The organism is Sphaerisporangium flaviroseum, from assembly GCF_039537005.1.
In the GTDB taxonomy this organism is placed as follows: Bacteria; Actinomycetota; Actinomycetes; order Streptosporangiales; family Streptosporangiaceae; genus Sphaerisporangium; species Sphaerisporangium flaviroseum.
Genome location: NZ_BAAAZR010000020.1, coordinates 115,344 through 346,029, shown reverse-complemented (window position 1 = coordinate 346,029; position 230,686 = coordinate 115,344). Strand labels below are relative to the sequence as shown.

185 protein-coding genes, 1 tRNA gene, 7 pseudogenes and 2 riboswitches (2 of these 195 only partly in view) are annotated in these 230,686 nt (G+C 68.5%); of the genes and pseudogenes, 101 read left to right on the top strand and 92 right to left on the bottom strand.

What is annotated here, in order from left to right; translation table 11 throughout:
• From ABD810_RS26990 to ABD810_RS26970, 5 genes are all read right to left on the bottom strand, one after another.
• Window positions 1-1,315, bottom strand: the 5' portion of a protein-coding gene (locus tag ABD810_RS26990) for a DUF2510 domain-containing protein (RefSeq protein WP_344946251.1). It extends 26 nt beyond the left edge of the window; 1,315 of the gene's 1,341 nt are visible here — the first part of the coding sequence; its start codon is at window positions 1,313-1,315; its stop codon lies off the left edge, out of view.
• 136 nt (window positions 1,316-1,451) lie between these two features.
• Window positions 1,452-2,954, bottom strand: a complete 1,503-nt coding sequence (locus ABD810_RS26985) for a protein kinase family protein (RefSeq protein WP_344946247.1) — start codon at window positions 2,952-2,954, stop codon at window positions 1,452-1,454.
• Window positions 2,955-4,565 carry a serine/threonine-protein kinase gene (locus ABD810_RS26980; protein ID WP_344946244.1) on the bottom strand — a complete coding sequence of 537 codons (1,611 nt, stop codon included), beginning with the start codon at window positions 4,563-4,565 and terminating at the stop codon, window positions 2,955-2,957. It lies immediately after the preceding gene.
• Window positions 4,566-4,713: 148 nt separating this feature from the next.
• Window positions 4,714-6,423, bottom strand: a complete 1,710-nt coding sequence (locus ABD810_RS26975; RefSeq protein ID WP_344946241.1) for a serine/threonine-protein kinase — start codon at window positions 6,421-6,423, stop codon at window positions 4,714-4,716.
• 123 nt (window positions 6,424-6,546) lie between these two features.
• Window positions 6,547-7,188 (bottom strand): pyridoxamine 5'-phosphate oxidase family protein, encoded by a 642-nt coding sequence (locus ABD810_RS26970; RefSeq protein ID WP_344946238.1) that lies wholly within the window; start codon window positions 7,186-7,188, stop codon window positions 6,547-6,549.
• Between the two features lie 67 nt (window positions 7,189-7,255).
• On the opposite strand from ABD810_RS26970, the gene pdxR reads away from it, so the two are divergent.
• Window positions 7,256-8,638, top strand: coding sequence for a MocR-like pyridoxine biosynthesis transcription factor PdxR (pdxR, locus tag ABD810_RS26965; RefSeq protein ID WP_344946235.1), 1,383 nt, complete (start codon window positions 7,256-7,258; stop codon window positions 8,636-8,638).
• Window positions 8,639-8,692: 54 nt separating this feature from the next.
• Here pdxR and ABD810_RS26960 read toward each other — a convergent pair whose 3' ends face one another.
• The 3 genes from ABD810_RS26960 to ABD810_RS26950 form a co-directional block, all read right to left on the bottom strand.
• Window positions 8,693-9,847, bottom strand: a complete 1,155-nt coding sequence (locus ABD810_RS26960) for a DegT/DnrJ/EryC1/StrS family aminotransferase (RefSeq protein ID WP_344946232.1) — start codon at window positions 9,845-9,847, stop codon at window positions 8,693-8,695.
• Window positions 9,848-9,923: 76 nt separating this feature from the next.
• Window positions 9,924-11,006 carry a GNAT family N-acetyltransferase gene (locus ABD810_RS26955; RefSeq protein ID WP_344946229.1) on the bottom strand — a complete coding sequence of 361 codons (1,083 nt, stop codon included), beginning with the start codon at window positions 11,004-11,006 and terminating at the stop codon, window positions 9,924-9,926.
• A gap of 88 nt (window positions 11,007-11,094) precedes the next feature.
• A complete protein-coding gene (locus ABD810_RS26950; protein ID WP_344946226.1) occupies window positions 11,095-11,727 on the bottom strand; it encodes a hypothetical protein in 633 nt (210 codons plus the stop codon).
• 238 nt (window positions 11,728-11,965) lie between these two features.
• Here ABD810_RS26950 and ABD810_RS26945 point away from each other — a divergent pair, with 238 nt between their 5' ends.
• Entirely contained in the window at window positions 11,966-13,351 is a 1,386-nt protein-coding gene (locus ABD810_RS26945; RefSeq protein ID WP_344946224.1) for a GH39 family glycosyl hydrolase, read from the top strand.
• 65 nt (window positions 13,352-13,416) lie between these two features.
• Here the strand turns inward: ABD810_RS26945 and ABD810_RS26940 are convergent, their stop codons facing one another.
• The 10 genes from ABD810_RS26940 to ABD810_RS26895 form a co-directional block, all read right to left on the bottom strand.
• Window positions 13,417-16,482 carry a hypothetical protein gene (locus tag ABD810_RS26940; RefSeq protein ID WP_344946222.1) on the bottom strand — a complete coding sequence of 1,022 codons (3,066 nt, stop codon included), beginning with the start codon at window positions 16,480-16,482 and terminating at the stop codon, window positions 13,417-13,419.
• 20 nt (window positions 16,483-16,502) lie between these two features.
• Window positions 16,503-17,894, bottom strand: coding sequence for a lipopolysaccharide biosynthesis protein (locus ABD810_RS26935; protein WP_344946220.1), 1,392 nt, complete (start codon window positions 17,892-17,894; stop codon window positions 16,503-16,505).
• Between the two features lie 49 nt (window positions 17,895-17,943).
• Window positions 17,944-18,744, bottom strand: coding sequence for a polysaccharide deacetylase family protein (locus tag ABD810_RS26930; protein WP_344946218.1), 801 nt, complete (start codon window positions 18,742-18,744; stop codon window positions 17,944-17,946).
• Window positions 18,745-18,748: 4 nt separating this feature from the next.
• Complete coding sequence (locus ABD810_RS26925; protein ID WP_344946215.1) at window positions 18,749-19,735, bottom strand: glycosyltransferase family 2 protein; 987 nt, start codon at window positions 19,733-19,735, stop codon at window positions 18,749-18,751.
• A gap of 5 nt (window positions 19,736-19,740) precedes the next feature.
• Complete coding sequence (locus tag ABD810_RS26920; RefSeq protein WP_344946212.1) at window positions 19,741-20,574, bottom strand: glycosyltransferase family 2 protein; 834 nt, start codon at window positions 20,572-20,574, stop codon at window positions 19,741-19,743.
• A 128-nt stretch (window positions 20,575-20,702) separates the two neighbouring features.
• Window positions 20,703-21,821, bottom strand: a complete 1,119-nt coding sequence (locus tag ABD810_RS26915; RefSeq protein ID WP_344946210.1) for a GNAT family N-acetyltransferase — start codon at window positions 21,819-21,821, stop codon at window positions 20,703-20,705.
• Window positions 21,818-22,189, bottom strand: coding sequence for a hypothetical protein (locus ABD810_RS26910; RefSeq protein ID WP_344946208.1), 372 nt, complete (start codon window positions 22,187-22,189; stop codon window positions 21,818-21,820). Before ABD810_RS26910 ends, ABD810_RS26915 begins: the two co-directional genes overlap by 4 nt.
• A 259-nt stretch (window positions 22,190-22,448) precedes the next feature.
• A complete protein-coding gene (locus ABD810_RS26905; RefSeq protein WP_344946205.1) occupies window positions 22,449-24,428 on the bottom strand; it encodes an RNA polymerase sigma factor in 1,980 nt (659 codons plus the stop codon).
• Window positions 24,429-24,790: 362 nt separating this feature from the next.
• Window positions 24,791-26,593, bottom strand: coding sequence for a substrate-binding and VWA domain-containing protein (locus ABD810_RS26900; RefSeq protein WP_344946202.1), 1,803 nt, complete (start codon window positions 26,591-26,593; stop codon window positions 24,791-24,793).
• Between the two features lie 560 nt (window positions 26,594-27,153).
• Window positions 27,154-27,741, bottom strand: a complete 588-nt coding sequence (locus ABD810_RS26895) for a cation diffusion facilitator family transporter (RefSeq protein WP_344946200.1) — start codon at window positions 27,739-27,741, stop codon at window positions 27,154-27,156.
• 177 nt (window positions 27,742-27,918) lie between these two features.
• Here ABD810_RS26895 and ABD810_RS26890 point away from each other — a divergent pair, with 177 nt between their 5' ends.
• Window positions 27,919-28,692: a DUF4184 family protein gene (locus tag ABD810_RS26890; protein WP_344946197.1), complete on the top strand. Its 774-nt coding sequence runs from the start codon at window positions 27,919-27,921 to the stop codon at window positions 28,690-28,692.
• Window positions 28,685-29,575: a TrmH family RNA methyltransferase gene (locus ABD810_RS26885; RefSeq protein WP_344946194.1), complete on the top strand. Its 891-nt coding sequence runs from the start codon at window positions 28,685-28,687 to the stop codon at window positions 29,573-29,575. Before ABD810_RS26890 ends, ABD810_RS26885 begins: the two co-directional genes overlap by 8 nt.
• On the opposite strand, the gene atzF is transcribed toward ABD810_RS26885, so the two are convergent.
• The 5 genes from atzF to ABD810_RS26860 all read right to left on the bottom strand — a co-directional run bounded on the left by atzF (window position 29,545) and on the right by ABD810_RS26860 (window position 35,352).
• A complete protein-coding gene (atzF, locus tag ABD810_RS26880; protein WP_344946191.1) occupies window positions 29,545-31,323 on the bottom strand; it encodes an allophanate hydrolase in 1,779 nt (592 codons plus the stop codon). The two genes, ABD810_RS26885 and atzF, sit on opposite strands and share 31 nt — an antisense overlap.
• An 80-nt stretch (window positions 31,324-31,403) precedes the next feature.
• Complete coding sequence (locus tag ABD810_RS26875) at window positions 31,404-32,996, bottom strand: hypothetical protein (RefSeq protein ID WP_344946188.1); 1,593 nt, start codon at window positions 32,994-32,996, stop codon at window positions 31,404-31,406.
• Window positions 32,997-32,999: 3 nt separating this feature from the next.
• Window positions 33,000-33,680, bottom strand: a complete 681-nt coding sequence (locus ABD810_RS26870) for a cysteine hydrolase family protein (protein ID WP_344946186.1) — start codon at window positions 33,678-33,680, stop codon at window positions 33,000-33,002.
• A gap of 114 nt (window positions 33,681-33,794) precedes the next feature.
• The gene (locus ABD810_RS26865) at window positions 33,795-34,442 is read right to left on the bottom strand and encodes a GntR family transcriptional regulator (protein ID WP_344946183.1); all 648 of its coding nucleotides are present in this window, start codon (window positions 34,440-34,442) and stop codon (window positions 33,795-33,797) included.
• A 79-nt stretch (window positions 34,443-34,521) separates the two neighbouring features.
• The gene (locus tag ABD810_RS26860) at window positions 34,522-35,352 is read right to left on the bottom strand and encodes a D-alanyl-D-alanine carboxypeptidase family protein (protein ID WP_344946180.1); all 831 of its coding nucleotides are present in this window, start codon (window positions 35,350-35,352) and stop codon (window positions 34,522-34,524) included.
• Between the two features lie 200 nt (window positions 35,353-35,552).
• On the opposite strand from ABD810_RS26860, the gene ABD810_RS26855 reads away from it, so the two are divergent.
• Complete coding sequence (locus tag ABD810_RS26855) at window positions 35,553-36,098, top strand: hypothetical protein (RefSeq protein WP_344946178.1); 546 nt, start codon at window positions 35,553-35,555, stop codon at window positions 36,096-36,098.
• A 13-nt stretch (window positions 36,099-36,111) separates the two neighbouring features.
• Here ABD810_RS26855 and ABD810_RS26850 read toward each other — a convergent pair whose 3' ends face one another.
• The 3 genes from ABD810_RS26850 to ABD810_RS26840 all read right to left on the bottom strand — a co-directional run bounded on the left by ABD810_RS26850 (window position 36,112) and on the right by ABD810_RS26840 (window position 41,734).
• Entirely contained in the window at window positions 36,112-39,483 is a 3,372-nt protein-coding gene (locus tag ABD810_RS26850) for an ATP-binding protein (RefSeq protein ID WP_344946175.1), read from the bottom strand.
• Between the two features lie 207 nt (window positions 39,484-39,690).
• Entirely contained in the window at window positions 39,691-40,755 is a 1,065-nt protein-coding gene (locus ABD810_RS26845) for a lysylphosphatidylglycerol synthase transmembrane domain-containing protein (RefSeq protein WP_344946173.1), read from the bottom strand.
• A gap of 154 nt (window positions 40,756-40,909) precedes the next feature.
• Window positions 40,910-41,734 (bottom strand): PIG-L deacetylase family protein, encoded by an 825-nt coding sequence (locus ABD810_RS26840; protein ID WP_344946170.1) that lies wholly within the window; start codon window positions 41,732-41,734, stop codon window positions 40,910-40,912.
• Window positions 41,735-41,937: 203 nt separating this feature from the next.
• On the opposite strand from ABD810_RS26840, the gene ABD810_RS26835 reads away from it, so the two are divergent.
• The gene (locus ABD810_RS26835; protein WP_344946167.1) at window positions 41,938-43,044 is read left to right on the top strand and encodes a glycosyltransferase family 4 protein; all 1,107 of its coding nucleotides are present in this window, start codon (window positions 41,938-41,940) and stop codon (window positions 43,042-43,044) included.
• A 660-nt stretch (window positions 43,045-43,704) separates the two neighbouring features.
• Here the strand turns inward: ABD810_RS26835 and ABD810_RS26830 are convergent.
• The 3 genes from ABD810_RS26830 to ABD810_RS26820 form a co-directional block, all read right to left on the bottom strand.
• On the bottom strand, window positions 43,705-44,907 hold the full coding sequence (locus tag ABD810_RS26830; protein WP_344946165.1) for an acyl-CoA dehydrogenase family protein: 1,203 nt from the start codon (window positions 44,905-44,907) through the stop codon (window positions 43,705-43,707).
• 63 nt (window positions 44,908-44,970) lie between these two features.
• Window positions 44,971-46,158: an acyl-CoA dehydrogenase family protein gene (locus ABD810_RS26825; protein WP_344946162.1), complete on the bottom strand. Its 1,188-nt coding sequence runs from the start codon at window positions 46,156-46,158 to the stop codon at window positions 44,971-44,973.
• 79 nt (window positions 46,159-46,237) lie between these two features.
• Window positions 46,238-46,807 (bottom strand): Pycsar system effector family protein, encoded by a 570-nt coding sequence (locus tag ABD810_RS26820; protein WP_344946160.1) that lies wholly within the window; start codon window positions 46,805-46,807, stop codon window positions 46,238-46,240.
• Between the two features lie 198 nt (window positions 46,808-47,005).
• Here ABD810_RS26820 and ABD810_RS26815 point away from each other — a divergent pair, with 198 nt between their 5' ends.
• The gene (locus ABD810_RS26815; protein ID WP_344946157.1) at window positions 47,006-48,367 is read left to right on the top strand and encodes a hypothetical protein; all 1,362 of its coding nucleotides are present in this window, start codon (window positions 47,006-47,008) and stop codon (window positions 48,365-48,367) included.
• Between the two features lie 42 nt (window positions 48,368-48,409).
• On the opposite strand, the gene ABD810_RS26810 is transcribed toward ABD810_RS26815, so the two are convergent.
• The 5 genes from ABD810_RS26810 to ABD810_RS26790 all read right to left on the bottom strand — a co-directional run bounded on the left by ABD810_RS26810 (window position 48,410) and on the right by ABD810_RS26790 (window position 53,252).
• Window positions 48,410-50,530 carry a S9 family peptidase gene (locus tag ABD810_RS26810; RefSeq protein ID WP_344946154.1) on the bottom strand — a complete coding sequence of 707 codons (2,121 nt, stop codon included), beginning with the start codon at window positions 50,528-50,530 and terminating at the stop codon, window positions 48,410-48,412.
• A gap of 113 nt (window positions 50,531-50,643) precedes the next feature.
• Window positions 50,644-51,699, bottom strand: a complete 1,056-nt coding sequence (locus tag ABD810_RS26805) for a hypothetical protein (RefSeq protein ID WP_344946151.1) — start codon at window positions 51,697-51,699, stop codon at window positions 50,644-50,646.
• A gap of 1 nt (window position 51,700) precedes the next feature.
• Complete coding sequence (locus tag ABD810_RS26800; protein ID WP_344946148.1) at window positions 51,701-51,865, bottom strand: hypothetical protein; 165 nt, start codon at window positions 51,863-51,865, stop codon at window positions 51,701-51,703.
• A gap of 101 nt (window positions 51,866-51,966) precedes the next feature.
• Entirely contained in the window at window positions 51,967-52,902 is a 936-nt protein-coding gene (locus ABD810_RS26795) for a nucleoside hydrolase (protein WP_344946146.1), read from the bottom strand.
• A 50-nt stretch (window positions 52,903-52,952) separates the two neighbouring features.
• Window positions 52,953-53,252: a hypothetical protein gene (locus ABD810_RS26790; protein WP_344946143.1), complete on the bottom strand. Its 300-nt coding sequence runs from the start codon at window positions 53,250-53,252 to the stop codon at window positions 52,953-52,955.
• Window positions 53,253-53,494: 242 nt separating this feature from the next.
• Here ABD810_RS26790 and ABD810_RS26785 point away from each other — a divergent pair, with 242 nt between their 5' ends.
• The 7 genes and pseudogenes from ABD810_RS26785 to ABD810_RS41125 all read left to right on the top strand — a co-directional run.
• Entirely contained in the window at window positions 53,495-54,976 is a 1,482-nt protein-coding gene (locus ABD810_RS26785; protein ID WP_344946140.1) for a helix-turn-helix domain-containing protein, read from the top strand.
• Complete coding sequence (locus tag ABD810_RS26780) at window positions 54,973-55,869, top strand: phosphotransferase enzyme family protein (protein WP_344946136.1); 897 nt, start codon at window positions 54,973-54,975, stop codon at window positions 55,867-55,869. The genes ABD810_RS26785 and ABD810_RS26780 overlap by 4 nt, the downstream gene beginning before the upstream one ends.
• Window positions 55,870-55,883: 14 nt before the next feature.
• Window positions 55,884-57,041 carry a 3-carboxy-cis,cis-muconate cycloisomerase gene (pcaB, locus tag ABD810_RS26775; protein WP_344946133.1) on the top strand — a complete coding sequence of 386 codons (1,158 nt, stop codon included), beginning with the start codon at window positions 55,884-55,886 and terminating at the stop codon, window positions 57,039-57,041.
• A 60-nt stretch (window positions 57,042-57,101) separates the two neighbouring features.
• On the top strand, window positions 57,102-58,196 hold the full coding sequence (gene pcaDC / locus ABD810_RS26770; protein ID WP_344946130.1) for a bifunctional 3-oxoadipate enol-lactonase/4-carboxymuconolactone decarboxylase PcaDC: 1,095 nt from the start codon (window positions 57,102-57,104) through the stop codon (window positions 58,194-58,196).
• Between the two features lie 253 nt (window positions 58,197-58,449).
• Window positions 58,450-58,653, top strand: coding sequence for a cold-shock protein (locus tag ABD810_RS26765; RefSeq protein WP_248959313.1), 204 nt, complete (start codon window positions 58,450-58,452; stop codon window positions 58,651-58,653).
• A gap of 146 nt (window positions 58,654-58,799) precedes the next feature.
• Window positions 58,800-60,575, top strand: coding sequence for an alpha-amylase family protein (locus ABD810_RS26760; protein ID WP_344946123.1), 1,776 nt, complete (start codon window positions 58,800-58,802; stop codon window positions 60,573-60,575).
• A 174-nt stretch (window positions 60,576-60,749) separates the two neighbouring features.
• A pseudogene (locus ABD810_RS41125) lies at window positions 60,750-61,328 on the top strand (DUF998 domain-containing protein); the annotation flags it as partial.
• Window positions 61,329-61,412: 84 nt separating this feature from the next.
• Here the strand turns inward: ABD810_RS41125 and ABD810_RS26755 are convergent.
• Window positions 61,413-62,399, bottom strand: coding sequence for a malate dehydrogenase (locus tag ABD810_RS26755; RefSeq protein ID WP_344946120.1), 987 nt, complete (start codon window positions 62,397-62,399; stop codon window positions 61,413-61,415).
• A gap of 177 nt (window positions 62,400-62,576) precedes the next feature.
• Here ABD810_RS26755 and ABD810_RS26750 point away from each other — a divergent pair, with 177 nt between their 5' ends.
• Complete coding sequence (locus ABD810_RS26750; protein WP_344946117.1) at window positions 62,577-63,554, top strand: phosphotriesterase family protein; 978 nt, start codon at window positions 62,577-62,579, stop codon at window positions 63,552-63,554.
• Window positions 63,555-63,800: 246 nt separating this feature from the next.
• Window positions 63,801-64,205, top strand: coding sequence for an ATP-binding protein (locus ABD810_RS26745; protein WP_344946114.1), 405 nt, complete (start codon window positions 63,801-63,803; stop codon window positions 64,203-64,205).
• Window positions 64,206-64,578: 373 nt separating this feature from the next.
• Here ABD810_RS26745 and ABD810_RS26740 read toward each other — a convergent pair whose 3' ends face one another.
• Together ABD810_RS26740 and ABD810_RS26735 are read right to left on the bottom strand one after the other, a co-directional pair.
• Window positions 64,579-66,948, bottom strand: coding sequence for a Tex family protein (locus tag ABD810_RS26740; protein ID WP_344946111.1), 2,370 nt, complete (start codon window positions 66,946-66,948; stop codon window positions 64,579-64,581).
• Between the two features lie 95 nt (window positions 66,949-67,043).
• Window positions 67,044-67,334: a DUF2218 domain-containing protein gene (locus ABD810_RS26735; protein WP_344946108.1), complete on the bottom strand. Its 291-nt coding sequence runs from the start codon at window positions 67,332-67,334 to the stop codon at window positions 67,044-67,046.
• Between the two features lie 157 nt (window positions 67,335-67,491).
• On the opposite strand from ABD810_RS26735, the gene ABD810_RS26730 reads away from it, so the two are divergent.
• Window positions 67,492-67,695 carry an SHOCT domain-containing protein gene (locus ABD810_RS26730; protein WP_344946105.1) on the top strand — a complete coding sequence of 68 codons (204 nt, stop codon included), beginning with the start codon at window positions 67,492-67,494 and terminating at the stop codon, window positions 67,693-67,695.
• A gap of 62 nt (window positions 67,696-67,757) precedes the next feature.
• On the opposite strand, the gene ABD810_RS26725 is transcribed toward ABD810_RS26730, so the two are convergent.
• Window positions 67,758-73,331: a non-ribosomal peptide synthetase/MFS transporter gene (locus ABD810_RS26725; RefSeq protein WP_344946102.1), complete on the bottom strand. Its 5,574-nt coding sequence runs from the start codon at window positions 73,329-73,331 to the stop codon at window positions 67,758-67,760.
• Window positions 73,332-74,071: 740 nt separating this feature from the next.
• Between ABD810_RS26725 and ABD810_RS26720 the strand changes: the two genes are divergently transcribed.
• Genes ABD810_RS26720 through ABD810_RS26710 form a run of 3 tightly spaced genes read left to right on the top strand, consistent with a single transcriptional unit; the run spans window position 74,072 to window position 76,164 of the window.
• Entirely contained in the window at window positions 74,072-75,727 is a 1,656-nt protein-coding gene (locus tag ABD810_RS26720; RefSeq protein WP_344946099.1) for a class I adenylate-forming enzyme family protein, read from the top strand.
• Between the two features lie 15 nt (window positions 75,728-75,742).
• A complete protein-coding gene (locus tag ABD810_RS26715; RefSeq protein ID WP_344946096.1) occupies window positions 75,743-76,042 on the top strand; it encodes a phosphopantetheine-binding protein in 300 nt (99 codons plus the stop codon).
• Complete coding sequence (locus ABD810_RS26710) at window positions 76,039-76,164, top strand: hypothetical protein (protein ID WP_344946093.1); 126 nt, start codon at window positions 76,039-76,041, stop codon at window positions 76,162-76,164. Before ABD810_RS26715 ends, ABD810_RS26710 begins: the two co-directional genes overlap by 4 nt.
• An 86-nt stretch (window positions 76,165-76,250) precedes the next feature.
• Here ABD810_RS26710 and ABD810_RS26705 read toward each other — a convergent pair whose 3' ends face one another.
• Window positions 76,251-77,936 (bottom strand): glycosyl hydrolase family 18 protein, encoded by a 1,686-nt coding sequence (locus tag ABD810_RS26705; protein WP_344946091.1) that lies wholly within the window; start codon window positions 77,934-77,936, stop codon window positions 76,251-76,253.
• Window positions 77,937-78,408: 472 nt separating this feature from the next.
• Here ABD810_RS26705 and ABD810_RS26700 point away from each other — a divergent pair, with 472 nt between their 5' ends.
• Together ABD810_RS26700 and ABD810_RS26695 are read left to right on the top strand one after the other, a co-directional pair.
• Window positions 78,409-79,191, top strand: coding sequence for a maleylpyruvate isomerase family mycothiol-dependent enzyme (locus ABD810_RS26700; RefSeq protein ID WP_344946088.1), 783 nt, complete (start codon window positions 78,409-78,411; stop codon window positions 79,189-79,191).
• A gap of 173 nt (window positions 79,192-79,364) precedes the next feature.
• Complete coding sequence (locus tag ABD810_RS26695) at window positions 79,365-80,153, top strand: alpha/beta fold hydrolase (protein WP_344946085.1); 789 nt, start codon at window positions 79,365-79,367, stop codon at window positions 80,151-80,153.
• 45 nt (window positions 80,154-80,198) lie between these two features.
• On the opposite strand, the gene ABD810_RS26690 is transcribed toward ABD810_RS26695, so the two are convergent.
• The 13 genes from ABD810_RS26690 to ABD810_RS26630 all read right to left on the bottom strand — a co-directional run bounded on the left by ABD810_RS26690 (window position 80,199) and on the right by ABD810_RS26630 (window position 91,923).
• Window positions 80,199-80,396 carry a hypothetical protein gene (locus ABD810_RS26690; protein WP_344946083.1) on the bottom strand — a complete coding sequence of 66 codons (198 nt, stop codon included), beginning with the start codon at window positions 80,394-80,396 and terminating at the stop codon, window positions 80,199-80,201.
• Between the two features lie 84 nt (window positions 80,397-80,480).
• Window positions 80,481-81,377 (bottom strand): hypothetical protein, encoded by an 897-nt coding sequence (locus tag ABD810_RS26685; protein ID WP_344946080.1) that lies wholly within the window; start codon window positions 81,375-81,377, stop codon window positions 80,481-80,483.
• A gap of 17 nt (window positions 81,378-81,394) precedes the next feature.
• Entirely contained in the window at window positions 81,395-81,982 is a 588-nt protein-coding gene (locus ABD810_RS26680; protein ID WP_344946077.1) for a hypothetical protein, read from the bottom strand.
• Window positions 81,983-82,044: 62 nt separating this feature from the next.
• Window positions 82,045-83,367, bottom strand: coding sequence for a hypothetical protein (locus ABD810_RS26675; RefSeq protein WP_344946074.1), 1,323 nt, complete (start codon window positions 83,365-83,367; stop codon window positions 82,045-82,047).
• Complete coding sequence (locus ABD810_RS26670) at window positions 83,357-83,830, bottom strand: hypothetical protein (protein WP_344946071.1); 474 nt, start codon at window positions 83,828-83,830, stop codon at window positions 83,357-83,359. Before ABD810_RS26670 ends, ABD810_RS26675 begins: the two co-directional genes overlap by 11 nt.
• 229 nt (window positions 83,831-84,059) lie before the next feature.
• Window positions 84,060-84,704 carry a restriction endonuclease gene (locus ABD810_RS26665; protein WP_344946068.1) on the bottom strand — a complete coding sequence of 215 codons (645 nt, stop codon included), beginning with the start codon at window positions 84,702-84,704 and terminating at the stop codon, window positions 84,060-84,062.
• 924 nt (window positions 84,705-85,628) lie between these two features.
• A complete protein-coding gene (locus ABD810_RS26660) occupies window positions 85,629-86,378 on the bottom strand; it encodes a maleylpyruvate isomerase family mycothiol-dependent enzyme (protein WP_344946065.1) in 750 nt (249 codons plus the stop codon).
• Window positions 86,379-86,474: 96 nt separating this feature from the next.
• Window positions 86,475-86,825: an MmcQ/YjbR family DNA-binding protein gene (locus tag ABD810_RS26655; RefSeq protein WP_344946063.1), complete on the bottom strand. Its 351-nt coding sequence runs from the start codon at window positions 86,823-86,825 to the stop codon at window positions 86,475-86,477.
• Between the two features lie 268 nt (window positions 86,826-87,093).
• A complete protein-coding gene (locus tag ABD810_RS26650; RefSeq protein WP_344946061.1) occupies window positions 87,094-87,990 on the bottom strand; it encodes a hypothetical protein in 897 nt (298 codons plus the stop codon).
• Window positions 87,991-88,255: 265 nt separating this feature from the next.
• The gene (locus tag ABD810_RS26645; RefSeq protein ID WP_344946059.1) at window positions 88,256-89,632 is read right to left on the bottom strand and encodes a helix-turn-helix domain-containing protein; all 1,377 of its coding nucleotides are present in this window, start codon (window positions 89,630-89,632) and stop codon (window positions 88,256-88,258) included.
• A 303-nt stretch (window positions 89,633-89,935) separates the two neighbouring features.
• A complete protein-coding gene (locus ABD810_RS26640) occupies window positions 89,936-90,196 on the bottom strand; it encodes a WbqC family protein (RefSeq protein WP_344946057.1) in 261 nt (86 codons plus the stop codon).
• Window positions 90,138-90,806, bottom strand: coding sequence for a YdcF family protein (locus ABD810_RS26635; protein ID WP_344946054.1), 669 nt, complete (start codon window positions 90,804-90,806; stop codon window positions 90,138-90,140). Before ABD810_RS26635 ends, ABD810_RS26640 begins: the two co-directional genes overlap by 59 nt.
• Before the next feature lie 16 nt (window positions 90,807-90,822).
• Window positions 90,823-91,923, bottom strand: a complete 1,101-nt coding sequence (locus tag ABD810_RS26630) for a hypothetical protein (protein ID WP_344946051.1) — start codon at window positions 91,921-91,923, stop codon at window positions 90,823-90,825.
• A gap of 156 nt (window positions 91,924-92,079) precedes the next feature.
• Here ABD810_RS26630 and ABD810_RS26625 point away from each other — a divergent pair, with 156 nt between their 5' ends.
• The 4 genes from ABD810_RS26625 (at window position 92,080) to ABD810_RS26610 (ending at window position 95,050) form a co-directional block, all read left to right on the top strand.
• Window positions 92,080-92,463: a hypothetical protein gene (locus ABD810_RS26625; RefSeq protein WP_344946049.1), complete on the top strand. Its 384-nt coding sequence runs from the start codon at window positions 92,080-92,082 to the stop codon at window positions 92,461-92,463.
• Between the two features lie 54 nt (window positions 92,464-92,517).
• Window positions 92,518-93,639 (top strand): NAD-binding protein, encoded by a 1,122-nt coding sequence (locus ABD810_RS26620; RefSeq protein ID WP_344946046.1) that lies wholly within the window; start codon window positions 92,518-92,520, stop codon window positions 93,637-93,639.
• A gap of 5 nt (window positions 93,640-93,644) precedes the next feature.
• Window positions 93,645-94,187, top strand: a complete 543-nt coding sequence (locus tag ABD810_RS26615; RefSeq protein WP_344946044.1) for an NUDIX hydrolase — start codon at window positions 93,645-93,647, stop codon at window positions 94,185-94,187.
• A gap of 272 nt (window positions 94,188-94,459) precedes the next feature.
• Window positions 94,460-95,050 carry an ATP-binding protein gene (locus ABD810_RS26610; RefSeq protein WP_344946041.1) on the top strand — a complete coding sequence of 197 codons (591 nt, stop codon included), beginning with the start codon at window positions 94,460-94,462 and terminating at the stop codon, window positions 95,048-95,050.
• Window positions 95,051-95,138: 88 nt separating this feature from the next.
• Here ABD810_RS26610 and ABD810_RS26605 read toward each other — a convergent pair whose 3' ends face one another.
• The 3 genes from ABD810_RS26605 to paaK form a co-directional block, all read right to left on the bottom strand.
• On the bottom strand, window positions 95,139-96,848 hold the full coding sequence (locus ABD810_RS26605; protein WP_344946038.1) for a SpoIIE family protein phosphatase: 1,710 nt from the start codon (window positions 96,846-96,848) through the stop codon (window positions 95,139-95,141).
• 214 nt (window positions 96,849-97,062) lie between these two features.
• Window positions 97,063-97,677, bottom strand: a complete 615-nt coding sequence (locus tag ABD810_RS26600; protein WP_344946035.1) for a TetR-type transcription factor C-terminal domain-containing protein — start codon at window positions 97,675-97,677, stop codon at window positions 97,063-97,065.
• A gap of 13 nt (window positions 97,678-97,690) precedes the next feature.
• A complete protein-coding gene (paaK, locus tag ABD810_RS26595; RefSeq protein WP_344946032.1) occupies window positions 97,691-98,968 on the bottom strand; it encodes a phenylacetate--CoA ligase PaaK in 1,278 nt (425 codons plus the stop codon).
• 221 nt (window positions 98,969-99,189) lie between these two features.
• Here paaK and paaZ point away from each other — a divergent pair, with 221 nt between their 5' ends.
• The 6 genes from paaZ to paaE all read left to right on the top strand — a co-directional run bounded on the left by paaZ (window position 99,190) and on the right by paaE (window position 105,451).
• Window positions 99,190-101,223 carry a phenylacetic acid degradation bifunctional protein PaaZ gene (gene paaZ, locus ABD810_RS26590; protein WP_344946029.1) on the top strand — a complete coding sequence of 678 codons (2,034 nt, stop codon included), beginning with the start codon at window positions 99,190-99,192 and terminating at the stop codon, window positions 101,221-101,223.
• 96 nt (window positions 101,224-101,319) lie between these two features.
• Window positions 101,320-102,309, top strand: coding sequence for a 1,2-phenylacetyl-CoA epoxidase subunit PaaA (gene paaA / locus ABD810_RS26585; protein ID WP_344946026.1), 990 nt, complete (start codon window positions 101,320-101,322; stop codon window positions 102,307-102,309).
• On the top strand, window positions 102,306-102,587 hold the full coding sequence (paaB, locus tag ABD810_RS26580) for a 1,2-phenylacetyl-CoA epoxidase subunit PaaB (RefSeq protein ID WP_344946023.1): 282 nt from the start codon (window positions 102,306-102,308) through the stop codon (window positions 102,585-102,587). The genes paaA and paaB overlap by 4 nt, the downstream gene beginning before the upstream one ends.
• A 7-nt stretch (window positions 102,588-102,594) precedes the next feature.
• Window positions 102,595-103,881: a 1,2-phenylacetyl-CoA epoxidase subunit PaaC gene (gene paaC, locus ABD810_RS26575; protein WP_344946020.1), complete on the top strand. Its 1,287-nt coding sequence runs from the start codon at window positions 102,595-102,597 to the stop codon at window positions 103,879-103,881.
• Entirely contained in the window at window positions 103,875-104,369 is a 495-nt protein-coding gene (gene paaD / locus ABD810_RS26570) for a 1,2-phenylacetyl-CoA epoxidase subunit PaaD (RefSeq protein WP_344946017.1), read from the top strand. Before paaC ends, paaD begins: the two co-directional genes overlap by 7 nt.
• Window positions 104,366-105,451 (top strand): 1,2-phenylacetyl-CoA epoxidase subunit PaaE, encoded by a 1,086-nt coding sequence (paaE, locus tag ABD810_RS26565; protein ID WP_425566961.1) that lies wholly within the window; start codon window positions 104,366-104,368, stop codon window positions 105,449-105,451. The genes paaD and paaE overlap by 4 nt, the downstream gene beginning before the upstream one ends.
• Window positions 105,452-105,470: 19 nt before the next feature.
• On the opposite strand, the gene ABD810_RS26560 is transcribed toward paaE, so the two are convergent.
• Window positions 105,471-106,052 carry a histidine phosphatase family protein gene (locus tag ABD810_RS26560; RefSeq protein WP_344946011.1) on the bottom strand — a complete coding sequence of 194 codons (582 nt, stop codon included), beginning with the start codon at window positions 106,050-106,052 and terminating at the stop codon, window positions 105,471-105,473.
• A gap of 79 nt (window positions 106,053-106,131) precedes the next feature.
• Window positions 106,132-106,244: riboswitch (cobalamin riboswitch) on the top strand.
• 31 nt (window positions 106,245-106,275) lie between these two features.
• Here ABD810_RS26560 and ABD810_RS26555 point away from each other — a divergent pair.
• The 9 genes from ABD810_RS26555 (at window position 106,276) to ABD810_RS26515 (ending at window position 116,186) form a co-directional block, all read left to right on the top strand.
• Window positions 106,276-106,488, top strand: coding sequence for a CbtB domain-containing protein (locus ABD810_RS26555; protein WP_344946008.1), 213 nt, complete (start codon window positions 106,276-106,278; stop codon window positions 106,486-106,488).
• An 18-nt stretch (window positions 106,489-106,506) separates the two neighbouring features.
• Window positions 106,507-107,268, top strand: coding sequence for a CbtA family protein (locus ABD810_RS26550; protein ID WP_344946005.1), 762 nt, complete (start codon window positions 106,507-106,509; stop codon window positions 107,266-107,268).
• A 108-nt stretch (window positions 107,269-107,376) separates the two neighbouring features.
• Complete coding sequence (locus ABD810_RS26545) at window positions 107,377-109,542, top strand: putative cobaltochelatase (protein WP_344946002.1); 2,166 nt, start codon at window positions 107,377-107,379, stop codon at window positions 109,540-109,542.
• A gap of 45 nt (window positions 109,543-109,587) precedes the next feature.
• Window positions 109,588-110,190: a cob(I)yrinic acid a,c-diamide adenosyltransferase gene (gene cobO, locus ABD810_RS26540; protein WP_344945999.1), complete on the top strand. Its 603-nt coding sequence runs from the start codon at window positions 109,588-109,590 to the stop codon at window positions 110,188-110,190.
• Window positions 110,191-110,221: 31 nt separating this feature from the next.
• The gene (locus tag ABD810_RS26535) at window positions 110,222-111,757 is read left to right on the top strand and encodes a cobyrinic acid a,c-diamide synthase CobB (protein ID WP_344945996.1); all 1,536 of its coding nucleotides are present in this window, start codon (window positions 110,222-110,224) and stop codon (window positions 111,755-111,757) included.
• The gene (cbiE, locus tag ABD810_RS26530) at window positions 111,754-112,980 is read left to right on the top strand and encodes a precorrin-6y C5,15-methyltransferase (decarboxylating) subunit CbiE (protein WP_344945993.1); all 1,227 of its coding nucleotides are present in this window, start codon (window positions 111,754-111,756) and stop codon (window positions 112,978-112,980) included. The genes ABD810_RS26535 and cbiE overlap by 4 nt, the downstream gene beginning before the upstream one ends.
• Entirely contained in the window at window positions 112,977-113,720 is a 744-nt protein-coding gene (gene cobM, locus ABD810_RS26525) for a precorrin-4 C(11)-methyltransferase (RefSeq protein WP_344945990.1), read from the top strand. Before cbiE ends, cobM begins: the two co-directional genes overlap by 4 nt.
• 43 nt (window positions 113,721-113,763) lie before the next feature.
• Window positions 113,764-114,390: a precorrin-8X methylmutase gene (locus tag ABD810_RS26520; RefSeq protein WP_344945987.1), complete on the top strand. Its 627-nt coding sequence runs from the start codon at window positions 113,764-113,766 to the stop codon at window positions 114,388-114,390.
• Window positions 114,387-116,186, top strand: a complete 1,800-nt coding sequence (locus tag ABD810_RS26515) for a precorrin-2 C(20)-methyltransferase (protein WP_344945985.1) — start codon at window positions 114,387-114,389, stop codon at window positions 116,184-116,186. The genes ABD810_RS26520 and ABD810_RS26515 overlap by 4 nt, the downstream gene beginning before the upstream one ends.
• Window positions 116,187-116,205: 19 nt before the next feature.
• On the opposite strand, the gene ABD810_RS26510 is transcribed toward ABD810_RS26515, so the two are convergent.
• Window positions 116,206-116,970 carry a cobalt-precorrin-6A reductase gene (locus ABD810_RS26510; RefSeq protein ID WP_344945982.1) on the bottom strand — a complete coding sequence of 255 codons (765 nt, stop codon included), beginning with the start codon at window positions 116,968-116,970 and terminating at the stop codon, window positions 116,206-116,208.
• Window positions 116,971-117,005: 35 nt separating this feature from the next.
• Here ABD810_RS26510 and ABD810_RS26505 point away from each other — a divergent pair, with 35 nt between their 5' ends.
• Window positions 117,006-118,163 carry a cobalt-precorrin-5B (C(1))-methyltransferase gene (locus tag ABD810_RS26505; RefSeq protein ID WP_344945979.1) on the top strand — a complete coding sequence of 386 codons (1,158 nt, stop codon included), beginning with the start codon at window positions 117,006-117,008 and terminating at the stop codon, window positions 118,161-118,163.
• Between the two features lie 23 nt (window positions 118,164-118,186).
• Here ABD810_RS26505 and ABD810_RS26500 read toward each other — a convergent pair whose 3' ends face one another.
• Both ABD810_RS26500 and ABD810_RS26495 read right to left on the bottom strand, forming a co-directional pair.
• A complete protein-coding gene (locus tag ABD810_RS26500) occupies window positions 118,187-119,575 on the bottom strand; it encodes a precorrin-3B synthase (RefSeq protein WP_344946409.1) in 1,389 nt (462 codons plus the stop codon).
• Window positions 119,576-119,767: 192 nt separating this feature from the next.
• Window positions 119,768-120,172: pseudogene (locus ABD810_RS26495) on the bottom strand (hypothetical protein); the annotation flags it as partial.
• 26 nt (window positions 120,173-120,198) lie between these two features.
• A riboswitch (cobalamin riboswitch) is annotated at window positions 120,199-120,392 on the top strand.
• 28 nt (window positions 120,393-120,420) lie between these two features.
• Here ABD810_RS26495 and cobN point away from each other — a divergent pair.
• The 3 genes from cobN to ABD810_RS26480 all read left to right on the top strand — a co-directional run bounded on the left by cobN (window position 120,421) and on the right by ABD810_RS26480 (window position 125,668).
• Complete coding sequence (gene cobN / locus ABD810_RS26490; RefSeq protein WP_344945976.1) at window positions 120,421-124,281, top strand: cobaltochelatase subunit CobN; 3,861 nt, start codon at window positions 120,421-120,423, stop codon at window positions 124,279-124,281.
• A gap of 256 nt (window positions 124,282-124,537) precedes the next feature.
• Window positions 124,538-125,149, top strand: coding sequence for a nucleotidyltransferase domain-containing protein (locus ABD810_RS26485; protein ID WP_344945973.1), 612 nt, complete (start codon window positions 124,538-124,540; stop codon window positions 125,147-125,149).
• 153 nt (window positions 125,150-125,302) lie between these two features.
• A complete protein-coding gene (locus ABD810_RS26480; RefSeq protein ID WP_344945971.1) occupies window positions 125,303-125,668 on the top strand; it encodes an ArsR/SmtB family transcription factor in 366 nt (121 codons plus the stop codon).
• 13 nt (window positions 125,669-125,681) lie between these two features.
• Here ABD810_RS26480 and ABD810_RS26475 read toward each other — a convergent pair whose 3' ends face one another.
• From ABD810_RS26475 to ABD810_RS26460, 4 genes are all read right to left on the bottom strand, one after another.
• The gene (locus ABD810_RS26475) at window positions 125,682-126,593 is read right to left on the bottom strand and encodes a transglutaminase-like domain-containing protein (RefSeq protein ID WP_344945969.1); all 912 of its coding nucleotides are present in this window, start codon (window positions 126,591-126,593) and stop codon (window positions 125,682-125,684) included.
• Window positions 126,594-126,764: 171 nt separating this feature from the next.
• Entirely contained in the window at window positions 126,765-127,766 is a 1,002-nt protein-coding gene (locus tag ABD810_RS26470) for a cation diffusion facilitator family transporter (protein WP_344945966.1), read from the bottom strand.
• Window positions 127,759-128,136: an ArsR/SmtB family transcription factor gene (locus ABD810_RS26465; protein WP_344945963.1), complete on the bottom strand. Its 378-nt coding sequence runs from the start codon at window positions 128,134-128,136 to the stop codon at window positions 127,759-127,761. Before ABD810_RS26465 ends, ABD810_RS26470 begins: the two co-directional genes overlap by 8 nt.
• A 188-nt stretch (window positions 128,137-128,324) precedes the next feature.
• Window positions 128,325-128,909 carry a carbonic anhydrase gene (locus ABD810_RS26460; protein WP_344945960.1) on the bottom strand — a complete coding sequence of 195 codons (585 nt, stop codon included), beginning with the start codon at window positions 128,907-128,909 and terminating at the stop codon, window positions 128,325-128,327.
• Between the two features lie 743 nt (window positions 128,910-129,652).
• Here ABD810_RS26460 and ABD810_RS26455 point away from each other — a divergent pair.
• The gene (locus ABD810_RS26455) at window positions 129,653-130,870 is read left to right on the top strand and encodes an esterase-like activity of phytase family protein (protein ID WP_344945957.1); all 1,218 of its coding nucleotides are present in this window, start codon (window positions 129,653-129,655) and stop codon (window positions 130,868-130,870) included.
• Between the two features lie 342 nt (window positions 130,871-131,212).
• On the opposite strand, the pseudogene ABD810_RS41120 reads toward ABD810_RS26455, so the two are convergent.
• Window positions 131,213-132,193, bottom strand: a pseudogene (locus tag ABD810_RS41120) (sialidase family protein); the annotation flags it as partial.
• A gap of 147 nt (window positions 132,194-132,340) precedes the next feature.
• Entirely contained in the window at window positions 132,341-133,408 is a 1,068-nt protein-coding gene (locus ABD810_RS26440; protein WP_344945949.1) for a lytic polysaccharide monooxygenase auxiliary activity family 9 protein, read from the bottom strand.
• 444 nt (window positions 133,409-133,852) lie between these two features.
• Here ABD810_RS26440 and ABD810_RS26435 point away from each other — a divergent pair, with 444 nt between their 5' ends.
• Complete coding sequence (locus ABD810_RS26435) at window positions 133,853-134,482, top strand: nucleoside/nucleotide kinase family protein (RefSeq protein WP_344945946.1); 630 nt, start codon at window positions 133,853-133,855, stop codon at window positions 134,480-134,482.
• 7 nt (window positions 134,483-134,489) lie between these two features.
• Here ABD810_RS26435 and ABD810_RS26430 read toward each other — a convergent pair whose 3' ends face one another.
• Window positions 134,490-134,903, bottom strand: coding sequence for a DUF2795 domain-containing protein (locus ABD810_RS26430; protein WP_344945943.1), 414 nt, complete (start codon window positions 134,901-134,903; stop codon window positions 134,490-134,492).
• 204 nt (window positions 134,904-135,107) lie between these two features.
• Between ABD810_RS26430 and asnB the strand changes: the two genes are divergently transcribed.
• Entirely contained in the window at window positions 135,108-136,970 is a 1,863-nt protein-coding gene (gene asnB, locus ABD810_RS26425) for an asparagine synthase (glutamine-hydrolyzing) (protein ID WP_344945940.1), read from the top strand.
• A 51-nt stretch (window positions 136,971-137,021) separates the two neighbouring features.
• Here the strand turns inward: asnB and ABD810_RS26420 are convergent, their stop codons facing one another.
• The gene (locus ABD810_RS26420; protein WP_344945937.1) at window positions 137,022-137,447 is read right to left on the bottom strand and encodes a hypothetical protein; all 426 of its coding nucleotides are present in this window, start codon (window positions 137,445-137,447) and stop codon (window positions 137,022-137,024) included.
• Window positions 137,448-137,626: 179 nt separating this feature from the next.
• Complete coding sequence (locus tag ABD810_RS26415; RefSeq protein ID WP_344945934.1) at window positions 137,627-138,286, bottom strand: Crp/Fnr family transcriptional regulator; 660 nt, start codon at window positions 138,284-138,286, stop codon at window positions 137,627-137,629.
• A 31-nt stretch (window positions 138,287-138,317) separates the two neighbouring features.
• Here ABD810_RS26415 and ABD810_RS26410 point away from each other — a divergent pair, with 31 nt between their 5' ends.
• Both ABD810_RS26410 and ABD810_RS26405 read left to right on the top strand, forming a co-directional pair.
• On the top strand, window positions 138,318-138,599 hold the full coding sequence (locus ABD810_RS26410; RefSeq protein ID WP_344945931.1) for a YciI family protein: 282 nt from the start codon (window positions 138,318-138,320) through the stop codon (window positions 138,597-138,599).
• 63 nt (window positions 138,600-138,662) lie between these two features.
• A complete protein-coding gene (locus tag ABD810_RS26405) occupies window positions 138,663-139,148 on the top strand; it encodes a hypothetical protein (protein WP_344945928.1) in 486 nt (161 codons plus the stop codon).
• A 45-nt stretch (window positions 139,149-139,193) separates the two neighbouring features.
• On the opposite strand, the gene ABD810_RS26400 is transcribed toward ABD810_RS26405, so the two are convergent.
• The gene (locus ABD810_RS26400; protein WP_344945925.1) at window positions 139,194-139,781 is read right to left on the bottom strand and encodes a DUF6461 domain-containing protein; all 588 of its coding nucleotides are present in this window, start codon (window positions 139,779-139,781) and stop codon (window positions 139,194-139,196) included.
• 188 nt (window positions 139,782-139,969) lie between these two features.
• On the opposite strand from ABD810_RS26400, the gene ABD810_RS26395 reads away from it, so the two are divergent.
• The 10 genes from ABD810_RS26395 to murQ all read left to right on the top strand — a co-directional run bounded on the left by ABD810_RS26395 (window position 139,970) and on the right by murQ (window position 151,612).
• A complete protein-coding gene (locus ABD810_RS26395; protein WP_344945922.1) occupies window positions 139,970-140,929 on the top strand; it encodes an SDR family oxidoreductase in 960 nt (319 codons plus the stop codon).
• Between the two features lie 119 nt (window positions 140,930-141,048).
• On the top strand, window positions 141,049-142,770 hold the full coding sequence (lysS, locus tag ABD810_RS26390; protein ID WP_344946405.1) for a lysine--tRNA ligase: 1,722 nt from the start codon (window positions 141,049-141,051) through the stop codon (window positions 142,768-142,770).
• Window positions 142,771-142,786: 16 nt separating this feature from the next.
• Window positions 142,787-143,593, top strand: coding sequence for an SAM-dependent methyltransferase (locus ABD810_RS26385; RefSeq protein WP_344945919.1), 807 nt, complete (start codon window positions 142,787-142,789; stop codon window positions 143,591-143,593).
• A 218-nt stretch (window positions 143,594-143,811) separates the two neighbouring features.
• Window positions 143,812-145,605 carry an ABC transporter substrate-binding protein gene (locus ABD810_RS26380; protein WP_344945916.1) on the top strand — a complete coding sequence of 598 codons (1,794 nt, stop codon included), beginning with the start codon at window positions 143,812-143,814 and terminating at the stop codon, window positions 145,603-145,605.
• The gene (locus ABD810_RS26375) at window positions 145,602-146,639 is read left to right on the top strand and encodes an ABC transporter permease (protein WP_344945913.1); all 1,038 of its coding nucleotides are present in this window, start codon (window positions 145,602-145,604) and stop codon (window positions 146,637-146,639) included. Before ABD810_RS26380 ends, ABD810_RS26375 begins: the two co-directional genes overlap by 4 nt.
• Window positions 146,636-147,556, top strand: coding sequence for an ABC transporter permease (locus ABD810_RS26370; protein WP_344945910.1), 921 nt, complete (start codon window positions 146,636-146,638; stop codon window positions 147,554-147,556). The genes ABD810_RS26375 and ABD810_RS26370 overlap by 4 nt, the downstream gene beginning before the upstream one ends.
• 3 nt (window positions 147,557-147,559) lie before the next feature.
• Window positions 147,560-148,627, top strand: coding sequence for an ABC transporter ATP-binding protein (locus ABD810_RS26365; protein ID WP_344945907.1), 1,068 nt, complete (start codon window positions 147,560-147,562; stop codon window positions 148,625-148,627).
• A complete protein-coding gene (locus ABD810_RS26360; RefSeq protein WP_344945904.1) occupies window positions 148,624-149,631 on the top strand; it encodes an ABC transporter ATP-binding protein in 1,008 nt (335 codons plus the stop codon). The genes ABD810_RS26365 and ABD810_RS26360 overlap by 4 nt, the downstream gene beginning before the upstream one ends.
• The gene (locus tag ABD810_RS26355) at window positions 149,628-150,632 is read left to right on the top strand and encodes a GNAT family N-acetyltransferase (RefSeq protein ID WP_344945901.1); all 1,005 of its coding nucleotides are present in this window, start codon (window positions 149,628-149,630) and stop codon (window positions 150,630-150,632) included. The genes ABD810_RS26360 and ABD810_RS26355 overlap by 4 nt, the downstream gene beginning before the upstream one ends.
• 65 nt (window positions 150,633-150,697) lie before the next feature.
• Window positions 150,698-151,612 carry an N-acetylmuramic acid 6-phosphate etherase gene (gene murQ, locus ABD810_RS26350; protein WP_344945898.1) on the top strand — a complete coding sequence of 305 codons (915 nt, stop codon included), beginning with the start codon at window positions 150,698-150,700 and terminating at the stop codon, window positions 151,610-151,612.
• An 8-nt stretch (window positions 151,613-151,620) separates the two neighbouring features.
• On the opposite strand, the gene ABD810_RS26345 is transcribed toward murQ, so the two are convergent.
• Window positions 151,621-152,838 (bottom strand): NAD(P)/FAD-dependent oxidoreductase, encoded by a 1,218-nt coding sequence (locus ABD810_RS26345; protein ID WP_344945895.1) that lies wholly within the window; start codon window positions 152,836-152,838, stop codon window positions 151,621-151,623.
• A gap of 164 nt (window positions 152,839-153,002) precedes the next feature.
• Here ABD810_RS26345 and ABD810_RS26340 point away from each other — a divergent pair, with 164 nt between their 5' ends.
• From ABD810_RS26340 to ABD810_RS26320, 5 genes are all read left to right on the top strand, one after another.
• Window positions 153,003-153,608: a GNAT family N-acetyltransferase gene (locus tag ABD810_RS26340; RefSeq protein WP_344945892.1), complete on the top strand. Its 606-nt coding sequence runs from the start codon at window positions 153,003-153,005 to the stop codon at window positions 153,606-153,608.
• A gap of 84 nt (window positions 153,609-153,692) precedes the next feature.
• Window positions 153,693-154,049 (top strand): DUF488 domain-containing protein, encoded by a 357-nt coding sequence (locus ABD810_RS26335; RefSeq protein ID WP_344945889.1) that lies wholly within the window; start codon window positions 153,693-153,695, stop codon window positions 154,047-154,049.
• Between the two features lie 234 nt (window positions 154,050-154,283).
• The gene (locus tag ABD810_RS26330) at window positions 154,284-155,060 is read left to right on the top strand and encodes an SGNH/GDSL hydrolase family protein (RefSeq protein ID WP_344945886.1); all 777 of its coding nucleotides are present in this window, start codon (window positions 154,284-154,286) and stop codon (window positions 155,058-155,060) included.
• A gap of 129 nt (window positions 155,061-155,189) precedes the next feature.
• Complete coding sequence (locus ABD810_RS26325) at window positions 155,190-155,552, top strand: hypothetical protein (protein WP_344945883.1); 363 nt, start codon at window positions 155,190-155,192, stop codon at window positions 155,550-155,552.
• Window positions 155,553-155,692: 140 nt separating this feature from the next.
• Window positions 155,693-156,259, top strand: coding sequence for a hemerythrin domain-containing protein (locus ABD810_RS26320; protein ID WP_344945880.1), 567 nt, complete (start codon window positions 155,693-155,695; stop codon window positions 156,257-156,259).
• 76 nt (window positions 156,260-156,335) lie between these two features.
• Here the strand turns inward: ABD810_RS26320 and ABD810_RS26315 are convergent, their stop codons facing one another.
• Complete coding sequence (locus ABD810_RS26315) at window positions 156,336-157,292, bottom strand: YbgA family protein (RefSeq protein ID WP_344945877.1); 957 nt, start codon at window positions 157,290-157,292, stop codon at window positions 156,336-156,338.
• Between the two features lie 269 nt (window positions 157,293-157,561).
• On the opposite strand from ABD810_RS26315, the gene ABD810_RS26310 reads away from it, so the two are divergent.
• The 4 genes from ABD810_RS26310 to plsX are packed head-to-tail and all read left to right on the top strand — an operon-like array spanning window position 157,562 to window position 161,991.
• Complete coding sequence (locus ABD810_RS26310; RefSeq protein ID WP_344945874.1) at window positions 157,562-158,611, top strand: polyprenyl synthetase family protein; 1,050 nt, start codon at window positions 157,562-157,564, stop codon at window positions 158,609-158,611.
• On the top strand, window positions 158,611-160,080 hold the full coding sequence (locus tag ABD810_RS26305; RefSeq protein ID WP_344945871.1) for a phytoene desaturase family protein: 1,470 nt from the start codon (window positions 158,611-158,613) through the stop codon (window positions 160,078-160,080). The genes ABD810_RS26310 and ABD810_RS26305 overlap by 1 nt, the downstream gene beginning before the upstream one ends.
• Entirely contained in the window at window positions 160,077-160,976 is a 900-nt protein-coding gene (locus tag ABD810_RS26300) for a phytoene/squalene synthase family protein (RefSeq protein ID WP_344945868.1), read from the top strand. Before ABD810_RS26305 ends, ABD810_RS26300 begins: the two co-directional genes overlap by 4 nt.
• A 1-nt stretch (window position 160,977) precedes the next feature.
• Window positions 160,978-161,991 carry a phosphate acyltransferase PlsX gene (plsX, locus tag ABD810_RS26295; RefSeq protein ID WP_344945865.1) on the top strand — a complete coding sequence of 338 codons (1,014 nt, stop codon included), beginning with the start codon at window positions 160,978-160,980 and terminating at the stop codon, window positions 161,989-161,991.
• A gap of 44 nt (window positions 161,992-162,035) precedes the next feature.
• Here plsX and ABD810_RS26290 read toward each other — a convergent pair whose 3' ends face one another.
• Window positions 162,036-162,749 (bottom strand): spheroidene monooxygenase, encoded by a 714-nt coding sequence (locus ABD810_RS26290; RefSeq protein WP_344945862.1) that lies wholly within the window; start codon window positions 162,747-162,749, stop codon window positions 162,036-162,038.
• 31 nt (window positions 162,750-162,780) lie between these two features.
• Here ABD810_RS26290 and ABD810_RS26285 point away from each other — a divergent pair, with 31 nt between their 5' ends.
• Window positions 162,781-163,377, top strand: coding sequence for a glycerol-3-phosphate acyltransferase (locus tag ABD810_RS26285; protein WP_344945858.1), 597 nt, complete (start codon window positions 162,781-162,783; stop codon window positions 163,375-163,377).
• On the opposite strand, the gene ABD810_RS26280 is transcribed toward ABD810_RS26285, so the two are convergent.
• Genes ABD810_RS26280 through ABD810_RS26270 form a run of 3 tightly spaced genes read right to left on the bottom strand, consistent with a single transcriptional unit; the run spans window position 163,328 to window position 166,928 of the window.
• Window positions 163,328-164,560, bottom strand: a complete 1,233-nt coding sequence (locus tag ABD810_RS26280; protein WP_344945855.1) for a glycosyltransferase family 2 protein — start codon at window positions 164,558-164,560, stop codon at window positions 163,328-163,330. The genes ABD810_RS26285 and ABD810_RS26280 overlap by 50 nt on opposite strands.
• Entirely contained in the window at window positions 164,557-166,017 is a 1,461-nt protein-coding gene (locus ABD810_RS26275; protein WP_344945852.1) for a phytoene desaturase family protein, read from the bottom strand. Before ABD810_RS26275 ends, ABD810_RS26280 begins: the two co-directional genes overlap by 4 nt.
• Window positions 166,005-166,928 (bottom strand): carotenoid biosynthesis protein, encoded by a 924-nt coding sequence (locus tag ABD810_RS26270; protein ID WP_344945849.1) that lies wholly within the window; start codon window positions 166,926-166,928, stop codon window positions 166,005-166,007. Before ABD810_RS26270 ends, ABD810_RS26275 begins: the two co-directional genes overlap by 13 nt.
• Window positions 166,929-167,063: 135 nt before the next feature.
• On the opposite strand from ABD810_RS26270, the gene ABD810_RS26265 reads away from it, so the two are divergent.
• Window positions 167,064-168,227, top strand: a complete 1,164-nt coding sequence (locus ABD810_RS26265; protein WP_344945846.1) for a lactate 2-monooxygenase — start codon at window positions 167,064-167,066, stop codon at window positions 168,225-168,227.
• Between the two features lie 59 nt (window positions 168,228-168,286).
• On the top strand, window positions 168,287-168,838 hold the full coding sequence (locus ABD810_RS26260; RefSeq protein ID WP_344945843.1) for a hypothetical protein: 552 nt from the start codon (window positions 168,287-168,289) through the stop codon (window positions 168,836-168,838).
• A gap of 172 nt (window positions 168,839-169,010) precedes the next feature.
• On the opposite strand, the gene ABD810_RS26255 is transcribed toward ABD810_RS26260, so the two are convergent.
• Complete coding sequence (locus ABD810_RS26255) at window positions 169,011-170,600, bottom strand: peroxidase family protein (RefSeq protein ID WP_344945840.1); 1,590 nt, start codon at window positions 170,598-170,600, stop codon at window positions 169,011-169,013.
• A gap of 468 nt (window positions 170,601-171,068) precedes the next feature.
• Here ABD810_RS26255 and ABD810_RS26250 point away from each other — a divergent pair, with 468 nt between their 5' ends.
• The gene (locus ABD810_RS26250) at window positions 171,069-171,893 is read left to right on the top strand and encodes a hypothetical protein (RefSeq protein WP_344945837.1); all 825 of its coding nucleotides are present in this window, start codon (window positions 171,069-171,071) and stop codon (window positions 171,891-171,893) included.
• A gap of 626 nt (window positions 171,894-172,519) precedes the next feature.
• Here the strand turns inward: ABD810_RS26250 and ABD810_RS26245 are convergent.
• Together ABD810_RS26245 and ABD810_RS26240 are read right to left on the bottom strand one after the other, a co-directional pair.
• Window positions 172,520-173,986 carry an alpha/beta fold hydrolase gene (locus tag ABD810_RS26245; RefSeq protein ID WP_344945834.1) on the bottom strand — a complete coding sequence of 489 codons (1,467 nt, stop codon included), beginning with the start codon at window positions 173,984-173,986 and terminating at the stop codon, window positions 172,520-172,522.
• Window positions 173,987-174,822: 836 nt separating this feature from the next.
• A pseudogene (locus tag ABD810_RS26240) lies at window positions 174,823-176,065 on the bottom strand (IS256 family transposase).
• A 933-nt stretch (window positions 176,066-176,998) separates the two neighbouring features.
• Here ABD810_RS26240 and ABD810_RS26235 point away from each other — a divergent pair.
• Window positions 176,999-179,278 carry an NACHT domain-containing protein gene (locus ABD810_RS26235; RefSeq protein ID WP_344945831.1) on the top strand — a complete coding sequence of 760 codons (2,280 nt, stop codon included), beginning with the start codon at window positions 176,999-177,001 and terminating at the stop codon, window positions 179,276-179,278.
• Window positions 179,279-179,927: 649 nt separating this feature from the next.
• Here the strand turns inward: ABD810_RS26235 and ABD810_RS26230 are convergent.
• On the bottom strand, window positions 179,928-185,327 hold the full coding sequence (locus ABD810_RS26230) for a sacsin N-terminal ATP-binding-like domain-containing protein (RefSeq protein ID WP_344945828.1): 5,400 nt from the start codon (window positions 185,325-185,327) through the stop codon (window positions 179,928-179,930).
• A 171-nt stretch (window positions 185,328-185,498) separates the two neighbouring features.
• Here ABD810_RS26230 and ABD810_RS26225 point away from each other — a divergent pair, with 171 nt between their 5' ends.
• On the top strand, window positions 185,499-185,792 hold the full coding sequence (locus tag ABD810_RS26225; protein WP_344945825.1) for a transposase: 294 nt from the start codon (window positions 185,499-185,501) through the stop codon (window positions 185,790-185,792).
• A gap of 175 nt (window positions 185,793-185,967) precedes the next feature.
• On the opposite strand, the pseudogene ABD810_RS26220 reads toward ABD810_RS26225, so the two are convergent.
• A pseudogene (locus ABD810_RS26220) lies at window positions 185,968-186,854 on the bottom strand (IS5 family transposase); the annotation flags it as partial.
• Window positions 186,855-187,365: 511 nt separating this feature from the next.
• Here ABD810_RS26220 and ABD810_RS26215 point away from each other — a divergent pair.
• Window positions 187,366-188,151 (top strand): GAF domain-containing protein, encoded by a 786-nt coding sequence (locus ABD810_RS26215; RefSeq protein ID WP_344945822.1) that lies wholly within the window; start codon window positions 187,366-187,368, stop codon window positions 188,149-188,151.
• 55 nt (window positions 188,152-188,206) lie between these two features.
• Window positions 188,207-188,560 (top strand): hypothetical protein, encoded by a 354-nt coding sequence (locus ABD810_RS26210; protein WP_344945819.1) that lies wholly within the window; start codon window positions 188,207-188,209, stop codon window positions 188,558-188,560.
• A gap of 152 nt (window positions 188,561-188,712) precedes the next feature.
• Here the strand turns inward: ABD810_RS26210 and ABD810_RS26205 are convergent.
• Both ABD810_RS26205 and ABD810_RS26200 read right to left on the bottom strand, forming a co-directional pair.
• Window positions 188,713-189,641, bottom strand: a pseudogene (locus tag ABD810_RS26205) (IS481 family transposase).
• Between the two features lie 243 nt (window positions 189,642-189,884).
• A complete protein-coding gene (locus ABD810_RS26200; RefSeq protein ID WP_344945816.1) occupies window positions 189,885-190,799 on the bottom strand; it encodes an IS3 family transposase in 915 nt (304 codons plus the stop codon).
• 262 nt (window positions 190,800-191,061) lie between these two features.
• On the opposite strand from ABD810_RS26200, the gene ABD810_RS26195 reads away from it, so the two are divergent.
• Entirely contained in the window at window positions 191,062-192,156 is a 1,095-nt protein-coding gene (locus ABD810_RS26195) for an IS110 family RNA-guided transposase (protein WP_344945813.1), read from the top strand.
• Here the strand turns inward: ABD810_RS26195 and ABD810_RS26190 are convergent.
• The gene (locus ABD810_RS26190; protein ID WP_344945810.1) at window positions 192,110-192,448 is read right to left on the bottom strand and encodes a transposase; all 339 of its coding nucleotides are present in this window, start codon (window positions 192,446-192,448) and stop codon (window positions 192,110-192,112) included. The genes ABD810_RS26195 and ABD810_RS26190 overlap by 47 nt on opposite strands.
• Before the next feature lie 72 nt (window positions 192,449-192,520).
• Between ABD810_RS26190 and ABD810_RS26185 the strand changes: the two genes are divergently transcribed.
• From ABD810_RS26185 to ABD810_RS26175, 3 genes are all read left to right on the top strand, one after another.
• Entirely contained in the window at window positions 192,521-193,795 is a 1,275-nt protein-coding gene (locus ABD810_RS26185; protein ID WP_344945808.1) for an ISL3 family transposase, read from the top strand.
• 963 nt (window positions 193,796-194,758) lie between these two features.
• Window positions 194,759-195,478: a GIY-YIG nuclease family protein gene (locus ABD810_RS26180; RefSeq protein WP_344945805.1), complete on the top strand. Its 720-nt coding sequence runs from the start codon at window positions 194,759-194,761 to the stop codon at window positions 195,476-195,478.
• Window positions 195,479-195,484: 6 nt separating this feature from the next.
• On the top strand, window positions 195,485-197,494 hold the full coding sequence (locus ABD810_RS26175; protein WP_344945802.1) for a DNA sulfur modification protein DndB: 2,010 nt from the start codon (window positions 195,485-195,487) through the stop codon (window positions 197,492-197,494).
• 343 nt (window positions 197,495-197,837) lie between these two features.
• Here the strand turns inward: ABD810_RS26175 and ABD810_RS26170 are convergent, their stop codons facing one another.
• From ABD810_RS26170 to ABD810_RS26155, 4 genes are all read right to left on the bottom strand, one after another.
• A complete protein-coding gene (locus tag ABD810_RS26170; RefSeq protein WP_344945799.1) occupies window positions 197,838-198,674 on the bottom strand; it encodes a phosphoadenosine phosphosulfate reductase domain-containing protein in 837 nt (278 codons plus the stop codon).
• Window positions 198,671-202,276: an ATP-binding protein gene (locus ABD810_RS26165; RefSeq protein ID WP_344945796.1), complete on the bottom strand. Its 3,606-nt coding sequence runs from the start codon at window positions 202,274-202,276 to the stop codon at window positions 198,671-198,673. Before ABD810_RS26165 ends, ABD810_RS26170 begins: the two co-directional genes overlap by 4 nt.
• A gap of 2 nt (window positions 202,277-202,278) precedes the next feature.
• Window positions 202,279-203,385, bottom strand: a complete 1,107-nt coding sequence (locus tag ABD810_RS26160) for a DUF4007 family protein (RefSeq protein WP_344945793.1) — start codon at window positions 203,383-203,385, stop codon at window positions 202,279-202,281.
• A 63-nt stretch (window positions 203,386-203,448) separates the two neighbouring features.
• On the bottom strand, window positions 203,449-204,624 hold the full coding sequence (locus ABD810_RS26155; protein WP_344945790.1) for a cysteine desulfurase family protein: 1,176 nt from the start codon (window positions 204,622-204,624) through the stop codon (window positions 203,449-203,451).
• A 678-nt stretch (window positions 204,625-205,302) separates the two neighbouring features.
• Here ABD810_RS26155 and ABD810_RS26150 point away from each other — a divergent pair.
• The 5 genes from ABD810_RS26150 (at window position 205,303) to ABD810_RS26135 (ending at window position 211,204) form a co-directional block, all read left to right on the top strand.
• The gene (locus tag ABD810_RS26150) at window positions 205,303-206,931 is read left to right on the top strand and encodes a DEAD/DEAH box helicase family protein (RefSeq protein ID WP_344945787.1); all 1,629 of its coding nucleotides are present in this window, start codon (window positions 205,303-205,305) and stop codon (window positions 206,929-206,931) included.
• Window positions 206,928-208,799, top strand: coding sequence for an ATP-binding protein (locus ABD810_RS26145; RefSeq protein ID WP_344945784.1), 1,872 nt, complete (start codon window positions 206,928-206,930; stop codon window positions 208,797-208,799). Before ABD810_RS26150 ends, ABD810_RS26145 begins: the two co-directional genes overlap by 4 nt.
• Window positions 208,796-209,701 carry a phospholipase D-like domain-containing protein gene (locus tag ABD810_RS26140; RefSeq protein ID WP_344945781.1) on the top strand — a complete coding sequence of 302 codons (906 nt, stop codon included), beginning with the start codon at window positions 208,796-208,798 and terminating at the stop codon, window positions 209,699-209,701. Before ABD810_RS26145 ends, ABD810_RS26140 begins: the two co-directional genes overlap by 4 nt.
• 330 nt (window positions 209,702-210,031) lie before the next feature.
• A complete protein-coding gene (locus ABD810_RS41115) occupies window positions 210,032-210,172 on the top strand; it encodes an integrase core domain-containing protein (RefSeq protein ID WP_425566957.1) in 141 nt (46 codons plus the stop codon).
• A gap of 336 nt (window positions 210,173-210,508) precedes the next feature.
• On the top strand, window positions 210,509-211,204 hold the full coding sequence (locus ABD810_RS26135; RefSeq protein WP_344945778.1) for a hypothetical protein: 696 nt from the start codon (window positions 210,509-210,511) through the stop codon (window positions 211,202-211,204).
• Between the two features lie 243 nt (window positions 211,205-211,447).
• Here the strand turns inward: ABD810_RS26135 and ABD810_RS26130 are convergent, their stop codons facing one another.
• Window positions 211,448-211,603, bottom strand: coding sequence for a hypothetical protein (locus tag ABD810_RS26130; RefSeq protein WP_344945776.1), 156 nt, complete (start codon window positions 211,601-211,603; stop codon window positions 211,448-211,450).
• An 836-nt stretch (window positions 211,604-212,439) separates the two neighbouring features.
• Here ABD810_RS26130 and ABD810_RS26125 point away from each other — a divergent pair.
• Entirely contained in the window at window positions 212,440-213,924 is a 1,485-nt protein-coding gene (locus tag ABD810_RS26125) for a DNA phosphorothioation-associated putative methyltransferase (protein ID WP_344946402.1), read from the top strand.
• Window positions 213,925-214,043: 119 nt separating this feature from the next.
• On the opposite strand, the gene ABD810_RS26120 is transcribed toward ABD810_RS26125, so the two are convergent.
• Window positions 214,044-215,243 carry an HNH endonuclease gene (locus ABD810_RS26120; protein ID WP_344945773.1) on the bottom strand — a complete coding sequence of 400 codons (1,200 nt, stop codon included), beginning with the start codon at window positions 215,241-215,243 and terminating at the stop codon, window positions 214,044-214,046.
• Between the two features lie 176 nt (window positions 215,244-215,419).
• Here ABD810_RS26120 and ABD810_RS41110 point away from each other — a divergent pair.
• The 8 genes and pseudogenes from ABD810_RS41110 to ABD810_RS26085 all read left to right on the top strand — a co-directional run.
• Window positions 215,420-215,707 (top strand): annotated as a pseudogene (locus tag ABD810_RS41110) (helix-turn-helix domain-containing protein); the annotation flags it as partial.
• 12 nt (window positions 215,708-215,719) lie between these two features.
• The gene (locus tag ABD810_RS26115) at window positions 215,720-216,349 is read left to right on the top strand and encodes a Scr1 family TA system antitoxin-like transcriptional regulator (protein WP_344945770.1); all 630 of its coding nucleotides are present in this window, start codon (window positions 215,720-215,722) and stop codon (window positions 216,347-216,349) included.
• A gap of 93 nt (window positions 216,350-216,442) precedes the next feature.
• Window positions 216,443-216,883, top strand: a complete 441-nt coding sequence (locus tag ABD810_RS26110; protein ID WP_344945767.1) for an ATP-binding protein — start codon at window positions 216,443-216,445, stop codon at window positions 216,881-216,883.
• A gap of 417 nt (window positions 216,884-217,300) precedes the next feature.
• The gene (locus tag ABD810_RS26105; protein WP_344945765.1) at window positions 217,301-218,146 is read left to right on the top strand and encodes a sigma factor-like helix-turn-helix DNA-binding protein; all 846 of its coding nucleotides are present in this window, start codon (window positions 217,301-217,303) and stop codon (window positions 218,144-218,146) included.
• Between the two features lies 1 nt (window position 218,147).
• The gene (locus ABD810_RS26100) at window positions 218,148-218,984 is read left to right on the top strand and encodes a protein phosphatase 2C domain-containing protein (RefSeq protein ID WP_344945762.1); all 837 of its coding nucleotides are present in this window, start codon (window positions 218,148-218,150) and stop codon (window positions 218,982-218,984) included.
• A gap of 303 nt (window positions 218,985-219,287) precedes the next feature.
• Window positions 219,288-219,830, top strand: coding sequence for a hypothetical protein (locus ABD810_RS26095; protein ID WP_344945759.1), 543 nt, complete (start codon window positions 219,288-219,290; stop codon window positions 219,828-219,830).
• The gene (locus tag ABD810_RS26090; protein WP_344945756.1) at window positions 219,827-220,138 is read left to right on the top strand and encodes a hypothetical protein; all 312 of its coding nucleotides are present in this window, start codon (window positions 219,827-219,829) and stop codon (window positions 220,136-220,138) included. Before ABD810_RS26095 ends, ABD810_RS26090 begins: the two co-directional genes overlap by 4 nt.
• Window positions 220,139-220,196: 58 nt before the next feature.
• The gene (locus tag ABD810_RS26085; protein WP_344945754.1) at window positions 220,197-221,243 is read left to right on the top strand and encodes a site-specific integrase; all 1,047 of its coding nucleotides are present in this window, start codon (window positions 220,197-220,199) and stop codon (window positions 221,241-221,243) included.
• Between the two features lie 319 nt (window positions 221,244-221,562).
• On the opposite strand, the gene ABD810_RS26080 is transcribed toward ABD810_RS26085, so the two are convergent.
• Window positions 221,563-222,126 (bottom strand): hypothetical protein, encoded by a 564-nt coding sequence (locus ABD810_RS26080; protein ID WP_344945751.1) that lies wholly within the window; start codon window positions 222,124-222,126, stop codon window positions 221,563-221,565.
• A 181-nt stretch (window positions 222,127-222,307) separates the two neighbouring features.
• On the opposite strand from ABD810_RS26080, the gene ABD810_RS26075 reads away from it, so the two are divergent.
• The 3 genes from ABD810_RS26075 (at window position 222,308) to ABD810_RS26065 (ending at window position 224,069) form a co-directional block, all read left to right on the top strand.
• Window positions 222,308-222,913 carry a hypothetical protein gene (locus ABD810_RS26075; RefSeq protein ID WP_344945748.1) on the top strand — a complete coding sequence of 202 codons (606 nt, stop codon included), beginning with the start codon at window positions 222,308-222,310 and terminating at the stop codon, window positions 222,911-222,913.
• Window positions 222,914-223,009: 96 nt separating this feature from the next.
• Complete coding sequence (locus ABD810_RS26070) at window positions 223,010-223,615, top strand: hypothetical protein (RefSeq protein ID WP_344945745.1); 606 nt, start codon at window positions 223,010-223,012, stop codon at window positions 223,613-223,615.
• Between the two features lie 190 nt (window positions 223,616-223,805).
• On the top strand, window positions 223,806-224,069 hold the full coding sequence (locus ABD810_RS26065) for an F-box protein (RefSeq protein ID WP_344945742.1): 264 nt from the start codon (window positions 223,806-223,808) through the stop codon (window positions 224,067-224,069).
• 229 nt (window positions 224,070-224,298) lie between these two features.
• Here the strand turns inward: ABD810_RS26065 and ABD810_RS26060 are convergent, their stop codons facing one another.
• Window positions 224,299-225,498, bottom strand: a complete 1,200-nt coding sequence (locus ABD810_RS26060; protein ID WP_344945739.1) for a HEAT repeat domain-containing protein — start codon at window positions 225,496-225,498, stop codon at window positions 224,299-224,301.
• A gap of 493 nt (window positions 225,499-225,991) precedes the next feature.
• A tRNA-Arg gene (locus ABD810_RS26055) sits at window positions 225,992-226,065 on the bottom strand.
• A gap of 468 nt (window positions 226,066-226,533) precedes the next feature.
• Between ABD810_RS26055 and ABD810_RS26050 the strand changes: the two genes are divergently transcribed.
• The 3 genes from ABD810_RS26050 to ABD810_RS26040 all read left to right on the top strand — a co-directional run.
• Window positions 226,534-227,373 carry an alpha/beta fold hydrolase gene (locus ABD810_RS26050; protein WP_344945735.1) on the top strand — a complete coding sequence of 280 codons (840 nt, stop codon included), beginning with the start codon at window positions 226,534-226,536 and terminating at the stop codon, window positions 227,371-227,373.
• Window positions 227,374-229,554: 2,181 nt separating this feature from the next.
• Window positions 229,555-230,307 carry a phosphotransferase gene (locus tag ABD810_RS26045; protein ID WP_344945732.1) on the top strand — a complete coding sequence of 251 codons (753 nt, stop codon included), beginning with the start codon at window positions 229,555-229,557 and terminating at the stop codon, window positions 230,305-230,307.
• Window positions 230,308-230,610: 303 nt separating this feature from the next.
• On the top strand, window positions 230,611-230,686 hold the start of the coding sequence (locus tag ABD810_RS26040) for a cobalamin biosynthesis protein (protein WP_344945730.1). The gene runs 914 nt beyond the window's last position; only the first 76 of its 990 coding nucleotides appear in the window; it begins with the start codon at window positions 230,611-230,613; its stop codon lies off the right edge, out of view.

Here is a 230,686-nt window from a genome sequence, read left to right as displayed (position 1 = left end):
CGCGATCGATCACCGACGTGTCCAAATTGTCGGGTATGGAGGCGTAAAGCAGAGAAGGTGCGCGTCCCTGACCCTGGTCGACCACGAGGAAGAGACCGTCTTCCTTCTTGAACTTCCAGCCCGCCTTCTTGGACTCGGCGGTGAAGTCCATCTGGTACCTGAGTATCCACGCCTTCTTGCCGCTCACCTCCATCGCCGCGTCTTTCACGATCTTCCGCTTGTGGGGAGGGCCGTAGAACAGCCTCTCGTAGTTGACCAGAGCGGTCCCGGCCACGTTGCGAAGATCCGACGGCCCGGAATAGTCGAAGCCCTCCGGAACGCGGGCGGTCAGGACCTGGCCGACCCAGTTGTGGTTCTGCCCGTCGTAGTTCGCGTGGGACACGGCTTCGAAGCCGCTGCTCCACAGCGGGAAGTTCGGGTCGGGCCGCCCGTTGCCGTTCAGCTCGGCCCATGTCGGCACCCTCCACGGGTCGTCCCCGGGGTAGGCGTAGGACAGGCCGGTGCGGGGGTCGGTGATCGTGTCGCCGACCGGCTTCGGGATCTCCGCGGGGAAGTCCGTGGTGCTGGGGTCGGGGCTGGGCGTGGTCTCAAGAGGCGGGGTGATCTGCGGGTCCGACGGCTCGATGGTGGAGCTGGAGCTCGGGAGCGGAGAGTCGGCGGCCGTCGGGGTCTTGTCGCCGTTGACGATGCTGAGGCCGATCACCAGGGCCACGACCAGGAGGATCGCCACGGCGCCGCCACCGAGCACCCAGGGCATCATGCCGCCCTTCTTGGGCGGAGGTCCCTGAGGGCCGAAGTCCGGCACGGGAAGCTGGGCCGTGCCGCCCTGGTTGCCCCACTGCTGTGCTCCCGGCCCGCCGTACGGGCCCTGCGGCCGGCCGAACTGCGCCGTCCCCTGCTGCGGGCCGGGCGGGGGGAACTGACCCTGTCCCGGGCCCGGCTGCGGGTACGGGCCACCCTGCGAAGGGCCGGGATGGAGCTGCGGTCCTGGGCCGGGCTGCGGGTGCGACCCCGTGCCGTGCTGGGATCCCGTGCCCTGCTGCGGGTGCGGGCCCGTTCCGGGCGGGGAATCCGTACCGGGCTGAGGACCCGTTCCCGGCTGGGGTCCCGTGCCCTGCTGCGGATGCGGCCCCGTGCCCTGCTGGGGCTGCGGTCCGGTGCCGGGCTGGGCCCACTGCCCGGTGGTCACGGGCGCACCCTGACCGGCGGTCCCCTCCAGCGGGTGGGTGGCATCGGTCCACTGCGTGCCATCCCACCAACGCAATTGGGGGGTTCCGTATGGATCGGGGTACCAGCCGGCGGGGGTCTGCGTCATGCCCGCCAGAATAGTGACATCCTCCCTTATTGCGCATTTAGAGCGAGAGGCCGACCGGCATCGCTTGGCGGCGGGCGCGCTTAGCGGGCTGGATGCGGGCCCCAGGGCGGCGAAAAGTGAAAAGGGCGTGCACGCGTCAGCACTTATAGGTGAACGACGCCTTGTCCTCCAAGCGAGCGCCGGGGGTGAGCGGCGAGAGGACGCGGAGCCGGGCCGTCAGCTTCTTGGTCCCGCGGCCGCCGATGTCCCACTTGAGGCTCACCTGGTGGGTGGACTCCCCGGCCTGCACCGGATCGGTGTGCCTGACCGATCGCTCGCCGCTGGGCAGCCATTCGTAGGTCACCTGCCCCGACTGCCCGTTGGTGGTGATCACCCCGATGACGTTGACCGTGATGTCGCAGCCCTTGGCCTTCGGCGTCTTGACGTCGACCGCCGTGACGGAGATCGGCTGGCCGCGCTGCAGCCACAGGAAGATCGCCGCCACGATGATGAGCGCGAAGATCACGGCAGACCCCAGGACGCCGCCGCGCCGCCGCCGACTGGGCGGTGGCCGTCTCAGCCGTTCCTTGGCCGGAACGGTGACCTGCTCACGCCCCGCCCGCCAGATCTGGGCGGCGGTCGTGTCGGCGGGAACCCCGGGACCGAAGCGCATCTCGCTGTTCCCGGCCGGACCGCCGGCCCCGGCGGTCGCGGCCGTGCCCGCGGGTGTCGTGCCGGCGTACCCGACCGCCGCGCTTCCGGCCACGCCCGCGCCGCCGGGGTTGGGCGACTCGCCGGTGCCCGGCTGGTAGAGGAGGGTGACCACCTCGCCGTCATCAGGGACTCCCGACGACCCGGACGCGCCCGTGGGATAGGGGTGGCCGTAGGAACCGGAGGCCTGCTGGGGCTCCTGGGTGGGGACGTCACCGGCCGACCACCACTGAAGGGTCTGTACGAGCCGCTCGCGGGTGGTGAAGCCCGCGGGCAGCAGGTCGCGCCCGTTGAGCAGGGCGTCACGCGCGGCGCTGAGGCCGTGGGTGGTCGCGGCCGCCGCCGCCCGGTCGAAAAGCTGCGCCGCGCGGGGATCCCCTGCCGCCCAGCCGGCCGCCAGGCCACGCGCCAGCGACGCCCACGCCGTGAGGTCGCGATCGTAGGAAGGCTGCTGGCCCCGCAGGGCCAGGGCCAGCCCGCGCTCGGCCAGCAGGGCGGTGCCGTCCTGGCCGATCACCACGGTTCCCGCGTGCACGGCTCCGTGGGACAGGCCCGCCGCATGGACGGCGAGCAGGGTCTGGGCCGTCTCCACCAGCACGGTCGCCGCGCTGCCCGCGTCCGGAGGCGGCGACCCCGGCCGTCCGTTCATCAGCTCCGCCAGGGACGGCGTGGCGGGACGGGCGGTGAGCAGCCAGACCTCCCCGCCCGCGGCCACGAGATCGGCGATCGGCATCAGTCCGGTGAGGCCGCTCTGCGTCAGGCGGCGGTCCGCGATGACGGCGGCGACGACACGCTCCCTGGCGCCGGGCGTGGACATGGAGGCCGGGTCGACCCTGAGCGCCGCGCCCGGGCTGCCGTCAGGGGCTACCGCGTCGATCCAGGTGCCCACCTCGCCCATCCGGGACCGGCCCGTGAGCCGATATCCCGCGATGCTGTCGCCATCTGGCATCTACCGCCGCCTCCGGTGCCGTCCCGCCATGCGCTGTCTCAGGACAAGTGTGGCGGGTACCGCGCCGGTCGTCATCAGCGCGAGGGCGAGAGCTCCGCTCGGATCACCTTCGGTGGGTGTCTCGGTCGAGGGCCTGTCCCCTCCATCGCCGCGCGGGGGCGTAGGCGTCGGCGTGGTCGGCTCGGGGGAGGGAGTGGTGGGCGGGGGTGTGGGCGTGGGGGTCGGCTTCGGCTTGGGCTTGCCGGAGGCCAGAGGGTCGCCGACCTTGGGCTTGGATGTGTCCGATTCGGAGGGCGAAGGCTTGGGCGAGCTGGACAGCGAGGCCTTGGGCGGCTTGGAGGGCTTCTTGCTCGGCTTGGCGGAGGGCGACTTCCGGGCGGGCTTCTGCGCGGCCGTCGGCGCCGCCGACGGCACGGCGGCCGACGTGGTCGGATCCGCCGATGGCGTCTCCGTCGGCTCCTCTGTCGGTTCCTCCGTGGGGGTCTCCGTGGGCTCCTCGGCGATGGCGGGCTCGGGAGAACTGGAGGTGTCCACGGGAGTGGGGGTGGCGACGGTCGTCTGCGCCTGCAGCTCGGCGTCCCCCAGCGACCCCACCAGGACGGCGCCGGCCGCGGCGAGGACCGCGAGGCCGACCGCGCCCACCGCGAGCTTGACGCTGAGCTTCGACATCCCGAGCCGGGAGCCGCCGAGCTCGGTGTCCGCGATGGAGGTGCCGGCCGCGGGCACCTGGTCCGCCAGCGGGAACAGCAGCGCGAGGAGCGCGGCCAGGCTGGCCAGCCTGCGGCGTCCGCGGTCCTCCCAGTCCGGCCCGTACGCTTCTACGGCGACCGCCTCCAGCTCCGCGAGGAAGGCGTCGGCGGTCGGCGGGCGGTCGGCGGGATGCTTGGCCATCCCGCGTTCGACGAGGCCGCGAAGTGGGGCGGGAACCTGGTCGGTCGGGGGAGGCATCGACTGGTGCTGGCGCGCGAGCACCGCGACGTTCCTCGACTGGAAGGGCCGGGTCCCGGTGAGGCACTCGAAGAAGACGATGGTCGCGGCGTACACGTCCGTGCTGGGACCGGCCGGGGCGCCCGCCCACTGCTCGGGCGCCATGTACGGCGGCGTGCCCGCTCCGCTCACCCCTTCGCCGGTGCGCACGGCGATGCCGAAGTCGACCAGCTTGCTCTCGCCGGTGCCCTCGATGACGACGTTCTCGGGTTTGAAGTCGCGGTGGACCACCCCGCTCGAGTGAGCGGTGGCCAGGCCGAGCAGCGAGCCCTTCAGCAGGACGAGCGCCGCCTCGGGGCCGGTCGGCCCTTCCGATCGCAGCATCGTGCGCAGCGAGACGCCGTCGACCAGCTCCATCACGATGGCGGCGCCACCGTCGTTCTCGACGTATTCGTAGAAGCGTGCGGCGTGCGGGCTGTCCATCAGCTCCAGCAGCCGCGCCTCGTGCCGGAAACGGATCACGAATCCGGGATCGGAGCGGAGCTCGTCCGACAGGTATTTGATCGCGACGAACGATTGGTCGGCGTCGTAACGTGCCATGACGACACGTCCCGAGCCGCCGGTTCCGAGGTCTCGGATTTCGGTATATCCGGGGACTCGCCATGCCCCCGTGTGGCCGTCCATACGATCTCCTTATGTGGCCGGGCCCCCACCCATGACGCGAGAACGAAGCCTAACGATGGCGTGGCTTATCCGTGATGTTTAAATCGATATTTGGCATATTGTCGATGCCGTTGTCAGTGTTTTCCCGGGCTCGTTCCGCCGTCCTCGGCTATCCGACGGGCAGCCCCGTGGCCTTCGGCGGGCACGGCAGCAGCCGGACGCGGGACGAGCTGACGCCGTTGGCCGAAGCCGGTCTGGTGGAGGCGGTCACGGCCACCGTGCCGCCGCAGGGCTGGGTGGCGAACCTGTGGCGGAAGAGACGGCTGTAGGCGCGGGCGCCCTTCAGCGTCGCCGTCCGGGTGGCGACCACCGCGCCGTTCGCCTTGAAACGGACGATCAGCCGCACCGGGCCGGTCCCGTCGGTGGTGACCTGGACCGTCCCGCCGGCGACGGTCGAGTTCTTGCCGAGTGGGGTGAGCGGGCTCACGAAGACCCCCCGTAGCCGGACGGAGATCACCCCGGTCGGACGGGGAGAGGTGGCGGACGCCGAAGGGGAGGCGGAAGGGGAGCGGGTGGGCGTACTGGACGCCGAAGGGGAGCGGGACGGGGATGGCGTGCGGGAGGGCCGCGGGGAGGCCGGCTTGGACGTGGAGGTGACCGGCGAGCGCGGCGGATTCGTTGAGGCGGGCGCGTCCGGGGGCGGCGGCGACGGTTCCGGGTCTCCGCCGGAGGAGACGGTGGGCGACACCTCCGCCGACACTCCGGGGGACATCTGCGCTGACGGCGAGGGCGCCGTCCTGTACTCGGACCGGCCGCCCGGCATGGCGGCGGCCGGTGGGCTCCCCGCCGGGGTGTGGTCGGCCGACGCCAGCGCGAACGCCACGATGCCGCCGGTGGCGGCGACCAGTCCCACGCCGACGGCGGTACGCCGGGCACTCCCGCGGAGCGGGCGCAGCGCGGTCGACGCCAGGCTCGCCGAGGCGTACGAGGGGTCCGGCCTGGGTCGCGACGGCGTGGCCGGCATCGCGACGAGAGCGGCGAGGCGCCGCCGCCCCCGCTCCTCCCAGTCCGCGCCGTACGCCGAGGCCGCCGCCTCCTCCAACTCGGCCGCGAAGGGCTCCGCCCCGGACGGGCGGATCTCGGGGTCCTTGGCGAGCCCGCGGGCGACCAGGTCCCGCAGCGGCCCGGGAACCTCTTCCAGGGGTGGCGGCAAGGTCTGGTGCTGGTGCATCAGCACGGCCCGCTCGGTGGCGCGGTACGGCCGGTGGCCGGTCAGGCACTCGAAGAACACGATGGTCGCGGCGTAGACGTCGCTCTGGGCGGAGGCGGGCCGCCCGGCCCACTGCTCGGGGGCCATGTAGGGCGGGGTCCCCGGCGCCGTCCCGGTGCCGCCCGTGCGCAGGGCGATGCCGAAGTCGGCTATCTTGCTGGTCCCGTCGGCCCCGACCAGCACGTTCTCCGGCTTGTAGTCGCGATGCACCACCCCGGCCGCGTGGGCGGCGGCGAGCCCGAGCAGCGATCCCCTGAGCACGGCCAGCGCCGCCTCCGGGCCCGTCGGTCCGTGCCGTTCCAGCAGTGTGCGCAGGGAGTGTCCGTCGACCAGCTCCATGACGATCGCCGCGTCGCCCCGATCCGACTGGACGTATTCGTAGAACTGGACGACATGGGGATCTTCCAGCTCGACGAGGAGCCGGGCCTCCTCCTGGAAGCGATCGAGGAAGCCCGGCCGCCCACGCAAGTCCTCTGACAGGTACTTGATGGCCACATGGGTGCCGGACTCCTCGTGGGTCGCGAGCACCACCCGGCCCCCACCACCGGTGCCGAGCGGCCGTACCTCCGTGTACCCGGGGACGGCCCAGCCTCGCGGTGCGCTACCCATACACGTGTGACGCGCATGCCCTCGTTCCGGTTGGCAAAATAATGCCTTATGGGGAGGAGCGGCGTTGATCGTCGGTTTTGACGGTAGATAAACCTTTATGGCGAGTCAGGTTTTTATGGCGAGTCAGGCGTTCCGGCCGCGCCCAGCGATGTGGGCGGGCACCGGAATGCCGGGGGCGAGCGCCGGGTCGGGGTCGGGAGCGCCCCAGCCCACGGTCAGCGGCAGCACGCCCGCCCACACAGGCAGCGCGTAGTCTTCCTCGTCGTCCTTGGGCGGCCCCTGCCGCACCTTGACCGATGCCTCCGCGAGGGAGAGGGCCAGCACGGCGGTGGCGGCCAGTTCCTTCTTGTCCGGCCGCCGCACGGCGTCCCACTGGCCGGGGGCCAGTTGCTCGGTGATCGCCCGCAGCGCGGCCACCCGCTCCTCCGCGTCCTCGACGGTCCGCAGGGTGCCGTAGACCATCGCCGAACGGTAGTTGACGGAGTGGTGCATGGCCGAGCGCGCGAGCACGATGCCATCGAGGTGCGTCACGGTCACGCAGACCTCGCCGGCCGCTCGTAGCGACGTCGCCCCGGTCGAGCCATGCAGGTAGAGCGTGTCGCCGATCCGCCCGTACGCCGTGGGGACCACCATCGGGTACCCGTCGAGCACGACCCCGAGGTGGCAGATCAGCCCGGCGTCCAGGACGGCGTGGAGGTCGGAGCGGCTGGTGCGGCTCCGCTCCTTTGAGCGGGTCAGGGTGGTGCGAGGCGTCGTGGAGAGCATGCCACTAACGTAGATAGCAAGTGGACTGGTGGTGTACGTCCACTGATATCCATTTTCAGGAGACCACTTGCGCGGCCATGTCGACCTCCCTCTCTCCCTCGACCGCGGAGCGCCCGTCCCGCTCGCCGTGCAGCTCGGAGATCAGTTACGGGACGGTATGCGGGCCGGCACGCTGAAGTCGGGGGAGCGCCTGCCGTCCAGCAGGGGGCTCGCGCACGTGCTGGGGGTCAGCCGTACGGTCGTGACCGAGGCCTTCCAGCAGCTCTACGCCGAGGGATGGCTGGAGGGACGGCACGGCTCCGGCACCTTCGTCGCCGACTTCTCCCGCTTCGCGAGCGCTCCCCGGCGGACGGGCCGGCGCGCCACGGAACCGGCGGCCGAGCCGGAGGCGCCCGGACAGAGGACGATCGACCTGCGCCCGGGGCGGCCGTGGGTGCTCGGCCACGACGACGCGGCCTGGCGGCGTGCCTGGCGCCTGGCGGCCGGCCGGCCTCCCTCCGACGTCAGCGATCCCTACGGGCATCCCCGCCTGCGGGAACTGCTGGCCGACCACCTCCGCAGGGCACGGGCCGTGCCGGTGGGACCGGAGAACGTGATGGTCACGCGAGGGACGGGCAACGGGCTCGACCTGATCGCCGCCACCCTCTTCGAGCCGGGAGACGGGGCGGGGGTGGAGGAGCCGGGATACCGCTCAGCCCGGGAGATCTTCGCGGCCCGTGGAGGCCGCATCGTGCCGTGCCGGGTGGACGAGCAGGGCGTCGTCCTGCAGGCCCTGCCCGATGACCTGCGGGTCCTCTACACCACCCCGGCGCACCAGTACCCGCTCGGAGGCAGGCTGCCGATACCCCGCAGGGAACGGCTGCTCGCCTGGGCGCGCCGCACCGGGGCCACGGTGGTGGAGGACGACTACGACGCGGAGTTCCGCTATGACGTGGCGCCGCTCCCCGCCCTGTACGGCCTGGACCCCGAGCGCGTCGTGCTGCTCGGCACGCTGTCGAAGTCGCTCTCGCCCGACCTGGGCATCGGCTGGCTGGTGGCCACTCCCGGCCTGCTCGCCGACATCGCCCGCACGCGCAAGAGGCTCGCCGACCGGACCTCGGGGCCGGTCCAGGAGGCGATCTCGGTGCTGCTCGAACGCGGTGACCTCGACCGCCACCTGCGGCGCATGCGGCTGGAGTACGCTCGCCGCCGCGCCGCCATCGTGGAGATCCTCGGTTCGCACGTGAGCGGCGACTCGGCCGGCCTGCACGTCTTCCTGCGGCTGCCGAAGCAGGACGTCCTTCCCCTGGTCGAGGCCGCGGCGGAGCGCGGGGTGCTTCTCCGCACGACCGAACGCCATCATCACGGCCCGGTACGCCACCACGGGCTGGTCCTGGGGTACGGCTCGGCCTCCCTGGCCGACGTCAGGAAGGCCTGCGCCGTCATCGCCGGCCTCGTCGGGATCGGGTGAGCGGCCGGGCGGCGCCTCAGACGCGGTGGATCGCCCGAGGCGGCCGGTGAGCGGTCAGGCGGCCCGGTGGAGGAGATGGTCGCCGGGCGGCGGGGGGGCCGGAAGCAACGACTCGACGACCGGCAGCGCCCGATGGGCGTACAGCGGATCGACGGGAAGCACGTGCCGGGCCCACCAGCGGGCGAGCTCGCGGTCCGGCGACGATTCCACGAACGGCGCGGCGTAGTCGTCGTACGGCGGATCGTAGAGATAGCCCGTGGGGACGCCGCGACGCTCCAGGGCGGCGATGGCTTCGTCCCGATCGGAGACCAGCAGGGGCACGCGGAACAGCGGCTGGTCGACGTGTTTCAGCACCCCACCCGCCACGGTCGGCAGCTCCGCCAGCCTGGCGACGCCCGCGAGCCTCGCGGAACGTTCCTTGGGAAGACGTGACAGACGCCGCCCTTGGTACCACCGCGCCACGCCACTCCGCGAGCGACGGTAGTCATGCAGGTCGGCGCGGACCCAGGCGTCCAGCGCCTGCAGGCCGGGCGCCCGCGAGAGCGCGGTGCGAAGCTCGTCCGGCCGGAGGGCGATGCGGTATCCGTCGCGGGGCTCCAGGAGACCCAGAGCGCGGGCGACGCGAAGCGCGGGACGGGCCATGTCGAGCTTCAGGGCGAGGTGGCGCGAGACGGAGGTGGCGATGCCGGCCAGGTCCTTGCGGAGGGCGCCGGGCTGGAGCAGCAGGTCGCGCTCGCGCTCCAGCTCACGCCGGTCGGCGACGCTGTCGACCACCAGGACGCCGCCGGATCCGGCTCCGGCGTGCTTGGACAGACTGAACACCCCCGCGACGCCGAACGTGCCCACGGGCCGGCCGTCGACCGAGGTCTCGGCGGCGTGGGCGGCGTCCTCGATCACCACCATGCCCGCCATGCGGAGCACGTCGTCCGGCAGGCCGTACAGGTTCGTGGTGAGCACCGCGTCGAAGGCGCCGAGCAGGACGCGTGCCATCTCGATGTTGCCGTCGAGGACGGAGATCGGAGCCATCACCGGGATGAGCCCGGCGGCCAGGACCAGGAAAACGATCTCGTCGGCCGAGATGGGCGACATGAGAAGCCGTTGTCCAGGCGTGCACCAGCGCCGGAGGGCGAGGTAGAGGCCAAGCCTGTTGGACGGCAGGCAGACGCTTTCACGGCCGGTACGGGCCGCGAGGAGTTTCTCGGGGCTCACTGTTCTACTTTCTGCCGCCTGTACATGCCACCGCTAGGCGGCTAAAGCAGAAAGGTAGCGCATGGGACGCGTGTGATTACGACGCTATGGAGGTACGAATCTTGCCATAGGTCTTGAGCGCCAGGTCGGCGGTCTCTCTGAGCATGGAATTGCCGAGGACCGTTCCACGGGCCTTCCGGATGGGCACGCGGACTAGCCAGTGAACTCCGGCCCCCGCGGTCGGCCGCGCGATGCGGCCCTCGGTGACCCACAGCTGCCCGGTTTTCAGCTTGTCCTTGTACTCCTTCTCGCCGCGTCCCATGTCGATCAGGCGGATGCCGGTCGCGGCGGCCGCTTCTGCCATCGCGAGGTGGTGGATCAGGCCGGGGGAGTACTTGGCGAAGGCCGGGTCGTAGGCGGGGAACCAGCCGGCGAGCGTGGTCTTGGTGCGCAGCCCGAAATGCCCCGCGACCGGCCGGCCGTCGACGTAGATCATGTCCAGGGAGCCGCCGAAGTGCTCTGTGTCGACCTGGAGCAGGTTCTCCACCAGGCGCGTGATCCACGGCCGCGAGAACCTGTCGGCACGGCCGGTGCGACGGTACTGGTCGGTCTTCCAGTCGGTGAGGATGCGCAGCACGGCCTCGTCGTGGACCCCGAAGTCGTGACGGAGCTCGCCGAAGTCGCGTTGCAGCTTGCGCGACTTGTAGGCCGTGGACTTGTAGGTCTTGCCGGACACCTGCTTCAACGACTCGACGTAGACCTCGTACCCGTCGGACAGGTCGATGACCGGCGAGGGGTGGCGGGTGTGCTTGACGGGGACGAACGGCTGGCCGGCCAGCAGGTGGTCGAACTCGAAGACCGCGAGCCCGCAGGCCTTCATCAGCTCCAGCGGGTCGAACTCGATGTCCTTGACGTGCACCATGCCCTGGGCGTCCGTCAGCCCCGCCGCGACCGGCATGCCGATGCCGAGCTGGTGACGCTCGAAGGGGAAGAACCCCACGATGTCGACCCCGTCGGACAGGATCGCCACGCGAACCTGCTCCCTCACGCGGCCGGTCTCTATCGTGAACTCGGGAGAGAGGAACGGGCTGTCCAACGCGGGATCACCGCTCTGGAGCGCCCGCCACCGGGCCGTCTCGGAGGGACCGAGCTCCCGAGGATGGACGACGGAGATGCGCATGAGCTCCTACTGGGGGCGATGTGCGGCGAGAGCTAGGCCCACGCCTTTCACCCAGCTTGGTGCCTGACGTGTAATAGTACGATAAAGATCAGATCACAGTGCTGTTATTGACAACCGATCGCTCGCCTGTACATCCCCTGTCCATCTCCTCACGGGGACGTGGCACGGCCAGAGAGCCCTCCTGGCCTCCCACGATGCGGTGCACGTCGATGGGGCCCGGGTCCCCCTCCACGGAGCCCGGCACCTGTGAGTTGCCGAAGTGCCCGCCTCTCGCCCACAGCCGGCGGCTGGTCTGGACCGCCACCGAGCCGGGATAGGCGAGCGGAGGGCCGGCCGGCCACCGCCGGGGCACGCCCCACGAGTCCAGCCATCCCAGGATGTCGTCGAGACCGTCCAGCTTGCTCTCGGTGAAGGGTTCCTCCACCGAGCCCAGCACGCGGATCTGGACGCATACGCGACCGTGCCGGTTGAGGTCCCCAGGCAGGCCGCTCGCGGCCCGTGTGGGGGAAAGGGACTGGATGATCTGCCCGGTGATGGGATTCCACACCAGATGGGCGGGACGCTTGATCTGTACGAGCCGCTGGGCCACGGATCTGGCCGACACCCGTTGAGGGTCGGTCGGCCAGATGAACCAGACCACCCGGGGAATGCCTCCGCGCATGTGGCCGGAGTCCTCGAGAGCGGGAATTCGACTGGCGACGGGCAGCCATGCCTGGGCCACTGTGCCCCCTCAAATCCTCGGTCGCCGGGTTTATACCCCTTTCAATACGCAGTTGACACCTTGTGATCTTTGATAATTCGTGGCAACCGCATGGGCGGACTTGGTGTGGAAGACGAGTTTGGGGCAGTCTGCTGGTGGGCGGCCGGCCCTGGGGGCGGGAGAACGGCCAGCTTACGACCCATGGCGGACCGTAGAACTCTTCAAGGGCTCTGCAAGCGTTAACGGATACGGTGACGGAGTGTTGGATAACAGTGGTCGGCACGTCAGACGTCGCTACATTCCCCGTGGGCCGGTCGCCCTGGGCGCCGGTCTGCTCGCCCTTGTCCTGGTGGTCGGGCTTCTGGCCATCGCCGCCCAGCGGGGCAGCCGGCGCGCCGACGGCGTCGCGGCCACGATCCTCGCCACCCCGGAGCCGCCTCCCACGCTGGAGGAGCCCCCCGTCGTCGACAGCTGGCCGCGCTGGGGCGTCACCCACACGCAGTACAGCGCCGACAACGAGGACCCGGCGGTCCTCACTCGCGTGAGCGACCTGTTCACCAGGGTTCCCCTTCTTCAGAACCAGCACATCATGGGCTGGGGCGCGGGCAACCCCGAGCCCGCGCCGGGCAAGTACGACTTCCGCGACCTCGACCGCCGGGTCAAGCTGATGGCCGCCACCAAGGCCCAGCCCGTGCTGACCCTCTGCTGCGCTCCCGACTGGATGAAGGGCGGCACCGAGGGCCGCACGAACTGGAGCAAGATCGAGCTGGCGCCCCAGCGCGACCACTTCGACGATTTCGCCAAGCTCGCCGCCACGGTCGCCAAGCGCTATCCCACGGTGACCCACTTCATGGTCTGGAACGAGTTCAAGGGCTTCTGGGACGACGCGCACAACGACTGGGACGTCGAGGCCTACACCGACCTCTACAACCGCGTCTACGAGGCGGTGAAGGCCGCCAACCCCAAGGCCCAGATCGGCGGACCGTACATCCCGGTCGACAGCCACATCTACTCGGCCAACTCCTCGAACGTGAAGGGCCCGTGGGGCGCGGTCGACCAGCGGAACCTCGCCAGCATCGAGTACTGGCTCAAGTACAAGAAGGGCGCGGACTTCATCGTCGTCGACGCCTCCTCCTCCACCAACGACCGCGGCCTGGTGCCCGACGAGTTCACGGCCGTCAAGAAGTTCTCCGCCGTCACCACCTGGTTGCGGCAGAAGAGCGGCGACCTGCCCGTCTGGTGGGCCGAGTGGTACGTCGCGCCCGACAACATCGACTGGGACGAGCAGCACCGTATGGCGGTGCAGACCGCGGCGATGATCGAGTTCGCGAGGAGCGGCGCCGCGACGGCGCTGTACTGGAACCCACAGCGCAAGGCAGGGGACGACTGCCCCGGCTGCCTCTGGTCGCCCGACGTGGGTGACGAGATGCCCATGGCGGGCCTGCTCAGCGGCTTCGCCCGGTGGTTCCCCGCGGGCGCGGAGCTCGTCACCGTCGCCGTCTCCGATCCGCGGGTGCAGGTGCTCGCCGTCGAGAACCAGATGATCATGGTGAACACGACCGGCGGCCCGCTCACCGTCAGCGTCGACGGCAGGACGTTCCAGCTCAACGCGTACGACGTCAAGTGGAGCGACCGCGGCCAGTGACCGCGTACGAGGTCAAGTGGGGTGACGGCGACCGCGACCGGTGAGGTCGCGGTCGTCCCGTCTGCTCACGCCGAGGTCAGGGTCAGGAACCGTTCGACGATGACCGCCATCGCGGCCAGGGTCATGATGATGCCGAGGACGGCCAGCTTCCTGCGTCCGCGCGGAGCGCGCTCCGTCCCGCGCAGCCTCGACAGTTCCGCCGCGAACAGGGTGAACACGGCCAGGGCGAGAGCGACCAGGCCGAGCGGTGTCCAGGGCGTCGAACGGTCCCCCACCATGCTGACCGGCACCGGCGGCGGGATCTCCGCTCCCCTGGGGTACGAGCGCAACGTGTAGATGGCGGCGTCCGCGTTGGAGTAGATCCGCTTGAGGTTCACCGAGGACTCCAGCGATCCGCGGAAGCGTTCGCCCCACCCCTCGGGGAACCCGTGGTTGAGCTCCAGGTACGCCGCCTGGCCACGGCTGGTGATCAGGAAGGTGTTGGGCGCCTTGTTGCGCAACGCGGTGAGCACGCCGCTGATGTCGGCGGGATCCTTGGTGACGAGCGCCTGGTCGTACTCCACGCGGTCGATGTCGCGCTCACGCCACGGGATCGTGGGCGTGACCTCCTCGCCGATGACGGGCACCAGGTAGAGCACCCGGGCGCTCGGCTTGTCGTGGGCGTAGACGTAGTGCATGGCCGCGGCCTCGCCGGTGGTGACCCGCTCGAACTTCTCGTTGCCGTAGCGCGCCACCAGGAACGCCACCGACAGCGCCAGCGCGGTCACCGCCGCGAGGACCGCCGAGATCCGCCGCGTGGTCACCGGGTTGAACCGCAGGCCACGGGGACGGTTCCTGATGGGCACGGTCTCGCCCTCGCGCGCGTCGGTCGTGTGCGCGGGAAGGTTGGGGAAGAAGGCGTACGCGCCGAGGATGCAGGCGGCGGGCAGGGCGAACATGTAGACCCGCAGGCCGATCTCGCCGCCGTAGCTCTGCAGGCCGAGCGCCAGCACGGGCACGCACAGCAGGACCGCGGCGGTACGGTCGCCCACGCCGCGGCGCAGCCGGCGTAGCAGGCCGACGGCGGCGAACATCAGGATGACGCCGCAGATACCGAGCCGGACCTTGAGCACGATGGCGTGCTGCGGGTCGGTGCCGACCAGCCGGTCACCGGTGTTCTCCTGCAGGTTGGCGAAGATCTTGCCGATGCCGCCGAACAGCTCGTCGATCCGGCCGCTCCAGAACGGCGTCGCCTGGTAGTTGATCCAGGCGATCACGATCAGCCCGAACACGATCGGCAGCCCGAGGGAAAGGGTGGTGCGCCTGAGAATGATCAGGCCCGTCAGCGCGCCGAGCATCATGAACGGCGTGATCTGGTGAGTTGCCGTGGTGGCGATGAACAGCCCCATGAGCAGCGTCAGCAGCACCACCCGGTCGGTCACGGTCGTCGGCCTCGCGGGCAGCTCGCCCGGCGACAGCCGGTCGAGCCGGGCCAGCAGGCGCCGGAGGCGGCCCTTCTCCGGCAGGGGCGCGGTCCTCGGCTCCGCACGGCCGAACCAGCGCATCATGATCGCGATGAAGACCAGGTAGAGCGCGTAGGTGAAGCCCTGGGGCGAGAAGTAGTCCTGCCCGATCCACTGGACCAGGATGAACAGCAGCGCGGCGAACCACCGCGCCCGGGTGGTCGCCACGAGCTGGCGAAGGATCAGCACGAACGGCAGCAGGTAGAGCAGGTTCGACACGAACGGCGTCCACGTCAGGACGACGGCGGGATCGTCGATCCCCGCGGCGCGCAGGACGAACCCGAACAGCGCGAAGAAGCCCGGCCAGGCGAAGCGGGCGTCCAGGCCCGGTAGCGCCTCACCGGCACGGCCGATGTACTCGGCGAAGCCCGCGTGCACCCATGCGGTGTGGAAGCGCGGCTCCGTCTCGATGAGCGCCGCCGCGCCGTGCAGGGTGAAGGTGACCGCCGCGAGCTGGAGCAGCAGCAGGCCCTTGCGGTCGGTGTTCTGCGTCAGCGTCACGAAGAAGGACACGATGATCAGGCCGATCGCGGCGAGGGCCGTTATCGGCAGCGCCGAGATCAGCCCGAGCCCGTCGATCCTGTTCAGGTCGACGCCCCGCATGGTCCCGAGTGGCACGCGCAGCGCCAGCACGTACATGGCCAGGCCCTCGAGCGTCAGCAGCGGAGGCAGCCACGAGGCCGCGCTCGCCGCCATACGGGTCCACCGCGACGGCGCGGCGTCCGGGACACCCGCCCTGGCCGGGGCGGGGACAGGGAGGGGCTGGGGAACGGCGGGCGTCGTGCCGAACGACTCGGACGCAGGCTCCAGCAGCGGCCCGCGCCCGGCTCCCGGCTTCGGCTCGGGTGCCGGCCGCGGCGCGGGCTCCGGTCCGGGTTTCGGTTCGGGTGCCGGCCGCGGCGCAGGCTCCGGTCTCGGTTTCGGCTCGGGTGCCGGCCGCGGCGCGGGCTCCGGTCCCGGCTTGGGCGCGGGTCGGGGTACCGGCTTGGGTACCGGCTGCGGTTCTGCTTCCGGCTCGGGGGCAGCCTTGGGCCTCGGTTCGGTGTCCAGCCTGGATTCGGGCTCGGGCTCGGGTTCGGGCTTGGGCTTGGACTTGGGCTTGGACTTGGGCTCGAGCTTGGACTTGGGCTCGAGCTTGGGCTGTGTGGACTTGCGTGGCTCGTCGAGCTTGAGGGGTTCGTCAGGACCAGGGGACGGCTGCACGGCCGGGGCGACGGCCGCAGAGGGCCGTAGCAGGGGTAGCTGGATCACCTGGGTGACGTCGTCCTCCGAGGGCTCCTCGGACGGGCTCGCCGCCTCCGCGCCGTGCGCGGCCGCCACGACCTCCTCACGAACGACGGTCTCGTCGTCCTCGTCCTCGTCCTCGTCCTCGTCGTGATCGTCGTCCTCGTCGTCCTCGACGTGATCGTCTCGGTCGTCTCGATCGACGTCCTCGGGGGGCGTCTCGCCGGGCGTGGCCGGGGAGCCCGCCGGGGCGGTGGAGCCCACGACCGTGAGCTCCTCGTCCTCGGAGCCTGATCGCGGAACGGAGGGGATCGGTAAGGACACCGGACGGGTCATCTCGGAGGTGGTGTCGGCGTCCACATCCATGTCGTCGTCGGCGACCTTCGCCGCCGTCTCCTCTTTCACCTCATTGCCCGTCCGTTGACTCACGTAGACCATGATGCGGCCTCAGGCGCCTCCCGCGCGCTTGCCGACTGCGGCGTTTCTCCACGATCAAGGATCTTCCGGAGCCCGTTGAAGATCAGCAACGCGACCAGGACCTCGCTGAACAGCAGCCCGTACCCGACCGAGGTGATGCCCGCGACCGGCAGCAGGATCACCGACGAGGAGAGCACCAGCACGGCCAGGCCGATCTGCACGAGGGCCAGCTTGCGTGCCTGGCTCCGGGCGCGCAGGCCGCTCAGATAGATCTCGATGAGCACGCGGGGGAGGACGGCCAGGGCCATGAGCCGGAGCAGCGGCGTGCCGTGCTCGGAGAACCCCGGCCCGAAGACCGAGAGGATCAGCGGAGCCGCGACGAACGTGACCGCCGAGACCGGAACGATGATCAGATAGGACCGGCGTAACGCCTGGCGGCAGTTGGCGGCCAGCTTCGACCCGTCGGTGGACCCTTCCACAGTGAGGGAGACGGCCATGTTGATGGCCAGCAACTCGATCATCGCGCCGAGGGTCTGGGCCATGGCGAAGTAGCCGAACATCTCCCCGCTGACCCGCGAGGCGACGAACACCGGAAGGAAGTAGACGATGGCCAGGATGGAGAACGCGCCGGGATAGTCGCCGGCCAGGAAACGGCCGATCTCCCGCAGCTTCGGCGGCCGGGCGCCCGCGGGCGCCCGGCGGGCGTGACGGGGTACGAGCACGCCGAAGATGAAGAAGTTGATCGGGATCAGCGCGATGGCCGTGGGCACGATCCAGGAGACGTAGATGCCGTCGTCGGGCAGCGCTCCGGCCACCGCGACCAGCAACCCCATCTTCACCAGGCCGAAGCACAGGCTGTTGACGGGCACCCAGACGGCCTTGCGCATCCCCGCGAGCGCGACGTCCTGGAGGGTGAAGACCGACCAGATCGCCACGGACGCGAGGAAGAACAGCCCGGGGCCGGTACCGGCCAGCGTGGCGTAGTTCTCGCCCCAGAAGGGCAGCGTCAGCAGGAACCCGACCGCGGCCACGACGGCCGTCAGCGTGGCGACGAGGTAGCCGCGCGCGATCAGCCCGCCGGTCCGCCGCCCCGCGATGGGGATGAACCTGGCCAGTGCGCCGGTCAGGCCGAGCGCGATGAGCCCGGCGAACAACCGCATCGCGGTGATGAGCGCCTGGCTGCGGCCGAAGTCCTCCGGGGAGTAGAGCCGGGCGGCGAGCAGCCAGTAGCCCATGCCGAGGACCGCGGTGATGCCGGTGTTGGCCATCAGAGCGTAGCCGTTGAGGAACAGCGGGTTGCGAAGGTCGCGCTGGAGCCGCCGCCATAGAACGGCGAACCTCCCGGCGCCCCTGCCGGAATCCGGTTGCTTCGGCCTGTCTCCGGCCACTGTCGTGCTCATGGTCGCGTCACCCCCCTGATCGACGCGCGGCGTTGCCCCCGCGGTTACGTCACTCACGCCCGACCGCGTGGCGCAGGCCGTACCGCGTGCGGCGCACCATCGCGTAACCCTTGGTCAGCGCGTGTTCCTTGAGATAGATCATCGGCACGCCGCGTCCCTCGACCGCCCGCCGGAAGCGGCTCATGGTCGTGGACCGGCCCACGGTGAGCCGGGGGAGCGCCAGCACGTCGTCGGAGTCGCCGGCGAGCGTGTTGGCCACGGCGCAGGCCGCCCAGTAGCCGGCCTTGCGCACCTCCCTGCGCACGCGGGCGCTGGAGTAGCCGTATGGGTAGGCCATCGTGGCCACCGGCCGCCCTACCTTGTCCTCCAAAAGAGCCTTGTTGCGGCGCAACTCCTGGCGCAGGGCCGCCTCGGGCAACTGGTCGAGCTGGGGGTGGCTGTGGCTGTGCCCGGCGATCTCGATGCCGCAGGACGCGGCCTCACGCGCCTGGCTCCAGGAGAGCATGCGGTCGAGCGGCCTGCCCGCGGCGTCACCGCCGGCGTCGCTCACCCACCCACTGGTCAGGAAGACCGTCGCCGGGAAGCCGTTCTGCTCCAGGATGGGCAGGGCCTCGCTGTGGAAGTCGGCGTACCCGTCGTCGAAGGTGACGACCACGGGCCGCTCGGGGGCCGGGGCGCCGCCCGTGCCATAGAGAGAGGCCACCAGGTCGCCCAGCGTGAGCGGGGTGAACCCGCAGTCCTTGAGGTAGGTCATCTGGGACTCGAACACCGAGGGGCGTACCGCCAGTGGCCGAGTCGCGCTGTTCGGGCGGTCGGTCACGGAGTGGTACATCAGGATCGGCACGCGCATGGTGTCACCGTTCGTGGTCGATGGTTCGTCCCGCCCGGTTCCCGCGCATGCGCAGCCGGGCGGAGCCCACGGCGTACCCCCACGTCGTCCAGGCCAGGCCGGCGACGATGGCTCCGGCCCTGGCCAGCCCGGTGAGGTCACCCCGCAGAGCGTCCCCCACGCCGCGAAGCGCGCCGACGGGCAGCGTCTTCATGGCGTGGGCGCGCTCGCTGGACAGCCCGTCACCGGCGCCGACGCTCTGCGCGACCAGCGCCTTGGACAGGCCTTCCGCGTAGCACCGGGAGCGGAAATAGCGGAACGTGGCCCGCGATGCGGGCACGCGATGGCCGATGATCGCCCGTGGCTCGAACATCATGATCGAGCCCGGCCTGCGCTGCGAGAGCCTGATGCAGAACTCGGTCTCCTCGCAGCCCAGCGGGCGGCTCTTACGGCCCTGGACGCTTCGGCCGATGCCGGAGTGGAACCCTCCGACCTCGCCGACGACCTCCCTGCGGAAGGCCGCGTTGCCCCCCATCACATTGCGGATCTGTTTTCTCTCGGCAGGCAGGCCGCGATAGGTGCACCCGATGGTCCAGTCGAACTCTTCGGGGAACCATCGCGGCCGGTGACCGGTGTCCCACAGTGGTCTGGTCAACCCGCCAACCCCCACGACGGTCGGGGTACCACCGGGAGCCACGGCCATGGCGTCCTCGAACGCCGCAAGCCACTCGGCGTCCGCTACCGCGTCGTCGTCCAGGAACGCCACGACGTCACCGGTGGCGGTGGCCACCCCGGTGTTCTTGCCGCCGGACAGTCCCCGGTCGTGGGAGTTCTCCACGACGATCGCGTCGGCGTACTCCCGCTTGAGCCTGAGGTGCAGCTCGGGGTTGTAGTCGACGACGAGGATCAGTTCGTACGGCTGACGCCTCTGGCTGCGCACCGATTGCACGGCGGCCCTGATGTCGTCCCACCGGTCTTCGGTGTAGACGCAGATGACGACGGAGATGTTCATTTCGGTTATGCCGCGCCCTGGTCGGCCGCCGGCTGCGCGGTCGGTGCGAGGGCGACCTCGACCGGAGGGCGCCGCCACTCGCGCATGATGGTCTTGAGCACGCGCCAGCCGTCCCGCACGACGCGCAGGTTGCTCTCGCCGTGGATGCGGCAGCGCTCGTGGCTCGGCACCTCGTGGACGCGCAAGCCCGCCCTGGCCGCGCGGATGTTGAGCACGGTCTCCACCTCGAACCCTTCGCAGTCGAGGTCGAGGACGTCGAGATGGCGTGCCCAGAAGGCGTTGTAGCCGTAGCACAGGTCGGTGTACTGCGTGCCGTAGATCAAGTTGACCAGGCCGCGCAGGACGCTGTTGCCGAGGCGGCGGCTGACCGTGAGGTCGTCGCTGCCACCGCCGCTGGCGTACCGGGAGCCCTTGACGAAGTCGGCTCCGGTGACCAGCGCGCCGACGAAGTGGATGATCTCTCTGCCGTCGGTCGAGCCGTCGGCGTCGATCATCACGATGATGTCGCCCGTGCATTCGGCGAAGCCGGTGCGCAAGGCGTCTCCCTTGCCCTTCCCCCGTTGCTGGATGACGCGGAGGTTCGGGCGCAGGCGGCGGGCGACCGCCACGGTGTCATCCGTGGAGTTGCCGTCGACGAGGACGATCTCGTGGATCCAGTGGGGCAGCGTGGCGAAAACGTGCGGAAGGTTCTCCGCCTCGTTCATGGCCGGTACGACCACGCTGACGGTCGGGGATATGGCGAGGTGCGGGGTGAGGGGTGTGAAACGGTCCACTGTCGGCAGTGGCCTCAGGCTGTGAAGCTGAGGTTTCCCGTTGTGCTTGGTGATCTCGGGACTCATTTTGAGGGATGTCCTTCCGGGCGGTCTGACATCGGCGGCGACTGCCAACAGGACCGGCGCGACTGGACGGAGAGGGGTTTCTCCGTCCCGGTCAGAGCAGTAGAGGGGGTGGGCTGTCTCGGGAGAAATCAGCGCACCCCCGAGGGTTCCTTTTCAACGGTTTCGGGCTGGAGGGTGGTGCGGACCCGTCCGAAGCCCTTCAGCAGCCGGTCGGCCAGCCGATAGAGCGATGGTCGGTCCACCACGATGTTGCGGGCCTTGTTCACAGGCGCCCGTCCCATCCAGTGGACGGCGGCCGTCGCCGACGGGCGGGAGACCCGTCCCTCGGAGACGTGGATGACGCCGTTCTTCAGCCAGCCCTTGTACTCCCGGCCCCCCTTGCCCATGTCGACCTGGCCCAGACCGTGAGACGCGGCCTGCTCCGCCATGCGCAAGTGGTGCATTATCCCGGGGGAGTACCGGGCGAACTCGGGGTCGTAGGCGGGGAACCACCCGACCAACGTGTTGTGGGTGCGCAGGCCGAAGTGCCCCGCGACCGGGGTGTCCCCGGCGTAGAGCATCGTCAGCACACCGCCGAACGACGGCGACTCGCAGGCGTGCATCTCGTCGATGAGCTTGACGATCCACGGCTGGGCGAACCGGTCGACCCGCCCGGTGCGGCGGTACTGGTCGGACTTCCAGGCCGTCAACGTACGCATCGACTCGGGGTCGGAGGCACACCACTCCAGGCGAATCTCACCGTGGTCGCGGGCGAGCTTGCGCTCCTTGTACCGAACCGTCTTGAAGTTCTTCGGGGAGTTGGCGCGGATGTGGTCGATGTAGGCGTCGAAGCCGCCGGTGAGGTCCATCAACGGCACCGGGCGCACCGCCGACTCGTGGGGCGTCCAGGTGGGCTGGCCCGCGACCATGTGGTCGAAGTCGAAGACCGACAGGCCGCACGCCCGCAGGAGGGCGCGGGCGGAAAGCTCGAGACCCGGGACCGAGATCAGGCCGTGGCAGGTGGTCAGCCAGCTTCCGAGGGGCTTGCCGATGCCGAAGGCGTGCCGCTCGAACGGGAGGAATCCGGCCACCTTGCCGTCGTCCTCGATGACCGCGACACGGACATACGAGCGGAGCCGGCTCAGCGCCAGCGCGAACTCGACTGAGAGAAACGGGTTGTCCAGTGATGGATCGGCATGCTGTAGTTCACGCCAGCGGGCAAGCTCCGGTGCTCCGAGCTCGCCAGGCCGAACGACCGTGACATTCACCTTGACCCGGCCCCCTGTTCGGTGTGCACACTGCCGTTCCCCCGGTACAGAGACCGAAGCACCCACATGAATCCACCGAGCACCGCGATGGTCGCCACTCCCGCGCGAGGGGACCAGGCGTCGAACAAAAGCATGGCCTCGGCTAAAAGAACGTTTATAACGAGACTCGCGGCGGCGCCCACCGTTAGTGCCGCGAGAGGGTCACGATCACGCAACAGTCCGACGACCGAGGCTCCCGGCACCACCAGAAGGAACAGCGGCGTCAGAATCAGGCGTGCCGGAGTATGGATATCGGCAAGCGCGATCACCGCTCCCGCGGCGCACGCGATCGCCAGCACCCATGTGAGCACTGTCCTGTTCGTACGCATCTCTCCTGGCTCCGCTGGTCAAGGCCGCCCATAGGCATGGTTGATCGCTGCTCTCATAGGACCAACCACGCTATGCGATCGTCAATGCCGACGCCCTAACCCGGTCAATGGTTTACCTGGCTGAGGGCAAGAATCGTTGTGTAGTCAATCACGTTACCTACGCCAACGACTGATGCCCCCGAGACGATTGGGACTCCAGGGACCGGGGGTCTTCAAAAGGTACCCCCGGATTGCCCAAGATGTGCAGTCGAGTGAGGAATCAGGTGGGACCGCCACTCGATTCCTCGCTCGGCGTCGCCGAAGCGGTCGGTTCCGACGTCGGTTGCCGGTCCGGTGGAGGGTCGGATGCCGGAGGCGGGTCCTGACCGTCCCATGTCACCGGGCAGGAAGCGGTCCCAGCAGCGGAACGCAAGGTCACGGTGCCCTCTCCGGCCTCTTCCGGCTCGGAGACCACCACCGAGATCCTCGTCTTGACGCCGGACTTGAGCACGCCCTGCCCCGGCGTCACGACCAGACCGCCCGTCGCGCTCGCCGTCCAGGCGATGGTCGCGTTCCGGGCCGAGATAAGGATCACACTTGCGTCCTCGTCGCCGAGCGCGCCCGGGCACGAGACGACGAGCTTGGCCGCGGGGGTGGGGGCGGGCCGCGTCGGAGTGCGGGTGGCGGCCGGCGTGCGGGGCTTGGCGGAGGTGGCGCCCGGAGCCCCCGGAGCGGCAGGGGACGGGGACCTTCTCGCCGTCGCGGCGGCGGTCGGCGAGGCGGGCGGTTCAGAGGAGGGGGGCGCGTCGGTGGGCTGCGGGCCGTAGCTGATCTGCAGCTCACCGGGCGTATGGCTGGGGAAGCGCAGGGTCTGTGTCGCCCCGTCGGGGGTGGACGCGTCCTGCCCGGTCGCCACCACCATGGCTCCGGTGGCCACCAGCACGCAGGCGATGGTGGCGAAGACGGGGGTCGTCTTGCGCGAGGCCTTGCGGGCGCCCTTGGCGCCGCGCCGCCCCGCCCCGCCACGTCCGGTCCTCGGCGCGTGCTCGCCGATCTCCGCGTACCCGAGAGCCTCTCCGTATCCGGATCCGGCCGCGTGAACGGCGGTCTCATCATGCCCGGCCGCAGAGGTCTCCCCGTATCCGGCCCTGCTCCCACGGCCGGGGGTGTCCCCGTGCCCGGCCCTGGTCCCACGGCCGGGGGTGTCCCTGTGCCCGGCTCTGCTCCCACGGCCGGGGGTGTCCCCGTGCCCGGCCCTGGTTCCGTGGTGGGGGGTTTCCGCGTGCTCGGCTCTGATCCCGTGCCGGGGGGTCTCCCCGTGCGGCGCCCCGGTCCCGTGCTGAGGGGTCGGCGCCAGGTCCACCGGGGTACGGCGGTCGTCCCTGGCGCCGCGGCGCTCGCTCCTGGCGCGGCGCTCCGGGCCCGCCGGCGGGAAGCCGTTCTTGTCGAACCCCTCGGCCATCGCCATGGCGGCGGTCCGTCTCGCGTCTTGCTCCGGCAGGGCGCAGGTCTCGGCGACCCTGCGGCGCAGCGACAAGGGAGGGAAGGCCACCGGGACGCTGTCGAGCAGGCGCTCGGACGACACCCGGCGGTGGCGCCCTTCCGTGCACTCCTTGCACCCGATGATGTGCCGGGTCAGGCGCCGCCGGAGCTGTTGCGGGAGCGGGCCCTCGATGGAGTCGAGCAGTGCGGACAGATCAGGACAGTGCGCACGGCCGGTCCTGGCGAGGATCACCGCCGCGGCGGCGTTCTCCAGGTGGTCGCGGGCGCGGGTGAGCCGGCTCCCGGTCTGCCGCGAGTTCAGGCCCAGCACGGCCCCGGTCTCGGAGGTGCTCAGCTCGTGCCGCAGGGCGAGAAGGAGGACCTCCCGTTCCTTGACCCCGAGCTCGGCGAGAGCCTCTCTGACGGTCGCCGCGAGCTCGGGATCCTCCTCGTGCACCCCCAGGTACTGCTCCAGCTCTGTGCCGTTGGCCGGTGTCCGGCCCCGGCGGGTGGCGCACTGGAACCGCGTCAGCGCGTACAGCCACGCGCGGAAGCGCGCCGGTTCGCGCAACGCGCCCACGCGGCCGTGGGCGGTGACGATGGCGTCGTGCACGGAGTCCGCGGCGGTGTCGGTGTCGTGGAGCAGTGAGTAGGCGTAGTCGTTCAGTCTGTCGGCATAGCTGTCGTAGAGGCTGTCCGCCGCGCGGCCGTCCGCTCGGCGCAGAGCCTCCACCAGTCGTTGATCGTCGGCACGGCCGACGCTCGGCCATCCGGGCACGAATTTTCCTCCCCGCAGGACGGGTACCTGGCTTCCGGTCGCGCATGTTCGCGAGAATTTCCCCTGCCCGCGCCAGGCCCCACACGCGTAGGACGCCCGTTCCCCTGACCGGGTTCACCCCAGATTGTTTGATAATTATCTGGTATGACCTGGGAAAATAGGGTCTGGTGTGACTTGTGAAACTGCTGTTTCGGGGAGGCAGGGGTGGGGTCAAGATCGGTGACGCGTAGGGGTGTCCTCGGTGACAGATCGCGATCTTCCGTCGCCCGTGGGCCCCGCACACCCGCCGGCGGCGGAAAGAAAAAGCGCCCGATCCCGGGCCCGTGAGGGGCCGGGATCGGGCGCCTGGACGCGGCGCGCGCTTACTGCGATTGCGTGCCATTGCAGTTCGGCGCGCAGAGGCGGCGGGAGATGCCCTCCAGGAAGACCTTGCGGATCTCCAGGGCGTTGTTCGGGAAGAACGCCTGACCCTGCGTGGCCTTGGCGATCGCCAGCATCTGCCGCCGTCCGGCGGCGTCGTTGGCCCCGAGGGCGATGATGATGACGCTGACCGGCTGCGTCTCGTCGAACTCGTCGCGAAGCTTCTTGAGGATCTCGGAGTTGGAGATGCCGCCGTCGGGGTCGTCGTTGCCGACGCCGTCGGTGAAGATCAGGATCGTATTGATCTTGTCGGCCTCGTACTCGGCCTTCATCTTGTCGTAGGCGGCGGCGAGCGTGTCGTTGAGACCGGTGTCCCCGGTGCGCTTCGCCTTGATCTGGGCGAGGTGCGCGCTGATGACGTCCCTGCGGGTCACGCCGTTGATCTTCGCGCCGATGGGCCCGATGGACACGTCCTGGCGGTAGTCGACGCCCTTGCCGTTCAGGTTGGTCGAGAAGATCCAGGTGCCGATCTTGTTCTTGTCCGGGAAGAGCTTCAGGCCCTCGATCGCCGTCTGAGCGATCAGCCGCATACGGTCCCCCGGAGCGCCGACGGCGGGCAGCGCCATGGTGCCCGAGATGTCGACCAGGGCCAGCAGACGCCCGCCGAGCTTGAGCCGGGACCACGCCTGCGACATCTTGGTGACCGAGGCCGCGTCCGGGATCTTGATGGTCCGCGGCGTCGCGGGGTTGAGCCCGTTCGCCTGGCTGATGGCGCTGCCGCCCTTGCCGTCCGGCGTCCGGAAGCCGAACTCGCGGATGGTCTTCTTGGCCTCCGCGCCGGTCAGCGCGGTGGCGAAGCTCTTGGCGGCGTCGCGAGTGGCCTGGTCCTTGGCGGTCACGATGACCGGATAGTCGAGGCTGATCGTGCCCTCGGCCGGGTAGAGCGCCACGACCTCGCCCGGCTTGCTCTTGGAGTTGAACGCCCAGATGCCCTGCTCGGAGGCGATGCCGATCGGGACGCGCGACGACTGCTTGGCCATGGTGGCGAACATGTTCGCCGGGCTGTTCACCGCGTTCTCCGAAAGCTGCCTGAGCACGCCCACAAGCTGCTCGTCGCCGGCGCCGGTCGCCTTGAGGATGCCCGCCCCGGCGAGCAGGGCGCTCAGCCCGGCCGCGTTGAGCGTGGGATCCAGCGGCAGGACGCGGATCTTGCGCCCGAGACCGTCAGGCGTGGCGGCGTTGGCGGCGGACATCAGGCCGCTCCAACTCGGCTCGCCGAAGGCGCTCTGCAGCTTCTCGATCACCGGTTTGGGCGCGGCCAGGACCACGGGGGAACGGGCGATCGACCCGACGGGCGCGGAGATGCCCGAGCCCTTGGGCGTGGAGCGCAGTTTGGCCACCCACAGGCTCGAGTCCGGCACCCACAGGTCGGCGTCGAACTTGCCCGCGGTGGCGCCCGACCCGGCGATGGAGTTCGTGACACCGGCCGAATCGCTCGCCTCGACGTTGATCGCTAAGCACTTGCCGTTCACAGGCTTGGCGTTCTTGGTGAAGCCGGTCGCGATCTTGTTGATGGCCGGCTGGATGTCGGGCGAGGTGATGACGCGCATCGTCAGCTTGTCGTCACCACAGGCCGCGTCGCGGCTCATGATCACGTATGCGGCGACGCCTAACAGTACGGCGAGTGCGACGGCACCGGCGAGGGGCACCAGCACCTTGCCCCGGCCCGCGCGACGGCGGCCCGACGGCTCCTGATAAGGGTTGTAGCCGCCCTCAAGCTCGTCTGTGCGGTGGCGTCCGCCCACGGTGTCCTCATAAGGTATTGATCTTTTCCGAACATGGCTCACTTTGCAGCGACCATATAGGGAGATCCCGGGTAATGCTTACGGAACCATATCGGCAAGCGTTATTCGGGTAAAACCCGATCTTTTCGTGCATCGATGCCGGGGCTTTGGATAACTTCTGCCCTAGCCGCATTGACGCGATACATCTTGAGCGGTGACCCGTCGCGATGTATCGTGACCCTACAGATCACGATATTTCCTGCTTCGGTGGGGCGGGAACGGCGTACGCGGCTCACAGGGGGTTGGCGGCTCGTGTCGATGGCCATAGAGGCCCGCCAAGCGATGGCGGACGGTCCCGCGCCTGGTCGGGCGTTCGCCGGGCGGCGGCCTGACCTGCTGCTCATCGAGCTGGCCGGCTCGGGCTGCCCCGAGGAGATCCGGCGGGCCCTCAGGGAATCGGACTGCGTGCGCGAGGTGGTCGTCGCCGGGCGGGTGTGCCGTGCGCTGGCCGACCCCGGCACCGCTCCCCGGGTGGCCGTCGCGCTGCGCGCTCAGGGGCTTGAGCTGGCCGTGGTCATGCTTCAGTGGCGGCAGGAATGGCCGCGCCACGCGTTACGGCCCTCGCGTACGGCGACGGCCGCCAGCACGAGCGCGACCGCGGGATCGAGCCACCACCAGCCCAGCGAGGTCGCCGTCAGCCCCGCGAGCACCCCTCCGGCCACCAGGGCGCAGAGCAGGTTCTGGGTGCCCTCTCCCGTCGTGGCAACCGAGCCCAGGCGGGCGCCGAGCCTGCGCTTGGCGAGCCCGAGCAGCGGCATGCTGACCAGGCTGATCGTGGTGACGACGATGCCCAGCACCGTGGGCGCCGACCGCTGACCCGCCTGCAGGTCGTAGGCGACGTGGAGCACCAGGTAGGGCGCGAGCACCCAGAAGCTGATCGCCACGGCCTTGCGCGCGCGGTGCTCGGCCGTCGGCGAGTGGAGCCGTCCCCCGGTGAAGCGCCAGATGACGATCACGCTGGCCAGCGCCTCCACCAGGGACGCCCAGCCCCACCCGATCAGCGCCACCGAATGGGCCGCGAAGCCCGCGGCCAGCCCGAGGAAGCTCTCGGCGCCCAGCCACACCAGGGTGGCGAGCGACAGCCTCCTGGCGAGGCGCGCATCACGCATCCAGGACGCCGGCGGAGCCGGGGGGCGCACCTGCGTAGCCTGATCTGGCACCATGGCCCCCGATCGTTCGAACCTGGCCCTGACAGCGGTGAGTAGCCTACCCGTTGCGGAGAGTGTCACGTCCCCGTCCGCGTAAAGCCGTGGACGGGCGTGCGGGCCCCCGAGCTAGGAGACCCCGTGCCGTTCACCCCCAGCCATGTCGCCGCGGTGATCCCGCTGATCACCTCGGCCAGGGCGCGGAAGGTGCTGGACCCGTGGGCGCTCGGCTTCGGGACGATGGTTCCCGACCTGCCGATGTTCCTGCCGTACCTCGACGCCTACACCCGGTGGCACTCGCCGGTGGGCGTGGTCACCGACGACGTGGTGGCGGTGTTCGTGCTGCTCGCGCTCTTCCAGTTCGTGTTCCGCGACCCGCTGACCGCCCTGCTGCCCGCGCGCCTCGCGGCCCGGGTCGCCGCCCTTCCCGGACCTGCCTGGCGCAGGTTCCCCGCCATCGCGCTCGGCGCCGCGACCGGCGCGGCCACCCACGTGGTGTGGGACTCCTTCACGCACGACTGGGGCGCCGCGTTCTGGGGGTGGGGCTGGCTGACCGCCCCCGTGCTCGGCTGGGTGACCGGTTACCGGCTGGTCCAGTACGTCTCGTCGGTGCTGGGGGCGGCGGTGACCGGGTGGTGGCTGGCCCGGGCGTCGCGGCCCTCGGGCGAGGCCTTCGTGCCGCACCGGCCGACGCTTCCGGCCGCGGCACGGTGGGGGGTGCTGGGCTGCGTGTTCGCCGGGGCCTGCTGCTCGGCCGGGGTCTGGACCTTCGTCGACCCGCCCAACCCCGTCTTCGGCTGGGCCGGTGTGCTCACCAAGACGGGTGTCGGCCTGGTGGTGGGGTTCTGCGCGGTGCTGACCGTCTACGTGCTGCTCTGGCAGCTCGCACGGGTCATACGCTTGTCTCGTGCTTGAGCTCATCCCGGTGGAGGACACCGCCGACCCCCGGCTGGCCGACTATGTGCGGCTGCGCGACGTCGAGTTGCGCAAGAGCATGGAGGCCGAGCGCGGTCTGTTCATGGCCGAGGGCGAGAAGGTCATCAAGCGGGCCGTCGCCGCCGGATACCCGATCAGGTCGGTGCTGACCACGCGCAGGTGGCTCCCCGGCCTGGAGGACGTGCTCGGCGGCGCCCGCGTCTACCTGGCCTCCGACGAGGTGATGGAGGGCATCGCCGGGTTCGCCGTGCATCGCGGCGCGCTCGCGTCCATGGCCCGTCTGGCGCTCCCGGACGTGAAGAGCCTGCTCGCGGGCGAGTTCCAGGATCTCCCGGGCGCCGGCACCCGGTTCGGCGGCCACCCCTCACCGCCCCACCGTGTCCTGGTGCTGGAAGACCTGGTGGACCACGGGAACGTGGGAGCGATCTTCCGGTGTGCGGCGGCGTTGGGGGTCGACGCGGTGATCCTGTCACCGCGCTGCGCCGACCCGCTGTACCGGCGGTCGGTGAAGGTGTCGATGGGCGCGGTCTTCGCCGTGCCGTACGCGCGGATGGACGGCTGGTACGAAGGCCTGGCCGAGATCCGCGGCGCGGGCTACCGGACGCTCGCGCTGACTCCTGACCAGGCGGCCACGCCCATGGACGAGGCCGACATGCGAGGCCGGGTGGCCCTGCTGCTGGGTTCCGAGGGGGACGGGTTGTCCTCGCGGTGGCTGCGGGAGGCCGATGAGCCGGTGTGCATCCCGATGAGCCCGGCCGCGATGGGGCTGGGCGTCGACTCGCTCAACGTGGTCGCCGCCGCCGCGATCGCCTGTCACGGCCTGGTGCGCTCTCACCCGCCACGGCCGGGTGAGAGAAGGTAGTTCGGCCAGCTTCCGTGATGGCTGATGTCGGCGGCCCCCTCGGTCGCGTACGACTCGCAGAGGAAGCCATGCACGGTGCGCCCGTCGGCGAGCCGCACCGTGCCGAGGCTGAGCGGTGGCGTGACCTGGGTGAGCAGGGTGCCGAGCGCCGAAGGGCCGAGGCCGTACAGCTCCACCTCGACGGACACCCCGCCGCCGTTCGAGCGGACCAGACCCGGGCGTGGCGGTTCGCCGCCGTCCAGCGCGTAGAGGCGGTAGATCGGGGCGGTCAGGGCCGTGCCGAGCCCGGTGGCCCCCAGCGAGGTGAGCTGTCCGTGCAGCGGCTGGCCGGAGCGGTGCGCGCCCACGACGGCGAGCACCGGCCCCGCCTCGGAGGCGCCCCCGGGCGGCGCCGCGTGCCCCCCGGTTCGCGCGTGCAGGGCGGCGCCCAGCCCGGCGAGCAGGCCGTCGGAGCCCGCGGGGCCGAGCAGGGTGACGCCGTGCGGACGGCCGGTCGCCGTCATGCCGCCGGGTACGGCCACCGCGGCCAGGTCGAGCAGGTTGGCGAAGGTGGTGTAGTGGCCGAGTACGGCGTTGCGGTCGATCGGGCTCTCCAGCAGCTCCGCGATGGTGAAGGTCGTCGGCACGGTCGGAACCGCCAGCGCGTCCATCGACGCCCAGGCCTGCCTGGTCTCGGCACGTAGCGCCCGCAGCCGGTACAGGCCCTGGAAGGCGTCCACCGCGCTCAGGCCGGTGCCGTTGGCGAGGATCTTGCGCGTGACCGGATGCACCAGGCCGGGGTTCCGGTCCGCGAAGCCGCCGATCGACGCCAGCCGCTCGGCGATCCACGGCCCGTCGTACAGCAGCCGTCCCGCCGCGAGGAACGGTTCGAGGTCGACCGGGACCATCTGGTGCCCGAGATCCGCGAGCCGCCCGGCCGCCTCCTCGAACGCCGCCGCGGCGGCGTCGTCACCGAAGAACTCGCGATGGCGCGGCACGCCGATCCGGAGGGACGCCACGGCCGGCGGCACCGGCGAGGGCACGGGGAGGGAGCGGGACCAGGGATCGGAGCGCTCCGGCCCCGCCATGACCGACAGTACGGCCAGCCCGTCGGCGACCGACCAGGCGAAGACGCTGGGGCAGTCGAGCGAGGCGCACGCGGGCACGAGCCCGAGCGTGCTGACCAGCCCCCGGCTCGGCTTGATCCCGACGGTGCCGGTGAGCGCGGCGGGCACCCGGCCGGAGCCCGCCGTGTCCGTCCCGATCGCGAAGGCGACCAGCCCCGCGGCCACCGCCACCGCCGACCCCGAACTGGAGCCGCCCGAGATGAGCCCGGGAACGAGCGGGGACTCACAGGCGCCGTAGGGGCTGCGGGTGCCGGAGAGCCCGGTCGCGAACTGGTCCAGATTGGTCTTGCCGACGAGCAGGGCGCCCGCCGCGAGCAGCCGGTCCACCAGCGGCGCGCTCCGGTCGGGGACGTACGCGTACCCCGGGCAGGCCGCCGTGGTGGGCAGCCCTGCCACGTCGATGTTGTCCTTGACCGCGAAGGGGACACCGTAGAGCGCTGGACGGGAGTGCGGGTCCGGCCAGCGGCCGGCGAGCCCCGCCGCGTCGCCGAGCAGGTCGGCGGCCGGCCGAAGGGTGATCCACACGTGGTCGTCACCCCGTGCCGCGATCCGGTCCAGCACCTCCTCGGCGACCCCCGGCGGGCTCGCCGATCCCGCGCGGTAGCGACGGGCGAGGGTGTCCAGGTCAAAAGGAGTGTCCATCTGCCTTCCCCACACGGGTCACAGGCCCGTGACTCACGCCGATGCCGGCTTGCCCGAAGGAATGGATCCGTGGTCCCGGCTCACGACGCGGCGGGGACCTCCGCGGTCACCGGCTTGGCGCCGGGCTCCCCGCCGTCCGCCGCCTCGGCTACGGCGGGCTTGATGAAGGTGAAGGCGAGGAGGACGAGCCCGGCGAACAGGTAGCCCAGCGACACCTGGGCGCTCGCGTTCCACTCGACCTTCACGCCGTGGATCAGGCCGATGAACGCCAGCGCCGCGCCGATGAAGGCGTAGGCGGCGGCCCACAAGAACGACCGGTCGATGATGAAGGCCGTGATCGAGCCCAGCACCAGCCCGGCCAGCACCGCCCCTCCGCCGAGCAGCGCCGTGCCCTCGTACACCGTCCCGTTCTGGGCGATGGTGTCGTACCCGACCTTCTGGGCGCTGGTGCCCGCCGCGGCCAGCACGTTGTCCATGTAGCCCTGGGCCCAGGCGGCGATGTTGGGGATGATGGCCATCACCACGGCGACCGCGTGGGCCTTCGGCACGGCCTGGAACGCCTGGGCGCCGATGAGCAGCCCGATGTAAAGCAGGATCGGCACGATGGCGGGCGCGGGCAGGAGCGCGCCGAGCAGCGCGAACATGCCGAGGAAGCAGAAGATGGCGATGACGACGCCGCTGGCCATCGAGTAGCTGCTCCGGCCGCCCGCGGACTTCCAGCCCGGATGGCCGATGTAGACGGCCGGCGGGAAGGGGGAGCCCAGCATCGAGCCGACCACCGCGCCCGCGCCGTCGGCCAGCAGCACCGACCGAAGGTTGTACGAGTCGCCCGCGGCGGCGGCGCTCTCCACGTTGCTCATGCCCTCGGTGAAGTTGTAGATCCCCAGGGGGATCGCGGTGGCCAGCAGCGGCGAGACCTCCCTGAGCCCGTCGAGGAGCAGGTCGAGGTTCAGCGTCGGCAGGCTCACCGCGATGTTCCCGGCGGCGGCGCCGACGTCCGCCGGGTCCATGTAGCCGCCGATCCAGGCGATCGCCGTGCCGGCGAGGAGCGCGGCCAGGCCGACCGGGATGTTGCCGGGCAGCTTCAGGTCGGTGAAGAAGCCGACGAGGATGATCACCAGCACCGGCAGCGCGATCCAGGCCGCCTCCCACATCTGCGCCGCGGGCCGCATCGAGATGAAGGCGATGGAGATGCCCGCCAGCGTGCCCAGCATGGCGGCCCGGGGCGTGAAGCGGCGGATGTACGGCCCGACGAAGGCGCCGATCAACACGATGACGCCGATGATGAAGCACCAGGCGAGCCCGGCGGCCCACGCTTGCAGGGGGTTCTTGGTGGCCAGGTAGGTGGGCAGCATGATCACGAACACGACGATGAACATGTGCGGCACGCTGGGCCCGTACGGCATCGCGCACACGTCGGAGCGGCCCTCGCGGCGGGCCAGGCGGCGGGCGAGGTAGGTGTAGTAGACGTTGCCGATCAGGAGCTGGATGCCCATCGCCGGGAGGATGACGCCGAAGACGTCGGAGCCGGGCAGGTGGACGACCCCGAGGCACAGGCCGCTGAGCACCAGCACGTTCACCATCACGTTGAAGCCGAGTCCGAAGAAGGCGTTGGTGTCCCCGCTCACCCACCAGGGCGGTTTGACGTTGGCCGGGCCGGTTGTCGTGGTCATCGGTCAGCTCCGTGCTTCTAGTGCCTTGAGGTAGCCGCCCGACGGGGCGACCCAGCCGAAGATGCCGCCCTGGGCGGCGATCATTTCGAGCCCGTACCGCTGGAACCCGGCGAAGTACGAGCCCACGCAGTCGGACAGCACCAGGCACTCGTATCCCCGGTCGTTCGCCTCGCGCACGGTGGTGTGCACGCACACCTCGGTCGTGACGCCGGTGACGACCAGGCTGCGGACGTCGCCGTCCCGCAGCGCCTGGTCCAGGCCTGTCGCGTAGAAGGCGCCCTTGCCTGGTTTGTCGATGACGAGTTCCCCCTCGGCGGGGGCCAGTTCGTCGATGATGTCGTGGCCGTACTCGCCACGGACGAGGATCCGTCCCTTGGGGCCGGGGTCCCCGATGCGAAGCGAGGGCGCGCCGCGGTTCAGCTTGGCGGGCGGGCAGTCGGAAAGGTCGGGCAGGTGACCCTCGCGGGTGTGGATGACGGTCAGCCCGGCCCTGCGGGTGGCGTCCAGCACGTCCCGGAGGGGCGGGATCACCTGCCGGAGCAGGCTCACGTCGTTGCCGAGGGTCTCCCCGAACCCCCCGGGCTCGACGAAGTCCCGTTGCATGTCGATGAGCAGCAGTGCGGTGTGGTCCGGGTCGAACGCGAAGGGGTACGGGTCGGCCTCGACGAGCAGCGGATCGGACACGTGTACTCCGTTCTCGAATCCTCCTTTTGTCGATTGTCGACAGGATTGTGTCGGGGACCGAACCGTCCGGTTACGCTTCTGTTAGCTCGGTGATCACCTCCTTCCGGAGAGCGATCACCCGATGTAGGTGCGCGCTCCGTGGCGCGAGAGGGCGCCGAGGGCGATGGCCGGATCGCCCGACGCGATCGCGTCGAAAAGGCGCCGGTGCCGCGCCACCCCTTCGGAGGGGGCGCGCTGCTCGGCCTCCCTGCGCAGGTTGGCCGCCATGTAGAGCTGCAGCTTGTAGATGACCGGCTCGTACGCCAGCAGCAACTGGCGGTGGCCCGCCAGCCCGACCAGCGCGACGTGGAACCGCCGGTGCGCCTCGTTCTCGCTGAGCGGGTCGCCGGCCTGCACCGCCGCGGCCATGCCCTCCAGCGCGTTGGCCAGCCCTGACAGGTCATGCGCGCCGGAAGGCGGGAGCGCGGTCTGGACCGCGTAGCGCTCAAGGACGTCACGCAGGCCGAAGAGCTCGTCCACGTCCTCTCGGGACAGCTCGGTGACACGGACGCCCCGGCGCGGCAGGTGCTCCACCAGGCCCTGCTGCCCGAGCGACCGCAGTGCCTCGCGCAGGGGCGCTCTGCTGGTGCCGAACCGCTGGGTGAGCTGTTCCTCGATCAGCCGCTCACCCGGTGCCAGAGCGCCGCTGAGGATCTCGTGGCGGATCCGCCGCATCGAGAGCTCCACCAGGCTGGGAGGTTCCAGCACCCCGTCCGGTTCCACCCGTCCACCCCCTGTCGCCGTTGGACAAACTCTGTCAGACGTTCGAGCGGTTCCCGTGCGCGAGGACGGCGGTCGGGCGCTAGGCGGCGATGGCGACCGCGGCGGCGTCGAGGAGCCTGCGGGCCGAGCGGTAGCGGGCGGCGTCGCCGGAGTCACCGAGAAGCACGCCGATCATGGTGTGCCCGCCGACGACGGAGGCGAACATCAGGCAGTAGCCTGCCGGCCGGGTGTACCCCGTCTTCAGGCCCATGGCCTCGGTGGGCAGCAGCCGGTTGGTGTTGTGCCAGACATGCGCGCGGTGCACGGCCGACCTGGCCACCGCGTGCCTCTCGGTGCGGACGATGGTGGCGATGACCGGATCCTTGAGGACGGTCTGGGCGAGGATGACCTGGTCCTTCGCGGTGGAGCGGTCGCCGCCGGTCTGGGGGAGGCCGTCAGGGTTGGTGTACACCGTGTCCCGCAGGCCGAGGCTCTGGGCGGCGCGGTTCATCTTCGCCACGAACCGCTTCACGCCCGGCCCGTATCGCCGGGCGAGGGCGTTCGAGGCGTCGGCTCCCGAGGGCAGCAGCACGGCGTGCAGCAGGTCCCGCACGGTGAGCCGCTCCCCGGCGCGCAGTCCCGCGTGGGTCGCGCCGTTCTTCGCGGCGTGCCGTACGTCGGTCGCGGAGACGGTGACCACGTCCTCCAGGGACGCGGAGCGGCGAACGACGTACGCCGTCATGATCTTGGTGAGGCTGGCCACGGGCACGCGCCGTGTCTCCCGCCTGGCGAACTGGACCGTTCCCGCTGTGGCGTCGATCAGGTAGACCTCCTTCGCCGTGACCTGCGGAGCGGTCCGTGCGGAAGCCGGGTCGACCAGGCCGAAGGTGGCCAGGAACGCCAGCAGGAGAGAAGCAGTCACCATACGCATCCGGTTATGATCCCATGTCCCTCCATGTCGGCATGGAGATTGACGCGATCGCTGCGCCGGATTCCCGGGAACATGGCAGGTCCGGCCGCCTGTGCCCCACGTCTTCCGCCTGATCGCTACACGCTGTCGACTGCAAGCGGACGGCAAGTAGGGAGCAACCATCCCCGCGTACATCTAAGGGTGTGCGAAAGGGGTGGGTCATGGGAACGCGCAGCAGCCTGAAGCCGGTAGGCGGCCTGGTACCGATCATGGCAAGTGGCACGGCCGCCGCGCTCAAGCTGCTGATCGCCACGCTGGCCGTCGCCGGCGCCTACTTCGGGGTGGCGACCCCCGGCCCCACCGGCCAGGAGGCCGGCACGAGCACCACCGGCACACCCGTCAGGACCGTGGTCCTGTCCGCCCAGTCAGTGCCGATCAAGGCCAGGCAGATCCCCGAGGCGGGCATGGTGACCGTGGGAGCCGCCGACATCGGGGCATCCTGCGAGCGCACCTACCACGCGGAGAGCGTGATCGACCCGGGGCCCTCCGGCGACCCGGTCCTGTACGAATGGCGCCTGCGCCGCTGGAGCCCCTCCTCGCACGCCTGGAAGACGTACCTGTTCTCCGGGACTGCCGGCTTCATGGGCGCGCAGCGCACCGTGGAATGGCACCCCCGCATCATGGACAACCCCGGCTGGTACCGCGTGGAGCTCACGGTGTCCGGCAAGGGGGTCACCGTCGGCGAGAAGTTCCAGCTCTCCTGCTGACCCGCCGCTCAGGTCAGCCGTTGTCGAGGGCCTGACGCGCCGCCGCGACCCACCGGGGGACGCCCACCCGCTCGGCCACTGCCAGCGCCTTCTCGTAATGCCTCCGCGCCTCGTCGGGCTGCCCGAGGTGCATGGCGAGGTCGCCCAGCGTCTGCGCCACCGGCCACAGCGCCACCACGCCTGTGCCCGCGCCCGCGATGCGGTCGGAGAACGGCCCGAGCGTGGAGTAGGCGTCCTGCATGCGGTCGCGGTCGCCGAGGAGCATCCCGGCCAGCGCCCGCCAGGTCATGGCCAGCTCGTAGAGGAAGTCGGGACGGACGGGGGTCCGGGTGGCGGCGATGGCCTTGGCGTCCTTGATGTGGCCCGCGGAGGCGAGGGCGACGGCGTAGGCGTCGAGGGTCCACTTGGCGCCGCGCCGGTGCGCCTCCTCCAGCGACTCCACCATGTCGGCGGCCTTGTCGTCGACCAGCCGCAGGCAGAACGTGGTGATCAGCGGCAGGTCCTGGCGCCCCTCCAGCATGCCCGCCCGCGCGGTCAGCCGGGCGGCGTTCCGGTACGCGCGCTCGGCCCGCACGTAGTCGCCGGTGATCATCATGCGCATGCCGGCGTACCAGGCCCCCACCGCCGACGGCGCCGGCAGGTCGTACTTCCTGGAGAGCCGCTCGGCCGCGTTGATCTGCGCGTCGGCCTCGGCGAAGTCGCCGCGTGCCGCCGCGCACTCCATCAGCACCAGATGGGCCAGCGCCTGCACGGCGATCTGCCCGGAGGCCGCTCCGACCTCCAGCAACTCGCGGCCGATGGCCTCACGCTCGTCGACCACCGTGATCACGTACGACTGGCGCAGCCGCCCGCTGAGCGCGACGGCCAGCAGGGCCGGGTCGCCGCTCTGCCGCGCCAGCTCCTCGGCCTCCAGGGACGCCTCGTACCCACGGCCGGTGGCCGAGCCCTCCAGCTCCAGGGCCAGGGTCGCCAGCAGGCTGGCGCGCAGCGACTGCTCGCCCGGCGGCAGCTCGATCAGCGCCCGCTCGGTGACGTCGACGATCTCCCACGCCGTGCGGGTGAAGTCACGGGCGATGCCCTTGTACGGCACGGCCACCGACGCGGCGATGCGCGCGGTCATCTCCAGATCGCCCAGCGGCAGCGCGGCGTCCATCGCCTCGCGACGGCGGGCACGGGCGGCGGTCATGTCCCCGCACAGCGCGAGCGCCTTGATCAGCCGGAGCTGCAGCAGCAGCCGCTCCTTGGGCGGCCCTCCCGTGGGATGGGCGCGGTCGAAGGCGGCGATGGCCCGTTCCCAGAGCATGGCCGCCTCGCGGTGGGCGAAGCGCCGTTCGGCCTGCTCGGCGGCCAGGCCCGCGTAGTGCACGGCCTTGGCCGCGGTCTCCACCGTGCCGGCGGAGTCGTAGTGATGGGCGAGCGCCGCGACGTCGGACGGCGAAAGGCTCTCGATGACCGACGCGACGGCGGCGTGCAGGCGCGACCTGCGCAACCGCGAGGCATCGGAGTACAGCGTGTCGCGGACCAGGTCGTGGTCGAAACGGAGCATTCCCGGGCCGGGCTCGGTGACCAGGCCGGCCAGCAGCGCGGCCTCGACGGCGTCGACGACGGCGTCCTCGTCACCGGAGACGTCGACCAGCACGTCGATGTCGACATCACGGCCGATCACCGCCGCCTGGAGCAGGATCTGCTGGGCCGTCACGGGAAGCCGGGTGATCCGGCGGCGCAGCACGTCGCGCACGCCCGACGGCACCTCGGAGATGACCTCGGCGGCGGTGGCCCTCTCGCCGGTGGCCTCGGAGTCGAGCAGCCGGATCGTCTCGCGGACGAAGAACGGGTTGCCGCCGGTGCGCTCGACGATCGTGCTGACGGCGTCCTCGTCGATCTCGCGGACGCAGGTCGCCCTTACGAGCTCCGCCACCGCCTCCTGGTCGAGCCCTTCCAGACCCACCCGGACCGGTCCGAGCCGGGCGAGCGCGGCCAGCACGTCGGACTGGTGGTCGTTGAGCTCACCGTCACGGCAGGTCACGACGAGGAGCACGCGGCTGGTCGCCAGCAGGCTGGGCAGGGCGCGCAGCAGCGCGAGGGTCTGGTCGTCGGCCCAGTGAAGGTCCTCGAGGGTGAGCAGCACGGGCGCCTCGCGGGCGATGCCGTTGATGTAGCCGCCGACGGCGCGGTGCAGCCGGAAGCCGCCCGACGCCTGGTCGTCCTCGTCGGTGGGGGCGGCGTCGTCGAGCAACGGCGCGAGCAGGGGGCCGTACTCGCCGGTGCCGCGGACGGAGACCAGCGTGCGCAGCACCTCGACCCACGCCCAGCCGGGCGGGGTGGCGCTGCTGTCGGGGCAGCCTCCCGAAGCGGCGATCCAGCCCTGCCGGGTGAGCTCCAGGCACAGCCGCCGCACCAGCGTGGTCTTGCCCGCGCCGGGGTCGCCGCCGACCACGGCGGCGGTGAAGCGTCCGGCCAGGGCGTGCGGCGCGGCGCCCGTCAGCCGGGCCAGCTCGGCGTCCCGGCCGACGAACGGCTCAGGCGAGAGCGGGGGCAGATCGGCGGTCTGGTTCTCGAAACGCGGCGGCCAGCTACCGCCGATCTCGGTGGGGCGAGGGCGCTGGGGGACGGTGAGCTCCAGCGCCGGGTCCTGCGAGAGGATGTCCGACTCCATCTTGCGCAGCGCGGGGCCGGGGTCGATGCCGAGCTCGTCGGCCAGGGTGGTGCGGGCCCGGCGCAGCGCCGCCAGGGCGTCGCCCTGCCTGCCGCAGCGGTAGAGGCCGAGGGCCAGCAGCCGCCAGCCCTCTTCCCTCAGCGGATGCTCACCGGTGAGGGCCTCCAGGTCGGGCACGGTCTCGGCGTGCAGCCCGAGGCGCAGGCCCGCGTCGGCGTGCCGCTCCCTGGCCACCAGGCGCAGCTCGGTGAGCCGGCTCACCTCGGCCTCGGCCCACTGCTGCTCGGCGAAGTCGGAGTAGGGGGTGCCCCGCCACAGTCCGAGGGAGGTCTCAAGGCCCGCGCGCGCCGGCTCCAGGTCGTCGTTCTCGAGGTACTTGCCCGCCGACCTGACCATGGCCTCGAAGCGCAGCGCGTCGACCTGGTCGGGCGTGGTGCGCAGGGCGTAGCCGGAGGCCACGGTGACGAGCAGCCGGTTCGGGCCGCCACGCGGCCGGCCCGGCTCGAGCACACGGCGGAGCCGCGAGATGTAGACCTGAAGGCCGGACTGGGCGCCCTTGGCGCCCTCATCGGTCCACAGGTCGAACAGCAGCGTGTCGACGGGCACGACCTGGCCGCGCGCGACCAGTAACCGCGCGAGCACGGCCCGTTGCCGTAACCCGCCGAGGTCGACCTCGCCGTCGTCGTCGTCGAACGCCTCGACCGGCCCAAGAACGCGGAACGTCACCATGTCAGCCGCCACGTTATGCGGGGCCGTCGAGCACGCACAAGGTGTTCGCCAAGGCCTGCCCTCCTTCTCACATGCCCGCCCGCGTCGGGGAAATCGACACGACCGCCGGTGCCAAGAGATTACAGGTACACGCGTCCGCGCGTTCGCGATGGAAGGCGGATGGCTGTGCCCGGACGCGCGAAGGGGAGGACGCGCTGCTCAGAGCGCTCAGGCCTGTGAGGCGGGCTCCGGGGACCGGTGGTCGTCGGCGGCGTCGCGGCGCCGCAGCAGCGACCACGCGCCGAGGGCGAGAGCGCCCCACGGGATCTCGATCGTGTAGGTCCAGAAGCCGAACAGGATGGCGGCGGCGGTCGCGGGGCCGGGAGGCTGGCCGAAGGCGATCAGCAGCGCGGCCGTGCCCCCTTCCATGATCCCTGCCCCGCTCGGTGTGATCACCGCGCTGGTGAGCACGCGGCTGACCGCGAACACGGCCACGGTCTCCGCGGGGCCGGGATAGGCGCCGGTGGCGGCCATGCAACACGCCATGATCAGGCACTGCAGGGCCAGGAAGGCGGCCATGCCGAGCGACAGCCCCGGCCACCGCCTGCGCACGACGTCGGCGGTGTCGGCACGCAGCCGGTGGATGGCGTCCGACGCGTAGTGCGCGGGCGGGCGGACCTTCCGGGGCAGCAGGCCCAGCAACCTGTCGAGGCCACGGCCGAGCAGGTCGGCGGCCCGCTGCCAGTACAGCGCGGCGGTGACCACGGCGACCAGGACCAGGATGGAGATCGCCCCGCCCCAGGCGGCGCTGGTGAGCCGGGAGTCGGGGATCCGCCCGGCGACCAGCAGGGCGATGATGCCGACCGCGGGCAGGATGAAGCGGAACAACGTGTTCCAGATGCCGGTGACCAGGGTGTAGACCACGACGGGACGGGTGGCGAACCCCCAGCCCTTGGTCATCCCGAAGGTCAGGGCCACACCGGCCGCGCCACCGAAGGGCAGCAGGTTGCTGACCGCGCTCCCCGCGCCGTTCAGCGTCAGCGCCTGGAGGTGGGTGAGCCCCGGCAGGGCGGAGGTCATCACGTAGGTGTAGGCCCACAGGCTGGCGAACCACAGCACGCCCATCAGCAGGATCATCTGCCAGCTCAGCGAGCGGAACACCGCGCCGATCTCGTTCCAGCTGACGTTCGCCCCGGTGAGGCCGTGCACGATCTGCGGCAGGAACACCACGAGCAGGACAGCCAGAGCCAGGGAGGCCACGGACAGGCCCGCCTGGATCCACTTGTTCCTCATCGGGGTGCCCCTCTCTGTCGTTCGTACGCCCCCGGGCCCGGTGGCAGCGGCCGGCACAGGGCGGACGGCCCGCGGGCGCCCGCCGTCCCCGGCCGGGTCCCAGTCTGCCGGGACGCCGCGGGCCGGATCTCATCCTCCAGAACGAGATCGCGCCCTACCCGGTCTCCTCCGGAAGGCCGTCGAAGGGATGCGTCATGCGGGTGCCGGCGGGCAGGTCACGGCGGACGTACCACTCGGTGCCGAAGATCAGGCGGTAGAGCGGGCCGGGGATCCTGAGCATGACCGCGAGCGTGCGGTCCCCCTCGCCGCCGGTCGCCTGGGACGCGTGGGCGGCCATGCTGGCGCGCTTGACCTTGGCGTACTTGCGAACGTTGACGCGGTGGGTGATGACCTCGCCTGGCGAGTAGGCCCGTTCGAAGGAGCGCACGTCGAACTCGGGAGGAAACCGGTAGAACCGCTGGACCAGGCGCAGGCCCTTGAGCAGGGGGTCGCGGTTGACGGTGGCCTCCAGCAGGGCCGGCGTGCCCGCGATGCCGGCGGCGCGCTGCCCTACCCGGTAGACCTGCACGTGGTCCGGATGGCCGTACCCGCCGGCCGGGTCGTAGATGGTCAGCAGGTCGGCGCTCTCCTCCTTGAGCACCGCCGCCAGCCGCTGGGCGGCCTCCTCGATGTCGGCGTCGATGAAGGCGTTGTCCGGGCGGTCGTCGCCGGCGCCGCTGCTCTCACCGAGCCCAGAGTCGCCGTAGCCGAGCAGCACCACCCGGGCCACGCCCAGCGCGGCGGCCGACTCGTACAACTCGGCGGTGCGCGCCTCGGCGAGCTCGTCGCCGTGGGGCAGGTCGGCCAGGCCGCGCTCTCCGGCGGTCGCCACGACGAGGACGACCCGATGGCCCTGGGCCGCCAGCATCGCCATGGTCCCGGCCGTCAGCAGAGCCTCGTCGTCGGGGTGGGCGTGGAAGAAGACCGCGGTACGTGCCACGCGGCCATGATTCCACGGAGCCGCTCCCCGAGTGCCCGGCGCCTCCCCGACAGGGGTTCCAGAACCCCTACTCAACGCTTCAAGAACGCCCCTTGTGAACGCTGCGACACTGTGCGTGGGCGGCGCGTGCGTGAGGCGGGGAGCGTGCGCCGGCGGTGATGCCCCCGTTTGAAGCGGGTCCCGGGCTCTGCCAGTCTGGCGGGGTGCGGATCCTTCACGTCAGTGACTGTTACCTGCCCCGGCTCGGGGGCATCGAGGTGCAGGTGGCCGATCTGGTGCGAGCGCAGGGCGACGCCGGTCACGAGGTCGAGGTGGCCACCGCGACCCCCGGCGGGCGCGTGGCCGGAGTCCACCGCATCGTCGCCCGGATGCCCTTCGACCTCCCGGTCCACCCCCGGGGCGGCGGTCACCTGCTCCGCCTGATGACCTCGCGGCGCCCCGACATCGTCCACGTCCACACGGGCGCGGTGTCGCCGTTCGCCTGGATGGGGGTGCGCGCGGCCGTCCGCGCGGGCCTTCCGGTGGTGGTGACCGTGCACAGCATGTGGGATCCGGTGACGCGTGCGCTCTATCGGGGGCTCGACGCGCTGTTCGGCTGGAGCCGGTGGGGCATAGTGGTCACGGCGGTCAGCCACGCCGCTTCCCGGCCGATCCGCGCGGTCGCGGGCAAGGGTGTCCCGGTCGACGTGGTGTCCAACGGTCTGGACGTCTCCGCCTGGCGTCCCGCCGGTGACCTGGTACGGCCGGGCGGTCCCGGCGAGGTGCACATCGTGGCGGTGGGGCGTCTCGCCCCGCGCAAGCAGCCCGTACGGTTACTCAAGCTCCTGATGGAGGCGCGGCGCCGGGTGCCCAAGGACATCGCGATGCGGGCCACCCTGGTCGGCGACGGGCCCGCGCGGGGTTCGATGGAGCGGTTCCTGCGCGCCCACGGCATGGAGGGCTGGGTGTCGCTGCCGGGCCGCTACTCCCGCGACCAGATCCGCGAGCTGCTGGCCTCGGCCGACGTGTTCGTGGCCCCCGCGCCCCGCGAGTCGTTCGGCATCGCCGCGCTGGAAGCCCGGGCCGCGGGGGTTCCCGTGGTGGCCAGGGCGCAGAGCGGTGTCGCCGACTTCGTACGGCCGGGGAAGGAGGGGTTGCTCGGGCGCACCTTCGACGAGCTTGTCCAGGCGGTCGCCCGGCTGGCCCGCGATCGTGAGCTGCGAGAGCTCATCGCCTCGCACAACCGCGAGACCGAGCTGACCCGCTGTGCCTGGCCGGCGGTGCTCGAAGGGTTCGAGCGGTGTTACGAGCTGGCGGCGGCCAGGGTCTGATCGGGGCGCGCCTCACCTACCTGCACGGATGCCCGGGGCGGTTCGGGGGAATCCTCGCACCTGCCGAGGGGCGCGCGTGGTGGCCCTGGGGGTTCTGGACCGGAGTGACGGGCCCGGGAGCGGCCGTCAGCCGGAAGGCCGGGAGCGGCCGTCTGGAAAGAAGATCCGGGAAGTGGCCGGCCTCGTGGAGGATCCGGCGGTAGCCGTCTCCAACGATGATCTCTGTGGCCGGTCCCCAACGAAGGAAAGGGCTAGAAGGGGAGCACTCGCCCTGAGGGACTGCGAAGATCAAGAGGGTTGGGACGGCGTACGGGTTTGGGCCGTGGCGTGATGAGAATCCGCTTCATGTTCCACTCCTTCGGTACGGGCTCACACTTCCCTACGTCACTAGTCGGCGGACAGGTCCTATTCCTCACTGGGTATTTCGACGGCCGGAGGCGCATGGACCCGGCCTCATCTCTTCTTTACCCTTTCTTGGACTGTCGCAGACGCTTTCGACCTCAGTTTCTCTGATCTTGGTTTGCCGTGGAACCCCTAGCCGCCCCCAGGTAAGGCGGGGGTCGCAGCCTGTGAGCACGGCGTCCGTGACGTGTGAGGGGGTGGACATATCCGAAGGCTAAAAACGCAATGTTTCCGATAAAGACAGGATTTGTTGCAAGCTCACACCTCCGTAGCGGCCGAAGAAATCCCGGTTGTTGCTGTCGTGGCCGGTGTTGCGTCGGCGCTTCCGGAGGCCAGCATGGCCCCGAGGCGTAGTGCCTGTTCGGTCGCGCCGCCCAGACCGAACTCGATCTGCTTGGCGTGCAGGAAGTAGCGGTGCACGAAGTACTCCTCGGCGATGCCCATGCCTCCGTGCACGTGCACGATCGCGTGGGCCACCCGGTGACCCCCGTCCGCGGCCCAGAACTTCGCGGTGGCGACCGCCTCCGCCGCCTGCCGCTTCTGTCCCTCCACCCTTCCCTGGGCCTCCGCCTCCGCCCTCGCCTCCTCCGACAGCAGCCAGGCCGCCTGCCACATCGTCAGCCGGATGGCCTCCACATCTATGTGGCAGTCGGCGAGCCGGTGACCCACGGCCTGGAAGGAGCCGATGGGGCGGTTGAACTGGTGGCGCTTGCTGGTGTACTCGGCCGCCGCTTCGAGCGCCCGGGAGGTGACGCCGAGTTGCAGCGCGCACAGGCCCAGCGTCGCCATGTCACGCGAGCGGCTCACCAGGTCGGCGGGATCGTCTCCGGGATCGCCCAGCACCGCGTCGTACGGCAGGGTGAGGTCGAGGTGGAGCAGCCCGGTGGTCTCCCTCGCCGTGGTCCGCTGCGGCGTGATCGTCATGCCCTTCGTCCCTGCCGGGACCAGGAAGAGGCGCTCACCGGCAGGCACCAGGATGAGATCGGCCACGGTCGCGGCCGGGACGCCCGTCCTGACGCCTCCGAGCCGCCAGCCGTCCCCGGTCCTCCGGGCGCTCACCTCGGGCGCGCCGACCGGCCCGGCGAGCGCGGCCGTCAGCACCCGCTCGCCTTGTACGGCGGGGCGTACCCAGGTTTCGCGCTGCTCGGGGGTGCCGAAGGTGGCGATGGGCCAGGCGCCCAGCACCGCCGTCGCGTGGAGCGGCACCGGGGCGAGGACGCGCCCGGCCTGCTCCAGCACCAGGCACTGCTCCAGCGTGCCGTACCCGCCCCCGCCCAGGCCGGCGGGCAGCGCGATGCCGAGCAGCCCCGCCTCGGCCAGCGTCGACCACAGTGCGCGGTCGAAGCGTTCGGCCCCGCGGCTCTCCACTTCGGTGAGGGACTCGTGGGTGACCCGGTCGGTGAGGATGCGCCGCGCGAGCCGCATGAGCTCGTGCTGGTCGTCCGTATAGGCGAAGTCCATGTCTCCCTCAGCGTGGAGCGGGTGGGTCTGTCTCGGCACAGGGCGCGATGGCCACGGCGTGTCTCAGCGTGGTGGGCGGGGCATGCCGAGACCGATCATCGCGATCATGTCCCGCTGGATCTCGTTGGTGCCGCCGCCGAAGGTGAGCATCAGGATCGTGCGGTACATGCGCTCGATCCGCCCATGCAGCACGGCGCCGGGAGTGTCGGTCAGGTGGGCGTCCTCGCCGAAGCACTCCATGAGCAGGCGGTACGCCTCGATCGCGAACTCGGTGCCGAAGATCTTGGTCACCGACGCGTCGGCCGGCCCCACCTTGACCCCGTGGTCGAGACCCCAGGCGATCTTCCAGTTGACCAGCTTGAGGAACTCCACCTTGGCGTGGACCCGGCCGAGGTTGGCCCGCACCCACTCCTGGTCGATGACGCGGCGCCCGTCGGCGAGGTGCGTGGCCGCCGCCCAGTCACGCGTGCCCGCCAGCACGGCCTGGATCCCGGCCGCCGAGCACAGCGCCACCCGCTCGTGGTTGAGCTGGCCGGTGATCAGCTTCCAGCCGTCGCCGGGCTTGCCCACCAGCGCGGTGAGCGGGACGCGTACGTTGTCGTAGAAGGTCTGGCTGGTGACCTGACCGGCCATCGTGGGCACCGGCGACCAGCTGAAGCCGGGGGTGTCGGTCGGCACGAGGAACACCGACAGGCCCTTGTGCCGCGGGGCCTCGGGATCGGTGCGCACGGCGAGCCACACGTAGTCGGCGGGGGCGATCACGCTCGTCCACATCTTCTGCCCGTTGATCACCCACTCGTCGCCGTCGCGCTCCGCGCTCGTGCGCAGCGCCGCGAGGTCGGTGCCGGCCTCGGGCTCGGAGTAGCCGATGGAGAAGTGCATCTCCCCGGCGAGGATCCTGGGAAGGAAGAAGTCCTTCTGCTCAGGGGTGCCGTACTCCATCAGGGCCGGCCCGACGCTGCCCAGGGTGAGCAGCGGGATCGGGACGCCCGCGGCCATGGCCTCGTCGGCGAAGATGAGCTGCTCGACCATCGTGCGGCTCTGCCCGCCGTACTCCTTGGGCCAGCCGATGCCGAGCCATCCGTCTTGCCCGAGCCGCCGGATGATCCGGCAGTAGGCGCTGTCCTTGCCCATCGAGGCCGACTCGCCCCCGGACATCTCCTCGCGGAGGGAAGGGGTCATGATCTCGGCGAAGTAGTCGCGAAGCTCGGCGCGGAGCTTCTCCTGCTCTGGCGTGTAGGCGATCTTCATGGTGCAACGTTCATGGTCTCATCCCTCTCGGCGGAGGTATCGTGCCACGTGGACCTGGTTGGAGCAATCGCTTGGTGGGTTACGGGGGAAGGATCAGGTCGAGCACGACCGAGGCGATCGTCGACAGGACGGCGGCCGAGAGCAGCCAGAAACCCCACCGGATCAGCCGGTACTTGCGGTCGACGATGCCGCTCACCCGGAGGACCTGGTCGGCGATCCTCCTCAGGTCGGGGGCGGACGCGGCGACCAGCGCGTTGGCCAGCGTGTGGACCGACTCGAACCGCATGACGTCGCCGTAGTACGCGACGATCCTCGGGTCCTTCACGTGCGATATGCCGGTCCTCGGGTAGACCGCCCCCGCGAGGCAGGCGAGGGCCCCGAGCGCCGTGACCGTTCCCGCCCACCACAGCCATTCGACCGAGTTCGCCAGCCGGAACGGCGACCATCCGCCCGCGATCAGCCCGCCGACGACGGCGCCGAGCCCGACACCGGCGACGCCGAGCAGCACCTGGGCCTTGGCGTCGGCCTTGTTGACCTCCTCACGCGTCTCGGCGAGAAGCCGGAGCGCGTAGGCACGGGCGGCGGCCTCCGCCTCGATCCGGGACAACGGCTGATGGGTGGCCAGAGCCTTCCCTAGACGACGTAGCACGCTCGGGTTCCAACCCTCCGGTCGGCCATAGGCACGCGGTGTGCCGCATCTGCGGGCGAGCATGCCATGAGCCACCGGCAGTCGTACAGGAAGAAATACACGCTCACCGGCCGCCACCGGGAGAGTCGCGCGCCTCCGCGGCACGCCGGGTCTGTATCGTGCGTCTAGTCGTCCGAACCGACCGCTTGGTAGGTGACAGTGGATCCGCGAACCCCTGTGCTGGTCGGCGTGGGCACGGCACGGCAGCGCTGCGAGGACCCGGTCGAGGCCGTCGACGCCCTTGAGCTGATGCGCCGTGCGGCACTGGGGGCCGGGCCACCGGCCCTGCTGGAACGGGCGGGGCTGGTGCTGGTCCCCCGAGGCACCTGGAAGTACGCCGATCCCGGCAGGGCGCTCTGCCCTTCGGCGCGCACGGTGGTCGCCCAGCTCGGGGTCCTCCAGCAGACGCTGATGACCCGTGCCTGCGCGGAGATCGCGTCCGGAGCCGTCGACGTCGCGCTCGTCGCCGGGGGAGAGGACCGGCACCGGTGGCTGCGCGCGAAGATCACCGGGGCGTCCCTCCCGGAAACCGTCCCGGGGCTCCCCCCTGACGAGGTGATGGAACCCAAAGAGGACATCCTCTCCCCGCTGGAGAGCGAGCGAGGGCTGATCCTGCCGGTGCGGCAGTACGCCGTGCTGGAGACCGCGCTGCGGGCGGCCGAGGGGGTGTCCCCGGCGGAGCACGCCCGGGAACTGGACCGGCTGTGGTCGGCCTTCCACTCCGTCGCGACGGACCCGGTGGCGGGCAGGAAGGACATGCTCTCCTTTCCCTACCGCAAGTGGCACTGCTCGCAGTGGAACGTCGACCAGGCGGCGGCCCTGATCTTCTGCTCCGCCGGGTTCGCCAGGTCACTCGGCATCCCCCGGGACCAGTGGGTCTTCCCGCTCGCGGCCGCCGAGTCGAACGTCATGATCCCGATGACGGCCCGGCCGTCCCTGCACCGCTCCCCGGGGTTCGCCGCCGTGGGCGCCGCCCTGGCGGACCTCACCGGCATCTCCGCGCCGGACGTCGACCATCTCGACCTCTACAGCTGCTTTCCCTCGGCGGTCCGCATCCAGGCCCGCGAGCTGGGCGTGACCGGCCGCGACGACCTCACCGTGACCGGGGGCATGCCCTTCGCCGGAGGCCCGCTGAACAACTACGCCCTCCAGGCGACGGCGGAGATGGCCCGGGTGCTCCTCGAGGACCCCGAGTCGACGGGCCTGGTCACCTCGGTCTCGGGGATGCTCACCAAGCAGGCCGCGGGCCTGTGGTCGTGCCGGCCCCACGAGTCCGGCTTCCGCTGGGAAGACGTAACCCCAGGGACGGAGGCCGTGCCGCTGGTGGCCGGCTACACGGGCCAAGGCGTCGTCGACGGCTACACCGTCACCTACGAGAACGCCACCCCGGCCCAGGCCATCGCCGTCGTCTCGGCCCCCGGCGTGAGAACCGTCGCGACCTCCCGCGAACCCCTCACCTCCATGATCGAAGAAGAATGGGTGGGCCGCCCCGTTGAGGTCAGGGACGGCCACTTCTTCTGACGTAGGGCTGAAACGCCGATACGCAGAGGGGTCGCGGGGCTGTCACGACGACGGGGCGGCCGGGTCCCGGTCCTCCATGGCGAGGGAACGCTTCAGGAAGTCCAGTTGGAGGAGCAGCAGGTTCTCGGCGACGGCTTCCTGTGAGGCCATGTGGGTCATGCCCGGAAGGGGGAGCACGGTGTGCGGGCGGCCCGCGGCGGTGAGCGCGGTGGAGAACCGCAGGGTGTGGGCCGCGATCACGTTGTCGTCCGCCAGGCCCTGGATCAGCATGAGCGGGCGCCGCAGGTCGGCCGCCTCGTGGATGATCGAGCTGCGCGTGTAGTTGTCCGGCTCCTCGTCCGGGTGGCCGAGGAAGCGTTCCTTCCAGTGGGTGTCGTAGAGGCGCTGGTCCGTCGGCGCGGCCCCCGCGACGGCGGCGTGGAACACATCCGGACGCCGCAGCACGGCCAGCGCGGCGAGGAAGCCGCCGAACGACCAGCCGCGGATGCCCACCCGGGACAGGTCGAGGTCGGGGTGACGCTCGGCCGCCGCGTGCAGCGCCGCCACCTGGTCCTCCAGTACAGGGGCCGCGACGTCGCCGCGGATGGTCTTCTCCCAGGCGGGCCCGCGGCCGGGGGTGCCCCGGCCGTCGGCGACCACCACGGCGAAACCCTGCTCGGCGAACCACTGGGAGACCAGCAGCGTCGGGATGCGAGCGGCCAGGACGGACTGGAAGCCGGGACCGCCATAGGGATCCATGAGGACGGGCAGCTTCCCCGACCCGGGCCGATGCCACGACGGCAGCAGCACGGCCGTACGAAGCTCCCGCTCGCCGGCCCGTATGAGCTCGACGCGGGGCGTGAGCACGGGCTTCTCCGCGTGCGAGGCGATCTCGGCGACCGGCTTCCCGTGACGGTGGACGGTCACCACGGTGCCGTCGTGGTCGAGCGACTGGGCGCTCACCACCGTCGTTCCCCCGGACAGCCGCCCGTCGTACACGCCGGGAGCCTCGGTGAGCCGCTGGAGGCCCTCGCCGGGGCAGTAGGTCCACAGGTGGCTCTCGGTCGGCTCATGGGTGGCGGCGAACAGGACCGTGTCGCCGTCGACGTCGAGGATCGCCTGCACCTGAAGCCCCGGCGGGGTGACGCGGTCGTCGTCCACGAGCAGATGCCGGGTCTCGCCGTGGTCGCCGGTCCAGACCAGGGCGCCGGACGCGGTGAGCGCCGGCACGCCGGGCACGATCTCCACCCAGGCCGGATCGCGGTCCTCGCGGCGTACCGTGGTGGCCCCCGTTCCCGGATCGACCTCCAGGATCCGCGTGGTCTTCTGGTCCCGGCTCTGCACGACGACCAGGAGAGCCGTTGCCCAGTGCACCGCGACGACGTACTCGAAGGCGGCCCGGTCCCAGTCGACGGCCACGCGCGAGCCGTCGAGGCCGATGAGCCACAGGGAGACGTCCGCGTTGGCCGTGCCGGCGCTGGGGTAGGCGATCTGCCGGGGTGGGGTCGCCGGGTTCGCCGGATCCGAGATGTACCACCGCTGCACCGGAGAGGTGTCGACCCGCGCCACGAGCAGGCCGGAGCAGTCGGGCGCCCACCAGTGGCCCCGGTCGCGTCCCATCTCCTCCGCCGCCACGTGCTCGGCCAGCCCGTACCCGACCTCGGGGCCGTCGGGCTCGGCCAGGGCCCGGTCGTTGGAGCCGTCGGAGTCGACGACCCGCAGCGCGCCCTGGGCCACGTAAGCGATCCGCGCCCCTGATGGGTCAGGGCGGGGATCGATCACCGGCCCGGAGACGCGCAGTTCGGCCGCCTGCTCCCTCTTGTCCTGTGAGCCGTCCAGGCGAGTGGTGTACAACCGGCCGGAGAGCGCGAACGCGGCGAGGCTCCCGTCGGCGTCGGTCGCGTACCCGACGACACCGCTCGACTTCTCGCGCGACCGCTCGCGGCGGGCCTTCTCCTCGTCGGGGATCTCCTCCTCCCCCTCGTGGAGGGTGCGAGGGTCCACGACGACCCACTCCTGGCCGCTCATGACGTCGAGCGTCCACAGGCAGGTCACGGGGTCGTCCCCGCCGGAACGGAGGAACACCACCCGGCGGCCGTCGGGTGAGATGCCGAACCGCCGGGGGACGCCGAGGCTGAATCGCCTGGTACGGGCGAATTGGCGGGGGAAGTTCCGTTCACTCATGCTCGGCATGCTGCCAGAGGATCGCCGGTGCTCGCCCGCTGCCAGAGGATCGCCGGTGCTCGCCCGCCGTCCCCTGACGCCCGCACCGGCCGCGGCGCGCTCACCTCGGCCGGTCAGCCGTGGCGAAGAATGAAGTCGTCCTCGTCGTCTCCCCATCCGACGGAGCCGACGGCCCACAGGCGGGAGGTCCCGGGCACCCGCGCGATGCCCGTCTTGCCGACGTCGTCGGACTCGGGATACTGCTGGTCCTCCTCCGTCGCCCGGAACGCCGGACCGTACGACCGGGTCCACTTCTGCCCGTCGAAGTGCAGGAACAGCACCTGGCGCGAGTGGTCGGCGTCGACGCCGCTGATCCAGACGTCGTCCGCGCCGAAGGCCGTGACCCCGTCGAGCCTCCCCCGCGAGGCCGGGACCTCGATCTTCTGCCAGGAGGCGCCGTTCCAGTGGAGGACGAGCGGCACCTCCGTCGTGTCGCCGGACGACGACACGCTTCCCACCGCCCACACGTCGGAGGGGGTGATCATCCAGACCCTACGCAGCACCCCGCCGGGGATCTCGGGGGTCTGGCCACGCTCCCATGACTGGATGTCCGGCCCCGACACCGCGCTGCCGTGCCACACCATCGGCATGCCGGGGCGGCCGTCCGAGGTCAGGGCGTCGGCGCCGACCGCCCATACGTGGCCGGGTTTGGCGGTGACGGCCGTGAAGTACCCGTCGGCATGGAGGGCGTTACGGAAACCCTTGCCGGTCCACTCGGTGATCATGCCTTGCGAGGAGTTGCGGCCCACGAGCCAGGCATGGCCCTTGTTGGTCGCGACGTCGGACAGGAAGTAGTCGTCGGCCGCGCCGAAGGGCTGCATTTCGGTCCAGCGGCCGCCGTTCCAGCGCGCGGCGTAGGGGCTCTGGCCGTTGCCGACGATCCACACGTCGTCGGGGCCGGCGGCGCTGACGCCCACCAGGTGCCAGACCTTGGACGGGTTCACGGCCGTCTGCGTCCAGCGGCTTCCGTCCCAGTGCTGGAGGGCCGGGGTGCCCTCCCTGTCCTCCGCGCTCTCCTTGTACCCGACCGCCCAGGCGTCGCTCGGGCCCGTCGCCGCGATGTCGAGCAGCGCCGCGTCGCCTTCGAGGTCGGCGCCGGGGACGGGCTTCCAGCCGGAGGAGGCGGCCACCTCACCCGTGGTGCCGGACGCCGGCGTACCGCTCGGGGACGGCCCGTCCGAGGGTGCCGTGGAAGGGGTCGCCGGCGATCTCGTGGGCGCCTGCGCCGCAGGAGTCCGCGTCTGGCCACCGCCACAGGCCGTCAGCAGGACCATGCAGGCAATCGCGATCGGCCACCGGCGCTCTCTCCCCATGGCACTGCATGCTTGCAGGAAGTGTCGCGGCCACGCCACTGGTGCGGCTCGAACGCGTCGGGTGCAGGCGGAACGGGGCGTGGCCTAGCCGCCGATCCGCCGCGCGACGTCCTCGTACACCTCCAGGACCAGGTCCCAGAAGCGGGGGACGTCGAGCGAGGTGCCGACGAGGGCGTTGGGCGCGCGGTCGCCCAGGACGAAGTCGGTCACGGTCATCCCCGAGGTGAACCGGCCCGCCGTCTCCACCTGGACCACCGCCGGGTCCACGGTGACCAGCGAGGGGTCGATGAGGTAGGCGATCGCGCACGCGTCGTGGATGGCCGGGCCCTCGGTGGCCGTGACCATGCCGTAGAACTCCACGCACGGCACCAGCAGGTCGGCGCCGAGCCGTCCCATCGTCCGCATGCGGTCGACGACCTCGCCGACCGCGAGAGCCTGGCGGCTCACGTCCAGGCCGATCATCGTGACCGTCCAGCCCGCGTCGAACACGATGGCGGCGGCCTCGGGGTCGGCGGCGATGTTGAACTCCGCGGCGGGGGAGTGGTTGCCCCGGGTGTACGAGCCGCCGAGGATCGCGAACTCGCGCGCCCACTCGACGATCCTCGGCTCCTTGAGCAGGGCGAGGGCCACGTTGGTCAGCGGGCCGATCGCGACCAGGGTGACCTCGCCGGGAGCGGCCCTGAGCGTGTCGATGATGAAGTCGGCGGCGTGCCCCTCGGCCGGTGGAAGGGTGGCCTCAGGCAGCCGGGCCTCGCCCAGGCCGTGCTCTCCGTGGACACCCGCCGCGTTCACCGGAGTGCGAAGGAGGGCGCCGGCGCTGCCGGCCGTGATGGGAATGCCGGGAAAGCCGAGAAACTCCCGCAGCCGGAGCGCGTTGCCCGTCGTGTGACCGAGATCGACGTTGCCGCCCACCGTGGTGATCCCGAGGATGTCCAGCGCGGGGCTCCCGTGCGCGAGCGTGAGGGCCAGCGCGTCGTCGATACCCGGGTCACAGTCGATGATGATCTTCTTGGGAGCCACTCCTGTAGCTTGGACGATGCCCCACATCACCGGCAAATCCCGGCCGGGGCTCAGCGGCGGATGACGTGCAGGACGCTCGCGATCCGTTCCGCCGCCGTGACGATGTCGGAGGCGTGGCCGATGCGGCCGGCCCACGACAGCCAGAACCACCACTCCCCATCAGCGGCGTTGGCGGCGAGCACGTCCTCGGTGACGGCGGGGGCCATGGGGTTGATCACACGCAGGCGCGGATAGAGGCCGGTGCGCGCCGTGAGGCGCACCTGGAAGGCGTGGGCCTCCAATTGCGCGGCGAGTCGCTCCAGGTGGTCGATGGCCTCGGCCGACTGGATCCTTGGTTCTGCCGTCTTCATGGTGGTCTCCAGCGGGGACGTGGGGGACCGGTTGGGGACCAGCGTGGACCTGGCCGGAGTAACCGGCAATCAGAGCAAATCCACTGATAAGTGGAATACCGTCGTGTGGCAGCAGGCTTTACGTGGAAACCACGCGGATGCCCTGGGCCTCAGTCCCATAACGGTCTAGGTCTTTAGGTGCCGACTGGTTAACATCTGGGAAACATCCGTAAGGCCGGACACTCCAGTGGCGGAGGGCAGACATGGCCCGTGGGGAACACTCCCCGGCGTGTGCGCGACGCTGGCGAGAGCAGGCCGTTTCCCGGCAGTGGAGTCACTGGCAGACGGCTCAGGCCATCAACGGCTGCTGCGGGGTGAGCCTGCTCAAGGCCCACCGGCTCGCGCGCGGATGGTCGGCACGGCAGGCCATCGAGGAGCTCGAGCGGCTGTGCGAGACCCACGCCCTCGGCCTGCCCCGCGCCAGCATCGACCTGCTGAACGCCTGGGAGAACAACCGCGCGCGCCCCCGGCCGCAGACCATCGACCAGATCGCCCGGCTCTACTCGGCCAACGCCGTGCGCCTGGGCCTGGCCGCCGACTACTGCGACGACGGTGACGGGCCCGACGTCCTGGTCGTCGCCCCCGCCCACGTCGGCCAGGCGGAGGAGGACACCGCCCCGCAGACGCGGCCCGCCGCCCCCGATCTCGACGACGAGGCCGAGCGCCGGGCGCTGTTCCACCACGCGCTGCTGAGCTCGGGCATCCCCCTCAACGGCCGCCTGCTGGCGGAGGTCGAGCGCACCCGCCAGGACATGGACCGCACGCTCGCCGCTGGCACGGTCAGCGAGGACCAGCTCGACCGGCTCGACGAGCAGGTCCTGCGTTACCGCCGCGAATACATCAAGAGCGCGCCGCTGCCGATGCTCTACCGCCTGATGCTCGAGATCGCCGACGTCCGCAGGCTCGCCTCCGCCCGGCAGCCGGCCGTCACCCAGCGCCGCCTGCTGAACGCCACCACGATGCTCGCCCTGCTGTCGGCCGACGCGCTCATGAAGCTCGGCGACACCCGGCAGGCGCACGCCTGGTACGGCACGGCCCGCGCGGCGTCGGACGACATGGGCGAGGTCAGGTTGCGCGCCCTGGTCCGGGCGCAGGAGGCCATGCTGCCCTACTACTACGGCGACCTCGGCGAGACCGTACGGCTGGCGCGCGAGGCCCGGATGCTGGCCGGGAGCGCTCCAAGCTCGCCCGCGGCGCTTGGCGCGGCGGCCGAGGCGCGGGCGCTGGCGCGCATGGGCGAGCACCAGGCCGCGCGCGTCGCGCTGGCCGAGGCCGAGCGCATCTTCTCTCGCATGCCCCGCGAAGGCACCGACCACCTGGCGTTCCGCTTCTCCGAGCGGCGGCTGCAGTTCTACCGCATGGGCACGCTCATCGAGCTGGGCGAGGCCGAGCAGGTGCAGGAGTGGATCTCGCGGCCCTCCAACCCCTACACGATCGACCCGGCGCTCGTCCTGCTCGACCAGGCGGCGCACGTCGCGCGAGAGGGCGGGTACGACGAGGCGTGCCGGCTGGCCGAACAGGCGCTGACGCAGGTGCCGCCCGAGCACCGCACCTCGATCGTGGTCACGCGGGCACGCGCCCTGCTCGCGAGCGTCCCGCGGGGACATCGGCGCACGTCAGCCGCGCGACATCTCCACGACCTGCTCGCGGAATCAGGCCCGCAGCTAGCGCTGGAACGCCCATGAGAATGCTGGCGGACGAGGCCGCCGCGATCCTGCGGGATGTGTGTGAGAGCGTCGGCCTCGACGCCCGGGAAGCCCGGCTTCTGCGGGTGCGGAGCAACGCGGTCTTCAAGCTCCGCGACGACATCGTGGTCCGCATCGCCACCGCGCCGGACGCCCTCACCCGGCTGCCGGTGGTGCTCGCCGTGGCCAGGTGGCTGGCCGATCAGGGTTTCCCGACCGTGCGCCCGGCGGACGAGTTCGGCGAGCAGCCTCTTTCGTACGATGGGCGCGTGGTGACGTTCTGGCACTACGTGCCGGCGAGCGGGCGTCCGACGACGACCCAGCTCGGCAACATCCTGCGCAGCCTGCACCAGCTTCCGGTTCCGCCGTTCCCGCTGAAGCGGCTCGCCGACCCGCTCGCCGAGGTGCGCGAGTCGGTCGAGCAGCGCAAGGAGGTGCTGACGCCCTGCCAGCGCGCCTGGCTTCGCGACCGGGTCGCCGAGCTCACCGCGCGGTGGTCGGCGCTGGACACGGCGGGCCCTGCGGTGCTGCTGCACGGCGACGCGTGGATCGACAACCTGTTGCGCTGCCAGGACGGCCACGCCGTGCTGTGCGACTGGGACGGGGTCGCCGTGGGCCCTCGCGAATGGGATCTCGTGCACACCTACCACGGCCAGCGCAGGTTCGGCCTGACGGCGGCGGACGTCGACGACTTCGCCGGGGCCTACGGTTCCGACCTGCGTGGATGGCACGGCTACCCCACGCTCATGGAGATCAGGGACATGTACGCCGTCGGCATCCACATCCGCAACGCGGCTCGCGACCCGTTCTCGCGCAAGGAGTTGCCGCGCCGGCTCGACTCCCTGACCCGCGGCGACGGCCAGGCACGCTGGTACCTGGCCGAACCGGCCTGAACGAGGACTTCGGAATGACCCCTGACCGGCTTCCCCTGGACGCGGGGCTGCTCTCGCCCGTCCGGGCGGGTGCGATCGTGGAGTGGGCGACCTCCGACCAGGCGTTCCTCCGGGGGATGCTCGACGCCGAGGCCGCGCTGGCGAGGGCGCAGGCACGGCTCGGCATCGTGCCGGCGTGGGCCTCCGAGGGCGTCACGGAGCTGTGCGACAAGATTGAGATCGATGTGGTGGAGCTGGCGCGGCGTGCCCGGGGCGCGGGCAATCCGGTGGTCCCCCTGCTGGCGGAGCTACGCGCCGCGAACAGCGATTTGAGCGGATATATCCACCGTGGGGCGACGAGTCAGGACATCGTGGATACGGCGCTGATGCTGATGGCGACCCGCGCGCGTGAGGTCATCCTGGCCGACCTCGACCGCATCCTGGCCGCGCTGGCACGGCTCGCCGACGAGCACCGCCGTACCCCCATGGCCGGGCGCACGCTCGGCCAGCACGCCGTGCCGGTGACGTTCGGCGTGAAGGCGGCGGGCTGGCTGCTGCTCGTGCTCGACGCGCGCTCGGCCCTCCGGGACGTACGGCCGCCCGCCCAGCTCGGCGGTGCCGCGGGCACTCTGGAAGGGCTCGGCCCGGCCGAGCTCATCGACCGGTTCGCCGACGAGCTGGGCCTGGCGCGACCCGTACTGCCGTGGCACGCGCGGCGGACGGCGGTGGCCGGTCTCGGCGCGGCGCTCGCCACGACCACCGGGGCGCTGGGGAAGATCGCGGCCGACGTCGTGCTGCTGGCCCAGAACGAGATCGGCGAGGTGGCCGAGCCGGTGGCCCCCGGACGCGGAGGGTCGTCGGCGATGCCGCACAAGCGCAACCCTGTGCTGTCCATCCTGGTGCGGTCGGCGGCGTCGCAGGTGCCGGCGCTGGCGCAGATCCTGCAGTCCTCGCTGGTGTCCGAGCACGAGCGGGCCGCGGGTGCCTGGCACGCCGAGTGGCTGCCGTTCCGCGAGTGCCTGCGGCTGACCGGAGGAGCCGCGGAGACCGCCGCCGAGCTGTGCGGGGGCCTGGAGATCTTTCCCGAGCGCATGCGTGCGAACCTGGAGGCCACCGGCGAGCTGTCCGGCGGCCTCGGCGCGTCCGTTGACCTGGTCGACCGCGCGCTGGAGGCCTATCGCACGAGCCGGTGACCACATCGGCGGGTACGACTGGATGGTCACGCCGGCGCGGACAAGGAGCAGGGAGACGACGTGGAGTTGCGATATCGGGTCGACGGGCCGGACGACGGGCCGTTGCTGGTGCTGGGACCCTCGCTCGGCACCACCACGCACCTGTGGGAGCCCCAGGCGGCCGAGCTGAGCCGTACGTGGCGGGTGCTCCGCTACGACCTGCCGGGCCACGGCGGCTCTCCCTCGGTCAAGGACGGCTTCTCCATGGAGGAACTGGCCAGGGCCGTCCTCGCACTGGCGGACACCGACCGCTTCGCGGTGGGCGGGGTGTCGCTCGGCGGGGCGGTCGCGCTCACCATCGCGGCCATCGCGCCTGAGCGCGTCTCGGACCTCGTGCTCTGCTGCACCTCGGCGCGGTTCGGAGAGCCGGGGCCCTGGCACGAGCGCGCCGCCAAGGTGCGGGCCGAGGGGATGACGTGGCTGGCGGGCATCGTGACCGCCCGCTGGTTCACGCTCGGGGTGGATCCCGAGCTGGCCGAGCCGGTCCAGACGACGCTGCTCGGGACCGATCCGGAGTCCTACGCGCTGGCCTGCGAGGCGATCGCGGCCTTCGACCTGCGCGACCGGCTGCCCGAGGTCGCGGCGCGCACCCTGGTCATCGCGGGGGACAAGGACCCGGCGACCCCCATCCAGCATGCCGAGACGCTCGCCGAGGGCATCCCCGGCGCGCGGCTGGCGGTGGTCGCCGACGCGGCGCATCTGGCGAACGTGGAACACGCCGACGTCGTCTCCGGGCTCATGTCGCGGTTCCTCGGCCACGGCCTGGGGCTCAAGGTGCGGCGGGAGGTGCTCGGCGACGCCCACGTCTCCCGTGCGCAGGCGGCCACCACCGACTTCACCGCAGAGTTCCAGGACTTCATCACCCGGTACGCCTGGGGCGAGATCTGGACGCGCCCCGGTCTCGATCGCAAGACGCGCAGCTGCGTCACCCTCACGGCACTGGTCGCCCGCGGTCACATGGACGAGCTCGCCATGCACGTCCGGGCCGCGCTGCGTAACGGCCTGACCCCGGACGAGATCAAGGAAGTGCTGCTCCAGACGGCCGTCTACTGCGGGGTGCCGGCGGCCAACGCGGCCTTCGCCGTGGCCCAGAAAGTCCTGCGGGAGCATGGCTGAGCGCGCTCGGCGGAAGGGCCGGGAGCCGCGACACGCGTGATTCGTTTGTGATTCAGGGACCCAGCCGGTAGGGTCAACCGTGTTGCAGTCGTAGTTTCCTCGAACGTCTTTTCAAAAAGCGCCCGCGGGAAGTTTCCTGACAGCGGTCGTTCTGCTTCTTCAGCGGTTTCGTGGATGCAGGGTATGGTCCGCTACGCAGCCCCGAGCCGCCGACTTGGCGGCCCGGTGAAGCTCCATACAAGGAGAAGCAGAGTTGTCTGAAGGCACCGTCAAGTGGTTCAACGCCGAAAAGGGCTTTGGGTTCATCGCTCCGGACGACGGTAGTGCCGACGTGTTCGTGCACTACTCGGCGATCACCTCTGGTGGCTACCGCAGCCTGGATGAGAACCAGCGCGTCACCTACGTGACCGTTCAGGGGGCCAAGGGCCCGCAGGCCGAGCAGGTTACCGTCATCTGACGTCAGCCATTCTCATCTGGGCCCGTACCGATTAATCGGTACGGGCCCTAAGATTTCCCGGCCACGGAGGCGGGCTTTGCCGCTCCACGGCGATCCCGCTTCCGTCGTGGCAGATATTTTGCCCGCCTCAGGGTAGATGCGGGCGAGTGAGACTCACCCATACCTCAGACCTGTGGTGGAAGAACGCCGTCGTCTACTGCCTCGACGTTGAGACGTACGCCGACGGCAACGGTGACGGCATCGGTGACTTCCGCGGTGCCACCCAGCACATCGATCACCTCGAACGGCTCGGCGTGACCTGTATCTGGTTGATGCCGTTCTTCCCCTCCCCCGACCGTGACGACGGATACGACATCACGGACTTCTACAGCGTGGACCCCCGGCTGGGCACGCTCGGCGAGTTCGTCGAGTTCATGCGCACGGCGCGCGACCGCGGGATCCGCGTCATCGCCGACCTGGTCGTCAACCACACTTCCGACGAACACCCGTGGTTCAAGGAGGCGCGCTCCAGCAAGGAGTCGCGCTACCGCGACTGGTACATCTGGTCCGACACCCCCGAGCCCGACGACCCCAAGGGCGTGGTGTTCCCCGACAAGGAGAACAGCCTCTGGCAGCTCGACGAGGAGAGCGGGCAGTACTACTACCACCGCTTCTACCGGTTCCAGCCGGACCTCAACGTCGGCAACCCCGAGGTTCGTGACGAGATCGCCCGTGTCCTCGGCTTCTGGATGGAGCTCGGGCTCTCCGGGTTCCGGGTCGACGCCGTGCCGTTCCTGGTGGAGGACGTCTCCAAGAAGGAGGAGGGCTCCAAGGAGGCGCCCGCCGGCGAGCAGGATGGCAAGAAGGCCGGTAAGGGGCAGGACGCGAAGAAGCTCCCGGACGTGCACGACTTTCTGCGTGACCTGAGGGCGTTCATGAACCGCCGTGACGGCGGCGCCATGCTCCTCGGCGAGGTCAACCTGGAGTACCCCGACCTGCTGAAGTACTTCGGCAACGACCTCGGCAACGAGGTCACGATGTGCTTCGACTTCATCGGCATGCAGCGCATGTACCTCTCGCTCGCCCGAGGCGACGCGAGGCCGCTGGCGGAGTCCCTGAAGGAGCGCCCGGCTCCGCCCAAGGACAGCCACTGGGCGACGTTCGTCCGCAACCACGACGAGCTCACGCTGGACAAGCTCTCCGAGCCGGAGCGCCAGGAGGTCTTCTCCGCCTTCGGCCCCGACAAGGACATGCAGTTGTACGGCCGCGGGCTGCGCCGCCGCCTGCCGCCGATGCTGGACGGCGACCTGCGGAAGATCAAGATGGTCTACAGCCTGCTCTTCTCGCTGCCGGGCACGCCCGTGCTCTTCTACGGCGAGGAGATCGGCATGGGGGAGAACCTCCGGGCCGAGGGCCGCCAGGCCGTACGGACGCCGATGCAGTGGACCCCCCACCGCAACGGCGGCTTCTCCACCGCGGACCCGAAGTCCTTCCGCAACCCCCTGGTCGAGGGAGAGTACGGTCCCGAGCACATCAACGTCAGCGCCCAGCGGCGCGACCCCGACTCGCTGCTCATGTGGATGACCAAGCTCATCGAGCAGTACCGGGGGTGCCCGGAGCTGGCCTGGGGTGACTACCAGGTGCTGGACACCGGGGAGTCCTCCGTGCTGGCCCATCGCGCGGACATCGACGGGGCCACCGTGCTCGCCATGCACAACTTCGCCGACAAGGAGGTCACCTTCGACCTCACGCTCGACGGCCTCGACGACAGCCAGGTGCTGACCGACCTGCTCCTCGACGGCACCTCGAAGATCTCATCGGACGGCCGGGTCACCATCGAGCTGGATCCGTACGGCTGCCGCTGGATGCGAGCATCCGAGCCGGAACTCGCCCCGGCCGACGCGGCGGACGTGAAGGAGTCCGAGGCCCAGAGCCGTTCGTAGCGGCCGGGATCTGTAGCGGGGGGCCTGCCGGGCCCCCTGCGGAGATCTGGGGTCGTTCGCCCTGGTGAACCGGGATCGACCCTGGCTCGGATCCGCTTCAGGGCGCGGTGAGGTCGGGGTCGGCTCGGGGGCGCTCCAGGGCCGGCTCCGGCCGATCTCCGATGCCTCTGCGTCATGCCGGCGGCCAAAGTCAAATGCATGACGAATCGTTTGACGACCGGTGGGTTCACCGCCATCACCGGCGGTGCCGCCGCGATGGTCACGCTCCACGTGGCCTCGGATCTCGACCCGCTGCGCGACATGATCAGCGAGTACGCCTTCCGCCCGTATGGCTGGTTGCTGGCGGTCTCGCTGACGCTGTTCGCCGTGGGCTCGGCCCTGCTGGCCCTTGAGATGGCGCGGCGCCATGCCGAGCGTCTGACGGTCGTCCTCGTGGGTGCGTGGGCCAGTTGCATGTTGATGGTCGCGGCGTTCCCCACGGACCAGCCGGGGATGTCGCTCTCCATGTCGGGAGGCATCCACCGCTACGCCGCCTTCGCCGCCTTCGTCTGCATGCCGGTCGCGGGACTGGCGGTGGCGGCGCGCGGGGGCAGGCACTCCCGGTCGCTGCGAGGCCTGAGCCTCGCCGCGGGCTTCTTCCTGGTCCTGGTGCTCGTGCCCTACCTGATCCGCATGCTCGGCCTCGACCCCGGTGCCATCCCCGCCGGTCTCACCCAGCGCCTGGTCGTGGTCACCGAGGTCGTGGTCCTCGTGTTGATCGGTCTGTCGGCCGCCGCAGGCCGGGAGAACGCGCGGGTACCCGTCCGGGATGTCCGGCCCCGGCGGGGAAGTGACGGCTCAGAGAAGCCCGAGCTGCCTGACGGCGTCGCGCTCCTCGCCGAGCTCGCCCGTCGAGGCGTCGATCCGCTCCCGGGAGAACTGGTTGAGCGAGAGGCCCTGGACGATCTCCCAGCGACCGCCACGGGAGACCGCGGGGAACGAGGAGATCAATCCCTCGGGCACGCCGTACGAGCCGTCCGACGGGAGCGCCACGGAGGTCCAGTCACCCTCGGGCGTGCCGTTCACCCAGTCGTGGACGTGGTCGATGGCGGCGTTGGCGGCCGAGGCCGCCGAGGACGCGCCCCGCGCCTCGATGATCGCGGCGCCGCGCTTGGCCACCGTGGGGATGAAGGTGTCCCGCAGCCAGCCCTCGTCCACCTGCTCGGCGGCGATCTTGCCGTTGACCTCGGTGTTGTAGAGGTCGGGGTACTGGGTGGCGGAGTGGTTGCCCCAGATGGTCATCTTGGTGATGGCCGTCACCGGGACGTCCAGCTTGGCGGCGAGCTGCGACAGCGCGCGGTTGTGGTCGAGCCGGGTCATCGCCGTGAACCGCTCGGCGGGGACGTCGGGCGCGTGCGACTGGGCGATCAGCGCGTTGGTGTTGGCCGGGTTGCCCACGACGAGCACGCGAACGTCGTCGGCCGCGTGGTCGTTGATGGCCTTGCCCTGCGGCTTGAAGATCCCGCCGTTGGCCTGCAGCAGGTCGCCCCGCTCCATGCCCGCGGTGCGCGGACGGGCGCCCACCAGCAGCGCGATGTTGGTGCCGTCGAAGGCGCGATTGACGTCATCGGTGACGTCGATGCCCCGGAGCAGCGGGAACGCGCAGTCGTCGAGCTCCATGGCGGTGCCCTCGGCGGCCTTGACGGCCTGTGGGATCTCCAGCAGGCTCAGCCGTACTGGCACGTCCGGGCCGAGCAACTGGCCTGAGGCGATGCGGAAGAGCAGCGCGTAGCCGATCTGGCCGGCGGCGCCGGTGACGGTGACCTTGACGGGAGCCTGCGTCATGACGTTCCCCTACGTGGGCGGTTGACGGTATTCCGAACAGCCGAAGGGTATCCGCTTGTTTCCCCGCCCCTCGAACGCAGGCCCTCCCGGAGCGCGCCGCGCGGCCGTTGACGCTTGATCCATGCGGGCCTACTGTACGGAGATTCGGTCCGTCGGCATCAGACCGGGAGGTGCGGTATGCCCGCAGTCGAAACCGTTCGCGGTCCCGTGGACGTCGACGACCTCGGCCAGACGCTCATGCACGAGCACGTCTTCGTCCTGTCGCCCGAGCACATCGACAACTACGGCAGAGGCGCCTGGTGGGACGAGGAGCACCGCGTCGCCGACGCGATAACCAAGCTCCGGGCGCTCGCCGCCAAGGGAGTCGGCACCATCGTCGACCCCACGGTATGGGGGCTCGGCAGGTACATCCCGCGCATCCAGCGCATCGCCGCCGAGGTGCCCGACCTCAACATCATCGTGGCCACCGGCCTGTACTCCTTCGACGACGTGCCCTTCCAGTACCTGCACCGCGGCCCGGGGCAACTGTTGGACGTGCCCGAACCCATGGTCCTCGACTTCATGCGGGACATCACCGAGGGCATCGCCGACACCGGCGTCAAGGCGGCCTTCCTCAAGTGCGCGGTCGAGGAGCGCGGCCTCACCCCCGGAGTCGAGCGCATCTGCCGGGCCGTCGCGCAGGTCCACGGCATGACCGGCGTGCCCATCACCGTCCACACCAACGCGTTCACCGAGGCCGGGCTGGCGACCGTCGACCTGTTCGCCAAGACGGACGTCGACATGACCAAGGTCGTCCTCGGCCACTCCGGGGACTCCAACGACCTCGACTACCTCATGCGGCTCGCCGACACGGGCGCGACGCTTGGCATGGACCGGTTCGGGCTGGACGTCTTCAACCCCACCGCCGCCCGCGTGGACACCATCGCGAGCCTCTGCGCCCGCGGATACGCCGACCGCATCGTCCTCAGCCACGACAGCGCCTGCTTCATGGACTACTTCGGCGGCGCGTGGGACCTCGCGCTGGCCCAGGCCGCCCCGAACTGGCACTTCGGCCACATCCACGACGACGTGCTCCCCGCACTCCGCGAGAAGGGCGTCACCGACGACCAGATCCACCAGATGCTCGTCGACAACCCCCGCCGCCACTTCTCCTGAGAGACGGGGTGCTCCTGGGCCATTGCCGGCCCTCTCCTTGACGCCCGTATGATGCCCGCCCGGCCCAGGACCCCTGCGGAGCGCCGTGGCCGGCCGGGAGCCGGTGCCGCCGTTTTACGCGGTCGTGCGCACTATAAGGATCACGGCACGGCCGCGTAAAAAGACGTGGTTTTCCACCGGGGGAAGAGGCGACACTCGAAGAGTGCCGGCGGACGGGGCGGCGCACCAAAGGGGGGAGGTGACGCGATGAGAACGATGAGCCTTCTCGGGGCCGTCGACCTACCGGCCAGGACGCGTTCGGTGCCGATCGCAAGGGCATTCGTACGGGGACTGCTGGACGTCGCGGAGTACCCCGAGATCGACCACGTGGAACTGCTGGTGAGCGAGCTGGTGGCCAACGCCGTGCGCTACTCGCACCCAACGTGGGGCGAATGCGGGCTGGTGCGGCTGGCGGTGAGCGACAACGGCCACGCCCTGCATGTTGAGGTGATCGACGAGGGTTCCCTCTCCCGCATCCCGACCATTCCCGCACAGGTGGACCCGCTCAGCGAAAGCGGCCGGGGGCTCTGGCTGGTCCAGGAGCTGTCCTCCGACTGGGGCTGGAACGAGGACGAAGCAGGACGAGTCATCTGGTTCGACGTGTCACGCTGATCTCCACTACGCGTTGCTCTTAGCAAACAAGCCGTCGGCTCGGATAGGCCACCTACGCACCTCTTCTCCTGACAGTCGACCTTCTGGGGTGCCGGATGTGTTGGTGTCACCATCTCGGCGCGCTGGGGTGGTCCTGGGTTGGGTGGGAATCACTCGGGTTCCCCGATCAAATGGGTGCCGGGAGGGCCTCCATAGGGTTGGTCAGCCCTTGGACTTCTGGCGATTGTGACTGTTGGTGCCGAGGGATCTATCCCCGCCCGTTACCCGGTTGATCGGGGTACCCGAGTGTTGCCCACCCAAGATCGTGACCTGCTAAGACGCTGGGCGTGTTCGCAGAGCCGAAGACGCCCAGCGTGTTGACAGAGCAGAAGACCTATTTCAGGCCCTTGTCCAAACCGGCCTTGCGGAGGGCCTCCGCGAGGGCTCCGCCGCCTGACCCGCCACTAGACCCGCCACTAGACCCGCTACGTGATCCGCCGCGGTCCTGCCTTGGCCGGCCGCCGCCGCGGCGTTCGTCGGGCTTCTTGCCGCCCTTGCGGCCCTGGTCACCGTCACCGCCGCGGGCGGTGGGCTCGTCGTCGAGGCGCAGGGTAAGAGAGATGCGCTTGCGCGGGATGTCGACGTCGAGCACCTTGACCCGCACGATGTCGCCCGGCTTGACCACCTCACGCGGGTCCTTGACGAAGTTCCTGGACATCGCCGACACGTGCACGAGGCCGTCTTGGTGCACGCCGACGTCGACGAACGCGCCGAAGGCGGCGACGTTGGTCACGACGCCCTCCAGCAGCATGCCGGGCGCGAGGTCGGAGATCTTCTCCACGCCTTCCTTGAAGGTCGCCGCCTTGAAGGCGGGCCGTGGGTCGCGGCCCGGCTTCTCCAGTTCCTTGAGGATGTCGGTGACCGTCGGCAGGCCGAAGGTGTCGTCGGCGAAGTCGGCGGGCTTCAGGGCGCGCAGCACCGTGCCGTTGCCGATCAGCGTCTTGAGGTCGCCGCCGGCCGCGTCGATGATGCGCCGCACCACGGGATACGCCTCAGGGTGCACGCTTGAGGAGTCGAGGGGGTCGTCCCCGCCGGGGATGCGCAGGAAGCCGGCGCACTGCTCGAACGCCTTCGGGCCGAGCCGGGGCACGTCCTTCAGGGCGCGGCGTGACCGGAAGGGACCGTTGGCGTCCCGGTGGACCACGATGTTCTCGGCCAGGCCGGACCCGATGCCCGACACGCGCGTCAGCAGCGGCGCCGACGCGGTGTTGACGTCCACACCGACGGCGTTGACGCAGTCCTCCACCACCGCGTCGAGCGAGCGCGAGAGCTTGCCTTCGGACAGATCGTGCTGGTACTGGCCGACGCCGATCGACTTAGGGTCGATCTTGACGAGCTCGGCCAGCGGGTCCTGCAGCCTGCGGGCGATGGACACCGCGCCGCGCAGCGACACGTCGAGCTCGGGCAGCTCCTGGGAGGCGTACGCCGAGGCGGAGTAGACCGAGGCCCCGGCCTCCGACACCACGATCTTGGTCAGCTTCAGCTCGGGATGCTTCTTGATGAGCTCGCCGGCGAGCTTGTCGGTCTCGCGGGAGGCGGTGCCGTTGCCGATGGCGATCAGCTCGACGCCGTGCTCGCGGGCGAGCCGCGCCAGCACGGTGATCGACTCGTCCCAGCGGCGCCTCGGCTCGTGCGGGTAGATGGTCTCGGTCGCGACGACCTTGCCGGTCGTGTCCACGACGGCCACCTTCACGCCCGTACGCAGGCCCGGGTCGAGGCCCATGGTCGGGCGGGTGCCTGCGGGCGCGGCCAGCAGGAGATCGCGGAGGTTGGTGGCGAACACGCGCACCGCCTCCTCCTCCGCCGCCTGCCACAGGCGCATGCGCAGGTCGATGCTCAGATGGACCAGGACGCGTGTGCGCCAGGCCCAGCGCACGGTGTCGGTCAGCCAGCGGTCGGCCGGCCTGCCCTGGTCGGCGACGCCGAACTTCCGCGCGATCCGCGCCTCGTAGCCGTTCAGCCCGTCGCCGGGGGGTGCCTCCTCCGGCTCCAGGGTGAGTTGGAGGATCTCCTCCTTCTCGCCCCGGAACATCGCGAGGATGCGATGCGACGGCAGCTTGGTGAAGGGCTCGGCGAAGTCGAAGTAGTCGGAGAACTTGGCGCCGGTCTCCTGCTTGTCGTCCTTGACCCGGGCCACCAGCCGGCCTCGCGACCACATCTGCTCGCGCAGGGCTCCGATGAGGTCGGCGTCCTCGGCGAAACGCTCGATCAGGATGGCCCGCGCGCCCTCCAGCGCGGCGGCGGCGTCCGCGACGCCCTTCTCGGCGTCGACGAAGACCGCCGCGGCCGCCAGCGGCTCGCGTGAGGGGTCGGCGAGAAGCCCGTCGGCGAGCGGCTCCAGCCCCGCCTCCCGGGCGATCATCGCCTTGGTGCGGCGCTTGGGCTTGTAGGGAAGGTAGATGTCCTCGAGTCGTGCCTTGGAGTCGGCGGCCATGATCTGGGCTTCGAGCGCGTCGTCGAGCTTGCCCTGGGATCGGATGGACTCCAGGATCGCCGTACGCCGTTCCTCCAGCTCGCGCAGGTAACGCAGGCGCTCCTCGAGCGCGCGCAGCTGCGCGTCGTCGAGCATCTCGGTCGCTTCCTTGCGGTAGCGGGCGATGAACGGCACCGTGGCACCGCCGTCGAGCAGCTCGACGGCCGCCTTCACCTGCCGTTCGCGCACGCCGAGCTCTTCGGCGATCTGCTGATGAATGGAGATCGTCACGATCCGGGTCCGCCTTCGTTTGAGGTTCGGGGACGATTCTGCATGCTCCGCACCCCGATTGTCGCGCCGTGGCACCCGGACCTGTCCGCTGAGCCTTACTCGTCGTCCTCCCAGGTGACGATCAACTCGTTGCGCCGGCCGAAGCGCTCCAGGTGGCTGCCCAGCACATCTTGCACCGTCGCCAGGGTCTCGGGGTCGGGCGCGGTGGCGTGCATCACCAGCCGGGTGGGCTCGGGGACGAGGACGCCCTCGCCGGCCTGCAGGGTCAGATGGAAGCCGCCGCCGGGCCGGTCCCGCACCTGGATCCTGCGTCCGAGATGGGAGGCGAGCTGCTTGGCGTAGCGGCCCGCGGCGTCGGTGGCGACTCTCGCGGTCGAGCTTGGCATGGTCGGCTCCTCAGTTCAGTTGAGCGCTCAAGTATTACCATACGTCAGCGAAGCTGCGAGACTGGAAGCGCGTGACCTGGGAACCGCGGCGTCCGGCGCTCCGCGCGTCGAGGAAATGCCGTGGCGGCGCCGCGGTGACAGGGAGATGGAGGCTGGTGTGAGGACCATTCTGGTGCTTGTCGGATTGATCATCATCATTTCGTGCGTGCTCATCCTCGTGCGCACCTGGACGCCCCGCCGTACGCAGGAGCTTCCCCCCGCCGACAATCCGAGGGAGATCCTCAAGCGGCGCTACGCCGCCGGAGAGATCGACGAGGACGAGTACCTCCGGCGGATGTCCGGCCTCTCGCAGGACTGGTAGCCCCCCTCCCCGGACTGGTAGCGCCGCTCTCCCCATGGGGCAGGCACCCCCTTTCCCGCTGCTCACCCTACGGAGCGGGCACCCGCCTTCTCCCGCTCGCTCCGCTCGGCGATGCGACGTTGCAGGGCCTCGTACCCCACCAGGTCGTCCGGCGCCGCGTCGGGCACGTCGGCGTCGAAGCGGGCAAGGGACCTGAAACGCAGCGACATGACGACCAGCACCGCCATGGCCAGCGCGAACAGGATGTACATCAACCCGATGCCGCGCCCCGGGCCCACACCGATCACGGCGCCCACGCTGTCCGCCAGCGGGCCGCCCTTGGCCAGGAGCGGGTCGAACAGCTTGCTCCCGTACGGCGCGACCAGGCCGAAGCCGATCGGCAGGGTCGACCAGGCGATGAGCGTGTTGAGCGCGAACACTCGGCCGTGGAACCGCTGGGGCACCTTGACCTGCACGATCGTGGTGTAGATGCCGTTGACCACGGTCAGCGAGAACGCCATGCCGAACGCGCCGGCCGCGATCGTCACCAGGCTCGGCTGGACGCCGGTGACCAGGCAGCAGGCCGACAGCCCCAGCGTGCAGAGCATCATGCCGTACAGTCGCCGCCGTCGCGGACCGCCCCACACCGTGAGGGCCAGCCCGCCGAGCAGTACGCCCAGACCGGAGGCGAACGCGACCCTGCCCGCGTCGGGCAGCGTGCCGAACGACAGCACCAGCGGTGAGATCAGCAGGAACAACGGTGACAGGAAGATGTTGAGCGCCGCGAAGAACAGCAGCATCGCCCTGATGGAGGAGTGGCCCCAGCTGTACCGGAAGCCGTTCGCGATCTCCGTCAGGACCGGTTCCTTGCGCTGCCAGGCCATGCTCGACGGGAATTTGGTGAACAGCAGGACGATGACGGCGAAGGCGTAGCTGACGACGTCGATGACCAGGATGCCGCCGAGGCCGATCGAGGCCATCAGGCCGACCGCGATCAGCGGGACGAGAAGCTGCGCCACGCCGCCGGCCATCTGCGCGACGCCGTTCGCATGGCCGAGATACCGCTTTGGCACGAGCTGGGGGATCGAGGAGCCGTACGCCAGCCGCTGGAACTGCAGTGATATCGACAGGCAGACGAGCAGCACGTAGATGTGCCAGGTCGCCAGGTTGCCGGTCCACAGCAGGATGCCGAGCATGAGCTGGGTCGAGCCCGCGGCGATGTCACCCGCGAGCATGACCCGGCGCCGGTTCGACCGGTCGACCACCGCCCCGGCGAGCGGGGCGACCAGCATGCCCGGCACCAGGCCCAGGACGGCGAAGAGCGCGAACCGTATGAGCGAGCCGGTCTGCAGGTAGATCCAGATCGGGATGGCGAACTCGGTCAGCGCCGAACCCGTCATCGACACGAGCTGGCCCAGGGCCACGGTGACGAACCGGGCCATGCTCGGCTTCGGGCCGGTGGCCGTCGCCGGCCGGTCGGCCCGCGAGACGTCGTGCAGCCACCAGTCGGCGTCCCGGCCCCCGCGTATGTCCCGGCCCAGGGACGTGGGCTCGTCCAGCGTGCGGTAGACGCCGGTGACGATCTCCGACACCTCCTTGGCCCGATATTTCAGGAAGAAGTGTCCGGCCTCGGCCAGGACCACGACCGCCGAGGTATCCGTGAGGAAGTGCCACTCGCGGAAGCGCTCCTGGTAGTAGTCCGTGGAAGGGTCGCGCTCGCCGGCGATGGTGACGATGGGGGCGCGGAGCCGGTCGACCCCGTCACTCATCAGGCGCGTGTAGTGCGCCTCGGCCTCCTCCGAGTCCTTGCGCATGTTGCGGATGATGTGCCTGGCCTGCTCGGGGTCCAGGTCGTTGATGTCCAGACCCCAGGAGACCAGCCAGTTGGTGTACTCCTGGTCCGAGCGGAGGAACTCCATCCGCGCGATCCTGGACAGCGCTCCCATCACGCGGTTCTCCGGGCGGGCGAACGGGAAGATCGCGCCGATGTGCACGACCTCCAGCTCGCGCCCGGCGGCCTCCAGCCGCCGCGCGATCTCCACGATCATCGCCGACCCGACGCCGCAGTGGCCGTACAGGGCCAGCGGCCCGTCCACCTTCTCCAGGATCTCGGCGACGCACCTCGCGGCGAGCTCGTCGAAGGGGAGCCGGTCCTCGTCGACGCCGAGGTCGTGGCCGGGGATGGCGACCGAGAACAGCCGGTACCCCTTCGGCAGGGCATCGGCCAGCGGCTGGTACACCACCGCGCTTCCCCCGCCGTAGGGCACGCAGACGTAGGACAGCACGCGCTGCTCGGCGGGCACCGGCCGCGTCAGCTCGTACAGCAGACCCCGCGGGCCCCGCTCGTCGGCCGGGGTGTCGACGAGCGCGGCGAGCTCGCGGATCGTGGGGTTCTGGAACAGATCCATGACCGAGACGCCCGCGCCGTGGTTCGCGCGCATCCCGGCGATCACCTGGGTGGCCAACAGCGAATGGCCACCCAGGTCGAAGAAGTCGTCGTCGACGCCGATGCGCTCGACGCCGAGCACGGTGCGCCAGACGGCGGCGATCGACTCCTGCGTCTCGGTCTCGGGCGGGACGAAGGCCGTGCTGTCCTCGCGGACGAGCGCCGGCGCCGGCAGGGCGCGCCGGTCCAGCTTCCCGTTGGGCGACAGCGGCAGCGCGTCCAGGGTCACCAGCGCGGACGGCACCATGTAGTCCGGCACCCGCAGCTTCAGCGCGGCGCGCACCTCGCTCGTCTCGGCCTCGCCGGCCAGGTAGCCGACGATCCGCTTGTCCCCTGGCCGGTCCTCGCGCACGATGACGGCGGCGTCGGTCACGCCCGGCTGCTCGCGCAGCACGGCCTCGATCTCGCCGAGCTCGATGCGCAGGCCTCGTACCTTGACCTGGGTGTCCAGGCGGCCGAGGAAGTCGATCGTGCCGTCCGGCCGCCAGCGCGCCAGGTCGCCCGTACGGTAGAGCCGCGCGCCCGGTGGCCCGAAGGGATCGGGGACGAACCGTTCCGCCGTCAGGGACGGCCTGCCGTGGTAGCCGTACGCCAGGCCCGCTCCGCCGATGTGCAACTCGCCGGGCACCCCGATCGGCACGGGCTCCAACCTGGAGTCGAGCACGTACAGGCGGATGTTCTGGATCGGCGCCCCGATGGGCACGCGGGCCTGCCCCGCCAGCGCCTCGGGCTCGCAGACCCACGCCGACACGTCGATGGCGGCCTCGGTCGGGCCGTAGAGGTTGTGCAACCCGGCCGGCAGCGCGCCCCGGCACCTGATCGCGAGGTCCGCGGAGAGCTCCTCGCCGCTGCAGATGATCCGCCGGAGCGACGTACAGGCCCCGGCCGTCTCGTCGGCGAGGAAGACCGCGAGCATCGAGGGCACGAAGTGCAGGGTGGTGACGCCTTCCGCGCGGATCAGCCCCGACAGGTAGGCGGCGTCCTTGTGGCCGCCCGGCTTGGCGAGCACGAGCCGGGCGCCGGCGAGCAGCGGCCAGAAGAACTCCCACACCGACACGTCGAAGCTCGCGGGCGTCTTCTGCAGGACGGTGTCGCCCTGGCCGAGCTCGAACCTCTTCTGCATCCAGTCGAGCCGGTTGACGATGCCCCGGTGGGAGTTGGGCACGCCCTTCGGCCGGCCCGTGGATCCCGAGGTGTAGATCATGTAGGCCACGTCGCGTGGATCGCCGGGAGCCACCGGCGCGCCGGTGGCGGACGGCCACTCGGCCGGTTCGTCCAGGGGCAGGAGCCGGGCCCGCCGGAGCTCTTCGGGGAGCGTGTCGCGCAGCCGCCGCTGCGTGAGGACGATCTCCGCGCCGGAGTCGGCCAGCATGAAGGCAAGCCGGTCCGCCGGGTACTCCGGATCCAGCGGAACGTACAGCGCGCCCGCCTTCAACACGCCGAGCAGCCCGGCGACCAGTTCGAGCGACCGTTCCGCGCAGACCGCCACCGGTGTCCCGGGCCCGGCGCCCAGCGACCGCAGCCGCCCGGCGATCCGGTCGGCCCACGCGCCTAGCTCGGCGTAGGTGAGGGAGGCGCCCTCGAAGGTGACGGCGGTGCGGTCGGGGGTCCGGGCGATCTGCTCCTCGATCAGCCCATGGAGGGTCGCCTCCTCCGGGAAGGGCGCGCCCGTCGCGTTGAACCCGCCGGTCACCCGCTCGCGCTCGGCCTCCCCGAGGATGCCGATCTCCGTGAGGGGCGCGTCGGGACGGGCGGTGACGCCCCTCAGCAGCATGGTCAGGTGCGTCGCCATCCGCTCGGCGGCGTCCGGCGAGAACAGGTCGGTGTTGTAGATCAGCAGCAGGCCCAGGCCGTCGGCGTCCTCGCTCGCGTACAGCTCCAGGTCGAACCGGGTGGAAATCGTCTCCACCGGGAACGCCGCCACCTCCAGCCTGTCCACCGGGCGGCCCCGGCTGCCGTAGTTCTGCATGGCGAAGATGGTCTGGAACAGCGGGGGCCGCGAGACGTCGCGGGTCACGTTCAGCTCCTGCACCAGCCGTTCGAACGGCAGGTCCTGGTGCGTGTACGCGTCCAGCGCGGACTCCCTGGTCCGCAGCAGCAGTTCCTTGAACGTGGGATCCCCGGACAGGTCTGCCCGCATGGTCAGCATGTTCACGAAGCAGCCGACCATGCCTTCCAGCTCCGGCCTCGGCCGCCCCGCGACGGGCGAGCCGACCGCGAAGTCGTCCTGGCCGGTGTACCGCCCCAGCAGCGCCTGCCACGCGGACAGCACGATCATGTAAGGCGTGACGCCGAGGTCGGAGGCCATCGCCCGCAGGGCGGACGCCTCCTCGGCGTCGAGCCGGAAACCGTGGGCCGATCCCGCGAAGGTCTGCCGGTGCGGCCGGGGGTGGTCGGTGAACAGGTCCAGGGGCGGGAGCCCGGCGAGCCGCTCGCTCCAGTAGGCGAGGTCGCGGTCCGCCGCTTGGTCCCGGCGCTGCCAGACCGCGAAGTCGCCGTAGTCGAGCGCCGGCCGCTCGGGCCGTGCTCGGTCAGCGGGCTCCGGTGCCTCAGGCGAGGGACGGCCGGCCTCGCGCAGGTCGTCGCGCGCGTACGTCTCGTAGCGGGTGAGGATCTCCGATGTCAGCAGGTCACAGGACCAGCCGTCGCAGGCGATGTGGTGCACGGCCAGCGCCAGCACATGATCCTCGGCGCCCAGCCGGATCAGCAGGGGCCGCAAGAGGGGGCCCGCCGCCAGGTCGAAGGGCTCGGCCGCCAGCCGCTCGACCAGGCTCCGGGCCGCGTCCTCCGAGTCCGCCTCCTCGTGCGCCAGCCGTACGCCGGAGGACTCCGCCACCACGGCCGCGGGACGGCCGTCGTCCCCGGCGGGAAAGCGGGTGCGCAGCGCCTCATGCCGGTCGGCCACGTGATGAACGGCCGCCTCGAGCGCCTCGGCGTCCATCGTGCCGCCCAGTCGCAGCGTGAGGACGATCGTGTACGCGGCTGTTCCCGGAACGAGCTGGTCCATGAACCACAGCCGCTCCTGGGCGTACGACAGCGGCGGGGCGGTACCGGCGGGGCGGGCGGGGATGAGGTCGGGGGCGGCCGCGGCCCCGGGACGGCGCCGCAGCCGCTGGGCCAGCAGCGCCTGCTTGGTGGCGCTCAACGGGAGGCCGGAGCCGGATGGCTCGGTCCGTAACCCTGGGGCGGGATCGGTCAGGGGCTCGCTCATGATCTCGTTTCTTCGGGACTGGAGAGGAGCCTGGTCTCCTCCGGTGGGGCAAGGGACCTCTCCTCGCCGGAGGGGGATGGGGTCGCCACCTCCGGGGTGCGGAGCGCTCCGTGCCGGGCGATGGTCTCGTCCAGCGCCCGTCCGAGGGCACCGGAGTGGCGGCTCGACGACGAGAGATCGCCGTCGCCGGATTCTGGTGACGTCGATGGTGCAGGCATGGCGAACCCGTCTTTCACGCGGTCCGGTCCTCATCAGCGGGAGGCGGCTCGGGTCAGCGGATATATCGCCTCGGCGGCACTGCACGAGGGAAACTCACATAACGTGGCACTGATCAATGAAGCGTACGCTATGAACGAGAAATAGGAATTGTCAATAGGTCGCGGAAGTGACCGTTATCCCGTTGGGCGTCCGCCTCTGGCGTCCACGGAAACCCCCTGGAAGGCGGGGTTTCCGCGTCCACACCCTTGACAGGGCGACGGAGGGGACAGCAATATGGGAGCGCTCCCAAGTAGGTGTCTTCACGAACCGAAAAAGCCGCGTAACGGGGTGTGAACGGCTGAGGTTGCCCGTGGCTCAAGTGGCCTGGCCATCGCGGAATTAATGCTCCACAGCAGCGGAAACAGTCGTTCTCTGGATTCATGCGCGCCGGCCAGGGGTGTCGTCGCCATTCGCACGCGCCCATTTCTCGGAGGTGCACAGTGCGTGCCGTGCAACCACGCCCAGCCCGCGGACGGGCCGCCGTGCAGACCGTTCCGGGCCTGCTGGCCGCCCGTGCCTCGGCCGATCCCGCCGGCGTCGCGCTCACCGTCCACGGAGTCGGCTCGCTGACCTTCGGGGAATGGTACCGCCGCTCGGACGACGCCGCGCGGGGCCTGCTCGAACGCGGGCTGCGCCCTGGCGACCGGGTCGGTCTGGTGTTCGGCGAGAGCGAGTGGATCGACTACGCGATCGCCTACTGCGCCGCGCAGAAGGCCGGCGGTGTCGCCGTGCCGCTGTCCGGGGGCCTGCCACCGGGAGAACTGGACCGGCTCCTGGCGCACAGCTCCGCCACCTGCGCCGTACACGGCGCCGGCAGAAGCGTGGCGGGTGAGGGGCTGTGGACGGTGACCTTGGCGGAACTGACGGCCCGCGACGGTGAAGGGACGGCGGCCCTTGGAGGGACGGCGGCCCTTGGAGGGGCAGCGGCTGTAAGTGAGCCGGTTGGCCTTGGAGGGACGGTGGGCTTAGGTGAGCCGGTGGGCCTTGGACGGGTGACGGTCGAAGGCGAGGTCGCGGGGGATGGCGGAGAGGTCGGGTCCCGTGCGTACACCGGCTGCGGCGTGCCGGTGCGGCCGGGCGACCCCGCCCAGATCCTGTACACCTCCGGCACGACGGGCGAGCCCAAAGGGGTCGTGGCGAGCCACGCGAACCTCACCTACGGCTGCTCCCCCGACGCCCGGCACCGCCCGCTCGCGCACTCCCGCCACTTCCTCCATGCCTTCCCGATCGGCACCAACGCGGCGCAGACGATGCTCATCAACTCGCTCGACGCCCGCCCCGGCGCGCTCACCCTGCCGCGCTTCACCCCCGCCCGCTTCGGCCGCCTGATCGAGTCCTACGGCGTCGGAACCGTGTTCCTCGTCCCGTCCATGGCGATCGAGCTGCTCAACGCGGGAGTCGCGGAGAAGCACGACCTGTCGAGTGTGCTGCTGCTCGGCTCGACCGCCGCGGCGCTGGCGCCGGCCGTCGCCACGGCGCTCACCAAGGCCTTTCCCCGGGCGACCATCGTGAACTACTACACCTCCACCGAGGCCGCACCCGCCCAGACGACCATGGTCTTCGACCCCGCACGGCCCGACTCGGTGGGCCGGCCCGCGTCCGGCGGCGCGCTCATGATCTCGGACGGCCTGCGCCCCGTGCCGCCGGGAACGGCCGGCGAGGTCTGGCTGCGGTCACCGGCCGCCCCGCGTGGCTACGACGGGGATCGCGACGCTCCCGGCCAGGTGTTCCGCGACGGGTGGGTACGCATGGGCGACATCGGCTATCTCGACGAGGACGGCTACCTGTACCTCCTCGACAGGGAGAGCGACATCGTCAAGTCCGGCGCGTTCAAGATCTCGACCCTGCGCATCGAGGCCGCCCTGCACGAGCATCCGGCCGTCGTGGACGCCGCCGTGTTCGGGATCCCGCATCCCGTCATGGGTTCGGCCGTCGCCGCCGGTGTCGTCTGCCGTTCCGAGACCTCGCCGGTCGAGCTGCGGGCCTTCCTGTCCGGCCGGCTGGCCGGCCACGAGCTGCCGACCCGATGGCTGATCCTCCCCTCTCTGCCCAAGAACGCCGCAGGGAAGGTGCTCAAGCGCGAACTGCGTACCATCCTCGCTACCCCGGAAGGCGACGATGCAGCGGACTCTCCTTGACATCCAGGAGGCGACATGACGGACGCGTACATGGAATCGGACGGCCTCGACGGCGCGGCACTGAGGCGGCGCGTCGCCGACATGGTGGCAGTGGCCTCGGACGGGGAGATCACCTCCGAGGAGGTGCTCCGGTCGACCGGCTCGTTCACCGCGCTCGGCGTGACCTCGCTGACCACCCTGCGGCTCCTGGACGCGATCGAGGAGGAGTTCGGCGTGGAGATCGACCTCGGCGGCGACGTCGACTTCCTCGACAACCTCGACGCACTGGTGAACGAGATCCTCGACGTGCTGTCCAGACGGCGGGTGGGCGGATGACGGTGGAGGTGAGGTTCGAGGGGGAACGGTCGGGGACCGCCCTGCTGGCGTGGGGCATGCGACCGATCTGGCTCGCGATGTGCCGCACCATGCCCGGCGACCACTACTCACCCTCACCCTGACGAGCCGCCGAGGTCGTTTCCTTTGCCGTTCGGCATGTGAATGGGGAGCCGGGCGGTCGTGCCCGGCTCCCCATCCGTGGCCGTGCCTAGCCCAGCCCGTTCCTCATCGCGGTGATCAGTTCACCGTTGGTGGTGTCCCCGCTGAGCTCCCAGAAGAAGGAGCCGCCGAGCCCCTGGTTCTTGGAGTAGCTCATCTTCCCCGAGATGGTGCTCGGGGTGTCGTAGCTCCACCACTGGTTGCCGCAGTGGGCGTACGCCGTGCCCGCCACCGTGCCCGTCGCGGGGCATCTGGTCTTCAGGACCTTGTAGTCCTCGTTGCCCTGCTCGTACGTCCCGGGCGCGGGCCCGCTGGCCGTACCGCCCGGAGCGCTCTGGGTGACCCCGGTCCACCCCCGGCCGTAGAAACCGATGCCGAGCAGCAACTTGCTGGCCGGGACGCCCTTGCTCTTCAGCTTCTGGATGGCGTTGTCGGAGTAGAAGCCCGGCGTCGGGATGCCGGTGTAGGAGTGCAGCGGGGAGTGCGGCGCGGTCGGACCGGTCGCCGCCCAGCTGCCGAAGTAGTCGTAGGTCATGACGTTGTACCAGTCGAGGTACTGCGCGGCGCCGCCGTAGTCGGCGGCGTCGATCTTCCCGCCCGAGGTCCCGTCGGCGGTGATCGCCGCGGTCACCAGGTTGCCCGATCCGAAGCGCGAGCGCAGCGCCGACATGAGGTTCTTGAACGCCGCCGGCCCACTGGTGTCACAGGTCAGACCACAGGCGTTCGGATACTCCCAGTCGATGTCGATGCCGTCGAACACGTCGGCCCAGCGCGGGTCCTCCACGAGGTTGTAGCAGGAGTTCGCGAACGCGGCCGGGTTGGCCGCGGCCTGCCCGAAGCCGCCGGACCAGGTCCATCCGCCGAAGGACCAGATCACCTTGAGACCCGGGTGCCTGGCCTTGAGCTTGCGCAACTGGTTGAAGTTGCCGCGCAGCGCGCCGGCGTCCCAGGTGTCGGCCACGCCGTCCACGCTCTCGGCCGCGGTGTACGCGCGGTCGTAGTCGGCGTAGCTGTCGCCGATCGCGCACTGGCCGTTGGTCACGTTGCCGAAGGCGTAGTTGATGTAGCCGAGCTTGGCGGCAGAGCCGCTCGTCTCGATGTTCTTGACGTGGTAGTTGCGCTGGTAGACGCCCCACTGGACGAAATACCCCAGCAGCTTGTTCCCGCCGCCCCCGCCGCCGCCGTTCTGCGTGGTGGCGCTGATCTGGTTGCTGTTGGCGGAGAGGTTGCCCGCTGCGTCGCGGGCGCGGACGGTGTAGGTGTACGCGGTGCTGGCCGACAGGCCGGTGTCGGTGTAGGTGGTGCCGGTGGCGGTGGTCACCAGTGTGCCGCCGCGGTAGACGTTGTAGCCGGTGACGCCGATGTTGTCGGTCGAGGCGTTCCAGGCGAGCGAGACGCTGGAGGAGGTGGTTCCGGTGGACCGGAGGTTGCCCGGCGTGCTGGGCGCGGTCGTGTCACCGCCACCGCCGGTCACCGGCCCCCACAGCGCCGGGACGTTCGGCGGTTCCCAGCCGGTCAGGGACGTGTGGCTCTGGATGCACCTGTAGTCGACGCCGTTGTAGGTGACCACGGTGCCTACGGTGTACGCCGTGTTCGGCGCCCACGCCGCCGCCAGGGCGACACGGCTCGAAGCGGCCACCGTGGCGGACGCACTCGGCCCGAACACAACCGCTGTACTGATCGGAAGAAGCAGCGCCACCGCTGCCACTAAGAGTCTGGTGAACTTGTGTCTCATGCGCTGCTCCCACGTCCATCGGGCGGATGCGAAAAGGGGGGTCGATTCTGGACGTATGTACGGAGCCGGCGGCCCACCGTGGGGGGTGGTGTGCCGGCCTGGTGCCGGGAAACCCGGAGGCGGTGGATCACAAGAGGAACGGCGGAGCCCGCGACATGTCGGCAACCTTCCTACCTCATGGTTACGACCTAACTTTTAGGAAGCTTTCCTTTTAATTAGCTTGGAACCTACCCGGCGACGCTTGCTCCGTCAACGTTTTCTGACCGCCGGAGTCGGACCGGGGTACGGCCGCCGCCATGGCGCGTGCGCTTCTCGCCCCGCGTGACGTCGAGTTGCGGGAGGTCGTCCGCTCCCGGGCGCGGCTCGTCGACGCGTTCGATGGATCACTTCATCCGTTGACGGCGTTCGGGGGGTGACTGGTTGTCTGTCGCAGGGGGTGGGGCGTTGAGGGGGCGCGGATTACGCTCGGGGGATGAGTGTGGAGATCAAGGGCTGGTCGCACGAGGATTACTGTTCGGCGATCGAGGTGGAGATGCGACGGTTCGTCCGGGTCGCGGGGGACGCCGATCCGGCTGCGGAGGTGCCCACCTGTCCGGGGTGGACCATGACCAAGCTGCTTAAGCACCTCGGGCTGACGCAGCGGTGGGCCGGGCACATCGTGGAGAACCGGCTCCAGGTGCCCATCCCCTTTCGGCAGGTGCCGGTGACCCTGCCGGACGATGACAAGGGTTATCCCCGCTGGCTGGGGGAGGGGGCCGTATCGCTGGTCGCCACCTTGAGGGCGGCGGGCGCCGACACCGCGGTGTGGTCATGGGGACCCGACCAGCGCTCGGGCTTCTGGGCCCGGCGAATGCTCCACGAGGGTACGGTCCATCGGGCCGACGCCGAGATCACCTGCGGGATCGAGCCGCGCATCGACACCAGGATCGCGATCGACGGCATCGACGAGTTGCTCGACAACCTTTCCGCCGCGCCGTGGATCAGCGATCGTTTGAAGGAGCTCTCAGGAAAGGGCGAGACCCTGCACTTCCACGCCACGGATGTGGGCACCGGCAGTGGTGAGTGGATGGTCACATTGCGGCCGGAAGGCTTCACCTGGGAACACGGTCACGGCAAGGGCAACGTCGCCGTGCGGGGCTCGGCCAGTGACCTCATACTTCTCCTCTACGGCCGCCTCAAGCCTTCGGACCAGCGTTTCGAGCTGTTCGGCGACGACGACCTGCTGGCACGCTGGCTAGGCGCCACCGCCTTGTAACCCCCGGCCAGTTGTGACTGCCGGCCAGCCGAGCTTTCAGGTGTTCGGTGATCGGCTCGTACTTAACTGGATTGGTGCTCGCATGTGAGAGCAGTGCTCTTGACTTGATGAATGAGTCTGGTGTTCACTGATCTCAGTTGAGAGCGCTGCTCTCTCGTGTGGAGGAGGGTGTCGTGGCGGCCAGGTTTCTGGAGACGGTGGGCGGGCGTGTCGCGTACGAGGTGACGGGTCCGGAGGATGGCCGGTTGGCGGTCATGGTCCATGGCATGGGGGACACCCGGGCGACGTTCCGCTTCCTGTCCCGGAAGCTGGCGGACGCGGGTTACCGGGTCGCCGCGATGGATGTTCGCGGCTACGGCGAGTCGAGCACCGGATGGCCGAGCTACGACATCACCCCCGTGGGTGAGGACGTGCTGGCGCTCATCCGCCACCTCGGTGGTCCTGCCATGGTGGTCGCCCATTCCATCGGCTGCGCCTCGGCGGTGTGGGCGGCGGCCGAGGCACCCGAGGAGATCACCGAGCTTGTGCTGATCGGCTCCTTCTCCGGGGATTCGCCGATCAAGGCATGGATGAAGCTCGCCTCCCGGGCGGTCGGGCGGAGCGCGTTCCTGTGGGGGATGTTCCTGCGCTCCTCCTACCCGACCGCCAAGCCCGCGGACTTCGACCGCTACCTGGGAGAGCTCAAGGCGAACCTGCGCGAGCCCGGACGGCTGGCGGCGCTCCGCGCGCAGATCGAGGTCTCGCTGGCCGGGGTCGCGTCACGCTACTCCGAGGTGAGGTGTCCAACCCTGGTGGTGATGGGGACCAAGGACGGAGACTTCGCCGATCCCACCGCGGAGGCTCACCTGATCGCCGGAAAGCTGACGCCCCCCGCGAAGGTCGTACTGATCGAGGGCGCCGGCCACTACGCCCACGCCGAACTGCCGGACACGACCGCCAAGGCGATCCTCGCGGCGCTGTGACATAGGCGGCTCGTGCGGCGCACTGGCGGTTTCGCCCACTGCTGTCTACAGGAAGCGGCCGGCTTCGCCCCATTGGCGGGCGTCGAAGGCCTGTTCGAGGACGATGTGGGGCTGGTCGGTCTTCACTTCCTCGACCATCTCGCTCGGCAGGACCGGGGCCGGAAGCTCGCCGTATCTCGCGAAACGCAGGAAGGCGTACTCCTCGTCGGTGAAATGCTCCGTCGACGCGCTGTCCTCGGCCATCGGCGACCTCCTTAGCCCAGACCCATTCTCTCCAGCCACTCACCACCCCGCAATGCCGCGATACGCCTGAACTCCTCGAACCGGTCACATCGCTCCAGGGGAGCGGATGACCTGCCGCCAGTCAGGGCCGAGGGCCTTGACGTACGCCGCCCGCTCATGGGCGAGCTCGGCCCAGCTTTCCGGCTTCTCGGCCACCGCCAGGCAGTCGCTGTCGTGCAGGCCCCACACCTCGGCCTCCACCCAGCACAACCGCTTGTACTTGTGCGGGGACACGACCTGGGAGCCGAAATCCCATCCGACCGCCGACACCGGCTTTCCGGAGAACTGCTTGGCGGCCCGCTCGACGTACACCCGGCTGGTCACCGTCTCGGGATGCAGGAAGGAGAGGTCGAATCCATTTCGCCCGAGCCCGAACGCGGCCAGACCGTAGAGGAACGTCGAGCGGATCCCTCTTCCTGCGCAGAACGCGGCGATCTTCTCGGCTCCGCCCAGCGCCCCGGCGTACGACAGGACGTACAGCCGTTTCAGCGGGTGTTTCTCCAGGTAACGGCCGACGGCGGCGACGATCGTCGCCCCGGACGCCACGGTGTCGCCGACCAGCAGCGTCTCCGCGGGCGCCTCGATCTTCGCGTACGAGACCTCGACGCGGGCGGACTCGGCGGACACGGCCACGCGCGAGGTCGCGATCAGGTTCAGCGGGAGGTTGTGCCCGCTCTGCCGCACCACGGCGTCGCCGAGCTGGTACACCAGCCCCTTGCTCAGGATCATCAGCTCGGCCGTCTCGTCCGGGTGGTACTCGTCCTTCAGGTGCCCGATGAAGTGACGGCTCGACTCAAGACATGCGCGCCGGAATTCCACTCCGACGAGGTTCCGATCGAAGAGCATGCGTTCGAGGGCGCTGTTACGCACCACGTACAACCGGGAGTCGGCCGGTCCCGCCTCGACGAGCTCCGCGGTGCTGTCCTCCACATCGAGGATCACCTCATCCTCCTATTCGGTCATCCGGGAGTTCGATCGAGCTGTCTCAACGCCTCGAGCATGGGGATGTCGGCTCCGAGGACGTTGTCGCGGTATTCGTCGATCGCTCTGCCGAGCCAGCTCGGCACGCAGGCCATCGCGGGCAGGGCTCCGGCGTCCACGATGCGCGCCAGCGCCTCTCCCGCGGCGAGGAAGTCGTCGACGATGGCCGCCGAGAGCGCGGCGACGTGCGGATGGACGTAGTCGTCCACCGTGACCCCGCGATAGTGGAGCATGTCGGCGCGGTACTTGGAGTTCGGCGGCGCCACGACGATGACGGGCGTGCCGAAGTTGCCGGCGGCGGCCATCTCGACACCGATGCCGAGGCCGCGCCGCTCTCTCGCGTCGACGATGACCGCTGTCGCGACCATGACCTGGTACATGTCTCGACCAAACTGCCCGAGGGTGTTGTTCGGGTCGGTGATGGGGTCGTCCGGGTTGAGGAAGACGACCTCGTGGGGCGCGGCTCCCTTCGTGACCTCCATCCTCTCGGTGTCGGACCAGGTGAGCTTCCCGCCATCGGAAGCGCCTTTCGCGATCGACCCGGAGCAGTACACCGACAGTTTCATTGGTGTTCCCTCGCCCTGTTCGTTCTGCCCGCGACGGGTCTCGCGCGGGATACAGGGAACGGTCAGCCGAGCAGCCGCGCCAGATGGTCCGCCACGACCGCCGCGTTGGACAGCGCATCCCCACAGGTGACCGCGGGACCGAAGTGACGTGACCTACTGGCGCCGATGATCGCGAACCTGAACGCGTTCGCCGAGCCGCTCCCATACAGCATCGACGTAATCATGCCGAACTCAGGGCTGGATCTCAGAAGAACGAGCTCCTTCCAGCTTGCCCCACAGTGGACGAAATGATCGACTCGCAGCCAGCGAAGCGCGAGGTCGAGGCGGCGGGACGACAGGACCCGCCCCTTCATGTCCTCCATCGACTCGTCAAGCTTGCACGAGAGCGGTCCGATGGGGAGGTCGGTGAGGATCGCGCTGTCCAGGTCGTGTACGTAGCAGCGCAGGTAGGCGGCGGACAGGAACTGGGCCAGCAGGCTGTCGGCGTCGCCGGGCACCGGCCCGGGCAGCGTCTTCTCGACGAAGCGCTTGACGAACGCCTGCCCTTCCAGCCGTTCGGGAGCCTTGGCCATGATGCCGGCCACGCGCCCGTACGGCCGGCGCCACGCTCGCGCCACCGAGTGGACGACGCCCGACAGATCACCTTCCGGGGCCAGCGCCTTTCCCCAGAGATCGGCGATGCCGACCGCCGTCGGTTTACCGAAGCGCGGGTACCACGCGAGATCGGAGAAGGTGTGGAACCGTTGCGACGTCGAATAGGGATTATTCTCGTCCCGCCGATACTCCCGGACTTTTATCTCCCGGTACGCCGTCAACTCCGGGGTGGGCGACGTATGGCGTACGAGACCCTCGTGGATCAACGGTTCTATACGGTCGAGGAAAATGCCGAACCACGGCAGCTCGAAAATGTAGGACGAGGGGAAAATCAGATAGGCGTCGGTCAGGAGTACCGCCAGGCGCGTCGCTCTGAGCGCCTGCGCCATGATCTGGTCCGTGTCGCCTCGGGTGACGTCCTTTCCGTAGCAGGCCAGGATCTCCGGATTGACGTACTGCATGAACAGGGACCGCTCGCGCCGGTAGACATGCCCGCCGTCCGGATTCGGCGGCAGGGCGGGCGGCTTCTCCCTCGGGACGTTCACGTAGAGGTCCCGTGCGGCCGAGAACGCGTCCCGCCGCGCCAGGATCCGCTGGCTCGGCTCTTCGCCGCGCGCCGGACCGCGCTGGTCGGGCTCTTCCCTGCGCGCCACGGTCCGCCGGTCCGGGTCTCTTCCGGCCAGGTCGCCCGGGTCGGGCTCTTCCCTGCGCGCCAGAGCCCGTCCGACCGGCTCTTCCCGTCGCTTCGGATGCCGGTCCGGTTGTTCCTGAGGTCCCTGCTCAGGCTTCATCGTCGTCCAGGCGCCGGGGGCCTTCGTCATCGTCCACGCGCGAGAGGCCTTCGCCCTCCACTCCCAGGAAGACGCGCTGGTCGCGTCCGGCGGTGTAGGCGTCCCGCCCGGCGGTGACCTGCTGTACCACGGTGGAGGAGTCCTGGGTGGCGAGCTGTCGTACGTCGTGGACGAAGTCGTGCAGCTCCGAGGCGGCCTCGCCGTGCTGGGCCAGGAAGGCCGCCAGGAATGACGACCAGCGCTGCCGCTCCTCGTCCATCGCCGGTTCCAGCGAACCGGAAGGCGATCGCAGGCGCTGCTCGGTCAGGTCGAGCTCGCGTTCCAGGTCGGCTTCGTCGATTTCGCCATGGCGGCTGAAGATCGTGGAGAAGCGTGCCTTGACCGCTTCCCAGCTGTCTCTGGTCATGGCCTGGATCAGGGCGGTTCCCGCGGCGGCGGCGAGGCTGACCAGGGCGGGGTCCATCGCGAAACTCCCTCGGCTGCGATGCGTTCCCCACTGGACGGCTTATTGTCAGGCTAGTATGCCGCGCGCGGTGATGCTTTTCCAGGCCCTGCCGAATCAGGTTCGTAGCCGTTTCGTGGCCCGCCATGATTCGCTGAACCATGGGGGTTAAGGGACAGCCGTTAACCAATCAGCGCAGGCCGCTTGGGCGATATATCGCGATAAATGGCTTAGCCCCACCCGCGCGAGATCATGCGTTGACGCGTCGGCGGGTGAGAAGCGTGATGAGAGGTGTGCCCAGTGCCCACTCGGCCAGGTCGCCTCGGTCGACCATGGAGAGCTCGGCGCCCTGGCCCTCTCTCATGGCGGGCGGGGTGAAGCCGCTCGACGTGATCAGCACGCCGGTGTGCCCGGCGTAGGTGTGGGCGAGGGCGCCGAGGAAGTTGCGCACGTGGGGGGAGCCGAGGTTGCCGGACCAGCGCTTGCACTGCACCGCGAAGGGCCGCCCGTCGGGGGCCTGGGCGAGGACGTCGACGCCACCATCGCCGGCCTTGCCCACCACGCGGACCTTACGGAACCCGTCACGCCGCAGGAGCGCGGCGGCCAACTGCTCGAACTGCTCGCCGCTCATCTTGTCGATCGCCTCCAGGTGGGCGTTGGCCTGGAGGTAGTGGTCGCGGTGCCGCCGCGCCTGGCGGACGGCCAGGAGGGCCACTCCGATCACCACGGCCGCCACGGCGAGGGTCGCGACCAGGAGCCACGGCCACGATGCCCGCACGAATCCCACCGTCGCGTTCATCAAAGGGACCGCGGCCACGAGCCCCACCATCGCCACCATGATGCCGTCGCCACCAGAGCGGCGCCCCCCGCGCTGGGCCGGCCTTCGTCGCGCCATCGGGAACCTCCTTGGGATGAGGTGGTCACACCGACGAGTGTGAACTCGACCACCGACAAAATCAGCGCCCGCTCCCCCGGGAGGCGGGACAGGCATGCGCCGGCCTGTCATGAAGAGAGCGGCAAACGACCGCGGGCACGAGCCTGAAGACGGCCCGTGGACTGGGGCGACGGGCGACCAGAATTCGGAGAGGATGGCCGGCCAGAATGGGCCCCGACTCACCCACCCGTGGACTGGGGCGACGGCCGACCAGAATTCGGAGAGGGCGGCCGGCCAGAATGGGCCCCGACTCACCCACCCACCCCAGGTTCCCGCCGCGCACGGCCCTCAGGTCCCCGCCGCACACGGCCCCCAGGCCCCCGCCGCACACGGCGTCGGCTTCGTACCCCACCTCACCACCCCCGCGCCGAACCCCACGGCACCCACGGTCGCGGAACGGCAACAACCCGGCCAACGTTCGTGGACGACCCCGACACCCCACCTGTCTCCTCCGGGACGCCGCCCCCTCCGGGACGCCGCCCTGTGCCCCCTCCGGGACGCCGCCCTGTGCCCCCTCCGGGACGCCGCCCTGTGCCCCCTCCGGGACGCCGCCCTCTCCCTCGGCACTGTGGTGCTTGGTACCCGGCGCCGATGCGGCGAGGCGTGGGTGCGGCGAATTCGGCGCCGTTGTGCGGCGGGGACTGGGGGTGGGTGGGTGAGCCGGGGCCCATTCTGGCCGGTCGTTCTCCCAGTCGATTCTTGCGGCCCTCCATTGGCCGATCGGTGAAGGCCGCCAGGACCGGACGCATCGCACGCAGCCGTGCGAGCGGGCCGCGAGACCGACGCATCGCACGCAGCCGTGTGAGCGGGCCGCCAGGGGATGGAAGGCAATACACGCAACCGCGTCGGCGGCATGGTCGGGGCGGATCCGCCCGCAGGAGGGGACTACTGGGTCGCCGCGGTGCGCAGGGAGTGGAACTGCTCGAGGAGCGCCGGGTCGCCGGACAGGCGGACCCCGCCGTCGTCCGCGCGGTTCCACAGCCAGAGCAGCAGCGGCCCGGCCTCACCGCTCACCAGCGCGTCACCTCCGAACCCCGTGACGGCATCGCTCACCTCGACCCCGAATGAGGTGGCGCTGAGCGTCCAGGCGTGGTGGCTGGTGGAGACGGAGACCGGGCGAGGGTCGGGTGAGTCGAGGAGGGTGCCGAAGTCGTCCTCCCAGACGGTGCTTCCGTAGCCGAGGAAGAGCTTGAGAACCTCGTCCACACCGTCCATCGCCAGGTCCTGCGGGATGGGGGACACCGGGAGCCCGGCCGCGAGCTCGGCGTCCACGCGGTGGATGACGGTCTCCTGGGCCATGCGGCGGATCCAGAATCCCACCGTCTGGTCGGGCTCGTGCCAGGTGGCGGCATGGTCGGTGGGTGAGTGGGCGGCGAACTGCGCCGTCAGCGTGGCGTAGGTCTGGTCGAGCGCCTTGACGGGATCGGGATCGACCGTCGGCAACGACTCGGGGAACGCGCCGAGCCGGATGCACTCGGCCTTGTGCAGGTAGACCATGGCGACATGCTCGGCCAGGTCGGCGACCGTCCAACCGGGGCAGGACGGCACCTTGGCGGTGGGGTCGGCCGAGGCGACGGCCGCCCGAAGCAGGGCGAAGTCATTGTCCAACCGGCTGAGAAGAAGAGAGGAGTCCATGCCGCCCATCGAAGCAGCTCAGCACGAATATCTCGCGCGAGTTTCCCGCGGCCGTGCATGCCCGGCTCCGGCTCCGGCGGGCCGGTGGGTAGATGGTCATGGTTGGGAAGTTTCGGCGTAGGCGGCGGCGACGCGCTTGGGCACGCACATGCGCCACGAATCCACGACCAGCTCGCGCATCTCGGCCTCGTCGATCGCCGCCAGCCGGACCCGCACCCAGTTGTAACGCTCGTCGGACGGGATCGGCATGAGGAACTTGTCGGGCTCACCCGCCACGAGCGCGGCACGCTCCTCCTTGGGGAAACCGAATCCCATAAGGGTCTCGTCCGGGGATATGGTCGCGTAAACGATCTTGCCGACCCGGAAGGTGATGCGGTCACGGACCAGCTTCTCCTCGGTGCGGGGCAGCGAGAGCGCCAGTCGGCGTACGTGGTCGACCGTGATCATCGGGCCGGCTCCTTCGACCGCACGGCCACGGGAACCTCATCAAGGTGATCACAGAAGGTCAAGGGGAAACCTGAGGTCGTCACCCGCCGTACGGTAGCGCCCGGCACCGACATTCCGGCGTTGGAGCCGGGCGCCCTCAGCGATCGTGCGCTTTCGCCGTTAGTCGGCCCTGTGATTCCTGTCCGACCCCAGGGGGCTGAAGGGGCAAGGGGTGGGGGTCGTGTGTTCGGCTCAGGTCGAGTGGCGGGTCACGTCGGCGCGTTCGAGCTCAGCCGATGGAGAACGTGCTGTCGATGAGAGCGCTCGGGCGGGGCAGGGGGCCGGTGAGGTCTGACGTCGTGGCCACCAGGGCGGCGCGGGGCGTGGGCACGTTCTTCTTGAGGGGCCGGGGGAGGCCGCGCCCCGGGTACTGGCTGAAGACGCCCGCTACATACCCGTCGGCGACCTTCCAGGTGGTGCCGAGGGTGAGGGCCTGACCCAGGTCGTTGAGTCGTAGCCACCAGGTGATCTTCGTGCCGGCGACCGGCGTGAGGGAGCGCTTGCCGATCAGGGAGCGGAAGGTCGGCGACACCGCGTACAACTGGCGGAAGGTCATCGCGCCGGCGTATTCGGTGGCCTTCTTCCTGATGCCGTACTTGGACGGTTTCTTGCTGGTAGCCGTGGTGACCAGCGCTTTCAGGGTGCTGGGCTCGAAGATGTTGATGATCTGGTCGCCGTACGCCGCCGAGACGCCGCCGCTTCGGCCCGCCAGGGCCCACGTCTTCCCGTCCGGCAGCACGGGCTGGTAGAGCGGCCCCGAACGGTAGAGCACGCCGTTCACGCTGATCGAGCGGTTCGAGCCGGTCTCGGCGTTCACCTTGTCGGCGTCCCAGCGGCCGTCGTCCAACTGGTCGCGCATCAGACGGCTGGGGGTGAAGGTCCGGGTGATGTCGGCCGCCCCGACACCGGAGCCGCCGAGCCGCAGCACGCCCCGGCGGACCGTCGACCAGATGGGGTGCCCCTTGTAGGACACGCCGCTGCTCTCGGTCACCTCCACCGCCAGGCGACCGGCGATCTGAGCCTTCAGCGACTTCACCGGGTCCATCGCGGCCTGCGCGGTGGCGGGGGGAGTCAGCAGAGAGGTGGAGACCAAGGTTGCCGCCAACAAGGTGATCCAGCGCTTCATGTATGCCCTCAACTTAGGATCGTGGATGAATCGCGCCATTCTCCCGGAAGAGGTGGGTGTCTGGGTGTCCGGTACACGTGCTGAGCTGCCCAAGCGCCGCGTCGCTCGCCGCTTTCGCCCCTGCCTCCGACCTGTTACGCGATCTGCCGCTCAGCGGTAGGCCGACTTTGGCTCTGGGGTCGCGACCAGCGCGGACCACCCGAAGGAGGGCTCACACCTCCACCGGGGGTAGTGGCGGTCCATCATCCCCCCGGCTCGCGCTTGGTCAGGCGGCGAGTTCGGCGTTCAGGTAATCACGGAACTCCCGGACCATCACGCTGTCGCCGTACGGCTCCAGCCGGCCTGCGAATTGCCGGATGAGATCAACCGAGCGGGCTGAGGTCAGGGTCTTCGTCACCGGAATGGCGGCTCGCGCGCTGGCCAGGGACTGCTCCAGCTCACCCATGTCGAGATATGCCTGCGCGGCGTGCACCCGGTTGAATTGGGCGGACCTGGGGAGGCGTTCGGTGAACGCGGCCACGGCCGCCTCCGCCCGTTGCGCTGCGCGGTGATGCTGGTCGAGGAGACTCCAGCAGCGGCCCGCCTCGGCGTCGAGTTCTACCGCATCAAACCGGCTGGTCCACTCTGGATCACGGTCGGTGGTTCCTTGCTCGTGAGCGTGTTCGGCCTCGGTAAGCAGCCGCTCGACCTGCCGGGCGCCAAGCCGGTCGGACGTTTCGGCGGCCCTGGTTTGCAGGGCAGTCGCCCAGGCTTCCTTGACCAGGATCAGCGACATGACACGCGGAGGCGCCCCCGCCCGACGGGCGGTGTCGACGGACGCACGGGCGAGCCATACCGCCCAAGTGTGTTGATCCAAATGGATCGCCTGCCGAGCCAAGGCGATCAGGACCTGGGCGCCGGTCAGTGGGTCATTACCTGCCTTGGCCAGTCTGAGCGCCTGGCCGAAGTGCTGCTGGGCCTGGCCATGTTGGTTGATGTCGAAGGCGGTCCAGCCTGCCATCCAGCTCATCCCGGCTGCCGCGCTCATCAGCTCAGAGCCCACCCGGTCGTCGTAGCGGCCCCGGAGTAGTGGCGCGACGTTCTCGTTCAGGTAGCGCAACACCACCGGGCGGACCAAACCGGAGCCGAACTGGCGGTCCATTTGACCGAACGCCTTGCGGGCCTCGTTGATGCGCGCCACGTCCGCCAGCCCCACGGCCCGCCCGGGGCCCTCGTGCGCGGCCGACGCCGTCGGGCTGCCGTAGTTCCACGACACCAGCCACTCCGCCAGCGCCGAGGGGACGAACGGTAGCGCGGCCAGCAGGTGACGGCGGGACGGGTCCATCTCCAACCTCCACAGATGCGCGGCGGCCTTCACCGTAGCCACCACCGAGCCGCCCGCGCTGTCGGTGGCCGGCCAGGATGATGTCGCCCCGAAGGCCCAGCCTTCTATCCACTCCTCGACCTGCACCGGCTCCACCCCGAACACGGCGGCGATCCGGGCCCGGTAACACGCCCGCACCCCCTGCTCGCCACGCTCCCAACGGGCCCACGTCGTCGTGGCCACCCCCACCGCCTCGGCCGCCTCCTCCTGGCTCATACCAAGGCGCCTGCGCGCCCGCGCCAGCTCCGGCCGCCCCCCACGCCGCTGCGCCTCACCCACGGTCGCCTCCTTGTGATCAGATGATTACCAATCGTGGTCATCACAAGGTCGCCGCCGCCACCATGCCGGGAAAACGACCAGCAACCGACCAGCTCGACCACCTTTCAGGTCGCCCCAGACGAGTGGTCACTTGACGGCCGGCGAACCGGTTTGTCCAGCTCAACCAAAGGGCATTCGTTCCGGACGTCTCGTTGTCCTACAGGCCGTCCTTGACCTGGCACTTCGCGCTCACGTCGCCACCCGCTCTGAGCGTCATCGGGTTGAAGTACGTCAGGTCCCGAGGTAGCGGAACATGCTGCGCGATCAGATGCGCCCCAGCGGGTGACGCTGCCGCAATGGATCTTCCAGGGCCGCTAAGCGGGCGCGGTGTTGGTAGTCGCGGCGGGTGAACTGGACGTCGTTCAGGACGATCCAGTAGTCCGCCGCGAACAGCTTGGCCAGCGTGGTCAGCCGCGGGAAGAGGTTGGGCTGGTGGATGGCGCATAGCCCGCCGGGCGGGGGCAGATCAGGGCTTGAGGAGACGGCTGGTGAACCCGGCGGCGAGGAGAGATTCATAAGCGGCATGCACGTCCTCCGGGACGTCCTGGGCGATTGCGAACCCCAGCTTGGAATACTCGATCACCCGCTGCAGGTCGCCGACGAGCATGTCGAGGACGAGCATGTCGTCGCCGATGCTCTTGAGGTAGTCGTCGAACTCCAGCGGTTCTGAGGCACAGATCACCTGGACCTCGGGCCACAGCTTGCGGGCGGTCGCGAAGGAGCGGCGCTCCATATACGGCTTGGAGATCAGCAGCACCGTGGTCGGGTTGACCCCGGCCGAGGCCAGGACCTCGCGCGAGAAGGTGATGTTCTGGCCGGTGTTGGACGCACTGGGCTCCAGCATGATCGCCGAGTCCGGGACACCGAGTTCGAGGGCGTGCTGGCGAAAGTGCACGGCTTCGCCGCGCGGGAAGCGGGCGGCGGTGGTGGGACTGTTGCCGCCGGTGAACACCAGGACGGGGAAGAGCCCGGCGATATACAGCTCGGCGGCAAAGGCGGCGACCCCGAGGTCGTGGCTGCCGAGTCCGATCGCGGCGTCGACGGGCCGCACATGGTGGTGCATCTGGTGGTACTCCCAGATCAGCTTGGCCTGCTGCCGCTGTTCTTCGGTGATGGCCTGCCGGTTGTCCGTCACGCGCATGTCTCCCTGGTCACCGTCGCCGGGGGGTGGACGCCCCCTCGCTCATGGCCGTGATGCCCTCGATACTGCGCAGTTGATGGCTCAGGCCATATTTGGCGGCCGTCTTCGCGGCGTGGTCGAGGACGCTAAGCCCATCATCTACCGTGGCCGGGTCGGACAGCAGGATGTGACCATGGGCGGTGTCCAGACGCACACGCTGCATCGGCGAGTCGGTCACCGCGGTGTTACGGGCGATATCGATGAAGTGCAGGGCTTTGTTCAGGTCGCCGGCACCGCGGTGGGCGAGGGCGAGTTTTTGGTGGGCGACCGACCAGTCGTCGGGCTCGGCCAGTTCCTCGAAGTCGCGGGTCGCAAGGAGCATGACGCGGGCGGCGTAGTCGTGGTTGCCTTCCTTGCTGAGCGCGGTTCCCACCCACAGGCGGGCCCTGGCGCGGTCGCGGCGAGAAAGCCGGTCATCGACGGCCAAAGTCTCGTATCGGTGCGCGGCCACCTCCAGCTTGCCGGACATCTCGGCGATCACCGCGAGGGACAGATCGAGCTGGGCGATGCGGCGGGGAATGTCGAGCTGGGTGAACACCGAGCGGGCACCGGCATAGGAATGCTGGGCTGACAGCGGCCCGATCACGGCGCCTCGGTCGCGTTGGAGGTCGCCGAGCAGGGCGGTGGAGCGGGCGAACAGATACAGGCCCTTGTCATCCAGCTCCAGCGGCTTGAAGCGGGGCAGCCACTGGTTCAGCAGGTTGCCGGCAAAGGTGAAGTCCTGGCGCGACAGAGCCACGACAACCCGATCCAGGTCGTCGGTCCACGACTCATACTCCCAAGCGCGTGGGCCGACGACCGTCACCCGTCGGCCCGGTCCGGTCGCAGGGCGTCCGGACTCCAACAGGTGCGTCTCGAACCGCAGATGCACCGCGGCGTCCGCGCGGGTGAGCGCGGTGTCCAAGATCGCCTGGGTGTCGGGTCTGGGTTCGGTGCTGGTGAGGAGCTTCTCCCACTTGGAGACGGTACGCACGCCGACGCCGAGGTGTTCCGCGAACCCGCGAACGCTCAGCCGCAACGCAAGGCGAAGTGCCCGGGCTTCCAGGCCAGTCCAGTGGTGCACGGTCGCCATGCGTCGCTCCCTTCCGCAACCGCCATGGAAGCACGGTGCATGCACGCGGGGGGACGGAAGTGCGACGGAAGTGCAACAGCAGACCATTTCACGGCCATGCTCATCGCGGCCACGCTCGAAGTGCCACCACTTTCGAGCCGCTGGATGGTCACGAGCATGGAACCCCTCACGGAGCATCGCGGCGTCAGCGACCTGATCGTCTATGGCTTCCTGCAGCTGGTGCGGACTTCTGCCGCCCGGCAGGAGGCCTTGACCGCGTCACTGTCCGAGTACTGCCGACAACACGAGCTGCTGCTGTCGGGAGTCTTCATCGAACGCTCCGCCTACATCACATCTGCCGCGTTCACCGGGCTGCTGGACGCGCTGGCCCTGCCCGGCATCTACGGCGTCGTGTTACCCGCTGCCTCGCACTTGGGCCGGAAGGCGATAGCGGCTGAGCGAGAAAGGCGGATCGACGCGGCGGGGGCCCGGCTGTTGTTGATCCGCAGGACCCCCACACCTCGCCTAGCCGGGCGCTCCCCCTCCAGCTCGCCCACCTGAGCGCCCCAGCCTTCCGATGTACGACTTCACCTTCACCGATGAAAGGGAACGGCCATGGAAGCATTCGAACGCGCGCGGCTGGACGCTTACTTCGCCAAGATCGCCCTCCGGTTCGCTCCCCACGACCAGATCACGTCCTTCTTGGTCACACACCTTCTGCCGGAGCGGCCCTGTTTCGTCCGCGCGGTCGCGGGGATGAGCCGCCTGCGGGCGGTGCTGCCCAAGCCCAGGTCGATCGACCCCGCCGCCCAGCGTGAGGTCGAGCAAACCGTCCCGGTCGACGCGCTCTCCCGCGAGCTATTCGCCGCCCCTGACACGGCCTTGGACTACTTCGAGTCCCGTGCCGCCGCCGAGCCGATCGCACTGCTGGACGTCGGCGGCTACTTCGCCTCGGCCCTGGGCGACTTGCATGGACGCTTCTCCGGCCAGCTCCTTGGAGTGATCGAGGACACGGAGAATGGCCACCGCCGCTACCAGGATCTCGACAAGCTGCCCTGCCCGGTGATCTCGGTCGCCCGCTCACCGCTGAAGGACCCCGAGGATTTCCTCGTCGGCCAGTCCGTGGTCTTCTCCACAGAGGCGGTCATGCGCAGCCGTGGCGACATCCTGCACGGCCGCCCGGCCCTAGTGATCGGCTTCGGCAAGCTCGGCAGCTCGATCGCCCGCCTGCTGCACGCCAAGGGCGTCCAGGTCACCGTTTTCGACATCGACCCCGTCCGCCGCACCCAGGCCCTGTCCCAGGGCTTTACCGTCGCCCGCGACCGCCACAGCGCGCTGACCGGAGCGGGACTCGTGCTCTGCGCGACCGGCGCGGTCTCCCTGCACGGCGAAGACTTCCCTCACCTGCGCAACGGCGCCTACATCGCCACCGTCACCAGCAGCGAGGACGAGCTGGAACTCAGCGGGCTACCAGACGTCTACACTCGCACGATGGTCGGCGACCATGTCACTCGCTACCAGACGACCGGCCACTACTTCTACCTGGCGAACGGCGGAAACGCCGTCAACTTTCTGCACGGTGCCAGCGTTGGGCCGTTCATCTTCCTGGTCCAAGCGGAAATACTCGCCGGGATCAGAATGCTCACCCGCGGAGACCTCGCCTCTGGCATGCACACGGTCCCCGCAGCCGACCGCGCCGCCATCGCGGCGACCTGGCTCTCCTATTTCAACAGGTGATCGACTTGGCTATCACGGCAGACCACATCCGCACCACCATCGGCGACTACCTCGACGCGCACCCCGAGGAAAGGCCCGGCCTCGCCCCTGTCCTGGAACTGCTGGACGACGGCGCGGACCTCACGACCCGCAAGGAATTCCGCGGTCACGCGACCGCTGGCGCGATCCTCGTCGGCCCGGACGGGCGCATCCTGCACATCCATCACCTGGCCTTGGACAAGTGGCTCCTGCCCGGCGGCCACCTGGAGACATCTGACGCCACGCTCCGGGACGCGGCCCTGCGCGAACTTGCCGAGGAGACCGGCATTTCCGCCGACGTCGTTACCCCGGTTGGCGACCGCCCCTTCCACATCGACGTCCACCCCATCCCGCCCAACGACGCCAAGGGCGAGCCGGGTCACCAGCATTTCGACTTCCGGTTTCTCTTCCGCACCGCCACCGATGTCAGCCGACTCCAGACCGAAGAGGTCACCGACGCCGCCTGGCGCGACGCCCACAGCATCAACGACCGAGCCCTACGACAGCGCGTCGTCCAAGCACTTCGCTGACGCCCCGATCAGGCCGCCCTCGCGCTTGCGATCTCAACTCGTGCAGGGGTGGCGATCCATTCCCAAATGTCACGCGGAAACGCACCTGATGTCCCAGTGTTCCGGCTGTTGGAGGGTCATCAACCCCGCGCTCGTGGAAGACGACCAGTTGCCGACCACCTGGGTTAGGTCATCATTCAGATCACCGCGGACTGGCAGGCGTCGGCGTTCACTCCCGCTGCCCCAGGGCGTTTCCTGCTGTCACGATCTCCGACAGCGAATGGAGCGTGTCCATGCGCCCAGCAGGCAGCGTCCCCTCAGGCACTCCTGAGCAGCCCCCGCTGGCTCTGCCCCCATGGTCGGAGCCCGGTGGGCGGCACCTCGGAGCAGCGGCGGGGCGAGATCGCGTCCGGACGCTGGTCAGGCTGCTCCAGCCCGGGTCAGCGTCCCGCCGCGCCCGTGAGGTGATACGGGAGGTGCTCCGGCAGGCAGGCCTGGACGATGACGCCATCGCGGACGCCGAGTTGATCGTCGGGGAACTGGCCGCCAACGCCGAGCGGCACGGCCGTCCGCCGTTCGAGGTGCATGTCTTCAGCGTGGATGGCGTGCCGGCATGGTGCGAGATCATTGACGGTGATCCCGACGTCCACGAGGTCGCGATCATCCTCGACCTGCTGCGCTCGGTGCGGGAGATCGGTCTGCCGCTGCTCGCCGAGGACGGCCGCGGACTGCTGCTTGCCCACCGGCTCTCCGGCGGCCACTGCCACGTCCACTCCATCACGACCTGCACGACCGGCACCCCGGGCAAGGCCGTCGCCTTCGCCCTCCCGCTCTCTTCGAGCCCCCGGTCGGACGTTCCGCCTGGTGCCGGAGACGGCCGGTGAGGACGTCGCCCGCCATCCATACCGGCCCCGGCCGGGCCTGATCTCGCGGTGTGGTGGTGCCACCGGCGGGGGGCGCGAGAGCCGTTGGTCAGGTGTCGTTGGGGTGGGTGGTGCGGGTCAGGAGGAGGGCTACGTCGTCGTACTGCTTGGGGAGGGCGCCGATGATCGCGGCGCAGGTGGCCTCCAGGGTGTCGCCGGGGGAGCCGAGGGCCTCTTGCAGGGCGGCGATGCCGGTGTCGATGTCCTGCTCGCGGCTCTCCACGAGCCCGTCGGTGTAGAGCGCGAGCGTGCTCCCGACCGGCAGCGCCACCTCCGTGGTGGAGAACGCCCTGGAGAACGTGGCGTCGCCGAGCCCCAGCGCCAGCCCTGAGGGCAGGTCGAGCACGGAGGCGGTGCCGTCGGGGTGGACCAGGATCGGAGGCGGGTGACCCGCGCGGGCCAGGGAGCAGGTGTGGGTGGTCAGGTCGACGATGGCGTAGAGACAGGTGGCGCACTGGATCGAGTCGAGGTCCTCGGCCATCCGGTCGAGCCGTCGCAGCACCTGGTCGGGCGGCAGGTCGAAGCCGGCGAGCGCGCGCACGGCCGCGCGAAGCTGGCCCATCGCCCCGGCGGCCACGGCGCCGTGCCCCATGGCGTCGCCGATGACCAGGGCGATGCGCGTCTCGGACAGCGGGATCACGTCGTACCAGTCGCCGCCCACCGTCATGGCGCTCGCGGGCAGGTAGCGGTGGGCGACCTCCAGCCCCGGCGGGATGGTGAGCGTGCGGGGCGCCAGGTTGTGCTGGAGTGCCTCGGCGGTGCGGCGCTCGCGGCAGTAGAGCCGGGCGTTGTCGATGCAGATGGCCGCTCGGGTCGCCAGGTCCTCGGCCAGGGTGTCGTCGTGGTCGTCGAAGCGCGGCCGGTCGGGCTTGCGGCTGAACGCGACGAAGCCGAGCACCATGCCCCGCACCGTCAGCGGCGCGTTGAGGAACGACGACTTCTCCAGGATGCCCATCGCGGACTCGCCCAGCACGCCCGTGATCTTGTCGAGGTCCCTCGTGGCCAGCTCCGTCACGGTGTACGGGATCGGCATGCCGCCGACCATGCATCGGGTGGCCGGATGGCGCGGGCCGTAGAGGACGATCTCGTTCACAGGGAAGGCCATGCGCCAGTCGCACTCGTCGGTGCGGCTGACGCCGATGCTCAGGGCCAGCCGCCGGACCCGGACCGAGCCGTCGGCCGTGAGATCGGGATACTCCTCGTCCCTGAGCAGCCCTTCGACGACATAGAGGCTGGCGGTGTCGGCGAACCGCGGCACGGCGATGCCCATGAAGTCCTCGGCGGCCTGCCGCGGGTCGAGCGTGGCGCCGATGCGGCTGCTCAGCTCGTTGAGAAGGGCGAGGCGCTCATCGGCGGAGGCGTCGGCGGAGGGGGCCAGGGAGGTGTCCACGGCGGTGACCATCACCGCTCCCCACGCGCCGGGCCTGGCCAGCGGCTCCCAGTCGAACGCGACGTCGTGAAACCGCCCGTCAGCGCATTCGGCGGAGAGCACGTCACTCCACCGCGCGCCGGCGGCGACCTCGTTCAGGGCCCGTCGCACCATGTCGCGACGGGCGCCGCGCAGCAGCAGGTCGCAGAAGTGGCGGCCCATGGCCCGCTCGGGAGGGCGTCCGAACAGTCGCACGGCACCGCCGCCCCACTGGGTGACACACCCGTCTCGGTCGAGCACCAGAGCGGCGAATCCCGCCGGGTGCGTCGCAACCGGGCGCGAACGGCAGGTGTCGTCCGCCCGTGGCCCCGATCTCGCAGCACGCGCCACCAGACCCCCCTGGGAAAGAGATGGACATCGTGTTGGCGCCGCGTGAGAGGCGGGTGGTCCTTCCCAGCGGGTTCTCCGCCGATCTGCGGCTACCGTGAGTAAAGTAGCATCTACTCTTAGCTGTATTTCGCGAAAACTCTTCAATGTAAGCCGTGCGGCACTTTCCGCGACCCGTTCCCCAGATCACGACATCTGATCGCAACGGCTCCGGGTCCTACGTGGGCCGGTCCTGGCGGAGGCCGTCGAAGGCGATCTTGCATACGGCGTCGGCCAATGCGTCGGCGCCCATGCCGCCGCGCGGCCTGTACCACTCGATCAGCGAGTTGACCAGCCCGAACACCAGGCGGCTGGTGACGGCGGGGTCGACGTCGGGCCGTACGTCGCCCTCGGCCTCCGCCTGCTCGACCAGGTCGCTGACCAGGCGGTCGAACTCGCGGCGGCGGGCCAGGGCCCGGCGCTCCACCGCGGTGTTGCCCCGTACCCGCAGCAGCAGCGTGACGAACGGAAGGCGCTCGACCAGCACGTGCACGCTGCTCCGTACGAGGTGCTCCAGCCGGTCGATCGCGCGGCCCTCCATGGCGGCGGCCGCGTCCGCGGCCTCGAACAGGCCGTTCAGGGCGCGGTCGACGGCCAGGCGGAGAAGCTCGTCCTTGCTGGAGACGTGGTAGTAGATCGCCGACTTGGTGATGCCGAGCCTGCGGGAGAGGTCCTCCATGCTGGTGGCCTCGTACCCCCGCTCGTTGAACACCTTGACCGCGACGGCGAGCAGCGACTCCAGGTCGTAGCCGGGGCGTCCCCGGCGGGGAGGCGTGATGCGGGCGGTGTTCATCACAAGGAGTATCTCAGCCGGGGCCGGCCGCTCGATGGTCCGCCAGGCGGCGCAGCTTGCCCACCGAGCGTTCCAGGGTCTCGGGGTCGACCACCGAGCAGTCCACGGTGACGCCGACCGTGTCCTTGACGGCCGCCGTCACCTCGGCCGCCGCGTGGTCGCGGCGCTCTGCGGGGCAGCCGGGCCGTGCCTCCACCTGTACGGTCATGTGGTCCATGCGGCCCTGGCGTGTGAGCACGATCTGGAAGTGCGGCGACAGCCCCGGCGTGCGCAGGACGATCTCCTCGATCTGGGTCGGGAACACGTTCACGCCCCGCAGGATGATCATGTCGTCGCTGCGCCCGGTGACCTTCTCCATCCGCCGGAACGGCCGGGCCGCCGTGCCTGGAAGCAGCCGGGTCAGGTCGCGCGTGCGGTACCGGATGATCGGGAGGGCCTCCTTGGTCAACGAGGTGAACAGCAGTTCCCCTCTTTCGCCCTCCGGCAGCACCTCATCGGTGAACGGGTCGACCACCTCGGGATAGAAGTGGTCCTCCCAGATGTGCAGGCCGTCCTTGGTCTCCACGCACTCCTGGGAGACGCCGGGCCCCATGACCTCCGACAGGCCGTAGATGTCGAGTGCGTCGATGTCGAGCCGGTCCTCGATCTCCTTGCGCATCTGCTCGGTCCACGGCTCGGCGCCGAAGAGCCCGATGCGCAGCGAGGTCGAGCGGGGGTCGATGCCCTGCCGCTCGAACTCGTCCACCAAGGCCAGCATGTAGCTGGGCGTGACCATGATGATGTCGGGCTTGAAGTCCTGGATGAGCTGCACCTGGCGGGCCGACATGCCGCCGGAGGCCGGGACGACGGTGCAGCCGAGGCGCTCCGCTCCGTAGTGCGCGCCGAGACCGCCGGTGAACAGGCCGTATCCATAGGCGATGTGCACGATGTGACCCGGCCGGCCACCGGCGGCCCTGATGGATCGGGCCATGAGGTCGGCCCACGTGGACAGGTCCCGTTCGGTGTAGCCGACGACCGTGGGCCGGCCGGTGGTGCCGCTGGAGGCGTGGATGCGCCGGACCTGCTCCCGGGGGACGGCGAACATCCCGAAGGGGTAGTTGTCCCGCAGGTCGTGCTTCGTGGTCATCGGGAAACGCGCGAGGTCGGCAGGCGTACGGCAGTCCTCGGGGAGCACACCGGCGTCGTCGAACGAGCGGCGGTAGAACGGCACGTTGTCGTAGGCGTGCCTGAGCGTCCACCGGAGGCGTTCGAGCTGGAGAGCGCGGAGCTCGTCTCCGTCGATCTTCTCCACCACCGTCACCCGCCTTGCATACTGACCGAATGGCCGGTTAATAATGATTTGTCGTCAGTTAAGGGTCGGTACTCCGCCACTGTCAAGGGGACCACTGAAAGCCGCGCGTGTCGGGACGACCCTGCAAATGGGTAGGAGCGGAGGGGCGCGAGGCCGCCTGGGCGGCACGTGGTCACCCGTACGAACGGCCGGTTGGTTATTCCTCGATGGGGAGGTCTGCGATGGCGCCGCTCAGCAGCTACGTCACCGGTTCCTGGCACGTGCCGGACGACGAGGGGGCCCCGCTGTACGACGCGGTCACCGGGGAGGAGGTCGCCAGGCTCTCCTCCACCGGAGTCGACTTCGGGGCCGCGCTGCGGTACGGCCGCCGCGTCGGCGGGCCGGTGCTCCGCGAGCTGACCTTCCACCAGCGCGCCGCGCTGCTGAAGGCGCTGGCGTCCCACCTCCGCGAGCACCGCGAGGAGCTGTACGGGCTGTCGCTGCGCACGGGAGCGACGCTGGGCGACTCGAAGTTCGACGTCGACGGCGGCATCGGCGTGCTCTTCTCGTACTCCAGCAAGGGCAGGCGCGAGCTGCCCAACGACACGATCCACCTCGACGGCGGCGTGGAACCGCTCGGCAAGGGCGGGTCGTTCGTCGCCCAGCACCTCTACACGTCCCTGCGCGGCGTGGCCGTGCAGATCAACGCCTTCAACTTCCCCGTCTGGGGGCCGCTGGAGAAGCTCGCGCCCGCGTTCCTGGCCGGCGTGCCGTCGCTGATCAAGCCGGCGGGGCAGACCGCCTACGTCACCGCGCGGCTGGTCGAGCTGATCGTCGAGTCGGGGATCCTGCCGGAAGGGGCACTTCAGCTGGTCTGCGGGAGTGTGGGTGACCTGTTCGACCACCTGACCGAGCAGGACCTGGTGGCCTTCACCGGCTCGGCGTCCACGGCCCAGCGGCTCCGCACCCACCCGGTCGTCGCCGCCCGCTCCGTGCGGTTCAACGCCGAGGCCGACTCGCTGAACTGCTCGATCCTCGGCCCGGACGCCGTTCCCGGCAGCCCGGAGTTCGACCTGTACGTCAAGCAGCTCGTGACCGAGATGACGGTCAAGGCGGGGCAGAAGTGCACGGCCATCCGGCGTGCGTTCGTCCCCTCCGCACTTCTCGACGCGGTGGCCGAGGCCGCCGTGGCCCGCCTGGCGAAGGTCACGGTCGGCAACCCGGCCGACCCCGCCGTACGGATGGGCGCGCTCGCCGGCCTCGGCCAGCGTGAGGAGGTCCGCCGCGCGCTGAAGGCCTTGATCCCGGCCGGCTCGGTGGTGTACGGAGATCCGGAACGGGTGGACGTCGTCGGCGCCGACGCCGAGCGCGGGGCGTTCATGTCCCCGCTCCTGCTGCGCGTGGACGATGCCGATCGGCCCGAGCCCCACGAGGTGGAGGCGTTCGGCCCGGTCAGCGTGCTCATGCCGTACACCTCGGCCGAGCAGGCGATCGATCTGGCCGCGCGGGGCCAGGGCAGCCTCGTGGGGTCGGTGGTGACCGGCGACCGGGACTTCGCCCGGGAGGTGGTGCTCGGCGTGGCTCCCTGGCACGGCCGCCTGCTCATCCTGGACGCGGAGGCCGCCAAGGAGTCCACCGGGCACGGCTCCCCGCTGCCCGTCCTGGTCCACGGAGGTCCGGGGAGGGCCGGTGGCGGGGAGGAGATGGGCGGCATCCGCGGGGTGCTGCACCACATGAACCGCACCGCCGTGCAGGGCGCCCCCGGGATGCTCGGCGCGGTGACCGGCCGGTGGGTGCCCGGCGGCGAGCGCACCGTCACCGAGGTCCACCCCTTCCGCAAGCACCTGGAGGAGCTGAGGCCCGGGGACACGGTGATCGCCGGTCCGCGCCGGGTCGGCCTCGACGACATCGAGCACTTCGCCGAGTTCACCGGCGACACCTTCTACGCGCACATGGACGAGGAGGCGGCCAGGGCCAACCCGTTCTTCGACGGAAGGGTCGCCCACGGCTACCTGATCGTCTCTCTGGCGGCGGGGCTGTTCGTCGATCCCGACCCGGGGCCGGTACTGGCCAACTACGGCCTGGAGAACCTGCGGTTCCTCACCCCCGTGTACCCCGGTGACGAGCTGACCGTCACGCTGACCGCCAAGCACATCGACCCCCGCGAGGGCGCGGCCTACGGAGAGGTCCGCTGGGACGCCGACGTGACCAAGCAGGACGGGTCCTCGGTGGCGAGGTACGACGTGCTGACGCTGGTGGCCAAGCGCGACACCTGACCTGGGCGGCCCGGCGCGGGCGTACGGGCTTGCGCAGGGCCGGTCGCTGGGCCAGACTAATAACTGACCGAATGTTCGGTAAAGGGGTGGCGGTGTATGGCTGACCTCGAAGAGCACTTCAACCACACGATCGAGAAGGACCGGCGCGTCGAGCCGCGCGACTGGATGCCCGATGGCTACCGCGCGACCATGGTGCGGCAGATCGCCCAGCACGCGCACTCGGAGATCATCGGGATGCAGCCCGAGGGCGAGTGGATCACCCGTGCCCCGTCGCTGCGCCGCAAGGCGATCCTGCTCGCCAAGGTTCAGGACGAGGCCGGGCACGGGCTCTACCTCTACTCGGCCGCCGAGACGCTGGGCGCCGACCGTGCCGAGCTGACCGCGATGCTCATCGAGGGGCGGCAGAAGTACTCGTCGATCTTCAACTACCCGACGCTGGGCTACGCGGACGTCGGGGTGATCGGCTGGCTGGTCGACGGGGCCGCCATCTGCAACCAGGTGCCGCTCTGCCGTAGCTCGTACGGGCCGTACGCGCGGGCGATGATCCGCATCTGCAAGGAGGAATCGTTCCATCAGCGGCAGGGGTACGAGCTGCTGATGACGATGATGAGGGGCACCGAGGCCCAGCGGGCGATGGTTCAGGACGCGGTGAACCGCTGGTGGTGGCCCTCGCTCATGATGTTCGGCCCGCCCGACGACGCCTCGCCGAACACCGCCAGGTCGATGGCGTGGAAGATCAAACGGCACACCAACGACGAGCTACGGCAGCGGTTCGTCGACATGACCGTGCCCCAGGCCGAGGCGCTCGGCGTGACGCTCCCGGACCCCGACCTCCGCTGGAACCCCGAACGGGGCCAGCACGACTTCGGGGCGATCGACTGGTCGGAGCTCAAGCGGGTGATCAGCGGGGACGGGCCCTGCAACGCCCGGCGGCTGGCCGTCCGGCGTGCCGCACACGAGAACGGCGCCTGGGTCCGCGAGGCGGCCACCGCGCACGCCCGCAAGACGGCGCACGCTCACGAGACGGCGCACGCTCACGAGACGGCGCCCGCGAGCGAGGGCGCCGGGCGGGGGGTGGTGGCATGAGCGAGTGGCCGCTGTACGAGGTGTTCGTCCGGAGCAAGCGAGGGCTCAACCACGTGCACGTCGGATCCCTCCACGCCGCCGACGACGAGACGGCGCTGCGGCACGCGCGCGATCTCTACACCCGTCGCAACGAGGGCGTGAGCATCTGGGCGGTGCGGTCGGACCACATCGCGGCCGCCAGCCCAGATGAGAAGGATCCGTTCTTCGCGCCCAGCGGCGACAAGGTCTACCGGCATCCGACCTTCTACGCGATCCCCGACGACGTTCCGCACATGTGAGGCGACCATGTCCTCCGGCAAGGCCCATGACCCGTTCTCGGATGACCTGTCCCCGGCTGATCCCTACGACGCGTCCCAGGGCGACTCCTACGTCTCCTCGGCAAGCGATCACGACCTGCCGCGGAGTGACGTCTACGACCCGTCGCAGGGTGATGCCTACGTGTCGTTCGCGGGCGACGGCCACGATCCGCTCGCGGGTGACGCCTACGACCCGTCGTCGGGGAACGCCTACGAAGCGCTCAACGAGGGGGACGATCCCCGCTGGGCCTACGGCACCGGATTCGCCGATCCGCTGGCCGGGGTGGACACGCGGGTGCCCGAAGGGGTGGACCCGGCCGATCTCGCGGCCTACTGCCTGATGCTGGGCGACGACGCGCTGATCATGTCCCACCGCCTGCAGCAGTGGTGCACGAGCGCGCCGGAGCTGGAGGAGGAGGTCGCGCTGGCCAACATCGCGCTCGACCTGCTCGGGCAGGCCCGGTTGCTGCTCTCCCGCGCCGGCGCCGCCGAGGGGTCCGGCCGGGACGAGGACGCGCTGGCGTTCCTCCGCGAGCCGGCCGAGTTCCGCAACGTGCTGCTGGCCGAGGTCGAGAACGGCGACTTCGCGCACGACATGGCCCGCCTGCTGATCTTCGCGACCTGGCGGCTCGCACTGCTCGACCGGCTGACCCGGTCGCGCGATCCGGTGCTGGCGGCGGTGGCGGACAAGGGCGTGAAGGAGGTCGCCTACCACCGCGACTACGCCGCGGGCTGGGTCGTGCGGCTCGGCGACGGGACGCCGTACTCGCGGGAGCGCATGGCCGGAGGGCTGGAGGCCGTATGGCCCTTCGTGGCGGAGCTGTTCAGCACGCACGAGGCCGAACGGCGCCTGGCCGAAGCGGGCGTCGCCGCCGATCCTGCGGCCCTGCGCGAGGAGTTCGACGCCGTAATCGACCAGGTCCTCTCCGCCGCGACCCTCACCAGGCCCGGAGGCGCCGCCGATCCCTACGGCCACCGCGACGCCGACGGTCTTCACGATGCGGACGGTCCTCGTGATGCCGACCGTCCTCGTGATGCCAAGGGTCCTCGTGATGCCGAGGGTCCCCGCGATGCCGACGTTCCCCGCGATGCCGACGGCCCTCGCGACATCCTGGCTCCGGACGCCAGCACTCCGGATGCCCAGGCTTCGGACCTGGCAGGGGACGCCGTGCTTTCCGGGACGGCAGGTCGGGCCGGGGTGCACACCGGGGCGATGACCGAGTTGCTGGCCGAGTTGCAGAGCGTCGCTCGTGCCCATCCGGGGGCGCCATGGTGACCGCGCGCGAGATCGCCGAGGCCGTGCTGGATCCGGAACTGCCCATGCTCACCCTGGCCGACCTGGGCATCCTTCGTGACGTCCAGGAGACCACGGACGGAGGCGTGATCGTCACCATCACTCCGACCTACAGCGGATGCCCCGCCATGGGGGCCATCCGGGCCGACCTGTGCGGTGCTCTGGGCGCGGCCGGATACGCCGAGGTCGAGGTCCGCACCTCGCTGTCGCCCGCGTGGACGACCGACTGGATCAGCGAGCGGGGCAGGCGGAAGCTGGCCGACGCGGGCATCGCCCCGCCGGGCACGGCTCCGGTACGGCCGAGCGGGCCGGTGCCGGTGACCTTGGGCCCGAACCGCAGGCGGCTGAGCTGCCCTCACTGCGGCTCGGCCGACACCGAGGAGCTGTCCCGATTCGGTGCCACCGCGTGCAAGGCCCTGTGGCGCTGCCGCGCCTGCCGGGAGCCGTTCGAGCACGTGAAGGAGATCTGATGACGCCGGCCGGGGTGCGTACGCGGCGCCGGGCCGGGTTCGCCACGTTGCGCGTGGCGCGGGTCGACCGGCTGTGCGAGGATGCCGCCGCGATCACCTTCGACGTGCCCGATGAGCTGGCGGAGGACTTCGCCTTCGAGCCCGGCCAGTCGCTCACGCTCCGCGCGATCATGGACGGCCGCGACGAGCGGCGGTCCTATTCGATCTGCGCTCCGGCAGGCGCTCCTTTGCGCATCGGCGTCCGTGAGATCCCCGGCGGCCTGTTCTCAACGTGGCTGGTCCACCACCTGAGGCCCGGAGACCGTGTGGAGGTGCAGCCGCCCACCGGCGGTTTCACCGCCGACCTCTCCCGGCCGGCCCATCACGTGTTCGTGGCGGCCGGGTCGGGCATCACGCCGGTGCTGTCGATCGCCTCCTCGGCTCTGGAGACGCCCGGCAGCACGGTGACGCTGTTCTACGGCAACCGCACCACGCGGACCGTGATGTTCGCCGAGGAACTGGCCGATCTGAAGGACACCGCTCCCGCCCGCGTCGAGCTGGTCCACGTGCTGTCCAGGGAGCCACGGGAGCCGGAGCTGTTCACCGGCCGCCTCGATGCCGCCAAGCTCCGTACCCTGCTCCCCGCGCTGACCATTCCATCCGATGTCGGTCACTGGTGGCTGTGCGGGCCCTACCGGATGGTGGTCGAGGCGCGGCAGGTGCTCGCGGAGCTGGGCGTGCCAGGGGAGCGCGTCCACAACGAGCTGTTCTACGTGGACGAGCCGCCACCGGCACCCGTGCGCCGTGCCGAAGGCCCGGGGGAGACCGCCGCCGAGGTCACGGTGGTCCTCGACGGGCGGGCCACCTCGACGCCGCTTCCCCGTGACGTCACCATCCTGGAGGGGGCGCAGCGGGTACGGCCCGACCTTCCGTTCGCCTGCAAGGGCGGGGTGTGCGGCACGTGCCGCGCGCGCGTGGTCGAGGGCGAGGTGGAGATGCGGCGCAACTTCGCGCTGGAACCGGCCGAGGTGAAGGCGGGGTACGTGCTGACCTGCCAGTCGCTGCCGGTCTCCGAGAGGGTCACCGTCGACTTCGACACCTGACGCCGTCGTTCCTCGTGACTCAGGGGGAGTGCGAGAAGCGGATCCGCAGGTGGCCGCCGCGGCCGGTGAGCCGGACGTGCGAGAGAGGCTCCACGTCGATCCTCCAGAACGCCTCCAGGGGCGTGCCGAGAACGTGGACGACGGCGGCCCTCATCACGGCGGGATGGGTGACCGCCACCACCCTCCCGCCCTGCGGGTCCTGCCGTGCCTCCAGCCACGCGGCGACCCGGTCGACCAGGGTGAGCAGCGACTCGCCGCCATGGGGGACGGCGGCGGGGTCGGTGAGCCATGCCCGTACGCCCGCGGGGTCCTCCTCCTGCACGTCGGCCAGGGTACGGCCCGCCCAATGGCCCGCGTCCCAGTCGCGCAGGCCTTCGTCGGCCACGGCGGTGAGGCCCAGCCCCGCGGCGGTCTGGCGGCAGCGTGAGGACGGCCCGCACAAGGCACGCGTACCTGTGGTCCCCTCCATCGGGGCGAAAAGATGGGCGGAGGCGGCGACCTGGCGCAGCCCTCGTTCGTTGAGGCCCTCGTCGAGAGGGAACGCGACCCGCTGAAGGGCCGCCGTAAAGCCATGACAAATCAGGGTAATTCGGTCGGTCACGTATATCCCCTCTATGGGGTAAGCGGAGCGATTGTCGCCGTTTGCCTCATTGACTCACCCGCGGTCGGCACCGTAACGTCCAAGCGACATTGTTGACGGTGTGGGGAAGCCAGCGAGACTCTGGCACGGCCGCGCCACTGTGACCGGACCTTCGGGACCGGGAGTCAGACCCTCCGTCGTCACCGCCACCCCGCATGGGACGCGTGATCCCCAGGAGGCTTTCATGGCTCGAGCCGTCGTTCCCCATTCCCAGCCCGCTCCCATCGGCATTCCCGTTCGCGAACTGCTGCCGTGGGCCGTTTTCACCGGTGTCCTCGCCCTCTTCCTGCTCTACTTCGTCGGCGCGGAACAGGGGGCCACCTCTCTGATCTCCGGGAACCACGTGCACGAGTTCGTGCACGACGGACGTCACCTGCTCGGCTTTCCCTGCCACTGACGCGGGGTCTGCAACAGCATGGTGAGAAACCTGCTGGTCCGCGGCATGCTCGCGGGCCTGGTCGCCGCCGCTCTGGCCCTGGTGTTCGCCTGGATCTTCGGCGAGCCCCAGGTCGGAGCGGCCATCGCTCTGGAGGAGCGCCTCGGGCACGCCGCCCATGGGATCGACCCGGCACACGCCGTGGCCTCGCCGGAGCCTGAGCCGGTCAGCCGGGGGGTGCAGTCCACTCTGGGCCTCGCCACGGCGGTCGGCGTCTACGGCGTCGCGATCGGCGGCGTCTTCGCGCTCGTGTTCGCCTTCGCTTACGGGCGGCTCGGCGCGCTGGGGGCCAGGGCCACCGCGGCCGTGATCGCATTAGGCGCGTTCGTCACGGTGGAACTGGTGCCGTTCCTGAAGTATCCGCCCAACCCGCCTGCGGTGGGCGATCCCGCCACCATCGGTCGGCGGACGGTCGTCTACTTCGCGCTGGTGCTGATTTCGATACTTCTGGCGGTCGCGGCACTCCACATCGGCCGCAGGCTCGCTCCCCGGTACGGCACCTGGAACGCGGTGTCGCTCGGCCTCCTGGCGTTCCTCGCCGCCGTGACCGTCGTGTGCGTGCTGATGCCCGCGATCGACGAGGTGCCCCCGGACTTCCCGGCCGTGCTGCTGTGGCGGTTCCGGCTCGCCTCCCTCGGCGTCCAAACCGTCCTGTGGACCGGTCTCGGGCTGCTGTTCGGCGTCCTTGCCGAGCGCGTCCTCGATCCGTACCGCGCACCGGCGCACTCGCCCACCGCCTGAACCGACACCGCCGGCCCGGACGGGCGGGCGGTCCCGCGCCGGCCCTAGGGGGCCGGCTTCCCGAGCCGGTCACCCGCGGTCACCACCGCGGCGAAAGGACGTCACCAGATGCTCGATCGGCCCGTGCCGGCCGTACGCCACTACCCGTTCACCGCGGTCGTGGGACAGGACGACCTCAAGCTGGCGCTGATACTCAACGCCGTGTCCCCGCGTACCGGTGGCGTGCTGATCCGCGGGGAGAAGGGCACGGCCAAGTCGACGATCGTCCGGGCGCTGGCGGCCCTCCTGCCGCCGGTCGCGGTCGTCACGGGCTGCCGCTTCTCCTGCGACCCTGCCGCCCCCGACCCCGCCTGCCCCGACGGGCCGCACGATTCCGCCTCCTCGCGTGCTGATCCTCTGCGTGGGGATGAACTCCCCGGTGCGGGGCCCGCCGTGTCCGTACGTCCGGCCAGGCTGGCGGAGTTGCCCGTCGGGGCCTCCGAGGACCGGCTGATCGGCTCGCTCGACCTGGAGCGCGCGCTGACCGAGGGGGTGAAGGCCTTCGATCCTGGCCTGCTCGCCGCCGCCCACCGGGGCGTCCTGTACGTGGACGAGGTCAACCTGCTGCACGACCATCTGGTGGACCTGCTCCTCGACGCGGCGGCGCTGGGCACCTGCTACGTCGAGCGCGACGCCGTGTCCGTACGGCACGCGGCACGCTTCCTCCTGGTCGGCACGATGAACCCGGAGGAAGGCGAGCTCAGGCCGCAGCTCCTCGACCGCTTCGGCCTCACCGTGGAGGTCACGGCGTCACGCGACCCCGCCGAGCGTGCCGAGGTGGTACGTCGCCGGCTGTCCTTCGACGACGACCCCGGACAGTTCGCCGCCCGCTGGGCCGAGGACGAGAAGGCTCTCGCCGCCCGCATCGCCGAGGCGCGCGGCCGGCTGCGCGAGGTCGTTCTCTCCGACGCCGCGGTCCGGCGGATCGCCACGGTCTGCGCCGCGTATGGCGTGGACGGGATGCGGGCCGACCTCATCACCGCGCACGCGGCGGTGGCCCACGCCGCCTGGCGGGGCGGCACGGAGGTCACGGCCGAGGACATCCGGGAGGCCGTACGGCTCGCCCTGCCCCACCGCCGCAGGCGCGACCCCTTCGACGCCCCGGGCCTGGACGAGTCGGAGCTCGATGACCTTCTCCGCGAAGCGGGCGCGGACGTCGATCCTGACGCGGACGCCGGTACCGATGCGGACGCCGGCACCGATCCGGACGCCGACCCCGATCCCGATCCCGATCCAGATCCCGATGGTCGCCACGAACCGGACCCCGATCCGGGCTCCGGGCCGCGTCCCGGGCAGGACCCCGGCCACGCACAGGACCGGGACCGAGCCGGGGAGCCCGCCCTGGATCAGGGTTCCGAGACGGTACCGCCCGGCCCGCGTGATGAGGCGTCCCGGCCACCTGGAGCGGGCACGGCCCTCTCGCAGCGGACGGAACAGGCCGGCGAGCCGTACCGTGTACGCGCGCTGGCCGTCCCGGGGCTCGGCACGGGAAGTCCCGGACGGCGGTCGCGAGCCCGCACGTCGTACGGCCGCGTATCGGGGTCACGGGTGCCGGACGGAAGGCCGACCTCGCCGCACCTGACGGCGACGCTACGTGCGGCGGCTCCCTACCAGCGGGAACGCGGCAGGACCGGTCCTGGCCTCGTCGTACGGGCGGGTGACCTGCGCGAAGCGGTACGCGAAGGGCGGGAGGGCAACCTGGTCCTCTTCGTGGTGGACGCGAGCGGCTCGATGGCGGCCCGCCGGCGGATGGGCGCGGTCAAGGGCGCCGTGCTCAGCCTGCTCCTCGACGCCTACCAGCGCCGCGACAAGGTGGGCCTGGTCACCTTCCGGGGTCACGGCGCGGAGGTGGTGCTGCCGCCGACCTCGTCGGTGGAGGCCGGAGCGGCCCGCATGCGCGGGCTGCCCACGGGCGGGCGCACCCCTCTCGCCGAAGGGCTGCGCCGCGCCGCCGAGGTCCTGCGCGTCGAACGGCTGCGCGACCCGTCCCGAAGGCCGTTGCTGGTCGTGGTCACCGACGGACGCGCCACCTCCGGCACCGACGCCGACGTGCACCGTGCCGCGGCGCTGCTCAGGAACGTCGCCGCCGTTGTGGTCGACTGCGAGAGCGGCCCGGTGCGGCTGGGCCTCGCCGTACGCCTCGCGGCCCGGCTGGGCGGTGAGGCCGTACGGCTGGAGCGGCTCGCCGCGAGCGGCCTGCGCGACCTGGTCCACGAACGCAGGAAGGCAGCATGAGCAGCCCCGCTGAGATCCATCGGCGGAGCAGGAAGGCGATCTGAGATGCCTCAGGGAAGACCGGCGGCGGTGCCGGACGACGGCCTGACCACCCGGCAGCGACGGACCCGGCCTCTCGTGCTCGTCCACACCGGGCCGGGCAAGGGCAAGTCCACCGCCGCGTTCGGGCTCGCGCTCCGCGCGTGGAACCAGGGCTGGCCGGTCGGCGTGTTCCAGTTCGTCAAGTCGGCCAAGTGGCGGGTCGGAGAGGAGCGGGCCCTCATGGTGCTCGGGGAGTCCGGTGAGGGGGGCACGGTGGTCTGGCACAAGATGGGCGAGGGCTGGTCCTGGATCAAGAAGCAGGGAACGGAGGAGGACCACGCGGCCGACGCCCGTGAGGGGTGGGAGCAGATCAAGCGGGACCTGAGCGCGGAGGCCTACCGGTTGTACGTGCTGGACGAGTTCACCTATCCCCTGAAGTGGGGGTGGATCGACGTCGAGGACGTCGTCGCCACCCTCGCCCAGCGGCCGGGCACGCAGCACGTCGTGATCACCGGCAGGGACGCCCACCCTCGCCTCCTGGAGACGGCTGACCTCGTCACCGAGATGACCAAGGTCAGGCACCCGATGGACGCGGGGCAGAAGGGCCAGAGGGGCATCGAATGGTGAGCGACCGCCGCGTGCGGAGAGGGCGGGCCCGATGAGGGGACTCCCGCGCCTGCTCATCGCCGCTCCCTCCTCGGGTTCGGGCAAGACCACGGTGGCCACCGGGCTCATGGCGGCGCTGACCGCCAAGGGGTTCGTGGTCTCCCCGCACAAGGTCGGCCCCGACTACATCGATCCCGGCTACCACGCGCTCGCCGCCGGACGTCCCGGCCGGAACCTGGACCCCTGGATGGTCGGGGAGCAACTCCTCCTCCCCCTCCTGGCACACGGCGCCGCTGGCGCCGACATCGCCGTCATAGAGGGAGTAATGGGCCTATTCGACGGAGCCACCTCCCCGGACGGTGGCACGTCCTCGTACGGCGTCACCTCCCCGTACGGCGTCACCTCCCCGTACGGCATCACCTCCCCGTACGGCGTTGCGTCCTCGCACGGTGGTACCTCCCCGGACGGTGGCGATGCTCACGGCCGAGGCGGATTGCCCGGAACGGAGGCCACGTCAGGGGCCGGGGACTTCGCCTCCAGCGCCCATGTCGCCCAGGTGCTGGACACCCCGGTGGTGCTCGTGGTGGACGTGTCCGGGCAGGGCAGATCGGTGGCCGCGCTCGTCCACGGCTTCATGTCGTACGACACCCGGGTCCGGGTCGGCGGGGTGATCCTCAACCGGGTCGGTTCACCGCGGCACGAACGTATCTGCCGCGACGCACTCGAAGAGACCGGGATCCCGGTGTTCGGCGCCATCCCGCGAACCGAGGTGGCCGCGACGCCGTCCCGCCACCTCGGGCTCGTACCACCCGCCGAGCGCAGGGCCGAGGCCGTGGACGCCGTTGCCGCGGTGGGGGAACTGGTCGCCGCCACCTGCGACCTGGAGTCCCTGGTCCGGCTGGCCCGTACCGCCTCCCCGCTCTCCACACCCGCCTGGTCCGCGGAGGAGGCGGTCGGCGGACGCGACGGCGCGGACGTCGTGGTCGCGGTGGCCGGGGGGAAGGCATTCACGTTCGGGTACGCCGAGCAGGCCGAGCTGATCGAGGCGGCGGGCGGCACGGTCGCCGTCTTCGACCCGCTGAACGACGAGAGACTGCCCGCCGGCACCCGCGCCCTCGTGCTGCCCGGAGGCTTTCCCGAGGTGTACGCGGCGGAGCTGTCGGCCAACGAACCCCTCCGCCGCCAGGTCGCCGCCTTCGACGGCCCCATCGTGGCCGAGTGCGCGGGACTGCTCTACCTGTGCCGGGAGCTCGACGGGCGTCCCATGTGCGGCATCGTCGACGCGACGGCCGCCATGACCGGCACGCTCACCCTGGGCTACCGGAGCGCCGTGGCCGTACGCGATTCGGTCCTGACCCGCGAGGGCGAGCGGTACCACGGGCACGAGTTCCACCGCACGCGCGTCACCCCCGTGGGCGACACCGAGCCGCTCTACCGGTGGCGCGGTGGCGCCGACGGGTACGGCGGACCCTCTCTCGCGGCGTCCTACCTGCACCTGCACTGGGCGGGCAGTCCTCACATGGCGGCAAGACTGGTGTCCCGTGCCCGGCATGCGGACCGGTCGCGACCGGGGCATGGTGGGACATGAGCGGGCCCATCGTCGTCGTCGGCATCGGGGCCGACGGCTGGGACGGGCTGTCGCATGAGGCCCGGCACGAGATCGGCGCCGCCGAGGTGCTCTTGGGTAGTGCCCGGCAGCTCGGGCTGGTCCCGGACACCGGGGCCGAGCGGGTCACCTGGCCCTCGCCGATGCTGCCCGCACTCCGCGACCTCCTCGGCGAGCACGACGGCAGGGACGTATGCGTGCTGGCCAGCGGCGACCCCATGTTCCACGGCCTCGGCACGACCCTCGTCAGGCTCCTCGGCCCGGACAGGGTACGCGTGCTGCCCCATCCGTCGTCGGTCTCCTTGGCCTGTGCCCGCCTGGGCTGGCCGGTCGAGGACACCGCCGTCGTCAACCTGGTGGGCCGTCCCGTCGAACGGCTGAACCGGCTCCTGCGCCCGGAACGCCGGCTGCTGGTGCTCAGCGCCGACGCCGCCACTCCCGGACTCGTCGCCAAGCTGCTCTCCTCAACGGGCTACGGCGGGAGCGGGATGACCGTGCTGGAACAGCTCGGCGGCCCGGCGGAGCGCGCGGTGAGGGGGACGGCGGACCGATGGGACGCCGTCGTCGACCCCCTCAACGTCGTGGCCCTGGAATGCCGTGCCGACCCCGGTGTGGCGCCGCTGCCCCTCGTCCCCGGCCTGCCCGACGAGGCGTTCGAGCATGACGGGCAGCTGACGAAGCGTGAGGTCCGCGCGGTGACGCTGTCACGGCTCGCGCCGCTGCCGGGGGAGTTGCTCTGGGACGTGGGCGCGGGCGCGGGCAGCGTCGCGATCGAGTGGATGCGCGCCCATCCCACTTGCCGGGCGATCGCCGTGGAGAGCAGAGCCGAGCGGGCCGCCAGAATCGGACGCAACGCGGCGGCGCTCGGCGTACCCGGGCTGCGGATCGTCACCGGCACGGCCCCGCAGGCGCTGGCGGACCTGGAGCCACCCGACGCCATCTTCACCGGTGGAGGGGTCACCACCCCGGGCACCCTGGAGACCTGCTGGAACGCACTACGCCCCGGCGGACGGCTGGTGGTCAACGCGGTGACCCTGGAATCCGAAGCCGTCGTGTCCGCGTGGCACGCCAAGGTCGGCGGCGACCTGCTGCGGATCGCGGTCCACCGGGCAGGGCCAGTGGGCGGCTTCACCGCGTGGCGGCCATTCATACCGGTCACGGTGTGGACGGCGAGCAAGCGTGATATTTGGGAGACGACCGAATGACGGTGCATTTCATCGGGGCGGGGCCGGGAGCGGCCGATCTCATCACCGTGCGGGGCCGCGACCTGATCGCCGCCTCACCGGTCTGCCTGTACGCCGGTTCCCTGGTGCCGAAGGAACTGCTGGAGTACTCGCCTCCGGGCGCCCGGCTCGTGGACACGGCGCGGATGACGCTGGACGACATCGTGGGGGAGATGCTGGCCGCGCACACGGCCGGCCTCGACGTGGCCCGGTTGCAGTCGGGTGATCCTTCGATCTTCAGCGCGCTGGCGGAGCAGATACGCCGGCTCGACGCCGCTGGGGTCCCGTACGACGTGACGCCCGGCGTCCCGGCGTTCGCGGCGGCCGCCGCCTCGCTGGGGCGCGAGCTGACCGTGCCGGGAGTGGGCCAGACGGTGGTGCTTACCCGTACGTCCGCCCGTGCCACGCCGATGCCCGACGGCGAGGACCTCGGCACGCTCGGTCGGAGCCGCTCCACGATGGTGCTGCACCTGGCGGTACAACGGATCGAGGCGCTGGTCGAGGAGCTGACGCCGAACTACGGCGCGGACTGCCCTGTCGCCGTGGTCGCCCGTGCCAGCCGGGATGACGAGGTGATCCTGCGCGGCACCCTGTCCGGCATCGCCGAGCAGGTCCAGAAAGCGGGCGTGGTCCGTACGGCCGTGATCATCATCGGCGGCGTCCTCACAGCCTCAGAGTTCCCCGACAGCCACCTGTACTCATCCGCCCGCGCCCGTGACTGACGCGGCGCCCCCTCACCGGGACCGTCGGCGAGCGGAGGACACCGTGACCGGCTACATACGCGACGGGGCGGAGATCTACCGCAGGTCGTTCGCGACGATCCGGGCGGAGGCACGGCTGGCAGACCTGCCGGACGACGTCGCCCGCGTGGCCGTCCGCATGATCCACGCGTGCGGCATGGTCGACCTCGTCGACGACCTGGCCTGGTCACCGGGGGTCGTGGCGAGTGCGAGAGCCGCACTGGACGCTGGAGCGCCCGTGCTGTGCGACGCCACCATGGTGGCGTCGGGAGTGACACGCCGTCGCCTGCCCGCGGCGAACGACGTGCTGTGCATGCTCGGCGACGCCCGGGTGCCCGAACTGGCCCGCCGGCTCGGTACCACGCGCAGTGCCGCGGCGCTGGAGCTGTGGCGAGACCGGCTCGACGGCGCCGTGATCGCCATCGGCAACGCCCCCACAGCCCTGTTCCGGTTGCTCGAACTGGTGGAGGAAGGGGCCGGAAGGCCAGCCGCCGTGCTGGGCATCCCCGTCGGCTTCATCGGCGCCGCCGAGTCCAAGCAGGCCCTGGCCGATCACGGCGGAGGCCTCGAATACCTGGTGATACACGGTCGCCGTGGCGGAAGCGCGCTGGCCGCGGCGGCCGTCAACGCGATCGCGAGCGAGGAAGAGTGAACGACGGCATGAGCGACCCCGCGCGCCTCGAAGGTGCGGAACAGACGAGTCCCGAACGGCCGTGGGGGGTCGGGCCAGGGGATCCGGAGTTGGTGACGGTGGAGGCCGCGGGGGTCGCCGGTGTGGGGCAGGTGGGTTCCGGACGGGTGTGGGGGGTCGGGCGAGGGGATCCGGAGTTGGTGACGGTGGAGGCCGCGGGGGTCGCCGGTGTGGAGCAGGTGAGTCCTGGACGGCTGTGGGGGGTGGGGGTCGGGCCAGGCGATCCGGAGTTGGTGACGGTGAAGGCCGCGCGCTTGGTTCGCGACGCGGATGTGATCGCGTATCACAGTGCCAGGCACGGGCGGAGCATCGCCCGTTCGGTCGCCGAGCCGTACCTGCGGGGCGACCAGATCGAGGAGGCGCTGATCTACCCCGTCACGACCGAGACCACCGATCACCCGGGTGGCTACCGGGGTGCCATCGACGCGTTCTACGTGACCTGCGCCGAGCGGCTGGCCGCCCACCTCGACGCCGGACGGGACGTGGTCGTGCTGTGCGAGGGCGACCCGCTCTTCTACGGCTCGTACATGCACCTCCACAAGCGGCTCGCGCACCGGTACCCGACCGAGGTCGTCCCCGGCGTGACCTCGGTGAGCGCCGCGTCGGCGGTCCTCGGCCGTCCGCTGGTCGAGCGGGAGGAGACCCTGACCGTACTCCCAGGGACCCTGCCACCCGAGACCCTCGCCGCCCGGCTTTCCTCCGCGGACTCCGCCGCGATCCTCAAGCTCGGCCGCACCTTCACCGCCGTACGTGAGGCCCTGGACCAGGCGGGACGGCTGGACGACGCGTGGTACATCGAACGGGCCACCACGGAGCGGCAACGGATCGCGCCGCTGGCCGAGGTCGACGCCGGGGATGTCCCCTACTTCTCCCTCGCCATCCTCCCAAGCCGGATGACCCCACCCCCCGAAGCCCGCCCCTCAGAGACCGGTCCCTTCGAGATCCGTCCTGCGGAAACCCGATCATCGGAGACTCGCCCCTCCGGGGCCCGGCCGTCGGATACGGAGGCCGGTCGTGGGGAGGTCGTCGTGGTGGGGCTGGGTCCGGCGGGTCGGCCATGGCTGACACCTGAGGCCCAAGACGTCCTGGCGACCGCCGATGATCTCGTCGGGTACGGCCCATACCTGGACCGTGTGCCCCCCAACCCCCGCCAGCGCCGGCATCCGACGGACAACCGCGTGGAGGCGGAGCGGGCGGCGCATGCGCTGGAGCTCGCAGGGCAGGGCTCCCGGGTCGCCGTGGTGTCCTCAGGCGATCCAGGCGTGTTCGCCATGGCGAGCGCGGTGCTGGAGGTGGCGTGCGAGCCGCGCTTCGCCGGGGTGCCGGTCCGTGTGGTCCCCGGCCTGACGGCGGCGCAGGCGGTCGCGGCCCGGGTCGGCGCGCCGCTCGGGCACGACTACTGCGTGCTCTCCCTGTCCGACCGGCTCAAGCCGTGGGACGTCATCGCCGGGCGCATCACCGCCGCGGCACGCGCCGACCTCGTGCTGGCCATCTACAACCCGGCGTCGCGAAGCCGTACGTGGCAGGTCGCCGCGGCCCGGGACCTCCTGCTGGAACATCGCGGGCCCGACACCCCGGTGGTCATCGGGCGGGACGTAGGCGGGCCCACCGAAAGCCTCCGCGTCACCACGCTGGCCAAGCTGGATCCGGTCGACGTCGACATGCGCTGCCTGCTGCTGATCGGCTCGTCCACCACAAGAACCCTGAACCGTGACGGCCGCCCCGTGGTCTTCACCCCACGCCGCTACCCAGGGTGAAATGCCCGGACTGTGGTCTTCACTCCATGCGGTTACCTGGGTTGATACGGACATCGTTGAGCCAGACGAGGGCCTCGTGCACGGTGACGGCCGTGGGAGCCTCCGGCAGCGGTGGGCGTCGCACCACGACGACGGGCAAGCCCAGCTGCCGCGCCGCCGCGAGCTTCGCCCTCGTCATCGTGCCGCCGCTGTCCTTGGTGACGAGCGTGTCGACGCGATGGGCGCGCATCAGCGAGAGTTCGCCCTCCAACGTGTAGGGACCCCGATCGAGCAGGAGGTGACAATGGCGCGGAAGCGGAGGTTCGGGCGGGTCGACCGTACGGATCAGGAACCACAGGTCGTCCAGGCCGGTGAAGGCGGGCAACCCCTGGCGCCCGGTGGTGAGGAAGACCCGCCTGCCAAGCGCGGGCAGCGACCGGGCCGCGTCCTCCAGGGACGACACCCAGTGCCAGTCGTCACCGGCTTCCTGGCGCCATCCGGACCGCCGCAGTATCAGCAGGGGGATCTCCGCCTCCGCCGTGGCCCGGACCGCCGAGGCGGTGATCCGCTCGGCGAACGGATGGGTCGCGTCGACCACCGCATGGATCCCCTGATCGCGGAGCCAGCTTGCCAGACGACCGGGACCGCCGAACCCGCCGACACGTACCTCTCCCTCAGGAAGGCGGGGGTCGCTCACCCGGCCCGCGAGCGAGGAGACCACCCGGACGTCCGGGCGGTGCACCAGCGCCGCCGCGAGCGCCCGAGCCTCGCCGGTCCCGCCGAGTATCAGCACGCCGGGCTTCATCTGGTGCTCACGCTCTCGTGGTTCATCCTTGACGCATGAGCACCGGTCTTCGGCACGGTTGGACCACGGGTGCCTGTGCCACGGCGGCCACCACGGCCGCGTACACGGCCCTGCTCACCGGGTCCTTCCCCGACCCTGTGGAGATTCTGCTCCCTCGCGGGCAACGCCCCTCCTTCGCTCTCGCCGCCGAGGAACTGACCCCTCTCAGCGGTACGGCCGGCGAGGGTCCGCCGTTCGGGACGGCGCGAGTCGGGGTGGTCAAGGACGCAGGGGACGACCCTGACGTCACTCACGGTGCGCTCATCTTCGCGACCGTACGACACGGCGAGAGAGGAACGGGTGTCACCTTCCGCGCAGGGCCTGGCGTGGGAACGGTGACCAAACCGGGGCTGCCGCTGCCGGTGGGAGAGCCGGCGATCAATCCGGTGCCCCGGCAGATGATGCGAGAGCACGTCGAGCGCATCGCAGAGCGGTGCGGAGGCAGCGGTGACGTCATCGTGGAGATCGCGGTGCAGAACGGCGAGGAACTGGCCCGCCGCACGTGGAACCCACGCCTTGGCATCCTCGGCGGCCTGTCCATCCTCGGCACCACCGGAGTCGTGGTCCCGTACTCCTGCTCGGCCTGGATCGACAGCATCCGGCGCGGGATCGACGTCGCCCGCGCGGCCGGTCACCGGCACGTCGCCGCGTGCACCGGCAGCACCTCGGAAAGGACCGTCGCCGGCCTGTACGGGCTCCCTGACGACGCGCTCCTGGACATGGGCGACTTCGCCGGGGCCGTGCTGAAGTACCTGCGCAGACACCCGGTTCCGCACCTGACCGTCGCCGGAGGCATCGGCAAGCTCTCCAAGCTCGCCGACGGCCATCTCGACCTGCACTCGGGCCGCTCGCAGGTCAGCACCGAGGCGCTCTCCGCGCTGGTCAGAGAGGCGGGCGGCACTGATGAGCTGACCGAGCGGGTGCGGCACGCGAACACCGCGTTGCAGGCACTGCAGATGTGCCAGGAGGCGGGTCTGCCTCTCGGAGACCTGGTGGCCGAGCGAGCAAGAATCACCGCCGCCGGGGTGCTGCGCGGTGCCCCCGTAGAGGTCGACGTCGTGGTCATCGACCGCGCCGGCACCATCGTCGGCCGCGCCGGCACCGTGGGCGAGTCTGGCACCGTCCGCCCACGCTGGCACCGTCGGCGGGTCTAGCATCGCCGGCAGTCGCAACCGTCTCACCGGTCTTCCGGGGTCAACGTAGCCCTCGTCGCGGCGACGACGGCGGCCGTCTCTTCGGCGCTCGCGCAGTGCAGGCTCTCGTCGGCTGTGTCGACCCGGTAGCCGTCCCCGGTGGCGACCACGACCACAACCGGTCCGCTCGGCTTCCCGCATCGACGCTCACACCCGACCCAGTGCACGGGAAGCACCCCAGCCGCAGCCCCACCGACAAGGGGAAGTCCAACCTGGGCCACCGAACCGGGCCGATCGACGTCGGGACGTGAGTCGGAAAGGACGGTGTGTGCCGTCGAATCGGGACGTTCTACGTCGGGACGTGAGCCGGGTAGGACGGTGCCGGTCGTTGAGCGGGCGGCGTCCGACTGGACGTCGGACAGGGACTTGGCGCAGCCGGGGCGTCCAGTACACGCGGTGACACCGATCCACGGCGATGCGGGATCGGTGATGAGGCCGGCCGCGCTCAGCCTGGACAGCCACCGTCCGGCGTCGGCTCTGGCCACGCCCGGTACGACCGCGCCCCGCCACGGGGTCAGCCGGAGCTCGCCCCGACCGGCCTCGGCCGCCGCTGCGAGAGCGTGCGCCTGACCGGCCGTCAACCGCCCGAGCGGTGTCAGTACGACCAGGGCACCCCGCTCGGCGGACTGCGCTACGAATCCCACCGGAGGCACAGGCGGGCGCGAAGGTTGGGCTGGGGGCGGAAGCGAAGGAGGAGTACGAGTCGAGCGCGGAGCAGGGGTGGAGGACGGAGTAGGAGTCGAGCGCGGAGCAGGGGTGGAGGACGGAGTAGGAGTCGAGCCCGGCCCAGGGGGTGAGGGCGGTGCGGCTGCCGGTGGCCGTACGGGGGTCGCCTCATGGACCGCTTGGCAGGGATGGAGCTGGGCCGTTCCCTCGGTACTGGCAGGGACCTCACCCCGGGCGATCAATCGGGCGTCTCCCCGGGCGATGAGCCGGGCCGCCACCCGGCTCGGGCCGTCGTAGAGCTCGGCCATGCGCCAGGCCGTCGACTTCTGCGCGGCACGTTCGTCCAAGAACGCTTCCGCCGCCGCCATCATGGCGGGTACGGCTTCCGCCAGACCGACACGCAGCCCACAGTCCTCACCCGCCAGCAACAGCACTCCCTCGACGGTGGTGCCGTGGGGCGTGGGGATGGGGAGGAAGGCCACGTCGGTGGGGAGGATTGCCATGTCGCCTCTCCCGTCGTCTAAGGCGAACAGGAAGCGGCCGGGTAGGTCCGCGAGGGCTGGGCGGGCACATAGCGCGTGGTCCAGTTCGCGTACGAGCGTCGCGACCTCGATCAGGCCGTGACCGTCGAGTCCGGCCATGGGAGAGGCCAGGATGTTGCGCACCCGTTCATGGGTGGCCGAAGGAAGCAGCCCAGCGGCGGCCATCCGACCAGCGAACCCGATCTCCCCCCGGTCCCCGGTCTGGGGTACGTCCCCGGTGCCTTGGTTCGGGGTTCTACGTTCCTCCGCAGTTCCCTTCCCGTCCTCGGGCTGTACCTCGGTTGCCGGCCTTCTGCCGTCTTCGGTCGGCGGGGTGCCCGCGGCGCCTGTCTCGGGGGTGGGGTTGCTGGGAAGCCCTCGGACCTGCAGGTTGGCGCGGGAGGTCAGTTCGATGACGCCGGAGCCGAGGGAGGCTGCGGCGGCGGCCAGTTCGTGGAGCTGGGAGGCGGTGAGGAGGCCACCGGGTATCCGGATGCGTGCGACCGCACCGTCCGCGGCCGGATGCGTCTGGAGGGCACCGGGGCAGGCGTCGGCTCGCGATCGGTGCGAAGCGTCGATTCGCGATCGGTGGGACGCGTCGACTTGCGATCGCTGTGCAGCGTCGGCTGGCGCTTGATGGGAGTCGGGCTGCGATCGCTGTGTAGCGTCGGCTGGCGGTTGATGGGAGTCGGGCTGCGATTGGTGTGGAGTGTCGGCTGCCGATCGGTGGGGCGCGTCGGGGTGCGGTGGGGGTGAAAAGCCCAAAGGATCGGCAAGAGCCACGTCCAGGATGTTAACCCTACTTCTCGCCTTAAGTCGGACTCCGTGGTCTGATGGGGGAGGACGGCACAAAGGAGGAAGCCGGTGTGAATCCGGCGCGGTCCCGCCACTGTCACCGGGGAGCGAACCCCACTCAAGGCCACGGCCCGGCAACGGGCGGGAAGGCCGGGGTGAGCGTCGATCCGGGAGCCAGGAGACTCCAGGCCGTGTGACCCACGACCCGGGGCGCGGACCCCGAGTGAGGATGTGCCGTGCGCCATCTCCCTGTCCTGCTGCTGTCGACCTCCGACACAGACCTTCTCAGCGCCCGCGCGAGCGGCTCCCCGTACCGGCTGGGCAATCCGGCCCGGCTGGCCGTGGAGGACCTCGCCCCGCTGCTCGAAGGCGTCGAACTCGTCGTGGTCCGGCTGCTCGGCGGCCGGCGCGTCTGGGAGGAAGGGCTGGCCGCGCTGCTGGCGGGCAGCCGCCCGGTCATCGTGCTCGGCGGCGAGCAGGCTCCCGACGCCGAGTTGATGGAGCTGTCCACCGTTCCCGGCGGCGTGTGCGCCGAGGCGCACGCCTATCTGGCCCATGGCGGTCCGGCCAATCTGGACGAGTTGTACCGGTTCCTGACCGACACCCTGCTGCTCACGGGTCACGGCTTCGCCCCACCGGCGGCAACGCCGACCTGGGGAATCCTGCAATGCCCGCCGGCGGCCGACGGCGCCACACGTGCGCCTGGTACCGGCAGGGGCACATTCACGCCGGGTGCCAGCAAGGCCGTGCACACTCCGGACGGCGGCGAGGCGGCACGTGCGCCTGGTCACGGCGAGGCCGTACGGGGGTCTGGTGTCGAGGTCGCGCGTGCGCCCGATACCGGGGAGGCCGCGGTCGGGGTCGATGTGGGTGCGGCCGTACGGGGGGTCGGGTGTGGAGGGCGGCCGGTGGTCGGGGTGTTGTATTACCGGGCTCACCATGTCGCGGGGAACACCGCCTTCGTGGAGGCGCTGTGCGATGCCATCGAGCGTGCCGGGGGCCGGGCGCTGCCCGTCTACTGCGCCTCGTTGCGCACCGCCGAAGCCGGCCTGCTGGACGTGCTCGCCCAGGTGGACGCGCTGGTCGTCACCGTGCTCGCGGCGGGTGGAACCCGTCCCGCGACCGTCTCGGCGGGCGGGGACGACGAGGCGTGGGACGTGGGAGCCCTGGCCAGGCTGGACGTCCCGATCCTGCAGGGCCTGTGCCTCACCGGGGACAGGGAGAGCTGGCTCGCGAGCGACGACGGGTTGTCCCCGCTGGACGCCGCCTCCCAGGTGGCCATCCCCGAGTTCGACGGACGGATCATCACCGTCCCGTTCTCCTTCAAGGAGGTCGACGAGGAAGGACTGACCGTCTACGTGGCCGACCCCGAACGCGCCGCCCGGGTCGCCGGCATCGCCGTACGGCACGCCGTCCTGCGCCACATCCCCGCGCGGGACAAGCGGATCGCCCTGATGCTGTCCGCCTACCCCACCAAACACGCCCGCATCGGCAACGCGGTCGGGCTGGACACGCCCGCCAGCGTGGTCCGTCTGCTGGCGGCGCTGCGGGAGCGTGGGTACGACATCGGTCCCGAGGGCGACGGCGGGCTGCCGGGAGTGGCCGCCCAGGACGGTGACGCGCTCATCCACGCGCTCATCGCGGCCGGCGGCCAGGACCAGGACTGGCTCACCGAGGAGCAGGTGTCCGGCAACCCGGTGCGGATCTCCGCCGCGCGCTACGAGGCCTGGTACGTCACCCTCCCGGGGGAGCTGCGCGCGAGGATGGAACGGCACTGGGGCCCGCCGCCCGGCGAGCTGTTCGTCGACCGTTCCCGCGATCCGAACGGGGAGATCGTGCTGGCCGCGCTGCGTGCGGGCAACGTCGTGGTGATGGTGCAGCCGCCGCGCGGATTCGGTGAGAACCCCATCGCCATCTACCACGACCCCGACCTGCCGCCCAGCCACCACTACCTCGCCACCTACCGCTGGCTGCGGGACGGGTTCGGCGCGCACGCCGTGGTGCACGTCGGCAAGCACGGCAACCTGGAGTGGCTGCCCGGCAAGTCCGCCGGGATGTCCGCCTCCTGCGGACCGGACGCCGCGCTCGGCGACCTGCCGTTGATCTACCCGTTCCTGGTGAACGACCCCGGGGAGGGGACGCAGGCCAAGCGCCGCGCCCATGCCACCCTGGTCGACCACCTGGTGCCGCCGATGGCCCGTGCCGACACCTATGGCGACATGGCCCGGCTGGAGCAGCTCCTGGACGAGCACGCCTCCATCGCGGCGATGGATCCGGCCAAGCTGCCCGCGATCCGTGCCCAGATCTGGACCCTGATCCAGGCCGCCCGGCTGGACCACGATCTCGGGCTGGACGACCGGCCGCACGACGCGGAGTTCGACGACTTCCTGCTGCACGTCGACGGTTGGCTGTGCGAGGTCAAGGACGTGCAGATCCGTGACGGCCTGCACGTGCTCGGCGAGGCGCCCGCGGGCCGGGCCCGGGTGGACCTGGTGCTGGCGATGCTGCGCGCGCGGCAGTTGTGGGCGGGGAACGAGGCGCTTCCGGGCCTGCGTGAAGCGCTCGGCCTCGCCGAGGACGGCAGCGCGGGACGGACCGAGACCGACTGGGCCGAGACGGTCGCGGCGGCGCTCGTCGAGGGCATGGAGGAGCACGGCTGGAACCCCCGCGCGGCCGGTGAGGTCTGCGCGACCGTACTCGGCACGGCCGTCCCGGCGGGCGGGGGAGCCGGTGAGGTGGTGGTCAAGGAGATTCTGGAGTTCGCGGCCACCGAGATCGTGCCACGGCTGGGGCGGACCACCGATGAGATCGCGGCGGTGCTGCACGCGCTCGACGGGGGGTACGTCCCGGCCGGGCCGAGCGGGTCGCCGCTGCGTGGCCTGGTCAACGTGCTGCCCACCGGCCGCAACTTCTACTCCGTGGATCCCAAGGCGGTCCCGAGCCGCCTGGCCTGGGAGACGGGGCAGGCGATGGCCGACTCGTTGCTCGCCCGCTACCGTGCGGACACCGGCGACTGGCCGCGCTCTGTCGGGCTGTCGATCTGGGGGACCAGCGCCATGCGCACCTCGGGCGACGACGTGGCGGAGGTGCTCGCGCTCCTCGGCGTCCGGCCGGTGTGGGACGAGGCGTCCCGCCGGGTCACGGGCCTCGCGCCGATCCCTCCGGAGGAGCTGGGCCGCCCTCGCGTGGACGTCACCGTCCGGATCAGCGGCTTCTTCCGTGACGCGTTCCCGCACGTGGTGGTGATGCTGGACGACGCGGTACGGCTGGTGGCCGCCCTGGAGGAGCCGGAGGAGGTCAACTTCGTACGGGCGCACGTGGTGGCCGACCGCGCGGCCCACGGGGACGAGCGTCGGGCGACCACGCGCGTCTTCGGCTCCCGCCCGGGGGCCTACGGGGCCGGGTTGCTGCCGCTGATCGACAGCCGGAACTGGCGGGACGACGCCGATCTCGCCGAGGTGTACGCGGTGTGGGGCGGGTTCGCCTACGGCAGGGAGATGGACGGCACGCCCGCGCGTCAGGACATGGAGGCCGCCTACCGGCGCATCGCCGTGGCCGCGAAGAACGTCGACACCCGTGAGCACGACATCGCCGACTCCGACGACTACTTCCAGTACCACGGCGGGATGATCGCCACCGTACGCGCGCTGACCGGTAAGGCGCCCGCCGCCTACATCGGCGACAGCACCCGTCCGGACGCGGTCCGCACCCGCAGCCTCTCGGAGGAGACCGCACGGATCTTCCGTGCCCGGGTGGTGAACCCGCGCTGGGTGGCGGCCATGCGACGCCACGGGTACAAGGGGGCGTTCGAGCTGGCGGCGACCGTCGACTACCTGTTCGGGTACGACGCGACCACCGGCGTGGTGGCCGACTGGATGTACGACACGCTCGCCGCGACGTACGTCCTGGACCCGGAGAACCAGCGGTTCCTCGCCGAGTCGAACCCGTGGGCCCTGCACGGCATGGCCGAGCGCCTCCTGGAGGCGGCCGGGCGTGGCATGTGGCGGCAACCGGACCCGGACATCCTGAGCGACCTGCAGGAGGTATATCTGAAGGTCGAGGGGGACATCGAGGGCGGCGCGCACGAACCCGCCTGAACGCGGCGCCCTCCCTGGATAAGGGTATGGATCGGGGGCAGGGGCCGGTCACTGCCGGGGAACCGACCGAGGGTCGGCCGATCACGGCTGCTGCTGTGCGCGGTGCCCGGTGGTGTCCGCGCCCGGGGCGGACCTGACCAGCTCACGCTCTCGGCGTCCGTGGAGCTGGCATGGTGTTCCGGGGACCGGATCCAGGAATGCAACGGTTTGACAGAGGTTGTAACAGCAGGGGGCGGCCAGAGGGAAAGATGGCGGGATGATGCGCCGGGATACGCCATGGGGTCCCTGGGACCCCGCGCCGCTCTCAGAGGTGGTCGCGCTGTTCTCGGTCCTGCCGAACCGCTGGTGGATCGCCGGTGGGTACGCCATCGAGCTGACGGTGGGCCGCTCGTTCCGTGAACATGGGGACATCGACGTCCTGCTGCTCCGCAGCGACCAGCTCGCCGCGCAGCGGGCGCTGCCGTCATGGGAGTGGTGCGCCGCGGATCCCCCGGGCATCCTGCGCCCCTGGGCGCGCGGTGAGATCCTGCCCGCGGGCGTGCACGACATCTGGTGCCGTCCCGGGCCCGACGACCCGTGGCGGATCCAGGTGATGATCGACGAGTCCGACGGCGACGAGTGGGTGTCGCGACGCGACAGCAGGGTCCGCCGTCCCGTCGACCGGCTCGGCCTGGTCTCGCCGGAAGGCGTGCCCTACCTGGCCCCCGAAGTGCAGCTCTTCTACAAGGCCAAGCGGCCCAGGGCCAAGGACGAGCTCGACTTCACCGAGACCCTGCCGGCGCTCGGCGACAGGCAGCGCGACTGGCTGGCACGCACCATCCTCATGGTGTACGGGGACCATCCCTGGACGGAGCGCCTCGCCGGTTGATCACCGCGTGGGGACGCCACCTCGGATGGCGCGGCCGAGCGCCTCGTCCGGCAGAGGTCCGGGGTGCGCGGTGGTGTTCCGCCCGGGATGCTTGGACCATGGATGGCGGGACGATCGCCCCGTCAGGCACGGGCAGATGAATTGTGAGGCCGCATGCACGCGTTCGACGTTCTCGGGGACCCGGTCCGGCGCCGGATCCTGGAGCTGCTCGCCGAGGGCGAACGCTCCGCGGGCGAGATCGGCGCCGTCGTGCAGGGCGAGTTCGGCATCTCGCAGCCCGGTGTGTCCCAGCACCTGCGGGTGCTGCGCGACAACGGGTTCGCGACCGTCCGGGCGGAGGGCACCCGGCGCCTGTACGCGGTGGACCCCGCGCCGCTGCAGGAGGTCGACGTGTGGCTCGAGCACTTCCGGGGCTTCTGGAACCAGCGGCTGGACGCTCTCGGCACCGAGCTCGCGCGGGGCAGGCGGGAACGCCGCGCGAGGGACGGCGCCAGGGGTGCGGATCAGGGGACCCCCTGACGCGCCCGCCGTATCAGGAGCGCAGGGGGACGGTCCTGGTGCCCGAGTAGGTGGTGTGCGAGATGACGGCGGAGGGGGTGCGCAGGCCGGGGTGGGCGAGGAACAGGTTCCGCAGCTCGGGGAACGGGCCGCCGGCGCTCTCGGCCTCGGCGACCCTGTCCAGGAGCTTCATCTCGGCGTCGAGCAGGTCCTTGTGGAACCTCTCGGCGAGGTCCCAGCCGTCCCACGGCAGCACTTCGACCTTGTTCAGCGCCGCCAGGTCCCGTACGACGTTGCTCTGGACGAAGTCCATGCCGGAGAGGTTGATGAGGGACACCCCGAACTTCTCCGGGTCGGCCTGCCCTGCCCGGCAGGCGCGCCAGGCGTCGCCGGCCACGAGGAACCGGTCGCGAGGCACGTCCATGGGATCGAACGGGATCTTGAACGTCTCCATCAGCTCGGGCGCCGGAAGCTGGGCGTCGATCAGCGTCCATCCCCGCTCCGCGCTCCAGTATTCGGCGACCCAGTGGTCCTCGTGGAGCCCTTCGAGGAAGTACGAAGCGAAGCCGCAGCGGATGCGGGCGGGGGTGCCGGTGTTCCGCAGCAGGGAGCACAGCACGAGCGCGAAGTCGCGGCAGGTGCCGGCGAACCGTTTGTCGGGCGGGCGCGCGACCATGAGCGGCTTGCCGTCGCGTTCGGCGATGATGCTCAGGATGGCGGAGACATAACGCGTCTCCGCCTCGTTCTTACGGTTGTCCGGAACGGTGAAGCCGAAAAGAACTGCTTCTTCCCGGTGTATGAGGAGGTTTCGTACGATCAGGGCGAGCTCGGCCGGGTCGGCGGGCATGCCTTCCAGCCTGCTCAGGTCCCCGGGGTCGCTGAATACGCTGTGGGCGCCGTAGAAGGCCCGCTCTTCAGCTTCGAGCGCATGACGTGCGTCGGCCATGGTTGCCTTCCCTTGCTATGTGGACCGGAACCGCGCGGCCTTAGCTTGACGGGATTTAAAGCCAACTGTCCACAATTTTGGATGTTAATCCAGCCCTTTTGGAACAGTGCTTCGGCAGGTCACTTCAACAACGCAGGTCTCTCGCGGTGACCCGCACACCAGCCGTACAGGTCAGTGCCGTTTCCGAGGAGGGGAAACGGGCGTGTCGCGCCGATGGGTGGGACCGTGCGGGTCGGCGCAGTGGGGATCGGCGTGGCCGATGGTGAGGAGGTCGGGCGTCGCGTGGTCGACCTGGAGGGTGGTGTGGCCGATGCCGTACTGGTCGTGGACGAGGCGCTCCGCGGCGACCCGGACCGCGTGGCAGTCGGTGCCGGGGGCGACCAGGATGTGCGCGGAGAGCGCCGCGTACCCGGAGGTGACCTCCCAGATGTGGAGATCGTGCACCTCGACGACGTTCTCCAGCGCGGCCGTCTTCCTGCCGATCTCCGCGGGGTTCATCCCGGCGGGGGCGGCCTCCATGAACACCCTGCCCGAGTCGCGGACCAGGCCCCAGCCCGCCTTGAGCATCAGCGCCGCGACCACCAGGGCGGCGATCGCGTCGGCCCTGCTCCAGCCGGACAGCCAGATCACCAGTCCCGCGATCGTGGTCGCCACGAAGGCGTAGAGGTCGTTGAGGATGTGCTGGAAGGCGCCCTCGATGTTGAGGCTGGACCGGTTCGCCCTGTTCAGCAGCCAGGCGGCGGCGATGTTGACGGCGATGCCCGCCAGGCCGGTCGCCACGACGTAGACGCCGTCGACCTCCGGCGGTGTGATCACCCGCCTGATGCCCTCGTACACGAAGTAGGCACTCAGTAAGAGCAGTGTGATGCCGTTGATCTGCGCGGAAATGATCTCGGCGCGCTTGAGCCCGTAGGTGAAGCCGCCCTGGGGAGGACGCTGGGCGATCCGCATGGCGACCAGCGCGAAGACGATGGCGATGGCATCGGTCAGCATGTGGCCCGCATCGGAGATCAGCGCAAGGGAGCCCGCGATGAAGCCGATGACCACCTCGACGGCCATGAACACCACGATCAGCGCGAGCGCGCCGTAGAGGTAGCGCCGGTCGGACTCGGCGCTGACCCCGTGGCCGTGGCCGTGACCCCTGGCGTGATCGTGCTCCACCCGCTCACCCATGGCCCAGCTCTCCTTCCGTGTGCCGGGCGTGGGTGATGGCCAGGTCGAACAGCATGCGGACGTGGGAGTCGGCGAGCTGGTAGTAGGCCATCCGCCCCGAGCGGCGCACCTTGACGACCCGGCGCATCCGGAGCAGCCGCAGCGCATGCGAGGCGCCCGACATGCTCTGGCCGGTGGCCGCGGCCAGGTCGCACACGCACATCTCCCCGCCTTCCAGCAGGGCGGCCATCATCCGCAGCCGGCCCGGGTCGGCGAGGAGGCCGAAGACCTGGGCGAGATCCTGGACCGTCTCCTCGGATGGAAGCGCTTGGCGCACCGAGGTCACACGCTCGGCGTCCACCACGGGCACCGAGCACGCCTCGGGCTCCATCACTACAACGCTTGAACGATCCTTCATATGTCGAAGTGTAAGGAGCCCGATCTCCGCTGTCGACCTGGGGTGGGCCTGCTCGCCGTCCAAGGCTGTGCCGCGCCGGGGCGTGGCACAGCCTTGGACGGGATCGTGGTGTTCGGGGGATCGCGGGCGGCCGGGCTAAGCGGATCGGAACAGGCGGACGGTCACAGGGGCGTGAAGGTCCCGGTCTCGGGCTGGTAGTTCGACACCACGCCGGTGTCCACCTCGTAGAACCAGCCGTGCAGGCGCAGCCGCCCACCGGCCAGGCGCCGGGCCACCCGCGGATAGCGGCGCAGCTTGTCGAGCTGGGCGATGAGATGGGCCTGCCCGGGCTCCTCGTCCCCGGTCACGTGCGCCTCCCGCCACCGGTGGGTCTGCAGCAGCCACCAGCGCGTCGTGGGGGCCGATCGGAGCGTCCAGGAGCGGACCCGGCCCTGGACGGCGCCGCAGCGCGTGTGGCCGCACACGATCAGGTCCTGCACGCCCAGGATGTTGACGGCGTACTCGATGGTGGCGGCCTCGGCGGTGAGCCGGCCGAGGCGGTAGGGCGGGATGATGTTGCCGGCTGTCCGCAGCTCGAACAGCTCCCCTGGCCGGGCGCCGGTGATCAAGGAGGGGATCACCTGTGCGTCGGAGCAGGTGATGAACATCGCCTGGGGTGAGACGCCTTCTCGGAGGGTGGCCGCCTGTTCTCGGCCCCCGCTGACCTTCTGGTGGAACGTTCGGGCATGGTCGATCAACGACTGCATGGCAGTGGACTCCTTCGGGCTGATGACGGGCATGGAAGACCAGCCGGACGCGCGAGCACGCCCGGTCCCCCGCGTCACGTGCGGGAGAGCCCTGTGATCAGCAGCGGAATACCGTCAGGCGAGGCCCTGCGGGCAGCGTCCATCGCAGGGCGGACGAGCACACCCCGGACAGCTCAGACGGAGATCCCGCCTTGCCGGCGGCCCTGTGCCTCTGCGATGAATGCCCGCCGTGGCGAGGCGGCGGCGGGGGAGGCTTGGCCCATCCGGCGGAGCAGGGATTTCCCCCCGGCTTCGGGCAACCGTCCTGATCGGTGTCCTCAGGGAGGGGCGCGGGGAGGGTCCCCGACGGCATCTCGGCGGCCGGAGCGATCGGCCCGCCCGGTGCGGCCAGGAGGGGAGTGAAATGAGGCGCGTGCTGGCCGAGGCCGAGAATGAGGAGAACGACGGCGGCCACGGCCACGAAGGTGCGAAGAGCCGCCCGCACCCGAGATCGTCGCTCCGTCAACGCATCGCCCCACTACCTGTAGCATGCAGCTGACTACTGATAGTAGTCGAAGGGTCGTGTCCCGTACATCGGCTGTTTGGCAAAGGTGCTGGTCACGCCATGGAGTAGGGAGATCTGTAGCGGGAAGCCCTGCTGCTGAGGGTTTTTCTGAGAGGCGGTGTGTCCGAACATGACACAGGCACCTATGGGTCATCCGGCGTTGTGCCCGGCTTCATCGAGCCGCTCTAACGTGTCGGCCATGAGAAGAACCATGATCGGGCTGGGCGCCGCCGTGCTGGCGCTGGGCCTCTCCGCCCCGGCCTTCGCCGACCACGGGCGCGACGGGCACGGCGACGGCGCCACCGTCCCGTTCGGCCGTGCGACGCTGACCGGTTTCGCCTCCTTGCCCGCCGAGACCTTCGTGCCGAACAGCGAGCCCTCGGGCGCCCTGCTCGGCACCGCTCCGATCAACGGCGTCACCCCGCCCTTCGCCGGCCAGCCGGTGCAGGGCTTCAGCGGCGTCGCCCGCCGCCACGACGGCACCTTCGACGTGCTGTCCGACAACGGGTACGGCAACAAGGCCAACAGCGCCGACTTCCTGCTCAGGATCCAGCGGGTCAAGCCCGACTTCCGTACGGGCGTCGTGCGGGCGGTGGGGGGCGTCGACCTGAGCGACCCCGACCGGCACGTCACCTTCCCGCTGACCCGTTCCGACCGCAGGCTCACCGGCGCCGACTTCGACGTGGAGTCGATGGTCAGGAACCCCGACGGCACCTACTGGATCGGCGACGAGTTCGGCCCGTTCCTGCTGCACTTCTCGCCCTCGGGCTCGCTGCTCGAAGCCCCGGTCGCGCTTCCCGGGGTCCAGGCTCCGGAGAACCCCTATCTCGGCGGAGGCACGCCGAACCTCGCGAGGAGCAAGGGCTTCGAGGGCATGGCCCGCGCGGTCGACGGCCGCCGGCTCTACCCCCTCCTCGAGGGCACGGTGGCCGGTGACCCGGCCGGTGCGCTGCGGATGTACGAGTTCGACCTGCGCAAGCGTGCCTACACCGACCGCCGTTGGGTCTACCAGCTGGAAGCGCCGGGCAACTCCATCGGCGACATGATCGCGGTCGACCGCGACCGGTTCCTGGTGATCGAGCGCGACAACCAGCAGGGCGACGCCGCGCAGTTCAAGCGGGTCTACCTGACCGACACCCGCGACCGCGACCGCGACGGCAAGGTCGACAAGACCCAGGTGGCCGACCTTCTCGACCTGGCGAACCCCAAGGGCGTCGGCGGCTTCGGCACCACCTTCCGCTTCCCGTTCCAGACGATCGAGGACGTCGTGATCCTCGACGACTCCACGCTCGGGCTGCTCAACGACAACAACTTCCCGTTCTCGTCCGGCCGCACGCCCGGCAAGGCCGACCCCGACGAGTTCATCACCGTACGGCTGTCGCGCTCCCTCGGCGCCGATCCTCGCGCCTACCGCTGAGACACCCCCGCCGCCTCGCGGTGCCCTCCGCCGGTGCGACCAGCCGGCGGGGCGGGCCGGGTGAGGTGGCGGCGACCCGGGTCCATTCGATGTGGGCCTCGGCGGAGTTGCCTCCCGCAAGGCGGTGGAGACGTCGAGCCTGGCCACCTTGATGGCGGTCTGGTTGTGCTCCCAGACGACGAAGAAGCGGCCAGGCTCGTACTCGTCCGCGCCGGCGTAGACGTCCCAGCCGCGGGCCGCACCCCGGGTCAGGCGTGCGCCGTCGGCGAACAGCCGCCCGGGGCCCCAGGGGGCGCCGGGGCGCTTGAGCTTGTAGCACAGCACCTCGCGGTACTGCTCCGGCTTGCCGGACGCGGGGCCGGTGAACGGCCCGGCGAGCGTGTTGTAGATCGTCAGGTAGCGGCCGTCGGCGTCCTTGGCGAAGAACGGCTTGACGTAGTAGTTGGGCAGGTCCCGGTCGAGCGTCATCGGGGTCCACGTGAGGCCGCCGTCGGAGCTGGTGGTGATCGCAGCGTAGACGGCGTGCGTGCGGTAGTAGGCGTCCCGGTCCTCCGCCGAGGTGCCGCCGGTAAGGTTCAGCGTGCGGGCCACCATGAGCAGCGTGCCGGGGTCGTCCTGCGACACCACGACCTGGGGCTCCTCGGCGCGCACCCCGGGCGGGTTGGCGCCCGGGGCCCTCGACGTCCACCGGGTCAGGTCGGCCGAGCGCAGCACGCCCGCGCGGGTGACGCCCCCCGCCTCCCGCCAGTAGGGGAGCAGCCACAGGCCGTCGTACCACAGGGGCTTGCCCGCGAGGACCACCCCGGCCCGGTTGGCGGGCACGTCCACGCTGACGGGGAAGTCGGTCCAGGTCCGTCCCGAGTCGACGCTGCGCCTGGCGACCATGGCGACCGGGAAACCGTTCACCTCGCCCTCGGCGTCGCGGTCCGCGGCGACGGTGATCCTGCCGAGCAGCGCGTAGAGCGTGCCGCCGTCGTTCAGGAAGATCACGTAGTGGTAGCGGTGCGTGGCGGTGGCCGCGGCCAGGGTGCCGGTGCGCCATGTCCTGCCCGCGCCGGTGGACCGGGCGTAGAGGATGGATCCCTGGTCGGTCGGCGCGAGGTCGCGGGGGTCGGCCACGCCTGCCCGCCAGGCCACCACGAGGGTGCGAGCGTCCAGAGCCACGATGTCCGGCACGCGGTTGCCCTCGTGCGCCAGCTCGCCTCGCGCGTCGCGGTCGACCGCACGGTAGGCGATCACCGGGTCGCTCACCGCGGGCCCGACGGCGTCGGCGTCCGGCCAGGAACGCGCCCGGGAGCCGTCCGGAGGCAGAGTGGGGGTCATGGTCTCAAGCGAACCGGACCGCGATCAGGGGCCGCAAGGACTCAACCGTCCCTTCACCCGGAGTTCACGTGCCGCCCGCCGGGACCGCGGCCTTCACGTGCCGCCCGGGAGTCATTCAGGACCCCATCGGTTCACCCGAGGGTGAGCCTAGGGACTGGTGCAGGTGAAGCTCGGCGTTCCGGCCGTACCCGACGCCACGTACCCGAAGGTCGTCGAGGCGTTGCCGGCCAGAGTGCCGTTGTGCTGGGCGTTGCGTACGGTCAGCGTGGTCCCGCTGAGGGTGTGCTGGCCGTTCCACAGGCTGTTGATGGTGGTGCCGGAGTTCAGGGTGCCTCTGACGGTCCAGCCGCTGAGCCCGCCGGTGCCGGTGTTGCGCACCGTCACCTCGGCCTGGTAGCCGTTGCCCCAGTTACCGGTGGTCTGGAAGGTCGCGGTGCAGGCGCCCGGGTTGCCACCGGTCGGGGTCGGGTTCGGGGTCGGCGACGTCGTCGGGTTCGGGACGGTGCCACGGATGCCCGTCACTTCGCCGTTGCCGCCGTCGAACACGACGTCGGAGCAGTTGTAGAAGGTCTCGTTGCTGTCGGAGCGCTGCCACACCGAGTAGACGATGTGACGGCCGCTCTTGCCCGAGGGCAGGCGGGCGTTCCAGTAGTAGTAGCCGTCCACGCTACCGACGGGGCCGGCGCTCGGCGGGTCGGTCGCGGCGTAGAACGGCGTGGACTCGAGGTCGCTCCACGCGAGCGGCCGGGTCGGGCTCCAGCTGTCCTTGGTGATGTAGGTGCGGAACGTGCCCGGGTGGGCCGCCCACTTGTTGTAGCGGAACTGGATGTTGGCCCCGGCGGTGAGGTGGGTCACCGGCCAGTCGGTGCGGGCCAGGTTGTAGCCGCTGAAGTTGTACACGGTCGCGGCGCCGCTGCACAGCTGGCCGTCGGGGATGAACCCGCTCGTCCGGCCCGCGCCGTCGGAGCGCAGCACGGCGAACCAGTTGTAGATCGAGTTGGTGCCGCTCTGGGCCACGGCGGCCTGACACGCGGGGTTGGTGGGCTGGGCCGCTCCGTTGGAACCGACGCTGTCCAGCCAGCACAGGTAGGTGCGGCTTCCGGGAACCATCATGGCGCCGTGCGCCGACGCCTGGCCAGGCAGCAACGCGACCAGCAGCAGGGTCGCGATGACGGTGGCGACACCGGTGAACGTGATCTTTCTTCGCCTTCTCATGGAACACCTTTCGAGGGTTACGACGTAGGTCTCCGGCACACCGACAACGCCCATGGCGGCAGCACGCCCGGCACGCTCGAGCACGTCACGGACGTCAAGCACGTCATGGTGAAACCGAGAGACCTGGTGAAGTAACCGGTCGTCGCCGTGGGGCGAACAGCCGTCGACTGCCGACCAGCGATGCGAAAGCGCTCACGCGTAACGCACTCTAAGCCGCCGCCCTCCGGGTGGGAATCCGCCTGCGACGCGGCGGAGCGTCCTCGCGGGCCTTGCGTACTCCCGCCGCAGCTAGGACCCATGATCCAGACCGCAGCGTCCCCCCGGCCCGATGAAACGCCATGAAATTACCGCGCGGGGCCGACGCGGGCGGGTGGCCGGGCGCACACCGGCCGTCGGCCAGGATGGGGGAGTGGACGCACGCCGGTCGTCGGCCAGGATGGGGGAGTGGACGTACGCCCTGTCTCTCCCGCCGCCCTGGTCGAGGAGCTCGCCGACCGCATAGCGGGCGCGCCCAGGGACTCCTGGGTGCGGGTCGCGCTGGACGGCGCTCCGGCGGCACGACCCGGCGAGCTGGCCGGCGCTCTCGCCGATCCGCTGCGCGTTCGCGGTCGCGAGGTCCTTCGCGTCTCGGCGGCCGATTTCCTGCGCCCGGCGTCGCTCAGGTTCGAGTACGGCCGCACCGACCCGGACGCCTTCTACGACGACTGGCTCGACTACGGCGCGCTGTCACGTGAGGTACTGAACCCTCTGGACCCGGGTGGTTCCGGCAAGGTGCTTCCCACGCTGTGGGACACCACCACCGACAGGGCCACGCGAGCGCCGTACGTGACCATGCCGCCGGGCGGGGTGCTGCTCGTCGACGGAGCGCTGCTGCTCGGCCGCTGGTTGCCGTTCGAGGTCACCGTTCACCTGTGGCTGTCGCCCGGCGCGCTGGCGCGGCGTACGCCCGAGGATCAGCGGTGGACGCTGCCCGCGTACGCGAGGTACGAGGAGGAGGCCGGGCCGCTGGCGCTCGCCGACGTGGTCGTCCGCGCCGACGATCCGCGGCACCCCGCCGTCGTGACCGCCCTGTGAAAGATCGTCAGCGGTGCTCCTCCCCGATCCCGAGGGCCCGTGCCACCTCGCCGAGGTTGCGGAACCTCTGGCCGGAGGGCAGGTCGCGGAGCATTTCGATCAGGCCGTCGGGGGCCTTCCTGGCGTGGGCGTGGGCCAGCAGGGCGGCGCGCTCGGCGGGGTAGCGGGTGTCGCTCAGCCACGCCGCCAGGGTGCTCCTGCGATCGACGTCCTCGGGACTGATCCCCTCCGGGGTGCGCGGCTCGTGCCCCGGCGGGTACCTCCGGGGCTTCAGCGCCTCCTCGGGGTCCTGCATGGGCTCGGGCTGCCGCCACTCCTCCGTACGGGTCGGGCCGCCTCCGCGGATGACGCCCTCGACCTCGTGTTTCTGCTCTTCGTCGGCGCGCGGGCCGTGTTTGGAGCTGCCGCGCTGGATGGGCATGACCTCACCTCCCCCGGACGGGATCACGATGTCCCTACCCCCGCCCGCGCCGGCGGCAACGGGCACGCGGAATGATCTCCCTAGGACTGGCCATACGGGCGAGTCGGGCAGGGTTGCGGCCCTTCCCTGCGGGGCATACAGGTGGCCTAATCGCCATTTGACCAGGGGCAATGGCTTTCTCCCGCGAGACGTGGGGTCGTCGATATGTGCGGAATCTGCGGGTGGGTGGACTTCGAGAGAGATCTAGGTGAGTCACGGGACACCTTGCGTGACATGACGGAGACCATGGCGTGCCGGGGACCGGACGACGAGGGCATGTGGCTCTCTCCCCATGGGGCGCTGGGGCATCGGCGGCTGGCGGTCATCGACATCGAGGGCGGACGCCAGCCGATGATCGCCGAGGAGGACGGCGAGGTGCTGGCGGTCCTCACCTACAGCGGTGAGGTGTACAACTTCCAGGAACTGCGCCAGGAGCTCACCGCGCGGGGCCATCCGTTCCGAACACGCAGCGACACCGAGGTCGTCCTGCGGGCGTATCTCGAGTGGGGGACCGACATGGGCTCCCATCTGAACGGCATGTACGCCTTCGCCATCTGGGACGTCCGCCGGGAAGAGCTCGTGCTCATACGCGACCGGCTCGGCATCAAGCCGCTGTACTACTACCCGACACCCCATGGTTTGATGTTCGGCTCCGAGCCCAAGGCCATCCTCGCCAACCCGCTCTCGCAGCCGCCTGTGGTCGACATCGAAGGGCTGCGCGAGCTCCTGGCGTTCGTCAAGACCCCGGAGCACGCGATCTACCGGGGCATGTACGAAGTGAGCCCCGGCGGGGTCGTCACGGTGAGCAGGCGCGGCCTGGCCAAGAACCGCTACTGGCGGCTCGAGTCCCGCGAGCACACCGACGACCTGCCGACCACGGTCCGCACCATCCGGGGACTGCTGGACGACATCATCGATCGTCAGCTGATCAGTGATGTGCCGCTGTGCACGCTGCTGTCCGGCGGCCTCGACTCCAGCACCGTCACCGCGCTCGCCGCGATGGCGCTTCGCCGGCACGGCCAGGGCAAGCTCCGCTCCTTCTCGGTCGACTTCGTCGGCTACTCCGAGAACTTCAGCCCCGACGAGATGCGCGACGCCCCCGACACGCCCTACGTCCATGATCTGGTGCGGCACCTGGAGCACCTCGGTGTCGAGCACACCGACATCGTCCTTGACTCCGGCGACCTCATGGACCCGAAGGTACGGGCCGCGGTGCTGCGGGCACGCGACCTGCCGACGGGCATCGGCGACATGGACACCTCGCTCTACCTGCTGTTCAAGGCGATCAGGCAGCGCTCGACGGTGGCGTTGTCGGGGGAGTCCGCCGACGAGGTCTTCGGCGGCTACCGCTGGTTCCACGAGCCCGAGGCGGTCGGAGCCGACACCTTCCCGTGGCTGGCCACCCAGGGCGGCGCGCGGTTCACCGCCCTGGAGGAGGTCCTCGACCGCGATCTGCTGCGCAAGATCGACCTCAACGGTTACCGCGCCCAGCGCTACCGCCAGGCACTCGACGAGGTCCCCCGCCTGCCCGGGGAGGACGGCCTGCAGGCGCGCATGCGGGAGATCAGCTATCTCCACCTCTCCCGGTTCGTGCAGATCCTGCTCGACCGCAAGGACCGCATGAGCATGGCCGTCGGCCTGGAGGTCCGGGTGCCGTTCTGCGATCACCGGCTCGTGGAGTACGTTTTCAACACCCCATGGTCGATGAAGACCTTCGACGGGCACGAGAAGAGCCTGCTCCGTGCCGCCGTGGCCGACGTGCTGCCGCGGTCGGTCCTGGAGCGGCGCAAGAGCCCGTACCCCTCGACACAGGACCCGGCATACGAGAAGGCCCTCCGCGAGGAGACGGCCCGGCTGCTCGCCTCCGGCGAGCTCGTCGCGGCCCCGATGCTGGACCTCTCGAAGGTGCGGGCCATGCTCGACCAGCCGCAGGGCGGGGTCAGCCGCCACGACGTGCGGGCCGCGCTGGAGGGACTCCTGCAGTTCAACGCCTGGCTGGAGCGGTACCAGGTGCGTGTCAGCCTCTGACGGCGTGCTCACCGTCGAGTCGCGGCGGAGGGCGGCGGCCGGGGTGGGGGATCAGCGGCTCACGCGGTCGAGGCCGTCGGCGATGCCCCGCCGGAGCATGTCGGCGTAAGGCCCCTGGGGAAGATCGCCGGCATGGTTCGCCGCCAGGCGGAAGTAGCGCGCGGCCTCGGCCTGATCGCCCAGAAGCTCGTGAGACGCGCCCATGTTGAGGTAGAGCGACGGATAGAGCTCAAGGACGCGCTCGTCGCCGGTGGCGTTCGCGTGGTGCAGCGAGACGGCGTTCCACAGGAGCGTCTCCTCGGGGGAGTCCTGCTGGCGGGCGACGTAGTGAGCGGCCACGCAGGCGTCGAAGTCGTCGGCCCGCTCGGCCCACGCCTGGTCGAACAGGCGGCGTGCGACCTCTGGTCTGCCCTCGGACTCGGCCTGCAAGCCCTCCGCGCACAGCCGGACGACCGCGTTGTCGATATCGAGGTCCATGACTACCTCCCCAGGTCTTCGTCTCCAGCAGCCTAAGCCGTGAGCCCGACAATGTTGAGGGACGGACGGCGCCGCGGTACCAAGGGCTGATGCTCAGAGGTGTCTTCTCGGCAAGCGGGCCCAGATCTCCCACGCCCCGGGCTTCACCCTCCTCCTCGCCGCCGTGACGGTCCGGCATGTCATCGATCTTCCAGCGTCTCCGGTGACAGGAGGCGGATTCCCCCGTGTTCGACTCGTACGGCGCCGCGGCGCTCCAGGTGCTTGAGCGCCCGGTTGACGCTCACGCGGCTGAGCCCGAGCAGGTGGCCCAGCGCCTCCTGGGAGCCCGGCAACGCGACGATGGCGCCGGGCGCCGCACCCGCCTCCAGCAGCCACGCCGCCACCCGTGCCTGCGCGGGCAGTGAGGTGGCCTCCACGAGCCGCCGTTGCGAACGGCGGAGGTCATCGGCGAGGTGGCGCAGGACATGCCCTCGCGCGACGGCGTCCTCGTCGATGAGCCGCAGGAACTCCTGCCGCGGCAGCGTCCGCACCGCGCAGGCGGTGTCGGCGACGAAGGTCGCCGTGTGCCCACGCGCGTCCAGCACCGCCGTCTTGTCCAGGACGCACGGGCCGCGCAGGTACGCGAGGTGGCGCCGTCCTCCGGCGGGAGTGACGCAGACCGCGGTGACCGTGCCCGCCAGCAGCACCAGGAGCCGGTCCGCCCGCTGGCCCTGCATGCGGAGGATCTCGCTGCGGGAGAAGCGCGCGGGTCTCGTACGGGCCCAGAGCCGGGCCAGCTCGGGAGGCTCCAGATGCGAGAGAAGGGGAACCCGTCCCAGATCATGCGGTCCGAAGTTCATGTATCAAGGGATACAGCGTTAAGCGCGTGAGATGTCCTACTTTGCGGCCATGTATGTAGTGGAGCTGGAATTCACGTCCGACCCCCGGCGCCTGGCGGCCCGGCCCGCGCATCGCGAGCGGCTGCTGGCCTGGCATCGCGAGGGTGTGCTGGTCATGGCGGGCCCGTGGGCCGATGATTCAGGAGCGTTGCTGGTCTTCGACGTGGCGGACGAGGCGGCACTTCGCCGGCTGATCGACGCGGACCCCTACTTCCGCGCCCCCGGGGTGTCCGTACGCCGGACCAGCCCCTGGAGCCCTCTGGACCTCTCCTGACCGCGAACCCTCCTTCGCGGGCGTGGCATGCTGGCGTGCGTGCCGATCCCGCCGAAGGAGCCGATGAGCTTGTCCTGGCGTCACCTCCCCAAGCCCGCGCGGGCCATCGCCGAGGCGGCCGCCGACGCGGTGGCGGCGGCGCGGTCCCGCGATACGGAGGCCTTCCAGCGTGCGGCGGCGCAGCTTGCCGCGCTCGACTCCGAGCAGGTGGGCCTCGTGCTCGGCGCCGTGGTCAGATCGTCGCTGGAACGGCTGCATCCCGACGGGCTGACCGCGGACGACGTGCACGTGCTGGTCGCACGCTGCGCACGGTCGGCGGCCGGCTGGTTTCCCACCGTCGACCCGGATGTCCTGGTGATGCTGGTGGCCGGGGCCCTCGGCGTGCACCAGCCTGATGAGGAGGCGTTCCGGCTCGAGGGGCCCGATGTGGCCCGGCACGCTCCGCTGCTGGTGGCCGACCTGCTCGCCGTGTCCGGTGACCCGTTCGCCGTCCGCCTGAACGCCGCCCTCGACGACATCGCCCGAGCCCAGACGTCCGAGATGCCATGATCGCGACGGTGCACGTGTCAGGCGCGTACCCACGAGCGGGCCCGCTCAGTAAAGGTGCTCGGCCGATCCCATGAGCGCGGGCCCGGTGAGGTGGTCGCGTGTCAGCCGGACACCGGTGGCACGCTCCGCCAGGGCGAGGGCGGTGAGCAGAGGATCGGCCCGCTCGTGGTCGTCGTCGCGGAGGGAGCCGGCGGTGGGCATGCCGAGTTGGCGCATCTGGACGACAAGCCGGTCGGGGTCGCCGCCCCAGCGTGCCCCGGGACCGTCCGGCGCGAAACCGGTGATCAGGTGCCCGTCGGCGGAGTAGAGGAACTGCCGGTCCAGGTTCCCGTCGTGGTAGACGGCCGCCATGATCGTGCCCGCAGAGAGCCGCCGGGTGACCTCCACGAGCGTTCCCGCGTACCCCTCCTCTTCGAGCAGGACGGTGCCGCCGATCACGGCGTAGGCGGTGACGAGGTGCTCGGCGGGGATCTTGTGGACGTCCTTCGCCTGCTCGGCGGTGACACCGATGCGGTGGAGCGCTTCCTCCGGGGACACGTCACGCACGAAGGTGAGGCAGAAACCGGAGACGCATAAGCTGTCGCCGAACTCCTCCTCGAACCAGGCATAGTCGGCCGCCGTCGCACCACTCATCGGTGGGTCCTTTCGCCATCGATCCAGGCAACATGATCTTGCCAGCGGCAGCCGACAGAATCGGCGTTCAGCCCGAAAACCCATGCTGGGGCCGAGATCGAGAACGCGCCAGGCCACCTTCGACAAAGAACATCGGTCTGGTACCTTCGCCGGAGACATCAGGCATGGTCCTCCACAGGGAGCGGCACATGAGCAGCGCGACGAAGGACATCCAGATCCCCGACCAGACCGGCATGCTCGCCGTGGTCACCGGCGCGAACAGCGGCATCGGCTTCGAGACCGCCCGCCGCCTCGCCCTCGCCGGGGCCGATGTGGTGCTGGCGGTCCGCGACCCGGCCAAGGGCGACCGGGCGGTGGCCAACATCAGCGCCGCGGGCCCGAAGGGCACGGTCTCGGCCGAGCCGCTGGACCTGGCCGCCCTCGACTCGGTCGCCGCCTTCGCCGAGTCGATGAACGGCCGAGGCCGGCCGATCGACATCCTCGTCAACAACGCGGGCATCATGGCCGTGCCCAAGCGGCACACGACGGCCGACGGCTTCGAGTTGCAGTTGGGGACCAACTACCTGGGGCACTTCGCCCTCACCGGCCGGCTGCTGCCGCTGCTGCTGAAGGCCGGCTCTCCCCGGGTGGTGCACGTCAGCAGCGGGCTGGCGCAGATCGGGAAGATCGACTTCAACGATCTCCAGAGCGAGCGGAAGTACCGCCCCTGGGGTGCCTACGCCCAGTCCAAGCTCGCCAACCTGCTGTTCGCGCGGGAGATGCGGCGGCTGAGCGCCCAGCACGGGTGGGGGATCCTCAGCGCCGCGTCACACCCGGGGTTCACCCGCACCAACCTGCAGACGACCGGCCCCAACCTGGGCCGCGGCGCCGACCGCCCCGACTTCACCGCACTGTTCGCCAGGGTCACCAGAACGGTCATGGAGCCGGAGCAGGGCGCGCTGGCCACCGTCTACGCCGCCACCGCTCCTGACGTGGCCGGCGGCCGGTACTACGGCCCCGATGGCAGGTTCGGTCTCGTCGGCATGCCGGCGGTGGCCAAGATGCCGCGCCGCGCGTACGACGAGGCGACCGCCGCCCGGCTCTGGGAGACGGCCGAGCGGCTGACCGGCGTGCCGTTCCCTCCCGACACCCCCCAGCCTCCGGGATGAGTGATCCTGCGGAAGCCTCGACCTGAGCCGTCCGCCCGGACACGGATGCACGGCCTACTGCGGCGGTCCGGGAGAATGGGGGCGTAAGGCTTTCTAGGAAGGATGTGCCGATCGTGGCTATGAGCGGCGAGGCCGACTGGGTCTCACGATTCGCGGACGAGGTAATCGCCGAGGCGGAGCGCCGCGCTCCCGGCAAACCGATCGTCTGCGCTTCCGGCCTCAGCCCCTCGGGCCCTATCCACCTCGGCAACCTCCGCGAGGTCATGACGCCCCACCTGGTCGCCGACGAGATCCGGCGCAGGGGGCACGACGTCGTCCACATCATCTCCTGGGACGACTACGACCGGTTCCGCAAGGTGCCGGCGGGGGTCGACTCCTCCTGGTCCGAGCACATCGGCAAGCCGCTGACCTCGGTGCCCGCGCCCCCCGGCAGCGAGCATCCCAACTGGGCCGAGCACTTCAAGGCGCCGATGATCGCGGCACTGGCCGAGATGGGCGTCGAGTACCACGGCATCAGCCAGACCGAGCAGTACACCACGGGCGTCTACCGCGGCCAGATCCTCTACGCCATGCGCGAGCGCGAGCGCATCGACGAGATCCTCGACCGCTACCGCACCAAGGACAAGCCGGTAACGGCCAAGAAGCCGCAGGGTAAGGCGCTCGACGAGGCCGACTCCGCCGCGGCGGAGTCGGCGGCCGAGGGCTCGGGGGCGGCAGGCGAGGACGACGGCAAGGTCGCCGCGGGCTACTTCCCGTACAAGCCCTACTGCTCGGTCTGCGATCGCGACGTGACCACGGTGACCGCGTACGACGACGAGACCACCGAGCTCACCTACACCTGCGCCTGCGGGCACTCCGAGACCGTGCGGCTCTCCGAGCACGACCGCGGCAAGCTCGTGTGGAAGGTCGACTGGCCGATGCGCTGGGCGTACGAGGGCGTCGTCTTCGAGCCGTCCGGGGTGGACCACCACTCCTCGGGCTCGTCCTGGGTGGTCGGCGGCCACATCGTCAAGGAGGTGTTCGGGGGCGAGCAGCCGATCGGGCCGATGTACGCCTTCGTCGGCATCAGCGGCATGGCCAAGATGAGCAGCTCCAAGGGCGCCGTGCCCACCCCCGCCGACGCGCTGGAGATCATGGAGGCGCCGCTGCTGCGCTGGCTGTACGCCCGCCGCAGGCCGAACCAGTCCTTCAAGGTCGCCTTCGACCAGGAGATCCAGCGGCTGTACGACGAGTGGGACGCTCTGGAGCGCAAGATCGACGATGGCACGGCGCTGCCCGCCGACGTGGCGGCCTACAACCGCGCGATCGGCACCGCGTCGGGCCCGCTTCCGGTGACGCCCCGGCCGCTGCCCTACCGCACTCTGGCCTCGATCGTCGACATCACCACCGGCCACGGCGAGCAGACGCTGCGCATCCTGCGCGATCTCGATCCCGAGCACCCGATCACGTCCCTGGACGAGGCACGGCCCCGGCTCGATCGGGCGGAGCGGTGGGTCACCACGCAGGTCCCGGCCGAGCAGCGCACCCGCGTGCGCGACGAGCCCGACATGGCGCTGCTGGGATCCCTCGGCGACACCGAGCGCGAGTCGCTGCGGCTGCTGCTCGATGGGCTCGACGATCACTGGTCGCTCGACGGGCTGACGGGGCTGGTCTACGGCGTGCCGAAGGTCCAGGCGGGGCTGGCGGCCGACGCCAAGCCGACCCCGGAGCTCAAGGTCGCCCAGCGCGAGTTCTTCGCACTTCTGTACAACCTGCTGGTCGGCCGCGACACCGGCCCGCGCCTGCCCACCCTCCTGCTCGCGGCCGGCGCCGACCGCGTACGCAAGCTGCTTGGCGCCTGAGCGTGCGGGGAACGACATGAGCGAGTACGAAGTACCTTCAGGCGTCGATCCGTTCACGCCGAGCGTCGCCCGCATCTACGACTACTACCTGGGCGGCAAGGACAACTTCGCCGCCGACCGCGAGGCCGCCGAGAAGATCATCGAGATCCTCCCGAACGTGCGCGACGTGGCCCGGGAGAACCGCGAGTTCTTGATCCGCACGGTGACCTACCTTAGCGAGCAGGGCATCCGGCAGTTCCTCGACGTGGGAGCGGGGCTGCCGACCCAGCGGAACGTCCACCAGGTGGCACAGGAGCTCGCGCCGGAGTCCCGGGTCGTCTACGTCGACAACGATCCCATCGTGCTCACCCACGCCCACGCGCTGCTCGCCCAGAACGACCGCGTGGTGGCCCTCAGGGCCGACATGCGCGACCCGCAGGCGCTCATCGACCACCCCGAAGTCCGCGAGCACCTCGACTTCACCCAGCCGGTGGCGATCCTGCTGCTGGGCGTCCTGCACTTCATCCCCGATGACGCCGAGGCGATGAAGATCGTCTCGACCTTCAGGTCGGCGCTCAAGCCGGGTGGTCACCTGGTCATCTCGCATGGCTCGATCGGACCGCTGAGCGAGGACCAGGATCGCGAGGGCCAGGAGGTCTTCAGCCGCACCTCGGCGCCTGGCGTCACCTCGCGCACTCCGGAGCAGGTGGTGACCTTCTTCGAAGGGCTGGAGCTGGCCGACCCCGGAGTCGTCCCCCTGCAGGACTGGCGGCCCGCGGTCCACCTGTCGCTCGTCAAGCCGGGCGAGGCGGGCGCCGTCGGCGGTGTGGGCCGGGTGCCCTGAGCGCGGGCACGGCACGTATCTGACAGGGAAGGGTCCCGGCGGGCGCCGGGGCCCTTCCCTGTTTCCTGGGGGCGGTCAAGGCACGCCCAGCGGTATCTCCGCAGGTAGACGGGGTGGGTAAAAGTTATCTTCATGCTAGGGTGTGTGGAAGAAAAAAATTGACCACTGTGCCCTGGCGCCCGTATGGTCCTGGCAATCGGGGACCTGGAGAGCACTTCATGAAGCGACTCGCAGCGACCGCGGCCCTGGCGGCGGTCGCCACAGCCACAGCCGCCTGCGGCACCACGCAGACCGACGGCACTTCTCGTTCTGGCGGCATCTACACCACCATCGACGGTGCGAAGCAGATCGACGCGAGCGCGCCGATCAATCCCTTCAACCCGAAGGGCAGCACGTTCGTGGGCTACGACACGATGTCGCTGGCCTGGCCCAAGAACGACCTGATGGATCCGAACCAGTTCTATCCGGGCCTCGCCCGTAGCTGGACCGCCACACCCGACCAGGGCGAGGTCGTCATCCACCTGCAGCCGAACGCCCGGTGGTCGGACGGCAAGCCCGTCACCAGCGAGGACATCCGCGTGTCCATCGGCCTCGCCTACACCCAGGGCGGCAGCGCGTACACCGTGAACGCGGGGGCGGCCGGTGCGGCGGCCGACATCCAGGTCCTCGACGGGAAGACCGTCAAGATCGTCCAGGGCGCCAATCGCAGCAACGTGTTCCTCCGGAACGTCCTGTCCACGGTCGTCGTCCCCGCCCACGTGTACGGCTCGCTCCTGCCGGCGGGCTTCTGGACCACGCTGACGGCCGCCCGGGGCACGGGACCCGCCGCCGACAAGGCCAAGACCGAGATCACCGGGCTGGCGCAGCAGGTCATCACCTTCGCGCCCCGCGAGGACGTCTCGGCGGGACCGTTCGTGCTCGAGCGGATCAACCCGGGCGCCGCGCTGCTGAAGAAGAACCCCTACTTCTACGACGCCGCCAGGATCGTGCCGGACAAGGTGAAGGTTCTCAACTACACCGGCAACGAGCAGATCTGGAACTACCTGGTCTCCGGCAAGCTGGACAGCGCGCCCTTCACGGCGGTGCCCGCCGCCGTCATGGAGCGGATCAAGAAGACCCACGGCAACGACATCCGCAAGGGCTACTCCCCGGTGGCCGCGTCCATGGCGTTCAACCAGGCGCGCAAGCCGTACGACAACGTGCACGTGCGGCGGGCGCTGGCGTATCTGATCGACCGCACCCAGGTCACCAAGATCGCCTCACCCGAGGCGGGGACGCCGGCGGTCACCACCACGGGCATCCACGCCAGCGCCGCCAAGGCGTGGCTCGGCGACCGGCTCGGCGCCCTCGACCAGTACAAGGTCGACCCGGCCAAGGCCGAGAAGGAGCTGAAGGCCGCGGGCATGGTCAAGAAGGGCGGCACGTGGGCGATGCCGGACGGCAAGCCCTGGAAGGTGCAGGTCCACGTGCCCGCGTCGTTCTCCGACTGGGTCGCCGCCGCCAAGTCGGTCACCAGCCAGCTCAACGACCACGGGATCGACGCCAGCGTGACGACCTCGGCCGACTACATCCTCTACCTCGACGAGCTCGCGGCGGGGAACTTCGACATCGGGTTCTGGCTGGTGGCCCTCGGCCCCTCGCCGTACAACATCTACCAGCGCCTGTACGGGTCCGCCAACGGCTGGTCGCTGCTCGCCGGGCGGCTCAGGCATTCCCCGCCCGGCAAGGACGGCAACTGGATGGGCGGTCCGGAGAAGATCGACGGGGTGAACCCCGGCGAGCTGACCAACCGGCTCAACCTCGCCTCCCCCGACGAGCAGAAGCGGATCGTCGGCACGCTCGCCAGGCTGACGAACGAGCAGCTCCCGGTCATCCAGATCTACGACTACGTCAACACCCAGTTCATCAACACCTCCCGCTACTCCGGCTGGCCGGAGGCGGGAAGCGAGGTGCTCAGGCTCCCCGCGGGCGTGTGGATGCAGCTTGGGCTGATCAAGAAAAGTAGCCTATGAAGCTCCTCGCCCGCCCGGGCGGTCCCCGGGTCAACGCGGTAACGCGACGGTTCACGGGTCACCTGGTCCGGGGCCTCATCATGATCTGGGTGGTCACCACCATCAGCTTCGTGATCATCCGCAACATCCCCGGCAATCCGGTCCTCGGGCAGTACGAGACGCTGATCGAGCGCGGCATGTCCCCTGACATGGCCGAGCGCGCGACGGCGGCGCTCTACGGGTTCCTGCCCACGGGTTCCCTGTGGGAGCAGTACCTCGGCTACATGAAGGCGCTGCTCCACCTCGACATGGGGCAGTCGCTCAGCACGCCGGGCACCGAGGTCGTCACGCTGATCGGCGCGGCGGCCAAGTGGACCATCCTGCCGGTGCTCGGGGGCACGCTGCTGAGCTTCGTGCTCGGCGTGACGCTCGGGGTCTACGCGGGCATCAAGCGGTCGGGCAAGCTGGGCGACCTGCTCTCCATCTCCGGCTCGCTGCTGCACGGCGTGCCGCAGTACGTCATCGGGCTGCTCGTCCTGGCGATCTTCACGACGCTGTGGCCGATCCTGCCGGCGGGCGGCCCGGTCGACGTCGAGTTCGTGCCCGGCTTCAACGCCGGCTACCTCGCCTCGCTGATCCAGCACGCCACCCTGCCCGTGCTGACGTACGCGCTCGCCAGCTACGGCGGATGGGTGCTCGCGATGAAGTCCAGCGTGGCGACCGTGCTCGGCGACGACTTCATCCTGGCCGCCGAGCTGCGCGGGCTCTCCCGGGGCGTCCTGTTCCGGTACGTGGCCCGCAACGCGATCCTGCCGCTCTTCACGATCCTGGCACTGTCGCTCGGCATGCTGTTCGGCGGCGCGATCTTCATCGAACGGATCTTCAACTACCCGGGACTCGGGCTGCTGCTCGTCAACAGCATCGGCGCCCGTGACTACGCCCTGATGGGCGGCACCTTCCTGGTGACCACGGTGGCGATCATCGTGGCCAACATCGCGGCCGACCTGCTCTACGCCGTGATCGACCCCCGAGTGCGGACTGGAGGCACGGCATGACGCTGACGGCGATCCTCCCTGGGAGCCAGGGCGGCCAGGAGAGCAGGCGCGCGACGCTGCGCCGGAACTTCTGGCGAGGCGTGGGACGCGTGCTGCGCCGCAAGCCGAGCCGGATCGTCGGCGTGGCCATCGTCGCCCTGTTCGCGGCCATGGCGCTGGTAGGGCCGATGCTCTACCCCGCCCACCTGCCACGCGACAACAACGCGCTCTACGCCGCGCCGAGCCTGGCGCATCCCTTCGGCACCGACTTCGAGGGCACCGACGTGCTCGCCCTGGTGATCACCGGCTCGCGGTACGTCATCCTCACCGGCCTGGTCACCGCGGTCATCACGGTCTCGCTCGGTACGGCGCTCGGGCTGCTCGCCGGCTTTCACCGGGGACGCTGGGACAGCGTGCTGATGCGGATCACCGACATGCAGCTCACCATCCCCGGCCTGCCGCTGCTGCTGGTGCTCTCGACCGTCTGGAAGTTCCAGGGGCCGCTGGAGATGGGCCTGGTCCTCGGCCTGCTCGGCTGGGGTGGTGTGGCGCGGGCCGTACGGTCGCAGACCCTGTCCCTGCGCGAGCGGGGCTTCATCGAGGCGGCCAAGGGCCTCGGCCTGTCCACCACGCACATCATCGGACGCGAGCTGCTGCCCAGCATGGCGCCGTACATCGCCATGAACGTCCTCATCGCCGTGACCGGGGCGATCTACGCCCAGGTGGGCCTGTTCTTCCTCGGGGTCCTGCCGTTCGACTCCAACAACTGGGGCGTGATGCTGAACCTCGCCGTCTTCGGCGGCGGCGCCCTGACCAGCACGGCCGCGCTGCCCTACCTGATGGCGCCGCTGCTCGCCATCCTGCTGCTCACGCTGGGCATCGTGCTCATCGTCGACGCGATGGACGAGATCTTCAATCCACGGCTGCGTGAGGAGTAACGAGTGACGACCACCTCCCACGGGGCCGGGGCACCTCCCCGGCCCGGTTCCCCCGCCACCCCCGGCCTCGGCACGGCGCCGGGCGTGCGCGTCCGCGATCTCACCGTCGTCTACAAGACCCCGCTCGGCGAGCTGCCCGCCCTGGGCGGTGTCAGCCTCACCATCGAGCCCGGCACCATCACCGGCATCGTGGGGGAGTCGGGCTCCGGCAAGTCCACGCTGGCGCTTTCGCTGCTCAACGCCGTCCAGCCGCCCGGCCGCATCAAGGCGGGCAGCGTGGAGATCGACGGCCTGGGCGACGTCGTCGAGCTGCGCGGCGACGAGCTGCGCCGGGCGCGCGGCAGGCATCTGGGATACGTCTTCCAGGCCGCGCAGAACTCCCTCAACCCGCTCAAGACGGTCGGCAAGCAACTGCTCGACCTCGGGCGTTCCCACGGCGTCGAGGACCGGAGCGCGCTCGTACGGGAGGCCAAGGAGCTGCTGGAGCGGATGGGCCTGGACGGCGCCCGGGTGCTCGACTCCCACCAGCACGAGCTGTCGGGAGGCATGCGCCAGCGCGTCGGCATCATGCTCGCCCTCGTGCTGAACGCCCAGCTCGTCATCCTCGACGAGCCGACCACGGCACTCGACATGATCACGCAGGCCACCATCCTGCGGATCGTCCGCGAGGTCCACAAGGAGCGCGGGCTCACGACCGTGATGGTGACCCACGACATCGGCGTGGCGGCGGAGCTCACCGACCGCCTCGCCGTGATGTACGGCGGGCGCGTGGTCGAGCACGGCCCCACCATGGAGGTGCTCGGCACGCCCCGCCATCCCTACACCCAGGGCCTGATCCGGGCGATCCCGCGTCTGTCCGGCGACATCGCCGAGGCCCAGGGGCTGCCCGGCCGGCCGCCCACGCTTGGCACCCTGCCGGTGCGGGGATGCGTCTTCAGGGAGCGCTGCCCGCTTCGCATGGACATCTGCGAGACGGTGGAGCCGCCCCCGGTCACCCATGGCGAACGGACCGTCGCCTGCCACGCGGTCGAACGGTCGCACTCGACGGCGGAGCAGGAGGAATACGCGTGATCACAGGCACCGGCATCACCAAGACCTACAAGCAGCGCGGCAACGTCCTCGGCGGCCGGGACGTGCCGGCGTTGCGTGGGATCGACTTCACCGTCAAGAAGGGCGGAGCGGTCTCGTTCATCGGCGAGTCCGGATGCGGCAAGACCACGCTCGGACGGATCGTCGCGGGACTGGAGACCTACGACTCCGGCGAGATCGTCATCGACGGCACGCCGATGTCCCCCCTCCGCCCCAAGAAGCGGCAGCCGCACTTCCGCAAGATCCAGCTCATCCACCAGGACCCGTACTCCGCGCTCAACCCGACCCGGACGATCCACCAGACCCTTCAGGCGCCGCTCGCGCTGCGCGCGGGCCGGACGGGCCGCCCGAAGTCGTGGATCGACGATCGGGCGGAGGAGCTTCTGTCCCTGGTGGGCATCGACCCCGGATACGTGCTCGGGCGCTATCCGCACCAGCTCTCGGGCGGCATGCGCCAGCGTGTGGTCATCGCCCGCGCGCTGACCGTGGACCCGGAGATGCTCGTCGCCGACGAGTCGGTCTCGATGATCGACGTGTCGATGCGGCTGAGCATCCTCGGCCTGCTCAAGGACCTGCGCGAGCGGCTCGGGGTGAGCCTGCTGTTCATCACCCACGACATCGCCACCGCCAGGTACATCGGCGAGGACGGCGAGCTGTATGTGCTCTACCGGGGACAGGTCGTGGAGCGTGGGCTCACCGAGGACGTCATCGCCGGTCCCGTGCATCCCTACACCCAGTCGTTGCTGTCGGCGATCCCCGTCCTGCACGGCGTGGAGCGGCCGGGCCCGGACCGGGTCGTGCCGCTGGAGGCGCTCGACGAGCGTCATGCCGACGCCGGTTGCCTGTTCGCCCGCAGGTGCCCGTTCCGTACCGAACGTTGCGAGAGCGAGTCGCCCACGCTGGTCCAGGGGGCGGACGTCTCACACGAGCACGCGTGCTTCCACCCCCGGCGCCGTAGCGTGATCCCGGTCGAGGCGGTCGCGTGAACGGCGGGCGGCAGGACCACCGCGCCGGCCCGCCGGCGGCGGGGGTGCCCGCCGGGATTCCCGGGACCGGCATCCGGCCCGCGGTCCCCGCCGAGCTGCCCGCCATCGGGGAACTGGCACGGGCCGCGCTCACGCTGGACGCCGCCGAGGCGCCGCAGCTCGTCACACGGCTCGCCACTCCGCCCGAGGGCCGTGAGTGGACGGCGCTCGTGACGCCGGAACTCGACGGGGTGGTGTTCGCCTCGACGTCGCCCGACGGCGTGGGCCATGTGGACCTGCTCGCCGTCCACCCGTCCGCTCAGGGGCGAGGGGCCGGCAGGGCCCTGGCCGTGGCGGCCGAGGTCTGGCTGCGTGAGCGAGGCGTCCGCGAGATGCGGTTCGCGGGCAACCCTCCCTGCTACGCCTGGCCGGGCATCGACGTCCGGTACACCCCGGCGGCCTGCCTGGCCGAGAGCCTCGGCTACGAGAGGTATCGCACCGCCTGGAACATGACCGCGGACCTCACGGGGTACTTTCCCGGCGGTGCGGAAGCCCTCGGGGAGGACCGGGCGTCGGACACCGCCGCCGGTACGGCCATCGGTGAAGGCGCGTCCTCCCGTGCCGCCCTCGCCCGGCTGGATTCGGCCGGGGTCACCCTGCATTCGGCGCCCCCTGGCGAGCGTTCCGCGGTGGCGGAGTTCGTCAGGAGGCAGTGGAACGACTCATGGGCCTGGGAGGTCGAGCAGGCGAGCGGGTGCCACTACGCCGCCCGGCAGGACGAGATCCTGGGCTTCGCCGCCTGGGGCGCGCGGCCGGGATGGTTCGGCCCGATGGGGACGGCCGAGGCCGCCCGCGGGCTGGGGGTCGGCAGGGTCCTGCTGCGGCGATGCCTCCAGGAGCAGGCGGCGGCGGGCCTGCGCAGCGTCCAGATCAGCTGGGTCGGCCCGGTGCGCTTCTACGCGAGGGCCGTCGGCGCCCGCGTGGAGCGCGTCTTCTGGCTCTACCGCCGCTCTCTCGGCTGACCTCCACGACCGGTGGGACACCGCCCGTCGCCCCATTCGACTATCGCCCCGGAAGATGAGGAGTCATGACCCAATCCATTGCTCTGTCCATGACCGAACAGAGCGACCCCCGTTACCGGCAGATCGACAGGTTGCCGACCGCCGAGATCGCCCGGCTGATGAACGCGGCCGACTCCACGGTCCCGGGGGCGGTGGCAAGGGCGGTCCCGCAGATCTCGGCCGCGATCGACCAGATCGCCGCCCGGATGCAGGACGGCGGACGGCTCCTCTACGTGGGCGCGGGCACGTCCGGGCGGCTGGCGGTGCTGGACGCCTCGGAGTGCCCGCCGACCTTCGGCACCGATCCCGAGGTGGTGCAGGGCATCATCGCGGGCGGAGTGCAGGCGCTGACGCGGTCGGTCGAGGGCGCGGAGGACGACGCCGAGGCCGGCGCGGCGGCCATCCGGGAGCGGCGGGTCGGGCCGCTCGACTCGGTCGTGGGCATCTCCGCCGGTGGGCGGGCGCCGTTCGTGGTGGCCGCCGTGACCGAGGCCCGGGCCCTCGGGGCGCTCACCGTTGGCCTGGCGTGCAACGAGGGCGTGCCGCTCTCGCAAGCCGCCGACCACTCCATCGAGGTGGTCGTGGGACCTGAGGTGGTGACCGGCTCGACGCGGCTGAAGGCCGGCACGGCGCAGAAGCTGGTCCTCAACATGATCTCGACGATCGCCATGATCAAATGTGGCAGGACCTTCGGCAACCACATGGTCGAGGTCTCCGCCAGCAACACCAAGCTCGTCGACCGGGCGGCCCGCATCGTCGGCGACATCACCGGCGCGAACCTGTCCGCCTCCCGTGCCGCCCTGGAGGCCGCGGGCCACGAGGTGAAGACGGCCGTGGTGATGATCGAACGCGACCTCGCCCCCGACGAGGCCCGCCTGCTGCTGGCCGCCTATGGGGATCGGCTCGACAGCGCCCTGGAGGCCCGCCCTCAGGGCGCCTGACGGAACCATCAGCCGGGCTGCGACGCCATCGCCCGGCGGCTCCGAGCGCGTGGGGGGCGCCCGCCGAGGAAGGCCGCGGGAACGGTCAGGTAGCGGCTGATCCGGTAGGTGACCGGCGGGCTGGCGCTGACCAGCTTCTTGTACAGGACCGCGCTCCTGCCGCGCAGGAACGCGCCACGCGGGGAGTCGTCGGCGTGCGTGAACTGGATCACGGCGTCCTTGCGGCCGAGGCTGACCGGCTGGTGGATGTAGCCGAAGCGGAAGGTCCGGGCCTCTCGGCCGCGCAGCCGGCGTCCGATGGAGTCGGCGGCGTGGGCGGCGCTGGGTATGCCGCTCTGGCAGGTGCCGTGCAGGACGCCGAAGTCCTGGCGGATGGCGGCGCTGTCACCGACCGCGTAGATCGACGGGTGCGACACCGACCGCAGGGTGGCGTCGACCACGATGCGGTTGCGGTCGTCCACGGTGATCCCGGAGTCGGCCGCCAGCCGCGAGGCCTCGAAGCCGGTCGTCCACAGGCACGCGTCGGAGTGGACCAGTTCCCCGCCGGCGAGTTCGACGGCGTCGGGCAGGACCTTGACGATCTCGGCGCCCACGCGGCTCTCGATGCCTAAGCGCTCCAGCGCTCGGCCGAGGTAGGCGCGTGCGCGGTCGCCCATCATCCAGCCCGGCCGGTCGCGGCCGATCAGCACGACGCGCAGGCCCGGATGGGCTTCCGCGATCTCCGTGGCGGCCTCGATGCCGGTCAGGCCGTTGCCGCACACCGTCACGGTGCCTCCCCGCGAGGAGATCTCTACGAGCCGCGCGGCGAGCCGGGCGGCGGCCTCGGGGCCGTTGAGCGTGTGGGCGTGGTCCGCGACGCCGGGCACGGTGCCGGTGGCGGTCGCGCTCCCGATCGCGTACACCAGCGTGTCGTAGTCCAGCACCCGCTCGCCGGCCGTGGTCCGCACGGTGACGTGCCGCTCTTCGGGATCGATGCGGGTGACCCATCCTTGGGTGAACTCGACGCCGCTGCCCGCGAGGAGCTTCGGGATCTCGTACTCGGCGAGCGTCTGACCGGCGGCCGTCTGGTGCATCCGCAGCCGCTCGGTGAACCGCGACGAAGGGTTGACCAGCACGACCTGCCCGCCGTGGCGGCGGGTGTGCCGCGCCGTGCGGATCGCGGCCATCATGCCGGTGTAACCCGCGCCGATCACCACGATGCGGTGCCGAGCATGGACAGTACTCATGCCATCCTCCTCTGTGGCGCGCCCCTTGTGGGGTCGTTCGTCACAAGGACGGATCCTGTCCGCGCCGACGTGACGTCAGCTCTATGTGACCTGGGTCACATCCAAGGCGACGCGCCGGGGCCCGCCCGGATCCGCGCCGCGGCCTGCGTGGATAATTCACAGTCATGTCTCCCCAGATAGAACTGGTGTGGCCCGCCGAGGCCGATGACCTCCTGCGCGTCGAGGTCCACCGCGTCATCCACGCCGTCGTGGAGATGGGCGGCGCGGTCGGCTACCTGCGGCCGCCCGGCAGGGAGGAGACCGATCCCTTCCTGGACGACGTCCTCGCCGACGTCCGTCTCGGCCGCGCGGCGCTCGCTCTGGCACGGGTGGACGGCGTGGTCCGGGCGATGGGCCTGTGGAGGCGGGCGTCGGCACCCGTCTTCGAGCACTCCGCCGAGCTCGGGAAGGTCATGGCGCACCCGTCGGCACGCGGCCTCGGCCTGGGCCGCCTGGTCGTCGGCGCCCTCGTCGACGACGCGCGGGCGGCGGGCATCGAGACGCTGACCCTGGGCGTCCGTGGCAACAACCATGGTGCGATTCAGCTCTACGAGGAGCTCGGCTTCCGCGAATGGGGCCGGCTGCCCAACGTCATCGAGGTGGGCCTCGAACGTTTCGACGACGTCCGCATGTTCCTTGAGCTCGGCAGGGACCCCAAGCTCCTGCTCCGCGGGTCCTCTCCCGGCGGCATCGGATCCTCACCGCGGCGACCGCGCGGCCGGGCGTCCTGACCGGACCCGGGTGAGCGCCCCGGAACCGGGCATATCCCCGGTGACCAGCGTGAACTCGCGTGACGGCTCGGAAGCGAGGTGCTCATGCCCGTACGACTGCGTCGCGTTTACGACGATCCCTCCTCCGAGGACGGGACCCGCGTGCTGGTCGACGGTCTGTGGCCGCGCGGGCTGTCCAAGGCGGACGCGCATGTGGACGAATGGCTCAAGGAGGTCGCCCCGTCCCACGAGCTGCGCACCTGGTACGGGCACGATCCGGCGAGGTTCGAGGAGTTCCGGCGCCGCTATCTCTCCGAACTGGAGGGGGACGCTCGCCGGTCCGCGTTCGAACGGCTACGCGAATTGCTTCAGCAGGGCCCGTTGACCCTGCTCACGGCCACCAGGGATGTGGAACACAGCCACGCCGCCATCCTGGCCGGGCTGTTGCGCGAGTCTCGCTGACGCCGTCCTTGGCACTGTTCACGTATTCCGGACAGGTTCCTCGGCGAACCCTGTGCGGGGACGTCGAGAGGAGTACCTTCTCTCAGCGTGTCTTCAGGCCGCCTTCACCCACCGACCGCCGGCATGGGGCACCATAAAGATGTGACATTTGTCCCTATAGGCGACATGGGCGGTCATAACCGGCACGCCAGATGGGCGTCGGGGGCCGCGCGCCGGGTTCGGTCCAGGGCAGGCGTGACGCTGCTGTCCATGGTCGCCCTCTTGGGCGTCACCCTCGACGCGGGCTCGGCCGCCGGAGCGCTCAACTCGCCGGTCAGGGAAGCCGTATCCCGCTCCTCGGCCCAGGTGGGCACGGTCGTGGGTCTGGGCGACTCGGTGCCCGCCGGTTCCGCGTGCGACTGCACGACCTACGTCTCCCTGGTGGGCCGGTCCCTGGCGGCGGCCCAGGGAGGGCGAGTGGTCAGCAGGAACCTCGCCGAGGCCGGGCTCACGACCCAGGGACTGCTGGACCGGCTCGCGGAGGACACGACCAGGGGAGCCGTGGCCGCCGCCGACCTGACGATCATCACCATCGGGGCCAACGACTTCGACAGCGCCTCGATCGATGACTGCGGCCCCGGCGCGGGCCTGGCCTGCTACAAGGAGGATCTGGCGCGGCTGCGTGCCAACATGGACGCCATCCTGAGCGGGGTGCGCGCGCTGGAGGCGCGCGACGGCAGCCGGATCGTCGTGACCGGCTACTGGAACGTCTTCCTGGACGGCGCCGACGGGCGTGCCCAGGGAGAGGACTACGTCACCACCAGCGACCGGCTCACGCAGGCCGTGAACGCCGTGCTCGCCGCCTCGGCCGCCGCCGCGGGCGCGCTGTACGTCGACCTGTACGTGCCCTTCAAGGGAACCGACGGCACCCGCGACGACACCGGGCTCCTCGCCGACGACGGTGACCACCCCGACGCCACCGGACACCAGATCATCGCCGAGTCGGTGCTCTCGGCCCTCTCCGCCACCTGACCGCCCGCCGGCCCGTGGCCGCGGTACCCGTGAAACGCCTGGTCACAGTGGTCAACACACTCCCGGATGATGTCCCCCGGCGGGGGGGTCGCAGGAAGCCGGCAGTTATCGTTGGGACAGGGGGAAAGCATGATGAAACGCATATGGGCCATCACCCTGCTGCTCGCCGTCATGGCGGTGGGATCCGTCGTCACCGGGGGCGGCGCTCAGGCGGCGAGGAAGACGACGGTCAGCATGTGGCAGTACAGGACCATGGTCCGCCAGTGCCGGTACGCCAACACTCCGCTGCTGCGCAGGCATTGCCGCGACGCCGTACGAAGGCACTACCGCGTCGGCAGGAGGAACATCTACCTCGACTGCCGCACCTATTCGGGCATCTCCGTGTGCGGCAGGCTGGTGCTCACCAAGCGGGAACGCCGGTGTGTCACGCGCTTGGTGCGCGAGGGGCTGTCCCGCCGGCGCGCCGAAGTGGAGTGCTACGCGTTCGAGTAGACCGAACCGCGCACCGGCCCTCCAACCGCCCGCGCCACCGCCACCTCGCCCTGATCGGCCGTCACGGTCACGGCCGTGTTTCCCGGCGAGTCCCCCGGGTAACGCGGACCTCGTCTACTCAGCGCAGAGGAGGGAGTTCCATGGAGTACGACGGTGACGTCATCACCGTCCTGACCACCGATCACCGCGAGGTCGAGCAGATGTTCACCGAGCTGGAGAGCCTGCGTGGCACCGATGACGAGGATCGTCGCAGGGACCTCACGGAGAAGGTGATCATCGAGCTTGTCCGGCACTCGGTCGCGGAGGAGGCCTTCCTCTACCCGGCGGCGCGCAAATTCCTCCCGGAAGGCGACACGCTCGCCGACCGCGAGATCGCCGAGCATGCCGAGAACGAGCGCCTGATGAAAGAGCTCGAACGAACCGAGACCAGCGACCCGGCCTTCGACCATCTGCTGGACAAGCTGATCGCCGCCACGCGCAAGCACATCCGGGAGGAGGAGAGAGAGCTGTTCCCGCAGCTCGTCAAGTACGCCGAAGCAGAGGATCTGCACAGCGTGGGCAAGAAGATACGGGCGATCAAGAAGATCGCTCCCACCCGCCCGCATCCGGCGACCCCGCACAACCCGCTGGCCAGCAAGATCCTGGCTCCGGGCACCGGTCTGGTCGACCGCGTCCGTGACCTGGTCACCGGCCGAGGGCGGGACTGAGGCGAAGCCGGTTCCGGTGGCGGCCGCATGAGAACCCCAACCGTCACCGGAATCGGTTTCGACACCTGGACAGGGTTCAGGCGGGGACGTGGTTGCGGAGGCACAGCGCCTCCGGGTAGAGCGAGAAGTACGTCTGGTCCAGCAGGTAGGTCATGCCCGCGCCCCGCACATGGTGGCGCAGCAGGGTGAGCGGCACGCTGAGGGCCACCTGGTGGGCCTGGTAGGTGTGGATGACCTCGACCAGGTCGGCGCGGCGTACGGCGTCGAGGTGGCCGCTGATCATGCCGAGGCAGTGCTGGAGCACGTTGACGTTGCGGCCGATCGTCGCCCGTACGGTGAGGGCCGCACGGAACGCGTCGCCGTAGTCGGCGGCGAGCCGCTCACGCGGGCGCGTGCCCGCCTCGGCCACGAGCCGTCCGATCGCGCGGTAGCCGGCGGGGTCGTGGGCCAGGATCTGCATCTTGTGCCTTGAGTGGAAGGCCACCAGGTCGTGGGGCCGCCAGTCGCTCTCGAAGAACGCGCGCAGCCGGGCGTGGGCGAAGATCCGCTCGACGAACGCCTCGCGCAGCACGTCGTCGCGCAGCCGCCCCTCGTCCTCCACCGGCAGCAGCGGGTGCGCGTTCATGATCCCGTTCGAGAACAGGCCCCGGTTGCGGCGGTCGACGGCCGTGTCACCGGCGTAGAGGGGGATGCCGTGGATGCCGCAGCTGGGGCTCTTGGCCTTGAACACGTAGCCGTCCACGTCGAGGCTCGCCGCGCGCGCCGTGGCCAGTTCGGTCATCGGCCCGGTGAGGTCCCTCCGGGTCTTGCGGGTCACCAGGCGCGGGCCCTCGGGGGAGCGTTCGAGGCGCAGCGTCTCGCGGGGGCTGCCGAGCCCGATGTCCATCTCCGGGCATATCGGCACCCAGTCCACGTACGCCGACAGTGCGTCCGAGAGGAACCGGTCGCGGCTGTGGCCGCCGTTGAACCGCACCGGCTCGCCGAGCAGGCAACTGGACACCGCCACCCGTGGCCTCACCAGCGTGCCGTTCATCTGGCCGCCAGGTCCAGGAGCGCGGACAGGCGGTGGAGGCCGCGTGTCGTACGGGCCTTGATCGTGTCCTTCATGAGCCCCCGCATCCATTGAAGGTGATCCCATGTGTTCCTTCGAGTCCACGTCCTCGTACGGATGCGGCCCGCGGCCATCGGGACGGACCGCCTCCGCCGGTCGGGTCCGGCGCGATCGATGCCGACCATGTGCATCCGAAACGCCTGCCATGGCCGAAAGGGATTACAGCGATCAAAGGAGCTGCGCCGATGGTGATGGCGACACGTGATGCGAACGACCTGCGGGAGCTGGTCGATCGCCGCCTCGACGAGCTGCTCGAACAGGAGATGGGCAGGCTCCACTTCGTGGGGGAGGACGGCCAGGCCACGCTGCGCGCCTACCTGGTGGACTTCATCCGCACAGGCGGCAAGCGCCTGCGGTCGTCGTTCGTGTACTGGGGGCACCGGGCGTCGGGAGGCGCGCCCGAGGACCAGGACGCGGTGCTCGCGGCCGGATGCGCCGTCGAACTCCTGCACGCGTCCGCGCTGCTCCTCGACGACGTCATGGACGAGGCCGCGACCCGGCGCGGCCGGGTGACGGCCCATGTGGACCTCGCCGAGCTGCACCGCCGCATGGGCTGGTGGGGCGACCCCCAGCGGTTCGGAGAGTCGGTCGCGACGCTGCTCGGAATGCTCGCCTTCACCTGGGCCGACGCCGCCCTGCTTCGCGGCGGACCCGGGCTGCCCGAGACGCTGGAGGTCTTCACGCAGCTCCGCGTGGAGATCATCGGCGGGCAGTACCTCGACGTGGCGCTCGCGGCACGCGGTACGGGGGACGTCGAGGAGGCGGCACGCATCTCCACCTACAAGTCGGGCAAGTACACCGTCGAACGCCCTCTGCACCTCGGGCACGCCATCGCCGGGGGAGAGCCGGGACTTCGTGCCGTCCTGAGCGCCTACGCGCTCCCGCTGGGAGAGGCGTTCCAGCTACGCGACGACGTCCTCGGCGTGTTCGGCGACCCCGCGCTCACCGGCAAGCCGGCCGGGGCCGACCTCCGCCAGGGCAAGCGCACGTACCTGACGGCCGACGCCCGCAAACGCGCCGACCGGTACGGCGTGGCACTTCTGGACAACGTGCACGACGAGAGCGACGTGACGGCGGCGCGGGACCTCATCGCCGGCACCGGAGCCCTGGACGCCGCGGAGCGGCGCATCTCCGACCTGGTGGCGCAGGCCACCGGAGCCCTGGACGGCGCCGGCATCCCGCCGGACGCCTGTGCCGCGCTCATCGAACTGGCCCACGTCGCGACGAACAGGAGCACCTGATGGTCAGGCGTGCCCCCGTCGTGGTCGTCGGCGCGGGACTCGGCGGCCTCGCGGCGGCGATCCGGCTCGCCGGCGCGGGACGCGAGGTGACGGTGATCGAGGCACAGGACGTGCCCGGAGGCTGCTGCGGCACCGCGAACCTCGGCCCCTACCGCTTCGACACCGGCCCCTCGGTGCTCACCATGCCGGGCGTGCTCGCCGACACCTTCGCCGCCGCGAACGAGGACCTGGAGAGCTGGCTGCCCCTGCGCCGGCTCGACCCGTACTACCGGCTCGAATACCACGACGGCTCCCACCTGGACGTGGTCGCGGGGGAGGACGCGATGGCGGAACAGGTGCGCGCCCTGGCCGGTGCGGCCGAGGCCGAACGGTACCGGCGGTTCCGGCGGCTCCTCGGCGAGATGTTCGACGCCGAGTGGCCCTCGTTCATCGACCGGGACATGACCCGGCTCCGCGCCCTGGCCCAGCCGTACGCCCTGTCCCGGCTGGCCGCCCTGGGCGGGTTCCGCAGGCTCGACCGGCTCGTCCGACGCCATCTCACCGACGACAGGCTCATCAGGGCCCACACCTTCCAGGCCCTGTACGTCGGCCTGTCACCCCGGCAGGCACTCGGCATCTACGCCGTGGTGGCGCACATGGACACCGTAGGCGGCGTCTACTTCCCCCGTGAGGGCGGCATGCACGCCATCCCCCGCGCCATGGCCGCCGTCGCGGAGAAGGCGGGCGCCTCGATCCGGTACGGCGTGCGGGCCACGAAGATCGAGACGGACGCCTCCGGGGTGGTCGCCGTCCGCCTGGACACCGGCGAACTGCTGCCCGCGAGCGAGGCGGTGGTCGCCTGCGACCTCCCCCAGGCGCACGCCGGCCTGCTGCCACCAGGCGCCGGTGACTGGCGGCTACGGCGGCCCAAGTACTCGCCGTCGTGCCTGGTCCTGCAGTTCGGGCTCGACCACCGGCTGACGGGACAGGCCCATCACACGCTGCACTTCGGGAAGGAGTGGGAATCCACGTTCACGGCTCTGGCGGCGGGCAGGCCACAGCCGGATCCGAACCTGCTGATCACCTACCCGGATTCGGATCTGGACGCGGCACCGGACGGGCACGCCACGCTCACCGTGCTGGAGCCGACCGCCAACCTGCTGGGCGGTGAGAGCTGGGACCGGCTCACTCCCCGGCTGGAGGAGCGCCTGCTCCGCCGGCTCGCCGACCTCGGCTACGGAGACCTCACGTCGGCGCCCCGGCTCACCCTCGACCCGCCCGCCTGGAAGCGCCGCGGCCACTCCGCGGGAACCCCCTTCGCCCTCGACCACCGCTTCACCCAGACGGCCTGGTTCAGACCCGCGGGCGCCGCCAGACGCGTTCCCGGGCTGCACTTCGCCGGCATGTACACGGCGCCCGGAGTGGGAGTGCCGCCTGTGCTGATATCCGGGCGCCTGGCCTCCGAGCGGATCCTGGAGACCTCCCGATGACCCTGACCGCCAGCTACGAGCAGTGCCGCCGCCTCAACGCCCGGTACGGCCGCTCCTACTACCTGGCCACCCGGCTGCTGCCCGCCTGGAAACGGCCGCACGTGCACGCCCTGTACGGGTTCGCCCGCTACGCCGATGAGATCGTGGACTCCTTCAGCATGACCGGCGACCGCGAGGCGGCGCTCCACGGCCTCACCACCCGGATGACCGCGGCGCTGGCGGGCGAGCCCGTCGACGACCCGGTGCTGCCCGCGTTCACGCACACCGTGCGGTCCTTCGGCGTCGACCACGCCGACATCCACGCCTTCCTGCGGGCGATGGGGGCCGACCTGACGGTGACCCGCTACGCGACGTACGAGGACCTGCTGAGCTACATGGAAGGGTCGGCCGCCGTCATCGGCACGATGATGCTGCCGGTGCTGGAAGCCATGCCCGGGGCGGCGGAGCGGGCACGGGAGCCGGCGCGCCAGCTCGGGCTGGCGTTCCAGCTGACCAATTTCCTGCGCGACGTCGCCGAGGATCTGGAACGCGGCCGGGTGTACCTCCCGCTGGAGGACCTGGAGAAGTTCGGCGTGGACGTGGCCGACCTGCGGCGGCCCCGAGCCACCCCGGCCGTACGCGAACTCCTCGCCTTCGAGGCCGACCGGGCCCGGGACCACTACCGGCAGGCACTCGCGGGCATCGACCTGCTCGTCCCGTCGTCCCGGCCGTGCATCCGCGCGGCGTACGAGCTCTACGGCGGCATCCTGGGCGAGATCGAGGCCACGAGGCACGACGTGCTGGTGGCGCGGGCGCGCGTGCCGCGCCGGCGCAGGCTCTCCATCTTCGCCCGGCACCTGCTGGCGGCCTCCGCCGCCGACAGGGCCGAACGTCGCGTGCACGTCAAGGTGCCGTGACATGAGGGGCGGAGCGGTCGTTCACATCTCCCAGGGGGGCAGCATGCCGAAGCCGGTGGTCGTCGACGCGATGGGGGGAGACCACGGCCCGGCCGAGACGGTGCGCGGAGCGGTCTCGGCGCTGCGGGAGCACGGCGTGCCGGTGGTACTCGTCGGCCGGGCGGGGGAGGTGCGCCGGGAGCTCGTGCGGCATGGTGCCGCGGGGGAGATCGACGTGGTACACGCCGACGACGTCATCCCCATGGCCGAGCGCGGGGCGGACGCGGCGGCCAGGGCGAGCTCCAGCCTGGTCGTCGGCTGCGAGCTCGTACGGCAGGGCGCGGGAGGGGCGTTCGTATCGGCCGGCTCCACCGGAGCGGTGGTGACGTGCGCCATCCGGGGGCTGGGCAAGGCCGAGAGCGTGCTGCGCCCCGCGCTGGCGGTGGCCCTGCCCACGGTCACCGGAGGCTCCACCGTCCTGATCGACGCGGGGGCCACATCCGACCCCACACCGGAGATGGTCGCGCAGTTCGCCGTCCTCGGCGCGTCCTACGCGCAGCTCGTGCTCGGGGTGGCCGCGCCGTCGGTGGGGCTGCTCTCCATCGGCTCGGAGCCCGGGAAGGGCAACCGGCTGACGCGCAGGGCGGAGGAGTTGCTGCACTGGCTGCCGTTCCGCTTCCACGGCAACGTCGAGGGCCACGACGTGCTGGCGGGAACGGTCGACGTGATCGTCACCGACGGCTTCACCGGGAACGTGGTCCTCAAGAACGTCGAGGGCTCCGTCAGGGCGGCGCTCACCATGGTGGCGCGGGCCGGCATCGCCACCCCCGGCGAGCTACGGGAGGTCGCCGTGCGGTACGACCCCCAGACGCACGGCGGCGCGGCCCTCCTCGGGCTCGACGGCACGGTCGTCGTGGCACACGGCTCCTCACGCGCGGCGACGATCGCACGAGCCTGCGCGGTAGCCCACGACCTGGCCACCGGCGAGGTCGTAACCCGCATCCAAACCCACCTCACCACCGAACCCGCGACGTGACCCCCTCACCCCCTCCACCTGGCCGCGGCCGGCCTGGTGGAGGTTCATGGACGGTGGAGGCGGGCGAGAGGGTCGAGTCCGTCCCAGGTGCCTTGGCTGTCGTATGGGGTGAAGCGGGCGAACAGCTCTTCCGAGTACCAGTTTTCGTCTCGTACGCGACCGATGACCCGCCGGTGGGCGTCACCCCGGTAGGCGAACGCCCGTACCGCCGCCGCGTCGCGCCACAGCGAGAACGTGGACTGGCGTGCCAGCGGCCACTCACCCACACCGACGGAGGCCAGACAGCCGTCCTGGGCCCGCAGGTCCCGATCCACCGGTCCGATGGATCGATAGAACGCGGTCAGCCGGGACACCCGGATCGACGCCCTGGTCAGCACGGCGACCGGCCCTTCGGCCCTCGCTTGACGGTCAAGCGCGCCGGCCCTCGCCTCACCGTCAAGCGCGCCGGCCCTCGCCTGACCGTCAAGCGCGCCGAACGGCTCACAGCCGCCCCACCGGCCGCGCGAGGCCAGGGGCGTCAGCCGTACGTGCCAGGCTTCCAGCGCCTCGGTTCGCCAGCGGGCCGCGATCGGCGAGCGTTCCAGGAACTCCTCCAGCGACGCCTCATCCCGCCACACCGCCAGCATCGCCCACCGGCGAAGGTCCGCCCCCAGGCTCATGGACGTGCCCCTGCCGGTGCCCAGCAGCCGCCAGAACGCCAGCCCTCCGGTACGGCGCAGCAGCGGCCTGTCGAAGGCCATGTACCGCATGGCGCTCATATCCGGATATCTCATGAGGTGAAAGGAAGCGATGGTACCCGTGCTCGTCGCTGTCATCGGCGGCTACCTGCTCGGCTCGGTGCCGGTGGCGATACTGGTCGCCAGGGCGTACGGCTTCGACCCCCGTGACGTCGGCGACCGGAACCCCGGCTTCTGGAACATGAAGGACCAGCTCGGATGGCGGGCCTCCGTGCCCGTGTTCGCGGGGGACACCCTGAAGGGAACGTTCGCGGGACTGCTCGGCCTGGTGGCCGGTGGCGCCCACTTCAGCGGGCCGGCGGTCGTCACCGGGGCGAGCGTCGTGCCCGTGTACGCGGCGGTGGCCGCGGCGATGATCGGCCACGCCTGGCCGGTGTTCGCGGGCTTCCGTGGCGGGCGCTCGATACTGACGTTCGCCGGTGGTGTGGCCGTCATCTGCCTGCCGGTGTTCCTGCTCGCCGTGGGGATCCTGGCCGTGCTCGCCCTGTCCACACGGTCGTTCGCGATCGGCGCACGGGCCGGCGTGTTCAGCGTCCCGCTGCTGCAACCGCTCTTCACCCCGGCCCTCCAGGTGGCGGCGACCGGCGCGCTGATGTGCCTCATCGGACTGCGCTTCGGCCAGGCGGCCCTGGCCGGACGCCGCTCATGACGTCCACATCGGCCTGGCCCGCCGAGGTTCCGGCCGGATAGGTGCGGCCGCGCCAGGTGCGTACCGGACGCAGGCTCGCCTGCGTCAGCCGCACGGCGGTGAGGGGATCGAGCAGAGGAGAGAGCAGCACCCCGGGCCCGGGCCGGGTGTAGCTGTCCCGCAGCGCCCCGGTGAGCAGCGACCGGGCGGCGAGCAGCCCCAGATCGAGCCCGGTCGGCCGTCCACGGACCAGCCGGAGCACCGGAAGCGCGGCGGCGAGCCACACCACGGCGAGATCGCCCACCAGCCGTACGGGGCCGGTGACGTCCCGCAGCGGCAGGGAGCGGCCCCACTCCCGCCACACCTCCGCCGCGCTCTCATGCATGTCGACCTCCAGCAGGTCCCCGGCGTCGAGGAAACGCACCTCCCAGCCGCTCCGGGCGAGAGCCCTGGCCAGGGCGACGTCGTCGGTCATGTGCCCCCGTACCCGGGCGAAACCGTCGGCGCTGAGCATCGCCTCCCGGCGGAAGGCCATGCACTGCCCGTTGGCCAGGACCCGGTGCGGAGGCGGCGGAACGCCGGCGCCGATCGGGCCGAACCGGTAGACCAGCGTCGCCAGGAAGGAGGCGTGCAGCGCCTGCTCGACGGCGCTGTCGCAGACGAAACGCGGCCCCACGCTCAGCAGGTCGCAGCCGTCCAACGCCGAGGCCATCGCGCCGAACAGGCCCGGCCTGGGCCGCGTGTCCGCGTCCAGGGTGACGATCACCTCGCCGCCGGCCGCGGCGAGCCCCTGGTGGAGGGCCCACTGCTTGCCGACCCAGCCGTCCGGCAACGGTTCGCCCGGCACCACCCGCGCGCCCAGTCCGGCGGCCAGCTTCGCCGTACCGTCGCTCGACTCGTCGTCCACGACGATGACCTCGGCGACACCGGGATCGGCACGGGCGGCGGTGACGCAGGGGCCGATGCGGCGCTCCTCGTTCCGCGCGGGGATGACGACGGAGACCGCTCCCGACGGTCCTTCGGACCGGCCGAGCTCGGACGGCCTGGCGTCGCGAAGGCCGAGCCCCGGCTTGTCGCCGTGGCGGTCGAGCGGCGGCGGTCGGTCCCTGTGTCGGCCGAGTGGGGGCAGTCTGTCGCGTCCGCGCAGCAGCCGTGCGCCGACCACGAGCGCGGCCAGGGTCTGCGCGGCGGTGAGCGCTCTCATCGGGTGTGGACCTGCTTCCTCGTGTCCGGCCGGGGGAAGTCCTCGTTCACCAGCGAGGCGACGATGCGCCCGCCCATCGCCACCAGCGGCAGGCCGCCACCGGGATGCGCCGAGCCGCCGACCAGGTACAGGCCCCGGCGCGGTCCCCGGTTGCCCGGCCGGCGGAACGGCGCGAGCATGCCGCGGTAGGGCGTGCCGTAGATCGCCCCGCCCCACGCGCCGTACCGGTCCCGCAGGTCGGCGGGGGTGAACAGGTCGACGAACCGCAGCCGCCCCGACAGGTCGTGGCCGCGGTTCGCGAGGCGGTCGAGCACCAGATCGCGGTACGCCTCCGGAGACATCGGCCACCGGCCGGGATCGCGGGCCGGGACGTTGACCAGCATCACCCAGTTCTCGGTACCCGCGGGCGCCTGCGAGGGATCGTCCACCGCCGAGCAGCCGATGTACACGGTCGGATCCTCCGGCGGCCGGCGGCGGTCGAAGATGTCGGCGAACTCCCGCCGGTAGTCGGCGGAGAAGACGATGGAATGGTGGGGGAGCCCTTCGGTCCTGCCCTCCACCCCGGCCAGCAGCAGGAACGCCGAGGACGACAGCCCCAGCCCGGCGATCCTGCGCAGGCGGGCCCGGTGCGGCAGCAACTGCCCGTACAGCGCCGCCGCGTCCGTGTTGGCGATCACCACGTCGGCCCGTACCACCTCGCCCGACACCAGCCGCACCCCGCGCACCCGCTCGCCGTCGGCCAGTACTCCGGCGACCCCCGCGTCCAGGTGGACCTCCACGCCGGCCTTGTCCAGCAGCTCGGCCAGGGCGTCGGCGAGGCGGGGCAGGCCGCCGGGGACGTACCAGCCGCCGTGGCCGTGCTCGATCGCCGGGATGCAGCCGAGTGCCGCCGGCGCGCGATAGGGGCTGGAGCCCGCGTAGGTGGCGTAGCGGCCGACGTACTGGCGCAGGCGAGGGTCGCGGAAGAAGCGGCGGGCGAGGCCGTCCAGCGTACGGCCGGGGGCGACGGCCAGCAGGTCGGAGGGCCGGGCCGCCGTGGGGGGCCGGGTAAGCGGGCCGGTGAAGAACGTACGGCGCGAGGCTTCCAGGCACCCCTGGGCCCAGCGGTGGAACTCGCGCCACCGGTCGCCTTCCCCGGGCGCGAGCCGCTCCACCTCGGCGGCCATCCGCTCCGGTTCACGGTACGCGGTCAGCGTCGAACCGCCGGGGAAGCGGTACCGGCACAACTCGGCGACCTCGATGGCGTCCAGCCGCACGCCGAGGTCGCGGAAGACGTCGGGGAGGGTGAGCAGCGAGGGGCCGAGGGAGAAGGTGAAACCGGCACGCCGATGCTCGGCGAGCTTCCCGCCGAGCCGGGGGAGACGTTCGTACAGCCGGACGCGGTAGCCGTCCCGTGCCAGCAGCAGGGCGGACACCATGCCGCCCACGCCGCCACCGACGACGATCACCTCGGCCATCTACGCCTCCACGCCAGCAGTACGAACACGCCCATACAGGTCCCTCCGACGGCGGCGACGAGGAGATCGGGCGGGTCGAACACCGCCGCGAAGCCCAGCGTCTCCATGACCGCCATCACCGTGTAGATCGTCACCAGCCCGGTGCCCTTGGGTACGGGGCCACGCGCGGGCCTGGTGAGGACCTTGTCGATCAATGCCATGACCAGCATCGAGACGACCAGCCAGCCTGCGAAATTGCTGATCGGCACCCCTCGGTAGGGGCCGGGGTCCGCCCAGGTCCACAGGCCGAGGCGGATCATCTGCGGATCGAGGAAGAGGTCCCACGCGGTGAGCGCCGGCGCCCCCGCCACGACGCGTCTCAACGTGCTGTCGAAGCGCCGCGCCGCCTGTCCCGGAGCGGCTTCGGGACGGGCGGCCACCGCCCTGGCCTTTGTCCCAGGGCTGGTGAACGCCGCCCCCGGAGTGGTCCTGGGACCGGCCACCGCCCTCGCCACCGCGTGGGCCGCCAGCCCCATGCCGCCCCACGCCAGTGCCACGATCAGCGGAACCCCGCCGAGCCGTGGCCACAGCACGTCCGTGTAGCGGTACTCCCCGAAGGGGACGCCGGTCCTGATGCCGATCCACTCCGCCGCGTACCCCACGGCGGCCGTGGCGGCGAACGCGGTCGCGGCCCGGGGAAGGCCGTGATCCGCCGCGGCGAAGGCCACGGCGGCGGCCGCCAGCAGGAGCACGACGACGCTGGTGAGCCGTACCGGCCGGGGCTCGAGTCCCGAGGCGACCTGAGCGGCCACCATGGCGATCAGCAGGATCGCGCCGGCGACGACGAACACCACACGGGCGGCCGGAATCCCCGATCCCTCCGCCCCGCCCACCTCACCGGACCGGCGCCGGTCCCTCGTCGCCTCTTCCACACGTAGGCATTCGATCGTCTTCCCGGATCAGATGCATCCAGGTGGCTCGGGCCCGCCGTACTCGCCGGTTCATGCTCCTGTACGCGGACCGGTTACGGTGAAGGACGGTGCCGCAGCACCGGCCGAAGGAGGATCATGGGGACGCTCGCCGACTTCCAGAACGAGATCTACCTGAACGGGCTCGGTGACGTGCTGCCCGACCTGCCCACCGGCCTCACCGCGCTCGAACGGGCCGCTCAGGAGCGGCTCCCGCCGAATGCTTTCGGGTACGTCGCCGGGTCGGCCGGCAGCGAGTCGACGGCACGAGCCAACCTCGACGCCTTCGAGCGGTGGCGCATCGTCCCCCGCATGCTGCGCGACGTCGCCGTACGGGACCTGTCGGTGGAGCTCTTCGGGCGGCGGTCGCCCTCCCCGGTGCTGCTGGGCCCGATCGGCGTGCTCGCCATCGTGCATCCCGAGGGCGAGCTGGCCGTTGCACGCGCCGCGGCGGCCCAGGGGGTTCCCATGGTGCTCAGCACCGCCGCCTCGTACTCGATAGAGGAGGTCGCGGAGGCGAACGGCGACGGGCCCCGCTGGTTCCAGCTCTACTGGTCCAAGGATCGCGAGGTGACGGCGAGCTTCCTGGAGCGGGCGAAGGCGGCGGGCTACACGACGCTGGTGGTCACGCTCGACACCCACACGCTCGGCTGGCGGCCACGCGATCTCGACCAGGCCTATCTGCCGTTCCTGCGCGGCGTCGGGGTCGCCAACTACTTCTCCGACCCCGCGTTCCAGAAGGCGGTCGGCGGCCCGATCGACGACTCCAACCGGAACGCCGCGCTCCTGCGCTGGGCGGCCAACTTCGGCGACCCCTCGCTGACCTGGGACGACCTGGAGTTCCTCCGGGAGCACTGGGACGGGTCGATCGTGCTCAAGGGCATCCAGCATCCAGATGACGCCCGGCGGGCCGTGGACGCGGGCATGGACGGTGTGGTCGTCTCCAACCACGGCGGCAGGCAGGTCGACGGCGCGATCGGCTCGCTGGACGCGCTGCCCGGTGTGGTGGAGGCCGTCGGCGACCGCACCACGGTGCTGTTCGACAGCGGCATCCGTACGGGCTCGGACGTGATCAAGGCGCTGGCCCTGGGCGCGGAGGCGATCCTGCTGGCCCGCCCGTACGCCTACGGGCTCGCGCTCGCCGGCGAGGCGGGCGTCCGGCACGTCATCCGATGCCTGCACGCGGAACTGGAGATCGCGATGTGCCTGACCGGTGCCGCCAGGCCGGCCGATCTGACCGCGGACCTGGTGACGCGCCTCTGACACGGCTGCCGCGATGGGGACCTGGGCGGCATGCCACTCTCGGCTCCTAGACTTCGGGTATGCGACGGCTGAGAAGCACCGTGGTCGTGGTGGCGGGCGAGCGGGCGGCCGAGGTGGTCTCCGGGCTGGACGGCCTGCACAACGTGCGGGCGATCGTCCGCGGCGAGCGCACGCCGGCGGAGGTCACCGAGGCGGTGGCCCGCGCGGTGGCGACGTACGTCGTGCACGACGCCGATCCGCTGGCCGATGTCGGCGCCGCCTGGACGGGATTCTTCGACGGCGTGGGACCCGTAGGAGGCCTGGAGGTGGCCATCGAGGAGACCCTGGGCGCGCTGCGTGCCGAGCGGTCGGTGCTGCCGGACTACTACATCGTCCTCGACCCCGACGACCTGCCGGTCACCCGGCGGCACTGGTGGCTCGGCGTGCTCCCCGGGGCCTCGCCGGCCCGGGTCGTCCCCACGCCGGCCTCCGCCGCGGCGGTCACCGACACGCTCGGCAGGCTGTCCGCCGGCCGCTGGTGGCCCGCCGACCTTGAAGCCTGGCTGCGCGGCCTTCCCCGGGTGATCCCCGACCACACCGGCCTGGCCGCCACCCCCGGCGTCCGCACCTGAGCCGTCCGGCTGCGGTTTCGATCCGCCACGACCCGCGACCATGGATGACGCGGACATCGTGGTCTCCCGAATGGACCGATGGCCGGCCGTCTCTTTCTCTCTGCTTGAAATGACCGGTCGCGGGTCCCGGGTCGCTCCGGGACCCGCGACCGGGTCAGTTCTGTCGTGCGGGTCACTGGCCTCGGCTGGCCGGGTCCACTCGGGCGAAGGTGAGCAGATCGACCATCCGGAAGTCGCCGGTCGCGCCACTTCTCCTCGGCAGGGTCGGCACCCAGCCGGGGTTGGTGTTGAGGTAGGAGGCCGAGTCGAGTTGCAGCAACCCGATGAAGACCTCTCCGACGATCCTGGCGCCCACTCCGGCGAGCCTCAGGCCGCCGGCCATCACTTCGGCTTCCTTGAGGACGTAGTACCAGAGAGGAGTGCTGGACGGCATGCCGTGGCCGAACTGCTGCAGTTCGGGGAACTCCTGCGCCGGCAGGGGCGAGACTCCGATGGCGTTGGCGATCGACTGGCCGGAGGGAAGCGACCACGTGACCTGACGGAGCAGGTTGCGCTGGGGTAGCGAGATCGGGGGGTCCTGGGACGAGATCGCGCCTAGAGGCAGTTGGAAGAGAGGGGTGGAGATGTTGGTGTCGATGCGCTTGTTCGGGCGCACCTGGCCGTCACCGAAGTCGAAGAAGGTCTGCCAGCCGATGAACCGCCTACGTGCTCTCGCGCCTCCGCGCAGGTCGACCGGATCGGCCTGACCCTGCCCGGCAGGGTCGAAGATGAAGCCGAAGAAGGCCGAGCCATCCGCGTTCCCGGCCAGATTGGCGCGGTACGACGGCCGTACCATGCTGTGCCCGAACCGGTAGGCGGCGCCCTGGAATTCGACCGGGATGAACTGTTGCCCGGCGATGGGCCGGTAGAACCTCCGTCCCGACCCCAGGATTTCGCTGACCAACGGCTGACCGATGATGAGGGGCAGGAATTCATGGATAATGATCCACTGATAATGCCAGCGGACCAGTTGCCGCGCCGCGTTGAAGACGCTGCCCGTCTGCCCCTGAGAACGTAACCGGTCGACCACCCGGTTATGGAAGAGCAGGAAAGCGGCGTGTAATCCGGAGATCATCAGATTCTCGTCGTTACGCGGATCGGCGATGATCGCCGCGCCGCCGGACCCTCTGGGCAGGTCCTCGAACAACCCGCCGCTCTGCACCCGGAACTTGTCGCGGTCGGCGGGGTCGTACAGTTCCGGCTGCCCCGTGGGGCCGCGTCCGTAGACCGAGTCCAGATCCAGGCCGGGTGTCCGGGTGTTCTGCGTCTGCTCGGGCGCGGTGGGCCTGCCGAGCGGCGAGGTCTGGTCGAAGGTCATGTCATGGTCGAGGAACTGGCCCAGGAACGTCGTCCCGGCGGTGTGCCCTGAGTTGTCCAGGTTGTTGGGGCTGAGCTCAGGGTTGGTGATCAGGCGGATCGGCCCTTCCTGCAAGGGGTCCCGCGCGTCGATGATCCCACCGAGCTTGCCCATCTCCATGAGTGCTGTCCGCAGCGAGGGTGGTCCGCCGTTCTGCAGGTCGGCGAACGCGGGCAGGTTGAAGATCCGGCCGAATCTGTCCGGGGAGGCCGCCAGGCCGCCCGCTTGTGCGGTGGTGATGGTGGCGAGAGCCTCGGCGGGGGCCAGGGTCAAGGCTCCGGCGGCGGCTCCCGCTCCGACCCCGGCGAGGAACCGGCGCCTGGTGAGGGGTGATAACTGCTCTCTGGTTCGTGGCTCTTCTGCCATGTTCGCCCTTCCAAGGGGAAGCACGGCTGCCCCTCACAAATCTGACAGAGGGGCAGTGAGAATGTTGACCGAAGTATTTAGGCGGAAATGAGCGCGATACAACAGCGCGTGGCTGACGTAAGACCCTTGGGGGTCATCCGCATTGAACCGTCCGCGTGACGTGACGGCGGCGAGGACCCGTACATGGTGAAGCCATGGTCATTCACCGGCGCCCGAAGACTGTACCCTGCTGACAACGGGAAACAAGTCGTACCAGCCGGTAAGTCCGCACCGCATTACGCGTTCTGATATGTCCGAAACTGAGGCGGTGACGTGTTCTGAGGTGCCTGAGACCGCGCCGGGTACGCTGGCGTCGCAGGCTGCTGAGAAGCTGCTACGCGACGCCCGTTCGGCGCACCGTCATGTAGCGACCCACCTGCTTTCGCGTTCACGTGCCTCGATCGGCGAGGCCGGCCGGAGAATGTCGTCATGGCGACGTGGACGGTCTGGCGGCAGGACGACATCGGCAACACGGCAGAGGTGGCGCGCTACGACGATCGGGTCGAGGCACTGGCCCGCGTCCTGAAGTTCGAGGCCGGGCATCCGCACAAGCAGACCTACTGGGTGGCCGGGGACGTTGTCCCCCTCACCAACCGTGATCTGTACCGGCGGATCACTGCCCTGCGCGCGGTGCTCGTCGCCGGCGAACGCACGTTGCCGGAGTACCTGCGGGCGCTGTGGCACGTCAGCCGTACCAGAAGCGACCGCGACCGGCTCCCACTCGACGAGGTCGCCGCCATGCTGACCGCGGCCGCGACCTTGGCCCCACCACCGGCCGACGAGGTGACCTCCACGCCGGCCGCGACCTTGGCCCAACCACCGGCCGACGAGGTGACCTCCACGCCGGCCGCGACCTCGGGGCCGCTGTCGGCCGAGGTAAACCGGGACTTCGTCTCCGAGGTGAGCCTGTCGGGGTTCGCGCGGTGGGAGGCGGTCATCACGTCCCAGATCGCCGACCTGGACGACTTCGCCCTGCAGCCGCCTGGCGATGATGCCTACTTCGGAGTGGATGCTCCGCGAACATCCGGCCCTCGCGCGACTCCGAGACGTTGGTACAACCTCCACCCGGCGACCTATCTGGAGTGCGGGCTGGCCGGAGCCTTCGGCGGCTGGGACGAGTCCGACGGCCTGCGGATCGCGGTTCCCGGCCCGGTCCACCCGGACGTGCCCATGGATACGGAGGTCGTGCAGATCGACGCACTGACCTGGGACGACCTGGCCGACTTCGCCTTGTGCGGGCAGACGTACGAATGATCTCCGACCTGACTTCTTCTAGCCCATTCGACCGGCCTTGGCCCCTCTCCGACAATCGAGCTAGCTTGATCGCGGAGCCCCCGTTTGGTCAACTGCAACCCTCCGGGACCCGCCTGACCTGCGGCTGCACCCGGCGCCGACACCCGCCAAGCCACCTTGGCGATCACCTCACAGCCGGGGCGCCACCAGAGGGGAGTCGTCGTCCTGCTAGGCGGATGGCTGAACGTTTGATACTCGGCGGGTAACTTCCGTGTTCGCCAAACGGTCGTGAAGTGTTCGGCCGTCGGGGCCGAGGAGCCCCCACACGCCGTCCACGACGAGAGCGAGTGGCCCGACGACCGGGAGGAAAACCAACAGCGGAAAGCGCGCTAACCCGGGCCCAGGAGTACCCGGTCCGCCGCGTCGCCGACCGCCGCGGACCCCGCCCTCACCCCGTCAGGGCGCCGGGCTTGGGAACGCGTTGACGCCCAGGCGCGAGCCGGGCCCGCGTTCATACGAACAACGTGCCAATGGCCTGCGTACACAGGCGTGGGTGTCGTTGAACCACCGGACTCGCCGTGGTTCAACGACACCCACTCGAAATTTCACCCGGATGAGTCGCCCGGGGCGAAGGTCCGTCTCCGGAGTTAGGAGACGGGCGAGGCCGCGACCGGGCCGGCCGCCCAGTGGTTCGAGCCGGTCGGCCACGTCCGGGACGGCGCCTGCTGCCTGAGCACGCTGTCCTCAGGCGTGCCCACGGCGCAGCGCGTGCCGTGCGGCGGCACCTTCAGCGAGATCAAGTACTCGTCGTAAATGTCCGTCTGGCACTTGTCCTTGCCGTAGATACGGTGTCCCCAGCCCTCGTAGGTGAGCAGCACCGCCTTGGACCCGAGCTGACGGGCCACGTTGGCGGACCATATCCACGGAGTGGCCGGGTCGTGCAGGGAATTCCCGAGCAGCAGCGGGGCGTCGCCCTTGTAGCGCAGCGCGTGCGGCGCGTTGGTGGTCGGGTAGTTCATGCAGATCGGCAGGTCGTCGATCGGATACGGGTGGTACCGCGTGTCGCGTGCGAGCTGATTGGAGACGCGCATAAGTGCGGCGTACTCCGAGTAGTCCCGCACCTTGAGGTTGTAGTCCTGGCAGAGAACCGCGGTCGGCAGATACGCGACGTCACCCTCCACGGGCTGCCGGCCGGGCAGCGGGGGCACCCACTCCGGCGGCGGCCCACCGTTCAACCAGTTGATCACCTCGCTCAGCATGCGCCAGTCCGGCCCCTCGGTGCCTAGCGCGGCGTTGTAGATGACCTGCAACTCGGTCATCGTCTGGCCCGTGCTCGGGTACTTCAGCTCACCGCGCCGCGCCTTCTCCAGCAGGTTCTTCCAGATCGCACGGATGTCACGTCCATGCAGGACGCAACTGGTGTCCTGCTCGCACCAGCCGACGAACTGGTCGAACGCATCCTCGACGGCGGTCGCCTCGGTGGCCAGGAAGCCCGCGACGCCGAGGCTGTGGTCCATGTTGCTGTCGAGCCCGAGGGCCCGGACGCGGTCGGGGAACAGCTCGGCGTACATCTGGCCGATCAGCGTGCCGTATGAGATTCCGTAGTAGGTGAGCTTCTTCTCACCCAGGGCGGCGCGTAGCGCGTCCAGGTCACGGGCGACGTCGGCGGAGTCGACGTGGTCGTACAGCGGACCGGTACGAGCGCGGCAGTCGGCGTGCAGCTGCTTGGTGAACGCGTTCCAGGCGTCGAAGTCGGCCTGGCTTCTCATGACGGTGTGCGGCATCCGGTTGTACACCGATGCTGAGCAGATCACCGGGTTGCTGCGCCCCACGCCCCGAGGGTCGAACCCGACGATGTCGAACCGCCGCTGCAGTTCCTCGGTGTAGGACCCGGGGGCGCCGTACACAGCCTCCACCCCAGATCCGCCCGGACCACCGGGGTTGATCACCAGCGAACCGATTCGCGCGGCCGGATCCGTGGCCTTTCGCCGCGCGACGACGATGTCGACCTTCGGCCCGTTCACCTTCGACCAGTCGATGGGCACGCTCAGCTTGCTGCACTCGGCGGCGGGCTCCTCCTCACAAGGCGTCCACGTGATGGTTTGCGGCGTCATGACCTCGGTGTCCGCGCTGGCCGTCGAGACCGGCAAAACCGTCGCGATTGCCAGGAGAGCGGCGAACCAGGAGGCTCTTCTTCGCACAATGCTCCAGTCTGAAGTCGATCATCTATTGGAGCGTGCGACCGTAGCAGATCACCACATATCGGAGAGCGGAGACGGGAAAATAGCAGTATTTCTCCTAATTAGGTATCAAATCCACCGGAATGCGGGCCCTTGTTCCGTCTTTCCGTATCGAGCGGTGAGCTTGCTCCAGTCCTGCGCGAGCTCCATCGAGATGCCAGGCAGTTGTGCCGATGAACCAAGGTGCTCGATCCGGATTCGCGCCATGGTGAAGACCGTGTCGGTATTCACCTGGTGCGGACCTGCGAGGACGTGGTCGACCGGAAACCGCTGCTCGCCTGGGTCGTGGACCACACCACAAGCGATCTCCACACGCCCCGCGGTAACAGCCCCGATGAGCGTGACACGTTGAGAAGGACCGCGGAGCATGCCGTGGACGACGAGGCCACTGCTCGCCTGATCATCGCCATTCGGACCATCGTCACGAATGGGGTGCCGTCCAACGAGACGGAGGGGGATATCTCTCGCACGGACGGTGCAAGAGGGTCAGCGAGTACGAACAAAGGCCGCCGACCCGCAAGGTCGAGCCAGCCGCCTACGGTCTTCTACGAGCCGCCGACCAACCAGAACCGGCCAGAACGCGGGGCTCTCTCCTCTTGAGCCGCGGGGTTCTCTCCTGTTGAGCCACGGATGTGACGGCACTGTCGCCCGAGGGTCACGTCCAGCGGAGTGGTGTATGAGTTGATCTCCGTGTGATCCGTTTCTGCAGGTTAAGCGGTGAGTGTCTCCGGGAGCTGTTGCTGATTCGGTGTGTCGCCGGGGATCACTCTGAGCCGGGCTTTGGCCAGGACGTCCAGGCCCATGTAGCGGCGGGCTTCGGTCCACTCATCGGTCTGCTCAGCCAGGACCGCGCCGACGAGTCGGATGATGGCGTCCCGGTCGGGGAAGATGCCGACGACGTCGGTCCGGCGGCGGATCTCCTTGTTCAGCCGTTCCTGCGGGTTGTTCGACCAGATCTGCTTCCAGATCTCGCGGGGGAACTGCGCGAAAGCGAGCAGGTCCTCGCGGGCCTGGTCGAGGTGGTCGGCAGCAGCTGGGTATTTGGCCTGGAGGGCGTCGATGACCCAGGCGTGCTGGGTTTGGACCTGTTCGGTGGTCGGCTGGTCGAAGATGGTCCGCACCAGCGTGGCCACCCACGGCTGGGCCGACTTGGGCACGGTGGTCAGCAGATTGCGCAGGTAGTGGGTTCGGCAGCGCTGCCAGGACGCGCCCGGCAGGGTGGACCCGATGGCCTCGACCAGGCCGGCGTGGGCGTCGGAGATGACCAACTGGACCCCTGATAGACCGCGGGCGACCAGGCCACGCAGGAACGCCAGCCAGCCGGCGCCGTCCTCACGGCTGGTGACCTCCACCCCGAGGATCTCCCGCTGGCCGTTGGCGTTGACCGCGGTGGCGACCAGCACGTGCACGCCTGCGATCCGCCCGCCCTCACGGACCTTCTGCGTCAACGCATCCAGCCAGACGAACGAGTACGGCCCGCCGTCCAGAGCGCGGGTGCGGAACGCCTCCACCTGCACATCCAAGCTCTTGGCCATCGCCGAGACCTGGCTTTTGGAGATGCCGGTGATGCCGAGCTGCTCGACCAGCTTGTCCACCCGCCGGGTCGAGACACCGAGCAGATAGGAGGTGGCCACGACACTGACCAGGGCCTGTCCAGCCCGCCGCCTGCGTTCCAGCAGCCAGTCGGGGAAGTAGGACCCTTGCCGCAGTTTCGGGATGGCCAGCTCAACCGTCCCGGCGCGGGTGTCCCACTCGCGGGCGCGGTATCCGTTGCGGGAGTTGGGTCCGCTCGCTGCTGCGCTGCCCGTAGTCGGCCCCGCAAACGCTGTCTGCTTCGGCCGACATCAACGCCTCGGCCATGGTCTTCACCATGGATCGCAACAGATCCGGATCCCCGGCCTCGATCTGCCGCGCCAGCCACGCGCCAGGGTCCACACTGTCGTTCACGGCCATCGCTTTCTTCTCCTTCGATCTTGACTCGCAATCACGAAGGATCACGCGATGGCCGTCTTCATTTCACGACGCCACGCCTCTACCAGCGAAAACTCTTACACCACTCCCGTGGACGCAACCCGCCCGAGCACCGAGACACTCGATTCGCTCTGCCAAGGGACGACAAATGATCAGGAGCGGCCCCCGGGCGTTGAGGCACATATTCGGCACACCCAACCGCAGTCGCCCACCGCGCAGAGCCGTACACCAAGAGAGCCCCCGCCTTGCATTGCTCCTCGGCCAGAGGCTCTTCTGCGCTGGCCACAGCACGCGCACGCCTTACAGGCTTCGAATTTGCGACCGTCGGATTAGAAGTGGAATGCCAACCACTGCGGCGATCCGCCTCCCGACCTGCACCGCAGCCTCTCCACAACCGCCTGGCTGGCGGCGTCATCCCGCACATATCCCGCAACGGCGCTCAGCCTCGTCACCCGGTGGGCCGGGCCGAGGAACGAGGCCAGCCCGTCGATCGCCCCCAACCCCGCACGGCGCCCAACCACCGCAAGGCGATCGTGAGGGCATGCGACGTACGGGCCCTGTCCAATTGCCGACCGCCTTACAGGCGTTACCGCTTCACCTTCTTTGTTCCTGCTCGCCTACGGTGCAATCTCGCCATACCGCTCGTTCCATCAACATCCTTATATATCGCAGCTATAACGATCACCTGTTCGGTGTCTTCAGGGTGCAGGCAAAGATCCGACTCACTAAGTCGTCAAACAAGAACCTCTTAAGAAGCCGGATATTGCACATAGCGTACATAACGGTCATATGGGACGGACGTTCATCAAAGGAGTGAGCCTCCATATTGGCGTCGATAGCTGTAGAATGCCGGTGTTAGTGCCCCGAGGGGGCGGCAGACGCTCGCCCTCTAGAAGACAAACCTTGGAGAGTGTGATGTCGCTCGGTGATGAGACTGGCCCGGAGTTTGAAATTAGGGCGCTTAATATCGCGAGAGCGATCCATGATCCTAATCACCTTCAAGGTGCCATCATATACAAAGGTCGCGAGCGCGATGCGCTGTTTGTGAATGATGATTCAATAAACGCGTATGAATTCACGATTCTCAGAACGAAGGATAAAGCAAAGACCGATGCTCGCAAGCTCCGCGAGATGCTGGAAGACCTGCAGAAGAAACCAGAAAACGCATACAAGAGCCTTACTGGCTGGTTCGTTACCCGAGATGAACCCACCCCGGACCAGCGGGCAGCAGTAGCCGGCGAGATCAAGGGGTCGAATGCGGTAATATATGCCATTAGCTTCGCTGCGCTGCGACGCCGGGTTTGTGACTCCGAGTCCTATCTGAATGCCCGGGATGAGGCACCATTTGGAAGCATTGTTTACTCTACGCAGGCACTGCCGCAAATAACCGTCGACACTCTGTTTACCACACAGAACGAAAAAGATCTAAATATCGAGGAGCTTGGGAACGAGTTAGTTGAAGGAGCGCGATGGCTATTGACGGGAGAGTTTGGAGTGGGGAAGAGCCATGCTCTCCGACAGATCTACTTCGCGCTACGCAAAATGCATTTCAAAAGGAAAATGGCCACCCCTTTCCCTGTGCATATCAACCTCCGGGACTGCGTTGGGCTTAGATCTCCATCGGAAATCCTCCGGCGGCATGCGGAGGAGATTGGGCTCGGCAGCGATAGAAGTCTCATATCCGCATGGCGAGCAGGAGCCTGCATCCTCCTGCTAGACGGTTTCGACGAGATTGTTCCTTCTCGCTGGCTAGGAAGCGCTTCCGATCTCAAATCTGTGCGCTGGCAAGCTCTCGCGCCCGTGCGTCGTCTTATTCAAGAGACTCCGGTGAGTACGGGAATCATTGCATGCGGAAGATCTCATTACTTCTCATCCCCTTCAGAGATGGTACAATCGCTTGGCTTTGCATCAACCTCTTGTATAATAAGCCTTCAAGACTTCAACAAAAATCAAATAGAGCAGTATCTGGCACTTGCAGGTGTTGATTGGGAAGTCCCCGAGTGGTTGCCCGCCCGCCCACTCCTCATCGGCTACCTCGTTGCCATGGAGTCGGTTAGCGAGATAGACTCAATCACGCAAACCACGCAGGCAGAAGCATGGCGAAAGCTGTTCGTAGCAATATGCGAGAGAGAAGCCCGCATCGTAACGGCTGTTCGCCCTGAAACTATAATGCAATTGGTGTCCCGGGTAGCTACTCTTGCTCGGTCGAGAGGCGACGAGACCGGTCCCGTAGACATGGAAATAATGCGCTCTGCTTTTGTGGAGGTTAACGGACGGGATCCCGATGAAGAGGGAATGGAGCTTCTGCTACGCCTGCCAGGGCTTGCTGTCGGCGACTACGCTGGCCAACAGGAACAACGTGTCTTCGTAGATAGAGATCTTGCGGACACCGCTTATGGCGAAGATCTCGCGAAATATCTCATTAGTCCTTACGAGGGACATCCGCTTGGACGGACAGCCTCTTGGGTGAGTTCAGCTTCGGATCTAGGTATCGGAGTAGCGGCAGGGTCTCTGCTTGACCAAAACATTTCTGTATCTAGCGTTCTGGCTGCGGCTGGCCGGCGACAGGATAATCATCAGTTCGACGCGGTTCTAGCTGATACCTTGCGCACATGTTCCGAACTAGATCCAGAGGAAAGCAAAGTTCGCAAAAACTTCCTTGTGGAAGGAGTGATGTTCAGTCTTCTCGCGCTATCAAACAATGATCCTGTGCTTTCCCGTACCACCTTCAAGGACTGTTTGATTGAAGTTCTCGATATTTCGGCAGCCGAGGAAGTGGGCAAGTATCCTACCTTTGATTCCTGCATCATCGGCTACCTGGATGGGGCGTCCGCAATTCCCGAATGGCTCACCACAAACTTCATGCAGTGCGCCGTCGAGGAGTTCTCCTCTAAGTCTCAAACGACTGCCGGAATCATGGAGTTAAAGCTATCACCCGAACGGCGCGTGGCCTTGACAATCCTTAAAAAGATCTATAATCAGCCCGGCAGTGCCCGGAAGGAAGAGGCGCTGTCCCGTGGCCTGAACCTACGCAGTCGAGAACTCGTTTCGGATGTCATCGATAAGCTTGTCTCTCAGGGTTGGATTATCCGTATTACTTCCAGGGGTAGGACTCTTTATGCTGCCGCTAAAGATAAGCGTGGACAAGCGCTGAAGATGCTGGAAAGTCCTACCACTTTTTGGTCATCTGAGTGATCGCTAACGTTTCGGTGGTCTGCAGTGAAGTGACTCGATTCGGGTGAAGGCAGGCCGCAACTACTCCTTGTCTTCCTGCCAAGACGCCGCGGTCACATATGGCCTGCGGGGTATGGAGTACACAGCCAGCTGTCCGTCCCCAGACGGGTACCGAGATTCCGCCAATGACGCGGTGGCCTTGAGGGCGGTCGCTACGCTACCCGTCGGTGACCGCGATAGCGGCTTTCGACCCTGCGCCCTGGCTTCACGCTGACTTCTCAGCTGATGCGGCCGGCCACGTCCGCCAACGCCTAGAGCACGGACGGCATGCGCTGCCAAATGCCAGCATGCTGCAGCCGGGAAACAGCTCATACACCACCGGCCAGGGTCCGTAGCGGGCCGCAACATCACGCTCGTGATGGTGTTGCATACGGCGTAACAGGCATGTACCGAGCAGCGCGAGCCGCCGCGCCGTCCGGGACCGGCCCCCAGGCCGCATGCCCGGACGGCGCGGCGGCGCGACGCGCCGCCTTGATCATCTAAAAGCGCAATTCGGCAAGGCATCCTGCAGGTTCCTGCAGCAAGGGTCCTCATTGGGAGCAGCAGCGCTGCTCGGGCTGTTCTCGTTGAGCAGCAGTTAGAGCGTACGGCCTCCCGGCTGGGAGACCGATTAGGTGGTCAGCCGGTAGGACAGGCGGAGCGAGCCGCCTTCCATCCGGTAGAATCCGCGTCCCTCTCGGCTGAAGGGGTTGGGCAGCCTATGCACACTCGTCCGCTCGGGCGTAAGAACCCATGTCACGGCGAGGATGCTCCAGCGATTGCTCCCTGCATACCGCTGTGCGGCACGTGCCTCAGTTTCTCCGAGTTCTATCTGGCCTCCGTCAGCTTGGGTGGCCTTGACTTCGAACATTCGGGCGTTGTTGCCGGTGCCCACCTTGAAGTCGTAGCCGAGGCTGTCATCGCCGGGAGGGCCAGGAAAGGCTTTGCGACGGTTAGTAGAAATCCAGCTTTCTTCTGTGGTGGCTGGGTAATTGGCGCGGAGCCATTCATAGGCGATCAACTCGCCGGCGAAACCGATAGCCGTGCGCTGTTCCGCGGAGAGATCGGCGCGGCGTTCGTTACCGGTGCTACCGCCTCGATAGGTCGGCGAGATTGACTGCTGGCGTGGAGAAACGGGTTCCAGCGGCGCGAAGTGGTCGCTGCTGAGAATAATTCCTCGGTTTTCGTTCAACATCCGGCGCAACTCGTCGGTTAGGGCTGTGAAATCTCCCGATCCCGTATCGAACTCCCGCTCACCGATTAGTACGATGCGCCGCCGACGGAGTTGTTCCTCCCTGTCACGCGCGGCGGCGGATTGTTGAGCGGCAAGTGAATCGTGGGTGATCCCGTGTGATTGCGGAGCCGTCGTCAGCGGCATTCCCGAAGGCCAGTGCCCCAGCGCGGCCAGCCACGCGACGACGTCATCCTTGCCGAGGAGACGGAAGTCCAAGGCGCCGCACTGGTCCAGTAAATCAGTAACGTCGCCGGCTAGCACGGCGGGTAGGAACCGCCCCGAGGCTTTGATCAGTGTTGTGAGATGGGGAATGCTCGTCCGTACTATGCTGAGGTTATCTACGCGCACTTGATCCAGGACGGGGAGCTTCACGGGATGCTCCGGTTCTGAAATCTCACCTAGACGGGCGGCCAGGGCCTCGCTGATGCAGGCGTCGAGGCGCTCGATAGTGACGTTTTCCAGGGTTAGGGCCCAGGACTCTGGCACGGTGATCCATTGGAGGCAGCGAAGCTCCGCCCACCCCCTGATCGGATCACGGGCATCGAATTTCTTGAGAAAAACCTGGCGGAGCCGGTCAACGATCTCGGTGCGTCGCTGTTCAATTCGGCTTCTCATCGCTTCCTCGTGGGCCTCCGCACGGCTGATCGGCTGGTATTGAGGGGCGAGCTCAACGAGCGTCTTGTTGAAGTCAGCGAAGTCGATTCCCAGGACTTCCCGCAATTCGTCTACCGTACGAGCTGCGCGGGCGGTGCGTATCAGCTGATCGGAGGCGAGCGGAAGGCTACCCTCTTGCTCCGCGAGGAGTGTCTGGAGGTGGTGGGCATCCGAGGGGCGCGGGTCCGTCAACTCTTGCGCTTGATCGACACCCAGCGTGTGCACGAGTACCGGGTAGAGACGGACCAGGATCTCCGCGAGGGAGCCGTCGAGTCGACTTGTCGTCTCCTCGTACTGCGTCAGTGAGACGTCCAGTGCGGCCGCTAGTTGCTCTTTCGCAGGATCGACGAGGTCAGCATAGGAATCACGCAGGCAGCGTGCCGCTAACCGAAGTCGGACCGCGAAGTCGGGTTTGTCCAGGACGTGGCAGATGGCGTCCGAAAGTTTCTCCAGGTAGTCCCAACTCAGCTTGCTGGTCATGCCCTGAGGCGCCACGATAAGGGGCACGTCATCATCGGGGAGGGGCAGGACGCCAGATTGGCGTTCGGGTAACTGGACAGGTGCGCTATCGAGGCTGATGGTCAGGGACTCATAACCGTGCAGGCGGATTGCGCGAACCGACGCGACCAGATTTGTTAGTTCAGTATCGGTTGGCCGGATGGTGCGCTGGTTATGGTCTGCCAAGACTCCGATGGCGTTGGGCAGCCACGGGACGCGTGCGTGAAGCGGATATCCCAGTTTTCCGTGATCTGGCGCTGCACCATCGACCTCCACGGCCAGAGCTGCGGCGTCGATATTATTGATCTTTCCTGGGCAGAGCTTGCTCAACAATTGAGCCACCCTCCACGCGCGCCAGGGTGCGATGAGCAGGGCACTCCCCATCTCCCGTATGAACCGTACGGTGAGGTTGTCACGTTCGTCGCTGACGTACAGGATTCCTTCGCCCTGACGTAAATCAGAAAGTTTGATAACGTCCATCACCTCATCCCGCTCAATGAGGAGGGGAGAATTTAGCAGCGGCTGAAGCTCAGTAGCCGAAAATCCGTACGACTGGGAACGGTTTGTGAGCTGATTCCAGACTTCCCAATTGGCGCGCTCGATGAAGCCGCGATCGGCCGTTCCCACGGAGCCCGTCGCTATGAGTTCTCCTAGGGCTACAAGGCCTCTGACGCTGTCTTCGGGATTGCCCCACGTGGGCATTCCAGCCGCCTGAAGTCTACTTTGTGTGGTGGAGTTCTTGAGGAAATGGCGCATCTTCGGATGCACCCTGCGCAGCGGGATAAACTCGTCCTCGTTGTCGGCTGTGACGTGCCACACATCAGCAGGGCGGACAAAAACGACAGTTCTGTCCGAGCTGCGTACCGGCAGCCAGGGTTGAGTACGGAGGAACACGCTTAACGGTGTGGGGATCTTCCAGATGTCGCGATCACGAGCGGTTTGACTGACCCATTTGCTGGCGAAGTGGTCATTAATCCACTTAGCCAGGCCGTCGAGTACTAGCCGGGCATAGGCGAGACGGCCCTGCTCACTGAACTGAGTGAACACTCCCTGACCTGGAAGACGGTAGGCACGGTCACCTGAGTAGCGTGACTGCGGGCGTCGAGCGTACATCCCAACGCGTAGAACCTCTGGCTCCCACTGTGTCCTCACGTCGTCAGGAGTGTATGCACTCTGAACGACAGCACGGCTGTTGGGTGCGTAAAGGGAGGTGCTCGCGTCAGCGGAGGAAATTGGAAACAGTCCGTCAGCTACTCCAAGTGCCGATAGAAAAACACGCCATTCCTCCTGGCTGCCGCCTTGTCTCATGAATTCTTGTGGAGCCGCTACGAATCGTGCTTCCAAGGCTTTGAGGTCAGGCGAAGCGTCGCGTCCCTCTTGTACAACAGCCGCCAGATCGTTGCCGTTGGTCTGGCGCCAGCCCGCGCCGAACAGGCCTTCAGCGGCAGGTAGCAGAGTGCCCGATTTCGTCGGCACGTGAAGTCCGAGATCCTTGACGGGCAAGGAAGTTCCTTGTCGGGAGCGGTACAGCTCGAAAACGAACCTGAGTGACTGGCGATGAACTTCGTCGGATGAGCTCTCCTGGAGGACGTCCCGAATATGTCGAAGGAGCCCTTTGATATCGAATTGACGGATAAGACCAAGGCGCGCGAGGAAGGCGCGCGCGTCTTGCCGATTTTCCTGCCCGGGTTCGTTGGCCCAACGTAAATCACGGTGGACGTAGAAAAGTCGCTTTTTCAGCACGCGGGGCATGCGGATGCCGTTGAGGCCGGCTTGCTCGGCTTGCGTGGGCTGGAAGAATGCCTCTTGTGGCCGTCCGGAGCTGTTGGCCTCCGACTGATGTTGCCCGATAAAATGCCGCAGTTTGCCATCGTCCGTCAGTAACATCTTCCTACCCTGCAGCACCTCCGCATGGCGTCGCTCGAATAGCCGGAAGATGTCGACGTATAGATCACTCCAGAGCGCAAAGGATCCATGGTCACCGGGCGGCTCAAGCGCCGCCACCATCTGCTCCGCCAGGTCGGCTAGCTCCTCGTCACTGGGTGCCAACGAGGCGTGGAACCGTCCGCAGAGTCTGTTCAGCCGATCCAGTCGCGCCGCGCCGACCTTCGGGTCAGCCACCCGGATTCCGGCTCTACGGGCAGCCTCAATGGTGAGCACTTTGGTCTCGAGACGCGGCCATAGCACCGCATGCGAAGGTGTATCCCAGGAGAACCCGATGGACTTCTTGCCGAGGACGGGAACGAGGGGAACGTTTCGAAAGTCACGGCCATGAACACGTCGGGCAGCCCCAGAAAGGATGCGTACAGACTCGTCGGTAACCTCCCAGGTCACCAGGTCGACCGCTGCCCCGCGGGACTGAGCATCGGCTCCCCGCCTGAGTCGATCAGCGGCCACGAGACATGTTTCGGCTGCTGCGCTGAGGAGCATTGCATTCAATGGATGCTGCCGATCCAAGGCGGTGCGGTCGACCTTGGTGAAGAAAGGCGCATTTAAGTGTCCGCGGAGGGGAGCCAGTACATCCTCGCCGAGTGGGAGGAAGGTGTAAATGCGGCCGCGGCCTTCACGCTGCGCCGAACTGTCTGCCTGAATTGATATGGCGACCTCGATGACGGCGGGTTGCATCCAGTCCTGCCAGGACCTATCCAAATCCCCGCGCGAGACGGCCAAATCGACGGTCTCACGAAGCTTGGTGTCGGGAATCCGGCCGCGGGCCACCAGGAACTGGCCCTGGGCTCCCAAATCGACCTTGGCAAACGTGACGGTGGGAAGATCGTCGCCACCATATCCTGGCTCCAGCCCAGCGTACTGTGCTGGGCGCTCTTGCCTGGTGAGGACGATGCGCTGCGATTGGTTGTCCGTGCGGTGCTCAAGCACTAAACGTTCGAGGCGGTTGAGGAAGAGCAGGACGGGGACGCTGGCAGTGGCAAGTTCGCTCCAGAGACGAGTCGCGTCATCCCGGGCGCTCTGGCTCATCAACGGCAGACGGACGACGGTTACGTATCCGTCGACGGCCAAAGCTGCGCACTCTTCGGGGAGGTTGCTGATCGGGAACGGCACCTGGAAGGGTGGCATCTCGGCTGCGGCCTTGGCGGCCAATCCTTCGTCGCCCAGGAGGTTGAGCAGGTCATCGTGGGTTGCGAACCGGAAGCGGTAGCCGCTCAGAGGTTCTTCAGCGGACTCACCAGGTTGGGCGCTAAAGATCTCGGGTGCCGTAGTCAGCTCCAGTACGCTCCGGAAGCCGACACCCTTGTTCCCGATGCCGTCACCGACCGTCTTCTCACTCATGGCGAACTTGCAGATTGCCATGACACGTTCCCACGTGAAAGGTGTGCCGCCGTTGGCGACATAGAGCGTGCCGTACTCGCCATCGGTTTCGTCGAGCAGGATATGGACACGCCCGTCGTGTCTGTCACCGTCGTGGGCATCGTGCGCGTTCTGCAGCAACTCGATTAGAGAACGCCCTCTATAGTCCCGAGCGTTTGCCCAGGTGGCCGCCCTGAGTTGTTCCGCAATCCGCCAGGTCTGCGTCTTCTGCCACTCATCAAGGATCGTCAGCGCATAGCTACGAAGCTCTTGGTGGTGGCTGCCTTGTCCAGGGCGTCTTTCCGAGTGGATGTCGGTGTCCGTTCCTGCTTCAACCATGGGCCCCTCGCCTGACGTGTACATCGAGGCACGGTAACTCACACTGAGAGCGGCCACATGGAACTCTTGATCAGCGGACAGAAAGTCGCGGCTGACGGACACTGGTTCCCGGTTGGCGGTGTCTCGTACCGGGTTTGATGGAGACCATCAAGTCTGGGAGAACGAGGAGCGATGGCCGCATCGAAGAAGTACCTCGACGAGCTGCGTGAGCGCGCCACCCGGATGGCGGTGGAAGCCCGTCGCGATCCCGACACCGCGACCGGTGCGATCAAGCGGATCGCCGACCAGTTGGGGATCCATCCTGAGGCGTTGCGGGGCTGGGTGAAGCGGACCGAGGTCGACGCCGGGCAGCGGCCGGGGACTACCAGCAGCGATGCCGAGCGAATCGTGCAACTGGAGCGGGAGAACCGTGAGCTGCGGCGGGCGAATGCGAGCCTCAAAAGCGCGTCGGCTTTCTTCGCGTAGGTACCATGAACGGCATCCCGGCGGGCTTGCTCGTTTCTTTGCTGCCCCGGCAGGTGCTGGTGGCTTGTCGCGATGTGCGGCTCGCCGGGGTCCTGCCGTCCGGTGTGGCTTGATAGATCCTGAACGAAGTAGAGATCCGGCACCCGACTGGATCGGGGAACGCGCCCGCCCTCATTAGGCATCCGATGGTGGTGCCGGCGAGGTAGCGGCTGGCGATTTTGTCAAAGCGGGTGGCGATGGCCCGCCACTGCTTGAGCTTGCCGAAGCAGCGTTCCACCAGGTTGCGCTGCTTGTAGACCTCGGCATCGAAGGCGTGGGGGCGGCCTCCCGTGGCTGCCCTTGCGTTTACGGTTGGCGATCTGGTCCTTACGCTCGGGGATGACAGCCTGGATGCCACGCCTGCGCAGGTAGGTGCGGATCTTCTTGGACGAGTAGCCCTTGTCGCCGATCAGCCGGTCAGGACGAGTACAGGGCCGGCCTTGCCGCCACGGGGTAGGCGCAGCTTGGCCATCACCGCTTCGAACGCCGTGCAGTCCACCACGTTTCCGCCGGTCAGGTGCAACGTCATAGGTAGGCCGCGAGCTTCGGTGATCAGATGGAGCTTGGTGGTCAGTCCTCCCCGGGATCGGCCGAGCGCCTGCCGCTTTTGCGATTGCTTCGTATCGATCGTCCCGCTGTCGTCCCCCCTTTTCGGGCGCCGGCGGCGTGCTGGTGAGCCCGCGAGATGGTGGAGTCGATGGCAAAGCTCCATTCGACGTTTCCGACGGAGTCGTCTTTGACCTGCATTTGCTCCAGCAGGCGGGCCCAGGTCCCATCGGTGTCCCAGCGCTTGAACCGCTCGTAGCAGGTCTGCCAGGGACCGTAACGTTTAGGGATGTCCCGCCAAGGTGCGCCGGTCCGCCACCGACACAAGATCCCATCGATGACCTGCCGGTGATCCCGCCATGGACGACCACGGCCGTCGGTGGCGGGAAGCAACGGCTCGATCCGCTGCCAGGCCTTATCGGTCAGCTCACCACGCCTCACCACGATGGACCATCTGACCGCAGCCACCGTGATCATTTGTCAGACATGCTCTAGGCCCTTGACCTCGGTGTACGGCTCTTGCCAACCCTTGTCTCGGCAAGACCATCCCGCGCATATCCCGCAACGGCTATGGGCATCATTCCAACGCCCAAAAGCCGCCCAATGGGCGAGACGCAGCATGGACATGCTTCTACGAGATCGCCTCGCCAGGCATGCCGCGGCCGTACAGCTACGGCGCTCCAGCATCTCCACAGGGTCAACGCCAAGATCCTAGCTTCCTGCTCGCGGAATGGGCAGGGCACAGTATGAACTGCTCGAACGAGTCCCAGATGCCCAAACTCCTTCTAATTCGGGCGGCCAATAACCTCATCTATGGGCTTTTCAGACATATACCCCATATCCATAGTACGATCCAGGGGGCTGGATGTATCTTTCCCATTTCATCCTCGACGACCCATGAGCCTCAGTTAGGGTCAATATTCGCATAAGGATGGAGCTGGCTTCATAGGAGCCAACCGCCACACACCACTCTCCGTGGAGCTCGCGAATGCCCAAGGCTCTGATCCCCCGACCCAAGACTGTCACCATAATCCGAAATTTTGTTCTATGGACGATGACAGTAGGCGGCACGGTCGTAACAGTCGTCTTCGGGCCACTGGCAGGACAGGGTGGCACCGATCAGACGCGGAACCTCATCCTCACTGCCATAGGAGCGCTGGGGCCGGTAGCCGCAACAGGCATCAACCAAATACGGGCATACCGCGCCACACGTGGACAAGAGGAGATCGAAGGGCGATCCATCCTAGCGGTACGAACGGCGCTTTCGACCGCCGTGCACTTTTTGCGCGAGATAGCAGCAGAAGAAGCCAAAGACAAAAAGCAGGAGCTCATGGGAAGCTTCATGCAAAGTGTTGTGACGGCAGCCGTCGTGCTCAGCGGTGCACCCAAGACTCGCTGCGGCTTCTTTCGGATCAACGGAGACATCATGAAGTGCACTGTCTTCAACGGCGCAGATGGGCGAGCCGACCGACCCGAAACGATCTTCACTAACTCCAGTACGGACAAGGCCGGTGAGGCAATGTTTCGCCTGGTCAAGTCGGGCCAGTTGGCCCATTTTCAAGACGTATTGGAGAACGCACCACCTGGCCTCGAGGCCGGGCGCAGCTATCGCACCTTTATCGCAGCAGCTGTCATCGCAGGTGAGAAGCCGTACGGTGCTCTGACGATCGACTGTCCTGAGGCCAACGCCTTCGGTGAGAGAGACATACAGATCATGAAGATGCTGGCAATCCTCATGGCCGCTGGGCTAGCCCTTCTACCAGAAAGCGCATGAGATGAGCCTGGCCTGGGAACATACTGTAGTGAGCCCCGACTCTAGGGAGGGCCGGATGAAGCCACGCGTTGAGAAGGTAGTCGACCAAGAATCTGTCCGCTGGATCGAGCAAGACGGCCGGTTGGATGCACAGTTTTTCAAGGCCGCGTACTTAGAGGCTCTAACGGAAGCTCATGATGACCTAGCCAGACGCCAAGCTCAGCAATTAAGCCAGCGTTCGCGTGAGGTGTTGATCTGGCTAGCCATTGCGCTGCCCGTTGTGGTCTCTCTGCTGTTTGCCGGAGTTGCCGACTCTTCCATCTTTACCTCCTTAGGAATCGCAGCTTTAGCACTCATCCTTACCCGACTTGGAATCTTGCTTGTAGAGCCCTCCAGAGGCCATCACCGATCAACCAAGCACGAGGAATGAACCCAAAGGAGCGACGGTTGCAGACTCACGCTGGCCAAGGCTAGAAGACCAACGCTGCGTGCACAGGGTCGATCAGCATCAATTCCACGTGCACCAGCCCGCGGCGGCGTGCCGGTGGTCGGCGTTAGACTTATGCGGCCGACAGTGATCGTTTACGCCTGGGTCTGAGTCTTCTGCTTGAGGCGTTCGTAGGGGGCTTGGCCGCCGAGGCCGCCGTGGGGTCGATGGTAGTTGTAGTAGTCCTCCCATTCGCGGAGCTTGTCGTTGAACACCTCGGCGTCGTCGATGACCACGCCCTCCAGCATCCGGTAGAACTCCTCGGCGTCGATGCGGTGCGAGCGCTCCACCTTGCCGTTGAGGCGTGGAGTCCGCGGTTTGATGTAGGTGTGGGCGATGCCCTTATCGAGCACGTGCCAGTGAAACGCCGACTGGAACTCCGCGCCGTTGTCGGTCTGGATCACCTGCACCTGGAACGGCAACCGCTGCAGCACGTAGTCAACGAACTGGATGGCGGTCTTCTGGTTCAGTTGCGGGTAGATGCGCAGCACCCGCAGCCGGGTGCAGTCGTCGATCGCGGTGAACTGGTAGTACTTGTTGCGGCCGCCCTTGCGGCCGGTGACGCCGGCGATGGGCTCGATGAACTTGACGTCGATCTGGACGCGGTGGCCGGGCAGCTGTTTCTCGTACCGCTTCCACCGCTTGTCGTGGCGCTTGTAGCGCTGCGAGGCCGGGAGTCGGCTCATGTCCAGGCGCTTGAGGATGCGCCATACCCCGGAGCGGCTGATGGTGATGTCGTGGTAGCGCGCCAGGTACATCGCGATCTTCTCCGGGCCGAAGTGGTAGTTCCGCCGCAGGTACATGATCTTCCCGACGATTTCGACGTGGGTGGCTTTCGGGCTGGTGTGGGGCGCTTGGACCGGGTGCGCAGGCCTTCGATGCCCTCGGCCTGGTAGCGGCGGTACCAGATGTAGTACGCCTGCCGGCTGATCCCGTAGTAGCGGCACGTCAGCGCGACGTTGCCCGAGACCTCCTCGACGTGACGGATGACTGCCAGACGCCGCTTGGCCTCACGATCGAGCAGGGGGGTTGGGGTTCGACATAGATGGTCTCCGTAGTCGCCGGAGACCCAGGTGTCAACGATGTCTGGCAGTTTTAGACCTCCGATGCCAAAGTGGCTCTTCGATCTTGAGGGGGAAGTTCCTGGGCGTGGCCTGACAGGCGAGAGCCCGTGGCCCCGTAACACTGGCTGTTGATCAAGGACAGTTAGTGACGGGGGCCACGGGCTGTGAACGACTGGCAATCCCCTGAAAGCGTGGAGACGTTTCTATGCGGCGATGGCCTCGCGAGGCCTTGCGGTGGTGGCCGCTCGGGCAGCCATGATTCGGTGTTCGTAGTCGATCGGGGATAGCCCGTCGGCGGCGCTGTGCCGGCGGCGGGCGTTGTAGAAGTCGGCGATCCAGGTGCCGATCTTCACGCGCGCCTGGTCGCGGGTGGGGAAGCGGTGCCGGTGGACGAACTCGACTTTGAGGGTGGAGTTGAACGACTCTGCGGCGGCGTTGTCCAACGCGCAGCCGACCCGGCCCATGGACTGGACCACGCCCCAGTGCCGGCAGGCAGCCTGAAAGCGGGCGGCGGTGTACTCGCTGCCACGGTCGGTGTGGAAGATCACCCCGTCGATGGCGCCGCCTCGGGTGACGGCGGCCATCTGCAACGCGGCGATGGTGAGGGCGGCATCATGATGAGCCGACATGGCATAGCCGAGCATCCGGCGGGAGAACAGATCCTCCACCGTGGCCAGGTAGAGCTTGCCCTCACCGGTGGGGATTTCGGTCACATCGCCACACCACAGCACGTCCGGGGCGACTGCGGTGAACTGCCGCCGCACCAGATCAGGCGCGGCCGGCCGTTTCCCAGCCCTGGTCAATCCTCGGGGTTTGCGGCGTTCGCGGGCGACCAGGCCCAGTTCGGCCATCCGCGCCGCCACCGTGTTGACCGAGACCCGCCATCCTTCCTGATGCAGATCCCGGGTGATCCGCGGGGACCCGTAGGTGCCGGCCGAGGCGTGGAATCTGGTGGCGATCGCCGCATCCAGGTCTGCTTGCCGCTGCTGGCGGATGGTCGGCGCCCGGTCGCGCCACTTGTAGAACCAGGCCTGCGAGACGCCCAGGGCCCGGCAGGTCAGCACGTGGGGGACGTCATGCTCGGTCTTCTGGGAAGCGATGAAGGCCGCCACGCTCACCGGCCCGTCGCTTCCTTCACCCAGAGGACCACTGAGCGCTTGAGGACTGTGAGACTGAAGGGGCACCGCCCGAAAGGCCTGGGTCTGACCCGGCTTGAGACTGGCCGTCGTGCCTTCGTGATGACCTGTCGGCCCGGCCTGGGCGGTGCTGCCGGACCAGGCGGGGATGTGTCCCCATAGGGGCCTTGCGAGCGCATCGTCACAGTCCTGACCTCCTCCGCCCGGCCGGTTCACCCCGTGTCTTGAGCCTCCGAGGAGAACCGTGACCAGCGTCGCCCCCGACCTCACCACCAATGACCAAGACCACGAGCAGGTCGTCCTGGGCGTCGACACCCATGCCGACGCCCACGTCGCCGCGGTGATCACGGTCATGGGTGTGCTCCTGGGCACCAAGGCGTTCCCGACCACCGCTGCCGGCTACGTGGCCCTGCTGGCCTGGGCTCGCGAGCACGGCCAACTGTGGCGAGCAGGTGTCGAGGGCACCAGCTCCCACGGCACCGCCCTGAACCGACACCTGCGCCGCAACAACGTGCAGGTCATCGAGGTCAATCGGCCGGACCGGGCGGCCCGGCGGCGGCGCGGCAAAACCGACGCGGTCGATGCCGAAAACGCGGCCAGGGCCGTACTGTCCGGGCAAGCCACCGCTGTCGCGAAGGGCGGTGATGGCTCAGTCGAGATGATCCGCATGTTCAAGATGGCCAAGGACTCGGCCATTAAGGCCCGTACCCAGGCCATCAACCAGCTGAAGGCCGTCCTGGTCCGAGCGGAGCCCGACCTGCGTGACTCGCTCGCCGGCCTCGGCCCGGTCGCGCTCATCCGCTCCTGCGCCGAACTCGAGCCCCCCGGCCTCCACAGCATCGAGGATGCTGCCACAAGTGTGCTGCGCACGCTCGCTCGCCGCATCCAGTCACTCTCCCAGGAGATCCGCTCCCACGAGGCCTCCCTGACCGCGATCATCTCCGCCTGCGCCCCCAAGCTGCTGAAACAGCGCGGGATCGGACCCGACACCGCCGCATCGCTGCTCATCACCGCAGGTGACAACCCCGACCGGCTCACCAGCGAAGCCGCGTTTGCTGCCCTGTGCGGCGTCAACCCCATCGAGGCATCGTCGGGGAAGACCGCCCGGCACCGGCTCAACCGCGGAGGCGACCGCCGCAGCAATAGCGCCCTCTACACGATCGTCCTCACCCGGCTCCGCCGTGACCAGCGCACCCGCGACTACGCCGAACGCCGCACCACCGAGGGCAAATCCAAAAAGGAGATCATCAGGTGCCTCAAACGCTACGTAGCCCGCGAGGTCTTCCCGATCATCACCCAGGCACTCTCACCAGCACAAACCCAGCCCGTCGCAGCTTGACAAACATAGGGGCGTCATCGCGCTCCATCTCCAGTTCGGCGCGTTCCTTGGCCCACTCGGCCTTCTGCCTGCGCAAACGCGCCAGTTCCTCACGCTCGGACTCGGCCAGCTCCCCGCCCGAACCGGTGTCCTGCTCGCGGGCCAGCCGATCCATCTGCACCCAGTTGGCCAGCGTGCCCGCATCAATGCCCAGGTCCTTGGCGACCTGAGCGATCGACTTTCCCGTCTCCCGGACGATGCGCACCGCGCCCGCCCGGAACTCCGGATCAAACCTACGTCTGGTCTCTCCCACGCCCAACCCTTCTTAGGTCAGGTCTCCACGGTACGAGGGGAGAGCCATGACAGTACTTCGATCCTGTTCGGCATGCCGGAAGTAGCGGTGGTGGACGTCGAACGCGTCGCCGATGTCGATGGGAAACCGGGACGGCTGGTGCATATCGAACGTCCCGAGGACTGGGCGGCGTGCCCCGAATGCGGGGTCATCTCCACCTCGGTGCGGCAACGGCGCACGACCCGTCCGCGAGATCTTCCCTACGGCGAGGAGCTGATCGGGGTGCGCTGGCGCAAACGGCAGTTCGCCTGCACCGAGCAGCTGTGCCCGCGTAAGGCGTTCACCGAGTCGGTCGCGGAGATCCCGCCCAGGGCGCGGGTGACGGGCCGGCTGTGCCGGATGGTGGCTCGCCAGGTCGCCTTGGGCCGCTCAGTGGCGGCGGTGGGCCGGGAGTACCGGCTGGGCTGGCCGCTGGTGCACCGCCACTTCGCCGCCTGCGCCGATGCCGTCCTGGTCGAACCCCAACCGCCACGGGTGCTGGGCATCGACGAGACCCGCCGGGGCAGACCCAAGTGGCTCAAGGACCAGGTGAGCGGGACCTGGACGCGGACCGAGCGGTTTGAGACCAACTTCGTCGACCTGTCAGGGGATGGTGGGTTGCTCGGCCAGGCGGCCGGCCGCACCGGCAGGGCCGTGGTGGACTGGCTGAACACCCGCGGCCACGCCTGGAAGAGCCGGGTGCAGATCGTGGCGATCGACCCGGCCGCCTGCTACCGCACCGCGGTCAAACAGGCTCTGCCGCACGCTGTCATCGTCGTCGACCACTTCCACCTGGTCGCGCTAGCCAACAAGGCGCTGACCGCGGTGCGCCAGCGGGTCACCCGCGAGGAACGCGGGCGCCGGGGCCGTGCCACCGATCCGGAATGGGCCAACCGGCGCAGGCTGCTACGCGCCCGCGAGCGCCTGTCGCAACGCACCTTCACGGCGATGTGGAACACCCTGATCGACCACGAACCCACCGGGCAGATCCTCACCGCGTGGATCGCCAAGGAAGAACTGCGCACCCTGCTGGCCTGCGCCCGTACCCAGGCACCCCGGTTGGTGATCTCTCACCGGCTGTTCCGGTTGTTCTCCTGGTGCGCCGATTCGGGCATCCCCGAGCTGATCACGCTCGCCGAGACGATCGAAGCATGGTGGCCCGAGACACTGGCGTTCATCACCACACGTGTCACCAACGCCCGAACCGAGGGGACGAACCGGCTTATCAAGGACGCCGCCCGCGTGGCGTTCGGCTTCCGAAACCTCAACAACCAACGCCGCCGCGTACGGTTGGCGTGCACACATCACTCGATCAACCCAGCGGCGTAAGGGTGAGCATCCCCCTCAAAGTTGAAGAGCCGCCAAAGTTGTCCTGTCCCTGACCGACCTGCTAAGTGGGATTGGCACTACTTGTGCTGGCCCATTTCGGTGACGGCCATACCCTACGCGGTCCGGCCGGCGGAGTTTACCTCAAGTCCACGTGTACTCCTTAGTGATCGTGTGGATCGCCTTACGGGCGTTCCCCGCACTGCCCGGCGCCACCCTAGGTTCTACCGCTGCCCAGGCAAGTGGGGCGGCTCACGAGGGCATACAAAGGCTATGACCCAGACTGAGCCGCCGGAATTGAAACACCCAATTGTGTCGATCGGTGCTAAATAGGGTCAAATGACGCATACCCTGACAGCTTGCGCCTGGCTCTCCTACGAGAACTTCCTGAATGGCTAGCGCCAAGCGCTTCACTGACGTCCGCGGCTCCGAGCAATTTGTTCCGGCCTGGCACCCGGACAGGGCACTCGAAACCTCACACCCCCGCCGAACTGCTCAATGCCGCTGGCTCTGGTGTTCTGCAGATGCAACATCTTCCTCGGCGTCACGACCTGGCCAAGCGCCTCACCCGGATCAGGCCGATCCTGCAGTCGTCGGAGTAGTCCACCCACATCTGTGGAGCCATCCCGAACTCATCTCCAGTACCAGTTACTACCCTTGGTGGGCACGGTGTGCCTCGTCTATTCCCGCCGCTAGACCGCAGCCAGTGAATCACTCGCTGCAAGCTCCTGTGGGGTTCACGGGGCGACTGTTCTCTGCGGACCTGCTACGCCAGGCGAACAGGATGAAAGCCTCACTCTGTGCGAGTACGTATCGCTTTCCGTCATCCTGTCCTGTTATAGTGCTCCGCAACAGGCAGAGAGCAATGGAGGAGCGCGCTGGTGTGGAGAATGTGTGTTTTCATCATTCAAGGCTGACCTCGTGAGCGTTCGCGAGTATATCTCTATGGGGCGCGCAAGCAGTGGTATGATCCCGAAGCTCCCAGGAATCTACATCTGGACGGTAGATCTCAGAGATATAGCAGTCGCCGCCCTCGAACATAATCCCGATGACGTTTACGATCAAATAAAACAAACGATGGCAAGGCCTCGGCATGAGGCCTTAGAATCGGGCATGGTCGGCAATTATAGGCATGTAGCGATTCAAGACCGTTCTCCGGAGCTGACTGGTGCGTCAGCAGAGCGCCTAGCCCAGATGGTTAGAGAGAGAAACCTGCATTTGGAATGGGCGTTGATGTGTGCAACTCTGTTCCAGAGGCCCCTCTATGTGGGGAAGGCGATTAATCTGGCGTCCCGCATCAGGACCCATGTGCGGTCCGATTCGCCTTTGAGTCGAGAGCTTGCCCGGCTACATTTAACGCCAAGCGATTGTGCGATCGTTCTACTCCCCGTCAAATCACCCGACAACATCGCAGAACTGATCGCTGCGGAGGAAGCTCGCAGACGATCTCAGGAAGCGAGCGAGAGTGGAAGCCCTGCTAGTCCTTTAGTACGAGAGGACGTCGATGATCGCATCAATGAGCAATACTTGGAGGATGGCCCTGATTCAGAAGATGAGCTAGATTATGGTGAGCTGTTAACATCAGACGTGAGCCCTGAGCTAAAACAGGCTGACGAACTGATTCGGCTGGCAGAGTCTTTGACGATTCGGCTCGCTCATCCGCTCCTAAACAGAAAAATGGATTGATAAGTCGTGGAACTTTCTTCGCTTAGTCGACGTAGGCACGCGTACACTGACCAGTATCCGTTCGTTAGTGGAGAATATTCGGTCGGAGACGAGAAGGTCCCCTACTTCTCGATCTCGATGACTATTCGAGAAGCAGACCAGTACCTTAGGCTCGCTCGGGAACTTGCCTTCAATGATCGAGAGCCGGTGAATCTGGAGGAGCTATTTCAGCGGGCAGTGGATGAGGACAGAGCTGCGGGCCCTATAACTACCTACCTACTCCAGCACGGTTCTCTTAAGTTCTTTAATTCTTTCACGGTCGTTCTATTGCCTGTCGATCACGACCACTCAAGCTCAGTGACTGATACCTATATCGAAGATCCAGACCCGCCTGAAGACGAACCAAATCCTGGGCTCGCACGAAGGTCTATTGGGCCAGTGCAGATTGACGATCTCCCCAACAGTGACATTGGATTCATTCGCTGGAGCACTAAACGCGCCAAAGCCGTAATCCTGGATGGTCAGCACCGATTTCTGGCGCTAAAAAAGATCCTCGATAGTTCTCAGGCGAGTCTGCTCCGCCCTGAAGAGACGAAAATCCCTGTCCTTCTTCTTGTCCTAGATCCTCGTGCCGGCTTCCTTCCTCCGCAAGACCAAAGCACGGTACTACAAGCGTGTCGGAGCATTTTCGTGGCTCTGAACAAGCATGCAGTCCCAGTCTCAAAAACTCGGACTTACCTCTTAGATGATCAAGATCTTATATCTGTCAGCATGCGACGCCTGCTTAGTTCCCACGTTGGTGGCCCTCTCGAGGGCGCCGGGGAGCGAGCTGGCCGTATACCGTTAGCACTTGTTGACTGGCATTCAGATCAAGCCAAGTTTGACCGAGGCCTTTATTTGACTAGCGTCATAGGTCTTCATGAGACGATTCGACAGGTTTATCCGCCTCGGCGGGACGAAACTGACTACGAAGGGCTAGCAGAGTTCATTGGGAGGGTCTCAGCACTTGTCTCGCCATCTTCACAGTCTCGATGGTCCGAACTGGACCTACGGGCAAAGGTAAAGAGGGCGGAACACGACGATCTTCCGTTTTCGTTCTCTACGGAAGAGGTGTCAGCTGCCGCAGACTCTTTCGCTCGGGGACTTGGTCAAGCCATAGTTCGGCCGCTTCTCAGGCTGCGTCCGTATGAGGAGCTACGCGCGAGATATGAGGAGGCGGGATTTATCGGGGGCAGCCGAGAGCTGTGGCTAGGCTTTGATAAGTCAGGTAAACAAGCATATGAAGCTCGCACCGGAGAACAGCCGTCCGAAGAAGCCATAGCGATCGCAGATACAGTCAAAGCAGGTAATCTGGCATTCGCAGTAGTATTTCAGCGTGGCCTTCTTTTGTCTGCTGTTCGATTCGACATCGCGAGATCAGAGTTTAAGGATGGCTGGAAGCTCTCGCCTTCCAGATTCTCAGTGCTCGATGCATGGATCGATCGAGTGAATGAACGTATCGTTCCGTTTCTCAAAATCGTTGATTTCTGGCTCGGGGCCGGCATCGGGAATGATCGAAACGTTAACTTCACAAAGTCGGGAGCGAACGGCGTAAAAGGGCTCGTTTCGCTCGCCGTTCTTTGTGACATTGAGGCACTGCGCCACGAAGCTTCTTTGCTTGCACATTCGTCCTCATTGGAGGATCACCTGTCGGACAGCGATAAGGTTGCATGGGAACTGATTGTAGAGCCAAAGTCTCCATATCTCCGAGATGACCGATTTATGGCTGAAGCTGCACCACGGCCGATGCAAATGGCGGCATACAAGTGGCTTGCAGAGCAATATCGGCTGATAAGCCCCGGTCCTGCCTCGAGCTTGCAGGTGGCATTAACTCGAGAAGCTTGCATAGATTTTCGTAATTCCTCTAGAGCCTACATACGCAATGAACTTAAGGCGACCGGCTCGGCATCCCCTTCGAATGCAGATCTAGTTATGAAAGCCACGCTGGTGTTGGCTGCTCGACGATTGGCTATCGTTGCAGCGCAAAGTGAAAGCTAAGTTCGGATAGAGGATTAGTCAGGTCAAAATTCGAATCACCTCTAGGGCGCTATAGAAGTCACCAGTCTCAACAAATAAGGCAAGCGTCTTTAGGTGTACATTAATAGCTTCATCGATCGCATCTACTTTCAGTAAGGCAAACGCCAAATGATCGAGCGCTGCAGCTTCCTTGTGGCGATCTTCAAGGTGAGTGAAGATCTCAGCGGCCTCACGGAAGGCGACGATGGTCTCGTTTGCGTTTCAGATTCCTCTGAAGCCAGGCCTAAATTATAATGCCCTTGACCTTGAGCCTCGGGATCTCCGCTCTCTTCCGACAATTCGATGTCTCTTCGATGGGCGCTAGTTACAGATGGCACACGGCGCAGCCCGCCTCATCGTCGTCCATGTCGTGGGCGTCCGAGAGAATTTCCAGCAGGGGACGGTTTGGCCGCACGCGCTTGGCAGCCCGGTCGAGAGCCGCTTGGTGCTTGGCTTCAATATCGTCTCGGCGTTCTATCAGTTCGTGTAGGGACTCGCCCTGCGACCACGTGTACTCTCGCCCCTGCATGGCGGTACGCCGGTAGTTGACCTTCTCCTCGTAAGCTATGGCCTTCTCGAAGAGCTCGGGGTGACGGTCCTTGAGACCGACCCATTCATGCTTTCGCTGGAAGAAGCAGAAGTAGCAGCCGGATCGTGTACGCCATTCGTAGTAGGCCGGCAGGCCGATGCCAGCCTCATCAAGTATGCGGTCGACACCGGCCCGATCGATCTCGTCCTCCCGGAAGGGAAAAACCGCGCTGATGTTCGGCTTGGTGCTGACGTAGCCGAGGCGGTTCTCGTCCGCGCGGATCGCGACATACGAGATTACTTCGTCATCACCGACCCACTCTTCCAATGGCCTGATCTTAAGGTTCTTGGTGCACCAGCGCATTTGAGGGCTGGGGAGCGTGCCTTGGTAGACCTCGAGCCAGTGGTCGAAGTCGCGGGTGGCATTGAGACGCACGATCTGCTTGCCGACAGCGGCTTCAAGGCGGTTGAGATACTCGTAAGTTTCGGGAAGTTCGGCGCCGGTATCACAGAAGAAGTACTCCATTTCGGGCACGCGATCGTGCATATAGATCGCGAGAGCGGAGGAGTCCTTGCCTCCGGACAAGCCGAGGACGTGCCGCTTCTTCCCGCTGGAGTTGTTTGTGTCGGTCACAGCGTCTCCTTCTGCTGGGGGCCTGCAGAGGTGTCCTGCGCGGCCAGGCGCTCGGCCAGGGCAGCGAACAGGATGCGTGCCCCATCCGGGCCCAGTACTTGCTCAGCCTGCCTTATGACACTGACAACGAGGTCGTCTGCTGCCTGGCGGGACTGCTTGGGCACGTGAATGAGGGTGCGCTCTTCTGTGCCCTGGGGTGTGGTTAGCGTCAGCAGGTGGGTGTCCATCTGCCGGGGTTCAGCTACATCTTTGCGGGCGTGAGCCAGCGTGTGGGCTTCGTATAGGTGGCTGACTCGGTCGAGTGCCCGGGCCACTTCCTTGACCTGCCGGGGAAAGGACTCGGCGTCCTTATCGGTCCAGTCTCCAAGTGCCTTGTTCGTCAGGCGGATAATGATCGGATCGAGCCAGTCTTGGTCTGGCAGGCTCTCGTTGAGGACACGGGAAACGAAGCCCTGCAGGTTGAGCTCGAGCGGGGCGTTAGCAAAGCCCTGCAGCCGCTCGATCAAGCCGGTGCGGAGGTCACCAAGTTCGGTGGGGAGGCGGAACTCGCGTCCGAGCGTGGCTACAATTTCCTGGCGCAAAGCGGCGCTGGCGCCTGTGAGTTCGTTGAGCGCATTAGTCAGGCTAGCAACGTACGCCGTGGCGGTTTCTTCGTCTCGCGTGGTGTTGGACCAGATGGGGTCGAAGCCCAACGTGGCTGGCAACGAGATGAAGATCATCTCGTCCGGGTCGGTGGCCTTGGAGAGTACATCGCGGATCGCGAGCGCCTCAGCGCTTAGTCGCCGAGTCTTTTGCGTATAGGGGTCTAGGAGCATGACGCGTTCGAGGATGGCTCTTGTCACGCCGAGCAGTGCAGGGTTGCGTGCCGCGCGCGACCGGGGGGTATCCACGCCGAGCGATTCCGCGAGGCTGTTGACGACAAGGAGACGCTGTCCGCGGCCCACGGGGGCAACCTTAACGGTGAAGCGGTCCGGGTACGGGACGTTGAGCCGTTCAACGATCTCCGGGGTCAGCCGCTGGCAGTAGTTACCTTCCTCGAAGAGGGCGATGTCTTCAGCCCGCAGGATGAGCGCCGTGACCACGAGGATGGGGGCGACGCCTGCCTTGACACCGTAGGGAGGTGCCATGAGCTGCTGATAAATGTCGACGATGGGCGTGGGTTGCTTCGCACTGGTCAGCGCTTCCTCGAGGGCTTCCCAGGCTTTCATAACGCTGGGGTTCTTCTCGGGGCTGGGCCGCGAAATGCCGTGCGTGAGGAGGCTGGTGGGGTCGGTGGCAGTACTCGTCTCTCCGGCGGCCCGGTGCAGTCCAAGGTATTCCACAACGCCGTGGTACATCGCACGCTCGGGCGTGTACTTCGTCTTGTCGTAGCCGAGCAATGGATTGCCCGAACGTTGCAACATGGCGGTGAGCAGCTCGCGTCGGGCACGGGCGCCATTGCTGGTGAGCTGGTGGCGTCCAACCATCTCGTTGCGGATGTGTGGAGTGTGAGGGTAGACGCGGTCGCAGGCTTGGGAGGCGAGGTTGGCATAGCTGCGGGCCTCGATCGGCTCGCTCTGGTCGTCGCGGACATCGGTTCCCGTGTGCCACAGGTACCAGCTGGACCGAGGGCTCATGGGGTTGAATGCCTCGTCCAACAGGGTGCCGATGGTCTGCGAGATGTACGCAGCACGTTCTTCGATCTCGCGGGTGGCGACATGGTCAATAGTGTCGTCGTCGAGGAGTTCCTCGAGGGCTACGAGCTCGATGCCAGCCTGGAGGACGGCTTCTGGGTTCTTGGTGGTGCCGATGAGCACTGGCAGCGAGGAGTTCACTGCTGGACGGGTCTCCAGCGTCCCGAGGTGGTACACAATCAGTCCGTCGGCGGCATCCTGGATGACCTCAGGGCCATCGAGCTTCTCACTCTTGTGGCTGATGGCGGTGGCGAAGTAGCGCAGCATGCCGGTGCGCTGGCTGTGTCCGCCGGCCACCACCGCAGCGGGCAGTACCGTCCCGAGGTGCTTGCCAAAGTACTCCGTGACGTCGGCTGGGGTGATACGGGCGGCTACCTCTCGCACACGCGCGTCGATGTCGACGTCGGTACCTTGCCAGACCCGGTATTCGTTGCTGTAAGCGCGGTGGACCACGAATCCGTCATCGACAAGCTTGTTCAGCCGTCCCTGCAGGTCCGCGTAGCGCTCCGGATCAGGCGCGTCGGCCGGGTCATGCAGCGCGAACTGGGTCATGGAGGGGGTGGCTCGCAGCAGGCCATCGGCGTCGATGAGGTTCAGGATGCCGATCGCCTTGAGGATTTCCTGGTCCTCTGCGGGCAGTCCGTGGGCCTCATTGAGGCGGTTGTCGACCTCGAGCCAGCGGCTGGCGTTGGCCGAGGCGAGGATGGTGGTGCGGCCGGAGGCGAAGAAGTAGTCATACAGCTGAGGTAGTCGGATCGTGTGCGCACGCTCGGGAGTGTCGGACGACAGGATGTCCAGGGTCCGTCGGACGGTGTTCGGCTCGTCACTGGCGAGAAAGCCGGTGAGGCTGCGGTCGTGCTGGCCGATCTGAGAGGCGATCAGTGGTGCAGCAACAGCGGTCAGCGGGTGTAGCGGGTAGAGGCTGGCGAACGCCTCGGGGGAAATATCAACGACGGCGCTGAGAGCGTGGTCCCTCCAAGCCTGCACGGCGGCTTCGGCCTGCACGCGGATGAGTTCGCGTCCCGCGTCCGTAACACCCGACAGGTCCAGGCGTCGACGCATCAGGTGGATGGCATCGCCGAGGTTCGGCGCGAAGGTGATGTCTTCAAAGCGGCCCTGGACTTTGGCCCATTCCTGGGTCTGAATAGCGCTGGAGCGCGCGGCGTAGTCGGTAAACGCCAGGTGCTGCAGGGTGAACATGAACAGTCGCATACCGGAGGGGCCAGCGCCCTTCTCGGCGAGCATCTGCAGCAGGAACACGTCGCTCTCGGCGCTGCCCGAGTCGCCGTCGGCGGCGAGGTATTCGAGTGTCTTGCCGAACTCATCGATGATCAGTAGGACGGGGTGCCGGTCGCACAGGATCGTGACCGCGTCAATGAGGCTCTGAGTGGTTGGCACCTCCCCATCCGCGCACGCGGTAAGTACTTGGGCGACGTCCTTGGGAGGCCGCTTCTTCCATTTGCGCTCGACCGCGGTCTGCAGGGCGCGGTACACAGTGGCAGCGAGAGGTTCACGTCGGGCAGTGGCGATCGCACCGAGGAAGCCCGCTCCGTCAAGCTCATTGCGTACCCGGGCCAGCCGGGCTGCCTGCCCGGGGCTAGTGGCCGTGACAGCGGCCGCGGCTTCAGCCCGGCGAATTTCATCGTGTCCGAGGAAGGCGTCGAAGAGGTTCGCCAGTGTGGACTTACCGGAGCCATACGGGCCGGTGAAGGACCAAGCGCGGGTGCGGCGGCGGTCAGCTATGGCGTTTGTGACTCGCTCGAGGACATCCAGCGCGCGAGCCCCTACGTAGGGGGCGTTGAGATGCTTCTCTCGGATATCGCGCTCAAGGTTCGTGGAACGCAGCTCAGAGCCGACCAGGGCGATGCCAGCAGGGAATTGGCCGGTGGCATCGGTCCGGCGTGGGTGGGGGGTTGTCTTCGTCGCCATGGTTACGCGTTCTCCTTGATCAGGTCCAGCACCTCGACCTGCTGGGGCAGCTTCTTGCGCCCCCGCTTGGAAGCGTCACCATCAAGTCCTGGGTACTTCTTGATCCACTCCTGCGGGGTGGGGAATCCCTCGCGTTCCCGCACACGTCCGTAGTGCGCATCGAGGATGTCCCAGGCCAAGGCCTGCGGGGCCTTGGAAAAAGTAAGACTTCGCTGACCTAGAGCCTCGACGATCTGCAGATCCGGATGGTTGCCGACGAGCAACTCGATGGCCTTCGTCAGTTCCGGCTCCCTCATGCGGAAGGCTCGGCCTGGGGATCCCGGGTCCTCGGCAAGCCGTGCCAGGGAGATAGAGCCGGCGTTAGGTGAGAATCGCGACGCGTAGTCCAGGCAGGCATAGGTCAGCACGGGTGCTGGCAGGTTGGAGCGAGACCCGCTCGTGAAGCGCCAGGTGCGGTCTCGCCCCTTGCCCTGGCCTTCCAGTAGGCCGAGTTCACGGAACGGGGACATTAGGAGGTCTTCGAAGCTTCCAGGGGATAGCGGATTGAACTCCTGGTCCAGCGCATACATCTTGATCAAGCACTCCACGTCCCGAGAGATCGATTCCGATGCTGGCCAGTCCTTCTCTTCGAAGCTTTCGTGCACGTGTCGAGTGATTACGCTGGTCATCTCCGCCGAGGTGACCCGGGATCGGGGCGCCAGATTGAAGATCACATACCAGCTTGGCACCCAGCACTTGGCCTCGGCGTCGGTCGACAGCAGCCACCAGTGCAACAGCCATAGGCTGCCAGTGTCCTCGAGGTAGGGGTCGGCGCCGTCCTCATCGAGCAGCCACCGAGCGCGCCAGGTCGGGGAGGCAACATGCGCCCGGTAGGACGCGTCCTCGTGGGGATGCTCCTGAGTGAGTTTGAAGGCTTTGGACCAGTGCCTCATGGAATAGACCATGTTCTTGCCCACACCGAGCAGAACGGGCGCATCCTCACGATGGAAGATCTCGCTGTCGTTCTTGACCTGCATGTATGCCTTATGCAGCCAGCCGAAGCGCGGAGCGAAGGTCTCGTGGCGCCCGAAGGAAAGTTCTACGGCTTCACGAAGCCGGCTGTCTGACATTAGGAGAGTGCCTTTCAGTGAGCTAAATCGAGAGGTATGCCGTTTATGTGGGCCTAGCGGTGGTCACGGCTCAGCCGGCGCGGCCATCATCGACCGCACATGCCGTACGGCATTCACGGCCGTCTCCGCTGCCCGTTCGACGTCACGCGTGGTGGTGGCGTAGCCGAGGGAGAAGCGCACGGTGGAGTCGGCATCTTCACGGCTGTGACCCATCGCGAGAAGCACGTGACTCGGGCTCGGCGCCCCTGATGAGCAAGCGCTGCCGTCGGACGCTGCCACCTGCGGCATGGTCGCCAGCACGGCGTCCGCGGGCACTCCGGGAAACGTGATGCTGGTGACTCCGGGGAGGCGTCCTACACGCGCACCATTAATTCGGCAGTCGGCTACTTCTGCGGTCAGTGCCGCCTCGAGGGTGTCCCTCAACGCTGTGGTGCGGTCGACCTCTTGGGCCAGCTGCAGCCGGGCCGCTTCCGCGGCAGCACCCAGGCCTGCGATGCCCGCGACATTCAGGGTGCCAGCGCGCCATCCGCGTTCGTGCCCCCCACCAACCAGGATCGGACGATGAGGGAGGGGCGTTCCCCTGCGCACGAAGAGCGCGCCGACGCCCTGCGGACCACCGAACTTGTGCGCCGACAGGGACAACAAGTCGACGTCCACCTCATTGAGGTCGAGAGGCAGGCGGCCAACGTATTGCGTCGCATCGGTGTGCACCAGGGCCCCTGCATCGTGGGCTGCTTTGATGACAGGCATCAAGTCGGTCAACACGCCGGTCTCATTGTTCGCAATCATGAGCGAGACGAGAGCCACCTCACGGTAGCGAAGCACCTCATGCAGCGGATCGAGGTCGACAGTGCCATCTCCGTCGACCGGCAACACGACGAGCGAGGCGGGGTGCTCCGCCGTCACGGCACGCGCGGCTTCAAGTACGGCCGGGTGCTCCACAGCGCTGGTCACCAGTACGCCTCCGCGCGCATAACCAGCACGCAAGGCCAGATTGTTCGCCTCTGTTGCACCAGATGTGAAAATGATCTCGCCAGGGGAGCAATTGAGCAGGTCAGCGAGCTGTCGGCGAGCTAAATCGACTCTGGCAGCCGCGTCACGACCGGGGTGATGCATGCTTGAGGCATTACCAACGCTGCTAAGGGCGGCAACGATCGCTTCAAGTGCTTCGGGACGCAAAGGGGCGGAGGCATTGTAGTCGAGGTAGACCACATCTTCGCCGTCTGGATGACCGGCCATGCTTACCCCCCACTTGCCCGCGACGTGCTCCCAAGGCCTGTCCTGGTGGTCCTCAGCGACGCCAACCGCCGTTACACCAGGAGTGCACTGAGATCCTAACCAACACCTGTGGTGCTTGATACAGACTCAGCCAATCCGGTCCTACACGTGCTTCGCCACTGATCCGGTTCGCTTGGATGTCAGGCCGCTCGCCATCGCAGCGATGCCTGCTTTCGCTCGCAGGACGGCGCTGCTCCGCATGAAGGGCTCGCCCCTGATATGGCCCACGTCCTGTTCGCGAAGTCGATCATTCCACTCCTGGCAGATCAGGGGAACACCCCCCTTGCGCTCCCACCAGGAGCTCAAGATCGTTGTACAGCAGCACCAGCCAGGATCGCCCTAGCCGTGCCCCAAATACCCGATACTTGACCGCTTAGGGCTTTTGCGTGGCTATGTCGACAACATTCCTCCCCGGTTGATCTTGTAAGGCTCAACTGGTAGAGCGATTCATTTACGAACATGCGAGGATTTGAACACCATCGGCAGCGAGCGGGTTTAGGGTAGTCGCATGCTGGAGTCCGGGGGTGACTCTTTGCTATATCACTACATGCGACGGGTTGTGCTGAGGCGAGGGCACTGCATGGCGATGGCTGAACAAGTGAGCTACATGGTTACGGCTACCTCGGGGATGGTCAGCACGTGACGGAGTGGTCGCCGGGCATGGCATTTCGGGCGATACTGGACATTGCTCCCATGTCGTACGTCCGTGAGCGGCTCGGTAAGGAGCTATGTGCTCTGCTGGATCTCATCGACGGTGGTAAAGCGGAAGATGAACGGCTGCGGGCCGTGGCGTCCGTGGTCATCGATGTCGAGGCGCTTGTCGTCGATGGGGCTGAGCGTCAGGAACTTATCGCGTTGCTGCCGGCCGCGAAGCAGCGGGAGTTAGCGCAGCGACTGGGCAGTGAGCAGGCCGGTATAGAGCCGCTGGTCTACCTCAACTCCCTGAAGTGGACGCTCGATCAGCGGCGCGAACTGTTGGAATTCTTCGGGTTCACCATCGATCGAATGCCGATAGCGCGGCCGCTGTACCGGCAGAACTGCGAGCCTGAATACCCGCTATTTCAGCATCAGCGCAGTGCGGCGGCCCGAGTGAAGGAGTTGCTCTACGACGGTCCGCGGCGGGTGGTTCTCCATCTGCCCACCGGGGTCGGCAAGACGCGCACGGCCATGAACTTAATCTGCGATCATCTGCGCCAACATGAGTCGACGCTCGTAGTGTGGCTTGCGCATGGTGAGGAACTGCTCGAACAGGCGGCTACAGAGTTTGAGCGGGCCTGGACCAGATTGGGCGACCGGCCAGTCTCGGTGGTCCGCATGTGGGCGGATGCGCCCGCAGACCTGGAAGGTCTGACGGATGGCGTGGTGGTCCTGGGCCTGGAGAAGGCAGTTTCGGCGGCGAAGAGCAAGCCAGAACTCCTGCGTTTCCTCGCCGCGCGCAGCAGCTTGACAGTTTTCGATGAGGCGCACCAAATCATCGCTCCCACCTTTCAGCGAGTCGTGGATGCGCTGACTATCCACCCAGGCGCGAGCTTGCTAGGACTCACGGCTACACCTGGGCGGACATGGGCGGACATTGCCCAGGACGAGCGGCTGTCCGACTTCTTCTCCCGCCAAAAGGTCATGCTGCGGATCGAGGGCTACAGCAATCCGGTGACAGCGCTGATTGAGCAGGGCTATCTCTCCAAGCCCACTATGAGGACGGTGGCGTCCGAGGCCGGCCTACACCTTTCAGCGCAGGATCAGAGCCTGATGGCCACTGCTTTCGACATCCCAGCTGGCATCATCGCTGAGCTTGCCCGGGACAAGCAGTGGAACCTGAAGGTCGTCCAGACCATCATGGATCTGTTGGAGCGGAAGCACCGCAGAATCCTGGTGTTCGCAGCATCCGTCGATCACTGTCGCCTCATCGCCGCTGTACTGTCCGCTGTTGGCCTCGATGCCGAGTTTGTCACGGGCGAGTCCTCAACCAGGCACCGCAACCAAGTCGTCACTCGCTTCAAGAGTGCGGCTCCCCGCCCGATGATCCTTTGCAACTACGGGGTTTTGACGACGGGTTTCGATGCGCCAGCAGCTAGCGCCGCTGTCATCGCCCGCCCGACCATGTCCCTGGTGCTCTATAGCCAGATGGTCGGCAGGGTCATCCGCGGCCCGAAGGCCGGCGGAACCGCCACCTGCGAGATCGTCACTGTCGTCGACCCGGCACTCCCCGGATTCGGGGACGTGGCGGAGGCATTCATCAACTGGGAAGATGTATGGGAGAGCGCATGACCAACGGGGGCAGCAACTATCGGATCGTCAGCCCTTCGCTGACCGTGAAGGCTATGCGTGACAGCGGCTATAAAAGCACGGCGTACGCACTCGCTGAGCTGATCGACAACAGCATCGACGCCAAGGCCACACTTGTGGAGGTTTTCGCCTGCGAGAGGCCGGTACAGGGATCATCACGCATGAGCCACCGGGTCGAGACCATCGCCGTACTCGACAATGGCACTGGAATGGACGGCGAAGCCCTGCGGCGGGCGTTGAAGTTCGGCGACGGGCGCGGTGACGACCGCCAGCGTATCGGCCGCTTCGGCATGGGCCTGCCCAACTCGAGTATGTCGCAGTGCACCAAGCTTGAGGTGTGGTCCTGGACGAACGGGCCCGGCAACGCGATGTACACCTACCTCGATCTCGCAGAAATCAACGATGGCTTAGATGATGTACCCCCTCCAAAGCCCGAGCCGCTGCCTGAGTACTGGCGCGACATCAGTGAGGGCCTCCGAGACACCGGAACCCTCGTCGTGTGGTCAAATCTTGACCGGGTCAACTGGCATGGAGCCGCTGCCACACTGAGAAACACCGCAGAGCTCATCGGCCGCGTCTATCGACGCTATCTGACAACCGACGAAGTCGTCATCAGGATGGCCCCGGTCCGCGACGGAAAGGTGATCGAAGGCGCCTACTATGCCAAGCCGAACGATCCCTTGTATCTGACGGAATCATCCGGTACGCCAGCACCGTTCGGTGACAAGCCGATGTTCGAACCCTTCAACATGGGCAATGAAGACGAATCTGGCGTCGCGCATTTCCCAATCATCGTCGAAGGAAAACGGCACGTCATCACGGTGCGGGCATCCATCGCGCGACCGGAGGCACGGCGCCCGGACATCGAGGGCCATCCGTGGCCCGACAACGCAAGCCCCAACCAGGATGCGGGTAATCACCCCTGGGGCAAGCACGCTGGACGAAATATCGGTATCTCTTTGATCCGCCAGGGCCGCGAACTGGAACTCGATTCCTCCTGGGCTATCGGTTACGACCCTGTTGAGCGTTGGTGGGGCGTCGAGGTGGAGTTTCCCGCAGCGCTCGATGAAGTCTTCGGTGTCACGAACAACAAGCAGAGCGCCACGACGTTCACGTCCCTCGCTCACTTCAAAGACAAGTGGAGGGCAGAGGCCGAAACTGGTGAAAGCACCAAGGCGTTCAAGGACCGCCTCGCAGATCTCGGTGATCCGCGCGTGGAACTCATCGACCTCGCCCTCTACCTTGAGATCAAGCTGCTTCCCGCGATTCGTCGGCAGCTGAAGCAGCGCAGTTTGGGCCGCACAGGCAAGAAGCGTTACGACGACGTGAACACCAAGGCTACGGACGCCGTCAAGCGCCGCACTGAAGACGGGCACACCGGCAAGACTGACGACCTGGCCGAGGGTGCGACCGTCGAGGACAAGCGGCACGAACAGCTCGACGCCCTCACCCAACGCCACCACCTCGACGAGGACACCGCTCAGTCCCTGATCGAAGAAGCCCTGGAGAAGGACTGGCGTGTGCGCTGGATCTCCAGCTATCAGGACTCGCACGCCTTCTTTAGCATCGACCTCATGGCAGGCATGCTGCAGGTGATCTTCAATGAAAAGCACCCGCTGCATGCCCATCTGATGACCGTTCTCGAAGAAGTGCCTGAAGATGCCTCGACTGACGAGCTGCGGCACCGCCTAGCCCGCGCCGCCGACACCTTTAAACTCCTTTTGTTCTCCTGGGCCCGTATGGAGGACGAGATCCCCGGCGACCGGCAGCGCGAGAAGATCGCGGATGCACGGCAGGACTGGGGCCGCTACGCCCGTGACTTCATCGACGGCGAGGACGACGGGGAGTGACAGCAGAGCCCGCCTACGTCTGGCGGCAGATCGAGGGGCTACTGCAGCATGCTTCCCACAGTGTGACCCTCATCGCACCGTTCATCAAGAAGCCGATCTTCGAGGCAGCGGTCGCCGCCGTGCCCGCGTCCGTGGAGCACATCCACTGCGTGACACGGTGGACCCCGGCGGAAGTCGCCGCCGGGGTGTCTGACCCGGAGATCATGGAGCTGACCGAAAGCGACGAACGTGTCCACATCAGTCTTTGCCCTGCCTTACACGCCAAGATCTACATCGCTGATGACCGCTGTTTAGTTGGCTCCGCGAATCTGACGGGCCTGGCCACCGGGCGGGTGCCACACGCCAACCTGGAGTTGCTACTAGAAGCGGCTACAGGGCACCCTGAGGTGCAGCGTGTACTGAAGCAGATCGAGGCAGTGGCTACCACTGCGAGTCCGCATCTCGCCGAGCTTGTCCGTAGACAGGCAGAGCTCCTTCAGGCCGACGCGAGCACTCCATCGACGGAGTCTGATGTGTTGCCAACGCCGCTTTGGTATCCAGTTACGCGGCGCCCGGAGAACCTTTACGCGCTCTACTGTGGGCGGGGGACCTTCGCGTCCGCCGTGGAGGCCGGGATTCTGCATGATCTGGCCCTGCTCAATATCTCGGTCGGACTGGGTGAAGCCGAGTTCAACGGTGCTGTGCGGACCCGGTTGCTTAAGATGCCAGAGCTCCAGAAGCTGCAAGTCGGCGAGAGTATTAGCAACGTGGAACTGGAGAGGGCCATCGCAGAGCACGCTGGTGTGAGTGATGCGCTAGCCCGCAGGAGATCGGAGATTATCGCCGCTTGGCTTCGGCACTTCGACCGGTATTACACCGAAGTGGGTATGTGGGAGCTCCGTCGGGGACGCGAAATCACGTAATCCCACCTACGGTGCTCGCCCAGAACAAGTCCAAGACGCTCACGGCCAGACCTGAAGATCGGCCGTATCCGTGGCTGGGAGTCCTACCGTAGTGCGCCCAACGCCTGCTTCTGCGGGGCGTTACCTGCGTTTCGACCCATGAGGTAGTTGTATCCGGCCACACTCATCGATATCGCCCCGCGCGGGACCGGCTGGGCCACCGCCGACCATGTGCGCACCGAGCTGGTCGCCGACACGTTTTAGCAGGCGTAGCGGTGTCGTCGTCCCGCCGGGCCGCGGATCTCCCATTGGGATCGCGGCTGCCAGAACGCCAGCACCGCCTACGCTCAGGTGGCTGATGGGCTCGGTATCGAGCTGCGGGCCGGGAGAAGGGGGCAGTGCTGGCACAACGCTGTAGCCGAGTCGTTCTTTGCCACGGTGAACGGCGAACTGCTGGACGAGCACCGCTGGCCCACCCGAGCTGCCGCCTGACACGCGATCTTCGATTTCATCGAGAGCGGTACAACCGCGCCGGCTCAGAGCAGCCTCGGCTACCTTAGTCGCGCCGTCATGGGCCACCCAGCAGCCTGACAACCACACCAAGGGTGTCCCGTCAAATCGGACCCAGCTCAACATGCGCGCAATGTATGGTGAACCGCCCGGATCCGATGCTCATCGGACCCGGGCGGTTCAGTCCGAGCCTTGGGAGTCTCATCCAAGCCGTCAACTGCGTGATCAGAAAAGCAAGTAGTGAGGCTTCTGGTGAGGCAGGCAGTCCCTCCACTGGCCGCCGCAGCCTAGTTCGTTTGCGATCTACGGAGCGCTATCTTGGATGAGGATGTAGTTGCCGAGGAACGTCTTCAGGAGAGAGCGCGGCGAATGGGTGTGGAGCGGATCCCCTATCTGCTCGGTCACAGCGAGATCGCCCAACTCTTCGACGTGGCTCCAGATACCCCTCAGCTGTGGAGGAAAAGGGCCCTTCTCGGAGATCCTGATGTGGTGATCTCTGGCAAGCCTTACTGGCTGCTGTCAACTGTGCTGGCGCTGGCCCGGCCAGGCCAGCGGGATCTTCCTCCAGGCAGGCTCGAGGAGTACAAGGCCAGCATTCCGAATGGCTACTCCCCCCAGGTTCTAGAGGGACCACCGCCCTTGATCGGAATCAAGGAACTAGCCTGGATCTTCGGTAAGAAACACACGGACATTAGTCAGTGGCGGAGCCGTGGCACACTTACACCGCCGGATCTCACCCTGTCAGGTGCCCCACTCTGGCTGTTGAACACCATCCTCTCAGACGCTGAGCGCCGAGGCCGCGCCGTAGCAGCGGAAGCACTTGAACGTGTCCGACGTGGTGATCGGGAGCAGATCAAGCCACGCGGGCAACGGGATGCATTGGTCGGAAATTCGGATGAAACCCTTCCTAGTGCACGGACCTTCAGAAACAGTGAGAGCGCTGCTGCCGTTGCCTTCGTCCGACATCTGCTCCGCGTCGGATACGAGGTTGAAGTACGGCCATATTGGCAATAATGCGTCCTCTAGGCCTACCAGCCAGCTTCCCGGACAGAACGGTGAAGACGCGGACAATGCGTAGGTTCGCTCGTCCGCGTCTCGACCAGCTCTGACATCTCTACGCCGGCCCGGCCTTCTGTCTCTGACCCTAACATGTTATGGTCAGAGAGGCGGGGCAGTGTGCGTATGGAAGGAAGCAGTTTGTCTATAGGCGCCCGAACAGAAGACCTTAGGGTGATCTCTTATGGGGGTGGTGTGCAGTCAACGGCGCTGCTGGTCCTTGCCGCCCAGCGCCGGATCCATTTCCCCACCTTCTTGTTCGCAAACGTTGGCGATGATAGCGAGCATCCGGCGACTCTCGACTATGTAAGAGATCATGCCGCTGTGTACGCGAAGCAACACGGTATAGAACTCCATGAATTGAGGCGCCATCGCCGCGACGGGACCGCGGAGACGCTGTGGGAGCGCCTCAACCAACCTGGCACGCGCTCCATTCCGATTCCCATACGCATGGCCAACGGGGCGCCTGGCCGAAGATCATGCACTGCCGACTTCAAGATCAAGGTTGTTGGCAGGTGGCTGCGCGAACAGGGGGCGACGAGAGGCCAGCCGGCTGTGGTAGGTATAGGGATCTCCGTGGATGAGATTCATAGAGCCAACAAGCGTCGAAGTGAGCTATACGAGCAGATCGAGTATCCACTCCTCGACCTTGGGTTCCGCCGGGATGATTGCATTGGAATCATCTCGAGTGCTGGGCTCCCAGTGCCCCCAAAGAGTTCGTGTTTTTTCTGCCCCTTCAAGACCGTCGATGCATGGCGAGCGCAGCGGCGTAATGAGCCGGAACTATTTATCAAATCCGTACAACTGGAAGTCGAGCTGAACAAGCGGCGTGCTGCTCTAGGACGAGATTCTGCGTACCTCACTCGCTACGGTATCCCGCTTGCGGATGCTATACCCGAGGAAGCAGTCGGCAGAGAAGAACCCAACGACGATCCCGGTTGCGACTCTGGCTGGTGCATGACCTGAGAATGGCACGAGACTTAAAGAGGTGGCCTGCCGCTCCTGATGATACTCGCTTTCTTCATACTTCCGCTAACTAGACAAGGCGGCACCCTCCTTTGATTGAATCATCGTCAGCTCATCGGCAGCGTCGTCCAAGATTTTATTGCTCTCTGGCCGCTCGCTGGTTCTAATGACAAATGGCACGCCCGCGGCGGACCGAGACCGGCTCGGGCAGTCAGGTCGCTTTGGCGATGTTGCAGGGTAGTACCGACGGCGTCGGGCAGACTGTACCCGTGGAGGCACCGACGATATGGAAGAGCGAGCGTCAACGGACTGCGATCGGCCGCGTTAGACTCTCCGCCCCCGCACGCCAAGCCGTGACCGATCTGCAGCTGGGCTCGGGAACTTCAGTGCTCGACTACGGTTGCGGCCGAGGCGCGGACGTAAGGGCGCTGCGACAACTTGGCCTTGACGCCTCTGGATGGGACCCGGCCCACCACCCTGGGGGACAGCTCAAACCTGCTGACATCGTGCTCCTCACCTACGTCGTCAATGTCATTGAAGATCCGGCTGAACGACGTCAGACCCTTCGGCGCGCCTGGGACATCGCTCAGACAGCGCTCGTGGTGTCAGCGCGGCTGCGCTGGGAGCGGAACCAGATCAAAGGTCGTGAGTATGGCGACGGCATCCTCACCAGTCGCAACACTTTCCAACACCTATTCGCCGCCGGCGAGCTTCGTGACTACGTCGAGGAGGTAACCGGCGTTCACTGCCTACCTTCAGCACCCGGCATCGTCTACGCATTTCGCGACGACGAGGCTCGACTTCGTTACCTCGCCCGTCGGGTCACACCCGATGTGACGTGGCTGACCTCTAAAGATACCGCTTCTGCCACTACCGCCATCGTCGACCACGTCCAGCAACGCGGCCGCCTTCCTAGCCTAGAGGAAATGCCGCAGCAGCTCACTGCCCTCCTCGGACACTTGCGGCCGGCCGAGCTGAACCGTCTTGCCCAGCAGGCTGCCGATCCACAAAAGATCGAAGAAGCTGCGAAGCGATCCTCACTAGACACGCTTCTCTTCCTTGCTCTTGAACTGTTCCACGGTCGTGGTCCTGCGAGCAGTCTCCCCCTTTCGGTTCAACTCGACATCCGGGCGTTCTTCTCGTCTTACACGGAAGCGTGCAAGCGTGCAGACCGGCTTCTGCTTAAACTGCGCGATGACGCATACATTCGCCGTGCAATGGTTGGGTCGGCTGCGGGGAAGTTCACCCCGACAGCCCTGTATGTGCACCGCCGGGCCGTCCACCGGATGCCCATAGTGCTCCGCCTGTATGAGCATTGCGCCAGTATCGCCGCTGGCCGACCGTCCGAGTGGACAGTTGCGAAGCTACGTCATCAAGGCCGCGGCGTCAGCTGGCTCGATTACCCCGAATTCGACACTGACCCGCATCCTCGTTTGGTCTCGTCGTACACCGTCGACCTACAGACATTGAAGTCTTCATTCTTGTCTTACACTGGCTCCACCAACCGTCCGCTCCTTCACCGCAAGCATGAGTTCCTTGCGCCGGATGACCCTGATGTGCCTAAGTATCGTCGCCTCACAGAGGCGGAGGTACGAGCAGGGCTATACGAACAACCACACCTAATCGGGACAGAGGACGGATGGGAGAGAGAGCTCCATCGGTGCGGGCGATCCCTTAAGGGACACAGGCTTGTACGCCGCGCTGATGGTTAAGGAGAGTCAACTCAGGGACCGAGCAGGGGGCTGTCGTTGACAACGATCCTGACCAACCGGCCGGTTCACGCAAACCCTAAGCCATCCTTGGTCACTTGCACCTGATTGCACCTGTCGACCTAAGAGTCCTCGGAGATGTGCCGATGATAGGCCAGGTGTCGGGGATCCGGCGTGTGTCCGTCGGCGAGGCGGATTTGGGTGATCTGCTGGCCGGTCGGGACGTCGATGGCTACCAGCTCGTCGTTGATTGTGATTGTTCCGCCGTCGAACAGGACGTGGTGGTTGGGGCACAGGCAGAGGAGGTTGCCAGGTTCGTCGGGGCCGTTGTGAGGCGTGCCAAGCGGGCGGATGTGGGCGCCTTCGGCGTAGGGGCCTCGCCTGGTCGTGAGACGGATGCCGCAGATCTGGCAGTGATAGTTGTGGACGAGTTTGACCTGCTCCGCGAGCGCGGAGTCACGGATCAGGCGGTTGATCGTGACCACGCGGCGGCTTGGTGTTGGTGTCCCATCGCGAAGAGGTGTGGCCTCGTCCGGGCCTGGCGTAATGGCGTTGGGCTCAGGGGTAAGTAGGGTGGCCGCGAGTAACTCCTCGCGGTCGACGTCGCGGAAGTATCCATCGAGGAGCCGCAGGACGATCTGCGCGCGTACGGCCGGTTGATCGGTCACGAGGTCGTGTACCCATGAGCGTAAACCGCTGAGCGGCTGGTTCCGCCGCATCCAGCTCTGCGCCGCGCTGCCGCTGGCCGTTGGAACGTCGTCATGGCCAGGGAGGTCCCAGAGCCCGTGGTGATACAGACGGAGTACGGGAAACTCGGCATGCAGGCCATCGCCGGGATGGCCGAACTCCTGCAGGAGCGATTCGAGTGCGGGAGCGGCATCTACCCACGACACCACGCGATCGTAGCCCCGGGCCGCTCTGCCAAGGGCCCAGAGAAGGGTCAAAGGCTGGTGCCGCTTCCGCGCGCCAGGCGTAGCCGATGCGGCGGTTTTGAGTGTGAGGATCTTCTGGAGCAGGTTCTCCGGGGAATGTCCGTCGATGATGTCGCTTGGACGGGTGACCTCGAAGCCGAGGTTACTCAGCGCGCGTGCGACGGTGTCGTTGCCGCCGGAGAAGTCCTTGGCTCGCAGCGGCCGGCCGTCCACTTCGCGATGTGCCACGCCGGCGATGGCCTTGGAGTCGTACCGCTTCCCGTCGTATAGGAGGAAGTAGTCGCGTGCCGGGCCGTATCCGTAGACCTTGAGAAAGGCGTCCCTTCCCAGCTTGTCGTGCTCCTCGATGGCGGACAGAACCATCTCACGACGGAGATCGGAAAGTGCCATGAGGGAATGATAGGAGCGGCTATTGCATCAAATCCTAACCCTGATGGCGATATCATCCGTTTAGTATGGTTTTGTCCATTAATTCGCCCGATATGGGCCGGACTGCATGACAGCGGTCGGTAGCCGCTTGCGCAGCCGGGCACTTCGCATCCACGCCTCGCGCAAAGCGAGATGTAATGGGCGTGGAGCACGACCCGCACGGTCCTCGGCGTGGACCACTGATCGAGGATGTTGAAGTGGCTCAGCATGGTAGAACGCTCGGTGTGGAGGAGCGGCGGGATCGGTTGCGGGGGTTGGGGGAGCTGTTTCGGCGGCTGCGTCGGGAAGCTGGGCTGACGGGTAAGGAGTTGGCGCAGCGGGCGCAGGTGGGGCAGCCGACGATCTCGCGGATAGAGACGGGGCAGCTACTTCCTACTCCGGAGACTGTTGAGCGGGTTTCGGCTGCTCTGGGGCTTGGCGAGCGGGACCGCGGCGAGTTGGACGAGCTGCTGGTGCGGTTGCGGGATGAGGTGTCGCGGCTGCGCGGTGGGCTGGCCGGCCGGGAGGCGGCGAATGCTGCCCGGGTTCGTTCGGCTCAGTGGATGGCGGTGTTCTCCTCGGCGATGATCCCGGCGTTGTTGCAGACGGCCGAGTATGCGCGGTTGGCGTTGGCGGTCGGTCGGGATGTGGATGAGGATGACGCTGCCAGGGCGGCCGCCGTGCGCGTTGAGGCGCAGGCGGTGCTGTTTGAGGAGGGCCGGAAGTTCGCGTTCGTGCTGACGGAGGGCGCGGTGCGGACGTGGCCGGGGTCGCCTTCGTTGATGCTGGCGCAGCTTGACCGGTTGGTGCAGATGTCGACGCTGCCGCATGTCCGGCTGGGCGTGGTGCCGTGGAAGACGGAGGCGTCGGCGTTTCCGCTGCATGGGTTCACGATCTTGGATGGATCGGTGAGCGTGGTGGAGAGCCTGACGGGTGATCTCACGTTGACCGAGCCGAGTGAGATTGGCGCGCATGAGGAAGCTTTCGAGGCGTTCGCGGCTGCGGCGGTGTACGGCGATGTCCTGAGGGACTACCTGGGTGAAATCAGGGCGGACTTTCGGAAGTTGGCAGCCCAGCTTGAGAAGTGACGCATTTATGCGTCGAATTCCTGGAGGATGACCAAGTGCAGGTCATACGCTCGTGAGGTGGGTGTATAGCCCCCTAGACGTTGGAGCGTAACCATGAGCGCATGGCGCATGTCTCGGTCCTTCCTCGGCACTCCCCCTTCGGTCAGGGAAGCCCGCCGGTTCGTCACGTCTTTCCTCGCAGGCTGGCCGATCGTGGAGTCAGCCGAGCTCATCGTCAGCGAGCTGGCCGCCAACGCCGTCCGTCACACCGCCAGCGGCAGGTTCGGCGGCCAGTTCCAGGTGCTGATCCACGCTCAGCACGATCGGGTGTGGCTGGGCGTCGTGGACGCCGGTGCGGCGCACGGCCCGAGCATCTTCTCGCCGGAGGACGACGAGGAGGGCGGCCGCGGTTTGATGATCGTCGGCGCCTTGGCTGACACCTACGGCATCCGCGGCGACGAACGATGCCGCACCGTATGGGCGCTGCTACTGGTCAACGCTGGCAAGAATGCCCCCGCCACGCCTCTGCCGGGCTCTGAGGCTACGCGTGCGTGATCGGCTGCCCGACACTTGGGGTTCTGCCTGTAGATCGGTGCCCAACGCTCTGGCTTCGCTCACGTCCGGGGCTTCCGTGCGTGTTCGGGTTGCTGCGCGGGCCTGTGGTGGTTGTGCTCTGCTCTGCAACCTGGCGTGGCCGGCATTCGGCCCTCTCGTCGTGCCGTGGTCTGTCCTGTGCTCGGTGGTATGCGCCAGGTGGGCGTCGCTCAGGTCCTCGCGCTGTGAACGTGCTGACGTGCGACCTAGTGGACGAGGTCTACAGTGAGTCCGCGGGGAGTGCCCAATCGCAGGTGGAACATAAGGGCGGTAAGTCTTCAAACCGGTGAACAGCTCAAACGCGTACTGTCTAGGGGAATAGACGACAAAGCGTCTAGGGGCCTAGACTCGGTGGAGCATCACCGAGAGGAACCGGCCGTGCCATCCAGCGAGCTTGAGCGTATCGCCGCGATCGAGGACCCGTTCGTCCTGCTGCGCGCGGCCACCGAGCGGCTCAACGCCGCCCAACAGGAAGTGGCCGAACTCGCGCGACTGCGGCGCAGGGTGATCCAGGACCTGCACGCCCAAGGCATGTCGTACGCCCAGATCGCCGAGGCCGCCGGCCTGACCCGGGGAAGGATTCACCAAATCCGGCACACCGGCCCGGCCCCGGAAGGCGCGTTCCTCGGCACGGGCACGCTCACGATTGCCACCCCGCTCAAACAGGACGCGATCAAGGCGCGTCCGGTCGTGGCGATGGAAGATGTCACCGCGGGCAAGCGGCTGGAGGATCTGGCACGCGGCTTCGGGCTGTCGGTGGAGTTGGAGCACGTCCCCCTTGGCGGGGACATCGATATAAACCGGCCCAACCTGATTGTGATCTGCGGTCCGAGGCTTTCGCCGGTGATGGCGCAGATGTATGAGTACGATCCGGTGCTGGAGTGGGTCAAGGCCGACGATGGGCCGTGGACGATCCATGACAGCCGTACCGGTACGACGTACCGGTCTGGGGAGGACAGCGACCCGGCCACCCACGTGGATTACGCCTACCTCGGCCGGCTGGCCCGGCCGGATGGGAAGGGCAACGTGCTGGTGTTCACCGGTATCCATCCGCAAGGCACCCTCGGTGTCGTCAGCTTGATCGTCTCGGAGATCAACACGCTGTGGGGCCAGGTCGGCGAAGACCGGTTCTCCACGGTGGTGGGTGTGGAGTACGACCCGGCGACCGGGGAACCGGTGAAGGCGGAACTGGCCAGCCCGCTCTACCAGCACGAGGGGCATTAGGGTGCGCGTCACCTTCGCCACCCAGCCTGTCAGCCTGGACCGGCCGAATGAGGACTTCGTCGCTGCGACGCCCGATGCGGTGGTGCTGCTGGACGGCGCGGGTACGCCTGCCGGTTCAGAGTCCGGCTGCTCCCACGGTGTGGCCTGGTATTCGCGCATGCTCGGTTCGACACTGCTGGCTTCGATGACGCAAAGTACCGGCACCCTGGCCGAGATCCTCGCAGAGGGCATCAAGGCCGTGACGTCCATGCATGACTTCGCCTGCGATCTTGCCCATGCCGGCTCACCCTCGGCCACCGTGGTCATGCTCCGCCGTACCGGCGACATGCTGCAGTGGCTGGTGCTCGCGGACTCAGTCCTCATCTTGGACGTCGCCGATTCGGCTGAGCCAATGGTAGTCTGCGATGACCGCGAGGCACAGGTCGGCTCGCGTTACCGCAGCCGCATGGACGCCCTTCCCGGTGGCAGTCCGGAACACTTGAAAGCGCACCGTGAGTACGTCGAGGCGATGCGGCAGCACCGCAACCGTGACGGCGGCTTCTGGGTGGCCTCGGTGGATCCTCTCGTCGCAGGACAGGCCGAGACCGGCGCCCTCCGGGCTGACCAGGTCCGTGCAGCCGCGTTGCTCAGCGACGGGGCATCCCGTCTGGTCGACCGATTCGGCCTGGCCACCTGGCGGCAAGCTGTCGATCTTCTCGAAGCCGATGGCCCTGCTGAACTGATCCGCCGCGTACGACAAGCCGAACGCTCTGACCCGGATGGCTGTCACTGGCCTCGTGGCAAGACGTTTGATGACGCTACCGCCGTATATGTGACGGTCAGCGAAGACGCCGAGTGAGCGACACGCAACTCTTTGTGTCTATCCCCCTAGGCAACCGCACCGTGCCTTGCTTATCTTCTTCTGTATAGCCCCCTAGACAGTTCCTCTCGGCGTCTCGTTGTAGCTGTCTAGAGGGGTCAACAGGAGATAAGTGATGGGGTATTCGAGGTGCCATCCCGATCAGCTTCGAGGATGTGTTCCCGCACGGCTGCTACATGGTGGGGGAGGTCGACCAGGTCAAGGACTTCGAGGCCTCCACCGCCACCAAACCGGTCTACGCCCGCGACAAGACCGCCGGCGAGTTGGTCTGGCCAGGTCACCGTGATCGACTGCGACCCGGACGCGCGCGAGAAGACGGTCAAGGTCAAGATCTTGGCTCCGGTTCAGCCGGTGCCCCCGGCTCCAATGCCGGGCTTGGCCTTCATCCCGGTGGAGTTCGACCACCTCGCGGTCACCCCGTACGTCAACGGCAACGGACGGCTCACCTACTCCATCAAGGCGGGACATGCACGCTCCCCGTGCCAGCGGATCCACCGCCGCAGGTTCTCTCTCCCCCAAGCACACCGCTGTCTCCGGAAAGAGAACTGCCTGATGGCACGCCGCAGAACACATCGCATCAGCACCATCACCCTCAACACGGGGAACGGTGCCCGAGCGACCAACCATCCCTACCCGGCCCGCACTCCCGTCCTGGCCCTGAACTTCGGCGCCTTGTCGGTCCTGGTCACCACCTCGACCGGCGACGAGGTCACCGCCACCGACCTGGAGTTCGCCCGCCAGTTCGCCCACCAGGTCCATCAGTTCGCCACCTCGGTGGAGCGCTGCTTCCACGGCCTGCCGAACGGACGCGGGGTGGCCGCGTGAGCGAGCACGAGCCGTACACCCACCTGCGGGCCGCGATCGATGGCGGGATCACCTGTCTGGACGTGTCCTTCTACACGCCGGTCCTGGCGGTCTCGGTGTTCTGCGTCGACCAGGTACGGGCCTGCCTGGACACCTCCAGCGCCGACGGACAGGTACTCATCTCCAGCACCGGAGGCGGCCCGGTCACCGAACGCGACATCGCCCTGGCCCGTGAGCTCGCCCACGCCGGGGCACGCTCCTTGGCTGAGTGCGAGCGCCTGTACGCCAAGCGGCGTCTGCGCCCTGGATTCGCGGCCCACGAGGGCTGACATGAGGTGGGGCCGCTGGAACCGGTACGGAGACCGACCCCCGGAACGGCAGGGCCGCGTGACTACCAGCTATGACGTCCGCCGCAACAAGTCCAGCAAGACGACGTCGTACGAGGTGCGTTGGAAGGTCGGCGGCCGGGAGAAGTCCAAGACTCTCCGCCCCAAGGCCTTGGCCGAGAGCTTCCTGTCGGACATGCGGCAGGCGGCGAAGGCTGGCGAGGCCTTCGACGTGGAGAGCGGCCTGCCCCTGTCGTTGGTCAAGGCCAAGGCCGCGCGGACGTGGCTCCAGTTCGCTCAGGCGTACGTGCTGGCCAAGTGGCCGCACTCGGCGGCCCAGTCGCGCGAGGGCATCACGGACACGATGACCGGCGTCACGCTCGCTCTGCTGCGTGATCGGCCGGGTAAGCCGGATGTCCAGGTCTTGCGGTCGGTTCTTCGCGGGCATGTCTTCCTGCCCGACGGCCGGCGGGGGAGTCTCGATGCTGAGCAGGCCGCGGCGCTGCGCTGGCTCACAGCGGCTTCGGTGCCCATCGTGGAACTGGAGGAGGCCAAGAACGTGCGGGCGGTGTTGGAGGCGTTGTCGGTCACCCTCGATGGCCAACGGGCGGCCGACTCGACCTTCCGGCGCAAGAGGGCGGTGTTCCATCACGCGCTGGAGTACGCCGTCGAGCTGGGGGATCTTTCGGCAAATCCGCTGGACCGGGTGAACTGGAAGCCCGCCAAGGTCTCGGGGGAGGTCGACCGGCGGGTGGTGGTCAACCCGGCGCAGGCTCGGGAACTCCTCGTCGCCGTGACGTACGTGGGCCGCTCCCGCGGGGCGATGTTGGCGGGCATGTTCGCCTGCATGTACTTCGCCGGCCTTCGGCCCGCCGAGGCGGCAGGGCTCCGGGAGAAGGACTGTCATCTTCCGGCAACTGGCTGGGGCCTGCTGACCTTGGAGGAGACGCGGCCGGAGAGCGGGCGGCGGTTCTCCGACTCGGGGGGCACTCATGATGTTCGAGGGCTCAAGCAGCGTCGGCGCAAGGCCATCCGGGACGTGCCGATCCCGCCTGAGCTGGTGAAGATTCCTACGTGGGCACATCGAGCAGCATGGCACCGCGGCTGACGGGCGGCTCTTCCGGACCGCGACCGGTGGCGTCTTGTCCACGACGGCGTACGCCAAGGTCTGGAAGGAGGCGCGGACATACGCATTGACTCCTGATCAAGTTGCGTCGCCTCTGGTCGGCAGGCCGTACGACCTGCGCCACGCGACGGTATCGCTCTGGCTCAACTCCGGCGTCCCAGCACCGGACGTAGCCGAACGGGCGGGGCACAGCGTGGATGTCCTGCTGCGGGTCTACGGCAAGTGCATCGACGGCCAGCGTGAGGTCGCGAACCAACGGATAGCCAGAGCATTGACGGCATAGACGATCTCCTGTGCATGATCACCAGCCATCCCAGGACCGACAACGCCACCACGGACCAACCAGGTGTCCGTAGTCTTCGCAGTACGCGTCCTCGGGTGGCTGGCGACCATCAGGCAGCCAGAGGAAGCCTCTCGATATCATGATCGGCCAGTCCTCGACCATGATCTGTGCGCCGCCGGTGATGGCCTCGGTTCCCGATGAGACGATGACACCTTCATAGGGATAATCCCCGCAGACGTAATACAGCCCCACCCACTGGCATCCGAGGCTGCGACCGCTCTGTGCCAGCTTCGCTGCGTAGTGTTCCAGGCTCGACTGTGACAGTCGGAACCGCACCTGGAAGGGGGCGTCCGCCTTGATCGCGAGGACGGATCCGACGAAGATCAACGGCACCAGCAGCCAGCGAGTCGCTGTCAGCCACGACCGGGATGTTCCGGGCCGCCGGCGATTGATCCATAGAGCGGCGGCCAGACGGATGATCCAAATGAGGCCCATAAAGGTCCATGCGAAGAACATGAACACCAAGGCCTCCATGTATATGTACGGCACGCTGGTCAGATAGAAGCTGATCAGCGCGGCCACAGCGGCTGCGGGGAGGATGAACCATCCCGGTGCTCTAATCGCCGGCCTTCCCGGCGCCTCGGTCGCATCCTCGTGCAGGTCTGTCACCATTACCGAAGGATTGCCTACAACGTGATCTCAGTCCAGGTAGGCACCGCGATGAGCAGAGGCGCTTCGGCGTCCACCTCCTCTGGAGCCTTACATGCGCGACCCAACGCGATTTACCGAGAGTGAGAACTGGATCGGCGGGTTCTACGAATTGGCCATTGAGATCGGTGACACCAGTGATGAACGTCTCCAAGTAGCGCTGTCGGCCCTCTGGCGAGTTGCCGCCATTGAGGGCTGCTACGGTCGAAATGATCTTGAGCCTAACGAGCAGGACGAGGTGCCCTGTACCGTTTCATCACTGGCCGAGTTCGGTCATCTGCGGGGCACGGTCACGCTTCCAACCGGTCACCGAGTGGTGTGCGGATGCTTGGCCTCCCGTGACGATGAGGGCCCAGACTGGCTCGACTTCTACCTTCCCATGGGCGCATTGACGCGCGTTGACAAGCGAATTGGCGGGTTTCCTTTCAGTGAGAACAGCGGAGTCGCCTCGTTGACTTGGCGGCGCTCCCTGGACGACTGGCTGGCCTCCATCGGCACAAGCATCTTCAACGAGGTCCAGTTTCGACGCGGCTTGATCGGCTTCGAGACGGATGGCAACTTTGAAACACGCCAACTCGATGGCGCAACGCCGGAAGAGCGCTGGATGGGGTACCTCATACCGACTGATGGAGGTCTTCGCCTTGACCCCGCCAACCGGTGAGCTGCATGACAGCGTGGACGTGTTGCTCCGCGTCTACGTCACGTGCACCGACGGGGCGGGAGATCGTCAACAGCGGATAGCCGAGGCGCTGTTGGCGTGAAGACGATCTATCGTTCAAAGGCGCGGTCATCCCTTAGCGCCTTCATCACGCAAGGTGGGAGCAACACTGTGATCGTCAATTCCCGGATGCAGGTCCTGCTGGCGCAAGCGCCGGAGGAAACCTGGGCGCGCCCGCTCCCGGAAGCTCTTCAGGAGATAGTGGACGCCGGATGGGGCTACCGGTCAGGGGGATCGCTGCTGCTCGCAGCCCTTTGCGATTCTGTCGTTGACGCGCCGCCGCCAGGGGAGCAGTACTTCGCCACCGAATACCACGTCAACGACATCTGGGTGCTCGGAGAGGACCTCGACCCCACACGCGACGTCTACCTCCGTGCCATCGCCGGCCGTGCGCTGGTGTTCGCCTGGGTCGCGCTGAATGAGGCGAGGCAGTTGCCGGAGTTCGGGACGTTGGCGGCGGTTGTAGGCACCGGCGTTGCAGACGACTTCCTGCTGCACGGCACGACTGTCAGGTTCTTCACCCGCCGAGGGGACTATCCCTCCTGGTTCGACGATCTGGAGAGTTACGAATTGGAGGCGATGGCACTGCTTGACGCCTCCGACGCGCGGCGTCCCCTGCCTCCCTTGATGGAGCTGCGTTCATGAGACCCACCTGCGGGTTGGCTTCAGGGCAGGGCTCGGCGCGGCCTGGACGTGTTGCTCCGGGTCCATGCCAAGTGCGTCGACGGGCGCTGGGAGATGGCGAACAGGCGGATCACCGAGAATTTCGGTTCCCGACCGAGGCCCCCGGGCATCCCTCCACCTATCCCCCGACAGGTGATGGAGGACGGTTCGCGTGGCGATGCGAGAGCGTCATGAAATCCCCGATGAAGAACACGAGCAGATCTTCCAGCGGGTCGGCGCGATCGATGTGGCCAAGGACTCCGGCAAGGTGTGCATGCGCGTGCCGTACGAGTCCAGGCCGGGCCGGCGGCTCAGCAAGGTGTGGGACGTTGACGCCACGTTCAACGCGGTCGCCGAGCTCGGGAAGAAGGCCCGCAACCACATCCGGCAACTGGAAGCGCTCGGCTTCACCGTCACCCTCACCCAGGCCGCCTGACCAACACCGGCCCTGACCAACACCGGCCCTGACCAGCTCCAGCCCGCAACCGCCAGCTGGGGTTCGCTGCCGCCTGCCCAGCTGAGGTGGATCATTTTCCGGTCAGAATCGACGCCGACCACCAGGCCTATTGCCCGTGTGACCTGCACCGCAACCCTTCCGGCACATGGCCGGCCGCCGGTGCCGTCCCGCGTATATCTCGCGACGGCGCCGGCCACGGGCCGCACCATCATGCATTCAGATGCTGGAGTAGCTGCGTGTCGCCGAGTCCCTCGGCCGTCTCCAGGACGAGGCCGCGCATGTACCAGTCTTCGTCATCATGGGGTTCGGCGAGATATCGGCGGACTCCGTCCAACCCTCGGCGGTCGCCGCGCAGTGCCAAACCGCGCGCGCCCTCCACGGCGATTATCAGGCACGGGTCGTCGAGACGTGCGTACAGCGCCTCGCGAATAACCGTGTTGTCGTCTTGGAGCCCCGCCAGACCGGCCGTCGCCCAGTCTCGGACCTCATCGTCGGTGTCCTGGGTCAGCCTGATGAGCGCCGATAGCCCTTCGGTATGGCCTTCCGGCAGCACCTTGGGCAAAGCGTGCGCGACAGCATCGCGGATCACCTCGCTGTCGTGGCCGGCCAGGCGGACGACTTCGGGGAAAGCCCGCTCGTCCGCATGATGGCCGAGCGCGAAGATCACTCCGTAGAGTAGGGTGGGATCGCTTTCCTGCTCGGCCATCCGCCGCAGGATCGGCAGGCTCTGCTCCAGGAATGGACTGCCTGGTCTGCCACTTGCGACGCCTAGTTGTGCGAGGATGTTCGCGCCCAGGAGCCGCTCGGACGGCTGCGTGCTGGCACACAACTCTGCGGCTCCCTGGAACGTCTCGGTGTCTCCCCGCAGGTGCAGCACATAGATGATGGCCCACCGCTCCGCGTCATCGGGATCATCGTGCGCGAGGGCGAGCTGGGTCAGCTCTGCGAAGGGGAGGCGGATCCCAAGACGCGGTTCAAGCAATCTGGTGATCGCCGCGTGACCGGTCTCCATGGCCAGTTCCACCGGCCCGTCGTCGGTGTCCAGTACGGCGCGTACGAGTTCGGTGCCACCGTAGAGCTCCTCACGCGTGATCACGATGGCTCCGGTTCCGGGTCGCCCTTGCGCCTGTCTCTTTGCTCTGCCCTCCAGCTCGGCTTCGATGTTGGTTGAGGCCAGCCTCGACGCGATGTGATAGGGCGTCTGTCCATCGGTGTCGGGAACGCTAGGGTCGGCGTCATGGGCAAGCAGCGCCTGCACGATCTCCACCGCTCCCTGCTCAGCGGCCACGGACAGGGGCGTTCGCCCGTTTCTGTCGACCTGGTTCGGATCCGCGCCGCGGGACAGCAGCGTGCCGAGTGCTTTGTCATCCCACGAATGCACGGCAGCGATCAGTTCATCGACGGTCATGCCCGCAAGTGTGAAGAGCTTCGGCCTGTCACGTAAAACGGTTTATCGTCACATCGACCCCACCCGGAGGACCCGGACTCGCGGAGTTTTGGAAGAAGGCATGGGCAAGCGGAACGCTGCAAGCCTCCGCTGACGCTCGCTGTGGCTCAACTCCGGGGTGCCCGCGCCGGACGTGGCCGAACGGGCTGGGCACAGTGTGGATGTGCTGCTCCGTGTGTACGCCAAGTGCGTCGACGGGCAGCGGGAGATCGCGAACCAGCGCATAGCCGAGGCGCTGACGGCGTGAAGACGATCTACCGTCGGAGGGTCACGGTTATCCCGTTGCCCTTCGTTTTGGGGCATCTGACCTGGGCAAACGCCCCTGGTTCTATCCCGCGTATATCCCGTGGGCACCCGCTGAGGGCTGCTTTTGGTGGCATCCGGCTGCGGGCGGCGTCACAGGCCGATCAACGTAAAAGACCAGGTCAGAGGGCAGGTGACCTGGTCTGGAGGGCGCGCCCTGCAGGATTCGAACCTGCGACCGTCGGATTAGAAGTCCGATGCTCTGTCCAGCTGAGCTAAGGGCGCTCTCGGATAATTGTGCATGATCTGGGGAGCGTCCGCGCACCGGTCGGGGCGGCGCGCCCGTGGGTACGTCGTTCCCCGGATTCTAAGGCCTGCGGAGCGGCGGGGCCGATGACCAGCGACAAGAACTGGGATGACCAGCCGCGAGGAACTCGTCGATGGTGCGGCTGCGGCCACCTGTGTCGCTACCGTCGGCCTAACCCGAGCACGCGCTCCGCACCCGATGGGACCGACCTCGTCTACCACGGGATCGGTGAGGGCATCCCGGTGGTGTGCCTACCGGGTGGGCCGACGCGGGACTCCGCCTACCTCGGTCAAGTCGGTGGGCACATCAGGAAGTTGATCATGGTGGACTCTCGGGGCGTCGGCTAGTTCGCTATACCGCTGGTCACACCCCGCACAGCGAGCGCTGAGAAGCCGTTCAAGATAACCGATTGCCTTGGTCGGGATGCCGCTGGCAGGGTCTTCGGCATGCCTACCTTCTCCGCGCCCGATGGGATCGACCTCGCTTACCACGAGATCGGCGAGGGCGTCCCGGTGGTGTGTCTGCCGGGTGGGCCGATGCAGGACTCTGCTTACCTCGGTGAACTCGGAGGGTTGTCGGCGCATCGACAGTTGATCATGGTGGACCCTCGCGGCACCGGACAGTCCGCGATACCGGAGGATGCCGACTCCTACCGCTGCGACCGCCTCGTCGACGACATCGAAGCCTTGCGCGTCCACCTCGGTCTTGACCGTATGGACCTCCTTGCGCACTCCGCCGGCGCCAACCTCGGGGTCCTCTACACGGCTCGTTACCCCGACCGCGTCAGCAAACTCATGCTGATCACTCCCAGCACCTTCGCCGTCGGCATCGTGCCCACTGGAGAAGCCCGGCTTGAAATCGCGCGGCTCCGCAAGGACGAACTCTGGTTCGACGCGGCCTTCGCAGCTCTTGAAGCAATCGTGGCCGGAAACGCCACCGCCGACAGTTGGAAGGCCATCGACCCCTTCTTCTACGGCCGATGGGATGCGGCGGCACAAGCCCACCAGGCGGCCGGTGACGCCCATCGGAACAACGAGGCCGCGGCCGCCTTCGGCGCTGAGGGCGCCTACGATCCGGACGCCACCCGCGCGGCTCTCGCCGCATTCAACGCGCCGGTGCTGCTGCTTGCCGGAGAGGTGGACCTGAATTCGATGCCGAGCGTCGTGGCCGAATTCGCCGAGCTGTTCCCGAATGCTGAGTTTGTGGTCCAACCAGGGGCGGGCCACTTTCCGTGGCTCGACGACGCCGAGCGATTCGTGGCGACAACCGCGACGTTCCTGGGATGAGACAACCGTGACTTTCCTGGGATGAGAAGGCCGCGACGTTGCTGGGATGAAGAGTGTCGTGCGACGCAGCCGGTCAAAACGCCGACCGGCTGCCCAGGCCTGGCTAACGTGGCGCGCCCACTCATCGACATTCCCACCTGATTTCAGGGTTACTCCTGGCCCCACTTTCCGGATCTGAAGATCTCCGGCTAACGAGCGGATGCCTTCGGCTTCGATTGCGATGCCCAAGAAGGTGATTGGGATCCTCACTGTCAGCCGAGCAGGCAGGTGTCCACGTCGGCCAGCGGGTTGAGTTCGACCCGGATCTGGATGCCGTCACAAGACTTCGATTGTGGGGTGGGTTGGCGTACCGTCTTCGGGTTCGAGGTCGTGGTGGGACCCGGCGGTGCCGGCCTGGATGGCGCCGCGGAGGGGGAGTCCCGGCGTTCGGGAGGTGAGCTTCGGAGGGTGGGGCTCATTGACGGACGGGCGGTCGGTTCCGGGTCGGTGGGACGCGGACTGTCACTGCTGCTCGCCGATGGCCGGGGGACCGGAGGGGAGGTGCGAGGGCTGGGCGGCCGGGTTCCCGTGGGAGGGGAAGGGTCGCCTGGGTCGATGACCGGTCGTACGGAGGCTGTCGCGTGAGGCTGAGTGGGGGAGGGGCGGTCAGGCGTTAAGGTCGAGTGCGCCGAGGGCGTCGGGGCCGGGGCTGTGACGACGGACGGAGACGGCTTCCGGTAGGTAAGGGTGAGGCCGGTAGGACCGTTGGCGACAGCGAAGACCGTCGCGGTGGCGGCCACCGAGATGGCGGCGATGGCGGTCAGAGCGGTCCGGGGATGACCACGGAACCAGCGCTTCCCGCGCTCACGGGCGACCAGCGCCGTCACCGGCAGCAGGAATTCGCCGGGGCGGCGGGTCTTGGCGGCGCGTAGAGCAGCTCGGAGGGCACTTCTCTGCCGCCGGGCGGACAGAGTGTCGCTGACGACGATGAGTGTCCTGCGCTCCACCGTCCGCATCTGGACCTCTGTGCCCTCGGGAAGTCGGCCGTAGCGGATGATCATCGTCATGAACTGACCTGCTCTCGGACGATCCGGACCGGCTCGGCCGTGGCCCGTCGGGCATGACCGGCGTGTGTCGGATGGAGCCGTGGGTTGTGCGTGCCACATGCCGAGCCGGGTTGCCGGTGGTGCGTGTGGCACGCCGGACCGGGGGGTTGCCGTTCGTGGGTGTCGCTTGCACGGTGGGGGTGCCGGTTGCGGGTTTCGCCTGCCGGGTCCAGTTGCCGGTCGTGGGGTGGGCTGGGGCGTCGGTTGTTGGGCATGAGGACGCCTGGAGAGCGATGAGATGGGGGTCCAGGTGGGATGTGCATTGTCCGGGTATGCCCTTATGTGGGGTGAATGGTGGAGTAGTTCCAGGCGTAACGTATATATCAGGGCAATGTGTGTTGCCGCGTCGACCTGAATGCATCGTTCGTGATCAGACCGTTAAACTGAAGGGATGATGTACGGTTATGGCGCCTGCAACGGGGTGCTCGCGGTCGTTGAGTGGTAGTGACCTCATCGAGGGTGAACGCGGGCTGGCGGAAGATTTAGGACTAGGGTTGGTTGAATCTCGGATCATGTGTCCGGTTGCCCAGTCGGGGCGGGCTTACATGCGCGTCGCCGCTTAAATAGTGCCGATCCTATTCAACGCATCGGTTTAAGGGTCTAGGTAGTCGGCATAGCGTTTCTGACGTGTTATGCCGATTTCATATCCGAGAAAGTACTCTGCTGTAGATTGCCGTAGGAACCCCCAGGTTATGAATCCGGCCGTCCTATGACTCCGGTCGTCCTTTGAGTGTGGTCGTCCCGCGAGTGTGGCTGTTCTACGAGTGTGGTCGTCATGTGAATTCGGCCGTCCAATGAGTGTGGCCGCCCCGTGAGTCCGGAGGTCCTATAAGTGGGGCCGCTCCAAGAGTGGAGTGGCCTGGGGTCCGAAGACTCCTGAATGGTGTGAGGGGCCATGCCGGAGAACGTGTCGAAGATGGATGTCCATTCCTTCTGGGCATCGACTTCGCAAGGGGAGCCCTGGAATCCGACGACGGCTTCATAGGGGAGCCCCAGAGTTTGAAGGAAGTCTCACCTGGTGGTCGGGGTGGTACTAAGCTATTGCGCCATGTTCGTCGGCACGGCTTTTCCCGAAATCGCCTTGGATGGCGGTGATGTGACCGATGGAGTCGTCCGGGTGGGCGACACCGTCCGGCGTCCGATGCGGCCGTCGAGTCCAGCCGTGCACGCCCTGCTCGCCCATCTTGAGGCCGTCGGGTTCGAGGGAGCGCCACGGGTTCTCGGAGTCGACGACCGGGGGCGGCAGATCCTCACCTATGTACCCGGACAGGCGGCGACCCTTCCGCTTCATGCGCACGCGGTGAGCGATGAGGCGCTTGTCGACCTCGCCGTGCTGGTGCGCCGGTTCCACGACGCCGTGGAGGGCTTCGTGCCGGCGCCGGATGCCGTGTGGGAGGACGGATCGGCGGATGATGCCGCGCCGGAGTTGGTCGGGCACTGCGATATCACCCCACGAAACGTCATATTTCGGGGAAAGCGGCCGTGGGCGCTTATCGACTTCGACATGGCCCGGCCGACTACCCGCCTGTTCGATGTCGTGACGGCCCTGCGGCACTGGGCGCCGATCGCCGACCCGATCGATCGTGACCCGCTGCAGCGCTGTCTCGATGTCGGTGAGCGGCTCAGGCTGTTCAGCGACGCGTACGGCCTGCCGGCGCGCGACCGCCGACGGCTTCTGGAGCTGAGCAGGCTGAGGTTCGACCGCTCGTACGTCGCGATGCGATCCCGGGCGATGACGGACGGCGGCGGCTGGGCCCGCATGTGGGAAGGCGGCGCGGGCGAGCGTATCCGGAGAGCGGCCGACTGGCTGGACGCCCACTGGGACGAGCTTCAGTCCCACCTTCACTAGCATCAGCACTTCGACGTTCCTGTAATTTACGCCAGAAAGTCCGAAAAGATCACTGTCACCGAGCGCATCATCACTGGCGGGCAACGAGCCACGGCAAGGTCCACGGTCCAACGTGGCGCGATCGAGGGCGGTATGCCCGGGCGGGCGGGGCTGTGAGGGCGGGAGTGCCCGGGCGACCAGGGTTGTGAGTCGGTGGTTGGGGTGGTGAGGGTGAACAGCGGCCGGGCGGTTGGGGCTGTGAGGGTGGAGAACCGCTGGGCCGTTGGAGTTGTGAAGGCGAGGAGCGGCCGGGTCGACGGGGTTGTGAGGTGGAGAAGTGGGCGCGCCTTAGGGTTGGTCGCCGGGGTTGCCCTTGATGCCGTGTTCGCCGATCCGCAGA

Coding starts and splice junctions, on each gene's coding strand:
- ABD810_RS26985 (WP_344946247.1), bottom strand. CDS start 2,954: ATGCCAGATGGCGACAGCATCGCGGGATATCGGCTCACGGGCCGGTCC.
- ABD810_RS26980 (WP_344946244.1), bottom strand. CDS start 4,565: ATGGACGGCCACACGGGGGCATGGCGAGTCCCCGGATATACCGAAATC.
- ABD810_RS26975 (WP_344946241.1), bottom strand. CDS start 6,423: ATGGGTAGCGCACCGCGAGGCTGGGCCGTCCCCGGGTACACGGAGGTA.
- ABD810_RS26970 (WP_344946238.1), bottom strand. CDS start 7,188: ATGCTCTCCACGACGCCTCGCACCACCCTGACCCGCTCAAAGGAGCGG.
- ABD810_RS26955 (WP_344946229.1), bottom strand. CDS start 11,006: ATGCGCATCTCCGTCGTCCATCCTCGGGAGCTCGGTCCCTCCGAGACG.
- ABD810_RS26935 (WP_344946220.1), bottom strand. CDS start 17,894: ATGAGCACGACAGTGGCCGGAGACAGGCCGAAGCAACCGGATTCCGGC.
- ABD810_RS26930 (WP_344946218.1), bottom strand. CDS start 18,744: ATGCGCGTGCCGATCCTGATGTACCACTCCGTGACCGACCGCCCGAAC.
- ABD810_RS26925 (WP_344946215.1), bottom strand. CDS start 19,735: ATGAACATCTCCGTCGTCATCTGCGTCTACACCGAAGACCGGTGGGAC.
- ABD810_RS26920 (WP_344946212.1), bottom strand. CDS start 20,574: ATGAGTCCCGAGATCACCAAGCACAACGGGAAACCTCAGCTTCACAGC.
- ABD810_RS26910 (WP_344946208.1), bottom strand. CDS start 22,189: ATGCGTACGAACAGGACAGTGCTCACATGGGTGCTGGCGATCGCGTGC.
- ABD810_RS26895 (WP_344946200.1), bottom strand. CDS start 27,741: ATGCGTGATGCGCGCCTCGCCAGGAGGCTGTCGCTCGCCACCCTGGTG.
- atzF (WP_344946191.1), bottom strand. CDS start 31,323: ATGGACACTCCTTTTGACCTGGACACCCTCGCCCGTCGCTACCGCGCG.
- ABD810_RS26875 (WP_344946188.1), bottom strand. CDS start 32,996: ATGACCACGACAACCGGCCCGGCCAACGTCAAACCGCCCTGGTGGGTG.
- ABD810_RS26860 (WP_344946180.1), bottom strand. CDS start 35,352: ATGCGTATGGTGACTGCTTCTCTCCTGCTGGCGTTCCTGGCCACCTTC.
- ABD810_RS26855 (WP_344946178.1), top strand. CDS start 35,553: ATGGGAACGCGCAGCAGCCTGAAGCCGGTAGGCGGCCTGGTACCGATC.
- ABD810_RS26850 (WP_344946175.1), bottom strand. CDS start 39,483: ATGGTGACGTTCCGCGTTCTTGGGCCGGTCGAGGCGTTCGACGACGAC.
- ABD810_RS26845 (WP_344946173.1), bottom strand. CDS start 40,755: ATGAGGAACAAGTGGATCCAGGCGGGCCTGTCCGTGGCCTCCCTGGCT.
- ABD810_RS26830 (WP_344946165.1), bottom strand. CDS start 44,907: ATGGACTTCGCCTATACGGACGACCAGCACGAGCTCATGCGGCTCGCG.
- ABD810_RS26825 (WP_344946162.1), bottom strand. CDS start 46,158: ATGAAGATCGCCTACACGCCAGAGCAGGAGAAGCTCCGCGCCGAGCTT.
- ABD810_RS26810 (WP_344946154.1), bottom strand. CDS start 50,530: ATGAGTGAACGGAACTTCCCCCGCCAATTCGCCCGTACCAGGCGATTC.
- ABD810_RS26790 (WP_344946143.1), bottom strand. CDS start 53,252: ATGAAGACGGCAGAACCAAGGATCCAGTCGGCCGAGGCCATCGACCAC.
- ABD810_RS26785 (WP_344946140.1), top strand. CDS start 53,495: ATGGCCCGTGGGGAACACTCCCCGGCGTGTGCGCGACGCTGGCGAGAG.
- ABD810_RS26780 (WP_344946136.1), top strand. CDS start 54,973: ATGAGAATGCTGGCGGACGAGGCCGCCGCGATCCTGCGGGATGTGTGT.
- pcaB (WP_344946133.1), top strand. CDS start 55,884: ATGACCCCTGACCGGCTTCCCCTGGACGCGGGGCTGCTCTCGCCCGTC.
- ABD810_RS26755 (WP_344946120.1), bottom strand. CDS start 62,399: ATGACGCAGGCTCCCGTCAAGGTCACCGTCACCGGCGCCGCCGGCCAG.
- ABD810_RS26750 (WP_344946117.1), top strand. CDS start 62,577: ATGCCCGCAGTCGAAACCGTTCGCGGTCCCGTGGACGTCGACGACCTC.
- ABD810_RS26745 (WP_344946114.1), top strand. CDS start 63,801: ATGAGAACGATGAGCCTTCTCGGGGCCGTCGACCTACCGGCCAGGACG.
- ABD810_RS26735 (WP_344946108.1), bottom strand. CDS start 67,334: ATGCCAAGCTCGACCGCGAGAGTCGCCACCGACGCCGCGGGCCGCTAC.
- ABD810_RS26725 (WP_344946102.1), bottom strand. CDS start 73,331: ATGAGCGAGCCCCTGACCGATCCCGCCCCAGGGTTACGGACCGAGCCA.
- ABD810_RS26715 (WP_344946096.1), top strand. CDS start 75,743: ATGACGGACGCGTACATGGAATCGGACGGCCTCGACGGCGCGGCACTG.
- ABD810_RS26710 (WP_344946093.1), top strand. CDS start 76,039: ATGACGGTGGAGGTGAGGTTCGAGGGGGAACGGTCGGGGACCGCCCTG.
- ABD810_RS26705 (WP_344946091.1), bottom strand. CDS start 77,936: ATGAGACACAAGTTCACCAGACTCTTAGTGGCAGCGGTGGCGCTGCTT.
- ABD810_RS26700 (WP_344946088.1), top strand. CDS start 78,409: ATGAGTGTGGAGATCAAGGGCTGGTCGCACGAGGATTACTGTTCGGCG.
- ABD810_RS26690 (WP_344946083.1), bottom strand. CDS start 80,396: ATGGCCGAGGACAGCGCGTCGACGGAGCATTTCACCGACGAGGAGTAC.
- ABD810_RS26680 (WP_344946077.1), bottom strand. CDS start 81,982: ATGAAACTGTCGGTGTACTGCTCCGGGTCGATCGCGAAAGGCGCTTCC.
- ABD810_RS26675 (WP_344946074.1), bottom strand. CDS start 83,367: ATGAAGCCTGAGCAGGGACCTCAGGAACAACCGGACCGGCATCCGAAG.
- ABD810_RS26670 (WP_344946071.1), bottom strand. CDS start 83,830: ATGGACCCCGCCCTGGTCAGCCTCGCCGCCGCCGCGGGAACCGCCCTG.
- ABD810_RS26665 (WP_344946068.1), bottom strand. CDS start 84,704: ATGGCGCGACGAAGGCCGGCCCAGCGCGGGGGGCGCCGCTCTGGTGGC.
- ABD810_RS26660 (WP_344946065.1), bottom strand. CDS start 86,378: ATGGACTCCTCTCTTCTTCTCAGCCGGTTGGACAATGACTTCGCCCTG.
- ABD810_RS26655 (WP_344946063.1), bottom strand. CDS start 86,825: ATGATCACGGTCGACCACGTACGCCGACTGGCGCTCTCGCTGCCCCGC.
- ABD810_RS26650 (WP_344946061.1), bottom strand. CDS start 87,990: ATGAAGCGCTGGATCACCTTGTTGGCGGCAACCTTGGTCTCCACCTCT.
- ABD810_RS26640 (WP_344946057.1), bottom strand. CDS start 90,196: ATGCCGCTTATGAATCTCTCCTCGCCGCCGGGTTCACCAGCCGTCTCC.
- ABD810_RS26630 (WP_344946051.1), bottom strand. CDS start 91,923: ATGGCGACCGTGCACCACTGGACTGGCCTGGAAGCCCGGGCACTTCGC.
- ABD810_RS26625 (WP_344946049.1), top strand. CDS start 92,080: ATGGAACCCCTCACGGAGCATCGCGGCGTCAGCGACCTGATCGTCTAT.
- ABD810_RS26620 (WP_344946046.1), top strand. CDS start 92,518: ATGGAAGCATTCGAACGCGCGCGGCTGGACGCTTACTTCGCCAAGATC.
- ABD810_RS26610 (WP_344946041.1), top strand. CDS start 94,460: ATGCGCCCAGCAGGCAGCGTCCCCTCAGGCACTCCTGAGCAGCCCCCG.
- ABD810_RS26600 (WP_344946035.1), bottom strand. CDS start 97,677: ATGAACACCGCCCGCATCACGCCTCCCCGCCGGGGACGCCCCGGCTAC.
- paaZ (WP_344946029.1), top strand. CDS start 99,190: ATGGCGCCGCTCAGCAGCTACGTCACCGGTTCCTGGCACGTGCCGGAC.
- paaA (WP_344946026.1), top strand. CDS start 101,320: ATGGCTGACCTCGAAGAGCACTTCAACCACACGATCGAGAAGGACCGG.
- paaB (WP_344946023.1), top strand. CDS start 102,306: ATGAGCGAGTGGCCGCTGTACGAGGTGTTCGTCCGGAGCAAGCGAGGG.
- paaC (WP_344946020.1), top strand. CDS start 102,595: ATGTCCTCCGGCAAGGCCCATGACCCGTTCTCGGATGACCTGTCCCCG.
- paaD (WP_344946017.1), top strand. CDS start 103,875: ATGGTGACCGCGCGCGAGATCGCCGAGGCCGTGCTGGATCCGGAACTG.
- ABD810_RS26555 (WP_344946008.1), top strand. CDS start 106,276: ATGGCTCGAGCCGTCGTTCCCCATTCCCAGCCCGCTCCCATCGGCATT.
- ABD810_RS26550 (WP_344946005.1), top strand. CDS start 106,507: ATGGTGAGAAACCTGCTGGTCCGCGGCATGCTCGCGGGCCTGGTCGCC.
- ABD810_RS26545 (WP_344946002.1), top strand. CDS start 107,377: ATGCTCGATCGGCCCGTGCCGGCCGTACGCCACTACCCGTTCACCGCG.
- cobO (WP_344945999.1), top strand. CDS start 109,588: ATGCCTCAGGGAAGACCGGCGGCGGTGCCGGACGACGGCCTGACCACC.
- ABD810_RS26535 (WP_344945996.1), top strand. CDS start 110,222: ATGAGGGGACTCCCGCGCCTGCTCATCGCCGCTCCCTCCTCGGGTTCG.
- cbiE (WP_344945993.1), top strand. CDS start 111,754: ATGAGCGGGCCCATCGTCGTCGTCGGCATCGGGGCCGACGGCTGGGAC.
- cobM (WP_344945990.1), top strand. CDS start 112,977: ATGACGGTGCATTTCATCGGGGCGGGGCCGGGAGCGGCCGATCTCATC.
- ABD810_RS26510 (WP_344945982.1), bottom strand. CDS start 116,970: ATGAAGCCCGGCGTGCTGATACTCGGCGGGACCGGCGAGGCTCGGGCG.
- ABD810_RS26505 (WP_344945979.1), top strand. CDS start 117,006: ATGAGCACCGGTCTTCGGCACGGTTGGACCACGGGTGCCTGTGCCACG.
- ABD810_RS26500 (WP_344946409.1), bottom strand. CDS start 119,575: ATGGCCGCCGCTGGGCTGCTTCCTTCGGCCACCCATGAACGGGTGCGC.
- ABD810_RS26485 (WP_344945973.1), top strand. CDS start 124,538: ATGATGCGCCGGGATACGCCATGGGGTCCCTGGGACCCCGCGCCGCTC.
- ABD810_RS26480 (WP_344945971.1), top strand. CDS start 125,303: ATGCACGCGTTCGACGTTCTCGGGGACCCGGTCCGGCGCCGGATCCTG.
- ABD810_RS26475 (WP_344945969.1), bottom strand. CDS start 126,593: ATGGCCGACGCACGTCATGCGCTCGAAGCTGAAGAGCGGGCCTTCTAC.
- ABD810_RS26470 (WP_344945966.1), bottom strand. CDS start 127,766: ATGGGTGAGCGGGTGGAGCACGATCACGCCAGGGGTCACGGCCACGGC.
- ABD810_RS26465 (WP_344945963.1), bottom strand. CDS start 128,136: ATGGAGCCCGAGGCGTGCTCGGTGCCCGTGGTGGACGCCGAGCGTGTG.
- ABD810_RS26460 (WP_344945960.1), bottom strand. CDS start 128,909: ATGCAGTCGTTGATCGACCATGCCCGAACGTTCCACCAGAAGGTCAGC.
- ABD810_RS26455 (WP_344945957.1), top strand. CDS start 129,653: ATGAGAAGAACCATGATCGGGCTGGGCGCCGCCGTGCTGGCGCTGGGC.
- ABD810_RS26440 (WP_344945949.1), bottom strand. CDS start 133,408: ATGAGAAGGCGAAGAAAGATCACGTTCACCGGTGTCGCCACCGTCATC.
- ABD810_RS26430 (WP_344945943.1), bottom strand. CDS start 134,903: ATGCCCATCCAGCGCGGCAGCTCCAAACACGGCCCGCGCGCCGACGAA.
- asnB (WP_344945940.1), top strand. CDS start 135,108: ATGTGCGGAATCTGCGGGTGGGTGGACTTCGAGAGAGATCTAGGTGAG.
- ABD810_RS26420 (WP_344945937.1), bottom strand. CDS start 137,447: ATGGACCTCGATATCGACAACGCGGTCGTCCGGCTGTGCGCGGAGGGC.
- ABD810_RS26415 (WP_344945934.1), bottom strand. CDS start 138,286: ATGAACTTCGGACCGCATGATCTGGGACGGGTTCCCCTTCTCTCGCAT.
- ABD810_RS26410 (WP_344945931.1), top strand. CDS start 138,318: ATGTCCTACTTTGCGGCCATGTATGTAGTGGAGCTGGAATTCACGTCC.
- ABD810_RS26405 (WP_344945928.1), top strand. CDS start 138,663: ATGAGCTTGTCCTGGCGTCACCTCCCCAAGCCCGCGCGGGCCATCGCC.
- ABD810_RS26400 (WP_344945925.1), bottom strand. CDS start 139,781: ATGAGTGGTGCGACGGCGGCCGACTATGCCTGGTTCGAGGAGGAGTTC.
- ABD810_RS26395 (WP_344945922.1), top strand. CDS start 139,970: ATGAGCAGCGCGACGAAGGACATCCAGATCCCCGACCAGACCGGCATG.
- lysS (WP_344946405.1), top strand. CDS start 141,049: ATGAGCGGCGAGGCCGACTGGGTCTCACGATTCGCGGACGAGGTAATC.
- ABD810_RS26385 (WP_344945919.1), top strand. CDS start 142,787: ATGAGCGAGTACGAAGTACCTTCAGGCGTCGATCCGTTCACGCCGAGC.
- ABD810_RS26380 (WP_344945916.1), top strand. CDS start 143,812: ATGAAGCGACTCGCAGCGACCGCGGCCCTGGCGGCGGTCGCCACAGCC.
- ABD810_RS26375 (WP_344945913.1), top strand. CDS start 145,602: ATGAAGCTCCTCGCCCGCCCGGGCGGTCCCCGGGTCAACGCGGTAACG.
- ABD810_RS26370 (WP_344945910.1), top strand. CDS start 146,636: ATGACGCTGACGGCGATCCTCCCTGGGAGCCAGGGCGGCCAGGAGAGC.
- murQ (WP_344945898.1), top strand. CDS start 150,698: ATGACCCAATCCATTGCTCTGTCCATGACCGAACAGAGCGACCCCCGT.
- ABD810_RS26345 (WP_344945895.1), bottom strand. CDS start 152,838: ATGAGTACTGTCCATGCTCGGCACCGCATCGTGGTGATCGGCGCGGGT.
- ABD810_RS26340 (WP_344945892.1), top strand. CDS start 153,003: ATGTCTCCCCAGATAGAACTGGTGTGGCCCGCCGAGGCCGATGACCTC.
- ABD810_RS26335 (WP_344945889.1), top strand. CDS start 153,693: ATGCCCGTACGACTGCGTCGCGTTTACGACGATCCCTCCTCCGAGGAC.
- ABD810_RS26325 (WP_344945883.1), top strand. CDS start 155,190: ATGATGAAACGCATATGGGCCATCACCCTGCTGCTCGCCGTCATGGCG.
- ABD810_RS26320 (WP_344945880.1), top strand. CDS start 155,693: ATGGAGTACGACGGTGACGTCATCACCGTCCTGACCACCGATCACCGC.
- ABD810_RS26315 (WP_344945877.1), bottom strand. CDS start 157,292: ATGAACGGCACGCTGGTGAGGCCACGGGTGGCGGTGTCCAGTTGCCTG.
- ABD810_RS26310 (WP_344945874.1), top strand. CDS start 157,562: ATGGCGACACGTGATGCGAACGACCTGCGGGAGCTGGTCGATCGCCGC.
- ABD810_RS26305 (WP_344945871.1), top strand. CDS start 158,611: ATGGTCAGGCGTGCCCCCGTCGTGGTCGTCGGCGCGGGACTCGGCGGC.
- ABD810_RS26300 (WP_344945868.1), top strand. CDS start 160,077: ATGACCCTGACCGCCAGCTACGAGCAGTGCCGCCGCCTCAACGCCCGG.
- plsX (WP_344945865.1), top strand. CDS start 160,978: ATGAGGGGCGGAGCGGTCGTTCACATCTCCCAGGGGGGCAGCATGCCG.
- ABD810_RS26290 (WP_344945862.1), bottom strand. CDS start 162,749: ATGAGCGCCATGCGGTACATGGCCTTCGACAGGCCGCTGCTGCGCCGT.
- ABD810_RS26285 (WP_344945858.1), top strand. CDS start 162,781: ATGGTACCCGTGCTCGTCGCTGTCATCGGCGGCTACCTGCTCGGCTCG.
- ABD810_RS26280 (WP_344945855.1), bottom strand. CDS start 164,560: ATGAGAGCGCTCACCGCCGCGCAGACCCTGGCCGCGCTCGTGGTCGGC.
- ABD810_RS26275 (WP_344945852.1), bottom strand. CDS start 166,017: ATGGCCGAGGTGATCGTCGTCGGTGGCGGCGTGGGCGGCATGGTGTCC.
- ABD810_RS26265 (WP_344945846.1), top strand. CDS start 167,064: ATGGGGACGCTCGCCGACTTCCAGAACGAGATCTACCTGAACGGGCTC.
- ABD810_RS26260 (WP_344945843.1), top strand. CDS start 168,287: ATGCGACGGCTGAGAAGCACCGTGGTCGTGGTGGCGGGCGAGCGGGCG.
- ABD810_RS26255 (WP_344945840.1), bottom strand. CDS start 170,600: ATGGCAGAAGAGCCACGAACCAGAGAGCAGTTATCACCCCTCACCAGG.
- ABD810_RS26250 (WP_344945837.1), top strand. CDS start 171,069: ATGGCGACGTGGACGGTCTGGCGGCAGGACGACATCGGCAACACGGCA.
- ABD810_RS26245 (WP_344945834.1), bottom strand. CDS start 173,986: ATGACGCCGCAAACCATCACGTGGACGCCTTGTGAGGAGGAGCCCGCC.
- ABD810_RS26235 (WP_344945831.1), top strand. CDS start 176,999: ATGTCGCTCGGTGATGAGACTGGCCCGGAGTTTGAAATTAGGGCGCTT.
- ABD810_RS26230 (WP_344945828.1), bottom strand. CDS start 185,327: ATGGTTGAAGCAGGAACGGACACCGACATCCACTCGGAAAGACGCCCT.
- ABD810_RS26225 (WP_344945825.1), top strand. CDS start 185,499: ATGGCCGCATCGAAGAAGTACCTCGACGAGCTGCGTGAGCGCGCCACC.
- ABD810_RS26215 (WP_344945822.1), top strand. CDS start 187,366: ATGCCCAAGGCTCTGATCCCCCGACCCAAGACTGTCACCATAATCCGA.
- ABD810_RS26210 (WP_344945819.1), top strand. CDS start 188,207: ATGAAGCCACGCGTTGAGAAGGTAGTCGACCAAGAATCTGTCCGCTGG.
- ABD810_RS26185 (WP_344945808.1), top strand. CDS start 192,521: ATGCCGGAAGTAGCGGTGGTGGACGTCGAACGCGTCGCCGATGTCGAT.
- ABD810_RS26180 (WP_344945805.1), top strand. CDS start 194,759: ATGATCCCGAAGCTCCCAGGAATCTACATCTGGACGGTAGATCTCAGA.
- ABD810_RS26165 (WP_344945796.1), bottom strand. CDS start 202,276: ATGGCGACGAAGACAACCCCCCACCCACGCCGGACCGATGCCACCGGC.
- ABD810_RS26160 (WP_344945793.1), bottom strand. CDS start 203,385: ATGTCAGACAGCCGGCTTCGTGAAGCCGTAGAACTTTCCTTCGGGCGC.
- ABD810_RS26155 (WP_344945790.1), bottom strand. CDS start 204,624: ATGGCCGGTCATCCAGACGGCGAAGATGTGGTCTACCTCGACTACAAT.
- ABD810_RS26145 (WP_344945784.1), top strand. CDS start 206,928: ATGACCAACGGGGGCAGCAACTATCGGATCGTCAGCCCTTCGCTGACC.
- ABD810_RS26130 (WP_344945776.1), bottom strand. CDS start 211,603: ATGGAGTTCTATACCGTGTTGCTTCGCGTACACAGCGGCATGATCTCT.
- ABD810_RS26125 (WP_344946402.1), top strand. CDS start 212,440: ATGTTGCAGGGTAGTACCGACGGCGTCGGGCAGACTGTACCCGTGGAG.
- ABD810_RS26120 (WP_344945773.1), bottom strand. CDS start 215,243: ATGGCACTTTCCGATCTCCGTCGTGAGATGGTTCTGTCCGCCATCGAG.
- ABD810_RS26110 (WP_344945767.1), top strand. CDS start 216,443: ATGAGCGCATGGCGCATGTCTCGGTCCTTCCTCGGCACTCCCCCTTCG.
- ABD810_RS26075 (WP_344945748.1), top strand. CDS start 222,308: ATGCGCGACCCAACGCGATTTACCGAGAGTGAGAACTGGATCGGCGGG.
- ABD810_RS26060 (WP_344945739.1), bottom strand. CDS start 225,498: ATGACCGTCGATGAACTGATCGCTGCCGTGCATTCGTGGGATGACAAA.
- ABD810_RS26050 (WP_344945735.1), top strand. CDS start 226,534: ATGCCTACCTTCTCCGCGCCCGATGGGATCGACCTCGCTTACCACGAG.